This window comes from Halomicrobium sp. HM KBTZ05, assembly GCF_041530035.1.
GTDB lineage: Archaea > Halobacteriota > Halobacteria > Halobacteriales > Haloarculaceae > Halomicrobium.
The window spans coordinates 1,272,413-1,491,236 of record NZ_CP168057.1 but is presented as its reverse complement, the minus strand read 5'-3'; the positions used below and the strand labels follow the sequence as shown (position 1 = coordinate 1,491,236).

Annotated in this window: 236 protein-coding genes and 6 tRNA genes (1 of these 242 only partly in view); 122 read left to right on the top strand and 120 right to left on the bottom strand. The window is 66.6% G+C overall.

What is annotated here, in order from left to right:
• Window positions 1-494 carry the 5' end (the start) of an NAD(P)/FAD-dependent oxidoreductase gene (locus tag ACAH01_RS07800; RefSeq protein ID WP_170094528.1) on the bottom strand. Its footprint begins 865 nt before the window's first position, so the window shows 494 of its 1,359 coding nt (coding positions 1-494); its start codon is at window positions 492-494; its stop codon lies off the left edge, out of view.
• A gap of 66 nt (window positions 495-560) precedes the next feature.
• A complete protein-coding gene (locus ACAH01_RS07795; protein WP_372480762.1) occupies window positions 561-1,154 on the bottom strand; it encodes a response regulator in 594 nt (197 codons plus the stop codon).
• Window positions 1,155-1,378: 224 nt separating this feature from the next.
• On the opposite strand from ACAH01_RS07795, the gene ACAH01_RS07790 reads away from it, so the two are divergent.
• The gene (locus tag ACAH01_RS07790) at window positions 1,379-2,332 is read left to right on the top strand and encodes a D-2-hydroxyacid dehydrogenase (RefSeq protein ID WP_372480761.1); all 954 of its coding nucleotides are present in this window, start codon (window positions 1,379-1,381) and stop codon (window positions 2,330-2,332) included.
• On the opposite strand, the gene ACAH01_RS07785 is transcribed toward ACAH01_RS07790, so the two are convergent.
• The 3 genes from ACAH01_RS07785 to ACAH01_RS07775 form a co-directional block, all read right to left on the bottom strand.
• Complete coding sequence (locus tag ACAH01_RS07785) at window positions 2,329-2,718, bottom strand: hypothetical protein (protein WP_170094531.1); 390 nt, start codon at window positions 2,716-2,718, stop codon at window positions 2,329-2,331. The genes ACAH01_RS07790 and ACAH01_RS07785 overlap by 4 nt on opposite strands.
• 46 nt (window positions 2,719-2,764) lie before the next feature.
• Entirely contained in the window at window positions 2,765-3,802 is a 1,038-nt protein-coding gene (gene asd / locus ACAH01_RS07780; RefSeq protein ID WP_372480760.1) for an aspartate-semialdehyde dehydrogenase, read from the bottom strand.
• A gap of 140 nt (window positions 3,803-3,942) precedes the next feature.
• Window positions 3,943-4,392 (bottom strand): hypothetical protein, encoded by a 450-nt coding sequence (locus ACAH01_RS07775; protein WP_170094533.1) that lies wholly within the window; start codon window positions 4,390-4,392, stop codon window positions 3,943-3,945.
• A gap of 146 nt (window positions 4,393-4,538) precedes the next feature.
• Here ACAH01_RS07775 and ACAH01_RS07770 point away from each other — a divergent pair, with 146 nt between their 5' ends.
• The 3 genes from ACAH01_RS07770 to ACAH01_RS07760 all read left to right on the top strand — a co-directional run bounded on the left by ACAH01_RS07770 (window position 4,539) and on the right by ACAH01_RS07760 (window position 6,531).
• A complete protein-coding gene (locus ACAH01_RS07770) occupies window positions 4,539-5,576 on the top strand; it encodes a tyrosine--tRNA ligase (RefSeq protein WP_170094534.1) in 1,038 nt (345 codons plus the stop codon).
• Window positions 5,577-5,676: 100 nt separating this feature from the next.
• Window positions 5,677-6,342 carry a class I SAM-dependent methyltransferase gene (locus ACAH01_RS07765; RefSeq protein WP_372480759.1) on the top strand — a complete coding sequence of 222 codons (666 nt, stop codon included), beginning with the start codon at window positions 5,677-5,679 and terminating at the stop codon, window positions 6,340-6,342.
• A gap of 118 nt (window positions 6,343-6,460) precedes the next feature.
• Window positions 6,461-6,531, top strand: a tRNA-Gly gene (locus tag ACAH01_RS07760).
• A 211-nt stretch (window positions 6,532-6,742) separates the two neighbouring features.
• On the opposite strand, the gene ACAH01_RS07755 is transcribed toward ACAH01_RS07760, so the two are convergent.
• From ACAH01_RS07755 to ACAH01_RS07745, 3 genes are all read right to left on the bottom strand, one after another.
• A complete protein-coding gene (locus tag ACAH01_RS07755; protein ID WP_372480758.1) occupies window positions 6,743-7,117 on the bottom strand; it encodes a hypothetical protein in 375 nt (124 codons plus the stop codon).
• Window positions 7,118-7,221: 104 nt separating this feature from the next.
• Window positions 7,222-8,037 carry an HD domain-containing protein gene (locus tag ACAH01_RS07750; RefSeq protein WP_372480757.1) on the bottom strand — a complete coding sequence of 272 codons (816 nt, stop codon included), beginning with the start codon at window positions 8,035-8,037 and terminating at the stop codon, window positions 7,222-7,224.
• 135 nt (window positions 8,038-8,172) lie between these two features.
• Window positions 8,173-8,403, bottom strand: a complete 231-nt coding sequence (locus tag ACAH01_RS07745) for a hypothetical protein (RefSeq protein WP_018258393.1) — start codon at window positions 8,401-8,403, stop codon at window positions 8,173-8,175.
• 238 nt (window positions 8,404-8,641) lie between these two features.
• On the opposite strand from ACAH01_RS07745, the gene ACAH01_RS07740 reads away from it, so the two are divergent.
• On the top strand, window positions 8,642-9,973 hold the full coding sequence (locus tag ACAH01_RS07740) for a sodium-dependent transporter (RefSeq protein ID WP_372480756.1): 1,332 nt from the start codon (window positions 8,642-8,644) through the stop codon (window positions 9,971-9,973).
• A gap of 13 nt (window positions 9,974-9,986) precedes the next feature.
• Here the strand turns inward: ACAH01_RS07740 and ACAH01_RS07735 are convergent, their stop codons facing one another.
• Window positions 9,987-10,613 (bottom strand): uracil-DNA glycosylase family protein, encoded by a 627-nt coding sequence (locus ACAH01_RS07735; protein ID WP_372480755.1) that lies wholly within the window; start codon window positions 10,611-10,613, stop codon window positions 9,987-9,989.
• 156 nt (window positions 10,614-10,769) lie between these two features.
• Complete coding sequence (locus ACAH01_RS07730) at window positions 10,770-11,993, bottom strand: FAD-dependent oxidoreductase (protein ID WP_372480754.1); 1,224 nt, start codon at window positions 11,991-11,993, stop codon at window positions 10,770-10,772.
• A 237-nt stretch (window positions 11,994-12,230) separates the two neighbouring features.
• On the opposite strand from ACAH01_RS07730, the gene ACAH01_RS07725 reads away from it, so the two are divergent.
• The gene (locus tag ACAH01_RS07725; RefSeq protein WP_170094543.1) at window positions 12,231-13,781 is read left to right on the top strand and encodes an acyl-CoA carboxylase subunit beta; all 1,551 of its coding nucleotides are present in this window, start codon (window positions 12,231-12,233) and stop codon (window positions 13,779-13,781) included.
• Window positions 13,782-13,796: 15 nt separating this feature from the next.
• Here ACAH01_RS07725 and ACAH01_RS07720 read toward each other — a convergent pair whose 3' ends face one another.
• Window positions 13,797-14,984: an ABC transporter substrate-binding protein gene (locus tag ACAH01_RS07720; RefSeq protein WP_372480753.1), complete on the bottom strand. Its 1,188-nt coding sequence runs from the start codon at window positions 14,982-14,984 to the stop codon at window positions 13,797-13,799.
• Window positions 14,985-15,178: 194 nt separating this feature from the next.
• On the opposite strand from ACAH01_RS07720, the gene ACAH01_RS07715 reads away from it, so the two are divergent.
• Window positions 15,179-17,020: an acetyl-CoA carboxylase biotin carboxylase subunit gene (locus ACAH01_RS07715; protein WP_372480752.1), complete on the top strand. Its 1,842-nt coding sequence runs from the start codon at window positions 15,179-15,181 to the stop codon at window positions 17,018-17,020.
• 70 nt (window positions 17,021-17,090) lie between these two features.
• Complete coding sequence (locus tag ACAH01_RS07710; RefSeq protein WP_372480751.1) at window positions 17,091-18,023, top strand: biotin--[acetyl-CoA-carboxylase] ligase; 933 nt, start codon at window positions 17,091-17,093, stop codon at window positions 18,021-18,023.
• 153 nt (window positions 18,024-18,176) lie between these two features.
• Here the strand turns inward: ACAH01_RS07710 and ACAH01_RS07705 are convergent, their stop codons facing one another.
• Genes ACAH01_RS07705 through ACAH01_RS07690 form a run of 4 tightly spaced genes read right to left on the bottom strand, consistent with a single transcriptional unit; the run spans window position 18,177 to window position 21,538 of the window.
• Complete coding sequence (locus tag ACAH01_RS07705; protein ID WP_372480750.1) at window positions 18,177-18,623, bottom strand: universal stress protein; 447 nt, start codon at window positions 18,621-18,623, stop codon at window positions 18,177-18,179.
• Window positions 18,624-18,655: 32 nt separating this feature from the next.
• Window positions 18,656-19,693: an amidohydrolase family protein gene (locus ACAH01_RS07700; protein ID WP_372480749.1), complete on the bottom strand. Its 1,038-nt coding sequence runs from the start codon at window positions 19,691-19,693 to the stop codon at window positions 18,656-18,658.
• Window positions 19,694-19,714: 21 nt separating this feature from the next.
• Complete coding sequence (locus ACAH01_RS07695; RefSeq protein ID WP_170094549.1) at window positions 19,715-20,938, bottom strand: HD domain-containing protein; 1,224 nt, start codon at window positions 20,936-20,938, stop codon at window positions 19,715-19,717.
• A 48-nt stretch (window positions 20,939-20,986) separates the two neighbouring features.
• Window positions 20,987-21,538 carry a dual specificity protein phosphatase family protein gene (locus tag ACAH01_RS07690; RefSeq protein WP_170094550.1) on the bottom strand — a complete coding sequence of 184 codons (552 nt, stop codon included), beginning with the start codon at window positions 21,536-21,538 and terminating at the stop codon, window positions 20,987-20,989.
• 133 nt (window positions 21,539-21,671) lie between these two features.
• On the opposite strand from ACAH01_RS07690, the gene cofD reads away from it, so the two are divergent.
• The 5 genes from cofD (at window position 21,672) to ACAH01_RS07665 (ending at window position 25,103) form a co-directional block, all read left to right on the top strand.
• Window positions 21,672-22,664: a 2-phospho-L-lactate transferase gene (gene cofD / locus ACAH01_RS07685; protein ID WP_372480748.1), complete on the top strand. Its 993-nt coding sequence runs from the start codon at window positions 21,672-21,674 to the stop codon at window positions 22,662-22,664.
• A 20-nt stretch (window positions 22,665-22,684) separates the two neighbouring features.
• Window positions 22,685-23,431 carry a tRNA-dihydrouridine synthase gene (locus ACAH01_RS07680; protein ID WP_372480800.1) on the top strand — a complete coding sequence of 249 codons (747 nt, stop codon included), beginning with the start codon at window positions 22,685-22,687 and terminating at the stop codon, window positions 23,429-23,431.
• Entirely contained in the window at window positions 23,428-24,261 is an 834-nt protein-coding gene (locus tag ACAH01_RS07675) for a triphosphoribosyl-dephospho-CoA synthase (protein ID WP_208625990.1), read from the top strand. The genes ACAH01_RS07680 and ACAH01_RS07675 overlap by 4 nt, the downstream gene beginning before the upstream one ends.
• Complete coding sequence (locus ACAH01_RS07670) at window positions 24,258-24,836, top strand: DUF447 domain-containing protein (protein WP_372480747.1); 579 nt, start codon at window positions 24,258-24,260, stop codon at window positions 24,834-24,836. The genes ACAH01_RS07675 and ACAH01_RS07670 overlap by 4 nt, the downstream gene beginning before the upstream one ends.
• A 72-nt stretch (window positions 24,837-24,908) precedes the next feature.
• The gene (locus ACAH01_RS07665; protein WP_018258376.1) at window positions 24,909-25,103 is read left to right on the top strand and encodes a 30S ribosomal protein S17e; all 195 of its coding nucleotides are present in this window, start codon (window positions 24,909-24,911) and stop codon (window positions 25,101-25,103) included.
• 89 nt (window positions 25,104-25,192) lie between these two features.
• Here the strand turns inward: ACAH01_RS07665 and ACAH01_RS07660 are convergent, their stop codons facing one another.
• Window positions 25,193-25,624: a zinc ribbon domain-containing protein gene (locus tag ACAH01_RS07660; RefSeq protein ID WP_170094554.1), complete on the bottom strand. Its 432-nt coding sequence runs from the start codon at window positions 25,622-25,624 to the stop codon at window positions 25,193-25,195.
• A 392-nt stretch (window positions 25,625-26,016) separates the two neighbouring features.
• Between ACAH01_RS07660 and ACAH01_RS07655 the strand changes: the two genes are divergently transcribed.
• Together ACAH01_RS07655 and ACAH01_RS07650 are read left to right on the top strand one after the other, a co-directional pair.
• Complete coding sequence (locus tag ACAH01_RS07655) at window positions 26,017-26,445, top strand: GtrA family protein (RefSeq protein WP_372480799.1); 429 nt, start codon at window positions 26,017-26,019, stop codon at window positions 26,443-26,445.
• 8 nt (window positions 26,446-26,453) lie between these two features.
• A complete protein-coding gene (locus tag ACAH01_RS07650) occupies window positions 26,454-27,002 on the top strand; it encodes a YqaA family protein (protein ID WP_372480798.1) in 549 nt (182 codons plus the stop codon).
• Between the two features lie 15 nt (window positions 27,003-27,017).
• On the opposite strand, the gene ACAH01_RS07645 is transcribed toward ACAH01_RS07650, so the two are convergent.
• Window positions 27,018-28,073: an Mrp/NBP35 family ATP-binding protein gene (locus tag ACAH01_RS07645; RefSeq protein WP_170094556.1), complete on the bottom strand. Its 1,056-nt coding sequence runs from the start codon at window positions 28,071-28,073 to the stop codon at window positions 27,018-27,020.
• A 138-nt stretch (window positions 28,074-28,211) separates the two neighbouring features.
• On the bottom strand, window positions 28,212-28,496 hold the full coding sequence (locus ACAH01_RS07640) for a hypothetical protein (RefSeq protein WP_372480746.1): 285 nt from the start codon (window positions 28,494-28,496) through the stop codon (window positions 28,212-28,214).
• 153 nt (window positions 28,497-28,649) lie between these two features.
• Here ACAH01_RS07640 and ACAH01_RS07635 point away from each other — a divergent pair.
• The 30 genes from ACAH01_RS07635 (at window position 28,650) to ACAH01_RS07490 (ending at window position 51,846) form a co-directional block, all read left to right on the top strand.
• Window positions 28,650-28,734 (top strand) — tRNA-Ser (locus tag ACAH01_RS07635).
• 21 nt (window positions 28,735-28,755) lie between these two features.
• The gene (locus tag ACAH01_RS07630) at window positions 28,756-29,292 is read left to right on the top strand and encodes a 30S ribosomal protein S13 (RefSeq protein ID WP_015763537.1); all 537 of its coding nucleotides are present in this window, start codon (window positions 28,756-28,758) and stop codon (window positions 29,290-29,292) included.
• Window positions 29,292-29,813, top strand: a complete 522-nt coding sequence (locus ACAH01_RS07625; protein ID WP_153553667.1) for a 30S ribosomal protein S4 — start codon at window positions 29,292-29,294, stop codon at window positions 29,811-29,813. The genes ACAH01_RS07630 and ACAH01_RS07625 overlap by 1 nt, the downstream gene beginning before the upstream one ends.
• Window positions 29,810-30,199 (top strand): 30S ribosomal protein S11, encoded by a 390-nt coding sequence (locus tag ACAH01_RS07620; protein WP_015763539.1) that lies wholly within the window; start codon window positions 29,810-29,812, stop codon window positions 30,197-30,199. The genes ACAH01_RS07625 and ACAH01_RS07620 overlap by 4 nt, the downstream gene beginning before the upstream one ends.
• Before the next feature lie 3 nt (window positions 30,200-30,202).
• Entirely contained in the window at window positions 30,203-30,982 is a 780-nt protein-coding gene (locus ACAH01_RS07615) for a DNA-directed RNA polymerase subunit D (protein WP_372480745.1), read from the top strand.
• Window positions 30,983-31,083: 101 nt separating this feature from the next.
• Window positions 31,084-31,168 (top strand) — tRNA-Leu (locus ACAH01_RS07610).
• 23 nt (window positions 31,169-31,191) lie between these two features.
• Window positions 31,192-31,539, top strand: a complete 348-nt coding sequence (locus tag ACAH01_RS07605; protein WP_015763541.1) for a 50S ribosomal protein L18e — start codon at window positions 31,192-31,194, stop codon at window positions 31,537-31,539.
• Window positions 31,536-31,982, top strand: a complete 447-nt coding sequence (locus ACAH01_RS07600) for a 50S ribosomal protein L13 (RefSeq protein ID WP_170094559.1) — start codon at window positions 31,536-31,538, stop codon at window positions 31,980-31,982. Before ACAH01_RS07605 ends, ACAH01_RS07600 begins: the two co-directional genes overlap by 4 nt.
• Complete coding sequence (locus ACAH01_RS07595; RefSeq protein WP_015763543.1) at window positions 31,976-32,374, top strand: 30S ribosomal protein S9; 399 nt, start codon at window positions 31,976-31,978, stop codon at window positions 32,372-32,374. The genes ACAH01_RS07600 and ACAH01_RS07595 overlap by 7 nt, the downstream gene beginning before the upstream one ends.
• An 11-nt stretch (window positions 32,375-32,385) precedes the next feature.
• Window positions 32,386-32,586 carry a DNA-directed RNA polymerase subunit N gene (locus ACAH01_RS07590; protein WP_015763544.1) on the top strand — a complete coding sequence of 67 codons (201 nt, stop codon included), beginning with the start codon at window positions 32,386-32,388 and terminating at the stop codon, window positions 32,584-32,586.
• On the top strand, window positions 32,583-32,759 hold the full coding sequence (locus ACAH01_RS07585; RefSeq protein ID WP_153553670.1) for a DNA-directed RNA polymerase subunit K: 177 nt from the start codon (window positions 32,583-32,585) through the stop codon (window positions 32,757-32,759). The genes ACAH01_RS07590 and ACAH01_RS07585 overlap by 4 nt, the downstream gene beginning before the upstream one ends.
• Window positions 32,759-33,964 carry a phosphopyruvate hydratase gene (gene eno, locus ACAH01_RS07580; RefSeq protein WP_372480744.1) on the top strand — a complete coding sequence of 402 codons (1,206 nt, stop codon included), beginning with the start codon at window positions 32,759-32,761 and terminating at the stop codon, window positions 33,962-33,964. Before ACAH01_RS07585 ends, eno begins: the two co-directional genes overlap by 1 nt.
• Window positions 33,961-34,740, top strand: a complete 780-nt coding sequence (gene rpsB / locus ACAH01_RS07575; protein ID WP_015763547.1) for a 30S ribosomal protein S2 — start codon at window positions 33,961-33,963, stop codon at window positions 34,738-34,740. The genes eno and rpsB overlap by 4 nt, the downstream gene beginning before the upstream one ends.
• 94 nt (window positions 34,741-34,834) lie before the next feature.
• Window positions 34,835-35,218 (top strand): DUF5518 domain-containing protein, encoded by a 384-nt coding sequence (locus tag ACAH01_RS07570; RefSeq protein WP_208626016.1) that lies wholly within the window; start codon window positions 34,835-34,837, stop codon window positions 35,216-35,218.
• Window position 35,219: 1 nt separating this feature from the next.
• Entirely contained in the window at window positions 35,220-35,600 is a 381-nt protein-coding gene (locus tag ACAH01_RS07565) for a DUF5518 domain-containing protein (RefSeq protein ID WP_372480743.1), read from the top strand.
• A gap of 58 nt (window positions 35,601-35,658) precedes the next feature.
• Window positions 35,659-36,993 (top strand): cytochrome P450, encoded by a 1,335-nt coding sequence (locus tag ACAH01_RS07560; protein ID WP_170094564.1) that lies wholly within the window; start codon window positions 35,659-35,661, stop codon window positions 36,991-36,993.
• A gap of 59 nt (window positions 36,994-37,052) precedes the next feature.
• Window positions 37,053-38,036, top strand: a complete 984-nt coding sequence (gene mvk / locus ACAH01_RS07555) for a mevalonate kinase (protein ID WP_372480742.1) — start codon at window positions 37,053-37,055, stop codon at window positions 38,034-38,036.
• A complete protein-coding gene (locus tag ACAH01_RS07550) occupies window positions 38,033-38,785 on the top strand; it encodes an isopentenyl phosphate kinase (protein ID WP_372480741.1) in 753 nt (250 codons plus the stop codon). The genes mvk and ACAH01_RS07550 overlap by 4 nt, the downstream gene beginning before the upstream one ends.
• Before the next feature lie 64 nt (window positions 38,786-38,849).
• On the top strand, window positions 38,850-40,136 hold the full coding sequence (locus ACAH01_RS07545; RefSeq protein WP_372480740.1) for a hypothetical protein: 1,287 nt from the start codon (window positions 38,850-38,852) through the stop codon (window positions 40,134-40,136).
• A 266-nt stretch (window positions 40,137-40,402) separates the two neighbouring features.
• Window positions 40,403-41,749 carry an RNase J family beta-CASP ribonuclease gene (locus ACAH01_RS07540; RefSeq protein WP_372480739.1) on the top strand — a complete coding sequence of 449 codons (1,347 nt, stop codon included), beginning with the start codon at window positions 40,403-40,405 and terminating at the stop codon, window positions 41,747-41,749.
• 1 nt (window position 41,750) lies between these two features.
• Window positions 41,751-42,785, top strand: coding sequence for a geranylfarnesyl diphosphate synthase (gene idsA3 / locus ACAH01_RS07535; protein ID WP_372480738.1), 1,035 nt, complete (start codon window positions 41,751-41,753; stop codon window positions 42,783-42,785).
• Window positions 42,786-42,834: 49 nt separating this feature from the next.
• Entirely contained in the window at window positions 42,835-44,574 is a 1,740-nt protein-coding gene (locus ACAH01_RS07530; RefSeq protein WP_372480737.1) for a glutamate--tRNA ligase, read from the top strand.
• 122 nt (window positions 44,575-44,696) lie between these two features.
• A complete protein-coding gene (locus ACAH01_RS07525) occupies window positions 44,697-44,840 on the top strand; it encodes a hypothetical protein (RefSeq protein WP_170094571.1) in 144 nt (47 codons plus the stop codon).
• A gap of 69 nt (window positions 44,841-44,909) precedes the next feature.
• Window positions 44,910-45,836: an alpha/beta hydrolase fold domain-containing protein gene (locus tag ACAH01_RS07520; RefSeq protein WP_372480736.1), complete on the top strand. Its 927-nt coding sequence runs from the start codon at window positions 44,910-44,912 to the stop codon at window positions 45,834-45,836.
• Window positions 45,837-45,889: 53 nt separating this feature from the next.
• Window positions 45,890-46,219: a ferredoxin family protein gene (locus ACAH01_RS07515; RefSeq protein WP_015763560.1), complete on the top strand. Its 330-nt coding sequence runs from the start codon at window positions 45,890-45,892 to the stop codon at window positions 46,217-46,219.
• Window positions 46,220-46,435: 216 nt separating this feature from the next.
• On the top strand, window positions 46,436-47,299 hold the full coding sequence (locus ACAH01_RS07510) for an electron transfer flavoprotein subunit beta/FixA family protein (protein ID WP_372480735.1): 864 nt from the start codon (window positions 46,436-46,438) through the stop codon (window positions 47,297-47,299).
• 2 nt (window positions 47,300-47,301) lie between these two features.
• Window positions 47,302-48,984: an electron transfer flavoprotein subunit alpha/FixB family protein gene (locus ACAH01_RS07505; RefSeq protein WP_372480734.1), complete on the top strand. Its 1,683-nt coding sequence runs from the start codon at window positions 47,302-47,304 to the stop codon at window positions 48,982-48,984.
• On the top strand, window positions 48,977-50,638 hold the full coding sequence (locus ACAH01_RS07500; protein WP_372480733.1) for an FAD-dependent monooxygenase: 1,662 nt from the start codon (window positions 48,977-48,979) through the stop codon (window positions 50,636-50,638). The genes ACAH01_RS07505 and ACAH01_RS07500 overlap by 8 nt, the downstream gene beginning before the upstream one ends.
• Before the next feature lie 7 nt (window positions 50,639-50,645).
• The gene (locus ACAH01_RS07495; RefSeq protein ID WP_372480732.1) at window positions 50,646-51,011 is read left to right on the top strand and encodes a hypothetical protein; all 366 of its coding nucleotides are present in this window, start codon (window positions 50,646-50,648) and stop codon (window positions 51,009-51,011) included.
• Window positions 51,012-51,102: 91 nt separating this feature from the next.
• Window positions 51,103-51,846 carry an N-acetyltransferase family protein gene (locus tag ACAH01_RS07490; protein WP_372480731.1) on the top strand — a complete coding sequence of 248 codons (744 nt, stop codon included), beginning with the start codon at window positions 51,103-51,105 and terminating at the stop codon, window positions 51,844-51,846.
• A gap of 66 nt (window positions 51,847-51,912) precedes the next feature.
• Here the strand turns inward: ACAH01_RS07490 and ACAH01_RS07485 are convergent, their stop codons facing one another.
• Genes ACAH01_RS07485 through tmcA form a run of 3 tightly spaced genes read right to left on the bottom strand, consistent with a single transcriptional unit; the run spans window position 51,913 to window position 54,831 of the window.
• Window positions 51,913-52,074 carry a hypothetical protein gene (locus ACAH01_RS07485; RefSeq protein ID WP_208626051.1) on the bottom strand — a complete coding sequence of 54 codons (162 nt, stop codon included), beginning with the start codon at window positions 52,072-52,074 and terminating at the stop codon, window positions 51,913-51,915.
• Window positions 52,075-52,114: 40 nt separating this feature from the next.
• Window positions 52,115-52,600, bottom strand: a complete 486-nt coding sequence (locus ACAH01_RS07480) for a DUF456 domain-containing protein (protein WP_153553687.1) — start codon at window positions 52,598-52,600, stop codon at window positions 52,115-52,117.
• Window positions 52,597-54,831, bottom strand: a complete 2,235-nt coding sequence (gene tmcA / locus ACAH01_RS07475) for a tRNA(Met) cytidine acetyltransferase TmcA (RefSeq protein WP_372480730.1) — start codon at window positions 54,829-54,831, stop codon at window positions 52,597-52,599. Before tmcA ends, ACAH01_RS07480 begins: the two co-directional genes overlap by 4 nt.
• A gap of 241 nt (window positions 54,832-55,072) precedes the next feature.
• Between tmcA and rpl7ae the strand changes: the two genes are divergently transcribed.
• From rpl7ae to ACAH01_RS07450, 5 genes are all read left to right on the top strand, one after another.
• Window positions 55,073-55,435, top strand: a complete 363-nt coding sequence (rpl7ae, locus tag ACAH01_RS07470; RefSeq protein ID WP_015763569.1) for a 50S ribosomal protein L7Ae — start codon at window positions 55,073-55,075, stop codon at window positions 55,433-55,435.
• 11 nt (window positions 55,436-55,446) lie between these two features.
• Window positions 55,447-55,674: a 30S ribosomal protein S28e gene (locus tag ACAH01_RS07465; protein ID WP_015763570.1), complete on the top strand. Its 228-nt coding sequence runs from the start codon at window positions 55,447-55,449 to the stop codon at window positions 55,672-55,674.
• A 2-nt stretch (window positions 55,675-55,676) separates the two neighbouring features.
• Window positions 55,677-56,036 carry a 50S ribosomal protein L24e gene (locus ACAH01_RS07460; RefSeq protein WP_170094581.1) on the top strand — a complete coding sequence of 120 codons (360 nt, stop codon included), beginning with the start codon at window positions 55,677-55,679 and terminating at the stop codon, window positions 56,034-56,036.
• The gene (gene ndk, locus ACAH01_RS07455) at window positions 56,033-56,500 is read left to right on the top strand and encodes a nucleoside-diphosphate kinase (protein ID WP_170094582.1); all 468 of its coding nucleotides are present in this window, start codon (window positions 56,033-56,035) and stop codon (window positions 56,498-56,500) included. The genes ACAH01_RS07460 and ndk overlap by 4 nt, the downstream gene beginning before the upstream one ends.
• 79 nt (window positions 56,501-56,579) lie before the next feature.
• A complete protein-coding gene (locus tag ACAH01_RS07450; RefSeq protein ID WP_372480729.1) occupies window positions 56,580-56,819 on the top strand; it encodes a glutaredoxin family protein in 240 nt (79 codons plus the stop codon).
• On the opposite strand, the gene ACAH01_RS07445 is transcribed toward ACAH01_RS07450, so the two are convergent.
• Genes ACAH01_RS07445 through ACAH01_RS07430 form a run of 4 tightly spaced genes read right to left on the bottom strand, consistent with a single transcriptional unit; the run spans window position 56,810 to window position 59,318 of the window.
• On the bottom strand, window positions 56,810-57,463 hold the full coding sequence (locus ACAH01_RS07445) for a hypothetical protein (RefSeq protein ID WP_170094583.1): 654 nt from the start codon (window positions 57,461-57,463) through the stop codon (window positions 56,810-56,812). The two genes, ACAH01_RS07450 and ACAH01_RS07445, sit on opposite strands and share 10 nt — an antisense overlap.
• Before the next feature lie 51 nt (window positions 57,464-57,514).
• The gene (msrB, locus tag ACAH01_RS07440) at window positions 57,515-57,925 is read right to left on the bottom strand and encodes a peptide-methionine (R)-S-oxide reductase MsrB (RefSeq protein ID WP_170094584.1); all 411 of its coding nucleotides are present in this window, start codon (window positions 57,923-57,925) and stop codon (window positions 57,515-57,517) included.
• Window positions 57,926-57,981: 56 nt separating this feature from the next.
• A complete protein-coding gene (locus ACAH01_RS07435) occupies window positions 57,982-59,037 on the bottom strand; it encodes an ATP-binding protein (protein WP_372480728.1) in 1,056 nt (351 codons plus the stop codon).
• 44 nt (window positions 59,038-59,081) lie between these two features.
• Window positions 59,082-59,318: a hypothetical protein gene (locus ACAH01_RS07430; RefSeq protein ID WP_372480727.1), complete on the bottom strand. Its 237-nt coding sequence runs from the start codon at window positions 59,316-59,318 to the stop codon at window positions 59,082-59,084.
• Between the two features lie 144 nt (window positions 59,319-59,462).
• Here ACAH01_RS07430 and ACAH01_RS07425 point away from each other — a divergent pair, with 144 nt between their 5' ends.
• Window positions 59,463-59,723, top strand: a complete 261-nt coding sequence (locus tag ACAH01_RS07425) for a PRC-barrel domain-containing protein (protein WP_170094586.1) — start codon at window positions 59,463-59,465, stop codon at window positions 59,721-59,723.
• 227 nt (window positions 59,724-59,950) lie between these two features.
• On the opposite strand, the gene ACAH01_RS07420 is transcribed toward ACAH01_RS07425, so the two are convergent.
• The 8 genes from ACAH01_RS07420 to ACAH01_RS07385 all read right to left on the bottom strand — a co-directional run bounded on the left by ACAH01_RS07420 (window position 59,951) and on the right by ACAH01_RS07385 (window position 64,465).
• A tRNA-Thr gene (locus ACAH01_RS07420) sits at window positions 59,951-60,024 on the bottom strand.
• Between the two features lie 26 nt (window positions 60,025-60,050).
• The gene (locus ACAH01_RS07415) at window positions 60,051-60,518 is read right to left on the bottom strand and encodes a GNAT family N-acetyltransferase (protein ID WP_372480726.1); all 468 of its coding nucleotides are present in this window, start codon (window positions 60,516-60,518) and stop codon (window positions 60,051-60,053) included.
• Between the two features lie 9 nt (window positions 60,519-60,527).
• Window positions 60,528-61,121 carry a CBS domain-containing protein gene (locus ACAH01_RS07410; protein ID WP_153553696.1) on the bottom strand — a complete coding sequence of 198 codons (594 nt, stop codon included), beginning with the start codon at window positions 61,119-61,121 and terminating at the stop codon, window positions 60,528-60,530.
• 83 nt (window positions 61,122-61,204) lie between these two features.
• Window positions 61,205-61,966, bottom strand: a complete 762-nt coding sequence (locus tag ACAH01_RS07405; RefSeq protein ID WP_153553697.1) for a GTP cyclohydrolase III — start codon at window positions 61,964-61,966, stop codon at window positions 61,205-61,207.
• A gap of 142 nt (window positions 61,967-62,108) precedes the next feature.
• On the bottom strand, window positions 62,109-62,444 hold the full coding sequence (locus tag ACAH01_RS07400) for a hypothetical protein (RefSeq protein ID WP_170094589.1): 336 nt from the start codon (window positions 62,442-62,444) through the stop codon (window positions 62,109-62,111).
• Window positions 62,445-62,504: 60 nt separating this feature from the next.
• Window positions 62,505-62,804 carry a DUF5785 family protein gene (locus ACAH01_RS07395; protein ID WP_170094590.1) on the bottom strand — a complete coding sequence of 100 codons (300 nt, stop codon included), beginning with the start codon at window positions 62,802-62,804 and terminating at the stop codon, window positions 62,505-62,507.
• A 38-nt stretch (window positions 62,805-62,842) separates the two neighbouring features.
• Window positions 62,843-64,201: a CARDB domain-containing protein gene (locus tag ACAH01_RS07390; RefSeq protein WP_372480725.1), complete on the bottom strand. Its 1,359-nt coding sequence runs from the start codon at window positions 64,199-64,201 to the stop codon at window positions 62,843-62,845.
• Window positions 64,202-64,383: 182 nt separating this feature from the next.
• Window positions 64,384-64,465: transfer RNA gene (locus ACAH01_RS07385), tRNA-Ser, on the bottom strand.
• 104 nt (window positions 64,466-64,569) lie between these two features.
• On the opposite strand from ACAH01_RS07385, the gene ACAH01_RS07380 reads away from it, so the two are divergent.
• Window positions 64,570-65,619, top strand: coding sequence for a lactonase family protein (locus tag ACAH01_RS07380; protein WP_372480724.1), 1,050 nt, complete (start codon window positions 64,570-64,572; stop codon window positions 65,617-65,619).
• On the opposite strand, the gene ACAH01_RS07375 is transcribed toward ACAH01_RS07380, so the two are convergent.
• Window positions 65,616-66,359, bottom strand: coding sequence for a hypothetical protein (locus tag ACAH01_RS07375; protein ID WP_170094593.1), 744 nt, complete (start codon window positions 66,357-66,359; stop codon window positions 65,616-65,618). The genes ACAH01_RS07380 and ACAH01_RS07375 overlap by 4 nt on opposite strands.
• Before the next feature lie 84 nt (window positions 66,360-66,443).
• On the opposite strand from ACAH01_RS07375, the gene ACAH01_RS07370 reads away from it, so the two are divergent.
• The gene (locus ACAH01_RS07370; RefSeq protein ID WP_372480723.1) at window positions 66,444-66,878 is read left to right on the top strand and encodes a CBS domain-containing protein; all 435 of its coding nucleotides are present in this window, start codon (window positions 66,444-66,446) and stop codon (window positions 66,876-66,878) included.
• Window positions 66,879-66,965: 87 nt separating this feature from the next.
• On the opposite strand, the gene ACAH01_RS07365 is transcribed toward ACAH01_RS07370, so the two are convergent.
• The 3 genes from ACAH01_RS07365 to aroA form a co-directional block, all read right to left on the bottom strand.
• The gene (locus tag ACAH01_RS07365) at window positions 66,966-67,592 is read right to left on the bottom strand and encodes a uracil-DNA glycosylase family protein (protein WP_372480722.1); all 627 of its coding nucleotides are present in this window, start codon (window positions 67,590-67,592) and stop codon (window positions 66,966-66,968) included.
• Window position 67,593: 1 nt separating this feature from the next.
• Window positions 67,594-68,820, bottom strand: coding sequence for a chorismate synthase (gene aroC, locus ACAH01_RS07360; protein WP_372480721.1), 1,227 nt, complete (start codon window positions 68,818-68,820; stop codon window positions 67,594-67,596).
• Window positions 68,821-69,062: 242 nt separating this feature from the next.
• Window positions 69,063-70,355 carry a 3-phosphoshikimate 1-carboxyvinyltransferase gene (gene aroA / locus ACAH01_RS07355; protein ID WP_372480720.1) on the bottom strand — a complete coding sequence of 431 codons (1,293 nt, stop codon included), beginning with the start codon at window positions 70,353-70,355 and terminating at the stop codon, window positions 69,063-69,065.
• An 84-nt stretch (window positions 70,356-70,439) separates the two neighbouring features.
• Here aroA and ACAH01_RS07350 point away from each other — a divergent pair, with 84 nt between their 5' ends.
• From ACAH01_RS07350 to ACAH01_RS07340, 3 genes are all read left to right on the top strand, one after another.
• Window positions 70,440-71,615 (top strand): M24 family metallopeptidase, encoded by a 1,176-nt coding sequence (locus ACAH01_RS07350; protein WP_372480719.1) that lies wholly within the window; start codon window positions 70,440-70,442, stop codon window positions 71,613-71,615.
• A 232-nt stretch (window positions 71,616-71,847) separates the two neighbouring features.
• Window positions 71,848-72,066 carry a hypothetical protein gene (locus ACAH01_RS07345; protein ID WP_170094599.1) on the top strand — a complete coding sequence of 73 codons (219 nt, stop codon included), beginning with the start codon at window positions 71,848-71,850 and terminating at the stop codon, window positions 72,064-72,066.
• 132 nt (window positions 72,067-72,198) lie between these two features.
• Complete coding sequence (locus ACAH01_RS07340) at window positions 72,199-72,408, top strand: ribbon-helix-helix domain-containing protein (RefSeq protein WP_015763592.1); 210 nt, start codon at window positions 72,199-72,201, stop codon at window positions 72,406-72,408.
• Here ACAH01_RS07340 and ACAH01_RS07335 read toward each other — a convergent pair whose 3' ends face one another.
• Together ACAH01_RS07335 and ACAH01_RS07330 are read right to left on the bottom strand one after the other, a co-directional pair.
• Window positions 72,409-72,819, bottom strand: a complete 411-nt coding sequence (locus ACAH01_RS07335; RefSeq protein ID WP_170094600.1) for a hypothetical protein — start codon at window positions 72,817-72,819, stop codon at window positions 72,409-72,411.
• A gap of 41 nt (window positions 72,820-72,860) precedes the next feature.
• The gene (locus ACAH01_RS07330) at window positions 72,861-73,535 is read right to left on the bottom strand and encodes a hypothetical protein (protein WP_372480718.1); all 675 of its coding nucleotides are present in this window, start codon (window positions 73,533-73,535) and stop codon (window positions 72,861-72,863) included.
• Window positions 73,536-73,698: 163 nt separating this feature from the next.
• Here ACAH01_RS07330 and ACAH01_RS07325 point away from each other — a divergent pair, with 163 nt between their 5' ends.
• On the top strand, window positions 73,699-74,385 hold the full coding sequence (locus ACAH01_RS07325; RefSeq protein ID WP_372480717.1) for a VOC family protein: 687 nt from the start codon (window positions 73,699-73,701) through the stop codon (window positions 74,383-74,385).
• A 64-nt stretch (window positions 74,386-74,449) separates the two neighbouring features.
• Here the strand turns inward: ACAH01_RS07325 and ACAH01_RS07320 are convergent, their stop codons facing one another.
• The gene (locus tag ACAH01_RS07320) at window positions 74,450-74,752 is read right to left on the bottom strand and encodes a DUF5779 family protein (RefSeq protein WP_153553715.1); all 303 of its coding nucleotides are present in this window, start codon (window positions 74,750-74,752) and stop codon (window positions 74,450-74,452) included.
• 392 nt (window positions 74,753-75,144) lie between these two features.
• Here ACAH01_RS07320 and ACAH01_RS07315 point away from each other — a divergent pair, with 392 nt between their 5' ends.
• The 11 genes from ACAH01_RS07315 (at window position 75,145) to pfkB (ending at window position 85,982) form a co-directional block, all read left to right on the top strand.
• Window positions 75,145-76,329, top strand: a complete 1,185-nt coding sequence (locus ACAH01_RS07315; RefSeq protein WP_194286989.1) for a LeuA family protein — start codon at window positions 75,145-75,147, stop codon at window positions 76,327-76,329.
• A 348-nt stretch (window positions 76,330-76,677) separates the two neighbouring features.
• Complete coding sequence (gene ilvB / locus ACAH01_RS07310) at window positions 76,678-78,438, top strand: biosynthetic-type acetolactate synthase large subunit (RefSeq protein ID WP_372480716.1); 1,761 nt, start codon at window positions 76,678-76,680, stop codon at window positions 78,436-78,438.
• A gap of 8 nt (window positions 78,439-78,446) precedes the next feature.
• A complete protein-coding gene (ilvN, locus tag ACAH01_RS07305) occupies window positions 78,447-79,034 on the top strand; it encodes an acetolactate synthase small subunit (RefSeq protein WP_170094604.1) in 588 nt (195 codons plus the stop codon).
• Window positions 79,027-80,061, top strand: coding sequence for a ketol-acid reductoisomerase (gene ilvC / locus ACAH01_RS07300; RefSeq protein ID WP_153553719.1), 1,035 nt, complete (start codon window positions 79,027-79,029; stop codon window positions 80,059-80,061). Before ilvN ends, ilvC begins: the two co-directional genes overlap by 8 nt.
• 1 nt (window position 80,062) lies before the next feature.
• On the top strand, window positions 80,063-80,287 hold the full coding sequence (locus ACAH01_RS07295) for a hypothetical protein (RefSeq protein WP_153553720.1): 225 nt from the start codon (window positions 80,063-80,065) through the stop codon (window positions 80,285-80,287).
• Window positions 80,284-81,705, top strand: a complete 1,422-nt coding sequence (leuC, locus tag ACAH01_RS07290; protein WP_372480715.1) for a 3-isopropylmalate dehydratase large subunit — start codon at window positions 80,284-80,286, stop codon at window positions 81,703-81,705. The genes ACAH01_RS07295 and leuC overlap by 4 nt, the downstream gene beginning before the upstream one ends.
• The gene (gene leuD, locus ACAH01_RS07285) at window positions 81,702-82,343 is read left to right on the top strand and encodes a 3-isopropylmalate dehydratase small subunit (RefSeq protein WP_372480714.1); all 642 of its coding nucleotides are present in this window, start codon (window positions 81,702-81,704) and stop codon (window positions 82,341-82,343) included. The genes leuC and leuD overlap by 4 nt, the downstream gene beginning before the upstream one ends.
• Window positions 82,344-82,523: 180 nt before the next feature.
• Window positions 82,524-83,165 carry a hypothetical protein gene (locus tag ACAH01_RS07280; protein WP_372480713.1) on the top strand — a complete coding sequence of 214 codons (642 nt, stop codon included), beginning with the start codon at window positions 82,524-82,526 and terminating at the stop codon, window positions 83,163-83,165.
• A 92-nt stretch (window positions 83,166-83,257) separates the two neighbouring features.
• Window positions 83,258-84,238: an isocitrate/isopropylmalate dehydrogenase family protein gene (locus ACAH01_RS07275; protein ID WP_170094609.1), complete on the top strand. Its 981-nt coding sequence runs from the start codon at window positions 83,258-83,260 to the stop codon at window positions 84,236-84,238.
• 74 nt (window positions 84,239-84,312) lie between these two features.
• Complete coding sequence (gene glpR / locus ACAH01_RS07270; RefSeq protein ID WP_170094610.1) at window positions 84,313-85,077, top strand: HTH-type transcriptional regulator GlpR; 765 nt, start codon at window positions 84,313-84,315, stop codon at window positions 85,075-85,077.
• Window positions 85,074-85,982: a 1-phosphofructokinase gene (gene pfkB, locus ACAH01_RS07265; protein ID WP_372480712.1), complete on the top strand. Its 909-nt coding sequence runs from the start codon at window positions 85,074-85,076 to the stop codon at window positions 85,980-85,982. The genes glpR and pfkB overlap by 4 nt, the downstream gene beginning before the upstream one ends.
• Here the strand turns inward: pfkB and ACAH01_RS07260 are convergent.
• The 3 genes from ACAH01_RS07260 to ACAH01_RS07250 all read right to left on the bottom strand — a co-directional run bounded on the left by ACAH01_RS07260 (window position 85,979) and on the right by ACAH01_RS07250 (window position 88,477).
• On the bottom strand, window positions 85,979-87,097 hold the full coding sequence (locus ACAH01_RS07260; protein ID WP_372480711.1) for a PfkB family carbohydrate kinase: 1,119 nt from the start codon (window positions 87,095-87,097) through the stop codon (window positions 85,979-85,981). The genes pfkB and ACAH01_RS07260 overlap by 4 nt on opposite strands.
• A gap of 24 nt (window positions 87,098-87,121) precedes the next feature.
• Window positions 87,122-87,904 carry a class I fructose-bisphosphate aldolase gene (locus ACAH01_RS07255; RefSeq protein WP_170094613.1) on the bottom strand — a complete coding sequence of 261 codons (783 nt, stop codon included), beginning with the start codon at window positions 87,902-87,904 and terminating at the stop codon, window positions 87,122-87,124.
• A 126-nt stretch (window positions 87,905-88,030) separates the two neighbouring features.
• Window positions 88,031-88,477 (bottom strand): DUF5799 family protein, encoded by a 447-nt coding sequence (locus ACAH01_RS07250; protein ID WP_170094614.1) that lies wholly within the window; start codon window positions 88,475-88,477, stop codon window positions 88,031-88,033.
• A 122-nt stretch (window positions 88,478-88,599) separates the two neighbouring features.
• Between ACAH01_RS07250 and ACAH01_RS07245 the strand changes: the two genes are divergently transcribed.
• Window positions 88,600-89,883 (top strand): FIST signal transduction protein, encoded by a 1,284-nt coding sequence (locus ACAH01_RS07245; protein ID WP_372480710.1) that lies wholly within the window; start codon window positions 88,600-88,602, stop codon window positions 89,881-89,883.
• Window positions 89,884-89,938: 55 nt separating this feature from the next.
• Here the strand turns inward: ACAH01_RS07245 and ACAH01_RS07240 are convergent, their stop codons facing one another.
• The 3 genes from ACAH01_RS07240 to ACAH01_RS07230 form a co-directional block, all read right to left on the bottom strand.
• Window positions 89,939-90,337: an OsmC family protein gene (locus ACAH01_RS07240; protein ID WP_170094616.1), complete on the bottom strand. Its 399-nt coding sequence runs from the start codon at window positions 90,335-90,337 to the stop codon at window positions 89,939-89,941.
• 233 nt (window positions 90,338-90,570) lie between these two features.
• Window positions 90,571-91,641: a methionine synthase gene (locus ACAH01_RS07235; RefSeq protein WP_153553731.1), complete on the bottom strand. Its 1,071-nt coding sequence runs from the start codon at window positions 91,639-91,641 to the stop codon at window positions 90,571-90,573.
• Window positions 91,638-92,633, bottom strand: a complete 996-nt coding sequence (locus ACAH01_RS07230) for a 5-methyltetrahydropteroyltriglutamate--homocysteine methyltransferase (RefSeq protein ID WP_372480709.1) — start codon at window positions 92,631-92,633, stop codon at window positions 91,638-91,640. Before ACAH01_RS07230 ends, ACAH01_RS07235 begins: the two co-directional genes overlap by 4 nt.
• Window positions 92,634-92,783: 150 nt before the next feature.
• Here ACAH01_RS07230 and ACAH01_RS07225 point away from each other — a divergent pair, with 150 nt between their 5' ends.
• Window positions 92,784-92,963, top strand: a complete 180-nt coding sequence (locus tag ACAH01_RS07225; RefSeq protein ID WP_372480708.1) for a hypothetical protein — start codon at window positions 92,784-92,786, stop codon at window positions 92,961-92,963.
• Window positions 92,964-93,044: 81 nt separating this feature from the next.
• Here ACAH01_RS07225 and ACAH01_RS07220 read toward each other — a convergent pair whose 3' ends face one another.
• From ACAH01_RS07220 to ACAH01_RS07180, 9 genes are all read right to left on the bottom strand, one after another.
• Window positions 93,045-93,668, bottom strand: a complete 624-nt coding sequence (locus ACAH01_RS07220) for a HemK2/MTQ2 family protein methyltransferase (protein ID WP_372480707.1) — start codon at window positions 93,666-93,668, stop codon at window positions 93,045-93,047.
• Between the two features lie 2 nt (window positions 93,669-93,670).
• Entirely contained in the window at window positions 93,671-94,543 is an 873-nt protein-coding gene (locus ACAH01_RS07215; RefSeq protein ID WP_372480706.1) for a 16S ribosomal RNA methyltransferase A, read from the bottom strand.
• A gap of 50 nt (window positions 94,544-94,593) precedes the next feature.
• On the bottom strand, window positions 94,594-95,166 hold the full coding sequence (locus tag ACAH01_RS07210; protein WP_208626143.1) for a DUF655 domain-containing protein: 573 nt from the start codon (window positions 95,164-95,166) through the stop codon (window positions 94,594-94,596).
• Window positions 95,167-95,289: 123 nt separating this feature from the next.
• Window positions 95,290-95,646, bottom strand: a complete 357-nt coding sequence (locus ACAH01_RS07205) for an RNA polymerase Rpb4 family protein (RefSeq protein ID WP_170094621.1) — start codon at window positions 95,644-95,646, stop codon at window positions 95,290-95,292.
• Window positions 95,647-95,649: 3 nt separating this feature from the next.
• Window positions 95,650-95,940: a 50S ribosomal protein L21e gene (locus ACAH01_RS07200; protein ID WP_015763622.1), complete on the bottom strand. Its 291-nt coding sequence runs from the start codon at window positions 95,938-95,940 to the stop codon at window positions 95,650-95,652.
• A gap of 146 nt (window positions 95,941-96,086) precedes the next feature.
• Window positions 96,087-96,353 (bottom strand): elongation factor 1-beta, encoded by a 267-nt coding sequence (locus ACAH01_RS07195; RefSeq protein ID WP_015763623.1) that lies wholly within the window; start codon window positions 96,351-96,353, stop codon window positions 96,087-96,089.
• A gap of 2 nt (window positions 96,354-96,355) precedes the next feature.
• Window positions 96,356-96,541 (bottom strand): HVO_2753 family zinc finger protein, encoded by a 186-nt coding sequence (locus ACAH01_RS07190; RefSeq protein WP_015763624.1) that lies wholly within the window; start codon window positions 96,539-96,541, stop codon window positions 96,356-96,358.
• A gap of 90 nt (window positions 96,542-96,631) precedes the next feature.
• On the bottom strand, window positions 96,632-97,222 hold the full coding sequence (locus tag ACAH01_RS07185) for a DUF2391 domain-containing protein (RefSeq protein WP_372480705.1): 591 nt from the start codon (window positions 97,220-97,222) through the stop codon (window positions 96,632-96,634).
• Window positions 97,219-98,088, bottom strand: a complete 870-nt coding sequence (locus tag ACAH01_RS07180) for a 3-hydroxyacyl-CoA dehydrogenase family protein (protein ID WP_372480704.1) — start codon at window positions 98,086-98,088, stop codon at window positions 97,219-97,221. Before ACAH01_RS07180 ends, ACAH01_RS07185 begins: the two co-directional genes overlap by 4 nt.
• Window positions 98,089-98,324: 236 nt before the next feature.
• On the opposite strand from ACAH01_RS07180, the gene ACAH01_RS07175 reads away from it, so the two are divergent.
• The gene (locus ACAH01_RS07175) at window positions 98,325-99,278 is read left to right on the top strand and encodes a transcription initiation factor IIB family protein (protein ID WP_015763627.1); all 954 of its coding nucleotides are present in this window, start codon (window positions 98,325-98,327) and stop codon (window positions 99,276-99,278) included.
• Between the two features lie 198 nt (window positions 99,279-99,476).
• Here ACAH01_RS07175 and ACAH01_RS07170 read toward each other — a convergent pair whose 3' ends face one another.
• Both ACAH01_RS07170 and ACAH01_RS07165 read right to left on the bottom strand, forming a co-directional pair.
• Window positions 99,477-100,208, bottom strand: a complete 732-nt coding sequence (locus ACAH01_RS07170; RefSeq protein ID WP_170094627.1) for a bacteriorhodopsin — start codon at window positions 100,206-100,208, stop codon at window positions 99,477-99,479.
• Window positions 100,209-100,210: 2 nt separating this feature from the next.
• Entirely contained in the window at window positions 100,211-102,514 is a 2,304-nt protein-coding gene (locus tag ACAH01_RS07165) for a methyl-accepting chemotaxis protein (RefSeq protein ID WP_372480703.1), read from the bottom strand.
• A 326-nt stretch (window positions 102,515-102,840) separates the two neighbouring features.
• On the opposite strand from ACAH01_RS07165, the gene ACAH01_RS07160 reads away from it, so the two are divergent.
• Window positions 102,841-103,551 carry an SDR family oxidoreductase gene (locus ACAH01_RS07160; RefSeq protein WP_372480702.1) on the top strand — a complete coding sequence of 237 codons (711 nt, stop codon included), beginning with the start codon at window positions 102,841-102,843 and terminating at the stop codon, window positions 103,549-103,551.
• A 51-nt stretch (window positions 103,552-103,602) separates the two neighbouring features.
• Here the strand turns inward: ACAH01_RS07160 and ACAH01_RS07155 are convergent, their stop codons facing one another.
• Window positions 103,603-104,076, bottom strand: coding sequence for a redoxin domain-containing protein (locus tag ACAH01_RS07155; protein ID WP_372480701.1), 474 nt, complete (start codon window positions 104,074-104,076; stop codon window positions 103,603-103,605).
• 121 nt (window positions 104,077-104,197) lie between these two features.
• Here ACAH01_RS07155 and ACAH01_RS07150 point away from each other — a divergent pair, with 121 nt between their 5' ends.
• On the top strand, window positions 104,198-104,491 hold the full coding sequence (locus ACAH01_RS07150) for a twin-arginine translocase TatA/TatE family subunit (protein ID WP_015763632.1): 294 nt from the start codon (window positions 104,198-104,200) through the stop codon (window positions 104,489-104,491).
• Window positions 104,492-104,606: 115 nt separating this feature from the next.
• A tRNA-Arg gene (locus ACAH01_RS07145) sits at window positions 104,607-104,680 on the top strand.
• Between the two features lie 429 nt (window positions 104,681-105,109).
• Here ACAH01_RS07145 and ACAH01_RS07140 read toward each other — a convergent pair.
• Complete coding sequence (locus ACAH01_RS07140) at window positions 105,110-105,988, bottom strand: halocyanin domain-containing protein (RefSeq protein WP_372480700.1); 879 nt, start codon at window positions 105,986-105,988, stop codon at window positions 105,110-105,112.
• Window positions 105,989-106,227: 239 nt separating this feature from the next.
• Here ACAH01_RS07140 and ACAH01_RS07135 point away from each other — a divergent pair, with 239 nt between their 5' ends.
• Both ACAH01_RS07135 and ACAH01_RS07130 read left to right on the top strand, forming a co-directional pair.
• Window positions 106,228-106,587 carry a helix-turn-helix domain-containing protein gene (locus ACAH01_RS07135; protein ID WP_153553746.1) on the top strand — a complete coding sequence of 120 codons (360 nt, stop codon included), beginning with the start codon at window positions 106,228-106,230 and terminating at the stop codon, window positions 106,585-106,587.
• A complete protein-coding gene (locus ACAH01_RS07130; protein ID WP_372480699.1) occupies window positions 106,584-106,883 on the top strand; it encodes a hypothetical protein in 300 nt (99 codons plus the stop codon). The genes ACAH01_RS07135 and ACAH01_RS07130 overlap by 4 nt, the downstream gene beginning before the upstream one ends.
• A 77-nt stretch (window positions 106,884-106,960) precedes the next feature.
• Here the strand turns inward: ACAH01_RS07130 and ACAH01_RS07125 are convergent, their stop codons facing one another.
• A complete protein-coding gene (locus ACAH01_RS07125; protein WP_372480698.1) occupies window positions 106,961-107,515 on the bottom strand; it encodes a halocyanin domain-containing protein in 555 nt (184 codons plus the stop codon).
• A 203-nt stretch (window positions 107,516-107,718) separates the two neighbouring features.
• On the opposite strand from ACAH01_RS07125, the gene ACAH01_RS07120 reads away from it, so the two are divergent.
• Window positions 107,719-109,245, top strand: coding sequence for a cryptochrome/photolyase family protein (locus ACAH01_RS07120; protein ID WP_372480797.1), 1,527 nt, complete (start codon window positions 107,719-107,721; stop codon window positions 109,243-109,245).
• Window positions 109,246-109,248: 3 nt separating this feature from the next.
• Here ACAH01_RS07120 and ACAH01_RS07115 read toward each other — a convergent pair whose 3' ends face one another.
• From ACAH01_RS07115 to ACAH01_RS07055, 13 genes are all read right to left on the bottom strand, one after another.
• Complete coding sequence (locus ACAH01_RS07115) at window positions 109,249-110,997, bottom strand: ABC1 kinase family protein (protein WP_372480697.1); 1,749 nt, start codon at window positions 110,995-110,997, stop codon at window positions 109,249-109,251.
• A gap of 108 nt (window positions 110,998-111,105) precedes the next feature.
• The gene (locus ACAH01_RS07110) at window positions 111,106-113,727 is read right to left on the bottom strand and encodes a heavy metal translocating P-type ATPase (protein WP_372480696.1); all 2,622 of its coding nucleotides are present in this window, start codon (window positions 113,725-113,727) and stop codon (window positions 111,106-111,108) included.
• A 120-nt stretch (window positions 113,728-113,847) separates the two neighbouring features.
• Window positions 113,848-114,438 (bottom strand): AsnC family transcriptional regulator, encoded by a 591-nt coding sequence (locus tag ACAH01_RS07105; RefSeq protein WP_153553753.1) that lies wholly within the window; start codon window positions 114,436-114,438, stop codon window positions 113,848-113,850.
• A gap of 2 nt (window positions 114,439-114,440) precedes the next feature.
• A complete protein-coding gene (locus ACAH01_RS07100; RefSeq protein WP_170094642.1) occupies window positions 114,441-115,124 on the bottom strand; it encodes a metal-dependent transcriptional regulator in 684 nt (227 codons plus the stop codon).
• Between the two features lie 77 nt (window positions 115,125-115,201).
• A complete protein-coding gene (locus tag ACAH01_RS07095) occupies window positions 115,202-115,381 on the bottom strand; it encodes a hypothetical protein (protein WP_153553755.1) in 180 nt (59 codons plus the stop codon).
• Between the two features lie 145 nt (window positions 115,382-115,526).
• Window positions 115,527-115,775, bottom strand: a complete 249-nt coding sequence (locus tag ACAH01_RS07090; protein ID WP_153553756.1) for an MTH865 family protein — start codon at window positions 115,773-115,775, stop codon at window positions 115,527-115,529.
• 105 nt (window positions 115,776-115,880) lie between these two features.
• The gene (locus ACAH01_RS07085; protein ID WP_372480695.1) at window positions 115,881-116,468 is read right to left on the bottom strand and encodes a DJ-1/PfpI family protein; all 588 of its coding nucleotides are present in this window, start codon (window positions 116,466-116,468) and stop codon (window positions 115,881-115,883) included.
• A 108-nt stretch (window positions 116,469-116,576) separates the two neighbouring features.
• Window positions 116,577-117,362 (bottom strand): HAD-IIA family hydrolase, encoded by a 786-nt coding sequence (locus ACAH01_RS07080; protein ID WP_372480694.1) that lies wholly within the window; start codon window positions 117,360-117,362, stop codon window positions 116,577-116,579.
• A gap of 39 nt (window positions 117,363-117,401) precedes the next feature.
• On the bottom strand, window positions 117,402-118,823 hold the full coding sequence (locus ACAH01_RS07075; protein WP_372480693.1) for a response regulator: 1,422 nt from the start codon (window positions 118,821-118,823) through the stop codon (window positions 117,402-117,404).
• A gap of 105 nt (window positions 118,824-118,928) precedes the next feature.
• Window positions 118,929-120,338, bottom strand: a complete 1,410-nt coding sequence (locus ACAH01_RS07070) for a hypothetical protein (RefSeq protein WP_372480692.1) — start codon at window positions 120,336-120,338, stop codon at window positions 118,929-118,931.
• The gene (locus tag ACAH01_RS07065; RefSeq protein ID WP_372480691.1) at window positions 120,335-121,060 is read right to left on the bottom strand and encodes an ABC transporter ATP-binding protein; all 726 of its coding nucleotides are present in this window, start codon (window positions 121,058-121,060) and stop codon (window positions 120,335-120,337) included. The genes ACAH01_RS07070 and ACAH01_RS07065 overlap by 4 nt, the downstream gene beginning before the upstream one ends.
• A gap of 73 nt (window positions 121,061-121,133) precedes the next feature.
• Complete coding sequence (locus ACAH01_RS07060) at window positions 121,134-121,823, bottom strand: YqjF family protein (protein ID WP_372480690.1); 690 nt, start codon at window positions 121,821-121,823, stop codon at window positions 121,134-121,136.
• A 61-nt stretch (window positions 121,824-121,884) separates the two neighbouring features.
• Window positions 121,885-122,571: a YqjF family protein gene (locus ACAH01_RS07055; RefSeq protein ID WP_372480689.1), complete on the bottom strand. Its 687-nt coding sequence runs from the start codon at window positions 122,569-122,571 to the stop codon at window positions 121,885-121,887.
• 184 nt (window positions 122,572-122,755) lie between these two features.
• Between ACAH01_RS07055 and ACAH01_RS07050 the strand changes: the two genes are divergently transcribed.
• Complete coding sequence (locus ACAH01_RS07050) at window positions 122,756-123,016, top strand: hypothetical protein (protein WP_372480688.1); 261 nt, start codon at window positions 122,756-122,758, stop codon at window positions 123,014-123,016.
• A 216-nt stretch (window positions 123,017-123,232) separates the two neighbouring features.
• Here ACAH01_RS07050 and ACAH01_RS07045 read toward each other — a convergent pair whose 3' ends face one another.
• Genes ACAH01_RS07045 through ACAH01_RS07030 form a run of 4 tightly spaced genes read right to left on the bottom strand, consistent with a single transcriptional unit; the run spans window position 123,233 to window position 128,055 of the window.
• On the bottom strand, window positions 123,233-124,210 hold the full coding sequence (locus ACAH01_RS07045; protein WP_372480687.1) for an aldo/keto reductase: 978 nt from the start codon (window positions 124,208-124,210) through the stop codon (window positions 123,233-123,235).
• Window positions 124,211-124,259: 49 nt separating this feature from the next.
• Window positions 124,260-125,339, bottom strand: coding sequence for an ABC transporter permease (locus ACAH01_RS07040; RefSeq protein ID WP_372480686.1), 1,080 nt, complete (start codon window positions 125,337-125,339; stop codon window positions 124,260-124,262).
• Window positions 125,329-127,158 carry an ABC transporter permease gene (locus ACAH01_RS07035; RefSeq protein WP_372480685.1) on the bottom strand — a complete coding sequence of 610 codons (1,830 nt, stop codon included), beginning with the start codon at window positions 127,156-127,158 and terminating at the stop codon, window positions 125,329-125,331. The genes ACAH01_RS07040 and ACAH01_RS07035 overlap by 11 nt, the downstream gene beginning before the upstream one ends.
• A complete protein-coding gene (locus tag ACAH01_RS07030) occupies window positions 127,159-128,055 on the bottom strand; it encodes an ABC transporter ATP-binding protein (RefSeq protein WP_170094665.1) in 897 nt (298 codons plus the stop codon).
• 72 nt (window positions 128,056-128,127) lie between these two features.
• Here ACAH01_RS07030 and ACAH01_RS07025 point away from each other — a divergent pair, with 72 nt between their 5' ends.
• A complete protein-coding gene (locus ACAH01_RS07025) occupies window positions 128,128-128,529 on the top strand; it encodes an SRPBCC family protein (RefSeq protein ID WP_170094667.1) in 402 nt (133 codons plus the stop codon).
• A 91-nt stretch (window positions 128,530-128,620) separates the two neighbouring features.
• Here ACAH01_RS07025 and ACAH01_RS07020 read toward each other — a convergent pair whose 3' ends face one another.
• The 5 genes from ACAH01_RS07020 to ACAH01_RS07000 form a co-directional block, all read right to left on the bottom strand.
• A complete protein-coding gene (locus tag ACAH01_RS07020) occupies window positions 128,621-128,857 on the bottom strand; it encodes a transcriptional regulator (protein ID WP_153553770.1) in 237 nt (78 codons plus the stop codon).
• Between the two features lie 396 nt (window positions 128,858-129,253).
• Window positions 129,254-130,084, bottom strand: coding sequence for a hypothetical protein (locus ACAH01_RS07015; RefSeq protein ID WP_372480684.1), 831 nt, complete (start codon window positions 130,082-130,084; stop codon window positions 129,254-129,256).
• 700 nt (window positions 130,085-130,784) lie between these two features.
• Window positions 130,785-131,654 carry a succinate--CoA ligase subunit alpha gene (gene sucD, locus ACAH01_RS07010; RefSeq protein ID WP_018258275.1) on the bottom strand — a complete coding sequence of 290 codons (870 nt, stop codon included), beginning with the start codon at window positions 131,652-131,654 and terminating at the stop codon, window positions 130,785-130,787.
• Window positions 131,651-132,799 carry an ADP-forming succinate--CoA ligase subunit beta gene (gene sucC, locus ACAH01_RS07005; RefSeq protein ID WP_153553772.1) on the bottom strand — a complete coding sequence of 383 codons (1,149 nt, stop codon included), beginning with the start codon at window positions 132,797-132,799 and terminating at the stop codon, window positions 131,651-131,653. The genes sucD and sucC overlap by 4 nt, the downstream gene beginning before the upstream one ends.
• Window positions 132,800-132,885: 86 nt before the next feature.
• Entirely contained in the window at window positions 132,886-133,164 is a 279-nt protein-coding gene (locus ACAH01_RS07000) for a hypothetical protein (RefSeq protein ID WP_372480683.1), read from the bottom strand.
• Window positions 133,165-133,256: 92 nt separating this feature from the next.
• Between ACAH01_RS07000 and ACAH01_RS06995 the strand changes: the two genes are divergently transcribed.
• The gene (locus ACAH01_RS06995) at window positions 133,257-134,015 is read left to right on the top strand and encodes an NAD-dependent protein deacylase (protein WP_372480682.1); all 759 of its coding nucleotides are present in this window, start codon (window positions 133,257-133,259) and stop codon (window positions 134,013-134,015) included.
• Here the strand turns inward: ACAH01_RS06995 and ACAH01_RS06990 are convergent.
• A complete protein-coding gene (locus ACAH01_RS06990; protein ID WP_170094677.1) occupies window positions 134,012-134,446 on the bottom strand; it encodes a DUF5793 family protein in 435 nt (144 codons plus the stop codon). The genes ACAH01_RS06995 and ACAH01_RS06990 overlap by 4 nt on opposite strands.
• Before the next feature lie 61 nt (window positions 134,447-134,507).
• Here ACAH01_RS06990 and ACAH01_RS06985 point away from each other — a divergent pair, with 61 nt between their 5' ends.
• The 5 genes from ACAH01_RS06985 (at window position 134,508) to ACAH01_RS06965 (ending at window position 141,770) form a co-directional block, all read left to right on the top strand.
• Window positions 134,508-135,092: a hypothetical protein gene (locus tag ACAH01_RS06985; RefSeq protein WP_372480681.1), complete on the top strand. Its 585-nt coding sequence runs from the start codon at window positions 134,508-134,510 to the stop codon at window positions 135,090-135,092.
• 98 nt (window positions 135,093-135,190) lie between these two features.
• Window positions 135,191-136,819 (top strand): type II/IV secretion system ATPase subunit, encoded by a 1,629-nt coding sequence (locus ACAH01_RS06980; protein WP_170094681.1) that lies wholly within the window; start codon window positions 135,191-135,193, stop codon window positions 136,817-136,819.
• Window position 136,820: 1 nt separating this feature from the next.
• Window positions 136,821-139,244 carry a type II secretion system F family protein gene (locus tag ACAH01_RS06975; protein WP_372480680.1) on the top strand — a complete coding sequence of 808 codons (2,424 nt, stop codon included), beginning with the start codon at window positions 136,821-136,823 and terminating at the stop codon, window positions 139,242-139,244.
• 50 nt (window positions 139,245-139,294) lie between these two features.
• On the top strand, window positions 139,295-140,956 hold the full coding sequence (gene ligA, locus ACAH01_RS06970) for an ATP-dependent DNA ligase LigA (protein ID WP_372480679.1): 1,662 nt from the start codon (window positions 139,295-139,297) through the stop codon (window positions 140,954-140,956).
• Between the two features lie 70 nt (window positions 140,957-141,026).
• The gene (locus tag ACAH01_RS06965) at window positions 141,027-141,770 is read left to right on the top strand and encodes an MBL fold metallo-hydrolase (protein ID WP_372480678.1); all 744 of its coding nucleotides are present in this window, start codon (window positions 141,027-141,029) and stop codon (window positions 141,768-141,770) included.
• A gap of 18 nt (window positions 141,771-141,788) precedes the next feature.
• Here ACAH01_RS06965 and ACAH01_RS06960 read toward each other — a convergent pair whose 3' ends face one another.
• Complete coding sequence (locus tag ACAH01_RS06960) at window positions 141,789-143,114, bottom strand: hypothetical protein (RefSeq protein WP_372480677.1); 1,326 nt, start codon at window positions 143,112-143,114, stop codon at window positions 141,789-141,791.
• Window positions 143,114-143,692 carry a hypothetical protein gene (locus ACAH01_RS06955; protein ID WP_372480676.1) on the bottom strand — a complete coding sequence of 193 codons (579 nt, stop codon included), beginning with the start codon at window positions 143,690-143,692 and terminating at the stop codon, window positions 143,114-143,116. Before ACAH01_RS06955 ends, ACAH01_RS06960 begins: the two co-directional genes overlap by 1 nt.
• A gap of 195 nt (window positions 143,693-143,887) precedes the next feature.
• Here ACAH01_RS06955 and ACAH01_RS06950 point away from each other — a divergent pair, with 195 nt between their 5' ends.
• Complete coding sequence (locus ACAH01_RS06950) at window positions 143,888-144,574, top strand: DJ-1/PfpI family protein (protein WP_208626234.1); 687 nt, start codon at window positions 143,888-143,890, stop codon at window positions 144,572-144,574.
• Window positions 144,575-144,585: 11 nt separating this feature from the next.
• On the opposite strand, the gene ACAH01_RS06945 is transcribed toward ACAH01_RS06950, so the two are convergent.
• The 3 genes from ACAH01_RS06945 to ACAH01_RS06935 all read right to left on the bottom strand — a co-directional run bounded on the left by ACAH01_RS06945 (window position 144,586) and on the right by ACAH01_RS06935 (window position 148,475).
• Window positions 144,586-144,804, bottom strand: a complete 219-nt coding sequence (locus ACAH01_RS06945; protein WP_372480675.1) for a hypothetical protein — start codon at window positions 144,802-144,804, stop codon at window positions 144,586-144,588.
• Window positions 144,805-144,947: 143 nt separating this feature from the next.
• Window positions 144,948-146,048, bottom strand: a complete 1,101-nt coding sequence (locus ACAH01_RS06940) for a DNA topoisomerase IV subunit A (protein ID WP_015763675.1) — start codon at window positions 146,046-146,048, stop codon at window positions 144,948-144,950.
• Between the two features lie 3 nt (window positions 146,049-146,051).
• Complete coding sequence (locus ACAH01_RS06935; protein ID WP_372480674.1) at window positions 146,052-148,475, bottom strand: DNA topoisomerase VI subunit B; 2,424 nt, start codon at window positions 148,473-148,475, stop codon at window positions 146,052-146,054.
• 212 nt (window positions 148,476-148,687) lie between these two features.
• Between ACAH01_RS06935 and ACAH01_RS06930 the strand changes: the two genes are divergently transcribed.
• From ACAH01_RS06930 to gyrA, 3 genes are all read left to right on the top strand, one after another.
• Window positions 148,688-151,111, top strand: a complete 2,424-nt coding sequence (locus ACAH01_RS06930) for a methyl-accepting chemotaxis protein (protein WP_372480673.1) — start codon at window positions 148,688-148,690, stop codon at window positions 151,109-151,111.
• A gap of 105 nt (window positions 151,112-151,216) precedes the next feature.
• Window positions 151,217-153,142 (top strand): DNA topoisomerase (ATP-hydrolyzing) subunit B, encoded by a 1,926-nt coding sequence (gene gyrB / locus ACAH01_RS06925; protein WP_170094697.1) that lies wholly within the window; start codon window positions 151,217-151,219, stop codon window positions 153,140-153,142.
• A gap of 1 nt (window position 153,143) precedes the next feature.
• Complete coding sequence (gyrA, locus tag ACAH01_RS06920) at window positions 153,144-155,603, top strand: DNA gyrase subunit A (RefSeq protein WP_372480672.1); 2,460 nt, start codon at window positions 153,144-153,146, stop codon at window positions 155,601-155,603.
• 81 nt (window positions 155,604-155,684) lie between these two features.
• Here the strand turns inward: gyrA and ACAH01_RS06915 are convergent, their stop codons facing one another.
• Together ACAH01_RS06915 and rocF are read right to left on the bottom strand one after the other, a co-directional pair.
• Complete coding sequence (locus ACAH01_RS06915) at window positions 155,685-156,896, bottom strand: AGE family epimerase/isomerase (RefSeq protein ID WP_372480671.1); 1,212 nt, start codon at window positions 156,894-156,896, stop codon at window positions 155,685-155,687.
• A 105-nt stretch (window positions 156,897-157,001) separates the two neighbouring features.
• Window positions 157,002-157,910, bottom strand: a complete 909-nt coding sequence (gene rocF / locus ACAH01_RS06910) for an arginase (protein ID WP_372480670.1) — start codon at window positions 157,908-157,910, stop codon at window positions 157,002-157,004.
• A 331-nt stretch (window positions 157,911-158,241) separates the two neighbouring features.
• On the opposite strand from rocF, the gene ACAH01_RS06905 reads away from it, so the two are divergent.
• From ACAH01_RS06905 to ACAH01_RS06895, 3 genes are all read left to right on the top strand, one after another.
• Entirely contained in the window at window positions 158,242-158,775 is a 534-nt protein-coding gene (locus ACAH01_RS06905) for an HTH domain-containing protein (RefSeq protein ID WP_018258255.1), read from the top strand.
• A 110-nt stretch (window positions 158,776-158,885) separates the two neighbouring features.
• A complete protein-coding gene (locus ACAH01_RS06900) occupies window positions 158,886-160,781 on the top strand; it encodes a S8 family serine peptidase (RefSeq protein WP_372480669.1) in 1,896 nt (631 codons plus the stop codon).
• 205 nt (window positions 160,782-160,986) lie between these two features.
• The gene (locus ACAH01_RS06895) at window positions 160,987-162,162 is read left to right on the top strand and encodes an NAD(P)/FAD-dependent oxidoreductase (protein ID WP_170094709.1); all 1,176 of its coding nucleotides are present in this window, start codon (window positions 160,987-160,989) and stop codon (window positions 162,160-162,162) included.
• 17 nt (window positions 162,163-162,179) lie between these two features.
• Here ACAH01_RS06895 and ACAH01_RS06890 read toward each other — a convergent pair whose 3' ends face one another.
• The 4 genes from ACAH01_RS06890 to ACAH01_RS06875 all read right to left on the bottom strand — a co-directional run bounded on the left by ACAH01_RS06890 (window position 162,180) and on the right by ACAH01_RS06875 (window position 165,129).
• Entirely contained in the window at window positions 162,180-163,007 is an 828-nt protein-coding gene (locus ACAH01_RS06890; protein WP_170094711.1) for a nucleoside phosphorylase, read from the bottom strand.
• On the bottom strand, window positions 163,004-163,393 hold the full coding sequence (cdd, locus tag ACAH01_RS06885; RefSeq protein ID WP_170094713.1) for a cytidine deaminase: 390 nt from the start codon (window positions 163,391-163,393) through the stop codon (window positions 163,004-163,006). The genes ACAH01_RS06890 and cdd overlap by 4 nt, the downstream gene beginning before the upstream one ends.
• Window positions 163,394-163,450: 57 nt before the next feature.
• A complete protein-coding gene (locus ACAH01_RS06880) occupies window positions 163,451-164,788 on the bottom strand; it encodes a phosphopentomutase/phosphoglucosamine mutase (protein ID WP_372480668.1) in 1,338 nt (445 codons plus the stop codon).
• A gap of 167 nt (window positions 164,789-164,955) precedes the next feature.
• The gene (locus tag ACAH01_RS06875) at window positions 164,956-165,129 is read right to left on the bottom strand and encodes a hypothetical protein (protein WP_170094717.1); all 174 of its coding nucleotides are present in this window, start codon (window positions 165,127-165,129) and stop codon (window positions 164,956-164,958) included.
• Window positions 165,130-165,381: 252 nt separating this feature from the next.
• On the opposite strand from ACAH01_RS06875, the gene ACAH01_RS06870 reads away from it, so the two are divergent.
• The 3 genes from ACAH01_RS06870 (at window position 165,382) to ACAH01_RS06860 (ending at window position 166,774) form a co-directional block, all read left to right on the top strand.
• Window positions 165,382-165,753 carry a DUF555 domain-containing protein gene (locus ACAH01_RS06870; protein ID WP_015763690.1) on the top strand — a complete coding sequence of 124 codons (372 nt, stop codon included), beginning with the start codon at window positions 165,382-165,384 and terminating at the stop codon, window positions 165,751-165,753.
• 156 nt (window positions 165,754-165,909) lie between these two features.
• Window positions 165,910-166,461, top strand: a complete 552-nt coding sequence (locus tag ACAH01_RS06865; RefSeq protein WP_170094718.1) for a CBS domain-containing protein — start codon at window positions 165,910-165,912, stop codon at window positions 166,459-166,461.
• A 160-nt stretch (window positions 166,462-166,621) separates the two neighbouring features.
• Window positions 166,622-166,774, top strand: a complete 153-nt coding sequence (locus ACAH01_RS06860) for a hypothetical protein (RefSeq protein WP_170094720.1) — start codon at window positions 166,622-166,624, stop codon at window positions 166,772-166,774.
• A 498-nt stretch (window positions 166,775-167,272) separates the two neighbouring features.
• Here the strand turns inward: ACAH01_RS06860 and purM are convergent, their stop codons facing one another.
• The 3 genes from purM to ACAH01_RS06845 are packed head-to-tail and all read right to left on the bottom strand — an operon-like array spanning window position 167,273 to window position 170,525.
• The gene (gene purM / locus ACAH01_RS06855) at window positions 167,273-168,262 is read right to left on the bottom strand and encodes a phosphoribosylformylglycinamidine cyclo-ligase (protein ID WP_372480667.1); all 990 of its coding nucleotides are present in this window, start codon (window positions 168,260-168,262) and stop codon (window positions 167,273-167,275) included.
• 53 nt (window positions 168,263-168,315) lie between these two features.
• Window positions 168,316-168,957: a metalloprotease gene (locus tag ACAH01_RS06850; protein ID WP_372480666.1), complete on the bottom strand. Its 642-nt coding sequence runs from the start codon at window positions 168,955-168,957 to the stop codon at window positions 168,316-168,318.
• Window positions 168,954-170,525 (bottom strand): TraB/GumN family protein, encoded by a 1,572-nt coding sequence (locus ACAH01_RS06845; RefSeq protein WP_372480665.1) that lies wholly within the window; start codon window positions 170,523-170,525, stop codon window positions 168,954-168,956. Before ACAH01_RS06845 ends, ACAH01_RS06850 begins: the two co-directional genes overlap by 4 nt.
• Window positions 170,526-170,783: 258 nt before the next feature.
• Here ACAH01_RS06845 and ACAH01_RS06840 point away from each other — a divergent pair, with 258 nt between their 5' ends.
• The gene (locus ACAH01_RS06840) at window positions 170,784-171,059 is read left to right on the top strand and encodes a PadR family transcriptional regulator (RefSeq protein ID WP_015763696.1); all 276 of its coding nucleotides are present in this window, start codon (window positions 170,784-170,786) and stop codon (window positions 171,057-171,059) included.
• Between the two features lie 127 nt (window positions 171,060-171,186).
• A complete protein-coding gene (locus tag ACAH01_RS06835; RefSeq protein ID WP_372480664.1) occupies window positions 171,187-171,651 on the top strand; it encodes a hypothetical protein in 465 nt (154 codons plus the stop codon).
• A gap of 12 nt (window positions 171,652-171,663) precedes the next feature.
• Here ACAH01_RS06835 and ACAH01_RS06830 read toward each other — a convergent pair whose 3' ends face one another.
• Window positions 171,664-171,843: an HEWD family protein gene (locus ACAH01_RS06830; protein WP_015763698.1), complete on the bottom strand. Its 180-nt coding sequence runs from the start codon at window positions 171,841-171,843 to the stop codon at window positions 171,664-171,666.
• Window positions 171,844-171,901: 58 nt separating this feature from the next.
• Complete coding sequence (locus ACAH01_RS06825) at window positions 171,902-174,982, bottom strand: oligosaccharyl transferase, archaeosortase A system-associated (RefSeq protein WP_372480663.1); 3,081 nt, start codon at window positions 174,980-174,982, stop codon at window positions 171,902-171,904.
• A gap of 202 nt (window positions 174,983-175,184) precedes the next feature.
• On the opposite strand from ACAH01_RS06825, the gene aglG reads away from it, so the two are divergent.
• From aglG to ACAH01_RS06810, 3 genes are all read left to right on the top strand, one after another.
• A complete protein-coding gene (aglG, locus tag ACAH01_RS06820) occupies window positions 175,185-176,117 on the top strand; it encodes a glucosyl-dolichyl phosphate glucuronosyltransferase (protein WP_372480662.1) in 933 nt (310 codons plus the stop codon).
• 2 nt (window positions 176,118-176,119) lie between these two features.
• Window positions 176,120-177,286 carry a glycosyltransferase family 4 protein gene (locus ACAH01_RS06815; RefSeq protein WP_372480661.1) on the top strand — a complete coding sequence of 389 codons (1,167 nt, stop codon included), beginning with the start codon at window positions 176,120-176,122 and terminating at the stop codon, window positions 177,284-177,286.
• 80 nt (window positions 177,287-177,366) lie between these two features.
• A complete protein-coding gene (locus ACAH01_RS06810; protein ID WP_372480660.1) occupies window positions 177,367-178,788 on the top strand; it encodes a sulfatase-like hydrolase/transferase in 1,422 nt (473 codons plus the stop codon).
• Window positions 178,789-178,807: 19 nt separating this feature from the next.
• On the opposite strand, the gene ACAH01_RS06805 is transcribed toward ACAH01_RS06810, so the two are convergent.
• Window positions 178,808-180,238: an oligosaccharide flippase family protein gene (locus tag ACAH01_RS06805; protein WP_372480659.1), complete on the bottom strand. Its 1,431-nt coding sequence runs from the start codon at window positions 180,236-180,238 to the stop codon at window positions 178,808-178,810.
• A gap of 142 nt (window positions 180,239-180,380) precedes the next feature.
• On the opposite strand from ACAH01_RS06805, the gene ACAH01_RS06800 reads away from it, so the two are divergent.
• From ACAH01_RS06800 to ACAH01_RS06785, 4 genes are all read left to right on the top strand, one after another.
• The gene (locus ACAH01_RS06800; protein WP_372480658.1) at window positions 180,381-181,559 is read left to right on the top strand and encodes a glycosyltransferase; all 1,179 of its coding nucleotides are present in this window, start codon (window positions 180,381-180,383) and stop codon (window positions 181,557-181,559) included.
• Between the two features lie 119 nt (window positions 181,560-181,678).
• Window positions 181,679-182,749 (top strand): glycosyltransferase family 4 protein, encoded by a 1,071-nt coding sequence (locus tag ACAH01_RS06795; protein ID WP_372480657.1) that lies wholly within the window; start codon window positions 181,679-181,681, stop codon window positions 182,747-182,749.
• A 90-nt stretch (window positions 182,750-182,839) separates the two neighbouring features.
• Entirely contained in the window at window positions 182,840-183,682 is an 843-nt protein-coding gene (locus ACAH01_RS06790) for a hypothetical protein (RefSeq protein ID WP_170094742.1), read from the top strand.
• A gap of 102 nt (window positions 183,683-183,784) precedes the next feature.
• Window positions 183,785-184,504: a metal-dependent hydrolase gene (locus ACAH01_RS06785; protein ID WP_153553809.1), complete on the top strand. Its 720-nt coding sequence runs from the start codon at window positions 183,785-183,787 to the stop codon at window positions 184,502-184,504.
• 134 nt (window positions 184,505-184,638) lie between these two features.
• On the opposite strand, the gene ACAH01_RS06780 is transcribed toward ACAH01_RS06785, so the two are convergent.
• Window positions 184,639-185,547, bottom strand: coding sequence for an NAD(P)-dependent oxidoreductase (locus ACAH01_RS06780; RefSeq protein ID WP_372480656.1), 909 nt, complete (start codon window positions 185,545-185,547; stop codon window positions 184,639-184,641).
• A 79-nt stretch (window positions 185,548-185,626) separates the two neighbouring features.
• Between ACAH01_RS06780 and ACAH01_RS06775 the strand changes: the two genes are divergently transcribed.
• Both ACAH01_RS06775 and ACAH01_RS06770 read left to right on the top strand, forming a co-directional pair.
• The gene (locus tag ACAH01_RS06775) at window positions 185,627-186,142 is read left to right on the top strand and encodes an HTH domain-containing protein (RefSeq protein ID WP_372480655.1); all 516 of its coding nucleotides are present in this window, start codon (window positions 185,627-185,629) and stop codon (window positions 186,140-186,142) included.
• Window positions 186,143-186,390: 248 nt separating this feature from the next.
• Entirely contained in the window at window positions 186,391-187,386 is a 996-nt protein-coding gene (locus tag ACAH01_RS06770; RefSeq protein ID WP_372480654.1) for a ribose 1,5-bisphosphate isomerase, read from the top strand.
• Between the two features lie 259 nt (window positions 187,387-187,645).
• Here ACAH01_RS06770 and ACAH01_RS06765 read toward each other — a convergent pair whose 3' ends face one another.
• The 3 genes from ACAH01_RS06765 to ACAH01_RS06755 form a co-directional block, all read right to left on the bottom strand.
• Window positions 187,646-188,722: a hypothetical protein gene (locus tag ACAH01_RS06765; RefSeq protein ID WP_372480653.1), complete on the bottom strand. Its 1,077-nt coding sequence runs from the start codon at window positions 188,720-188,722 to the stop codon at window positions 187,646-187,648.
• Window positions 188,723-189,823: a hypothetical protein gene (locus ACAH01_RS06760; RefSeq protein ID WP_372480652.1), complete on the bottom strand. Its 1,101-nt coding sequence runs from the start codon at window positions 189,821-189,823 to the stop codon at window positions 188,723-188,725.
• A 231-nt stretch (window positions 189,824-190,054) separates the two neighbouring features.
• Window positions 190,055-190,321 carry a hypothetical protein gene (locus ACAH01_RS06755; RefSeq protein ID WP_372480651.1) on the bottom strand — a complete coding sequence of 89 codons (267 nt, stop codon included), beginning with the start codon at window positions 190,319-190,321 and terminating at the stop codon, window positions 190,055-190,057.
• A gap of 274 nt (window positions 190,322-190,595) precedes the next feature.
• On the opposite strand from ACAH01_RS06755, the gene ACAH01_RS06750 reads away from it, so the two are divergent.
• On the top strand, window positions 190,596-191,465 hold the full coding sequence (locus tag ACAH01_RS06750; RefSeq protein ID WP_372480650.1) for a carbohydrate kinase family protein: 870 nt from the start codon (window positions 190,596-190,598) through the stop codon (window positions 191,463-191,465).
• 82 nt (window positions 191,466-191,547) lie between these two features.
• Here ACAH01_RS06750 and ACAH01_RS06745 read toward each other — a convergent pair whose 3' ends face one another.
• Window positions 191,548-192,564, bottom strand: a complete 1,017-nt coding sequence (locus tag ACAH01_RS06745) for a phosphotransferase family protein (RefSeq protein WP_372480649.1) — start codon at window positions 192,562-192,564, stop codon at window positions 191,548-191,550.
• A 52-nt stretch (window positions 192,565-192,616) separates the two neighbouring features.
• Window positions 192,617-193,885 (bottom strand): type III ribulose-bisphosphate carboxylase, encoded by a 1,269-nt coding sequence (gene rbcL / locus ACAH01_RS06740; RefSeq protein WP_372480648.1) that lies wholly within the window; start codon window positions 193,883-193,885, stop codon window positions 192,617-192,619.
• A 147-nt stretch (window positions 193,886-194,032) separates the two neighbouring features.
• Between rbcL and ACAH01_RS06735 the strand changes: the two genes are divergently transcribed.
• Window positions 194,033-194,803, top strand: a complete 771-nt coding sequence (locus tag ACAH01_RS06735; RefSeq protein ID WP_372480647.1) for an SDR family NAD(P)-dependent oxidoreductase — start codon at window positions 194,033-194,035, stop codon at window positions 194,801-194,803.
• Window positions 194,800-195,798, top strand: a complete 999-nt coding sequence (locus ACAH01_RS06730) for a TIGR04024 family LLM class F420-dependent oxidoreductase (RefSeq protein ID WP_372480646.1) — start codon at window positions 194,800-194,802, stop codon at window positions 195,796-195,798. Before ACAH01_RS06735 ends, ACAH01_RS06730 begins: the two co-directional genes overlap by 4 nt.
• 199 nt (window positions 195,799-195,997) lie before the next feature.
• On the opposite strand, the gene ACAH01_RS06725 is transcribed toward ACAH01_RS06730, so the two are convergent.
• The 3 genes from ACAH01_RS06725 to ACAH01_RS06715 all read right to left on the bottom strand — a co-directional run bounded on the left by ACAH01_RS06725 (window position 195,998) and on the right by ACAH01_RS06715 (window position 198,383).
• Entirely contained in the window at window positions 195,998-196,696 is a 699-nt protein-coding gene (locus ACAH01_RS06725; protein WP_372480645.1) for a 6-hydroxymethylpterin diphosphokinase MptE-like protein, read from the bottom strand.
• A gap of 133 nt (window positions 196,697-196,829) precedes the next feature.
• Entirely contained in the window at window positions 196,830-198,005 is a 1,176-nt protein-coding gene (gene folP, locus ACAH01_RS06720; RefSeq protein ID WP_372480644.1) for a dihydropteroate synthase, read from the bottom strand.
• Between the two features lie 93 nt (window positions 198,006-198,098).
• Window positions 198,099-198,383 (bottom strand): zinc-ribbon domain-containing protein, encoded by a 285-nt coding sequence (locus ACAH01_RS06715; protein WP_372480643.1) that lies wholly within the window; start codon window positions 198,381-198,383, stop codon window positions 198,099-198,101.
• 90 nt (window positions 198,384-198,473) lie between these two features.
• On the opposite strand from ACAH01_RS06715, the gene ACAH01_RS06710 reads away from it, so the two are divergent.
• Together ACAH01_RS06710 and ACAH01_RS06705 are read left to right on the top strand one after the other, a co-directional pair.
• Entirely contained in the window at window positions 198,474-199,001 is a 528-nt protein-coding gene (locus tag ACAH01_RS06710) for a hypothetical protein (protein ID WP_170094772.1), read from the top strand.
• Window positions 198,998-199,723: an RNA methyltransferase gene (locus ACAH01_RS06705; RefSeq protein WP_208626332.1), complete on the top strand. Its 726-nt coding sequence runs from the start codon at window positions 198,998-199,000 to the stop codon at window positions 199,721-199,723. The genes ACAH01_RS06710 and ACAH01_RS06705 overlap by 4 nt, the downstream gene beginning before the upstream one ends.
• Before the next feature lie 16 nt (window positions 199,724-199,739).
• Here ACAH01_RS06705 and ACAH01_RS06700 read toward each other — a convergent pair whose 3' ends face one another.
• Window positions 199,740-201,245, bottom strand: coding sequence for a DICT sensory domain-containing protein (locus tag ACAH01_RS06700; RefSeq protein WP_170094776.1), 1,506 nt, complete (start codon window positions 201,243-201,245; stop codon window positions 199,740-199,742).
• Window positions 201,246-201,329: 84 nt separating this feature from the next.
• Window positions 201,330-203,198, bottom strand: coding sequence for a Glu-tRNA(Gln) amidotransferase subunit GatE (gene gatE, locus ACAH01_RS06695; RefSeq protein WP_170094778.1), 1,869 nt, complete (start codon window positions 203,196-203,198; stop codon window positions 201,330-201,332).
• 114 nt (window positions 203,199-203,312) lie between these two features.
• Between gatE and ACAH01_RS06690 the strand changes: the two genes are divergently transcribed.
• The gene (locus ACAH01_RS06690; protein WP_372480642.1) at window positions 203,313-204,110 is read left to right on the top strand and encodes a hypothetical protein; all 798 of its coding nucleotides are present in this window, start codon (window positions 203,313-203,315) and stop codon (window positions 204,108-204,110) included.
• Window positions 204,111-204,153: 43 nt separating this feature from the next.
• Here the strand turns inward: ACAH01_RS06690 and ACAH01_RS06685 are convergent, their stop codons facing one another.
• Complete coding sequence (locus tag ACAH01_RS06685) at window positions 204,154-205,560, bottom strand: class II fumarate hydratase (protein WP_372480641.1); 1,407 nt, start codon at window positions 205,558-205,560, stop codon at window positions 204,154-204,156.
• A 173-nt stretch (window positions 205,561-205,733) separates the two neighbouring features.
• Here ACAH01_RS06685 and ACAH01_RS06680 point away from each other — a divergent pair, with 173 nt between their 5' ends.
• Both ACAH01_RS06680 and ACAH01_RS06675 read left to right on the top strand, forming a co-directional pair.
• Window positions 205,734-206,291, top strand: a complete 558-nt coding sequence (locus ACAH01_RS06680) for a cupin domain-containing protein (protein WP_372480640.1) — start codon at window positions 205,734-205,736, stop codon at window positions 206,289-206,291.
• 97 nt (window positions 206,292-206,388) lie between these two features.
• A complete protein-coding gene (locus tag ACAH01_RS06675) occupies window positions 206,389-206,658 on the top strand; it encodes a HalOD1 output domain-containing protein (protein WP_372480639.1) in 270 nt (89 codons plus the stop codon).
• Between the two features lie 128 nt (window positions 206,659-206,786).
• Here ACAH01_RS06675 and fen read toward each other — a convergent pair whose 3' ends face one another.
• Entirely contained in the window at window positions 206,787-207,767 is a 981-nt protein-coding gene (fen, locus tag ACAH01_RS06670) for a flap endonuclease-1 (RefSeq protein WP_372480638.1), read from the bottom strand.
• Window positions 207,768-207,863: 96 nt separating this feature from the next.
• Here fen and ACAH01_RS06665 point away from each other — a divergent pair, with 96 nt between their 5' ends.
• The gene (locus tag ACAH01_RS06665) at window positions 207,864-208,733 is read left to right on the top strand and encodes a hypothetical protein (protein ID WP_372480637.1); all 870 of its coding nucleotides are present in this window, start codon (window positions 207,864-207,866) and stop codon (window positions 208,731-208,733) included.
• A gap of 65 nt (window positions 208,734-208,798) precedes the next feature.
• Here ACAH01_RS06665 and ACAH01_RS06660 read toward each other — a convergent pair whose 3' ends face one another.
• Complete coding sequence (locus tag ACAH01_RS06660; RefSeq protein WP_372480636.1) at window positions 208,799-209,338, bottom strand: GNAT family N-acetyltransferase; 540 nt, start codon at window positions 209,336-209,338, stop codon at window positions 208,799-208,801.
• A gap of 47 nt (window positions 209,339-209,385) precedes the next feature.
• Window positions 209,386-209,526 (bottom strand): rubrerythrin-like domain-containing protein, encoded by a 141-nt coding sequence (locus ACAH01_RS06655; protein ID WP_372480635.1) that lies wholly within the window; start codon window positions 209,524-209,526, stop codon window positions 209,386-209,388.
• A 136-nt stretch (window positions 209,527-209,662) separates the two neighbouring features.
• On the opposite strand from ACAH01_RS06655, the gene ACAH01_RS06650 reads away from it, so the two are divergent.
• On the top strand, window positions 209,663-210,235 hold the full coding sequence (locus tag ACAH01_RS06650; RefSeq protein WP_372480634.1) for a methyltransferase domain-containing protein: 573 nt from the start codon (window positions 209,663-209,665) through the stop codon (window positions 210,233-210,235).
• 42 nt (window positions 210,236-210,277) lie between these two features.
• A complete protein-coding gene (locus ACAH01_RS06645) occupies window positions 210,278-210,691 on the top strand; it encodes a DUF3054 domain-containing protein (RefSeq protein WP_240936975.1) in 414 nt (137 codons plus the stop codon).
• A 228-nt stretch (window positions 210,692-210,919) separates the two neighbouring features.
• Here ACAH01_RS06645 and ACAH01_RS06640 read toward each other — a convergent pair whose 3' ends face one another.
• Window positions 210,920-211,087 (bottom strand): hypothetical protein, encoded by a 168-nt coding sequence (locus ACAH01_RS06640; protein WP_015763732.1) that lies wholly within the window; start codon window positions 211,085-211,087, stop codon window positions 210,920-210,922.
• 435 nt (window positions 211,088-211,522) lie between these two features.
• On the opposite strand from ACAH01_RS06640, the gene ACAH01_RS06635 reads away from it, so the two are divergent.
• A complete protein-coding gene (locus ACAH01_RS06635) occupies window positions 211,523-211,741 on the top strand; it encodes a hypothetical protein (RefSeq protein WP_372480633.1) in 219 nt (72 codons plus the stop codon).
• Window positions 211,742-211,791: 50 nt separating this feature from the next.
• Window positions 211,792-212,802, top strand: a complete 1,011-nt coding sequence (locus ACAH01_RS06630) for an ornithine cyclodeaminase family protein (RefSeq protein WP_170094798.1) — start codon at window positions 211,792-211,794, stop codon at window positions 212,800-212,802.
• On the opposite strand, the gene ACAH01_RS06625 is transcribed toward ACAH01_RS06630, so the two are convergent.
• From ACAH01_RS06625 to ACAH01_RS06610, 4 genes are read right to left on the bottom strand one after another with little or no spacing between them, the layout of a single operon-like run.
• Window positions 212,799-213,851 carry a presenilin family intramembrane aspartyl protease PSH gene (locus ACAH01_RS06625; protein ID WP_170094799.1) on the bottom strand — a complete coding sequence of 351 codons (1,053 nt, stop codon included), beginning with the start codon at window positions 213,849-213,851 and terminating at the stop codon, window positions 212,799-212,801. The genes ACAH01_RS06630 and ACAH01_RS06625 overlap by 4 nt on opposite strands.
• A gap of 40 nt (window positions 213,852-213,891) precedes the next feature.
• Window positions 213,892-214,119, bottom strand: coding sequence for an H/ACA ribonucleoprotein complex subunit GAR1 (locus ACAH01_RS06620; RefSeq protein ID WP_170094801.1), 228 nt, complete (start codon window positions 214,117-214,119; stop codon window positions 213,892-213,894).
• Entirely contained in the window at window positions 214,116-214,394 is a 279-nt protein-coding gene (gene srp19, locus ACAH01_RS06615; RefSeq protein ID WP_170094803.1) for a signal recognition particle subunit SRP19, read from the bottom strand. Before srp19 ends, ACAH01_RS06620 begins: the two co-directional genes overlap by 4 nt.
• 22 nt (window positions 214,395-214,416) lie before the next feature.
• Complete coding sequence (locus tag ACAH01_RS06610; RefSeq protein WP_372480632.1) at window positions 214,417-215,568, bottom strand: PGF-CTERM-anchored ABC transporter substrate-binding protein; 1,152 nt, start codon at window positions 215,566-215,568, stop codon at window positions 214,417-214,419.
• A 60-nt stretch (window positions 215,569-215,628) separates the two neighbouring features.
• On the opposite strand from ACAH01_RS06610, the gene btuC reads away from it, so the two are divergent.
• From btuC to ACAH01_RS06595, 3 genes are read left to right on the top strand one after another with little or no spacing between them, the layout of a single operon-like run.
• A complete protein-coding gene (btuC, locus tag ACAH01_RS06605) occupies window positions 215,629-216,717 on the top strand; it encodes a vitamin B12 ABC transporter permease BtuC (RefSeq protein ID WP_372480631.1) in 1,089 nt (362 codons plus the stop codon).
• The gene (locus tag ACAH01_RS06600) at window positions 216,714-217,961 is read left to right on the top strand and encodes an ATP-binding cassette domain-containing protein (protein WP_372480630.1); all 1,248 of its coding nucleotides are present in this window, start codon (window positions 216,714-216,716) and stop codon (window positions 217,959-217,961) included. The genes btuC and ACAH01_RS06600 overlap by 4 nt, the downstream gene beginning before the upstream one ends.
• Before the next feature lie 34 nt (window positions 217,962-217,995).
• Window positions 217,996-218,760, top strand: coding sequence for a CAP domain-containing protein (locus ACAH01_RS06595; RefSeq protein WP_372480629.1), 765 nt, complete (start codon window positions 217,996-217,998; stop codon window positions 218,758-218,760).
• Window positions 218,761-218,824 lie beyond the last annotated feature (64 nt).

The window sequence follows — 218,824 nt, the reverse complement described above, 5'->3', positions numbered from 1 at the left end:
GCGAGGACGAGCGCGTCGGCGACGATCGACTCGCCATCCGAGAGTGCCAGCGTGTGCTCGACGCCGCCCGAGAGGTCGGTGTCGACGCCAGTGACGCTCGTGCCGACGCGGTACTGAGCGCCCGCTGTTTCGGCGCGGTCGCGCAGCCAGTCGTCGAAGCGGGCTCGCTGGAACGTGAAGCCGAATCCGGGATACGCGGAGTCGATCCCCGTCTCTTCGATCAGGACCGACTCGTTGGGCCCGATGAACTCCGCGCCGTCGAGCTCCGCGAGCTTCACAGAGTCGGGGAACTCGTCGGGACCGAAGCCGGCGAGTTCGGTCCAGTAATCCAGAAAGCCGGCGGCGTCCGTCGAGTCGGGTCCCAGTCCGTCACGGTCGGCTCTCGGGACCCCCTTCTCGACCACGACGGCCTCGGCACCCTGTTCGGCGGCTGCCCGACCGGCAGACGTACCGGCGGGCCCGCCGCCGACGATCGCGACATCTACGCGCTCCATACCCCACCCCTGTTCGGAGGGGGCTTAAATTCCTTGCTCGCCACTCATCGCGCGACGGCCCGACGGTCAGGTGACAGATCGCGGCTCCGATCCCAGATCGTCGGTGACCGCCGCGAGGATCGCCTGTCGCCAGTGACCGTCGAACTGTTCGAGACGGTCGTCGAGCGTGGTTCGCGTGGCCTCGAGTTCGGCGATCAGGTCGTGGTACTCGTCGCTGTCCCCGAGCGCGTCCCGACTGATCCGGAGTTCGAGCGTCGCCTTCCGCGCGGTCAGAGAGAAGTACTCCCGGAGCAGCTGCCGGAAGGCACCCCGTGAGAGCATCGTCTCGACCACGTCGAGCACCGTCTCTCGCGACACCGGCTTGGTCAGGTAGTCGTCGACGATCAACTCTCGAACGTCGAAGTCCGGCTCCACACCGGAGATCATGACGACGAAACAGTCGTCCGGTCGCTCGGTCAGTCGCTGTGCCACCTCCGCCCCGTTCATCTGGGGCATCTCTCTGTCGAGGAGCATCACGTCGGCGTCCCCCACCTTATCCAGCGCCGCCCGCCCATCGGCGGCGGTCAGCACCTCGTACTCGTCGTCGAGCCAGATCGAGTGGAGCTCCCGGCAGGCGGGATCGTCGTCGACGACGAGCACGGTGTCCCAGTCACCACACATTACACCGACCGTGGAACCACACCATCATTAAATGTGGCATCGCGAAGCGGCCCGCGACCCGTCGATGTCGGCGCTCGATCCGTCGCTATCGATATTTCTCCACGCGTGAGGCGAAAGGAACGGTCCAGCGAAGGGCGTCCACCGCCGGTCTCCGTGACAGTACTGTTTTGAGCCACTGGCTGGAACGACCACTATGTCCCTGGCCCAAACAGAGGTGGCAGTGCGTGACTGAGATCGCCATCCTGCGGCAGAAAGCACACGGCCTGCCGGTCGAATCGTACGCCGACGCGGTCCGCGAGCGACTGCCCGAGGCGACGGTCACGGTCGCACGGACCCCCGAGCAAGAGCGAGCGGCCGTCGAGACGGCGACGGTGGTCTCGGCCGGGCCGTTCGACGACGAACTGCTCGATCACGCCCGCGAGATCCAGCTGTTCGCGAGCATCTACGCCGGCTACGATCACCTGCCCCTCGACGAGTTCGCCGAGCGAGAGATCGCGCTGACGACGGCCTCGGGAGTCCACGGCCCGAACATCGCCGAGCACGTGATCGGCGCGTTTCTCGCCTTCACGCGGCGCTTCTTCGAGGCGCGTCGCCGCCAGCGAGAGCGACAGTGGCGCGCCCTCCAGTCGGGCGAACTCGCCGGCTCGACGGTGGCGGTCGTCGGGCTCGGCGCGATCGGGCAGGCCATCGTCGACCGACTCGCGGGGTTCGACGTCGACACCGTCGGCGTCCGCTACAGCCCGGAGAAGGGCGGACCGACCGACGAAGTGTACGGCTTCGACGAGATCCACGAGGCCGTCACCGACGCCGAGTACGTCGCCGTCGCGTGCCCGCTGACCGACGCGACCGAGGAGCTGTTCGACGAGCAACTGTTCCGGACGATGCACCCCGAGGCGATCTTCGTCAACGTCGCCCGCGGCGGCGTCGTCGACACCGACGCGCTCACGTCGGCGATCCAGAGCAACTACATCGGCGCGGCACAGCTGGACGTGACCGATCCCGAGCCGCTGCCCGAAGACCACCCGCTGTGGGGCTTCGACAACGTCTTCGTGACGCCCCACGCCTCCGGCCACACGCCCGAGTACTACGAGCGCACCGCCGACATCCTCGCCGAGAACGTCAGGCGCGCCGCAGAAACTGGCGAGTGGGACGGGCTCCGGAACCAGATCCCCCTCTAATCCTCGGCCATCGTCGCCCGGTAGCCGGCGATGCCTTCGAGGAACAGGTAGACGCCGGTGATGCCACCGAGAGCCCACATGAGCACCCGCCGGACCCCGAACGGACCGAGCGTCCGCTCGCCAGCGAGCACGACGAGTGGGACGAGCGTCAGAAACGCCAAGATGAGCCACAGAAACCGCCGTCGTGCGGTGAGTGACACGCTACCACCGCCGCCACGGAGGACGAAGTAGAGATGGCCACCACCGAAGACGATCGCCTCGAACAGCCCCACGAGCAGCGGCTGAGTCCACCAGACCGACAGGTCGAGTCGTGTCGCACCGACGCCGAGTACCACCAACCCGACGGCAGCGGCTCCAGCCTGCACCTTCGTCTCACGTGACGGCATCACAACGATCCGTCTGCGCCGACCCAGAAAAAAGTGCGAGAGACTGCTACAGGTAACCGTTCGCCGCCAGCAGTTCGCCGTTGAGGACGCTCGCGCCCGCCGCACCGCGCATCGTGTTGTGCGCGAGGCAGTTGAACTGGAGTCCGTCGGTCGTCTCCTGGACGCCGCCGACCGCGACGCCCATCCCGTCCTCGATGTTGCGGTCGAGGCGGGGCTGGGGCCGATCGGGCTCGTCGAAGACCCGGATCAGCTGGTCGGGCGAAGACGGCAGGTCGATACTCGACGCCGAGCGCAGCGCGTCCTCGGCGTCCGCGACAGTCACGTCGTCCTCGGTGTCGACCCAGACGTTTTCGAGGTGGCCGTCGAGCGTCGCGATGCGGTTACAGGAAGCCGCCACGTCCATCTCGTGGAGGTCGATCACCGTGCCGTCGAACCCACCCAGCAGCTTCCGGGACTCGGTCTCCATCTTCTCCTCCTCGCCGCCGATGTGCGGGATGGCGTTGTCGATGATCTCCATCGACGTGACGCCGTCGTAGCCCGCGCCCGACACGGCCTGTAGCGTCGAGACGCGCACGTCCGTCAGGCCGAAGGCCTCGTCCAGTGCCGCCAGCGGCGGCACCATCGTGATCGTCGAGCAGTTCGGGTTCTTCAGGAGCGCGCCGTCCCAGCCGCGTTCCTCGCGCTGGCGTTCGAGCACGTCGAGGTGATCGGCGTTGACCTCGGGGATCACGAGGGGCACGTCCTCGTCCATGCGACCGTTCGAGGAGTTCGAGGAGACGACGTAGCCCGCCTCGCAGAACTCCGGTTCGACCTCGGCACCGACGCCGGAGGGGAGCGACGAGAAGATCAGGTCCACGTCGTCGGGCACGTCCTCGGGCGTGGTCGCGCCGACCTCGATCTCGGCCACGTCCTCGGGAATCGGCGCGTCGATGCGCCACTTGGCCGCCTCTCGGTACGTCTTGCCGGCACTGGATTCGCTGGCAGTCAGTGCTGCGATCTCGAAATCGGGGTGCGGTTCGAGCAACTGGATGAGTCGCTGACCGACCGCACCAGTGGCCCCCAGAACACCTACACGTACAGTCATCGGTTCACACACTGCCGTGACCAGTCAAAACAGTTTGGATAGCGAGCGACTCCTTGGAGGTCGTACCGCCCGCCGCCGGTCGCGAGTCGATCACACGGTGTCACGCCGCGTGGGGTCCGGTACGGTACTCCAACCCCCGATCACTCGGTAGTCGCTCGTTCGCCGAGGTCTTCGAGCGCCCAGGTGACGATCCGTGCCTCGACCACGTCCCGTTCCTCGACGTGGTCGTCCTCGCCGTACGTCTCGATGGTCTCTCGGGCGTCGGCGAGCATCTCGCGCTCGCGTGGCCGCTGGTCAGGTTCCTCGCGCACGTCGTTGAGCAGCGCCTCGAAGTCCTCGCGCAGGTCGAACGAGGCGTGGGCGACGTTGCACCGCGAGAGAGGGCTCATGCCCGTTTCGAGGACGAGATCGCGAACCGTCTCCCAGTCGTCCGCGCAGAAATACACCGTGACGGTGCTTTCGATGTCGCGCCAGGCGATGGGGTCGCCGTGTCGCATCAACTGGACGGCCCGCGGGGGAAGATCGATCCGGGTGGCCGTCTCCTCGGTCCCGCACAGACAGCACGGCTCTTCCGTGGTCCCGGTGTACATGGGAGTGTGTTGGCCCCGGGCCAGTTGAGACTACCGGCTGTAGATCTGTGAACGATCTTCACGAAGGTACAGTCGGCAGTACGAGTGTGTCGCTCGCGGCGAGGGGAGATGGAACGTTTTAATCACCGCGGTGGGGTACCAGAGGTATGGACACCGCCGATCGCCTCGAACTGGCGACGCGTCACACGCTCGAAGTCATCGAGGAAGAGGAACTCGAAGCGCTGTTCGACGACGGCACTCCCTCGGCGTACATCGGCTACGCGCCCACGGGTGAGATGCACATCGGACACTACACGACGATGCGCAAGCTGGCGGACTTCATCGAGGCCGGCATCGACGTGACGGTGCTGATCGCCGACCTGCACGCGCACCTCGACGACGAGAAGAGCCCCTTCGACCTGCTCGACGCCCGCTCGGAGTACTACCAGGTCGCCATCGAGGGGATGATCGAGGCCGCCGGAGCGGACCCAGCGGAGATCTCGTTCGTCCGCGGGACCGACTTCCAGCTCGACGAGGAGTACACCCTGGAGATGTACCGTATGGCGGCCGAGACGACTCTCGCCAGGACCCAGCGGGCCGGCAGCAGAGTCGTCCGCGAGTCCGAGAGCCCGAACCTCGGCGGGCTGATCTACCCGCTGATGCAGACCCTCGACGTGAAAGCCCTCGACGCCGACATCGCCTACGGCGGCGACGACCAGCGCGGGATCTACATGCTCTCTCGCGAGACGCTGCCCGACCACGGGCACGACGCGCCGGTCTGTATCTTCGCGCCGCTGCTGTCGGGGCTCACCGGCGAAGAGATGAGCGCCTCGAAGGAGGACACGAAGGTCAACCTCAACGACAGCCACGACGCCGTCGTCGAGAAGATCGAAGACGCGTACTGTCCGATGGGCGAGCGCGAGGACAACGGCGTACTGGAGTACCTCGAATACCTCGTCTTCCCGGTGCTCGAAGAGCGCGGCGAATCCTTCGTCGTCGAGCGCCCCGACGAGTACGGCGGGAACCTCGTCTACGACGAGTTCGACGAACTGGAAGCGGACTTCCTCAGCGAGGAGCTCCACCCGGCAGACCTCAAGCCCGCCGCCGGAGAGTACGTCTCGGACGTGATCGGGCCGATCCGGGAGCGACTCGACGCGCGCCCCGAGTTACTCGCCGAAGCCTACCCCGAGAAGTACGACCAGTAGCACCGTGACCGGCCGCCGGGCCGGACCTCGGCGGAACAATTTTCTCCGCGTGCGTGACCGAGAGCGAAGCCACTATGCGCCAGCGTGCGCAGGGATCGGTATGTCCGACGGCCCCTCGCGAGCGGACGTCCGCGAGACCTACGAGACGATCGGGAGCCACTTCTCGAAGACCCGCGAGTACGCCTGGCCGGAGGTCGAGTCCTTCGTCGAGGATCGGTGCCGGGGCGGAGTCGCACTCGACGTTGGCTGTGGCAACGGCCGACACGCCGAGCTGCTGGCAGACCACGCCGACCGCGTGGTGGGGCTCGACGCCAGCCGCGAGCTACTGGCGGCCGCGCGCGACCGCCTCGGGGCCTGTCCCGCCACGACGCTGCTCCAGAGCGACGCGGCGACGCTGCCACTGGCCGACGACTGTGCCGACCTCGCGGTCTACGTCGCCACGATCCACCACCTCCCCCAGCGGGCAGACCGGCGTGACAGCCTCGACGAACTCGCACGGGTCCTCGCGCCCGACGGGCGCGCACTGGTCAGCGCCTGGTCGACGGCACACGACCGCTTCGACGCGAGCGCCGACGCCGATCGGGGCTTCGACACCACCGTCGACTGGACGTTGCCGGGCGGTCGAACGGTGCCACGGTTCTACCACATCTACGCACCCGCCGAGTTCGAGCGCGACGTTGCCGCCAGCGACCTCGCGCTGGAGTCACTGGAGATTTCGAGTGGGAACTGCTACGCCGTCGTGCGTCCCGAAGGGAAACGCCCTTAAAACAGCACCAGCTATTGGCGAACGAGTGGCGGCGGGGCGCACCGTGGAGACGTTCCGTCGTCACGAGTCTGGCGGTGCGCAACGCGACGCGTTGCGAACCCCAGCGCAAACGAAGTGAGCGGCGGTGGTCTAGTGGTAGGACCTGAGCCTTCCAAGCTCATGGCCCGGGTTCAAATCCCGGTCGCCGCATTTCTGCGAGGAACAGACGTGACGAGCGAAATCGGCAGTAAGATTTGAACCCTACGAGTCGCAGTGCGCGCAGCGAACGAAGTGAGCGAGCACAACCGTCTCGATCCGGTTCAAATCCCGGTCGCCCTGTAGCGAGATTCGAGCAATTGCGAGACCCTCGAAGACGCGAACGCATTTCTGCGAAGAACGTCTGCGAGCGAAAAGAGCGGCGTCACTCCTCGATCGTCACCCACACGTCCGAGACGAGGGTCGCGTCTGGGTTGTTCGGCAGCGAAAGCCGGAGTCCGTCGTCGGTCTCGATCCCGACCACGTCCGGCGTGTTGAGGCCGTCGAGTTCACGGTCGGGGTGGGTGAGCGGCCGTGCCCGCTCGGGGAACCGATCCAGTTCCGGGACAGTCGACCCGCCGTCCCGGTCGAGTCGCCGACGCCCGGCGTCGTCCGTCGACCGATCGCGGACCAGCAGCGTCAGGACTCGACCTCGGAGGTATTCGAGGAGGCCCTGGACCCGTCCCGACACCGACCCGTGCGGTCCGTCCGATCGGTCGCGGGCGTCGGCGGACAGGTCCGGCATGCGAACGCCGTTCATGCGCGAGCGTTGACGGTGCCCGCATAAATTCATGCACCGGGTACGCTCGGTAAGCCCGACGTGACGGGCCAGTAAGGGCCCACGGGACCGTCGGCTGCGAGCAGCTACAGCTCGATTCGCTCGACCAGCTGGTCCTCGTCCTCGCGGACGTTGAGCGCGACGATCCGGACGTGTGATTCGAGCCCGGAGCCCTGGAGCTTCGCCTTCAGGAGGTTGTCGACCTGATAGACGCCCGCGGCGTTTGACATCTCGATCTCGACGAGCACCGGTTTGTCGTCGCCATCCTGGAGAAAGACGCGCTTAATCGCCTGGCTCGACACCGTGTTGATGCCGCGGCCGCCGTAGTTGTACGGGATGCGCGAACGCCCGCTCTCCATGTCCAGTGCGTCGGCGACTCTGACGACGCCGGCCTCCAGCGTCAGCGGATCCTCTTCGGTGTGGTGACAGAGGATCGCGTGCAGCACTTCGCCTTTCACCCGCACCGCGGCGTCCGTGTCGTAGTACGCCGGCAGGAAGTCGTCGAGGAGGTCGGCCGCGAGCGGGATCGAGTAGTAGGGGTGGTCGTCCCGGTGGACGACGTGGCCGATGTCGTGCAGGGTCGCAGCCAGCGCGATAATGACGGCTTCGTCGGCCTCCTCCAGGCCCTGTTCGCTGGCACCGTTGAACTCGATGCCGCCGCGCTTGAGCAGGTCGTAGAGGCACAGCGCCCGGTTGCGAACGATCGAGATGTGCTTCGCGCCGTGGTCGTTGTAGCGCTTGCGAGTGACCGGGTTGACGTTCTGTGCCTCCAGGTACGCCTGGATCTCGGTGTCCGACTCGATCGCAGCCAGCACGTCGTTCACGCGCTCGTCGGGGAACGCGTGGTCGGCGTCGGGATCGTACCGCCGGCCGCGGGTATCGAGCGACTCGTCGTTGCTCATATCACAGCAGTTGACGAGGGAGCGAGAAAAAGTCTCGCTTACCCGCGCCGCGTCGTCGACACGACGAGGCGTGCGCGCTACGGACGGCCGGTACGATCGGCAGTACGGTCGTTCAGAAACTGAGATCCAGCGGTCTCACTCCGCCTCGTCGGCCAGCCGTTCGGGTGCTCTCTTCTCTTTGATCTCGCCGACGACGTTGTCGACCGAGTCGCGTTGCTGGGCGATCGTCGCGCCGAGCAACCCGCCGAGCGCGCCGCCGGTACTCGCGGCGTTCCTGCTGAAGACGGCACCGACCGCCGCGCCGAGTGCCGCACCAGTTGCCGCGTACTTCGACCGTCGGAAGACCCGTTTGAGGCGAGTTCGCATACTCGATACGTCGGGCGCTCGGGTTATAAGTGTACGTCACGGTTGACGCCGGATCGAAACCACCCGACGGCGAGCGAGAGCTGGCGTGACGACGAGATAGTTGACGCTCTCTTTTCATTTCGTAACTGCTATATTAGCCCTATTGAACTGCTGACAGCCCAACACCTTCAGATATGAATACATATATGATAGGTTTCACAGGTGTTATATCACTCCATGATGAACCCGGTCTGTAAGTATGGCCGAACGAGCAACGTGGACGACACGAATCGGATTTCTGGTAGCCGCGATCGGGAGCGCGGTCGGGCTCGGAAACATCTGGCAGTTCCCGTTCAAGACGGGGGCCAACGGCGGGTCGAGCTTCCTCGTCTTCTATCTGATCGCCGTCGTCGCGATCGGGTTCCCGGCGTTGCTGGGTGAGTTCGTCCTCGGTCGGCGGACGCGCCTGAACGCGATCGACGCCTTCGGTGAACTCGGACACCGGCAGTGGCGCATCGTCGGCGCACTCGGCGTCGCGACGGGGTTCTGGATCCTCTCGTACTACAACGTCGTCGGCGGCTGGGTCATGCGCTACATCGTCGGCAGCGCGACTGGTGCCTACTTCGACGCGCCGGCCGAGTACTTCGGTGCCGTCTCGGCGGGACCGGAAGCGATCGCGGCCCAGGCGCTGTTCGTCCTGGTCGTCGTCGGCATCGTCGCGCTGGGCGTCGAAGACGGTATCGAGAAGGCGACGAAGGTGATGGTTCCGAGCATCGTCCTCCTCATGCTCGCGATGGCGGTCTGGGCGCTCACGCTGGAGGGCGGGGCCGCGGGCTACGAGTACTTCCTCTCGCCGGACCTCGACACGCTGCTGGCGAACGCCAGCACGGCGATTCCCTTCGCCGTCAGCCAGGCGTTCTTCACGCTGTCGCTCGGGATGGCGATCATGGTCACCTTCTCCTCGTACGTCGGCAACGACGACAACCTCGCCGTCGACGGCGGGATCATCGTCGGGACCAACACGCTCATCGGCGTCCTCGCCGGGCTCGTCGTCTTCCCGGTCCTCTTCGCCAACGGGATCGATCCGGCGACCAGCGGTCCGTCCGCCATCTTCATCGCGATGGCGAGCGGGTTCGCCGAACTACCGGCTGGTCGGCTCCTCGGCGTGGTCTTCTTCGGTGTCGTCCTGATCGCCGCGCTCTCCTCGGCGATCAGCCTCCTCGAAGTGTCGGTGTCCTGGGCGACCGACAACTACGACGTGGGACGCGTGCCGCTGGCAGCTGGACTCGGGATCGGGCTGTTCGTCCTCGGGCTCCCGTCGGCCTGGGACACGGCGTGGCTCACGTGGTTCGACAACCTCGCGTACCAGCTCCTGTTGCCGGTGTCGGTGCTGTTCGCGATGCTGTTCGTCGGCTGGGTGCTCGGCGACGAGGCGCTCACGGAGATCCGACAGGGGATGTCCGGGATGGACTGGTTCGGGCCGACGTGGCTCTGGACGGTCCGGATCGTCGTCGTCGCTGGCGTCGCCGCGACGCTCGTGCTCGGGCTGCGGACGCTGTTCGTCGAGGGCGCGATCGTCCCGCCGGTATAGGGCCGACCGCCGCTCAGCGCACCAGGTACGGATCGTCGTTCGGGAGGAATCGCCCGAGGTCGGCCTCGCGGCGGTAGTCCGAGGCCAGCAGTGCTTCGAGTGCCCGAACGAGTCGTTCTTCGTCGTCTGTGTCCCACGCCGTGGGTTCTTTGATCGGGTAGACGAGCCACCCGGCTCCGGCGACCTCCGTGGCGTGGCGCTCGTTCATGTCGATGTCGTCGGTGGCTTCCGAGGTCGCGATCGAGAAGACGTGGCGCGTGGCTCGCTCGCCGACCGGGAGCAAGACGTGGGCCGTGATCGCTCGTAGTTCGGAGTCGAACAGCGGCTCCAGGTCGTCGTAGGAGCGGTCGCTCGGCGTTCCGTCGGCGACGCACATGTGGAGATACGAGAAGTAGGTCTTGTCGACGGTCGGGGGCGTCCCAGCTTCGAGCAGGAGGCCCGCGTCGACGAGCGCCCGCTGGAGCCGATCGCCGGCCTCGCAGTCGGTGAAGGGGACGCCGGAGTCGATGCCCCCGTGGACGCCGGGGTGGTCACCGACGACGTGGAAGTGGGCGTTGGCGTCGCCGTACCCCGCGACGTACTGTTCACAGCCGGGGTCGAAGCCGAAGGGGTTGGCCGGCCGATCCGTAACGTTTCTCACGGCAGACGGGAGGCGACAGACGGACTTTACTCCGACGGTTCACACAGAGTGTCACGATCGATCGGGACCCTGCCAGCGGTTCGTACCGCCGGCTGTCTCAGTGAGGGGTGTTCGCAATTCTCAGCGAAGCACACCACAGATCGATAGCCGGTCGCGTCAGTCGCCCGCGACGACATCCGAGTCGGTCGGTCCCTGACCGTCGAACCGGGCGACGAACTCGTCCAGCGTCCCCGGGTCGTCGGCACCGGGCAGCGGCTCCTCGGCGGTCGTACAGTCTGTCGCGACCCCCAGCCGATCGCAGACCAGATCGGTCGTCGCCTCGGCCATCTGCCGGTAGGTCGTGAGCTTTCCGCCGACGACGCTGACGGCGTTCGCGACGCCGTCCTCGGCGTGGTCGAGGCGGAAGAAGCCACGTGAGATCCCGCGCCGTTCGGACTCTGCCTCGTCGGGCGCGTACAGCGGGCGAACGCCCCACCACGTCCGATCGATCTCGGCGTCGGCGACCGGGGGCAGCATCGCCGCACACTCCTCGATGCAGGTCTCGATCTCCCAGTCGGCCTGCTCGTAGTCGTCGGGATCCGAGGCGGGTACGCTGGTCGTCCCCAGGACGGCCTGGCGCTCGTGAGGGACGACGATGTCGCCGTCGTCCGGGTCACGACATCGGTTCAGGACGGGGCCGACCCGGTCGTAGTCGACGGCCACCATCACGCCCCGTGAGGGGGCCATCTCCACGTCGAGACCCGCCATGGCCGCGACCTCGCCAGCCCACGCACCGGCGGCGTTGACGAGGAAGTCCGCTTCGATCGTCTCCGAGACGGTGCCGCCGAGGTGAGCCGACGTGACCCGTCCGTCCGCGACCGTCACGGATTCCAGTGGTGCGTTCGGGTGGATCGACGCCCCGTGGTCGGCCGCGTCCGCGGCGTTGGCCGCCACCAGCCGCGAGGGGTAGATGACGGCGTCGGGGACCCGGAACGCCCGTTCGACCGCTCCCGAGAGGTCGGGAACGAGGTCGCGGGCCGCTGTGGCGTCCAGCAGCTCGGTGTCGATGCCCAGTTCCTCGCAGGCCGCGCGCTTGCGCTCGAAGTAGTCGGGGTCGTCGTCGGCTAGCTGGACGAACAGCCCGCCGGTGTCGCGAATGCAGTCCCCGGCGATCGACCGGAGGATGCGGTTCTCCTCGATACACTCCCGGGCACCCGTCGGGTCGGCCTCGGCGTAGCGCGCGCCGCTGTGGAGCAGCCCGTGTGACCGCCCGGAGGTGCCACTCGCGAGGCCGTCGCGTTCGGCCAGCGTCACGTCGACGCCGCGCAGCGCGAGGTCGCGTGCGATACCGACGCCCGTCGCACCGCCGCCGATCACGAGGACCGTCGTCGATCGTGTCATCACTAGATGTTGGTCTCTACGCACATGACCCTGCCGCCGAGAGCGGGCTCCGGTGATGCTCTGGATGGCCCAGCGTCGCCGTCAGGCAGCGGTGTCGCCCTGCTCTGGCAGCGCGACACTGACTGTCTGTCTTCCCCGACCGCGTCGCCGGACGGGAACGGCCCGCCTCCCGCAAAGGTTTTTCCGGCCGTCGCTGTCTATGCCAGTCATGCACAGCACAGCCGAGGGTGGTTCGGCGTGACCCACGAGGACCGCGTCGACGACCTGCGCGAGCGCAAGCGCGAGGCAGAGCGTGGCGGCGGCGAGGACCGCATCGAGGCCCAACACGAGAAGGGGAAGCTCACGGCCCGCGAGCGCATCGACTACTTCCTCGACGACGACACGTTCGTCGAGATCGACCAGCTGCGCGAACACCGCTCGACGAACTTCGACATGGACGAACACCACGTCCCCGGCGACGGCGTCGTGACGGGCTACGGCGAGGTCGACGGCCGGAAAGTGTTCGTCTTCGCCCACGACTTCACCGTCTTCGGCGGCTCGCTGGGCGAGGCGTTCGCCCAGAAGGTCTGTAAGGTGATGGACAAGGCCATCGAGACCGGCTGTCCGATCATCGGCCTCAACGACTCGGCCGGCGCGCGCATCCAGGAGGGCATCGACTCGCTGGCGGGTTACGCCGACATCTTCCACCGGAATCAGCAGGCCAGTGGCGTCGTCCCACAGATCTCGGCGATCATGGGACCCTGTGCGGGCGGCGCGGTGTACTCGCCGTCGATCACGGACTTCGTCTGTATGGTCGAGGAGACCAGCCACATGTTCATCACGGGACCGGACGTGATCGAGACGGTCACCGGCGAAGAGGTCGGCTTCGACGAACTCGGCGGGGCCCAGACTCACGCCAGCGAGTCCGGCGTGGCCCACCTGACCGCGGCCGACGAGAAGGCCGCGATGGATGACATCCGGTACATGCTCTCCTATCTCCCGCAGAACAACGTCGAGGACCCGCCCCGCGTCGATCCCTGGGACGATCCCGAGCGCCGAGACGAGGAGCTAGTCGACGTGGTTCCCGAAGCCCCCCAGCAGCCATACGACATGACGCGAGTCATCGACGGGATCGTCGACGAAGGGTCGTACTTCGAGGTCGCCGAGGCGTTCGCCCGGAACATCACGATGGGGTTCGCCCGACTGGACGGCCACGCCGTCGGCGTCGTCGGCAACCAGCCCCGCGTCAACGCCGGGACGCTGGACATCGACGCCTCCCGGAAGGCCGCGCGCTTCGTCCGGTTCTGTGACTCGTTCAACATCCCGATCTGTACGTTCGTCGACGTGCCCGGGTTCATGCCCGGCAAGGACCAGGAGCGCAACGCGATCATCAACCACGGCGCGAAGCTGCTGTACGCCTACTCCGAGGCGACGGTGCCGCTGTTGACCGTCATCACGCGAAAGGCCTACGGCGGGGCCTACGACGTGATGGCGTCCAAGCACATCGGCGCGGACGTGAACTACGCCTGGCCGACCGCCGAGATCGCGGTCATGGGGCCACAGGGCGCGGTGAACGTCCTCTACGACGACGAACTGGAGGCGGCCGACGACGTCGAAGCCCGTCGACAGGAGCTGATCGACGAGTACCGCGACGCCTTCGCCAACCCCTACACGGCAGCAGAGCGGGGGTTCGTCGACGACGTGCTGGAACCACAGGAGACGCGGCCACGGCTGATCGACGATCTGGAGACACTGCGAAACAAGCGCAAGCACCAGCCCGAACGCAAGCACGGCAACATCCCGCTGTAGGGTCGCTGGCGTTTCTCAGCGGTCGAAGACGCCGATCATCTCGTCGGCCGTCGCCTGTGCGTCCCACTCGTCGATGAAGCCCGCGATCGCCGCTTTCAGGTCGACGAGCTGTGCCGAAGACATGCTCAGGCCGTGGGTGATCGTCTGGGGCTGTTCGGTCGAGCGGTCGAGTTGCTGGTGCTGGGACTTTCCGAAGTCGGTGAAACCGTCGATCGAGGCGTCTTTCCGGGCCGGTAGCGACCCCTTCTTCCGGCTGAACCGCTCCTGCCCGTCACAGGAGCCGACGTATTCGAGGAACGTCTCGAGCGCGTCGCTGTCTGACTCCGACGACGGGATGAACGAGTCCATGACGACGGCGAACATGTTCTCCGTTCCGGGGAACGCGACGCGGTCCCACTCGGACTGGAACTCGAAGTCCGGCGTCTCGTCGAACACGCCGGCCGCCCAGTCGCCCTGCGGGTAGACCGGTGCAGCCCCGTCGATGAACTGCTCGTTGGCGTCGGTCATCCCGTCGTACAGCGAGTCCTCGCTGGACAGCGCCGCGAAGCGCTGAATGTGTTCGAGCGCGCTCACGATCACGTCGCGGTGACGCGACGCGTTGCCCGTAGTCATCGCCTCGAAGGTGGCGTGATCGGACAGTCCCAGAAGCGTGATCTCCCACAGTTGCAGGACGGTGAACGGGTCGGCCATCGGGAGCAAGAGCGCCGGTCCGTCGTGGTCGTCGGCGATCGTTTCCAGCATCTCGACGAGTTCGGTCGGGTCCGACGCTCGTGCGGGATCGAACCCGATCGACTCGACGGTCTCGGTGTGGAGGTACATGTCGTTGGCCCGGTGGATCGTGACCGGGACCGCGTGGTACCGGCCGTCGACCTGTGCGACGTCGGCCGCGACCGATCGGAAGTTCGCAGCCATGTCCGAGGCCTCCCAGAGGTCGGTGATGTCCTTGACGGCGTCGACTTCGGCGTAGCCGGCCATCTCGCCGCCGGGCCAGCCAGTCCAGACGTCCGGTGGGTCCTCGCCCAGAATCCGGCTCTTGACCTGGAGGCGCATGTTGTCGTAGTGGGTCTCCCGAACCGAGATCGAGCTGTGCCTGTCGGCGAACCCGTCCATCATCGCTCGCAGTGCGGCCTCGCCGTCGCCCCCGACGTAGTGGTGGACGAGTTCGAACGTGCCACCACGAGACTGCTGAACTCCGCTAGACATTACCGTACCATCGCCCAGTTACCGTGATAAACATTCGCCCGCCAATATCTCACGTGATAGCCGGAGCTGCCGGAGCGACCACCGCGGCTGTGCCCCGCCGACACGGAAGGGCGGACCGGATCGGCAATCGATCGGCCGGTCAGAGACGTGTAACTCCGCATAGTTTTATGAGGGGGTCGTCGGTACTGGGAGATATGTTCGACAAGGTTCTCGTTGCGAACCGCGGCGAGATCGCGGTTCGGGTCATGCGGGCCTGCGAGGAACTGGGGGTCGAAACCGTCGCGGTCTACTCCGAAGCCGACAAGCACTCGGGCCACGTCAGATACGCCGACGAGGCGTACAACGTCGGCCCGGCCCGCGCGGCCGACTCCTATCTCGATCAGGAGGCGATCGTCGACGCCGCCCGACGGGCCGACGCCGACGCGATCCACCCCGGCTACGGCTTCCTCGCGGAGAACGCCGACTTCGCAGCCCGCGTCGAGGCCACCGATGGGATCACCTGGGTCGGTCCCGAGAGCGACTCGATGGAGTCGCTTGGCGAGAAGACGAAGGCCCGCAAGATCATGTCGGCCGCCGACGTGCCCATCGTCCCGGGGACCACCGACCCGGTGACCGACCCCGAACAGGTCCACGAGTTCGGCGACGAGAACGGCTATCCGATCGCGATCAAGGCCGAGGGCGGCGGTGGCGGCCGCGGCATGAAGATCGTCGAGAGCCCCGACGAAGTCGAGGACCAGCTCGAATCGGCCAAACGCGAGGGCGAGGCGTACTTCTCGAACGACTCCGTCTACCTCGAACGCTACCTCGAAAATCCGCGCCACATCGAGGTCCAGATCATCGCGGACCACCACGGCAACGTCCGCCACTTGGGCGAGCGCGACTGCTCGCTTCAGCGCCGTCACCAGAAGGTCATCGAGGAGGGACCCAGTCCCGCCCTGTCGGACGAACTCCGCGAACGGATCGGGGAGGCCGCTCGCCGGGGCGTCTCCGAAGCCGGCTACTACAACGCCGGCACCGTCGAGTTCCTCGTCGAGGAGCAAGACCGCGAGCCCGGCGAACTGCTCGGTCCCGACGCGAACTTCTACTTCCTCGAAGTGAACACGCGCATCCAGGTCGAGCACTGCGTCACCGAGGAGATCACGGGGATCGACATCGTCAAGTGGCAGCTCAGGGTCGCCGCCGACGAGGAGCTGGGCTTCGCCCAGGACGACGTGGCGGTCGACGGCCACGCCATCGAGTTCCGGATCAACGCGGAGAACGCCGCCGACGACTTCGCACCCGCGACCGGGGGCACCCTCGAAACGTACGATCCGCCCGGCGGCGTCGGCGTCCGGATGGACGACGCGTTGCGGCAGGGCGACGAACTGGTGACCGACTACGACTCGATGATCGCGAAGCTCATCGTCCACGCGGGCGACCGCGAGGAGGCCATCGAGCGGGGCAAGCGCGCGCTCGGCGAGTACGACATCGAGGGAATCCCGACGATCGTCCCCTTCCACCGGCTGATGCTCACCGACGACGAGTTCGTCCAGGGCATGCACACGACGAAGTACCTCGACGAGACGCTCGATCCCGAGCGCATCGACGCCGCACAGGAGCGGTGGGGGACCGAGACGACCACCGACGCGGACGACGAGGAGGTGACCGAACGGGAGTTCACCGTCGAGGTCAACGGCAAGCGCTTCGACGTGGAGCTGGAAGAACGCGGCGCGCCACCGATCGAGGTCGGTGAGATCGAGAGCGGCGACGGCGGCAACCGCCCCCAGCGGCCCGGCGGTGGCGGCTCGGATTCGGGCGGCGACGGCGGCGGAGCCAGCGCCGAGGGCGACGAAGTGACCGCGGAGATGCAGGGCACGATCCTCGAAGTCAACGTCGACGAAGGCGACGAGGTCGAAGCCGGCGACGTGGTCTGCGTGCTCGAAGCGATGAAGATGGAGAACGACATCGTGGCCGAACGCGGCGGCACCGTCACCCAGGTGGCCGTCGACGAGGGCGAGTCCGTCGACATGGGTGACCTGCTGTTCGTCGTCGGGTGACCGCTCGCGTCGCGTTCGGCGGTCGCTGACAGACGGAGACGTTTTTGCCGTTCCCGCCGAGGGGCTCCGTATGCAAGCGACACGCGAGCAGGTGCTCGACGCGCTCTCCGAGGGGCCGGTTGCCGGGCCGGCCCTGGCCGATCGCCTCGACGTCTCGCGGGCGGCGATCTGGAAACACGTCGAGCAGCTGCGAGAGGAGGGGTTCGAGATCGACAGCGGCGACGACGGCTACGAACTCGTGTCCGTCCCCGAGTTCGGCGCGAGCGCCGTCGCGTACGGGCTCGAAGCGCCCTTCGAGATCGAGTACCACGACAGCATCGACAGCACGAACCGCCGCGCACGGGAGCGTGCGGCGGAGGGCGAGGGCGACGTTGCGGTCCTGGCCGACGAGCAGACCGGGGGTCGTGGCCGACTCGACAGGGCGTGGGCCTCGCCCAGCGGCGGCGTCTGGCTCTCGCTCGCGCTCCGTCCGGAGGTTCCCATCGCGCACGCGCCGGCTTTCACGCTGGCTGCGGCCGTCGCCGTCACCCGCGCCGCCCGCGAGGCCGGCGTCAACGCACGGATCAAGTGGCCAAACGACGTGGTCGTGGGCGACGACGAGCGCAAGCTGGCGGGCATCCTCACCGAGGTCGAGGGCGAGGCCGACCGCGTCGACTGGGTCGTCGTCGGGATGGGGATCAACGTCAACGTCGACCCGTCGGCGCTGCCGGCGGCGGCCGACGCCACGAGCGTCCAGGAAGCGGTCGGACCGATCGACCGACGCGTGTTCACCCAGCGACTCCTAGAGGAGTTCGACGCGCTCCGTCGCGATCTCGACGCGGTCGTGCCGGCGTGGCGCGCGGACGCGACGACGCTTGGCAAACGGGTTCGCGTCGAGACGCCCGGCGGCACCGTCGAGGGCGAGGCCGTCAACATCTCCTTTCCGGGCGCGCTGGTCGTCGACACGGGCGAAGAGCGGGTGACGATCACGGCCGGCGACTGCGAGCACCTCCGGCCGGCCTGATACTGCCGGCTGTCACTGCTGCAAGCGATTCGCGACCACGGGGTCGCGAAATGCGTCACAGACTGACAGCCGGTAGTATGAGACGGTTGCTCGTCGATGCGTCCCGGCGTCGTCGCCACCGACCGCACCACTTTGGCCTGTCAGACTGGCGCTTCAGGCGGCGGTCAGCGCCTCGTCGACGTGGACCGTCAGGACCGGGACGGGCGAGCGCCGCACCACGTGTTCGGCGACGCTCCCCAGCAGGAGGCGGTCGATACCGCCGCGTCCGTGGGTCCCCATCACGATCAGGTCGGCACCGTTCTCGGCCGCGTGAGCGACGATCTCCCGTTCCGGGTCCCCTTCGAGAATCGTGTGTTCGACGGTGGTCTCCGGCGAGCAGATCCGCTCTGCGGCCTCGATGGCCATCTCGCCTTCTTCGCTGAGCAGGCCTCGAATACCCTCGACGGAAGCGCCGGTCGGCATCGTCGTCATGTGAGAGGTGTTGACGACGTAGACGACCTCGACCGCAGCGTCGTGTCGTCGCGCGATCTCGTCGGCGTGTTCGATGACCCGCTCCATGCCGGCCGAGCCGTCCGTCGGCAGGAGCAAGCGGTCGTACATTGTCTCGTGTTAACAGTTCACCGGGTGGGCGCTTAAGCCTTGCCTGCGTAGTGGACTCGTTCGACGTCGTCGACGCCGGCACGCCGGACGATCGCGCGGACCGGGTCCCGCGCGCCCGAGAGGTTGTCGGAGTCCCCGTCCAGCACCAGCAGATCGGCGTCGCGGCCCTCGGCGACGAGCCCGCAGTTCAGGCCCGCGATCTCGGCACCGTTGACCGTCGCCATCCGGAGGATCTCGGCGGCCGGAACGTCGGCGAGTTTCGCCGCCCAGGCCATCTCGCGGAACATCGACGGGCTGTTGGTCATCACGTTGTCCGTCCCCAGCGCGACCGTCGTTCGCTCGACGAGGTCGGCGACGGGCGGGACGCCGACGTTCGTCACGACGTTCGAGCGCGGGCAGACGACGACGGGGACCTCGCTGTCGGCCACGCGGTCGAGGTGCAACTCCTCGGCGTGGACCATGTGGACGAGAAAGTCCGGATCGAGGTCCAGCGCGGGGTTGATGTCGCTGGCGTCGACCTCCCCGGCGTGGATGCCGAACAGTTTTCCCGCCTCGGCGGTCGCGGTCCGTTCGTGGCTGAAGTCGCCGTCGGCGGCCCCGCTCGCACCGAACCCGTCGCTTCGCTCCATCGCCGCGACCGTCTCCCGTCCGAGCACGACGCTGTCGATCGGCGAGTCCCGCAGTGCCGCCTCGATCGCCGCGACGCCGTCGACCCCGCCCTCGCGGAACTCGACGAACGCGGCCGTTCCCGCGCGCTGCATGAACGAGATCGTCCGGGACATCGCGTCGACGAGTGCCTCGCGGCTGGCCTGTCTGAGCAGCCTGTGCTTGAGACCGTCGGGCGGCGCGACGAGTTCTTCCAGCGTGAGGCCGCCGCCGGCCTCCTTGGCGATGGAGTCGCCGATGTGGGTGTGGGCGTTGACGAACGCCGGGAGGATCCACGAGGAGGGGTCGACCGTCGCTTCCTCGACGGCCGCGATCTCGCCGTCCTCGATCACGACGCGGCCCTCGATCGGTTCGAACTCGCGGCCGCGGAAGATCGTGCCGGCGAGAATGGTCTGGTCGCTCATGGGAACACGTGGTGGCTCCGGTCAGTTGAACTCGTCGAGTGTCGCGTGGACGCCCGGCCGCGCGTCCCGGACCATCGCTCCGTCGGGTTCCAGCCCCAGCACGCGGATCGCACTCTCGCCCACGCGGTCGGCGACGGCCTCGGGCGCGTAGACGCCCAGCCGCCACTGATCTCGCTGGGCCGCTCGGAGGGCGGTGACCAGCGTCGACTGGTCGCCCAGCCCGCGGACCTCGCCGTTGACGACGACCCGACTCGACGACTCGGGCATCGACGGTTCGCCGGGTACGTCCAGGAGGACGGCGTCGGCGTCGACGTTGGCCGCGTCGGCGATCGCTCGCTCCTCCTCGCGGATCTCGGCGTGATCCATCGCCAGCAGTTCGTCGGGCACGGCCCTCATCTCGGCCCAGATCGCCCGCTTGTACAGGCGACGCTCCGTGAGACGGTGTGCGTACCCCGCCGTCGCGTCGGTCCGACGCAGCGAGACGAGCAGGTCGCTGTCGTCCCAGCGGCGCAGTTCGGCCGGGTCGGTGTCGGTGACTTCGAGGAGGCGCTCGGTCCCGCGTCGGAGCATCGTCTTGGCGATCCGGGCGACGTGGTGCCTGTAGACGGTCGGGTTCATCAGCGCACGGGCCAACAGCAGCGACTCCGCGGTCTGGACGTTGCCCTCGTCCAGCACGAGGTCGCCGTCGACGAAACGCAGCTCCCGGATCAGCCGCTCGTGGTCGATCGTGCCGTAGGGGACGCCGGTGTGGTGGGCGTCCCGCACGAGATAGTCCATCCGATCCACGTCGAGTTCCCCCGAGACGAGCTGTCCGAGTTCGCCGTCCCCGGCGACGAGGTCGGCGACCGCGTCGTGGTCGAGGTCGTGGTCGGCCAGCACTCGTGCCACCTCGCCGCGGTCGAGCAGGTCGTGGACGTCGTCGTGGTACTTCCCCGTCTCGCGGTAGACCAGCGCCTCGACGTTGTGACTGTACGGCGAGTGGCCCACGTCGTGCAACAGCGCCGCCGCCCGGACGCGTTCGGCCTGCCGGCCCTCGATCCCGAGGTGGCTAAGTGCCTCGTCGGCGAGGTGATAGACGCCGAGGGAGTGTTCGAAGCGGGTGTGGTTGGCCGACGGGTAGACGAGCGTCACCGTCCCGAGCTGGGCGATCCGGCGGAGTCGCTGGACGGGCGGCGTGTCCAGCAGCGCCTCGGCCACGCCGTCGACGGCGATGTGGTCGTGGACGCTGTCCTTGATCGTGTTCATCAGTTGCCGCTTGGTCGGCTCCGTGAATAAGAGTGTGTTCCGACAGCGTCAGGCAAACGTCGAGAGCAACTCGTGGAGCTCACCGCGGCGGGCGTGTCCGGCGTCGACGGCCTCACCGGGTGATCGCCCCAGTTCGCCGACCGTCTCGATGGCGTCGACGGGATCGTACCCGCGACCGTACACGAGCCAGGCGGCGAGGACGTGGCCGGTCCTGCCGATGCCGGCCAGACAGTGTACGACGACCGGCTTCTCGGCCTCGACGGACTCCTCGATGAACGGCAGGATCTCCGCGTCGAGCGTCTCGGCGTCGGCCAGGTGGTGGTCGGCGATCGGGACGTGTTCGACGTTCTCGCCGCCGAAAGCCCGGACGTACCGGCCGGTACTGGCCTCCGTCTGGTCGAGCTGGGTCCCCGAGAGCAGGCAGAGCACGCGCTCGATGCCCCGTTCCTGCATGAACGCGATCCACTCTTCGACGGCGTCGTCGGGGGCCGCAGTCGAGTGCCAGCCGGGACAACACGCACCGTAGACGTACTCTTCGTCGGGGCCAGCGGGAGCGAACCGGTGGGCGTCGACCCGGTCCAGGCGTCGGAATTCGGACATTGTCTTCCCTAGATGGTCCCCGAGACTTGAATCAACCCCTTCGGTTCTCAATGTTGAAAATCCGCCGCCGGGCTGGCCCGTGACGCCCGGTGAGAGACGATGTTTTATCAACTCCGTCCCCACTACAGGGGGTATGGTGACGTTTCTCTCCGGCGGCACCGGAACGCCGAAGCTGCTCGCCGGGGCCGACGCCGTCTTTCCGCCCGAAGCGACGACCGTCGTCGGCAACACCGGCGACGACGTGGTCCTGGGTGGACATCTGGTCTGTCCGGACGTGGACACGGTGCTGTTCCTCGACGGCGGCGTCCTCGACCGCGAGACCTGGTGGGGTATCGATACCGATACCGCCGAGACACACGACGAACTGCACCGACTCGCCGAGCGGGCGGGCCTCGCGGGCGGGCCGCGATATCTCCCCGACTCTGCACAGACTGGCGGCCGCGAGATCGGGCGCTGGCGGCGCTTCTCCGGCGTCGCGGAGTTCATGCACATCGGCGACCGCGACCGGGCCGTCCACGTGACCCGGACGAGCCTGCTCGACGAGGGGCACTCGCTGACCGAGGTGACCGCGACGCTCGCCGACGCGTTCGGGCTCGACCGCACGCTCGTGCCGATGAGCGACGATCCGGTGGCGACGCTGATCCACACGCCCGACGGCGTCCAGCACTTCCAGGAGTGGTGGGTCGCGAACGGCGGCGATCCGGCGATCGAGCGCGTCGAGTTCCGCGGGCGCGAGGAGGCGACGACCACACCGGCGGTCGACGCAGCGCTTTCCGAGCCGGTCGTGATCGGTCCCTCGAACCCGGTCACGAGCATCGGCCCGATGCGTGCCGTCTCGGGGTTCGAGTCGGCGCTTGAACGCACGCCGGTCGTGGCCGTCTCGCCGTTCGTCGGCGAGGAGGTGTTCTCCGGCCCCGCCGGGACGCTCATGACGGCGACGGGGTACGAGGCCAGTACGGCCGGTGTCGCGGACGCGTACCCGTTCGCGGACGCGTTCGTCCTCGACGAGGACGATCCGACGACGCTCGACCGACCGACCGTCAGAACGGACACGCGAATCGACGACGACGCGGACGCCGAACGCGTCGCCCGCGCGGTCGACGAGGCACTGGAGGTAGTGGCGTGAACTCGGATCGAGGTGGGGCGCTGTTCGATCCCCCCGTCGCGCTGGCGAGTCTCAGCGGCCGCTCGGACGCCGAGTGGGCCGAGGGTGGCGGTCCCTTCGCCGGCTGTGCCTTCCTCGGTGGGATCGCGCTGGACGACGCCACCCGGCGCGCGGCCCGGTCGATGGTCGAACGGGACCGCTCGGAGTTCCTGCCGTCCGACCCGCTGGCCTTCGTCCAGCGGCAGCTGCGAGCGATGGACGAACTGCCGATCAGAGCCGGCGTCAACGTTCGCAGCGCCGCGCTCGCGCCCATCGAGGACGCCGCCGGGCGCTGTCAGGACCACGACGCGATCCTGGAGATCAACGCCCACTGTCGGCAAGAGGAGATGTGCGAGGCCGGAGCCGGGCAGGCCCTACTCGACAGGCCCGAGAAGCTCTGTCGGCAGGTCGAGGCGGCGACCGCGACCGGTGCGACCGTCAGCGTGAAAGTCCGCGCGGAAGTCGACGGCGTGGACCTGCCGACCCTCGCCGCGAAACTGGAGCGGGCCGGCGCGGACGCGGTCCACGTCGACGCGATGGACTCCGAGCACGTCGTCGGCGAGGTCGCGGACGCGACCGGCCTGTTCGTGATCGCGAACAACGAGGTCAGAGACGCCGAGAGCGCCCACGAGTACTTCCGGTACGGTGCCGACGCGGTCAGCGTCGGCCGGGCGAGCGACGACCCGGACGTGCTGGCGGCGGTCCGGCACGCGACCCACGAGTGGTTCCAGACGGGGGCGAAGCCGTGAGAACGACCGCACAGAACGCCGAGCTGGCGCTGTTGCTCGAAGTCGCCGGGACGCCGAAGCCCGGCAACGTCGACCGGGAACACGAGTACGAGGACCTCCGATTCGAGCACTTCCTCGCCGGTGCGGTCGGTGCTCGACCCGGCTTCGAGCGCGCAGCAGCGGGCGACCCGATCGGTGACGCGTTCGAGCACGCAGTCGAGGGGATGGCCCAGCAGCGCGGGGGCAACACGCAGTTCGGCGCACTCCTCGTGGTGACGCCACTGGTCGCGACGGCGGCCAGCGGTGCGCTCTCGCGAGAGCACGCGCGGGCGGTCGTCGCCGAGACGACCGTCGACGACGCGGCGGGCTTCTACCGCGCGTTCGAACACGTCGACGTGGCCGTCGACGAGCCCCCGGAGGGCATGGAACCGCTGGACGTTCGCCGCGGAGCCGACGCCGTCCCGACGCTGCGCGACCGCGGGCTGACGCTGGCGGACGTGATGGAACGGAGTGCCGACGTGGACGACGTGGCCGCCGAGTGGACCGACGGCTTCGAACGCGTCTTCGACGCGGCCGACCGCATCGAGAGCGCGTCTGGGCCGGTCGCTGACCGCGCGGCGACGGTGTTCCTCGAACTGCTGGCGGCCCGACCCGACACCTTCGTGAGCACGCGACAGGACCGAGAGACGGCCCTGGCCGTCCAGCGACGAGCGCAGGCCGTTCTCGACGGCGAGGACGACGTGGACGAGTTCGCAGCAGATCTCGTCGAACGAGACATCAACCCCGGAACGACGGCGGACCTGATCGCTGGGGGGCTGTTCGTCGCGCTGGAACGGGGGCTGTCCGTGTGACGGCGTCCTGGACCGTCGATCTGGACGGCGTGACCGAGTCGGTCGTGACGACACTGGGACCCAACGACCGCTGGAACGTCGCCGCGCTGGGGCTGCACGCCTCGGCGAGTGACGATGTCGTCTTCGCGCGCACGTGGGGTCGAACCCGGACGTGGCGGAACTTCCGCGAGCGCGGCGAGGGGTACGTCCAGTTTACCACCGACCCCGTCGACTTCGCCGAGGCCGCGATGACGGTCCGCGAGGAGGACGAACCGGTCCTTTCGAGCGCTGACGCGTGGGTCCGCGTCGAAGTCGAAGAACGCGCGAGTGGCACCGACGGGGGCACCGAGTGGGTCGAGTGGACGCTCACACCGATCGAGTCGGCGGTCGAGCACCGCACCGTTCCGACGACGAACCGCGCCTACTACGCCGTCGTGGAGGCGACCGTCGCGGCCTCTCGGCTCGACGTGCCCGAGTACGACACCCAGACGCTCCGCGATCGGATCGACTACTTCGAGAGCGTCGTCGAGCGCTGTGGCGGCGAGCGCGAGCGCGAGGCCTTCGCCGTCGTCCGAGAGCACGTCGGCAGCGAATAAGTAGCGTGTCACTCCCCACCAACCGACCGTCGTTCCGAATCCTTTTAGAGGGCCACTCCGGTAAGTGGCCGTATGGCAATCAAGCCCGCCTACGTCAAGAAGACAGGGACGCTCCTGATGGAACGGTATCCGGACGCTTTCGGTGCGGACTTCGAGCACAACAAGGACGTCGTCACCGAACTCACCAACATCGAGTCCAAGGGCGTCCGTAACCGCATCGCCGGCTACATCGCACGCAAGCAGTCCGCCCAGACCGCCGAAGCGTAACGCGGCTCTTCTCTCTGCTCTCACGACGACCGGACAGTCGCTACTGGCACCTCTCGGACGGAGTATTTACAGACGGACAGCCGGCAGTGTCACTCCGACTCGGAGCCCGCGCCGTCGGTCGTCGCGACGACGTCGAGCTCGGAAACGTCGGCGGTACACCAGTGACAGAACTCGATGTCGGGATCGAGTTCGCGACCGCAGTTCGGACAGTGCGTGAGCCGTCCGTCGTCGGTGACCGACACCCGAGCGACCGCGTTGTGGACGTGTGCGAGAGCGTACGCGTCGAGGACGCTGAGCGTGGCGACCAGCAGGAGCGGCGCGAGTGCCAGCGGGTCGACGCTGCCCTGGCCCGCCGCTTCGAAGGCCGCGGGGTCGACGAACAGAACCGACACGGCGAACAGCGCCACGAGCCACCCGAGGGCCCGACGCCACCGCCGGAGATAGAGGTGACCGAGTCCCGTCGCGAGCGCGCCCAGCAACGCGGCGAGCAAGGGTCGTTTTCGGGATTGCGATCGTTCCATACGCGGACCTACTCGTTAGTCAGCCATAAACCTTCTCTCGATCACTCGCAGAGCGGGACCGCAGGCCAGTGACGAGGGTATTGCGGCGGTGTATCGATTTGCCAGACCGAAACAATAAAGCGGGTTACTAACTGTTCAATTAGTACAGTGGTGGACCGTTCGCGAGACGTTTCCCTCTTCGGCCGAGCCGTTCCGCGTCGACGTGGTGTCACACCGCGCTCTCACAGCGACGCGCGAACCCCACGCGGGCGACGCCGGGCGATCGACTGGCTCGCAGAGATCGGTGGGCTGATACTGCCGGCTGTCACTGTTGCAAGATATTCGCGACTACGGGGTCGCAAAATTCTGTACAGACTGACAGCCGGCAGTATGGGGAGGACGAACGATCGATGATGGTTCGATCCTCTCTCCGCGCGCTCGTCAGTGGCCCGCTGGCACCGCAGCTGCGACGGTTCGTCGCCGTCGGCATCGTCACGGCCGCCGTCCAGATGCTCCTGCTGTGGCTCTTCGTCGACGTGGCCACGCTGAACTACCTGCTCGGGGCGCTCGTCGCGATCGAGGTGACGATCGTCCTCTCGTACGTCCTCAACAACGCCTGGACCTTCCGGTGTGCCCAGAAGACCGGCGTCGGGGAGTATCTGTACGGACTGCTCAAGACCAACGTCGTCCGTGGGTCTGCGATCCCGATCCAGCTCGCGCTCCTGTACGGACTCGTCGAGTGGAGCGCACTGACTCATCTGCCGGCCAACGCCGTCGCGATCCTCGTCAGCGGCGTGTATCGGTACGTGCTCGACGCGCGCTGGACCTGGAGGGAAGCGTGACGTCGGCGCTGCTCGCCCTGTCGACGGCGGGGCTCGCCGAGTCACTGTGGGCCGGCACGGAAGCCCTCGTCGAGTCCGCGACCGGCTGGCCCGGAATGGGGATCGTCTTCACCTACTCGTTCCTGATCGCGTTCGCGCTCCCCGGCCCCAGCGAGGTCGTCTTGGCCGCGCCACTCGACCTCGGACTCCCGTCCTGGGCGCGACTGAGTGCGATCATGCTAGTCAGCGCGTTCGGGAAGGCCGCCGGCAGCGTCTTCGCCTTCCACATCGGACAGGGAGTCAAAGAGTCGGGGCCGATCGTCCGGTGGCTGCGCCGCTCGCGGTGGGACGTACTGGAGTGGTCTGAGAAGCGCTCCGTTCAGTTAGCTCGCCGGTACGGGTACGGCGGCCTCGCCATCGCCCTGTCCGTTCCGTTCTTTCCCGACACGATCTCGATCTACGCGTTCGCGGTCCTCGAACGCGACTACGTCCGGTTCGCCGCGGCGACGTTCCTCGGGAGCCTGGGCCGGCTCGTCGTCACGCTCGGACTGCTCGGCGGCGTGACCGCGGTGTTCTGATCGACCCGACGCCGTCTACTGGTCGGGGGCCACGCGGTCGGCGTGGCGTTTGCGGTGGACGATTCCCTGATTGATCGCGGTGCGGTGGACGAACTCGCGGAACGCCTCGCCGGTCTCGCTGTCCTCGTCCAGTACCATCGGTTCGCCGTCGTCGCCGCCCTCTCGGACCGCCGGGTCCAGAGGGATCTCGCCGAGGAAGGGGAGGTCGGTCTCCTCGGAGAACTCCCGGCCCCCGCCGGAGTCGAAGATGTCGTGTTGCCCACCGCAGTCCGGGCAGGTGAACGTCGACATGTTCTCGACGAGTCCCAGGACGGGGGTCTCGTGGCGGCCGAACATCTCCAGTCCCTTGCGGGCGTCGTCCAGCGCGACGGTCTGGGGGGTCGTGACGATCGTCGCGCCCGTGACGGGGATGTTCTGGAGCATCGTCAGCTGGGTGTCCCCGGTGCCCGGCGGCAGGTCGATCACCATGTAATCGAGGCTCCCCCAGACCACGTCCTCCCACAGCTGTGTGAGGACGCTGTCGACCATCGGCCCGCGCCAGATGACCGGGTCGTCCTCGCCGACGAGGAAGTCCATGCTCATGAGCTTGATCCCGTACTTCTCAGGCGGGATGATCTCGTCGTCCTCGGTCGCCTGCGGGTGCTGGTCCGCGTCGAGCATTCGGGGGACGTTCGGCCCGTACACGTCCGCGTCGAACAGCCCCACGTGGGCACCGAGCTCCGAGAGGCCGACGGCGAGGTTGACCGCGAGCGTGCTCTTGCCGACCCCGCCTTTCCCCGAAGCGACGGCGATGACGTTCTTGACGCCCGGCAAGACGTTGCCCTCCGCGTCCATGCCGCGGTCCACGTTGGCGGTCAACTCGATCTCCCGGTCCGCGTCGTCGAGCGCCTCGCGCACGTCGGCCGCGATGGCGGTCTCGTTGGGCGAGTACGGCGCGCCCAGCGCGAGGTCGACGGCGATCGACGCGTCGTCGATCTCGATCTCGTTGACCAGGCCGAGCGACACGATGTCGTCGCGGAGGTCCGGATCGTGGACCTCGCGGAGGCGCTCGCGTACAGCAGGTTCGTCCATACGCGTGCTACGCGTGGGACCGGCGATAAGGGTTGTGACGTACGGAGCAGCCCCAGTTCATACGACCGGCTGTACATCTGTGACCGATTTCGCCACCCTGGGGTGGCGAAGCTCGTCACGAAGGTACAGCCGGCAGTATCAGGGACGGCGAAAGGTGTAGACGGCCGCGTCGTCGCCGGTCTCGAACGTCACCTCGATCACGCCGTCCTCGTTGTCGAAAGCGAGTCGTTCGGCCGGCCCGGCGAAGTCGTGCAGGGGCATCCCCGCGTCGACGGTGCCGTCCGGCTCGACGGCGAAGTGTGCCGTCGAGCCGAACGTCGCGACGAGGGTTCCGTCGGATCGCTCGGCCACGTCGGGAGCGAACCGACCGAGTTCGGTTTCGAGGCGGTGGCGATCGCTGGGATCGACGACTGTCGGAGCCATAGCTACCAGTTCGTCCGGGGCGTGCAAATCGGTGACGACGGGGCGGGTGATTCGTTGCGTTTATGTACACCCGGCGTGGAAATCTGAGTAGACTCGTGCAGGGGCGCGGCGTCCCGAGTCCTCGCCGAGAGGGCGCGAGTACTATGAACGCGTGTCGTGGTAGCCAAGCCTGGCCCAAGGCGCAGGGTTGCTAACTCTGTGGCGTACAGCCTCCGGGGTTCGAATCCCCGCCACGACGCTCACACCCGACTAACCACACATGAGTGCAGAAGAACCAGAACTGGACGAAGACGTGGACGAGGAGGAACTCCGCTACTTCGTCCGTATCGGACAGACTGACCTCGACGGTACGAAGTCCGTCGAGCGTTCCCTGACAGACATGAACGGCATCGGCAAGCGCGCAGCGCGCATCATCGCCGAGAAAGCCGGTGTCGACCGCCAGGCGCTCTTTGGCGCGCTGGACGACGAGGACATCGAGGCCGTCGTCGAGAAGGTCGAGGGGTACGCTGACGAGGTCCCGGAATGGCTCACGAACCACCAGAACGACTTCTACTCCGGTGAGACGACCCACGAGATCGGTAACGACCTGCAGATGCAGCGTCGCGCCGACGTCAACCGGATGCAGATGATCGACTCCTACAAGGGCGTTCGCCACAAGCGCGGCCAGAAGGTCCGCGGTCAGCGAACGAAGTCCACCGGCCGAACCGAGGGCACCATCGGTGTCAACGTCGAGGCCATCAAGGAGGAACAGGCCGAGGAAGCGGCCGCCGAGGAAGACGAGGGCGGTGAGGAATAATGGCACTCGGATCCAACACCAAGTTCTACGAGACGCCGAACCACCCCTACCAGGGTGAACGCATCGCCGACGAGCAGAACCTCATCGGCCGCTACGGCCTGAAGAACAAGGAGGAACTGTGGCGCGCACAGTCCGAGCTCCGTAGCTACCGACGCGAGGCCCGAAAGCTGCTGGGCCGAGCGGAGGGCGAGGGCTCCCGGTTCGAAGCCGACGAGTTCCTCACCCGACTGAAGCGACTGGGCGTCCTCAACGAGACCGACGCACTCGACGACGTGCTGTCGCTGGACGTCACCGACGTGCTCGAACGCCGACTCCAGACTGTCGTCTACCGCAAGGGCTACGCGAACACGCCCGAGCAGGCCCGACAGTTCATCTCGCACGGCCACATCGTCCTCGGTGACGCCCGCGTCACCCGACCCGGCATGAAGGTCGAGTCCGACAGCGAAGGCGACGTCGGCTTCGACGAACACAGCCCGATCGCGGACGAACTCCACCCAGAACGAGCGGAGGCCCAAGAATGAGTGAATCCGAAGACAGCAAGTGGGGCATCGCCCACGTGTACGCATCGTTCAACAACACGATCATCACCATCACGGACCAGACCGGTGCCGAGACGCTGGCCAAGTCCTCCGGTGGGACGGTCGTCAAGCAGAACCGCGACGAAGCGTCGCCCTACGCCGCGATGCAGATGGCCGAAGTCGTCGCCGAGAAGGCCAAGGCCCAGAACATCGAGGGCGTCCACGTCAACGTGCGCGGTCCCGGCGGGAACCAGCAGAAGTCCCCCGGCCCAGGCGCACAGGCGACGATCCGCGCACTCGCCCGTGCAGGCCTGGAGATCGGCCGCATCGAAGACGTCACACCGATCCCGCACGACGGGACCCGCGGTCCCAAGAACGCCGGATTCTAACCAATGACACAGGACTACGAGGTCGAGTTCGTCGAACGCTCCGATCGCGAGGCGCGGTTCCTCGTGCGCGGGATCAGCCCCGCCTTTGCCAACGGCATCCGCCGGGCGATGATCGCCGACGTGCCGACCTTCAGCGTCGATACCGTCCGAGTCATCGAGAACTCCAGCGTGATGTTCGACGAGCAGATCGGACTCCGCCTCGGGCTGGTCCCACTCACGACCGACCTCGACGACTTCGAGGTCGGCGACGAAGTGACGCTGTCGATCGACGTCTCCGGTCCCGAAACCGCTTACTCCGGTGATCTGGTCAGCTCCGACTCCCTGGTCGAGCCGGCCGACGAGAACATCCCGATCATCGATCTCAAGGACGGCCAGCGCCTCGAAGTCGAGGCCGACGCCGTCCTCGACCGTGGCCGCGAACACGCCAAGCATCAGGGCGGCGTGGCCGTCGGGTACCGACACCTCCAGCGCGTCGAGGTCGTCGGCGACAAAGGCGAGTTCGAGGACGACGAGACCCACATCCTTCGGGGCGTCATCGAGGAGCAAGCTGCCGAACACGTCGACGGGGACGCCGATGACGGCGACCTCGTCCTGACCGAGGAGTTCGACAGCGATCTCACGAAGCGCTACCCCGGCAAGGAACTGGAAGTTCACGACGTAGAGAACGCGTTCGTCTTCCACGTCGAGACTGACGGTTCCCTCTCCGTCGAGGAGCTCACCCTCCGCGCGGTCGATTCGATTCGATCCCGTGCGGACGAACTACGCGACGCAGTCCAACTATAAGATGACCCCTGCCCCAACCGCACCGATGATCGCGACGCCACCCCGCGCCAGCGTGAGGATCGAAAGCGGTTTTACGGGGCAAACAAAACGACCTATTGCGAGCAGGGATAGCCAAGTTTGGCCAACGGCGCAGCGTTCAGGGCGCTGTCCCGTAGGGGTCCGCAGGTTCAAATCCTGCTCCCTGCACTTTCTCACACAGGAGGAACGTCATGAGTAAGACTAATCCGAGACTCAGTAGTCTCATCGCCGACCTGAAATCCGCCGCCCGTTCGGGCGCGGACGTCTGGGGCGACATCGCCGAGCGTCTCGAAAAGCCACGACGCACGCACGCGGAAGTCAACCTCGGCCGTATCGAACGATACGCCCAGGAAGACGAGACCGTCATCGTGCCCGGCAAGGTGCTCGGTTCCGGCGTCCTGCAGAAGGACGTGACCGTCGCAGCTGTCGACTTCTCCGGAACGGCCGAGAAGAAGATCGACCAGGTTGGAGAGGCAGTATCGCTCGAAACCGCAGTCGAACAGAACCCCGAGGGCTCGGAGGTGCGCATCATCCAATGAGCGTCGCAGAATTCGACGCGGACGTCGTCGTCGACGCCCGCGACTGCATCTTCGGACGCGTCGCTTCCAACGTCGCACAGCGCGCGCTCGACGGCGAGACGATCGCCGTCGTCAACGCCGAAGAGGCCGTCATCACGGGTAACGAGGACCAGATCATGGAGAAGTTCCAGAAGCGCCGAGAGATCGGCTCCGATCGAGGTCCGTACTACCCGAAGCGACCGGACGGCATCTTCAAGCGCTCGATCCGCGGGATGCTTCCCCACAAGAAGACCCGCGGTCGCGAGGCACTCTCGAACGTCCGCGTCTACGTGGGCAACCCCTACGAGGACCACGACCTCGACGCGGAGATTCTGGAGGGGACCTCGCTGGATCGACTGTCGAACATCAAGTTCGTCTCGCTCGGAGACGTCAGCGAATCCATCGGAGCGAACGTAACATGGTAACGAACACCTCTGGCAAGAAGAAGACGGCCGTCGCCCGCGCGACCGTTCGCGAGGGCGAGGGTCGGGTACGTATCGACTCCCAGCCGGTCGAGCTGGTCGATCCCGAGCTGGCCCAGCTGAAGATGCTGGAGCCGTTCCGGATCGCCGACGACGACCTGCGCGAGCAGGTCGACGTGGAGGTCTCCGTCGAAGGTGGCGGCGTCATGGGCCAGGCCGACGCGGCCCGGACCGCGATCGCACGCGGCCTCGTCGACCACACCAACGACGCCGAGCTCCGTGACGCGTTCATGGAGTTCGACCGCTCGCTGCTGGTCAACGACGTTCGCCAGTCCGAAGCCAAGAAGTGGGGCGGCCCCGGCGCACGGGCCCGCTACCAGAAGTCCTACCGCTAAGGTGATATGATATGATGGTACCGGTCCGGTGTTTCACCTGTGGTAACGTCGTCGCCGAGCACTGGGAGGAGTTCAAGGCCCGCACCCGCGAAGCCGAGGAGCCAGAGGACCCCGAAAAGGTCCTCGACGAACTCGGCGTCGAGCGGCACTGCTGTCGCCGGATGCTCGTCTCGCACAAGGACCTCGTCGACATCGTGGCACCCTATCAATGATGGTTCAGGAAAACCGCTACGAGAAGGCGCGGATCATCGGTGCGCGAGCGCTGCAGGTGGCTTTCGGTGCGCCGGTGCTCATCGACACCGAGCAGACCCAGCCGATCCTCATCGCGGCCGAGGAGTACGACGCTGGCGTCCTGCCCTTCACAGTTCGACGAGGTGACAACTGATGACGCTCATCACGGACGTACGACTGCGCCGCGTGCTCGACTCGCGTGGCAACGCGACGGTCGAGGCCGACGTGCTCACCGAGAGTGGCGGCTTCGGACGCGGCAAGGCACCGAGCGGAGCGAGTACCGGCGAGTACGAGGCCATCGAGTTGCCTGCCAACGAGGCGATCGCACGGGCACGCGAGGACGCGCTGCCCCGACTGATCGGCGAGGTTCACGCCGGCAATCAGCGTGACGTCGACGCGGCGCTTCACGCGGCAGACGGGACCGACGACTTCTCGGAGATCGGGGCCAACAGCGCCGTCGCCATCTCGATGGCGGCCGCGAAGGCCGGAGCCGACGTGCTCGGTGCGCCGTTGTACCAGCACCTCGGTGGCACGTTCCGGGGCAACGAGTACCCGACGCCGCTTGGCAACATCATCGGCGGCGGCGAACACGCCGCGGACGCGACGAACATCCAGGAGTTCCTCGCAGCACCCGTCGGTGCGCCAAGCGTCGAGGACGCCGTCTTCGCCAACGCCGCGGTCCACCAGGAAGTCCACGACATCCTCGCCGAGCGGGACCTGCCCGCCGGAAAGGGTGACGAGGGCGCGTGGGCACCGTCGATCTCCGACGACGAGGCCTTCGAGATCATGGCCGAGGCGGTCGAGACCGTCGCGGACGATCTCGGCTTCGCGATCTCCTTCGGCCTGGACGTGGCCGGCGCGGAACTGTACGACGCCGAGGAGGACGGCTACGTCTACGACGATCAGATCCGCTCGGCCGAGGAGCAGATCGACTACATCGCCCAGAAGGTCGAGGAGTACGACCTCGTCTACGTCGAGGACCCGCTCGACGAGAACGACTACGAGGCCTTCGCCGACCTGACCGACCGGGTCGGCGACCAGACGCTGATCTGTGGCGACGACTTGTTCGTCACCAACGTCGAGCGCCTGCAGGCCGGTATCAACGCCGGTGCAGCGAACTCCATCCTCATCAAGCCCAACCAGATCGGGACGCTCACGGACGCCGTGGACGCCATCGAACTGGCCCGGGACAACGGGTACGCGTCGGTCGTCTCCCACCGCAGCGGTGAGACGGAAGACGCCACGATCGCACACCTCGCCGTCGCGACCGACGCACCGTTCATCAAGACGGGCGCGGTCGGTGGCGAGCGAACAGCCAAGCTGAACGAACTCATCCGAATCGAGGACAACGCAGTATGAGCGGCAACGAAAACGAAGGTCTCGACGCAGAGGACTCCGACTTCGACCCCGAAGACGACGTCGAAGCAGAGGCCGACGCCGAGGCTACCGACACTGAGGAACCGGCCGCCGACGCCGAGGCCAGCGAGGCCGACGCGGAGGCTGAAGAAGCTGACGAGGGACCGTCCCTCGACGAGGACGTCATGCCCGACGACGAGGCAGACCTCCTCATCCCCGTCGAGGAGTACCTCGGCGCGGGCGTCCACATCGGGACCCAGCAGAAGACCCAGGACATGGAGCGGTTCATCCACCGCGTCCGGACCGACGGGCTGTACGTGCTGGACGTCTCGATGACGGACTCGCGCATCCGCACGGCAGCGGACTTCCTCGCGAACTACGACCCCGAGCAGATCCTCGTGGCCTCCTCGCGACAGTACGGTCGGTTCCCGGCCGAGAAGTTCGCCGACGCCGTCGGTGCGCGGGCCCGGACCGGTCGATTCATCCCGGGGACGCTGACCAACCCCGACTACGACGGGTACATCGAGCCCGACGTGGTCGTCGTCACGGACCCGATCGGTGACGCCCAGGCCGTCAAAGAGGCCATCACCGTCGGCATCCCGGTCATCGCGATGTGTGACTCCAACAACACCACCGCGAACGTCGACCTGGTCGTCCCGACGAACAACAAGGGGCGCAAGGCACTGTCGGTCGTCTACTGGCTACTGGCCAACGAGACGCTCGACCGCCGTGGCTCGGACACCGTCTACGAGCTCGCCGACTTCGAGAGCGAACTGTAGACGCCTCCCGATTTTCCGTTCTCACAGACCCGGTAGCGACTGCGATCACCGCCGGACGGGATAGTTTAAGAGCGACGGCGGTGAACGACGCCACATGGCACAAGGAGATACGCTCGTCAACGCCCTGATCGGTGCAGCCGTCGGCACCGTCGCCGGTGCAGTGTTGCCCCTCGGACCGTTACTGGGCGGACTCACGGCGGGCTATCTGGAAGGTGGCGATCGCTCGGACGGACTCCGCGTTGGTCTCTACGCCGGTCTGGTGGCGCTGATCCCACTCGGACTCGGCGGATTCGTGGTCGGCTCTCTGTTCGGGCTCTTCGCGATCGGTGTCGGTCCCGACGGATTCGCCTTCGGGGTGCTGGGGATCGCGTTCATGCTGCTGTTGTTCGCTCTCTACGTCGCTTACGTCGTGGGCTTTAGCGCACTGGGTGGCTGGCTCGGCAACTACGTGAAGTACGACACTGAAATCGGCTCGTGAGATGACCGGGCTGTTCCGTGACGCTGGGTGGGGCGCGGCGGTGACGGTCGTCCTCTCGATGCTCCCCTTTTCGCCCGTCGTGGGCGGTGCCGTCGCGAGCCACCGGCGTGGCTGTCGCTACGCGACTGGCCTGGCCGTCGGCCTGCTCTCTGGCGTCGTCGCCGCGATTCCGCTGCTCGTGTTGTTCGTGCCGACGCTGTTGGTCGTCGGCTGGCTCGGCTACGGCGTCCCGCCGTCGTCGCCGGCCTACGATCTCTTTCTGGCCATCGTCTTCGGACTGTTCGGGCTCTACACGGTCGGACTGAGCGGGCTGGGCGGGCTCGGCGGCGTCTGGGCGCGTCGCCACACCGACTGGGACCTCGATCCCGCCCGGTGGCTGTAGGTCGATGGACTGTCGGTTTGGTACACGATTCAAACGTCGAGCGCCCGTAGATCACACGATGGCAGAGACTCCGCCGGGGCCGAAGGGAGAACCGCTGTTCGGAAGCAGTCGCACGTACGCCCAGGACCCGTTCCGGTTCGTCGAGGCGCTCGAATCGGCGTACGGCGGCGTCGCACGCTTCGACATGGGGCCGATGGACACCCTCCTGATCGCAGAGCCGGCGCTCGTCCAGCAGATTCTCGTCGACGACGACTCGAAGTATCGGAAGCCGGACTTTCAGGACGACGCGCTGGGTGACCTGCTGGGAGACGGGCTCCTGCTGAGCGAGGGCGACACCTGGCAAGAACAGCGCAAGCTGGCGAACCCGGCCTTCAGCATGGCACGCCTCGCGGACATGGACGACAGGATCGTCGACCACGCCGAGTCCCTCGTCGCCGACTGGCAGGACGGTTCGGTGGTCGACGCCGAACGCGGGATGACCCACGTCACGCTCGACGTGATCCTCGACCTGATGATGGGCGTCGAGTTGCCAGACGAGCGCGTGACGACCGTGCAGGACCAGCTCGTCCCGCTGGGGGCGCGGTTCGAGCCCGACCCAATCCGCTTCGCGATGCCCGAGTGGGTGCCCATGCCAGACGACGCCGAGTTCGACGCGGCGGTGGAGACGCTCGACGGCGTGCTCGACGACATCTTCGAGCGCCGTCGGGGAACGACCGGCGGCGAGGACGGCCCGATGGACTTCCTCTCGATCCTCATGCGGGCACGGGATCGCGGCGAGCAGTCCGAAGAGCAGTTGCGCGACGAGATGATGACGATGCTGCTCGCGGGCCACGACACCACTGCGCTGACGCTGACGTACACGTGGTTCCTCCTCTCGGAACACCCCGAGGTCGAGCAGCGACTCCACGAGGAGATCGACGCGGTCGTGGGTGACGAACGGCCGACGATCGACCACGTCCAGGAACTTGAGTACCTCGACTGGGTGATCGACGAGTCGATGCGCATGTACCCGCCCGTGTACACGATCTTCCGGACGCCGACCGAGCCGGTCGAACTCGGTGGGTACGACGTTGCGCCGTCGACGGTCCTCATGCTGCCACAGTGGGCCGTCCATCACTCCGAGCGCCACTGGGAGAACCCGGAGGAGTTCGACCCCGAACGGTGGGCTCCGGAACGGAGCGAGGGTCGGCACCGCTTCGCCTTCTTCCCCTTCGGTGGCGGCCCCCGCCACTGTATCGGCAAGCACCTCGCGCTGCTGGAGGCGAAGCTGATCGTCGCGACGGTCGCCAGCGACTACCGGCTCCGCTTCGAGGGCGAGACGCCGCTGGAACTCATGCCGTCGCTGACGGTCCACCCGCGCCAGGAGATGTCGATGCGGGTCGAGGAGCGGTAAGGGCGAGAGACGGAGCCGGTTTCAACGGTTACTATACGGATGGCCACGCAGGGCCGAGTATGGTTACAGCGAGCGCTCCCGGGAAGGTGTACCTCTTCGGGGAGCACGCGGTGGTCTACGGCGAGCCGGCGGTCCCCTGCGCGATCGAGCGCCGCGCTCGCGTGACCGCCGAGGAACGGACAGAGGGGCTCCGAGTTCACCTCGACGATCTCACGCTGGACGGCTTCACGATCGAGTACAGCGGCGACGCGACGGATCGACCGGACGTGAACGTCTCCGAGTCACTCGTCGAGGCGGGCGTCGGCTACATCAACGAGGCCGTCGAGCAGGCACGCGACGCCGCCGACGCGCCGGACGCGGGCTTCGAGATCAGCGTCGAGAGCTCCATCCCGCTGGGAGCCGGGATCGGTTCGTCGGCGGCCGTCGTCGTCGGCGTCATCAAGGCGGCGACGGCGGAGCTGGGCGTCGAACTCGACGCTCGGGAGGTGGCCGAGCGAGCCTATCGCGTCGAGCACACCGTCCAAGACGGGGAAGCGTCGCGAGCCGATACGTTCTGCTCGGCGATGGGCGGTGCCGTTCGCGTCGAGGGCGACGACTGTCGGCGCATCGAGGGCGTCGACACGCTCCCGTTCGTCATCGGCTACGACGGCGGGGCCGGAGATACCGGCGCGCTCGTCGCTGGCGTCAGGCAGCTCCGCTCGGAGTACGACTTCGCGGCGGACACGGTGGAGGCGATCGGCGACATCGTCCGCGAGGGCGAGCAGGCACTGCAGGACGGCGACCTGAGCGAGCTGGGTGAGCTGATGGACTTCAACCACGGCCTGCTCTCGGCGCTGGGGGTCTCCTCGCGATCCCTGGACAGCATGGTCTGGGCGGCGCGAGACGCGGGCGCGCTGGGCGCGAAGCTCACGGGTGCTGGCGGCAACGGCTGTGTCGTCGCGCTGGACGAGACCGACGCGACGGAGACCGCGCTCTCGTACACGCCAGGCTGTGAGAACGCGTTCCGCGCGGCGCTAGACACCGAGGGGGTTCGGATCGAATGAGTCGCGAGACGGTCGTCCTGAAACTGGGCGGGAGCGTCGTTACCGAGAAGAACCGTCCGGAGACGGTCGACACGGCGACACTGGAGCGAGTCGTCGCCGCGGTCGCCGAGAGCGACGCCGCACTCGTGGTCGTCCACGGCGGCGGGAGTTTCGGCCACCACCACGCGGACGAACACGGCGTCTCGACGACCACCGGGACCCGCGACCCCGAGGGGGCGCTCGCGATCCACGACGCGATGGTGGAGTTGAACCGCGCCGTCGTCGAAGCCCTACAAGCGGCCGGGGTCGCCGCGCTCCCGGTCCAGCCGCTGTCGGCGGCCGCCCGCGACGAGGACGGAGCGCTCTCGCTGGCGACCGACCCCGTCGAACGGCTCCTCGACGAGGGGTTCGTCCCCGTCTTGCACGGCGACGTGATCGCCCACGAGGGCGAAGGCGTGACGGTCCTCTCTGGCGACGAACTCGTCGTGGCGCTCGCGCCGGCCGTCGACGCCGACCGAGTCGGACTGTGCTCGACCGTCCCGGGAGTGCTCGACGACACGGGATCGGTCGTCGACCAGGTCGACGCCTTCGCGGACGTAGCCGACGCGGTCGGCGACAGCGACGCGACCGACGTGACCGGTGGCATGGCCGGGAAGGTACGGGCGTTGCTGGGACTTGGCGTGCCCGCCCAGATCTTCGGGCCGGACGCCCTCGATGCCTTCCTCGCCGGGGAAGCGCCGGGAACGACGATCGCCGGTGGCCGGGAGTAGCCGGGTCGACCACACCTCTCACCTGGGCGAAACCTATTTGTTCGCGTTGGCTATTGTCCAACGTATGGCAGTAGTCGGAATCAGTGGCGTTTTCAGGTACGGCACCCGCTTTCTCGCCCATCTACTCGTCGTGACACTGGTCGGTATCGTCCTCGTGTTGACCGGCAACCTCCTCGGTGGGTTCCTCACCGGCACGATCGCGAGTCCCGGTTTCAGAGCCCCGGCCACGACGACCGGCTGGGGCGGCGTCGCGATCGGCCTCGTCGGCGTCCTCGCGACGATCGGGGGCGTCAGCGGACTGTTGTTCAAGCTCGTCGCCGACGGGACGGCCGTCGGGACGCGCTCGGTCCTCGAATCGGAGGGCCAACTCGACAGTGCCACCGCAGACGCCGACGAGAGAGCAGACGACGGTGTAGAGGCGAGCGACGAGACCGACACCGTCCAGAGCGACGCTCCCGACACGGAGCCGGTCGCACAGAGCGAGCCAGAGAGTCAGACACCGCCGGAGACCGACCAGCAAGACCCGCAGACGGCGTCTGAACGGTCGAGCCCCGAGCAAGTGGCCGGACAGCCCGACGCCGAGGCACCGTCCGAACAGCGTCCTGCTGCACAGGTGGAGAACGATCCTCGACAGCCGGACCAGCCAGTCGCCGAGTCACGAACCCCCGAGGCGGTCGAGCCACAGCCGACGGACGAGGGTGCGTCGGGAGCAGAGCCCACTGCCCAACAGCCCGACCAGCCCGGACCGCTGGACGAGCCAGCGGGCGACCAGTCCGCGGAGGAGCGCCCGAGTCGCCAGCCACTCGACGAACCGGGAGACAGCCAGCCCGGGGCCGAACCGGCGGCGAGTCGATCCGAGACCGAGCCGAGGGACGACCAGCCTCCGAACGAGCCCGCGAGCGACCGACCGGTCGACGACTCTGTCGGGAGCCAGCCCGAACCGGACGACGGACCGAGCGACGACCCGTCGAGTGGCGGACAGCCCGAGTGGACGCCGCCGGACCCCGAAGAGTTCGAACAGCACCAGTCGACCCAGGACGACCAGTCCGACGGAGAGACCGAGGTCGAGGAGTCGTCACCGCAAGAGGATCCCTTCGTCGACAAACAGCCCACAGCCGACGAGACGCGCCTCGTCGACGACGAGCAGTTCGACGACTCGGTCGAGAGTGCAACGAGCTGGGAGGACCTCCAGGAGACCGCCGCCGACAGCACGACGGGCGACGAGGACGAGGAGACCACGTCCGGCGGCGACGCCTACGAAGACGATCTCGACGACGAGGACGAGAGCAGCTACTCCTTCGAGACCAAGGGCGACGGCGATCCGCTTTCGGACGCACTCGACGGCGAGTAGCCCGCGCAACACTCCCGTCGCGGAACCCCGCCGTTTTTAACAGCGGCCGTCGTAGGCCCAGGTAACCGAGCGTACGGCCGCCCGGCGAGCGGGAGGCGGCCGGCGGACGACGGTCGGGAACAACTGGTTCCCACCCCTTCGCGTGATCCGGGGCTACGGGGCGACCCGGTCGGCCTGCGGACCACAGGACCTGTCGAGCGAGCGATCGACGAACTGTCGTAGCCGGTACCCCCCGCGTTCGTGCGGCCTTACTCGGAGAGGCAACTATGGAAGTAGAAATCGCAACGATTGGCGGTTACGAAGAGGTTGGCCGACAGATGACGGCCGTTCGCGCGGGCGACGACATCGTCATCTTCGACATGGGCCTGAACCTCTCGAAGGTACTGATTCACGACAACGTCGAGACCGAGCGGATGCACTCGCTCGACCTCATCGACATGGGTGCGATCCCGGACGACCGCGTCATGTCCGAACTCGAGGGCGACGTGAAGGCCATCGTGCCGACACACGGCCACCTCGACCACATCGGCGCGATCTCGAAGCTCGCACACCGCTACGACGCGCCCATCGTCGCGACGCCGTTCACGATCGAGCTGGTCAAACAGCAGATCAAGAGCGAGGAGAAGTTCGGCGTCCAGAACGATCTGGTGAAGATGGAAGCCGGCGGCACGATGTCCATCGGCGACAAGAACGAACTGGAGTTCGTCAACGTCACACACTCGGTCATCGACGCCATCAACCCCGTGCTCCACACGCCTGAAGGGTCCGTCGTCTACGGTCTCGACAAGCGGATGGACCACACGCCGGTGCTGGGCGACCCCATCGACATGAAGCGGTTCCGAGAGATCGGTCGCGAGGGCGAGGGCGTCCTCTGTTACATCGAGGACTGTACGAACGCCGGCCGGAAGGGCCGGACGCCCTCCGAGTCCGTCGCGCGCCGCCACCTCAAAGACGTCATGACCAGCGTCGAGGACTACGACGGCGGGATCGTCGCGACGACGTTCTCCTCGCACATCGCCCGTGTGAAGTCCCTGGTCGAGTTCGCAGACGAGATCGGTCGACAGCCGGTCCTGCTGGGCCGCTCGATGGAGAAGTACTCCGGGACCGCGGAGCGCCTCGACTTCGTCGACTTCCCCGACGATCTGGGGATGTACGGCCACCGCAAGTCCGTCGACCGCACGTTCAAACGGATCATGAACGACGGCAAGGAGAACTTCCTGCCGATCGTCACCGGCCACCAGGGCGAGCCCCGCGCGATGCTCACCCGCATGGGCCGTGGCGAGACGCCCTACGAGCTGGAAGACGGCGACAAGGTCATCTTCTCGGCGCGGGTCATCCCCGAGCCGTCCAACGAGGGCCAGCGCTACCAGTCCGAACAGCTCCTGAAGATGCAGGGCGCGCGCCTCTACGACGACATCCACGTCTCGGGGCACCTCCGCGAGGAAGGCCACTACGAGATGCTGCAGGCGCTCCAGCCCCAGAACGTCATCCCGGCTCACCAGAGCATGTCCGGGTTCGCACCGTACGTCAGCCTCTGTGAGAGCCAGGGCTACAAGCTCGGTCGCGATCTGCACGCGACCAGTAACGGCAACCGGATCACGCTGGTCGAGTAGGATGGCTCGTCAAGAGGACGTCGAGGCGGCGATCGTCGCCCGCCGCGAGCAGGTCAACGACGCGATCGAGCGAGAGCTTCCGGTCGACGAACCCGAGGAGCTCTACGAGGCGTCGCGGTACCTGATGGACGCCGGTGGGAAGCGGCTCCGTCCGACGATGCTGCTGCTGGCGGCCGAGTCACTCGCCGACGTCGAGCCACAGTCGACGGACTACCGATCGTTCCCGACCGTCGACGGCGGCGAGATCGACGTGTTGCGTGCCGCCGTCGGCATCGAGACGATCCAGTCCTTTACCCTGATCCACGACGACATCATGGACGACGACGACCTGCGTCGCGGGGTCCCGGCGGTCCACCGCGAGTACGACCTCTCGACGGCGATCCTCGCGGGCGACACGCTGTTCTCGAAGGCCTTCGAGTACATGCTGGATACGGGCGCGGAGCCGGAGCGATCCGTCGCCGCGACGAAGCGACTCGCCCAGACGTGTACGGAGATCTGTGAGGGCCAGTCGTTCGACATCGACTTCGAGAGTCGCGCGGCGGTCACGACCGACGAGTACCTCGACATGGTCGAGCTGAAGACGGCTGTGCTGTACGCGGCCTCGGCGTCGATCCCGGCACAGCTGATGGGTGCCGAGGAAGCCGTCGAACCGCTCTACGGTTACGGGCTCGACGTGGGACGGGCCTTCCAGATCCAGGACGACTTGCTGGACCTGACGACGCCCTCGGAGAAACTGGGCAAGCAACGCGGCTCCGATCTCGTCGAGGAAAAGCAGACGATCATCACGCTGCACGCCCGCCAGCAGGGCGTCGACGTGGAGGGCCTCGTCGAGACCGACTCCGTCGAGGCGGTCACCGAGAGCGAGATCGACGACGCCGTCGCCGAACTCGAAGCCGCCGGGAGCATCGAGTTCGCCCGCGAGACGGCCCACGACCTGATCGCCAGCGGGAAAGAGCGCCTCGAAGTGCTGCCGGACAACGAGCCACGCCAGCTACTGGCGGGGATCGCCGACTACCTCGTCGAGCGCGAGTACTGACGGGAACCGTTCCGACGTAATTTTCACCCCGCCCCGCCGACGTGCGTGTATGGACGACGATCTACGCGCCCGCGTCGAAGACGCCGCCGAGAAAGCGGCGCTGACGAACGCGGTCAAGCACGACAGCGAGGCACAGGTCGGAGCGATCATGGGACCGTTGATGGGCGAGCACCCGGACTTTCGCGAGTACGGCGACGAGATTCCCGGCGTCATCTCGCCGGTCATCGAGCGCGTCAACGGGATGGACGCCGACGAGCGCCGCGAGCGACTGGCCGAGATCGCACCCGACGTGCTCGACGACCTGGAGAGTGAGGACGAAGAAGACGACCAGCCCCTGCCGGACCTCCCGAACGTCTCCGAGTACGACGAGGTCCGGATGCGACTGGCACCGAACCCCAACGGGCCGTGGCACCTCGGGAGCGCCCGGATGCCGGCCGTCATCGGGACGTACAAGGAGATGTACGACGGGTGGATGCTGTGTCGCTTCGACGACACCGACCCCGAGACCAAGCGGCCGGATCTGAACGCCTACGACGAGATCCGCGACGCGATCGACTACCTCGGCTTCGAGCCCGACGAAGTGATCACGGCCAGCGACCGGGTCGAGACCTACTACGAGTACGCCAGCGAACTGATCGAGAAGGGCGGGGCCTACACCTGCTCGTGCCCGCAGGCGGAGTTCTCCGACATGAAAAACAGCGGTGAGGCCTGTCCACACCGCGAGAAAGACGTCGAGCAGGTCCACGCCGAGTTCGAGGCGATGATCGACGGCGACTACGAGAGCGGCGAGATGGTGCTGCGGGTGAAGACGGACATCGAGCACAAGAATCCCGCACTGCGCGACTGGGTCGCGTTCCGCATGATCGACACGCCCCATCCACGCGAGGAGGCCAGCGACTACCGCTGCTGGCCGATGCTCGACTTCCAGAGCGGGCTCGACGACCACCTCACGGAGATCACCCACATCATCCGCGGGATCGACCTCCAGGACTCGGCAAAGCGCCAGCAGTTCCTCTACGACTACTTCGACTGGGAGTACCCGGAAGTGCTCCACTGGGGCCACGTCCAGATCGACGCCTACGACGTGCCGATGTCGACCTCGACGATCATCGAGAAGATCGAGGCCGGCGAACTCACCGGCTGGGACGACCCGCGCGCGCCGACGATCGCGAGCCTCCGTCGCCGGGGCATCCGCGGCGAGGCCATCGTCGAGGCGATGACGGGGCTTGGCACCTCCACCTCGAACGTCGACCTGGCGATGTCGGCGATCTACGCGAACAACCGCGAGCTGATCGACGACGACGCCGACCGGGCCTTCCTCGTCCGCGACGCCGAGGAGGCCGGCGGGATCGTCGAGTGTCAGGTCGTCGGCGGGCCCGAGACCGGGGAGCCGTACGTCCACCCGGACCACGAGGACCGCGGCCGGCGAGCGATTCCGGTTGATGATGCCGTCGTCGTCGAGGGCGACGATCTGCCGCCCCACGGCGAGCGTGTCTGGCTCAAGGGCTACGGCTGCGTTCGCCACACTCGCGACGCGCTGGAGTACACCGGCGACGACCTCGACGTGGTGACCGACGGGGACGTCGACGTGATCCACTGGGCACCCGCGGACGGCCCGAGCGTCCGACTGCGAACGATGGACGGGGACGTGAGCGGGATCGCGGAGCCCGGCGTGACCGACTACGAGGCCGACGACGTAGTCCAGTTCGAGCGCGTCGGCTTCGCCCGGATCGACGCGGTCGGCGAGAGCGAGGACGAGGACGTGCTGGCGTACTACGCTCACCCCTGATACTGCTGGCTGTCCGTCTGTGAAGAATTCCGCGACCCGTGGTCGCGAATATCCCGGAGCAGTTACCGCCGGCAGTACGGGGCGGCACCACGCTTTTGTCTCGCCCGCTGTGGGGACTAGACATGGACCCGATCCCAGGTGGCGAGTGCCAGCGGAGCGACGAGTCCGAATCCGACGACGGGACCTGCGACCGCTGTGGTCGCGAACTGGAGTGGACGCTCGATCCCGACGGCGTCCAGCGACGCGAGTGCCCACACTGCGACTAGGCGGGCCAGCGTCGCGGGGCAGGGCAGACTCCGACGAGCACTTGTATCGGCGGACCGATCTTTCCGGGAGTGACGACTGACACCAGCGGGACGGTCCATTCCGAGATCGCGTTCCACGAGACACCGGTGCGGACGCTCCGGCTCGACGTGTACGAGCCCCGCGAGAGCGGGCCGCGACCGACCGTCGTCCTGTTCCACGGCGGGGCCTTCCGTTCGGGCGAGAAGACCCAGCTGGCCGAACAGGCGCGTGCTCTGGCCGACGCGGGATACGTCGTCGTGACCCCGGAGTACCGGCTCGCCGACGAGGCGACGTTCCCGGCCGCGCTGATCGACGCCAAGGCGGCGGTCGAGTGGTGTCGCGTCGAGGGTGCGGAGTACGGGATCGATCCCGAGCGGCTCGCGGCGGCGGGCTACTCAGCGGGAGCGAACCTCGCGACGCTCGTCTCCGTGACGGCCGACGAGCCGGGTTTCGAGCCAGAGGCCTACCCCGGCGCGTCTTCGGCGGTCGCGGCCGCCGTCGGCTGGGCCGGCATCTACGACTTCCGGTGTTTCGACGCGGACCCGGACGCCCACGTCGACTACCTGGGCGGGACGCGTGAGGCGATGCCCGAGGCCTACGACTTCGCGTCGCCGATGGGCCAGACGGACGTGGGGACACCCCCGACGCTGGTCGTCCACGGCGACGCCGACGAGGTCCTCCCGATCGAGCAGGCCCGGCGGTACGCCGACGCCGTCGACGCGCTGTCGATTGGGGCGTTCGTGGTGATCGACGGGGGCGACCACAGCTTCCCGGACGACGCCTTCGACCGGACGATCGAGGAGACCGTCCAGTTCCTCACGGCACAGTTGGGCGGTCAGCGCGACGAGCGGCGGCCGCCGGACGACGGGCCGCTAAACGGTGGGCCACTGGACGACGGACCGCTGGGCGACGGCGTGGCTGGCGAGGGTCTCGACACCGGCAAACCGACGGACGACGAACGGATCGGCCGGCGGTAGCACACACCGGTATCAAAGGCTTAAGTGCGTGCCAGCGGAGTATGTAGGTACCAATGGCTATCGATCCCGAGTTCGAGGAGAACCGCGACATCGCCGAGGACCACGAGGGCCACTCGGTGTGGGGGCCGGTCGAGGAGCCCGAGACGCTGGGCATCCACGGAACGCACGTCGCCGTCGACTTCGACATCTGTATCGCCGACGGTGCCTGTCTGGAGGACTGTCCGGTCGACGTGTTCGAGTGGGTCGACACGCCGGACCACCCCGAGAGCGAGATCAAGGCAGATCCGGCCCACGAGGACCAGTGTATCGACTGCATGCTCTGTGTCGACGTGTGTCCCGTCGACGCCATCGACGTCGACCCGGGTCGGGCCGGCCGCATCTGACCGTCTCTTTCTGATACTGTCGGCTGTCACTTCGTGAAGAGCTTCGTCACCTCGGGGTGGCGAAATCGGTCACAGATGTACAGCCGGTAGTATGACTGCGTTTTCACCACTCGACAGCACCGCGGCGGTTCGCCGACCTCGTGTCAGGAGAATATCCAGCACAAACTACTATTACAGTCCCGTGGGTGAGAACAACACACGAGGTAACAGAGAGCAATGCACACGGTCGTACTGACGAAAGGCGTCCCCGACTTCCGGGAGGGGCAGGTGTCCTTCGACGAGGACGGCCACCTCGAACGGGGGAAGACGCCGACGGTGATGAATCCGAACGACAAGCACGCGCTGCGGGCCGCACTCCAGACGAAGGTCCGCAACGGCGGCACGGTGTCGCTGCTGAGCATGGGACCGCCCGGCTACAAGGAGGTCCTGCAGGAGGGGATGGCAGACGTGTACGCCGACGACCTCTTCCTGCTCTCCGATCGAGAGATGGGGGCGGCAGACACCTGGGCGACGGCGATGACCGTCGCCACCGGGATCGAGAAACTCGACGCGGAGCCCGACCTGATCTTCGCGGGCTTCAAGACCGCCGACGGGGAGACCGGCCACACCGGACCCCAGACCGCCTGGTGCCTGGAGATGCCGACGATCACCCACGTCGTGGCGCTCGATATCGACGAGGACGAAGGGAGCCTTCGCGCGAAGCGACTCGTCGAGGGCGACGTAAGCGAGATCGAGACCGTCGAGACCGATCTCCCGGCGTTCGTCGTCGCCGACCCGGAGTTCGAGCACACCTACCGGAAGGCGGCCCATCGACTCCGGTGGAAGGACCTCCGGGCAGCGACTCAGGAGCGGGCCGCGAACCTCGATCTGGACGAGGACGTGACCGTCTGGGATCACGAGGATCTGAACCTCGATCCGGACTACATCGGGCTGGACGGCTCGCCGACGATCGTCGCGGGCGTCGACCCGATCCCGAAAGCGCCCGCCGAGCGTGAGGCGACGCTGGTCGACGGCGTCGAGGACGAGGCCGGGATGGAACAGGTCTACGACGAACTCGCGGCGTACGCGGCAGGTGACTGACCGTGCCGGAGATCGACCCCACCGACCACGAGATCGCAGCACTCGGTCCGAAGATCAAAGACGTCGACGACCCCGACGAGATCGAGGCGATGCTCGATCTGGAGGCGTCGGGCGAGGACCGGACGGCCGTCGTGACCCTGCTGGAGGATCGCCTGGAGAAGCTCACCGCGGCGGACGAGGCGGTCGATCCGACCGCCGTCGACCTCTCGGAGATGACCGTCGCAGACGTGGCGAACCTCGTTCGTGACGTGGACGACGCGGACGTGTTGCGGGCGTTACTCGAACGAGAGCGAGCGGGCGAGGACCGCAAGACGGCAAAGGGCCGGATCGAGAGCCGAATCGAATCGATCGAGGGCAGCGAAGAGGAGGACGGCGACGGTCCGGCGTACGTCCCGCCAGAGGAGAAGTACCCGGAGCTGGACCACCCGACCAGCGAGAAGCGGTGGGTCGAGGGCACCGTCGACGGGACCTACCGCGACATGTGGGTCTACTGTGAAACCCAGCAGGGAGAACTGATCGACGTGTCTCGCGAGATGCTGGGAAAGGCCCGGCGGATGATGGACCAGTACAACGGCGAAGCGACCGACGAGGCGGACGACGAGGCTCCGACCCAGGACTACGGCGGCGACGAGGACGGCGCTCCGGAGGAGGTGGTGGCAGTCCTGATCGGCGACGGCGTGGGCGAACTGGCGGACGAGGCGATCGCGTACGGCGCAGACAGGGTCGTCTACCACGAGGACGAGCGCCTCGGTCGCTTCCGTCACCAGCCCTACACCGAGATCTTCTGTCACATGTGCCGAGACAGTGAGTTCGCGTTCCGCGACTACCACGAACCCCGGTACACGCTGTTCCCGGCGACGCACAACGGCCGGGACCTCTCGGCACTCGTCCAGGGCGAACTCGACTCCGGGCTGGCCTCGGACTGCTCGGGGCTGTACATCGAGGACGCCATGATCTCCAACCCCGCCAAGACGGGACAGGCCGGCGACAGCAAAGAGTTCGAGCGCATCCTGCACATGAAGCGGCCGGACTTCTCCGGGTTCGAGTACTCCACGATCCTCTGTATCGACAAGCCACACCGAGACTTCCACCCGCAGGGGGGCTCGGTCATTCCGGGGAGCTTCGCGGTGCCCGACCCCGATCCCGAGCGCGAGGGCGAGGTCGTCGAGCACGACATGCAACTGGACGAGTCGTGGTTCTCGGTCGCGATCACGGAGTACGACCAGCTCGACGACGGCGTCGATCTGACCGGTCACGATGTGGTCGTGGCGATGGGGCGAGGGATCGGCGACGATCCGACCCGCGGGATCGAACTCGGCCTGGACCTCGTGGACGCCTTCGAAGACGCCGCGTTCGGACTCTCGCGTGGCGTGATCACCTCGTCGTACAGCTTCGACGGTCACGTCGAGCAGTACGTCGGCGAGGACCGACAGATCGGCGAGTCCGGCCAGGTCGTCGAGCCGGACGTGTACGTGGCCGCGGGCATCTCCGGGGCGATCCAGCACAAGGTCGGGATGGACGAGTCGGACACGATCGTCGCGGTCAACACCGACCCCGAGGCCGACATCAGGGAGTTCTCGGATTACTTCGTCGAGGGCGATCTGTTCGAAGTGCTGCCCCGACTCACCGAGGCGCTGGAGTCGGGCGAACTGGCGACGGCGATGCAGGAGGTAAGCGATGACTGAGCACGAACACTACGAGGCCGTCGTGGTCGGCTGTGGCCCCGGCGGCGCGGCGGCGGCGGCAACGCTCGCGAACAACGGCGTCGAGACGCTCGTCCTCGAACGCGGGACCGACGCGGGCGCGAAGAACGTCTCGGGCGGGCTCGTCTACGCCGAGGAGTCCGCACCGTACACCATCGACGACCTGTTCCCCGACTTCCGCGAGGAGGCGACCGAACGACCGGCGACGGAGAACTACATCCACAACGTCGCTGGCGACCGCGTCGAGAGCTTCGACATCTCTGCACTGCACCATCACGACACGGCGTGGGCCGACGCCGTGCTCCGGCGACGGATGGACGCCTGGCTCGGCGAGCGCGTCCACGAGATGACTCGCGAGACTGGCGGCGGACTGCTGACTGACGTGCGGGTCACGGGCCTGTTGCGGGATCGTGGCGAGATCGTCGGCGTCGAGACGGCCGAACTCGATCCGATCGAGGCGGATCTGGTCGTCGCCGCCGACGGCGTCAACTCGGAGCTGGCCCGCGACGCCGGGCTGATGGACTGGGAGGAACCCGAAGAGTGGTTCCAGGGGGTCAAGGCCGTCGTCGACATGCCGCCGGAGGTCATCGCCGAGCGGTTCGACATCGACGAGGACGAGGGGGTCGCCCACCTGTTCTCCGGCGACCTGTTCGACGGCGTCCGCGGTGGCGGCTTCCTCTACACCAACGAGGACTCCCTGTCGATCGGGACCGTCTTCCACCTCGACTCCATCGCCGACGAGCGGGCCGAGCCCCACGAACTGCTCGACAACCTCCTCACGCACCCACTGCTGGCCCAGTGGCTCGGCGACGAGTACGAGGAACGCGAGTACGCCGCCAAGCTCGTCCCCGACTCCAAGAAGGCGGCCCACCCCTCTCCCCACAAGGACAGGCTCGTCCTCGTCGGCGACGCCGCCGGCCAGATGCAGGCCCAGGGACCGATCATCAAGGGAATGAACCACGCCGTCACCGCTGGCGCGCTCGCGGCCGAGGCGTTCGCGACGGCGCGCTCCCGTGGCACCCCCCACGACGCGGGCGAACTGTACGAGGGAAAGCTGCACCGCGAAGGCGTGATGGACAAGCTCCGTCCGACGAGCTACAGGACGCTCGGTCGACTCGGCGAGCTCGGTCCCGTGGCGTCGCTGATCGACACCGTCGCGGACTCACCCGTCGGGCGCTTCGCGGTCTCAGCTCTGGGCGAGGACGTGCTGGAACGGCTCTTTGCCTCGCCCAGACTGATGGCGATGATGCCAGACACGCGGACTCCCTACGTGACGATTCCGACGATCATCGCCGAGGAGCTCGGCGAGCCGGTCACCGACGAGAACCGCGTCCAGCCGCCGGCACTCGACGATCGGATCGGGGATCTGACCTACGACGTTGGCGATCCGCACATCGAACTGATCGACAACGACTTCGACGCGTCGGGGACGGCCGTGACGGCCTGCCCGGTGAGCGCGGCGGACTTCGGCGGGGGCTGTTACCGCGACGAGTACGTCCAGACCGACGGCCACGAGGCCCACGTCGTCAGCCTCGACACCCAGCCCTGCGTCGAGTGTGGCACCTGCGCCGTCGTCGCCGACACCCACTGGGAACACCCCGACGGCGGGAAGGGCGTCGAGTACCGGGAGGGATAGACCGACGATGTCGGACGCGACGGCGTACGCGAACCGAATCGAGCGGCTGGCCGACGAGGCCACAGTGGCGCGGGCGACGATCGATCCCGACCCGCCGGACGACGAGCGAGCGATGGCGCTGCTCCGCGAGGGGCTGGGGCCGACCGTGGCCCTGTACTGTGAGGCGCGCACCGGCGAGTCGATCGCGCGGCTCACGACGGCGGAGTTCGACCGCCTCCAGGGTGCTGTCGACGACTGGCTGGCGGCCTACGCGGCCTGCTACGGCGTGACGGTCGACGCCGACTACAGCGTCCGTGCGGCCGCCGAGTTACTCGTCGAGACACACAACATCCGCGACGTTGCCCAGTTGCTCACCGACGTACCAGAACGGTAAAGCGCCGTTCTCCGTCGCTCTCTGACGCCGTACGGGGTCCTCGCTTCGAAAGTGATAAACCATTAAGTATAGTGGAGTGGTACCAATCCACATGGAACTGACAGAGCCGCTGCAGTTCGACCACGAGGACCGAAAGGACATCTACGAGTACGTCGAGCGCCACGGCTCGGTCGAGCCCGAGGAGCTGCGGCGCTCGCTGGGGATGGAACCGCGACCGTTCGGCCACCACGTCGCGATCCTCAAGCGCAACGGAACGCTCGAAGCGGTCGACGGAGCGCTGCGAGTCGCCTACGAAGACAGCGCCGAAGAGGAGTTCACGGCCGACGACGTGTCGTTCACGATCCGACAGGCCCGCCAGGAGGACCTGACCGGGCTCGTCGGTGCGATCCGTCAGGCCATCGGTGGCAAGACCTACGTCGACGCCGAGACCGTAGCCGATGTCGTCGACAGCGAGGGCGTCCTCCTGCGGCACAACGAACTCGAATCGCGGATCTTCTTCGTCGCCTGCGTGGAAGACGAGGTCGTCGGCTGGGTCCACCTCAAACATCCAGAGCTCGACAAGCTCAGTCACACCGCGGAGTTGACCCTCGGCGTCCTCGAACAGTACCGCGGCCTCGGAATCGGGAGCCACCTCCTCGAGCGCGGGCTGGAGTGGGCCGCCAAACACGGCTACGAGAAGATCTACAACTCCATTCCTTCGACGAACGAAGAGGCGATCGCGTTCCTCGACGCCCACGGCTGGGAGACCGAGGCCGTCCGCGCGGACCACTACAAGCTCGACGGCGACTACATCGACGAGGTGATGATGGCGAAGGGGCTCTATAGTAACAATTGAAACGATTTACACACCGATCGCACTGCTGTCGTGCGATCGGGTGTGCATTGAATTTCAATGGCTACTCTAGGGCCAGCGGTCCGCTTCGCCCTCGATCGGTACCGGGACGACGCCGTCTCGCTGTGCCCACACCCTGGCGTGGGCCGGACAGACGACGAGGTTCGCTCGCCAGGGGACGTGTAGCTCCACCGCCGCTCGCCGTCGGCAGTCGTCTTCGCCACACTGCATGCGAGAGGGTTGGCGTCGACGGGTGATAGGCGTTGCTCGCTCACAGCGCGACGACGACCATCGTCACCAGCATCGCACCCGTCAGCACGGCCTGCATCACCGACGAGCTGAGGATGCCCAGCGTCGTCACGAGCGCCGCCTTCGCACCGGCGCGTGCGTCCTGCTGGCGGTAGTACTCGACGACGAAGACCGTCAGGGTCATCCCGAGGATCATGCCCAGCGGGCCGCCCGAGACGAAAAAGAGGACGACGCCGACGAGACTGGCGATCACGGCCGTCGTGGTCGAGGCCCCGCCGACCTTCGCCGCGACCGCGCCGCCCAGCCAGTCGATCGCCAGCGTCGCCAGCCCGACCGCGAGCAGGACCGCGAGCAACAGCGTGCCGGGCTCGCTGAAGCCGCTGTGCCACCAGTAGACGAGGACGCCTGCGATGGAGAACGGCGCGCCGGGCATCTGCGGGACGACGCTCCCGACGACGCCCACGACGAGCAAGACGAAGGCGAGAGCGAGGACCAGGAGATCGATCATGTGTGGCGGTCGAGTTCCTCCGTGAGTGCATCGTCGCCGTACAGCCGTACCAATCTTTCGACGGTCCGGCCCAGCGCGCGCATACACTCGGCCGTCGAGACGAATCCCAGTTCGTCGGCGACGCGGTCCCAGTCGTGGCCCTGTAGCGCCTTCCGGACGAGGAGCCGTTCCTGGTCGTCGGTGAGCGCGTCGGGTTCGGCGGGCGCGACGAGGTGGGCGAGCGCGAGTCGACGAACCGGCTCGGGCGCGGTGTCGAAGACCCCCGCACCGCCGGGGATGCCCGCGACGAGCCTGCGTTCTGGTTCCGAGAGGTCGATCTCGGGCGTCCCGTCGACAGCACGGAGCACGGTGCGGGCCACGTCGGGATCGAGGTCGTCGAGCGGGTCCGAGAGGACGCCGGCGATCCGGTCGCGGAACCACGAGGCGTGGCGGTCGGCCAGTGCCTCCCCCGCCGTCGAGCAGGGCCGGAGCATGATCGCCGAGTACTCCCCGCTCCGGTCGTTGCGCGTCGTCGAGCAGTGGACGCTCCGGTAGCCGCTGTCCGCCCAGAAGTCGACGAGTTCGGGCGTCGCACCGTACCCGACGCCGAGCCAGTCGACCGCGTCCGCGAACTCGTCGGCGATCTCGTCGAGCAGTCGCGAGCCGAGTCCGCGGGAGCGCACCGCCGGGTGTGTCGCGATCCGGAGGACGCGCTGACCGACCGGGACACCGGCGGCTTCGTCGCGCAACTGCGTCGTCAACACGTCGGGGATCATGTTGCCACGGACCCGTCCGCCCTCGTACATCTCCGCCCGAAGCGTCGCCGGCAAATCGCCCTCGCGGGCCAGCAGGGCGACCGAGACGACGTGTCCGTCGTGGGTGAGCACCCGGACGCCGACGTTGGGCGCGTCGAGCAGTCGCGCGAGGTCGTCGGGCTCCGTTCGGTAGTGAGCGAGGACGAGCAGCCCGAAGACCTCCCGCAGCAGGTGCTCGTCGTCGAGCAAGCGCCGGGAGTCACACTGCTCGTAGTCGACGCTGTCGAGGGTCGCGTCGGCGACCACCTGCTCGACGGCCGGCCGCGCGCCGAGCAACAGCGCACGGAAGACCCACGACTCGACGGGATCGCCGGGCGCGTAGCGGATCGGCTCGGTCAGTCGGCGCTCGCACACCGCGAAGTCGCTGTCGGCCAGCCGCGACCGGAACCGGACCGAGAAACCCCGGCCGGCCCCCTCGTAGCCGTGGACCGTCGTGGTGAACGCGACCGAGGGCGCGTCGAGGAACCGTTCGAGGACCCGAACCGGGAGCGCAGCGGCCTCGTCGACGATCACGAGGTCGGCCTCGTCGGTCGCCGTCGCGGCCGCCGTCGGGTCGGCGTAGCGAACCCGTCCATCGGCCGTCCGGAGTTCGTGGGGCGTCTCGGGGTCGTCGCGTCCCCGGAGTGCATCCATCGCCGAGAGTCGCTCGCCGGCCCGGTCGAACACCTCGCGCGCGCTCCGGTACTGGGGCGCGGTCACGAGCACGTCGAGCCCGTCCCGTGCCAGCGCCCCCGCGGCCAGGCCGGCGGCGCTGGACTTCCCCCGGCCGCGGTCGGCTTCGACGACGAGCGCGTTGCCCGGGTCGGCCAGTGGCTCGAACCCGCGCACGGCCGCGACCTGATCGTCGGTCAGGCAGGCGTCGTAGACCGCCCGCGGGAAGTCGTGGTCGTCGGGCGGGGCGGGCCGGCCTCTGGGCACGTGCGGAGCGGGGTCGGTGAGCCCCGACCGCTCGATCGTCCCGCTGTCGGCGTCGACCACGGCGATACCGGGGTGTGCCCGGAGCGTCTCGACCAGTCGCGTCCGGAACTGCCCCGCCACGTCTTCGACGGTCGCGGGCGGAACGGCGAGGCGCTCGTCGAACGCGTCGCGTCTGTCGGGCCAGTCCGCCAGCGAGGGCGCGAGCACGAGCAAGAGTCCCCCACCGTCGACGGCACCGACGGCCGCTCCGAGCGCGTTGGGCCGACAGGCCTCGTGGCAGTCCAGCACGACGGCGCTGCGGGTCCGGCCCAGGAGCTCGCCAGCGTGGACCGTATCGAGGTGTTCGCCGGGGAGACCGTCGGCCGGACCGACGACCGTGAGCGCCTCGCTGCTCACGCCCGCCGCGTCGAGCGCGTCGGCCGCCGCGTCGCGGGTGGCCGACGGCGTGCCGGTGAGAACGAGGACGCGCCGCTCGTCGGCGCGCTGTGCTTCCGCACGGAGCCGTGCCGCCAGTTCCATACCGACACTGTTCCGGCCGCGAGTATGGGCCTGACGGTCCTCTCGGACGGGCCAGACGACCGAAGCGATCCCCGGCCAGCGACCGTGTGGCGGCCTGCCACGGGATTTCGGCTTCGAAACCCCTTTTAGGGCTCGTGTCGCAGTCACGGGTACAGCCTGCACCGGGTTGATGATGCTCCCAGCCTTCTCAGGACTATCCCGGCGGGGGAGCGCGAGCCCGCGTGCAGGAGGTGATCCATCAATGCCAGTATACGTAGATTTCGACGTCCCTGCAGACCTCGCAGACGACGCCCTCGAGGCGCTCGAGGTCGCGCGGGACACAGGAAGTGTCAAGAAAGGAACGAACGAGACGACCAAGGCAATCGAGCGCGGCAACGCCGCACTCGTCCTCGTCGCCGAGGACGTTCAGCCCGAGGAGATCGTCATGCACATCCCGGAACTCGCCGACGAGAAAGACGTGCCGTTCGTCTTCGTCGCCGAGCAGAGTGACCTCGGCCACGCCGCCGGCCTCCAGGTCGGCAGTGCCGCCGCGGCAGTCGTCGACGCCGGTGAGGCGGAAGACGACGTCGAGGACATTGCCAGCAAGGTCGAGGAACTTCGGTGAGGTGACCGAGGATGAGTGCTGAGGAATCCGAAGACAGTGGCTCCACGCCGGCCGAGGTCATCGAGGTCGTGGGCCGTACGGGGATGCACGGCGAGGCCATGCAGGTCAAGTGCCGCATCCGCGAGGGCTCGAACCAGGGTCGGATCATCACCCGAAACGTCCTCGGTCCCGTCCGCGAGGGCGACGTGCTCCAGCTGCGCGAGACCGCACGTGAGGCCGACCAGATCGGAGGTCAGTAACGATGCCTCGAACCCGAGAATGTGACTACTGCGGCGCGGACATCGAGCCCGGTACCGGGACGATGTTCGTCCGAAAGAGCGGAACGACGATCCACTACTGCTCGTCGAAGTGTGAGAACAATGCCGATCTCGGCCGCGAGGCGCGCAACCTCGAGTGGACCGAGGCCGGTCGCGAGACCACCGCTGCAGAGCAGGAAGCGGCCGCCGAAGCCGAGGCAGCCGCCGAAGCAGCGGACGAGCAGGCGGCAGACGAAGCGGACGCCGACGAAGACGAGTCCACCGAGGCAGACGAGACGGCCGACGAGGACGACGCGGAGTCCGCCGAGACCGACGACGAAGAGACCGAGGAGGCCGAGGCATGAGCGAGGACCTCGAACGGACGTTCGTCATGGTCAAGCCCGACGGCGTGCAGCGTGGCCTGATCGGTGACATCGTGAGCCGCTTCGAGGACCGCGGGCTCAAGCTCGTCGGCGCGAAGTTCATGCAGATCGACCGAGACCTCGCCGAGGAACACTACGGCGAGCACGAGGGCAAGCCGTTCTTCGAGGGTCTCGTCGAGTTCATCACGTCCGGCCCGGTCTTCGCGATGGTCTGGGAAGGACAGGACGCCGTCCGACAGGTCCGCTCGATGATGGGCGAGACCGATCCGGCCGAGTCCGCACCCGGAACGATCCGTGGTGATCTCGGACTCGACCTCGGACGGAACGTCATCCACGGTTCCGACCACGAGGACGAGGGCTCGAACGAGCGAGAGATCGAGCTCTTCTTCGACGAGGACGAACTCGTCGAGTGGGAGCGCATCGACGAAACCTGGCTCTACGAGTAAGCCAGCCGCTCCGATTTTTTCGACCAAACCCCGACAGCCGCGCCGAAAGCGGCTTCTGACTCCGGTCCGAGGGACGGATATGAGCATCACACTCTACCAGCTCGATGGCTGTCCGTACTGCGAGGCGGTCGCCGAGCGACTGGACGACCTCGACGTCGAGTACGACTCGGTGTGGATCGACGCGCTCCACTCACAGCGAGACGAAGTCAAGCGCGTCTCGGGCCAGCGCGGCGTCCCGGTCCTCGTCGACGAGGACCGTGGCGTCACCATGGCCGAGTCCGAACGGATCCTCGAGTTCGTCGAGCAGAGCTACGCCTGACCGGGCGTCGAGAAGACGTAAGCGAGTGCCGCCCCGATCGCCACGAACACCATCGGGAACAGGAACATCGCGACGAGCGTCCACAGGAGCGCGGGAGCCGAGACCGCCTGTGCGGTCTCTCCCGTGATCCGCCGGACGAAGACGAACGAGCCGAGCGCCCCGACGGCGACGTAGGGAATGGCGAATCCAGTGGCGACCATCGCGCTCTCTTCTGTGCCCCCGACCGTCACCGGCGGTGTTCGCTGGCGTTCGAAGAGGAACCCGGCAGCGAGGAGCACGACGATCGGGAGGGCGAAAAAGAGGACGGCCGGGAAGAACGGCTGGCCGTACAGGAGATTGTTCAGCCCCGATCCGGCCTGGACGCCCTGCGAGACCGTCGTCGCGATCGGGACGTGGTGAGCGCTGTACACCACGTAGACGTACTGGACGGCCTTCGTCCAGAGCGACCAGTCCGCTCTGGTGACTGCGGACCCCGAGAGCGCGAGTGCGACGACGATCGCGGCGTACTGGACGGCGAGTGTCCCGACCGACGCGATAGCTGCGCGGAGCCACGGGAACTCCGTGAGGGAGGGCTTCAACAGTGGCTGGTCGGCTGCTGTCGAGGCCGCCGAGTCGTCGGTCGCGTCGGTCGTGTCGTCTGTCACTGGTACCTACACGTACGAATCGCGAACACCGCAAAAAGCGTTCCGGTGGTCCTACTCGTCTGCCTCGAACTCCAGGGCCGCGCCGTTGATGCAGTAGCGCTTGCCGGTCGGTTCGGGACCGTCGTCGAAGACGTGGCCGAGATGGCCCTCACAGTTCGCACAGACGACCTCCGTCCGGTCCATTCCGTGGCTGGTGTCTCGACGGGTCTCGATCGCGCCCTCGTCGTACACGTCCCAGAAGCTCGGCCAGCCCGTCTCGGAGTCGAACTTCTCCCCGCTGTCGAACAGCGCCGTCCCACAGCCCGCACACTGGAACTGCCCGTCGTCTTTCACGTCGATCAGATCGCTACTGAACCGCGGCTCGGTGCCCTGCTCACGCATGACCCGGTACTCCTCTTCGGTGAGGATCTCGCGCCACTCCTCGTCGTTGCCCGGCGTTTCGTCGGTGGTTTTCTCACTCATGACTCTCCGTTGGGGACGGAGACACAAAAGCGTAGAGCGATCGGACGGAGGTCGCGTCACTCGCCCGACGCCACCGCGCTGGCTCGCGGGCTGTCACCGGCGTGGGGAGTCGCGCGTTCCCGGACCGTCGCCCCGTGGACGCTCTCGGTCGTGTCATCGACGACGACGACCTCGCCGGGACTGGTGGGGAGTTGCGCTGTCAGCGAGTCGGTCAGGTACGTCGGCTGGGCCGCCGTGAGCGCCTCGATGTCGCGGCCCGACGTGAGCCGGTGGGCTACGAGCAGGTCGGACTGGGAGATGCCGACGGCCGGGACGGCACTCGGGCGCTGTGTCGCACAGACGAGGCTGACGCCGGGTGTTCGCCCGCGCGTGAGGAGCTGTCGCAGGCCCGGGTCGGCGACGCCGTCGAAGAACGCGTGGGCCTCGTCGACGAGTAGCCAGGGGAGTCGTTCGATCCGACCGTCGATCCGACCACGATAGAGGAGGTCACAGATCGCCCTGACGACGGCGTTGGCCGGGGCCGAATCCAGCCTCGACACGTCGACGACCGTGACCGCACCGTCGGCGAGGGCCGTCGCCGTCAGCCCCGCTGGGTCGAACACGTCCCAGCGGTCGGCCACGTCGAGGTGGTTGCGAACGGTCCGGACCACGCCCGCCGACGCGTCGGCCGACCGGACCGATTCCCGCATCTCCGAGAGCGACTGTCCGTCGCTGGCGGCCTGCCAGAGCAGACTGCCCGCGGCACTGTCGGGGGCCAGCCCCAGCAGCCGACACCACGTCCGGGGTGACAACGACGACGGCGCGACCCGCGGCTCGTCGACGACGGTGGCCGGAACCGGATCGCCGCTGGCGTCGGCCGCCAGCGTTCCGAACTCCCCCATCGTGTCGACGAGTACCGGACCAGTCCCGTCGGCGCGCGCGAGCCCCTCCGCGATCACACCCAGCGTGTAGGACTTCCCGTATCCCCGCTTGCCCACGATCGTGACGGCGTGTGGCCGGTCGAGATCGAGGTGGACCGGGCCGACGCCGCTGCCGTCGCTCGCGCGATAGGTGCCGAGTCTGACCGTCGGGCCGCCGTCGAGACCGCGCTCGCGTCCGAGTACGAAGCTCACGTCGCTGTGTCGATCCGTCTTCCCTCAAAAAGGTCCGCGCCGTGTCACAGTCGGCTCAATCGCCCCGTCACGTCGTCCATCCACTCTGGCACGTCCAGGTTCGCCAGCGTGCCGTCCTCCCAGGTCGTCACCACGTCCACGTCACCGTCGCGCGTCACGTCGATGCGCCACTTCCGGCTGTCCTCCGCGGTAACGTCGAAGCGACCTCCGCCGTTCGAGAGTGGCTTGACGTGTTCGACCGTGACGGTATCCCCCGTGTACAGCTCCAGCGTGTCGCCCATATCCGACTGCGAGGGTCGCACGGACTTAAATCACGCACCCGCCGGCGATCGGTGACCGCTCCGGAGGCCGCTGTCACCACCAGTCACCGTCGGGAGCGAACGAAATCAGCGATTTTTAATTGTGTTCAGACCGACGACACGAGCATGGTCCTCGCAAGCAGCCTCCCCGAAAAGCCAGTGATCCGCACCGACGGCAAAGCACTCGGTGTGGTTCACAACCTGACGATGGAGATAGACACCGGTGATCTGGCGACGCTGATCGTCGAGACCGACCCGTCCGACGACGTTCCGGAGACACTGGAACGGACCGACGACGGACACCTCCGCGTCCCCGCAGCCCGAGTAGACGGCGTCGGCGACCAGGTCGTGGTCCGCCCGCCCGAGTCCACGAACGACCGCCAGTAACACTGCCGGCCGTCGCTGTTTCCTGGGGCCGCTGTCGCGGTGTCTCGGTGAGCGCCTGCCAGTACCGACGCTGACCGGCAGGCGACGATGTTCCGGCATCGAGAGCGTCGCGAAGTTCTGTACAGCACCGGTGACCGCGTTGGTCGTCTGGATCATCTCCGAGTCGGCGACTCGCCGACGGTGTGGGGGTGCTGGGCTCGTCCGTACGACGCGTGAAAATCGGGAGGAGCCAGGGGTGGGATTTGAACCCACGAACTCTCGATTACAAGTCGAGTGCTTGGACCACCCAAGCTCCCCTGGCGCAGGCGGTAGTTATGCGGGGACCATTTAGAGGGTATCGCTTTCGGTCGACTTTTCGAAGGCGACGCGGTGGGGTTCGTAGCCGTGGCGACGGTAGAATCGGCGGGCCGCGTCGTTGTCTGCCATCGCCTCCAGCGTGACACGGTCGGCGTCGCGGTCGGCCAGCTCGGACTCTGCGGCCTCCAGCAGTGCCGTCCCGATCCCCTCGTTCCGGTCGTCGGGCCGCACGTAGATGTTTCTGATCAGGCCGCGGGTCCGGTCCTGGCGGTACTCGCCGGTTTCGACGGTGAACATCACGAAGCCGACGACGGTGCGGTCGACGACCGCGACGGCGAGTTCGTCCGCGACGGTGTGTCTGAGCACCGCGTCGCGTGCCGTCGAACGGTTCTCCTCGGGGAGGATGTGTGAGCCGTGGGTGCGCTGGCCCCTGGCCAACTCGATCCACAGTTCGGTAACGTCGTCGACCTGGCCGGTCGACGCGAGGGTGATCTCCATACGGTCGATTCAGATGTCTCGACAGTCGTCACAGAGGAGCTGGCCGTTGAACGCTGCCAGGTTGCGAGCGAGCGAGCCACACTGCTCGCAGATGCCCTGATCGTCGAACGGCTCGTCGGGGATGGTCTGGCCCGCCGTCGCGGTGGCACCGACCGTCGCCACCTCGTCGGCTACCGCCTGACTCGCGGTCTGTCCCATCGCCTGCTGGGCGGTCGCTTCGCTGCCCAGCGCCGACGTGGCCAGAATGTCGTGTTCCGTGACGATACCAGCCGGCTCGCCGCCGTCGGAGACGACGAGCCAGCTGGTCGACCACGACGACATCCGGTCGCGCGCCTCCGGCAGTGTCTCCTCGGCGGCGACGGTCGGGACGGACTCGGTCATCACGTCTTCGACCGTCGCAGCCGCCGGATCACCGTCGGAGACGAGGTGGGCGAGTACGTCCCTGTCGGTGACGACGCCGACCGGCTCGGAGCCACGCAGCACGACGGCCAGATCGGCCTCCTCTCGGAGCAGCAGTTCCGACGTTTCCAGAACACCGTCCGATTCGCTCACGCCGACGAACTCGCGTTCCATCACCTCCCGCACTGTCACGTTCTCGTTCATGGTAGCTGGTAACACACAGGTGCCCTAAAAGCTACCTGCACTACGCTTATACCCGCCGCGTTCGAATAGTAAAGACTGGACCGTCAGAACTCGATCGTGACGTCGTCGCCGGTCGCTCGGCACTCTTCGAGGGCGTGCTTGGCGGTGATTCCGGCGTCGGCGGCGACGCCACCCCGGCCGACACCGACCTTCAGTTCGACGCCGACGGTCTCCTGGACGTGATCGATCGCCGCCCGGTAGTCGGCTTCGTCCAGTTCCGGACACGTCGCGATGACGTTGTCTCCACCGACGAAAAAGGCCAGCGAGTCGTGGGCTCGTCGCATGTGGCGCATCAACTCGGCGTACCCCTGTTCGATCTCGATGAACGTGTCGAACTCGTTGAGCTGGTCGGTGTACTTCTCGGTCGCGTCGTTCACGTCGAAGTGGGCGATCTGTACGTCTTCGTCGGTGCGGAACTCCTCGTCGACGACGCGTCCTTTGAGGATCTCTCGGCGGTGTTCGTCCTGCGCGCTCCCGGCCGCCTGGAGTTGCTCGGTCGCGGTTCCAAGCGCCTCGGCCGGCGTCGTCCCGGTCGCGACGCTCAGACTCATCGTCACCGGATATCGGTTCGCGACCGACTCCTGGATGAGTGCGTGATCGTCGAGATCGACGCCGTTGCTGACCGCGATCATGTTGTCGAACCGGGTGAAGAAGACGTACGCGTCCCGGTTCCCGAACAGCTGAGAGAGATCGGCAAAGAGGCGCGACTGGAGGGTCTGGAGATCCACTTCGCGGCGTGGCTCCGGCGTCACCGTCCACGGTCCGTAGTTGTCGATCTGTATGTGGGTCACCTGCGTGTTGGTCACGGTTGGCTCACCGTTAGCGAGGGACGGCTATTGTTCTGTCGGAACAGCCCGTCGAGTCGGGAGCGGTGCGGGGTCGGGAGACGACGGAGAGCGTCTCCCGATGGCGCACGGTCGATCGGATAACGATCGACGACAATCCGTATCAGGGACGGTGCTGGCCGGCCACCGCGTCGTCGGCCAGCGCTACCGTGGCGACCATCGAGTCGTACTCGACGACGCCGGTCGCAGTGAGCTTCGGGAGGTGTCGCTCGAAGAACGCGTCGCGGACCGAACGGCGCTCGCGGTCGGGCACCGCCGCCGGTTCGATGCCGCGTTCCCGCGCGCGGACGGCGGCGGCGAGGTCGTCGAGCGCCATCGGCCCGTCGCGTTCGGCGAGAATCTCGACCGCGAATCGGCGGCGCTCGGACGCGAAGAGGTCCGCGACGACCTGCTCGGGCAGTTCGACCAGCCCGTCAGTCGTGGTGTCGTCTGTCGCCATACGTAGCGGTACGAGCGGCACCCGAAAGAATGTGTCGCGGTCACATACCTCACGCGCCCACTACGCGTGTTCGAGGCGGTACGGCCAGTAATCGGCCGACCGGAGCGCACGCCCCAGTGCCTTGTGGAACTCCGGGAAGTCCTCAAACTCCGAGCCCTCGACGTGCTCGAAGATGTCGGCGACGGAGACGACGGTCTCGTAGTCGATTCGAACCGGGTGGTCGCCGTACTCCGCGACGAACTCCTCGGCCGACAGCGGGAAGTCTGCCTCCTCGTCGATCTTCTTTGCGATCACCGCATGGCCGTACTTTCGACGCCCTTCGCTCCCTTCCTCGCCGTCGGGATCGTGTGGCCAGTCCATACCGGATGGGTAGGGTGACCCACGCAAAAATCTCCCGGTTACCAGCGTTGGAGTGCGACGAGGAGGACGCCGATCACGGCGACACCGCCACCGATCGCGATCTCGGTGAGGCCCACGTCGAACTCCGAGACCGATTCGGGCACAGACACGTCGAACCCGCCGTCAGAGCCAGCGGAATTAGAGTCGCCCGTCTCCGTCTGGCTCTCGCCGTCGTCTGACCCCGACGTGCCGTCGCCGTCAGTCGCCTGTCCGCTGTCGGTCTCGGTCTGTTCGGCGTCTCCCGTCTCGACGACGACGTTGCCCACGAACTGCTCGTCGAGCGCGACACGGTAGTTCCCGTCGCGACTGATCGCCTCGGACACGGTGATCTGTCGGGTCTCGCCGGGGCCGAGCGTCACGGTCTCGTTGCTGACGGCGCTCCCGTCGACCCGCAGCGACGCCGTGTACTCGCCGGCCACGTCGCCCGCGTTGGTGACGTTCGCGCTGACGGACAGCTCCTTCTCGACGCCGTTCTCGCTGGTCGACAGCGTGTGTCCGCCGACCTCGAACACCGGGACGAGCGAGCCGACGAACAGCGTCTCGGTCTCGTTGGTCCGGGCCTCGTAGACGTAGCGACCGTCGGCGGGGCCTTCGAAGGTCGTGTTGGTTCGCTGGACGGCACCGTCCGTGCCGCTGTAGATCTCGACCTCGTCGCTGTCCACGTCGGTCGCGTCGATCACGGACTGATTGACCGCGATCCGGACCCGTCGGTCGTCCACGTCGGCGGCCTGCTGGACGGTGACGGCACCGAAGACGGTGGTCCCCTCACCCGACGGGAGCGAGAACGGCACCGCCTCCGGATCGGTGTAGGTCGCGACCGTCCGGTTGAACCTGTCTCTGCTGGTCCTGAAGGTGAGCGAGTCGACGGCCAGCGAGTCGTTCGTCGCCGGGAAGGCCGCGGTGACTGGCCCGGTCCCGTCGACCGCGCCGGTCCGGACCCTCATGGTCCGTCCGTCGGACCGATACTCGGTCGTCCGCGCGACCGCACGGTCCACGAGGACCGTCCCGGCCGTCTTCGAGTTGGCGACGATCTCGTACTCACCGGGTTCGTCGAAGGTGAGCGGCACCCGCACGGTCCGCGATCCGCCGCTGTCGACGGCGTAGTTTTCGACGAGTACTTCCTCGCCGTTGGCCGTGATCGTGACGCGACCGGCACCGTCGTCCTCGCCGGTGTTTCGGAGATGGACCTCGACGTCGACGCTGTCGCCCGTCGCAGTCGTCTTCTCGGGCAACGACGCACTCGCGACGAACACGCGCGGTGCAGCCAGCGCCGGTCCGATGCTACTGACGACCAGAAGTCCGGCGACGAGAAGCGCCAGACCGGTCCCGAATCTCGACGACGTTGTGTTGCTCGACATCTGTAACACTCTGTTTGATTGAACAACTTAGCACCACGGTATAAGCTTCGTGTTTTGTGAAAGCGATTTTTTGCCGTCCGGCCGACACTCGATCGTCGTCCCAGACGGCGACGAGAGCAGCCATATGCTGGGGAGAGTTCGGGCTGTGTCGCCGCTACGCAGTGCTGGGCGGAGTGAGACAGCGGTGGGACTGGGATTTGAACCCAGGAGGCTTGCGCCACCTGCTTTCAAGGCAGGCGCAATGGGCCGCTCTGCCATCCCACCACAGGACAGTCGTCGATAGCCGGGGGTCGGCCTAAGGAGTGTCGATTGTGGACGGTCGGCGACGAGCCCAAAGACCGAAGACAGGGGCCGTCGAAGCGAGAGTAATGGCGACAGAGGAACTCGCACTCGTCGGGACGTACACGGATGGTGACAGCGACGGCATCTACACCGTCGCGGTCGACGGCGACGGCGCTGTCGAGCAGCGGTCGGTCGCGGCCGCGGGGGACGACCCCTCGTTCCTGGCGATCCATCCCAGCGGGGAGTACTGCTACGCGGTCAACGAGGTCGACGAGGGCGGCGTCACCGCCCTGGAGATCGATCGGGCGACCGGCGAACTCACGCGACTGAATCAGGTCAGGACCGGCGGCGGTGCCGACCCGTGTCACTGCACGGTCGACGCAACGGGCCAGTATCTACTCGTCGCCCACTACACCGGGGGCTCGGTCGCGATGTGTCCGATCGCCGAGGACGGCCAGATCGGCGCGCCCTCAGATCTCGTCGAACACACGGGCTCGGGTCCCAACGAGGAGCGCCAGGAGGCCGCTCACCCGCACTCGATCCAGCCCGGCCCGGACAACGAGTACGCGTACGTGCCGGACCTGGGCGACGACCGGGTCGTCGGCTACGAACTCGACCTCGACGACGGCACGCTCGTGGCGAGCGACGCGGCGACGGTCGAGCTGGCGGCCGGCTCGGGGCCTCGTCACATGGCGTTCGACCACGACGGCGAGTACGCGTACCTCATCAACGAACTCGACTCGACGGTGACGGTGCTGGAGCGCGACGCGGACACGGGCAGCCTGACCGTGGTCGACACCGCGCCGACGGTGGCCGACGACTACGACGGCGAGAACATCACCGCAGACGTCCACGTCCACCCCTCGGGCGAGTGGGTCTTCGGTTCGAACCGTGGTCACGACAGCATCGCCACGTTCGCCGTCGACGGCGGGACCATCGAGTTCCAGGGCACCGTCTCGACGCGGGGCGAGTGGCCGCGGAACTTCGCGCTGACCCCCGACGGCGAGACGCTCCTGGCCGAGAACATGGACACGAACGACATCGTCACGTTCGACGTCGACGCCGCGACGGGCGAACTCTCCGCGACCGGTGCGGTCACCGAACTGCCCAGTCCGGTCTGCCTGCAGTTCCTCTAGGGGCGAACGACGGTCGCGGTCCCGTCCCTGTCGACGACGTCGAACCCGAACTCGTCGAGCGCCGCCGTGGTCCGTGTGGGAACCAGTCGGTCGGCTCGATTGCGGGCACGCAGGAGCGGGACGACCGTCGGGAGGTCCGCGTCCTGCTCGACGACCGGGATCGTCGGGAGAAAGTCGACGGCGAGTCCCGCGTCCGTCGCTCGCTGGACGAGCGTCTCGACGGTCGGCGTCTGGAAGGCGTCCTCGAAGTCGATCGGTTCGGCGAACCCGGCGTAGCTGATCCGGCCGGCCGTCGAAGGACCGAGGACGACGCCGTTGCTCCGGAGCTTCATCGCCGCGGTGTCGATGTGCTGGCGACCGAGCAGGGCGGCCGTCGGCCTCACCACCGCGGCCGTCCGGACGCCTTCCCGTTCCAGCAGGTGCGTGATCGTGTTGCCGGCACGGGCCGACTCGGTCGAGCCGACCTGTACCTCGAAGCGGACCTCGTCGGTGTCGACGACGCCGTCGAGCGCCGAGCGCACCTCGCGCTCGGAGGCTCCGTCCTCGCTGGGGACCTGTTCGTCGGCACGGTAGTTCACGAGCAACTCGGCCCCGCTCCCGTCGATTGCTTCACAGACATCGGCGAGCATCGCGGCGTACAGCTCCGACGCTTCGTCCGTCGTCAACCGGTCGCGTTCGACGAGGTCCGTGAGCACGGCACCGGATTCGGGCGGTTCGGCCATGACTGCGACAGTGGTCATACCACTCTCTCCGGCGAGGCGACCCTTTTCACTTTCCACTGGCCGGGCGCGGAAGTTATTGCTTCGGGAGTGATAGCACACACCATGCTCGTCGAGGAGCTCATGTCGACGGCCGTCGTGACCGTCGACCTCGACGCGACGCTGGCCGAAGCCGTCCAGCGCCAGCTCGATGCCGGCGTCGGGTCGGTCGTCGTCCTCGACGACGGGGCTCCCTGTGGGATCGTCACGGAACAGGACGCGCTGGCGGCCGCACTGCGGACCGGGCGGGCGCTGGACGACATTCCGGTCGCGAAGCTCGCACACGGCTCGGTCGTGACGACCACGCCCGAGACGGCGGTCCGGAGCGTCGCTCGACAGATGTCCGACGAGGGCATCAAGAAAGTCCCGGTGCTCGACGACCTCGATCTGGTCGGCATCCTGACGCTGACCGACATCGTCTGGCACCTCTCGGACATCGAGCGAGAGCGCTCCGAGATCGAGGCGACGCGAGAGCGCTGGGAGTCGGCCGACCGGTTCTGATACGACCGGCTGTACATCTGTGACCGATTTCGCCACCCCGAGTGGCGAAGCTCGTCACGAAGTGACAGCCGGCAGTATGAACGGGCGCTACCGACTTCGGCGTCCCTTCGTCTGGCGGTAGTCCCGGCCGAGCGTCTCGCCGAGGTGTTCGAGGAACGCGTCGCGTTCCGCGTCGGTCTGTTCCCACGGTTCGATCATCGGGAGGAGTTCGAAGCCACGCCCCCGGATCGTCGTCGCGTGGCGCTCTTCGATGGCGAGTTCGTCCTCGCTCAGGGTGGTGTACTCGAAGGCCAGCGCGTCCAGTGACGCCTGTCCGACCGGCAACAGGAGCTCGGGGTTGATCATCCGGACCTCGCTGTTGAGGTATGGCTCGCAGTTCCGGACCTCTTCGTCTGTCGCACCGCGTTCGGGGTGGTGACAGCGGCTGACGTAGGTCAGATAGACGTTGTCGAACTGGGGGCGGTCGGCGTCGGGATCGTCCACCAGCCCGACGCTTTCGAGGATGTCGAGTAGCTCTCGTTCTCGCTCGCCGACGAACGGGAGCCCGACCGCGTCGGCCGCCTCGCTGGGCGACTCGCCGAGGACGAGCAGTTCCGCGCCGACGTCGCCGTAGCCGTGGACGACGTTCGAGCGCGTCTCGCAGAGTTCGGGGCAGTTCTGGCACGTCTCGTCCATCCCGTACGGATTGGACAGAGACTCCTGGTCGGCGTCCATGTTAGTCCTCGTCGACGGTGGTCGCGTGCGTGTCGGCGTCGTCGGGATCGTTCTGGGGGCTCGACGGGTGGTAGTCGGTGTCGTACTCGCCGGGCCGGTCGTCGAGTCGGTCCGGGTTGATCCGGCCACCGAGCAGCATGAAGTCGAGCACCGTGCAGTACAGCATCGCTTCGACGACGGGGACCGCCCGCGGCGGGAGGACGGGATCGTGTCGGCCCGTCACCGTGATCTCCTTTCGCTCGCCGGTCTCCCAGTCGACGGTCTCCTGGGTCTTCGGGAACGAGACCGGCGCGTGCCAGGTGACCTCGCCGTAGATCGGGTCGCCGGTCGTGATCCCGCCCTGGATGCCGCCGTGGTCGTTGCCGACCGGTGTCGGGTCGCCGCTCGCGTTGTCCGAGGCTGTCGCCTCGCTATCGTCGAACTCCCAGTCTTCCGTGTACTCGGATCCGGTCGCCGTCCGCGCGTCGCGTCCGATCCCGAGTTCGAAGTCCGTCACCGCGGGGATCGAGTACATCGCCTGTCCGAGGCGTGCGGGTATCGAATCGAACCGCGGCGCACCGAGGCCCCGCGGAACGCCGCGACACTCGAAGTAGATCGCCCCACCGATCGAGTCGCCCTCTTTCTGGTACTCGTCCGCGAGGTCGCGCATCTCCTCGGCGGCGTCGGGATCGCCACAGCGGACCTCGTTGTCCTCGCTGTGTTCGAGCATCTCCTCCCAGGTCACGTCGTCGGCGACGACGTCGCCGATCTGGCAGACGTGGGCCTTGATCTGTACGTCGTGGTCGGACTGTGCGAGGACCTGCTTGGCGACGCCGCCGGCAGCGACCCAGTTGACCGTCTCGCGGGCCGACGACCGGCCGCCACCGCCCCAGTTGCGCGTGCCGAACTTCGCCGAGTAGGTGTAGTCGCCGTGAGAGGGCCGCGGTGCCGTGATGAAGGGCTCGTACTTCCCCGAGCGGGCGTCTTTGTTCTGTATGACCATCCCGATCGGCGTGCCCGTCGTGTAGCCGTCCTGCAGGCCGGACTTGATCGACACCTTGTCGGGCTCGCCCCGCGAGGTCGTGATCATCGACTGGCCGGGCTTGCGCCGGTCGAGGTCCGTCTGGATCTCCTCTTCGGACAGTTCGACGCCCGCCGGCACACCCGAGACCGTACAACCCATCGCTTCCCCGTGGCTCTCGCCGAAGGTGGTCAGCCGGAAGAGCCGGCCGAACTCGTTCCCGTTCATTACGTACTGGGTTGGGTTGGGGGCATTTCAACCTTACAGTCGGCGTACGAAGGTCGACGTCGGACGACGGAGCCACCGGCGGCCGTGCGTCGACCGTTCGTCGCGCGAGCGGACGGCACAGAGACGCGCGATCGATCGGAACGCGACGACAATGATCCGTCTCATACTGCCGGCTGTCACTTCGTGACGAGCTTCGCCACCCCGGGATGGCGAAATCGGTCACAGATGTACAGCCGGTCGTATCAGTACCGGACGGCCGCGCCGATGTCGTCGAGTACGTCGAAGAAGTCGGGGAAGGACACGTCGACGTGTTCGATGCCGTCGACGGTCGTCGTCCCGTCGGCGACGAGACCGGCGATCGACAGCGCCATGATGATCCGGTGGTCGGCGCGCCCGTCGACCGTCGCCCCCTGGAGGTCGCTCTCGCCGCCGTGGATCGTCAGCGTCTCCTGGCGCTCCTCGACGCTCGCGCCCATCTTCGTCAGCGCCTCGGCCATCGCGCTGACGCGGTCGGTCTCCTTGTAGCGGACGTGTTCGCAATCGACGATCCGCGTGGTCCCGTCGGCCGCCGCGCCCAGCGTCGCGATGGTGGGCAGGAGGTCCGGCGTGTCGGCGACGCTGACCTCGACGCCGGAGAGGGGTGCGCTCGTCACCTCGATCTCGCCGGCCTCGCGGTCCCAGTCGACGCCGGCACCCATCTCGCGGACGACGTCGACGATCGCCGTGTCGCCCTGCGCGCTCGGATACGCGGACGTGATCGTCAGTCCGTCCTCGCTGGCGAGTGCGCCCGCGGCCAGCAGGTAGGAGATCGAAGAGAAGTCGCCGGGGACGTGGTACTCGCCGTCGGTCGGCGCGTAGGACTGGCCGCCCGGGACCGCGAAGCCGTCCGGCGTCGCCTCGGCCTCGATCCCGAAGTCGGCCAGCACCTCCAGCGTGATGTCGACGTACGGCGCGCTCTTGAGTTCCGTTTCGAGATGCACGTCGATCCCCTCGTCGGTGACGGCACCCGCCATCAGGAGCGCGGTGATGTACTGCGAGGACACGTCGCCGGGAATCGACACCGCGCCGCCGTCGACGGCACCGCCGACGACCAGGGGGGCCTGGCCGTTCCCACGGGTGCTCTCGGCGCGTCCGTCGAGGTCTGCCGTGATGGCGTCTAGCAGCGGTCCCTGCGGCCGGGAGCGCAGCGACTCGTCACCGGTGAGGACGGTCAGCCCGTCGCCGAGGGCGGCCGTGGCGGTGACGAGCCGCGTCGTCGTGCCGCTGTTCGCACAGTCGATCACGTCGGCAGGCGTCTCCGGCCGCCCGTCGAAGCCAGTCACGTCGAGGACCGACTCTTCGTCACGTAGCGCGACGCTGCCGCCGAAGGCGGTGACCGCTCGCATCGTCGCCCTCGTGTCGGCGCTGACGAGCGGGTCGTGTACGACCGCGCCGTCGGCGTATCCCGCTGCGAGAATTGCCCGGTGCGTGTAACTCTTCGACGGCGGCGCTCGTGCCGTGCCACCGACCGTCGACGGACTGATTTCGGCGTTCACGTCCGGCCGGTCGGCTGGCCGGACCAAGAGCGTGTCTGTTTGCGCCCCGAGAGACTAATGAAGGTCGGGAACACACGACGGAACATGGATCCAGACTTCAGCGAACTGGACGCCGCCCTGGACGATCGTGATCTCGACGGCTACCTGATCGACGCCGACTCGACCGACTCCGATCAGTACTACCTCTCGGGGTTCGACGCGCCCGATCCCTTCCTGACGCTGTACGACGGCGAGGTTCACCTGCTCTTCTCCCGGAGCCTGGAGTACGGACGGGCGAAGAAGGAGGCCCGCGCCGACACCGTCGAGCGCCACGTCGACTTCGGGTACCAGCGCAAAGTCGAGGAGTACGGCCCACAGGAAGGCGTCAGCCGCGTGATCGCTGCGTTCCTCGACGCCTACGACGTGGAGTCGGTCGCCGTACCGCCACGATTCCCCCTCTCGACGGCCGACAGACTGCGGGACCGCGGCGTGACCGTCGAGTCGGACGCCGAGAGTGTGATCACGGAGATCCGAGCGACCAAGACCGACGAAGAGATCGAACACATCGAGACCGCCCAGCGGGCCAACGAGGCGGCGATGGCCGCGGCCGAGGAACTGCTCCGGGAGAGTCGCACTGCGGCCAAAGGGCAGTTGCTCTACGACGGCGAGCGGGTCACGAGCGAGCGGATCAAAGAGGAGATCGAGGTGACGCTGTTGCGCCACGGCTGTGCGCTCGACGAGACGATCGTCGCCTGTGGGAGCGACGCCGCAGATCCCCACGACAGAGGGAGCGGGCCGCTGCGTGCCGGCGAGCCGATCATCGTCGACATCTTCCCACAGGACAAGGCGTCGAAGTACCACGCCGACATGACCCGGACGTTCGTCGTCGGCGAACCCGACGAGACGGTGGCCGAGTGGTACGAACTCACCGCCCGAGCCCACGCCGCCGCCCTCGACGCGATCGAGCCCGGTGCCACCGGTGCCGAGGTACATGACGCCGTCTGTGACGTGTACGAGGCGGCGGGCCAGCCGACGCTGCGCAGCGACGAGTCGACCGAGACGGGATTCATCCACAGCACCGGTCACGGCGTCGGGCTGGACGTTCACGAACTCCCGCGCGTCGCACCGAACGGCGGCGTCCTCGAACCCGGCCACGTCGTCACGGTCGAGCCGGGCCTGTACGATCCCGAGGTCGGTGGCGTCCGCATCGAGGACTTCGTCGTCGTCACCGAAGACGGCTACGAGAACCTCACTGAGTACCCCAAGGAACTGGTCGTCTGACACGGAGCGTCGTCGTTGCGCACCGGCAGGCGTCGCCACGGAGACACTCGCCGGGAAACCGCGGCAACGGTCCGTCTGAGGGTGGCACGTTCGGACTTCAGAATCAGTCATTAACTTTTATTAAGGTTCGGGGAAGAGGGTGATGTACCGATGAGCGTATCACTCCCGGCAGCCGCCGACAGCGACACACCGAACCGCACCACTCGAACGACACCCCCCTTCCAGACACACGATGGCAACCCGGATACAGACTGAGACGACGACCCGAACCGACGAACAGCACGCGACGACCGACCCCACTAGCGAAGACAGGTACACGCGCCCGTCCGACCACGCGACCGGTTCGAGGGCCGGCGAGTCCTGGACCGAGCGCTGTGGTGCGCCACGGACCTTCGACCCGACGAACCACGCCGAGATGGGCCAGTTCGACACGACCGCCGACCAGCGCTGACGCCGCCGTCCGCGCCAGGTTCCTCGCCCGGTCTGGCGAACGTCGTCGACCCGACAGTCTGTGGTACGAACGGCCGACACCGGCGAATCCAGAGCCCGCAACGACTATCCGCCAGCGCGGCAAAACGGAGGTATGTCCGATTACACCACGGTGTCGATCCCGAAAGACCTGGCCGACAGGGTCGAGGAGACGATCGAGGGGACGAGCTTCTCGTCGACGAGCGACCTCGTTCGCTTCATGCTCCGGAGCATCGTCATTCAGCACCAGCAGCAGGGCGAACTCACCGAAGCCGAGTTCCAGGACATCACCGAACAGCTGCAGGACCTGGGCTACATCGAGTAGCTATTCGAGCGCTTCTTCCGGCGGCGCGATGTCGAGGACGGTGAGTGGCAGCTCGTCGCCCCGGCGGTCGAACGCGGCGATCGAATCCTCGTCCCAGGGCGGGACCGCGACGAAGATCACTTCGTGGAGGTCGTCGGTTTTCGTCACTTCCAGACGGCCCTCGGGGTGTGAGACGAATCGGCCGTTGCTCTGGGCGACCGGCGTCCCCAGGTCGAAGCCGAAGACTGCACTGACGGAGTTGCCAGCGCTGGGCATGTAGAAGTGGGTGAAAACGTCGGTCGCCGGGTCCAGATCGGCCTCCGGAAGGTCGCCGGCCGGCGTGACCGAGACGGCGACGGTCACGGAGTCCGGATCGGCGTCACGGCCCATGCGGAGCAGCGACTCGACGAGGCCACGCGTCGCGTAGATCACGATCGTGTTTCGACACGAACGTTCATAGTTCCGTCGTCGCCCTACCCGAAGATGAACTCTCTGGCGGTCTTTGCGTACAGCGACGGGGCCCGCGTCCGCGAACCGTCGAGCGCGTCCTGAACGGCCGCCGCCGCGTCCTCGTGGATCCCTGTGCCGTGGCCGACGAGGACTCGCTCGGGCGAGAGCCGGACGAGTTTCCGCGGTGGGAAGAGCCGCAACATCGGGTGGACGCCGAGCCGCTCGCCCCTGGCCCGGAAGTACGACGAGGTGCCGAGCGACTCCGGAACGACCAGCGTCTCCGTGTCGTCGCTGTACAGCGCCGCCTCCTTCCAGAAGCCGTTGTTCTTGAGCTCGTGCATTCGATAGCCCGTCTCGCCAAGCTCTCGCTCGATCAACTCGACGGGTGCCGGAAAGTCGTCGGCGATCTCGCGCATGAACGCCGGCACGTGGACCGCAACGTCGTGGCGGTTCGCGACTGCGGCGGCGTCTCGCTTGTGCCGATCCAGCAGGACGGCGACGCCCGCGACCTCTCCGTGTTCGGCCACGAGATCGTCCAGCCCGTCGAAGTCGATCGGATCGACGAGCCACACTTCGCCGTCGACCTCGATCGCGTGGCTCGCCCGCTGCATCGTCTCGTCGGGATAGGGCAGCCAACCGACGCCGTGTTCCCATCGATCGATCGCCTGCCAGTCCGTCGCGGAGCCAGATCCTTTCATCGTGACGATCGTAGGGGCAGGAAACACAAAAGCACGGCCCCACCGGACGGCAGTTCGCCACGGAGAGTGTGACAGCGGCGACAGAAACGGCTGAAGCGCGCTCGCCGTGGGTGCGCTCGGAGTCCGTCGCCAACGCCTTTGGGACGGACGACGTAGGACCCCCATGGTCGGTGCGCCCCGCCACCTGACGCTCGAAGTGAAGTACCTCGACCCGGCACGGGAGTTCTACGGGTCGGTGCTCGACCTCCCGGTTCGCGAAGACGGGGCCGACGAGGTCGGCTTCGGTGCGGGCGAGGCGACGCTCTGGATTCGGACGCCGGGAGCGGTCCCCCGTGGTGGCCTCCACACTCACTACGCGCTCTCGATCTCCAGAGCGGCCTCCGACGACTGGTACGAACGCCTCGACCGGCGACTGACGGTCGAAGAACACCGGTTCGGCGACGACCGTTCGCTGTACTGCTACGACCCGGACGGCAACTGTGTCGAACTCGCAGAGACCGTCGACACCGGTGACGGTGTGGTGGGACTGTTCGAGGTCGTGCTCGAAGTCGAGGCGCTCGATACTGCCGTCGAGTTCTACCGGACGCTCGGCTTCGAGGTGGTCGATCGCGGCGACCAGCGCCGTCGGGTCCGGTTGACGACGGGTTCGGTCGACCTCGAACTGTGGGAGCCCCAGCTCGGGCTGGCCGACGCCCGCGGCGGCGTCCACGTCGACTGGGGTATCGAAGCGGCCGCTCCGCGAACGGCCGCAGAACGGGTCCGGGAGACCGCACGCTCCGTCGAACACGTCGACGGCGGCAGTCGGCTCCGCGATCCGGACGGTCACTCCCTCACGCTGTTCGAGCCGTAGTCCCGAGAAACGTCGTCGGCCCGGACCGAGCGCCCCAGTCGGCGGTCGACTCCGACCGACCGGCTCACTCCAGCCGGTCGGTGTCGATCGTGACACCGGGCGGCGTGACGATCAGGAACCCACGGAAGTGGACGAGTTCCCCGCCCGTCTCCTTCACGTCGCGCGCGAAGCCAGCGGCCAGCTCGTTCAGGTCGCCGTCGACGTTCAAGACGAGGACGGCACCGCCGTGAATCGTCTCAAGCCACTCGTCCGGGCCGGTCGAGCCGTCCAGAACGCCCAGCACGATTCGATCGCTCCCGTCCCCGCCCTCGTCGGTGTCCATCTGATCTTCGACGGCCTGCAGGTCGAGCCCCTCGAACTCACTCATGCTCTGTCTCTGGGAGCCGAGTGAAAAAAAGCCTCCTCTCGCCGTCGCCGGTGGGACGTGCGCAGTTGCTCCCGTCGTCCGGGCCGTCACCGACGGCTCCGTCATACGACCGGCTGTAACTCTGTGACCGATTTCGCCACCCCGGGGTGGCGAAGCTCGTCGCGAAGTGACAGCCGGCAGTATCAGGCGTACCTGTCGAGGGAGTGATCGCTCTCGGAGAGTGCTACGGTACAGTGTGACACGGGCGGCCTGTGTCGAGCGATTCGACGACTGTCGAGGGCGACGAGAGACGTATCACTCAAAAGAGGTATGGACAGGTTTAAATAGACAGAGCGTCCCGTATCAGACGATTATGTCCAACAACATAGAGGGCACGTCGGAATCTCCGGCGGATCGAGTTCTTCCAGGGCACACTGGATTCCACTTCTGAGATTACAGAAGCACGTATTTTCGACACGACGCTACGTGACGGCGAGCAGTCGCCACGCACGTCGTTTAGTTACGAAGACAAACGAGAGATTGCAGCGATCCTAGACGACATGGGGACCCACGTCATCGAGGCGGGGTTCCCGGTCAACTCCGACGCGGAGTTCGAGGCCGTCCGAGACATCACCGAGGCCAGTTCGGTGACGGTCTGTGGGCTGGCTCGCGTCGTCGAGAAAGACATCGAGGCGGCACTGGACGCCGGTGTTGACCTGGTCCACACGTTCGTCTCGACCAGCGACGTACAGCTACAGGACTCCATGCACGCGACTCGACAGGAGGCACTCGACAGCGCCATCGAGTCCGTCGAGCGCGTCAAGGAGGCCGGCGTCGAGTGCATGTTCTCGCCGATGGACGCCACGCGCACGGACGAGGACTTCCTCGTCGACGTGATCGAGGGCGTCTCCGAGGCGGGGACCGACTGGATCAACATTCCCGACACCTGCGGCGTCGCCACGCCCCGTCGGTTCTACGACCTCATCGAGATGGTCGACGCGGAGACTGAGGCCCGCATCGACGTCCACACCCACGACGACTTCGGGCTGGCGTCGGCGAATGCCATCTCGGGCTACGAGGCCGGGGCGGCCCAGGCACAGGTCAGCGTCAACGGCATCGGCGAACGCGCCGGGAACGCGGCCTACGAAGAGGTCGTGATGGCACTGGAGAGCCTGTACGACGTGGAGACGGGGATCGACACGACCCGGATCACCGAACTCTCCGCGATCATCGAGGAGAAGTCGGGCATCGACGTCCCCGCGAACAAACCGGTGGTGGGTGCGAACGCGTTCTCACACGAGAGCGGGATCCACGCCGCGGGCGTGATCGAGAACTCCGACACGTTCGAGCCCGGCGTCATGACTCCCGAGATGGTCGGGGCCAAGCGCCAGCTCGTGCTGGGCAAGCACACGGGCCAGCACTCGGTCCGCGAGCGTCTGGTCGACGCCGGCTACGACCCGACCGACGAACACGTTCGGGAAGTGACCCGGCGCGTCAAGGACTACGGCGCGGAGAAAAAGCGGGTCACGATGGAGGAACTGACTCGCTTCGCCGAGGACATCGGCGTCCCCGAGTCCCAAGAGGAGGTCCGGGCATAGCGATGCCTCCTCGACCGGTTCGCGACCGTCACAAGCGGCTGGTATCGGCCGGCCGACGCGTCCGGCGAGTCGTGGGTGCCGATGGCGCTCGACAGCACGTGTCACGGAACCCTTATTATCCGGCACGCACAGACACTCGACACGATGATGGCGCAGGCTGGTACCGGGGCTCGCTCCGCGGCCAGCCGCGCGGCCACGCTTCTCGGCGGTCGTATTGTAGGGGCTGTATAGCCCCTCCTACCACACTTCTCAGCGATCGTCGGACCGGTTTTCCACCAACGCAGGAGACTCCAGCAATGCATACACACACACGACCACGGTATCGAACAGGACAGCGAGGTGAGAGCGATGAGTGAACGAGCGTCGGTCCAGGCCGACGAGGCCGACGCCGACGAGGACGAGGCGGAGCAGGCCCCGGTCACGACCGGCGCACAGTCGGTCGTCAGGGCGCTGGAAAACGCGGGCGCGGAGTACGTCTTCGGTGTCCAGGGCGGCGCGATCATGCCCGTCTACGACGCACTGTACGACTCCGAGATCGACCACGTCACGATGGCCCACGAACAGGGCGCGTCCCACGCGGCGGACGCCTTCGGCATCGTCTCGGGCGAGCCCGGCGTCTGCTTTGCCACGTCTGGCCCCGGCGCGACGAACCTCGTCACCGGGCTGGCCGACGCCAACATGGACTCGGACCCGATGATCGCGCTGACCGGCCAGGTGCCGACGGACTTCGTCGGCAACGACGCCTTCCAGGAGACGGATACGGTCGGCATCACTCAGCCGGTCACCAAGCACAGCTACTTCGCCGACGACGCAGACACCGTCGGCACCGAGGTCGGCGAGGCCTGGGCGCTGGCAAACGAGGGACGGCAGGGACCGACGCTGGTCGACCTCCCCAAGGACATCACCAAAGGGGAGACGGAGATCGAGCCGGCCTCGCCGAAGAAGCCAGACACCTACGACGTGCCCGAAGAGGCCGACGACGAGAACGTCCAGGAGGCCGCCGACGCGCTGGCGGCCGCCCAGCGGCCGGTCGTCCTCGCGGGCGGCGGCGTCATCAAGGCCGACGCGGCCGACGCGCTGCGGGACTTCGCCTTCGAGTACGAGATCCCGGTCATCACGACGATGCCAGGGATCGGGAGCTTCCCGGAAGACCACGAGCTCTCGCTTGAGTGGGCTGGCATGCACGGCACCGGCTACGCCAACATGGCGATCACCAACACCGACTGCATGCTGGCGATCGGCACCCGCTTCGACGACCGACTGACGGGCGGGATCGACTCTTTCGCACCCGACGCCGACATCGTCCACGTCGACATCGACCCCGCAGAGATCAGCAAGAACGTCCACGCGGACTACCCGCTGATCGGCGACGCTCGGGCCACGCTCCGGCAGCTGTACGACGCGATGCCGTCCGCACCGGACGCCGACGAGTGGCGCGAGCAGTGCCAGGAGTGGAAAGCCGAGTACCCGATGGACTACGAGACGCCCGACGACGAACCGCTGAAGCCACAGTACGTCGTCGAGCGGTTCAGCGAGCTGACGCCGGACGACACGATCGTCTGTACCGGCGTCGGCCAGCACCAGATGTGGGCCTCCCAGTTCTGGGAGTTCACCGAACCCCGCACCTGGGTCTCCAGTCACGGACTGGGGACGATGGGGTACGGCGCGCCCGCCGCCATCGGCGCGAAGCTGGCCGCACCCGACCAGGAGGTCGTCTGCTTCGACGGTGACGGCTCCTTCCTGATGACCGTCCAGGAGCTCTCGGTCGCCGTCCGCGAGAACCTCGACATCACCTACGTCGTCCTCAACAACGAGGCCGTCGGGATGGTCCGCCAGTGGCAGGACGCCTTCCACGAGGGTCGTCGGATGGCCTCCGAGTACCCGTGGATCCCCGAGTTCGACAAGCTCGCCGAGGCCTTCGGCGCGCGGGGCTTCCGGCTGGAGGAGTACGACGACGTCGAGGAGACGATCCAGGCGGCACGCGAGTACGACGGCCCCTCGGTCGTCGACGCGATCATCGACCCCGCAGAGAACGTCTATCCGATGGTTCCCAGCGGCGGGGACAACGGACTGTTCGCACTGAACGAGCGACATCTGGAGCAACTATGACCGGTGGTATGCCAGGGCCGGCCCCGGACGAGCGGATGCGTCCGGACGGGCGGCGCAACACGCAGGGTATTCGCATCGACCCCGAGGCGGAGGTCACACACGAGCCACGCGAGGCCGTCCTCTCCGCACTCGTGAAACACGAGCCCGGCGTCCTCTCGGAGGTGTCGAGCCTCTTCAGCCGCCGGCAGTTCAACATCGAGAGCCTGACCGTCGGCCCGACTCACGACGACGGGGTGGCCCGGATGACGATCGTCATCGAGGAACCCCAGCCCGGCATCGAGCAGGCGAAAAAGCAACTGCGCAAGCTCGTGCCGACGATCTCGGTGACGGAACTGGACCAGCAGAACACGCGCCGCGAACTCGCGCTGATCAAGGTCAGCGGCGAGAAGCCAGACGACGTCAACGCCGTCGCGGACATGTACGGCGGGCAGGCGGTCGACGTGACCGCCGAATCGGTCACCGTCGAGTTGACCGGCAGCAAGCAGAAGATCGACGCCGCCGTCGGCGCGTTCGAGCAGTTCGACGTGCAGGAAGTCGTGCGGACCGGAACCGCAGCACTTGAAAGAGGGGCCGACACACTGGAGAACGATGACTGACAAACTCACGACCGACGTTTACTACGACGAAGACGTAGACGCATCGCACATCGAAGACAAGACCGTCGCGATCCTCGGCTACGGCAGCCAGGGCCACGCACAGGCACAGAACCTCGACGACAGCGGCGTCGACGTGGTGGTCGGCCTGCGAGAGTCCTCGTCCTCCCGGACCGAGGCGGAAGCCGACGGACTGCGAGTCGAGACGCCCGCGGCCGCCGCCAGCGAGGCCGACATCGTCGTCATGCTGGTCCCAGACACGGTCCAGCCCGACGTGTACGAGACCATCGAGGACGGCCTCGACGCGGGTGACACGCTCCAGTTCGCACACGGGTTCAACATCCACTACGGCCAGATCGAGCCCGCCGCGGACGTGGACGTGACGATGGTCGCGCCCAAGTCCCCCGGCCACCTCGTGCGCCGCACGTACAAGCGCGACGAGGGGACGCCGGGCCTGATCGCCGTCGAGCAGGACGCGACCGGCGACGCCAAGCAGGAGGCACTCGCCTACGCCCAGGCTGTCGGCTGCGCGCGAGCCGGCGTCATCGAGACGACCTTCCAGGAAGAAGTCGAGACCGACCTGTTCGGCGAGCAGGCCGTCCTCTGTGGCGGCGTCACCGACCTCGTGAAGGCCGGCTTCGAGACGCTCGTCGACGCGGGCTACGCCCCCGAGATGGCCTACTTCGAGTGTCTGAACGAACTCAAACTCATCGTCGATCTGATGTACGAAGGCGGCCACATGGGGATGTGGAACTCCGTCTCCGACACCGCCGAGTACGGCGGTCTCACGCGCGGTGAGTCGGTGATCGACCGCGAGGGCATGGAAGAGATCCTCGAAGAGGTCCAGAACGGCGAGTTCGCTCGCGAGTGGATCTCGGAGAACCAGGCCAACCGGCCGGCCTACAAGCAGTACCGTTCGGCAGAACAGAACCACCAGATCGAACGCGTCGGCGCGGACCTGCGCGAACTGTTCGCGTGGGACGGCGAGGACGCCGACGCCGACGCTGCGGAAGCACCAGCAGACGACTGACATGAGCAACATGCACGACGTGGATCACACGCATCCACACACGGACGAATCGTTCGGCGGCGCGTTCCGTCGCGGCCCGACAGTGGTCGCCGACGGCGGCGAGCGGCCGACGGAGACAGAGGAGGCGGAGACCGACACCATGGACGACGTGGACCACGAGTCTCCCACTGAAGGGACGACCCGCGTCTTCGAGCGCGGCACAGAGGGACGGACGGATTCCGTATGAGCCAGAACACACTGTACGACAAGGTCTGGGACCGGCACAAAGTCACGACCCTGCCCAACGGGCAGGACCAGCTGTTCGTCGGGCTCCACCTCATCCACGAGGTCACGAGTCCCCAGGCGTTCGGGATGCTCAAAGAGCGCGGCCTCGAAGTCGCGCGGCCGGACCTGACCCACGCGACGGTCGACCACATCGTCCCGACCGGGAACCAGGATCGGCCCTACGCCGAAGACGCGGCCGAGAACATGATGGCCGAGCTAGAGGAGAACGTCCGCGACGCAGGCATCCAGTTCTCCGATCCGACGACGGGCGATCAGGGGATCGTCCACGTCATCGGGCCGGAGCAGGGGATCACCCAGCCCGGCAAGACCATCGTCTGTGGCGACAGCCACACCTCGACACACGGTGCGTTCGGCGCGCTCGCGTTCGGGATCGGCACGAGCCAGATCCGGGACGTGCTGGCGACCCAGACCATCGCGATGGAGAAACAGAAGGTCCGGAAGATCCAGGTCGACGGCGAACTCGGCGAGGGCGTCGAGGCCAAGGACATCATCCTGGAGATTATCCGCCGGCTCGGCACCGAGGGCGGCGTCGGCTACGTCTACGAGTACGCCGGTGAGGCCATCGAGAACCTCGGCATGGAAGGCCGGATGTCCATCTGTAACATGTCCATCGAGGGCGGTGCCCGTGCGGGCTACGTCAACCCCGACGAGACCACCTACGAGTGGATGAAAGAGACGGACTACTTCCAGGACGACCCCGAGAAGTTCGACGAGCTAAAGCCCTACTGGGAGTCGATCCGCAGCGACGACGACGCCGAGTACGACGACGTGGTCCACATCGACGCCTCGGAGCTCGACCCCGTCGTGACGTGGGGGACCACCCCCGGCCAGGGCATCGGCATCCACGACCCGATCCCGGCCCCCGAAGAGCTGGCCGACGGCAAGCAGGACACGGCGCGACGCGCGCAGGAACACATGCGCGTCGAACCCGGCGAGACCATGGAAGGCTACGATATCGACGTAGCCTTCCTGGGCTCGTGTACCAACGCCCGCCTGCCAGACCTGCGTCGGGCCGCCCGCATCGTCGAGGGTCGCGAGGTCGCAGACGACGTTCGCGCGATGGTCGTCCCCGGCAGCCAGCGCGTCCAGAAGACAGCCGAGGAGGAGGGCCTGAAGGACATCTTCGAGGCGGCCGGCTTCGACTGGCGCAACGCCGGCTGTTCGATGTGTCTGGGCATGAACGAGGACCAGCTGGAGGGCGACGAGGCCTGTGCGTCCTCGTCGAACCGGAACTTCGTCGGCCGCCAGGGGAGCAAGGACGGCCGGACCGTCCTGATGAACCCCCGGATGGTCGCCGCCGCGGCGATCACCGGCGAGGTGTCTGACGTGCGCGAACTGGAGGAGGTGACCACCGCATGACGGGAACGGAAGACATCCCCTCCGTCGACTACGTCGACGGCACCGGCGTTCCGATTCGGGGCAACGACATCGACACGGACCAGATCATCCCGGCGCGGTTCATGAAGGTCGTCACCTTCGACGGGCTGGGCGAGTTCGCCTTCTTCGACCTGCGCTTCGACGACGACGACAACCAGAAAGACCACCCGTTCAACGAAGACCGCTTCCAGGACGCGAACGTGCTGGTGGTCAACGACAACTTCGGCTGTGGCTCCTCGCGCGAGCACGCGCCCCAGGCCCTGATGCGCTGGGGAATCGACGCCATCATCGGCGAGGGTTTCGCCGAAATCTTCGCCGGCAACTGCCTGGCACTCGGCATCCCGACCGTGACCGCGGATCACGAGACCATCGACGCGCTCCAGCAGTGGGTCGACGACAATCCGGACGGCGAGATCGAGGTCGACGTGGCGGCCGAGACCGTTACCTACGGTGGCGACGAGATCGGCGTCAGCGTGGACGACGCACAGCGACAGGCCCTCGTCGAGGGGATCTGGGACACGACCGCGCTGATGAAGTCCAACGAGCAAGCGATCGCAGCGACCGCCGACTCGCTGCCCTACGTCGACCAGACCCGAGACGAGATCCACTCCGACGACTGAGACAGTCAGCTGTGAATCGGTGACGGATTTCGCCACGTGGGGTGGCGAAGATCTTCACGAAGTGACAGCCGGCAGTACGAGCGGCCACGACCAACGCTGCAGCGCTTTTTCGGCTTCAGACGCCGACGGAGCGTCGGTAACGAGCGGTTAACAAACCGAAGTCGGCGTCTGCCATCGGTCATGGCCACGCACGAACGCGGTGAGCGACCGTCGCTTGAGGGGTGGATGACGACCGTGCGCGCCGTCTCGATACTCGCGTGTACCTTCGTCGAGACGGCGGCGCTCGTGGTCTGGCTGGCAGTCGTCCAGACCGCGGCGCTTTCGTCGGCGACGGCCCTCGTCGGCTGGGGCATCCTCGCGGTCGGACTCCTCGTCGAACGCATCCTGAAGGACCTGACGGCCAACGGCGTCGACCTCGCGGTGTCGACGGGGTCGCTGGTCGGTCTCACGCTCGCCGAAACGACGGTGTGGAATCTGTGGCTGGCGGTTGCCGAAGCCTCGATCGCGATCGAGGGGTTCGTGCTCGCGGCGACGGTCCTCGCCGTCTCGCTGGCCGTGGTGTACACGATCGAGGACAACGCACTCCGCGGCGTCGTCCCCCACTCGTCGTTGCTGGACTCCGGAACCGCCAGTGTCGGCGTCGTCACGGCCGTCGGGGCCACGGCCTGGCTGCTGTGTGAACTGCGACCGGCGACGGCCGCGCAGTGGCTCGGGACCGTCGGAATCGAGAGCGCCGACCCCGCCCTCGCGGGCCTCGGTGTGCTCGCGCTCGCGCTGTTCGTCACGCACAACGTCGGCGTCGCCTACGCACGCAGTTCGTAGACGGCGGCGGCGTTCATGTCCGTCGACCCCGCGTGCGAGGGCGGACGACCGGTATCGACACCCTCTTTTCGACGCCCGCGAGACGTACGCGCATGACTCACGAGATCGCAGTGATCCCCGGCGACGGGATCGGACAGGAGGTCACGCCCGCGGCCGTCGACGTACTGGACGCGCTCGACGTCGACTTCGAGTTCGTCGAGGGCGAGGCCGGCGACGCCGTGAAGGCCGAGACCGGCGAGGCACTGCCACAGGAGACCCGCGAGATCGCCGCCGACGCCGACGCGACGCTCTTTGGCGCGGCCGGCGAGACGGCCGCCGACGTAATCTTGCCGCTCCGGCAGGTCGTCGACTCCTTCGCGAACGTCCGCCCGGCGGTCTCATACCCCGGTCTGGACGCCGTACAGCCAGACACCGACCTCGTGTTCATCCGGGAGAACACGGAGGGCGTCTACAAGGGCATCGAGAGCGAGATCAGCGACGGCGTCACGACGTGTACGCGTGTGGTCACCGAGGACGCCTCCCGACAGATCGCCGACTTCGGCTTCGACTACGCCCGCAAGAACGACTACGACGACGTGACCATCGCCCACAAGGCAAACGTCATGCGCGAGACCGACGGCCTGTTCCTCGACACCGCCGAGGCTGTCGGAGCGGACCGCGGTGCGGACTACGACACCGCGCTGATGGACGCGCTGGCGATGCACCTGGTCATGCACCCCGAGGACTACGGCGTCGTGATCTGTCCGAATCTCGCCGGGGACATGCTGTCGGACCTCGCGGCCGGACTGGTCGGCGGTCTCGGCCTGCTCCCGAGCGCGAACGTCGGCGAGGACAACGCGCTGTTCGAACCGGTCCACGGCTCCGCGCCGGACATCGCGGGCGAGGGCGTCGCCAACCCCGCTGCGATGATCCTCTCGGCCGCGATGCTGCTCGATCATCTGGGCTACGAGGACGAGGGCGACCGCGTTCGGACGGCCGTCGAGGCGACGCTCGAAGAGGGGCCGAAGACGCCGGACCTCGGCGGCTCGGCCTCGACCGAGGCGGTCACCGAGGCCGTCGTCGACCGGCTCTAGATCACTCAGTTTCGAGCAAAAACGAACAGCAACGATAGAAAGTAGTAAGTCGCCCGGCCACGAACGCCGGTGTAATGCTGCCAGCCGAGCGCAAGCGGCGGATCGTCGAACTCGTCACGGAGCGTGACGGCTGTTCTGTCGCCCGACTCGCAACCGAACTCGACTTCTCGAAGGCGACGATCCGGCGCGACCTACAGGAACTCGAAGACGACGGCCGGATCGAGCGATCACACGGCGGTGCCGTCCCGGCGTCGTCCGTCGGACAGGAGCGTCCGTACGGCCAGCGCGAAGTCGACCGACTGGACGCCAAACAGGCCATCGCCGCCCGCGCCGTCGACCTGTTGCAGGACGCGCAGGTGGTGTCGTTCGACGCCGGGACGACGACGATGGCCGTCGCCCGCGCGCTGCCGAGCGAGGCCGACGTCGAGGCGGTGACGAACATGCCCGATCTGGCGACGACCCTGCTGGACAAAGGCATCGAGGTGACGGTGACCGGCGGGACGTTGCGCCGCCGGACCCGGGCGCTGGTCGGCCCGACCGCCCAGCGGTTCCTCGACGACCATCACGTCGACCTGCTGTTCGTCGGGACGAACAGCCTCGACGCCACGACCGGGCTGACGACCCCCAACGAGGCCGAGGCCGCGGTCAAGTCCCGGTTCGTCGAGCAGGCCAGCCGCGTCGTGCTCGTCGCCGACAGCTCGAAGTTCGACGAGCAGTCGTTCGTCACCGTCGCCGACCTCGACGCGGTCGACACGCTGGTGACCGACCGCACACCGGACGGTGCGCTGGCCGACGCCCTCGACGAGGCCGGCGTGACCGTCCTGGAGGCAGACACGTGATCCTCACTGTCACCTACAACCCCGCCGTCGACCAGACGGTCTCCTTCGACGAGCCACTGGCCAGCGAGACGGTCAACAGAGCGACCGACGCGCAGTTCGACGCCGGTGGCAAGGGGATCAACGTCTCGCAGTTCCTGGCCGCGATGGACACCGCCACCGTCGCCACCGGGCTCCTGGGTGGCTTTACCGGGACCTTCGTCACGGAGCAACTCGAAGCGGCCGACGTCCCCGCGGAGTTCGTCACCGTCGACGACCCGACGCGGCTCAACACGACCGCACTGGCCGCCGGAACCGAGTACAAGCTCAACCAGGCGGGTCCCGCCGTCGACGCGAGCGCCGTCGACGACCTCGTCGACCGCATCGCCGACCACGAGCCAGCCCGCGTGCTCGTCGGTGGCAGCCTCCCGCCGGGACTAGAGAGCGACGCCATCGACCGCATCGCGTCGTCCGGGCCGTGGCAGACGGCCGTGGACGTCGAAGGCGAGATCCTGCGGTCGCTGTCGGCCGACTACGCTCTGTGCAAGCCCAACCGCGAGGAGCTGGCCGCAGCCACCGAGACGACCGTCGAGACCGTCGAGGAGTGTGTGACGGCCGCCAGCGCGCTCAGAGAGCAGGGCTTCGAGCGCGTCGTCGCGTCGCTGGGGGCCGACGGAGCCGTCCTCGTCGGTCCCGACGGAGCCGTCCACGCCGAACCGCTGGCCGTCGACGTCGTGGACACGGTCGGTGCCGGCGACGCGCTGCTGTCGGGCGTGCTGGCGTCGCTCGAACGCGGAGAGCGTGACGAACTCGCGCTGGCGACGGGAGTTGCAGTCGCGTCGCGCGTAGTCGCACAGGCGGGGACTGGCGTTCCGGATCTCGACGGCGTCTTCGAGGATCGGGCCGCCGTCGAGACGCGACGGCTCTAGAACTTCGATTCGTACTCGTCGACGAACGCACGGACCGCCTCGAACGTCGGCGGTTCGCCGCTGCGCACGAACGCACCGGCGACGGCGTTGCCGACGACGACGGCACCGGCCGGATCGACACCGGCGACCAGTGCCAGCGCGAGGCCGGCGTTGAAGTGGTCGCCGGCACTCGTGGTCAGTTCCGGGTCGTCGACGGAGGGGACGGCCACGTCCGTGGTCCCGTCGGCCCCGGCGACCAGCGACCGGTCGACGCCGTGCGAGACGAACAGGCTGGCGTCGAAGGTCTCGCGGAGCGTGCGAGCCTTCGCTGCGAGCGATTGCTCGCTGCCGTCGCCGTAGGTCTCTGCGAGGAGCTGGGTCTCTGCGCGGTTGGCCGAGACGACGACGCGCGTCTGGGCCGCGAGGCGACCGATGGCCCCCGTCCCGCCGTCGAGGCGCTCGGCGTCGAGCTTCCGCACGTCACCGGGATCGACGAGCACCGTCTCGGGCGGCTCGTCGATGTCGTCCCAGAGCCCGGCGATCCCGTCGAGTACGTCCGGCAGGTCGGGCGTCTCCGCCCAGTAGCCGGTGCCAAGCAGGGCCGCGCCGTCGAGTCGATCACGGAGGCGTTCTCGATCGAACTGGTCCGTGAGAAACGACCAGTCCAGGTCCATCGTCGTCCCGTTCTCGATGAGCATAAGCTTGCCGTCGTCGAACTCGACGGCGTCCGTGTAGCCCGGTTGGCCCAGCGAGTGGAGTTCGCAGTCGGCGAACTCGTCGGCGAACACGTCACGCACCGGCTGGCCGTACATCCCGATCATCACCGGATCGAAGCCCCAACTGCCGAAGGCCCGAGCGAGGTGACTCGTGTGGCCGCCGGTCCGGGTCCCTCGCTGGAGCCACTCGAAGGAGAGGGAGCTGTCGGCCGCGACGGAGTCGTGGACGCGATCGCCAAAGCCCGCCAGCGTGTCCAGTCGGTCGTAGTCGTCGGGATCGTGGCGATCTGCGACGACCTCGCGGACGCGATCGACGTACCCGTCGAAGCCGAAGACGACTCGCTCGCTCGGGACCGTCTCCGGGAGCTGTGCCCGTGCAACGGCGACGGCGGCCTCGGTCTCGTCGTCGAACGAACTCATAGTTGTACTCACTCTTCCCGTCCCTTAGAGTACGTCGTCTGCACTCGCACCCTCGAAGACGACCCGTTCGAGTTTGTCGAGAATGTCGTACGGGTCCGCGCGTTGCCAGACGTTGCGGCCGACCGCGAGCCCGGAGACGCCGGCGTCGAGACAGCCCTCGACGAGTTCGAGGAACTCGCGGTCGGAGGTCTTCGAACCGCCAGAGAGGAGGACGCCGGTGTCGCCGGCCGCGTCGACGGCGTGGGCCATAGCCTCCGGACTGCGTGGATACTTGACCTTCACGAAGTCACCGCCGAGTTCGAGGCCGATGCGGGCGGCGTAGGCGATCACGTCCCGGCTCCGGTGCTCCTTGATCGCCTGTCCGCGCGGGTACGACCACATCGCGATCGGGAGGTCGTGGTCGCGTGCCCGCTCCTGGACCGGCCGGAAGTCCTCGAACATCCGCGGCTCGTCGTTGACTCCGGGGTAGACGGTGTATCCGACGGCGTCAGCACCCAGTTCGGCGGCGTAATCCACCGACCAGTTCTGCGGTGCGTACGGTTCGCCCATCCAGAGATCCGAACCGCCGTTGAGCTTCGCCAGCAGATTCACCTCGTCGTCGTAGCTGGGATAGTACGTCTCCGTCAGTCCCTTGCCGACGGCCAGAGCGGTGACGGCGTCGTGAGTCGCCATCTCGAAGACCTCGGTCGGATCGAGACGCTCCTCGACGCCGTCGAACTGTTTTGGCCCGTGTTCGAGCCCGTGATCGTGTGCGAGGACGATCGTCTTGCCGTTGCGGACGAGCGGCGAGTCGTCGCTGACGTGCATGCACGCTCGTACGAAAAACGATCACAAAGCGTTTTCGAATATGATCGTTTCGTATCGTTTCCGATCGTCCTCGGCCAGAGCGTCGCCACTGTCGGGAGTCACGGTCACGAAACGTCGCTCCGCGCGCTACGCGGCGCGGTCGCAGACCATACTCCAGCGCCCGTTCGTCTCTAGCTTCTCCTGGAGCAGTTCCGCGTACTCGGCCGCGAGTTCCTCGGCTTCCTCGATGCGGTCGTCGCCGCCACCGCCCCCACCGAGTCCCAGTGCGTCCTTGACGCCGCCCAGGAGCCCGCCGCCGGTGTCGCCGCTCGAATCACCGCCGCCCCCGCCGCCACCCATCGGCCCCTGCTTGGCGATCCGATCGAGTTCGGGCATGATCGTCGAGAGGTTCGACGTGTCGGCCACGATCTCCGCCGTCTCCGGATCTTCGGCTCCGTGGATCTCGAATTCGAGTGCCGTCATCACGAGGTTCCACTGCTGGTTCGAGAACGACGAGGCCTCGACGCGGTCGTTGAACTCGGTGTCGACCTTCATTCGCTCTGCGGCGATCGCGTTCGTCCAGTCGCTACTCATACACAGTTGTTCGCGAGCCGGGCGTATGAGCGTTTCCCGCCGGCGTCGTCGTGTCGTGTACCACGATGGCGTCTCCGCCAACTCCGTGACGCATAAGTCGTTCTTTCAGTTAGACAGAGTACATGGACACACAGGTCGGTACAGGGCAAGCAACGGGAGAGAGCGGTGACGCCGCCGGCATGGCGGCAGTACGTGAGGCCCTCGACAACATCGAGGCTGACAGCCCGGACTTCTGCCAAGTCTTCTGTTCGCCAGTCTACGACTACGATGCAGTCCTCTGGGGCATTCGAAGCATCGTCGGTTCGGACACCGAAATCATCGGCTGCTCGTCTTCCGGAGAGTTCACTGAAGCCGGCTCGAAGGCAGAGACTGTGACAGTTGGCATCGTCGCTTCCGATTCGATGGAGTTCTTCACCACGCTCTCGACGGGGCTGGGTGCCGATCATAAGCGCTGCCTGTTCGACGCGGTACACAATCTTCCGGAACCGGACGATCCAGAGATCGACCAGTACCCACACCGTGCGGTAATCAACCTCCACGACGGCATCGTCAGCATCGGAGACGAGATTACGAAGCTTACCGAACAGTATCTCGACGACGACCAGATTCCGATTGTTGGCGGCTCTGCTGGAGACGACCTTCGACTGGAGGAGACACACGTATTCTGTAACGGACAGGTCGAATCAGACGCCGTCGCGCTCGCGCTACTGGCCTCTGAAGATCCATTCGCGGTAACGGTCAACCACGGCCACGAACCGATCTCGGAACCGATGACCGTCACCCAGGCCGAAGGGAGCACGGTCCACAAACTCGACGGACGGCCGGCTTTCGAGGCCTGGCGGGATGCGATTCGGACAGACGCGAAAGAGTCGTACGGGATCGACGTCGACGACTTGGAGGCCGATTCCGAGGAGTTTCTGATGTTACTCGGCCGCTACGAGCTGGGTATCGAGTCAGAACCTGACGCAGACGCCCAGAGTATCGCGTCTCGGATCAGAGATTTCGTCGCGTCCGCGTTCATCTCGACGGAGGGATACAACATCCGGTGGCCGGGACAAACCACAGATACCGACGGCTCGCTCGGATTTACCGTAGACATTGCCGAAGGAACTGAGTTGCGTGTCACACACAGCAGCAAACCCGATCAAGTGTCGGCCGTCGAAACAGCCGCATCGAATGCCGTCGACGAACTCGGCGGCGATGCCGTCGCTGGCGGGTTCGTCTACGACTGTGCGTGTCGGGCGATGATTCTGGGCGACGACTTCGACGACGTAGTCGACGCGATCAGCCGTTCGATCGATGCACCGTTCGCTGGCTTCGAAACATACGGCGAAGTCTGCTCGGCAGACGAGGACTACACGGGCTATCACAACACCTCTGCAGTTGTGTTCTTGTTCCCAGAGTAACCAGCAGCTGCCGTCGTGCTATTGCCCACACATCAAAAAATAGTCTCCTCGGGGCTTAGAACGCGTCGTCGTGCAGCGTGATCTCGGCGTGGAGTTCGTCCTGAAGCGCCGAGTGAACGTGACAGATCTCCTCGCCGAGTTCGACGATCTCCTCGACGTCGTCGCCGAGGTCGGCCTCGACCTCGATCTCGAACGCGACCGCTTCGAGATCGTCGTCGTCGTCGAGGTCAGCAGCGACTTCGGCCTCGACAGCGCCGAGATCGTCGTAGCCGGTCTGGTCTGCGGCGACGCGCAGCGCCGGGATGTAACACGAGATGTAGTCCGCCGCCAGCACCTGGTTCGGAGACGGACCGTCCTCGCTCAGCGCGTCGACGACCAGTTCCCACTCGTCGTCGATGACGTTCGTGACCGTGTACCCTTCCTCACACGTACTGCTGACTTCGATATCTGCCATAGCACTCGTGGGGTCGGACGGCTCCGCCGTAAACGTTGTCGATCCGTAATACTGAGGGTTACACGAGCGAGGGAGAAAGCACCTCACAAAAACGAGGACCGCTCCTCACTTCGTTCGTCGCGCCGCTCGGCTTTTGGAGACCCGCCTATCGGCGCGTCTCCCTGCTCGCGTGTCGTTCGCTCCGCTCACTCCCGCTCGCGTGAACGAGAGCCCTCGCTCCGCTCGGCCTCTCGCTAGTCGTCCGCGCTCGCCGTCTGCCCACCGACCACGTCGATCTCACCGGCGTCGAGTTCCTGTTCGATCTCGCGGGCGGCCTGGACCATGTTCTCCATCTTGCCGTAGGCGACCTCGCGGGGCAGGAGCTTGATCCCGCAGTCCGGGGAGACCGTCAGTTGCTCCGGCGGGACGACTTCCAGTCCTTTCTTGATGTTGTCCTTGATCTCCTCGACGGACTCGACCTCGGCGACGTGGGCGTCGACGACGCCCATCGCGAAGTCCTTCGTGAACTCGTCCGCTTTGAACACGTCGAGTTGCTCGTAGTCGCCGTTGGCGAGTTCGAGGTCGTACTCGTGGACGGGGTACTCCAGCATCTCGGGGTAGATCCGCGAGTAGTCGCCGTAACAGACGTGCAGGCCGAGGCGCACGTCTTCGGGGATCCCGTCGGCGATGCGTTCGAGACACTCGCCGACGATGGCGTGGTCGTCCTCGTACTGGGCGAGAGCCGGCTCGTCGATCTGGACGTACTTACAGCCGGCGTCGACGAGGCGCTCGATCTCCTCGTTGACGAGGTCTGCCAGGGCGTAGGCGGCCTCCTCGGTCGTCTCGTAGGCCTCGTTGAAGGCCCAGCGAGCGAGCGTGTAGGGACCGGTGATCGGGACCTTGACCGGGCGGTCCGACACGGACGACGTGAACTTGTACTCGTCGACGAGCCACTCCTCGTCGTACTCGACCTCGTCGGCGATCGAGGGCTTGTCGAAGTAGTTGTGGCCCCACACCTTCACGCGGCCGTTGAACTCGTAGCCGTCGATCAGCTCGGCGAAGTACTCGACCATCTCGTTGCGGCGCATCTCGCCGTCGACGACGGTGTCGAGCCCGGATCGCTCGTGTTCTCGCGTAATGAGTCGGGCGGCGTCGTCTTTCGCCTCTTCCCAGTTGTGCTCGTCGAAGTCGGCGTCGGGATCTTCGAACAGCTCGCGGGCGCGGTCGTGCCACTTGGGCTTGGGGTAGGAGCCGACGACGCTGGTCAGCAGGAAGTGGTCGTTGTCGTGGTCCTCGGGTCGGAACTGCTCGCGGGGACCGGTCATGCTTCCACCTCCTCGATCGCGGCGGCGTCAGCCAGCGCCTCGATCTTGGCCTCGAACTTGTTCTGAGGCAGGTAGAACAGCTCGGTGTTGGCCGTCGCGTAGACGGTGTCGTAGTCGCCGTCGGTCTGCTCGACGAACCACTCGACGCGCTCGCGGATCGTCTCCGGGGTCTCGACGAACGTGTTCTGTCCGTCGACCAGCCCGAGCGCCACGTCGTCTTTGGTGCCGTACTCCTGGACGTTGTAGACGTTCTGCTCGTGGTCGGCGATCAGGTCGAAGCCGATGGCGTCCACGGCTGCGTCCATGAGGTGGGCGTACACCTTCTCGTCGAGAGCGCCCCAGTAGGTGTGAGCGACCACGTCGGCGTCGACGGCCGAAGCGACGGTGTCGATTGCCTCGCTGGCGCGCTCGTCGGCCCCCTCACCGGGCGCGTTCTCGACGAGAGACGGCTCCAGCAGGAACAGCGTCTCGACGTCGGGGAACTGGTCGGCCTCGGCGGCGAGGAAGTCGGCGACGGCGTCGAGGAACGCTGCCTCGTCGCCGTAGTGCTCGTCGGTCGCGAGGTCCGCGAGCGAGTACGGACCCGGCAGGACCGCCTGGAGACCGGCGTCGACGTGCTCGGCCGTAGCGTCGAGTTCGCCGGCCACGTCGCCGGAGGCATCGAGGTCGCCGGTGACGACCGGCTCCCTGTAGAAGTTGTTGTTGTTGTAGTAGCGAACGATCCCGCGGGTCTCGACGTTGTCGGCGACCGCCAGCGGGTGGGCGATCATGTCGTCCCATCGCAGCTGGCCCTCCGTGACGCGGTCGAGGCCGGCGTCGGTCTGGACGCCGACGACCTCCTCGCGAGCGCGGTCGTAGGCGTCGACGATCTCCGGCCCCTCCTCACCGCTGACGAGGTCGGACTTCTGGTGGCCTTTCAGTCGAGACAGCTCGTCTTTCGCCCAGTCCGGGAGCGGGAACAGACCGGGTGTCGTGGCGACTACCTGTGTCATTACGGCTAGGTTGGAAATGACGGGCTTTAATATTTCCTATATCAGAAAATGCTCCATGGTTATTGGTCGGCGGTCCGACGACTGGGCGTCACAGGCCGATAGTGGTGCGTGCTACCGCACCTATATCTGTGCGACGTTCGAAGCTACAGTATGGCACACAGCCCCGAAAGCGTCGTCGAGTTCGTCTGCTCGAACTGCCAGGTGACACACGCCGGCACGCCGGTTCACCGCTCGGCGGGCGATCACCAGTTCGAACCACCGGAGGCCTGTGGTGCCTGCGGAGCGACGGCGTTCGTCCCGACCAGCGAGTGGATTCACCACCACGAGTGACGCCGCCCGGTCGTCTCACGCGAGCGTCGACGCGGCGTCTGCCCGTCCCGCAGAGCGACCCGTCTCAGAGTACACAGCCGATCACGGGAGCGGGCTCTCGTCTCGGGACTCGAACCGGATCACGACCAGTCGCTCGTAGGGGTGGGCTTCGTCGGCGACGATCTCGCCCGCCAGCCCCCGCTCGTGAGCGTAGCGCTGTACGTCGCCGATCCCGGTGAGGCTGCTGATTAGCAGGAAGACACGCCCACCGGGAGCCAGCACGCGCTCGACCGCTTCGAGGAAGGGGTCGACGAGCCTGCGGCCGTCTTTCCCGCCCGAGAGCGCGTGTTCCATCCAGTCGTCCCACTCTTTGTCTGGCTCGGTGGGTAGGTAGGGTGGATTGAACGTGACGAGATCGAACGCGTCGTCGCGAAACGGATCGAGCAGGTCGGCACGGACGGCCGCCACACCGCGAGCCGCTGCCTCGCGACAGGCGTCCGGGTTCAGATCGGACGCGACCACGTCGACGCCCGCTTCGGCCAGCGTCTCGGCGACGTAGCCTGATCCTGTTCCCACGTCGAGCCCGCGGTCGCCGGGCGCGGCGTGTGACCTGGCCGTCCGCGCCAGCAGGTCGGAGTCTTCTGCCGGCTGGTACACCGTCTCCGTGTCGCGCTGTGTGGCGAGCGAGGGGCGGCCGTCGTCGTCCGTCGGAGGCTGGCCGGGCATCGCTAGTACTCTCCGGGTCGGCCGGTCTCGTAGGCGAGCGTCGCCAGCGCTGCGAACGTCGCGGGGGATAGCTCTCCCGCGCGCTTGCTCATCAGCGACTCGTCTGCGGCGTCGACGACGGCGTCGGGATCGCCGAGGTCGGTGATGTGGGCCGTGTTCCGGACGGCGTTTCGCATCGTCTTGCGACGCTGTGTGAACACGCCCTTGAGAAAGTCCATGAAGAAGTCGTCGTCCGGGACGGTGTAGTCGGGTTCGCGCGGCCGGAGCCGGACGACAGCACTGTCGACGCGGGGCTGTGGGTCGAACGCCGTCGGCGGCACCGTCTCGACGATCTCGACGTCGGCGTAGTGGCCCGCCGTCACCGAGAGCCGCCCGTAGTCGTCGCTTCCGGGGTCTGCTGCCATCCGTTCGGCGAACTCCTGCTGGAACATCAGGACGAGCGGCTTCCCGCGCGGGAGCAGCCGGAACGCGATCTCGCTAGAGGCCCCGTAGGGGAGATTCGAGACGCTCGCGGAGAACTCGGGCAGGTCCACGTCGAGGGCGTCACCCTCGACGATCGTCAGGCGATCGGCGTCGATGGCGTCGGCGAACTCCTCGCGCAGGTGGGCCGCGAAGTCGGGATCGCGCTCGATCGCGGTCACCCGATCAGCGACCGCGAGCAGTCGATCCGTCAGCGCGCCGGGGCCGGCACCGACTTCCAGTACGTGTGCTCGATCCATCTGGTCGGCGTAGCCCGGAATCCGGTCCAGAACTCGATCGTCGACCAGGAAGTGCTGGTCCTGTCGGGTGTCCGCTCGCTTGCCCGCACGGGCGACGAGCGCGTCCGGATCGCGAGCGCCGTCGGCCCCCTCGGAGGGCGGTCCGTCGGTAGTCATCGCTCGCGGATAGCGGGCAGACCCGTAAAACGCTGTCACTTCCGGGCCGACTAGGACTGGTCTTCGCGGCGCACGAACCTGCTGTACTTCAGGTCGTCCTCGGATAGCTCTTCGAGGATCCGTTCGACCAGGACTTCCTTGGGGTTGTGGAGGCCGCTGACTCGTTCTTCGAGTTCCTCGAAGCTCTCGAAGGGCTTGCGCTTGCGCTCGTCGAGAATGGAGTTGCGCAGCTTCTTGCCGATTCCGGGCAGCAGGTTCAGCTGGTGGAGCCGGAGGGTGATCGGCTGGGCCTCGTTGTAGAAGTCGACGAACCGATCTGCCTCTGCCTCGACGAGGTCCTCGACGGCGTAGTCGAGCTCGGACTGGGCACCGCTCGGGAGATCGTCGTACTCGACGACGCTGACCCGGTCGAAGTCGGTGCTGTGAACGTCGATGCGGTCGCCGAAGGTCACGTCCGTCTCCGCTCCGACCACGATCTCGTAGAGCCGGAAGTCTTCGGTCCCCATCGCGTACGCGAGCGGCTGCTTTTGATACTGTGGCCGGTCGTCATCGGACTTGCCGTGTGGCAGGAAGTCCAGGACGACGGCCGGTTCGCCGTCGTCACCGCTCTCGGTATCGCTCATGCCAGTCGATAGGTCTAGCGTCCACTTAATGGCGTGGGTCGGGAGGCCGGTGACAATCGCCACGCGGGCGACCGATCTATAGATAAGCAAGGCGAGTGCCGCGGGGCTCGACCCCGAGGCGGTTCACGCGTACTGTTTGACGACGTTGAGAATCTCGTCGAGTTCGTCGCCCGACAGCGAGTACCGCTCCTGTGCGAACACGGAGCGCAGCTCGTCGCGATCCAGCGGTCGGAGGTTCGCGATCTTGTAGGCGGTCGCCTCGTCGACCTTCTCCAGGTCCCGTAGCTGGTCGACGAACTCGTCGGCCTCGTCGGGATCGAGCATCGCGAATCGGTTGACGTGCTCGATCGCACGAGCGAGCTCGTAGCGCATCTCCCGGTCCTCGTCCATCGAGCGCTCGGCTTCGATGTCTTCGAGGATCTCCTTCGTTTCGGCGATCGTGAGGTACTCCTCGTCGACCTTCTCTTTGAAGATCGTCATACCTTACTCCTGTCGGCGGAGGTGTGCGGGCGTGACGATGATCGTCTTGTCCTTGCCGTTGTCGTTGATCTCGACCTTGTAGGCTTCGCCCTGCTGTCCGAGGACGACACCGGTCGAACCGTCGAAGCGCGGGTGGAAGCGACCGTCGTTGACCGACGGGTCGATCTTGAGGTGGACGGTGTCGCCCTCCTCGTACTGCTCGACGGCGCGCTGGGGCGGCGAGGTGCCGCGCTCGCGTGGCTTGTTCTTCAGCTTGTTCCGCGTTCCTTTGAGGGGTCCATCCGAACTGGGCATTCGTGCGGAGGGGTAATCCGGTCGTCCTAATAAAACGTGCGTTCCCGTCGCGCCAGCGCGAGCACCTTCTCGGCAGGATATCACACCGCGACCAGCGTGAGCGTCGCGACTCGGCGCGTCGAACGGCGGTGAAGAAAGGACTCGGTCTATATTCGGCCGACGTTCTCGACGGAGACCGACTCCACGTCGTCGACGTTGCTGAAGGCTTCCTCGACGGCTTCCGTGCCACCGCTGTCGTCGGGGACGATCACCGTCGGGAACAGGGCGACGAGCCCGAAGGCCACGTCGTCGCGCTCGACGCCGTTGATCTTCGCGCCTTCGGGGAGCGACCCTTCCAGACGCTCCTGGAGCGCGTCCAGGTCGACGTCCGGGCTGTTCGGCATGACCTTGATCTTGGCGGCGACTTTCCCCATCGTTAGGGCCCCCGGAAGCCACAGTCGGGACACTCGTAGAGGTTGCTCTGCTTGCGGCAGGTCCCACAGCGGTAGATCTGCTGACCGCAGTCTGGGCACTTGAACGCGGCCGCGTTCGTGCCGGCGATGTTGATGCCACACGAGACGCACTTCTGTGTGCGTTTTTGCTGAGTTTCGCTCTCGCTCATACACGCTGGTATCCGGCCACGACTTTTAACGATTGTCAAACGCGCCGGAGTGGACGGCGGTTTCTCGAACGGACGCGATAGCCCGCCGGACTAGCTCCCCGGCAGGATGTCACCCAGCGCGGCACCGATCGCCATCGGAAAGAAGGCCACGACGCAGACACAGAAGTCCAGCCACGGGTCCGCCCAGTCGACGACGCCCCAGACGCTCAACAGCGTGACGGCCGTCACGAACGACGAGCCGAGGACGCCCACGAGTCGCCGCGGGACGAGACCGAAGAACGCGTAGGCGACCCGCACGTCCTGAATGTCGGCCACGTAGAGGATCCCGACGACCACTGCGACCGTCGCGAGCAGCGTCAGGGCCAGGAACGGCGGGCGAGCGGCGATGAATCGACCGGAGTCGACCGTCCCGCCCTCGACGGCCATCGGAATACCGAAGAGCAGCGCGCCCAGCACCGACTCTGCGAGGTCCGCACGGTCGAATCCCCAGACGACCCGGCCGAACACCGGCCCGTCGTCGTCGACCTCGCTCGCCGTCTGCATCGCCTCGCGGACGCGGGCTCGTTCCGCCGGTGAGTCGACGAGATCCTCCAGCTCCGAGAGGTCGTCGAACAGGTCGCTCATGTCGGCGTCGTCCTGCTCGACCGGCGACTCCCCTCGCCGCCGCTCGGATCGGCTCATCGCTCACCGGGCTCTGCCGACCGGGCTTCGACGGTCGGGTTCGGCTGGGCGGGTCCGACTCGCTCGCCCTGTTCCCACTCGTAGAACCCGGTGCCGGTCTGGCGGCCCAGTTCGCCCGATTCGACTTTCTCGAAGAGCAGGTCCGGCGGATCGAACCGACCACCGAGGTCAAGCGCCAGTGACTCCAGTGCCGACAGGACCGTATCGAGGCCCAGTCGGTCGGCCAGTCCGAGCGGACCGATCGGGTGATCGCGACCCAGTTCGAGCGCGCGGTCGATGGCCGGAACGCTCGCGACGCCGTCCTCGACCATCCTGACGGCCTCCGCGATGGTCGCCAGGTCCAGTCGAGTCGTCGCGAATCCCGGCGTGTCCCGGACCACGATCGGCGTGGCGTCGAGCGACTCGACGAGCGACGCCGCGCGGTCCCGTGTGTCTGCCGTCGTCTGCTCGGCGACGACGAGTTCGACCAGCTGGCTCTCTGCCGGATCGATCACGTGGATGCCGACCGCGCGGTCGGGCCGACGGAGACCCGCCGCGACGGCCGTAATTCGGTCGTACGTGTCTCCGACGACGAGCAGCGTCTCCGGCCCGATCTGTGCCTCGACGTCGGCGAGCAGGTCCCGGCGAGCGTCGATCTCGCGTCCGGTGACGTCGAAGACAACGTCGGCACCGCCGACGGCCGCTTCCAGTCCGGTCGTGCCGTCGATCGCGTCACTGTCGCCGCGAGCGCGACGCTGAACCGCGTCGACGCTGTCCATCACGGCGTTGGCGTCGTCCCCGTAGAGGCGAACCGACGCCTCCGCCCGGAGACACCACGCCGCGAGGGCGTGACTGGTGGTCGAGGTCCCGAGTACGGCAACGTCCATGCGTGACATCGGGTCGCCACACCGGATAAGCCTTTACTGGAACTCACCACTCGTTGCGGACCTCGCCGTGGGAATCACCCCCGATCGATGGATTCACACGAGGAACGCTGAAACGAGATCCGTGCAAAGAGGGGCTGAGCTGTCACATTCCGTCGAGTAAGCCAGTGTTACTATCGGCACTGGTCGCCACCAGCCAAACGTTTATATGTCTGAATTGTTTCTCCATAAAAGGACACATGGAGCGCCCCACCCGCCAGCGCGAGCACGACGGGACGCAGGAGCAGGAAACGGAAGAATCCGAGCAGACCTGTCCTGAGTGTGACTCGACGGCAATATCGACGGACGGGAGCGGCGAACTCATCTGCGAAGACTGCGGACTTGTCATCGAAGATGAGAACATCGACCGCGGCCCGGAATGGCGCGCGTTCAACCATTCTGAACGGCAGAGCAAGTCCCGCGTCGGGGCACCGACGACCCAGACGATGCACGACAAGGGGCTGACGACGACGATCGACTGGAAGGACAAGGACGCGTACGGCCGGTCCATCTCGTCGAAGAAGCGATCCCAGATGCACCGGCTGCGAAAGTGGCAAGAGCGAATTCGGACGAAAGACGCGGGGGAGCGCAACCTCCAGTTTGCCCTCTCGGAGATCGATCGGATGGCGTCGGCGCTGGGCGTCCCGCGATCGGTGCGAGAAGTCGCGTCGGTAATCTACCGGCGCGCGCTGGACGAGGACCTCATCCGCGGCCGCTCCATCGAGGGCGTCGCGACCTCCTGTCTGTACGCCGCCTGCCGACAGGAGGGCATCCCACGGAGCCTCGAAGAGGTCTCGGACGTCTCTCGGGTCGAGCAAAAGGAGATCGGGCGCACGTATCGCTACGTCGCCCAGGAACTCAAGCTCAAGATGGAGCCCGTCGACCCCAAACAGTACGTCCCGCGCTTCGCCAGCGAACTCGAACTCAGCGAGGAGGTCCAGTCGAAGGCCAACGAGATCATCGACGTGACCGCCGAGCAGGGGTTGCTGTCGGGCAAGTCCCCCACGGGCTACGCCGCGGCGGCGATCTACGCCGCGTCGCTGCTGTGCAACGAGAAGAAGACCCAGCGAGAGGTCGCCGACGTTGCCCAGGTGACCGAAGTGACGATCCGGAACCGCTACCAGGAACAGATCGAAGCGATGGGGATCCACTGAGACGGATCGCTGGCCACGAGAACGGCCGGCAGTACGAGACGGGACCACGTCGCCTCACACTCGGGACGCGTTTTCGCGATACTTTTTGTCGACGCTCGACGGCAGCGCCGCCAGTGGTACGGACAGTCGGTCGTCGCCGCGGTCAGGGCTCATCTGACCGCTGTGACGGCGTGTTGCACAGCAGTGTGACCGGGCGTGTCAGTCAGACGGCTGTGCGTCGTGGTCCGGAGCCATCGCCGCGTCCTCGTCCTCGAACACCTGCGTCCCGAGTTCTTCGACGATCGCCTCGCCACTGAGCGCGAGCAGGCCGAAGCCGACCTTCGTCACCACGTCGAGGTAGGCGACCACCAGCGCCGTCGTTTCGAGGTCCATCAGCCCGAGTCCGGCCTGTCCGACGATCCAGATGACCGGATAGACGCCCCAGAGCACGACGACGAAGTTACGCAGCGTCTCGTAGACGCCGAATCCGACCTCCGAGAGCGTTTCGACGGCGGCGTCCGTGATCGCGCCGTACAGCAGGTAGCCGACGCCGACGAAGGCGACCGCGCCCAGGGCGAACAAGCCCCAGGCGAGTAGGCCGCCCGACAGCGCGCCCGCGAACCCGAAGACGATCGTCAGGACCTGCAGGCCGACGAGCTTCCCGATCGTCTCGCGGTCGGCACCCGCGAACAGCCCCAGGAACAGGACGTTCAGAGGCGTCGTCAGCAGCCAGTCGACGTAGCGGGGAATCCAGACGGTGTGCGTTCCCGTGTCGAAGCCGCCGATGCCGAGTGCCATGATCGCGTAGGCGAAGATCGCGATGCCGGGAATCGAGACCAGCACCGCGTACCGCGTGCGTCTCTCGGCCGGGACGAGCCTGAAGCCGTAGGCGAGAATCGCCGTCCCAGCGAGCATACCGATCGTACCGAGTGTGAACCAGAGTTCTATCATCGTTAGTCGTCGTCAGTGGCCGCAGTCGTCTGCTGGCCGGGACTCTCGGCAGACTGCACCGAGAACCGGTCGAGCGCCTGTTCGAGTTCGTCTGCACGCTGTCTGAGTTCCGTCGCGGAGTCAGACACCTCGCCGATGGAGTGTGCCTGGTCCTCGGCCGCACCGGCGACCGTGTCCGCCTCCGTCGCGGTCTCCTGGCTGATCTCGGTCAGCGTGTCGATCATCTCCAGCAGCTCCGTCGCCGTCTCTGCCTGCTCTTCGGTCGCCCGGTCGATTTCCTGGATACCGGCGTCGACCTCCTCCGTGTACTCGACGATGGTCTCCAGAGCGTTGACGGCCTCTTCGACCGTCTCGACGCCGTCGGTGATCCGCTGGCTGGTCGACTCCATCGTCTCGACGGTGTCGCCGGCCTGTGACTGGATGCGCTCGATGCGTTCCTCGATGTCCCCCGCGGCCTCTTTGGTCTCTTCCGCGAGGCCCTTGATCTCGTCGGCGACGACGGCGAAGCCCGCGCCCTCCGCGTCGGCGTGGGCCGCCTCGATCGAGGCGTTGAGCGCGAGCATGTTGGTCTGCTCGACGATCTGGGTGATGACCGAGACGATCTCGCCGATCTCGTCGAGGTCCTCGTCGAGTGCGTTGATCTCGGCGACGGTCTCCTCGGTCTCGGCTTCGATGCTGTTCATCTCTTCGATGGCCTCCTGGGCCGCTCTACGGCCGTCTTCGCCGACCTCGGCGGCCGACTGGGACGTGTCGGCCACCTGCTGGGCCGACGCCGCCATCTCCTCGGAGGCCGCAGAGAGGTTCTCCATCTCCGAGGCCGCGTTCTGGAGCCGCTCGCTCTGTTCGTTCGTGCCGTCGAAGATCTCCTGGATCGACTCGCTGACCTGCTGGCTGGCCCGGTCGACCCGCTGGGCGTTCGTCCCCACGTCGTCGCTCGCCTGCAACACGTTGCTCGCGAAGGACTTCATCTCGGCGATGGTCGTAGAGAGATCCGCCAACATCGCGTTGATCTCCTCGCCGACCTCGCTCATCGCGTCGTTCATGCTCTCGGTGTCGACGCGGACGGTGAGGTCGCCGTCGGCGGCCGAGGACAGTGCGTCGCTGTACTCGGTGGCCTTCAGTTCGAGGTGGCCCGTCAGCGCCTCCATCTCGGCCTGCTCTTCCTCGGCGTCCTCGCGGGCCTGCTCGGCGTCGCTCTTGGCTTGCTCGGCCTCCTGGCGGGCCTGCTCGGCGTCTGAGATCGTCTCTCGGAGGTTCGTCCGCATGTCGTCGAGCGACTGGTACAGCGAGCCGATCTCGTCGGTCCGGGCGGTGGTCAGGTCCACGTCGAGATCGCCGGCACCCATCTCCTCGGCCCTGTTGGAGAGTCGGCGAAGCGAGACGATCGTACCGCTCCCGATCGTGACGCCGACGAGTCCGAGGTTGATCACCGCGAACAGCACGATCCCGATCAGGTCGGAGTTGATCTGGGAGCTCAGTGCGTAGGCCTCGCTCCGGTCCGAGTGGACCATCACCGTCCAGTCGGCCGTTTCGAGCGTCGTCATGCCCATCAGCGTGTCGCCCATCGCCATGAAACCGGATTCACCCGACGCCGGCATCGTCATGCTGCCGTCGTGTGCCGTGTTGATCTTGCTACTGTTGGGGTGGGCGATGTACTGACCCTCGTCGTTGACCACGGCGGTGTAGGACCCGTCACGCTGGTCGGAGAACGCCTCCGTCCGCTCCTTCAGATCGGTCATGAAGACGATCGCGTGATCGCTGTCGCCCTCGACCGGCGAGAGGATGGCGATGATCGGATGGTCGACGATCGAGACCTGGAACGGATCGGTCACGTGTGTGTCGTCCGGCCCCTCGAAACTCGGGGGGTCGGTCGCGAACGGCGCTCCCTGCTCGCTCGCGTCGACACCGACGAAGTCCTCGTTCGAACTGGCCTCGATCTCCATCGTCGTCGTGTCGACGTAGTGGACTGCGACGACGTCGGCCGGGAGCCTGTCGTTGTCCTGTAAGGTGTTCAACTGCGCCTGTACCTCGCTGGTCGACCCGGACTCGAAGACCGGCAGCGCGGAGGTCATCCGGACGCTCTGTCGAGCCGACCCGAGCCACGCGTCGATCTGGTCGGCCTGAGTCGCCGAGGTCGCACGCAGGTCGGACTCGACTTCGGACTCCAGTTCGTCCGAAGCCTGAACGCTCACCACGGCACCGACGGCGATGACGACGACCACCGCCAGCGCCAGCGCGAGTCCGAGGCGCAGTGCGTAACTGTCCCCGATAAACTCAGGAAGGAGAGATGATGTCTCAGAACTCATCGTTTCGATGCTGGGCGTTCACGGATTAATAGATTCGCGCGCAGTTTTCAGCGGTGATAAGCGGATGCTGAAACGCGAGCGTTCGCCGGGGTGTCATCTCCGTCGAGGGCCGATCCGTCGCCGTCAGAACCCATAGAACTGTGGGGGCGTCCCCCGGCGATTCGCGACGTGTCGGCTGTGCCAGACACGCCACCGAGTCGTCGGACACGTCGCCTCGCCGTCCGTACCACCTGCACTTCGTGTCCCAGCCCGCGTCAGCGGCGAAACGAGCGCCGCCGTCGGTATCCAGACTGGGTTTTATCCGCTGTCGGCCCGAGCTATCTCCTATGTCAGTCGACTTTGACTTCGACGGCAGCGTCGTACTGGTGACCGGCGTCGGCGGTGCTCTCGGTGGTGCCGTCGCTCGTGCGTTCGACGACGCCGGTGCGACGGTCTGTGGTGCCGACATCGTCGCTCCGGAGAGCGAGGACTTCCTGCTCGACGAGACGGAGGCCATCGACTACTACCAGGGCGATTTCACCGACGAGGACGACGTGGCCGACATCGTGGCCGGCGTGGTCGAAGAGCACGGCCGTCTCGACGCCCTCTGTAACATCGCCGGGACGTGGCGCGGCGGCGATCCGATCCACGAGACCGACGCCGACACGTTCGACTTCCTGTTCGACGTGAACCTCAAGACGATGTTTCTGGCGTCGAAACACGCCCTCCCGCACCTCCGGGAGAGTGAGGGTGCCGTCGTCTCGGTCTCGGCGCGCTCCTCGCTGGAGGGTGGCGCGGGCGACGGGATCTACCGCGCGACCAAGGCCGGCGTGCGACTCCTGACCGAGACGATCGCCGCAGAAAACGAGGGAGTCGTCCGGGCCAACGCGGTCATGCCGAGTGTCATCGACACGCCGATGAACCGCGAGATGATGCCCGACGCCGACTTCGAGACGTGGGTCGATCCGGACGATATCGCGACGATGATGCTGTTCCTCTGCTCCGAGGGTGCCAGCGTCACCAGCGGCGCTGCGGTCCCGGTGTACGGCGAAGCCTGACGCACTCGGTAGCCCCGGCCTACCGGACGCAGCGAGCCGGTCGCCCGCTCCTCAGATAGCGTCGACGGCGTCGAGCACTTCGTCGTACGCCGGCTCGACGCCGGGATCGTCGCTCACCCAGGCGTACTGGACGACGCCGTCGCCGTCGACGACGAAGACAGAGCGTTTGGCGACGCCGTCGACGCCCAGTTCCTCGAAGTCCATCGAGAGGCCCCACTCGTCGACGATCTCGCGGTTCGAGTCGCTGAGCAGGTCGAACTCCAGACCGAGCTTGTCGCGGAACTCGTTCTGTGAGAACGGCGTGTCGATGCTGACGCCGTACACGCTCGCGCCGGCCTCGCTGAAGTCGTCGAGGCGATCCTGGAACGTGTTCATCTCGTGGGTGCAGACGCCGGTGAACGCACCGGGGAAGAAAGCGAGGACGATCGGTGCCTCGTCGAGGCGGTCTGCGAGCGTGAACGACTCGATGTCACCATTCGCCAGCGGTGCCGTAAACGACGGCGCTTCGTCACCAGTAGAGACCATCACTAACCCGTAGCGGGTACCAGATCAAGTCGTTTGCGTTCCAGAACCTCCCGAGCGATACGGTTCGTCGATCAGGGTGAGCAAAAAGCCTATATTAGACCTCACGCTAAGTCCTGCTACAATGGTAGCAACCCTACTGCAGATCGGTTTACCGGGGACCCAGGAGATGATGATCATTCTCCTGATCGCGGTCCTGCTGTTCGGTGCAAACAAGATCCCGAAGCTCGCTCGCTCGACGGGTGAGGCGATGGGCGAGTTCCAGAAAGGCCGCGAGGAAGTCGAGCAGGAACTCGAAGAGATCCGCGAGGGGCCAGGCGAGAGTCAGGGCGCGACCGAGGAGCCCGACTCCGAGTTCGTCGAGACCACCGCCGACGACACCGCTTCGGAGACCGCTTCCGAAACAGCCACCGAGTGACGCCCGCGACGGTCCCGACAGGTTCCCAATCCCTTCTCCATCCATCTACCGTCCAGCCCCTGCCCTCCACGGCAGAACAGCAGCGTTTTTGAGCCGTCTCGTACACCGCTCGATAGGGCGTGTGGCCTAGTGGACGAGGGCGAGGGGTTCCTAACCCCTCGATCGCGGGTTCGAATCCCGCCACGCCCGTGCGGGGAACCGACGAGCGTAGCGAGTCGGTGACCGAACCGGAATAGCAGGATTCTAATCAGGGAGGTCGCGCGCAGCGAAGCGAGCACGTCCGACCGTGGTTCGAATCCCGCCACGCCCGTGCAGGGAGGAGCGTAGCGAGTCGGTGACCGAACCGGAATAGCAGGATTCTAATCAGGGAGGTCGCGCGCAGCGAAGCGAGCACGTCCGACCGTGGTTCGAATCCCGCCACGCCCGTGCAGGGAGGAGCGTAGCGAGTCGGTGACCGAACCGGAATAGCAGGATTCTAATCAGGGAGGTCGCGCGCAGCGAAGCGAGCACGTCCGACCGTGGTTCGAATCCCGCCACGCCCGTGCAGGGAGGAGCGTAGCGACGACCGACCGGAAAAACGATTCTCGCGGTCACGGCGGGTGCGACAGCCGAGGCCGGTTACTCCTCGACGACGATGCCGCCGCGCTGGCCGATCGCCTCGTGAGGGTAGCAGGCGTACGGGTAGACGCCCGGTTCGTCGAAGGTCACTTCGAAGTGGCGGCCACTCTCGCTGTAGATGTCCGACTTCTCGATGTCGCCCTGGAATCCGATGTTGTGTGCGCCACCGTCCCCGGTCCACTCGAACGCGACGGTGGTTCCGGTCGAACACTTGAGTGCGAGCGGATCGAAAGCGAAGTTACCGCCGTTGCCGGGGCTGCCGACGGTCACGGTGACCGTGTCCAAGCCCGTGCGGTCGGCGAGGGTCCCGTCCCAGCCGTCGACGTAGATGAGCCAGTGGTCGAGATCGGGATAGCCGCTCTCGGGTGCCTTCCGGACTCGGATCACGCCTTTCAGCCCGTCGTCGCGCCGGGGTTCGGAGACGTAGGGGTACTCGCCGGTCGTCTCGAAGTGGTGGGAGTAGGTCTCGTTTGGCCGGTCGGTGGCGTCGCCGCTATCGAAGCTGCCGTCGACCGCGACGACGTTGTGTGGGCCGCCGTGGTCGAACCAGCGCCACACCACCGTCGTACCGGGCGTGACGGTGACCGCGGGCGGGTCGAAGGCGTAGCCGTCGCCCTCGATCGGGTGTCCGACCAGGACCTCGACCAGGTCGTCGTAGCCGACGTTTCGGAACTGACCGCCGTAGCCGTTGGCGTCGGCGAGCCACGCGTCGAGGTCGTCGACCGGGGCGTCGGTCGACGAGGGTGTCGCTGTCGTCGTCGGCGGACTCGTCGTCGCGGGTGAACCGGACCGAGCGGAGCCGAGACGGGCGGCGAGTGCCGGGATCGACGCGAACGATACGCCCTGGAGGAGCTGTCGTCTGGAGAGGGACCGTCGCATAGCGAGTGAGGCTACCGGGGGCTCGCCCCTAAAGGGGATCCCCGGTTTGCAGAATCTGGAAAGCATGACTTTTCCCTTTACATTGTGGGGATGATACTACGGTGGGCACGCCGCACGCGGTTCCCGGCCGTCCGACGCGGACCGCTACCAATCCCAAGCCTCCACCCGACTGGCAGACAGTCCTGTTCCGTCTGGTCCGGTCGGACGCGACCGCGGCGGCCACGCGCCCACAGAGACGCATGACCGACGAGGTGCCGTCCGAACAGGCCCTGTTCGATGCACTGGCCGATCCCGACTGCCGGACGATCGTCGCCGCGCTCGACGAACCGATGACGGCCAAGGGGGTCGCCGACGAGTGTGATCTCTCGCGGACGAGTGCCTACCGGAAGCTAGAGACGCTGAGCGACGCGGCACTGGTCGCCGAGCGAACGAAGGTCCGGGACGACGGCCACCACACGACGCAGTTCGTCAGGGACTTCAGGGGCGTGTTCGTGGCCTTCGACGGCGACGAATCGTTCGACGTGGACGTCGTCGACCACGAGGAGACGCCGGACGAGCGCCTCGCGCGCTTCTGGTCACAGATCAGTGAGGAACTATGAACACGGAGATACCGCTCGTCGTCATCGTCTTCAAGACGGGCACGCTGGCGCTCGGTGCGTTGATCACGTATTTGGCCGCGAAAGCGGGGTACAGGACCGGCGCGTCCGGACTGCTGTACCTCGCGGCCGGATTCGGCGTCATCACGCTCGGCTCGCTACTGGCCGGCATCGCCGATCAGTTGATCGCCGATCCGTCGGTGGCACTGGTCGTCGAGAGCGCGTTGACCTTCGTCGGTTTCGGGATCATCGCGTACTCGCTGTACGTCACGAGAAGTAGTGGGACCGACCGCGTTTGAGACGCGTCGATCCGTGAACGGTGTCGCCACCCGCTGGCGGCGAGACGACTGTCGCGAGGCTGGAGTCGGCCGGATCGTCACTCGACGACGATCGCGCCCTTCATCCCCAGCGACTTGTGGGGCGTACAGTAGTAGAGGTAAGTACCGCTCGATTCGAAGGTGTGCTCGTACTCGACGCCCTCGGTGTTGACTGCGCCACCGGAGTCCAGCGGACCGTCACCCTCGGACTTCACGTTGTGGGTGCCGCCATTGCCAGTCCACTCGAACTCGACCGTCGTGCCCGAAGAGATCTGGACGGCAGCGGGGTCGTACCCGAACGCGCCGCCGTTGGCCTCTGCACCGACCGTGACGGTGACGGTGTCCTGACCGGTCATGTCTGCGACCGTCCCGTCGAAGTTCGACGTTTCGCCGAGATAGTTGGCGACCTCGTCGCCGGCTTCCATCGACGAGCCACCGCTCTCGGTCGCACTCTCAGTCATCTCTTCTTCGGTGGCACTTTCGGTCATCTCGTCGTCGGTCGCGCTCTCGGTGGCGTCGCCGCCGCCGTCTCCACTACAGCCAGCGATGAGACCTGCTGCGGCGATTGCACCGGTACTACGGAGGAGCGTCCGTCGGTTCAGGGAGTCACTCATAGACACAGTGGAGTTGGGGAAGGAGACGGATAAGGTGGCCGGACACGGGGAATCCCGCCGGATGGGGTGAGGTGACACGCGACAGCGAAACACGGCTCGTCGAAGCATTTACCGGCGTGAAAGCGGCGACGACCAACGTTCGTTGGGGTGGTGTTCATGGTTCGTGTAGGCGAAGAGTGAGACATGCGACAGAGTGGTTCGCAATGACCGTGCTGGTGCTTGGCGACCAGCTGTCCCGGCGATTCGGTCCACTCGCCGACCGGCCGGACGACCGCGTGGTGATGATCGAGTCCAGGGACTTCCTCCGTCGGCTGCCCTACCACCCGCACAAGCCGACGCTCGTGTTCAGTGCGATGCGTCACTTCCGGGACGCGTTGCGCGAGGCGGGCCGGACCGTCGACTACCACCGAGAGGAGACGTTCGAAGACGGGTTCGAGAGCCATTTCGAGCGCCATCCCGACGACGATCTCGTGACGATGACCCCGGCGAGTCACGGCGGCACCGAGCGGCTGCGGACGCTGATCGAGCGACACGGCGGGACGCTCGCGACAGTACCGGACGAGCGGTTCCTCTGTGCGCCAGCGACCTTCGACGAGTGGACGGACGGCCCGCCGTACCGTCACGAGTCGTTCTACCGATCGATGCGCCGGGAAACCGGTTACCTGATGGACGGCGACGATCCGGTCGGTGGCGAGTGGAACTACGACGAGCAGAACCGCGAGACGCCGCCCGACGACTGGGAGCCCCCAGCGGTGCCGACGTTCGAACCCGACGAGACGACGCGTCGGGTCCAGTCGTGGGTTCGCGACCACTTCGACGGTGGCTACGAGCAAGCGCCCTACGGCGGTGACTGGGCCGATCCGGAGCCGTTCCGGTGGCCGGTGACGCGACAGCAGGCAGTTGGGGCGCTGGACGCGTTCGTCGAGGATCGCCTCACCGACTTCGGGGCGTATCAGGACGCGATGGTCGAGAGCGAGTGGGCGATGGCCCACAGCCTGTTGTCGACTTCGCTGAACCTCGGACTGCTGGGGCCTGCGGAGGTCGTCGAGCGCGCGATCGAGGCCTACGAGACTGGTGACGCACCGCTGCACAGCGTCGAGGGGTTCGTCCGGCAGGTGATCGGGTGGCGCGAGTTCGTCCGGCACGTCTACCGCCGGGAGATGCCCGAGCTGGCGACGGCGAACCAGCTCGGCGCGTCCGAGGACCTCCCGGAGTTCTTCTGGACGGGCGAGACGGACATGGCCTGTCTGGACGCGGCCATCGACGGCGTCCGCAAGCGGGGCTACGCACACCACATCGAACGGCTCATGCTGCTGTCGAACTTCTCGTTGCTGCTCGGTGTCGAGCCCGCACAGCTCAACCGCTGGTTCCACGCCGGCTACGTCGACGCCTTCCACTGGGTGACGACGCCCAACGTCGTCGAGATGGGGCTGTACGGCTCTGGCGCGTTCGCCACGAAGCCCTACGCCGCCTCGGCGAACTACGTCGACAGGATGAGCGACCACTGCAGCGACTGTCCGTACTACAAGACGAAGACGACCGGGGAGCGAGCGTGTCCGTTCAACGCGCTGTACTGGGACTTTCTGGACCGCAACGAGTCACAGCTCCGGTCGAACCACCGGATGGGACTCGTCTACAGCCACCTCGACGACAAGGACGACGATCAGCTGACGGCGATCCGAGAGCGAGCAGACGAACTGCGGACGCGAGCCGCCGACAGCGAGCTGTGAGCGCTACTCCTCGCCGCTCTGTCGGCGGCGCATCTCCTGGCGGGTGAACTGCGGCGACGCGCCCAGGCCGGGACCGCGCCGACCGCGAAACGACCAGACGAGCGCGAGAGCGAACAGCGCCGTCAGCCCGCTTACGGCGACGAGGGCCCGCAGCGCCCCCATCGCGTAGAGCCCGGCGATCGCGAGGAGGCCGACGCTGACACAGAGCCCGTAGACGAGCCGCCGTGCCATCCTGCGGAAGGCACCGCGGTCGTCCTCGATCACCGTCGACAGCGCTAGCTCGCCCCGCTCGACCTTCGCCAGGGCGTCGTCGAGTCGGGGCGGGACCGCGACGGTCGCCCGTGCGCTGGCCCGCAGCTGGTCGGTCACGCGCTCGCGGATCTCCTCGCCGCCACTCGCCATCCCCCGTTCGAGGACGTAGTCCGTGACGACTTCGATGAAGTCGAACTCGGGGGCGAGCGTCCGGGTCACGCCGTCCAGAACCGTCGTCACGCGGACGACGTGGGCCAGATCCTGCGGGATCCGCATCGGGAACTCGTACATCGCGCCCTCGAACTCGGCGATGATCCCCTCGACGTCGAACTCGTCCAGATCGGCCCCACGGAACTGCTCGAAGGCGATCTCGAACAGTTCGCGCACCATCTGGCGGTCGGCCGTCGGGTCCAGCGCCTCCATGGCGACGAACGAGTCGATCACCTGATCGATGTCGTCGGTCGCGATGCCGACGTAGAAGTCGACGAGGTGAGCGCGAGTCTCCGGCCCGAGCTGGCCGGTCATCCCGAAGTCGTAGAAGACGATCGTGCCGTCGTCCTGTACGGCGAGGTTGCCGGGGTGGGGGTCGGCGTGGAAGACGCCGTCCTCGACGATCATCTTGATGTAGATCTCGGTCAGGCGCGTGACGATGCGCTCGCGGTCGACCCCCAGCTCGTCGATCGCGGCCACGTCGTCGATCTTCGTCCCCTCGACGTAGCGCATCGTGAGGACGCGGTCGGTCGAGTACTCTGGCAGCGAGTCGGGGATACACACGTCGTCGACCGCGGCGAAGTTCTGGCGGACGGTGTCGAGCCGGCGGGCCTCGTGGGCGTAGTCCATCTCCTCGCGGATGGTCACGGTGAACTCCTCGGCGAGGTTCCCGAGCGTGAACGCCTGGCCCGGCGGCGACGCCCAGCGCAGGACCGGCGTCAGCGTCGCCACGACTCGGAGGTCCGACTCGACGCGACGACGGACGTTCGGCCGGAGGACTTTCACCGCGACCCGGTCCCCGTCGACCTCGCCGACGTACACCTGTCCGAGGCTCGCGCCGCTGATCGGCTCGGTGTCGAACGTCTCGAACACCGAATCGATCGGTCCCAGTTCCCGCTCGATCACCGGCTCGATCTCCGCCCAGGGGGCCGGCGGGACCTGGTCCTGAAGCTCAGCGAGCACGTCGACGTAGGCCGCCGGCAGCGCGTCGGGCCGCGTCGAGAGCATCTGCCCGATCTTGACGAACGCGGGGCCGAGGTCGACGAACGTCGCTTTCAGAGCCCGCGCGCGCCGGGCTTGCTGGGCGCTGGTCACTTCGCGGGACCGACCGAAGAGGAGGTATCGACGGCGATCACGCAGGAGGGTGATCGCGAACGGGACGAACTGCCAGGAGATGACGACCGCGCGCCAGAGCGCTCGCAGCTGCACGCCTAGCCCGGTCGGCCGGCGCACGGTCTCGCTGCTGTCCGGCCGGTCGTCGCTCCGCTCGACGGTGTCCGTCTGGGCCACAGTATAGGAGCGTCTCGGGTCGCCGTGGGTTTGAGTGTGTTGGACCCGGCGACGAGCGTGCCACCGCTGCCTACCGCGAGCGAAGCTGTGACGGTACGCGGACCGCGCTCAGCGCAGTCGGCCCAACAGCTGGTAGTCGGTGTCGGGCGTGTACCCCCGGAACAGCAGGCTGTTGGTCAGCACGGAGACGCTGGACAGCGCCATGGCACCGGCAGCGAGCACCGGCTGGAGCAGGCCCAGCGACGCCAGCGGGATCATCAGCGTGTTGTACCCAAGCGCCCAGACGAGGTTCTGCTTGATCTTCTGTAGCGTCGCTTCCGAGACGCGGATCGCCTTCAGCACGTCCGCCGGGTCGTCTCGCATCAGCGTCACGTCGGCCGCTTCGATCGCCACGTCGGTACCCGAACCGATCGCACAGCCGACGGCCGCGGTCGCCAGCGCCGGTGCGTCGTTGACGCCGTCGCCGACCATCATCGCCTCGCGCCCGTCGGCCTGGATCTCGTCGACGGCGTCGGCCTTGTCTTCGGGAAGCACCTCGGCCATGACGTTGTCCGGGTCGATCCCGACTTCACGGGCGACCGCGCGAGCCGTCCGCTCGTTGTCGCCGGTGATCAGCCACACGTCGAGATCGCGGTCTCGCAGGTCGGCGACGGCGTCGCTCGCGGAGGGTTTGATCGTGTCCGCGTCGGCGACGACACCGACCACGCGGCCGGCCCGCTCGTCGATTTCGCCGTCCGCGTCGCGGGGACGGAATCCGACGAGCATCGCCGTCTTCCCCTCCGATTCGAGTCGCTCGCGGTCCGAGTCGGCGGGGGTCGGGTCGATGCCGTTGGCGTCCAGCAGTCGGGGGCTCCCGACGAACACCTCCCCGCGATCGATCGTCGCTCGCACCCCCTTGCCGGGGACGTTCTCGAAGGACTCGGGCGACTCGATGTCGAGGCCGCGCTCGCGTGCACCCTCGACGATCGCCTCGGCCAGCGGGTGCTCGCTCTCCTGCTCGGCGCTGGCGGCCAGCGCGAGCACGTCGTCCTCGTCGAAGGCCGTCGGCTCGTCGCGCGCCTCGCGCTGGACGCCACCGTCGGGCGCGGCCGGGTCGAGCGCCACGACGTCGGTCAGTTCCATCTCGCCCTCGGTGAGCGTCCCCGTCTTGTCGAAGACCACGGCGTCGACGTCGCGGACCCGTTCGAGGATGTCGCCGCCCTCGAAGAGGACGCCGTGTTGGGCACCGATGGCGGTGCCGACCATCGTCGCGGCCGGCGTCGCCAGGCCCAGCGCACAGGGACAGGCGATCAGGACGGCGCTGGCGAACACGACGATCGCGAACTCGGTGACGCCGATCGGACCACCCACGGCCTCGGGGCCGCCACCCAGCAGCCCCCACAGGGGCAGCGCGTCGACGAACCCGCCCAGGACGGCGGGGAACTGCCACCACAGGACGCCCCACAGCAGGGCGTTGGCGATGACCGCCGGGACGAAGTACGCCGAGATGCGGTCGGCGATCCGCTGGATGTCTGGCTGACGCGACTGGGCGTCGCGGACGCGAGCGACGATCTGCTGGATCGCCGTCTCCTCGCCGACCTTCGTCGCCTCGACGACGAGCGCGCCGTTCTCGTTGATCGTCGATCCGATCACCTCGTCGCCCTCGGCTTTCTCGACCGGGACGGACTCGCCGGTGACCATCGACTCGTCGACCGCGGATTCGCCGTCGACGACGACGCCGTCGGTCGGGACCTTCTCGCCGGGCCGGACCTTCAGTCGGTCGCCGACCGCGACCGCTTCCAGCGGGACCTCCTCCTCACGGCCGTCTTCGTGGACGACCGTGGCGGTCTCGGCCTCCATCTCCAGCAGCGACCGGATCGCCTCGCCGGCCTGGCCCTTCGAGCGGGCTTCGAGGTAGTTGCCCAGCGTGATGAACACGAGGATCAGCGCGGCCGTGTCGAAGTACAGCCCCGCACCGGGGATCAGCCCGATCAGGGCCGCGACGCTGTAGACGTACGCCGTCGACGAGCCAAGCGCGATCAGCACGTCCATGTTCGCTCGACCGTTGCGCACCAGCGCGCGGTAGGAGTTGACGTAGAAGGGCTTCCCGAGCGCGATCTGGACCGGCGTCGCGAGCGCGAAGGCGAACCAGCCCACGTCGATGCCAGCCAGCGAACCGCCGAGCAGTCCCAGCCCGAGGACGTGATCGACCAGCATCACCAACAGCGGGACCGAGAGCGCGCCGCCAAAGAGCGTGAGGCGAAGCTGGCGTCGGATCTCCTCCTGCCGCGCGAGGTCGCGCTGGTCGCGGTCGTCTCCGCCGTCTCCGTCGTCCCGGACCGGCGTGTAGCCCGCCGACTCGATCGCGTCGTAGAGGTCCGACCGGTCCGCCTCGGCCGGGTTGTACCGTACCTGTGCCTCGTCGGTGGCGTAGTTCACGTCGGCCGCGACGACGCCGGGCGTCGCCAGTAGCGACTCCGCGTTGGCCTCGGCACAGTTGGCACACGACATGTCCGTGATACCGACCGAGATCGTCTCGTCGACGGCACCGTAGCCGGCCGACTCGACGGCGTCGTAGATCGCCGACAGCGACGTGACTTCGGGGTCGTACTCGACGCGCGCCTCGTCGGTGGCCGCGTTGACGTCGGCCGACGCGACTCCATCGAGGGCAGCGAGGGCGTCCTCGATCGTGGCTGCACAGTTCGCACAGCTCATACCCGTCACCGACAGACGGGTCGTCATGGGACTCATCTCGTGTATCGATACGGGCTCCTGTTTCATGCGGTTTGCCCCTTCGAAACCAATGCCTCTAGCAGGTCAGAGTTTCGAATCGAAGGGTATCGTGGCCCGGAACGATCACATCCAAACCGGTCACATCCCGTCTCGGAGCTGATCGTACGTCTCGACGAACCGAGACTCACAGGACTCACAGCAGAAGTAGTACTCCGTCCCGTCGAGGACGCGGCTCGTCCCCTCGTCGTCGACGGTGTTGCCACACTCGACACAGGTCGGAGCCAGTTCGGCAGAGCCGACGCTGGGCGACCAGACGGTGTCGGCGAGGACGCGCACGTCGAATTCGTGGACGTACTGGAGGAGGTCCCACTCTTCGAGCAGCGACGTTACGTCGGCCTCGGGCACCGTCGCCGTAAAGAGGAGTCGCGCGTCGACGGTCCGAAGCACGTGTTCGACGGCGTCGACGGTACCCAGCCGCGTCGCCACGTCGGCGGCGATGTCCGGATCGACGGTCAGTTCCACGAGGACGGAAACGCCCTCTCGGAGCATCTGGCGGTCGAGTTCCACCGTGAACCGTCGCAACAGCCCGCGCTCCTGTAGCCGTTCGATCCGGTCCGACACCGCGGGCCCGGACAGATCGACCGCGTCGCCGATCTCGCTGTAGGGCCGGCGGGCGTCTTCTAACAGCAGTTCGAGGATCTGGCGATCCGTGTCGTCGAGCGTGTCCATGGTCAGGCAGTGCCCGTGTTCTCTTCTGTAGCAACGGGCCGAACGTGTATCAGTTCTGCGACGCGGTCGGGCAGCGACACCTCGCGGCCGTCGATGGCGACGGTGACCATCCCGATCGGAGCCACGTCGACGACTTCCAGGCGGCTCTCTGGGGCGATGCCCCGCTCGGAGAGGTACGCCAACTCGTCGGGGTCCCGGTCGCTGATCCGCTCGACGACGACCTCGTCGCCGGTCTCGTGTTCGCCCAGCGTCTCGCCGAACTCCTCGTCGAGGGGCTCCAGAGTCTCGCTGGGAATCGGGTCGCCGTGGGGATCGACCTCGGGGTCGCCCAGCGCGGCCGCGACGCGGCGCTCGAACTCCTCGCTGATGTGGTGTTCGAGCCGGTCGGCCTCGTCGTGGACCTCTGACCAGTCGTACCCCAGGTGTTCGGTGAGGTACGTCTCCAGCAGCCGGTGGTGGCGGACGACTTCGAGCGCGACGGTCTCGCCCTCCGGTGAGAGGTGCGCTCCCTTGTACTTCTCGCGCTCGACGAAGCCGGCGTCGGCGAGCGTATCGAGCATGCTCGATGCCGTCGGCGGCGTCACGTCGAGTGCGTCGGCCAGCGACGACGTCGAGACCGGACCGTCCTCGTCACGCTGGAGCTGGTAGAGGGCCTTCAGGTAGTCCTCCATCTTCGCGCTCAACATTCACTCTCGGGTAGGGCCATCGCAAGGAAATAAGTATCGTTGCCGAGGGTTCGGCCGCGCCGTTCGACCGCTCGCGCTCAGCGCTCGGGCGGCTCCGAGCCGTCCTGACTCCGGACGCCGTCGCCGTCGTCGGCGGCCCACTTTCGTTGCTGACCGGTCAGGATCCACAGCACCGCGTAGCCGGCCACGCCGACGACGAACAGCGTCGCCGGGATCAGGAACGGACCGAACGTGTCGACGGCTGTCGCGACGACCATGTGCCGGCTAGGGTCACCGCCGGCATAAGTGCCAGCATCCGACCCAGCTGTCGCTCACAGTCTGTGTCCAGACGACCGAACCGTCTGCGCGACGAGCCGGCGGCTCTCCGTCCGGCTGGACGACAAAATCAGCGACGGGAACGACCTACAGCAGGTCCTGGTCGTCGAGCTGTTCCATCACGCTGTCGACGAACTCGTCGACGCTGTCGTAGGGGAAGTCCCCGCCGAGCTTGGTGTTGAGCTCCATCGCCGTCATCGAGAAGTCGCCGGACTCGAACTTCGTCGACGGCCCGTTGGGTAGGGCCGGGACGAGGTCCATCGGACTGGAGATCGGGTAGTCGGCTTCCTCGAACGCTTCGGTGAACTGCTCTCTGAGGTCGTCTTTGTCTGCCATGTCATCCCGTTTGTCGACCGGTCTAAAAAAGCATTCGACCACACCACACAGCCACATTGTTTAGAGTTTATTCTGGGGGACCGCCGGGTCACCGCGGACGGACCGTCAGTCGTCCGCCGCGACCGGTTCGCCGTGACTGATGTCGGTCCCCAGCAGATCGAGGAACTGTGCGAGCCACTCGTCGTGGTCCGGCCAGGCCTGGCCGGTGACGAGGTTGTCGTCGGTGACGACCTCGTCGACCCACGAGCACCCGGCCGCCTCACACTCCGCCCGGACGGCGGGGAAAGACGTCATCTCGTACCCGTCGAGGACGCCGGCAGCCGCCAGGATCTGGGGGCCGTGACACAGCGAGGCGACGGGCTTGTCCGCTTCGAAGAAGTGCCGCACGGCGTCGAGCACCGGCTCGTGGGTCCGGAGATACTCCGGCGCGCGTCCGCCCGGCACGACCAGCGCGTCGTAGTCGCTGGGCGTCACGTCGGCCAGCGTCGCGTTCAGCTCGAAGTTGTGCCCGCGGCCCTCCATGTAGGTCTGGTCGCCCCGGAAGTCATGGACGGCCGTCTTGATCGTCTCGCCGGCCTCCTTCTCCGGACAGACCGCGTCGACCTCGTGGCCGACCATCTGCAGCGCCTGGAAGGGAACCATTATCTCGTAGTCTTCGCCGAAGTCGCCGACGATCATGAGGATGTCACTCATTGGAAACACCGCGCTCGCCGAGAGCGCGTTAGAGAGTGACACAGCCGGCGACAATAAATCAGATGGTGAACTGACAGATCTTCGTCAGGCAATCGACAGGGCGACCGTTCAGCGGTCGGAGAGAACGGTGTCGATCTCGGCGATCGAGTCGAGGACGTGGTCGGGTGCCACGTCGCTGTCGGCGAGATCCGCCCGCGTCGTGACACCCGAGAGCACCAGCGCGGTCTCCATGCCGGCCCGTTCGCCCATCGCGATGTCCGTCGAGAGACGATCCCCGATCACGAGACAGTCCGACGTCGGAACGCCCAGCCTGTCGAGTGCCGCCTGTGTCGCCCGTCGCGACGGCTTGCCCAGAATCAGATCAGGTTCCGCTTCGAGGACACCGGCGACCGCGTTGACGATGGCTCCCGATCCCGGCGTCGGCAGGCCGTTCTCACCGGGGAACGTGCGGTCCGGATCCGTTCCGAGAAAGGGCACGGTCTCGTCGTAGGCCCGGAGTGCGTCGACCATGTCGTCGTAGTGGAAGTCGGGACTCCACCCTGCGAGCAACACGTCGGCTCGCTCGGGCTCGTCGGTGAGCGCCACCCCCTCGGTGTCGAGAATCTCCGCGATGCTGTCCGTGCCGACGAGAAACACGTCGTCGTCGGCGTGGCGGGCCCGGAGGTACTCGGCGGTCACGTCGGCCGCCGAACAGGCCTCGCCCGGACGGACCGTCACACCGAGGTCGGCGAGCCGGTCGACGTAGGCCGCACCGCTCCGGGTCGGGTTGTTCGAGAAGAACAGGAGCGACTCGCTGGCGGCCCTGAGGGAGTCGACCGCCGTCGCGGCCCCTGGGACGAGGTCGTCGCCGTGATACACCGTTCCGTCGAGATCGACGATCACGCCGCGGCTCATCGAGTTGCGCTACGGACTGGATCGCCAAAGGCCGACCGGTCAGTCGACGAAGGTGACGCCGCTGATCTCGACGGCCAGGCCGCCGTCCTCGCTCTCGCCCAGCTCGACCGACCAGCCGTGGGCCTCGGCCACGCGCTCGACGATGGTCAGTCCCATGCCGGTCCCCTCGGTGTCGGTCGAGTATCCCATCTCGAAGGGGTCCTCGTCCGTCGAGAGGTTCATGCCACAGCCGTCGTCGGCGACGACGAACCCGTCGTCGGTCACGCTGACGGTGACGGTCACCGGATCGGCGTCCTCGGCGTCCTCGGCGTCCGACGGAGGACAGCCGTGGTCGACGGCGTTCCCGTAGAGGTTCGAGAAGATGCTCCCGAGACGGCCGTCGTCGGCCTGAATCCGGGCCGTGGAGTCGACCACCAGTTCCGCCTCGCCGCTGTCGGTCACCATCCAGCTCTCGCGGGCGATCGTGCCCAGGTCGACGACGCTGGGGTCGTCGACGGTCTCGCCCTCGCGAGCGAGTGTCAACACGTCGTCGATCAGCGACTCCATCCGGTCGAGCGAGCGCGTCAGTCTCGCCTGAAGCTCGGCGTCGTCGCCCCTGTCTTCCTCTAACAGCTGGAGTGCGGACTGGGCCACGTTGAGCGGATTCCGCATGTCGTGGCTGACGACGCTGGCGAACTCTTCGAGGCGCTCGTTCTGGCGCTTGAGCTCCCGTTCGCGCTCGACGCGCTCCGTGATGTCCCGAGAGACCAGCTGAAACGACGGCCGGTGGCTGTGTACGTCGATGGGGACGTAGATGTTGTGAAACGAACGGCCGTCGATCTGGTCTTCCGCGTGGGTCGGATCGCCGTCCTCGATGACGGACTGGCCGACCGCGGTCCGATCCTCGCCGACCGCCCCGAGGACCGCAGCCAGCGTCTGGCCGACGAGTTCCTCTCGGCTGATGTCGGTGAACTCGGCCATCGCCGGGTTGGCTGCGAGGATCGTCCCGTCCTCGGCGACCTGTGCGATCAGGTCCGGGGAGGTGTCGACCAGCAGCTCGTACTTGGCCTGGGTGCGGCGCTTCGAGACGACGTTTCTGATCCGGTTTGCCAAGCGTCCGTACTGCTTGTCTTCGACGACTTCGAGCTTCAGCAGGTAGTCGGTGACGCCCGCGGCGATGGCCTCGCTGGCGACCTCCTCGTCCCCGCGTCCGGTGAGGAGAATAAAGGGGATGTCGGGCTCGCGTTCCCGGACCGCATCGAGGAACTCCAGGCCGTCCATGCCGGGCATCTCGTAGTCGCTCACGATACAGTCCACGTCGTTGTCAGAGAAGTAGTCGAGAGCCGCTTTCGGGTCGCTCGCCGCGTGCGTGCCGAAGTCGTGGTCCTCGGCCAGCGTCTCGGCGGTCATCTCCGCGAAGAATTCGCTGTCGTCGACGACGAGGACACTGAGTTGTTCTCGACCGCTGCTTGGCGTTGTCACGTGGGACACCAGTTCGATTATCGTGGTATTGCGTGAACGGACACTTATAGATACTCGATGCAGTCGTGTCGCCACGGTGTCTGCTGGCACGCCGCGACGACAGTCTCACTCGCGGAAGACGCTCGTCCACCGCGGCCCGGCGCGTCTCGTCAGCACCAGGCCCACGACCGCGCCGACGAGTGCGATCACCACGGCGACGACCCGCACGAGGAGTGGGTCGACGCGCACCGCCAGCGCGGCGACCACGAGCGGCGTCGCCAGCACGGCGAGGGCGGCACCGAACAGCGCGAACCGCGGCGTGTCGAACAGCAACTCGTTTGGCGAGAGCCCGGTCACCGCCGCAGTCACGCCGAAGACGTACAGCGCGACCAGCGGCTGAACGACGGCACCCAGCGCGACCTCGGCCAGAGGGTACCACAGCAGCGCGACCGCGAGATAGAGCAGCGACGCCCCGACCGACAGCAGGAGGTACGCCCGCAACGCGCCGCGAAACACCGCGTCGTAGCTGACGGGGTACCGGAGGTACTCGCGTGGGTCCCCGAACTGGGTCACCCAGCTGTAGGTCGTGAACCCGCCCAGACCCAGCAGCGTGCCGAAGGCGATGCCGACGTCCGGCTCGATACCCGTCGCGGCCGTCACCTGCCGGAGCACCAGCGCCGTGACGCCGAAGAGGACGCCCATCGAGAACAGGACCTTCCAGACCGAGCCCGCCGAGCGCGCGACGGCGAGCAGCGGGCGGCGCGTCAGTCCGTCGGGCGCGACGGCGACCAGCAGGCGATCCAGCCGCCGGTGGCGGCCGTCGTCGCCGTCGTCTTCGGTCGGCTCGAACAGCGCGATCCCGAGGCCGCCCAGAGCGAGCGGCGGGACCACCGCGGTGACGACGGCCGCCACGGACGGATCGGTAAACAGCCGGTACGGCGTCAGCGCGACGGGGTCGGTGCCGGTGGCGACGACCGCGACCACGCCAGCGGCCAGCGCGACGCCGACCGCGAGCGCGTTCCGCGCGGCCAGCGCCGCGAGTGCGAGGCTGGCCGTCGCACCGAGCGCGAACGCCAGCGTCACCGTCAGCCAGGCGAGCGCGACCGTCGCGGGAGCCATCCCGCGGCCGACGGCGACCACGCCGAAGCCCGCCAGCACGGGGGTGACGAACAGCCCCGAGTAGTAGAGGACCTCCTTCACGAGGAAGAGACCGAGGAGCCGTTTCATCGACAGCGGGAGCGTCCGCGCGGAGAAGAGCAACAGCGTCACGTCGCCCAGCACGTCCCGCAGGGCGTCCCGGCCGACGAGACCGATCGTCCCGACCTGGAGACCGAACAGCGCCACCAGCGCGTGCAGCCCGGCGAGGACGGCCGCGGGCTGTGTCCCGGTGGCCGCCAGCAGCGCGGTTCCAAGTGCCGTGAGTGCGCCGATCGCCAGCGGGAACCCCGCGAACCGACGACCGCCGAACAGCTCGCTGTGGAGCCGCCACTCCTCGCGGACCATCCACGACAGCAACGTCTGGTTGGACGCCGTCATCCGACGACCGCCTCGCGCTCGGCGTCGACCTCCGCGACGAACACGTCCAGCAGCTCGCCGTCGTCAAGCTCGCGGGGATCACAGGTCGCGACCAGCCGGCCGTCGGAGACGATACCGACGCTGGTACACAGCTCCTGGGCCACCTCGACGAAGTGCGTCGAGAGGAAGATCGTGTTGCCCTCGGCGCAGTAGTCCGCGAGGTGGCGCTTGACCTGTTCTTGCATGATCGGGTCGAGGTTGACCAGCGGCTCGTCGATGAAGACCAGTTCCGGCTCGTGGACGAAGGCGGCGGCGAGCATCACGCGCTGGCGCTGGCCCTCCGAGAGGTTCGTCGACAGGGTGTCGAGCGTCTCGGCGAACGACAGTCGCTCGGCCCACCGCTCGACGTGTGCGTCCGGATCGGACAGCTCCCGGACCTCGCAGACGAATTCGAGGAACTCCCGCGGCGTGAGGAAGCTCGGCGGGTCCTCCCGCTCGGGCAGCGTCCCGATCGTCCGCCGGACCGCCATCGGCTCGGCGACGGGATCGTGGCCCAGCACGGTCGCCGTGCCCGACGTGGGCGTCCGCTGGCCGGTCAGTATCTCGATCGTCGTGGTCTTGCCCGATCCGTTCGGGCCGAGCAGCGCGAACAGCTCGCCCTCCCCGACCGTCAGCGACAGCCCCGACAGCGCGTCGAGGTCGCCGTACTCCTTCGTGAGCCCCGTCGTTTCGATCGCCGGCATGGGGCTATCCAGTAGACGGCTCGGCTTAGCTGTTGGGTCGACGACTCACCGTTCGGCGACGAGCGGCCGGGCGCTACAGCGGTTCCAGCACGCCCACGCCCATCTCGACGCCGGGACTGTAGTGGGCCAGCGGTTCGCCGTCGAGGCTGTCGACCCCTGCCGCGTCCAGCAGCGTCGTCTCCGTCACGGCCGCGTCGGCGGGCTGGACCCTCCACGGCGGGTGTCCCACCGACCCGACGAGTCGCGTCTCCAGCGGCCCGGTCGTCACGTAGCGCTCGCGGTCGAGCAGGAAGGCGGCGAGGGTGTCGGGTGCCGTCGTCGTCGGCGTTCCAGTCGGCCCGAACGTGACGCCCAGTCGCGCGTCCGCGCCGTCTCGCCGCCGCGAGACGACCTCCGTGCGGCTGTCCTGGCGGCGTCGCCGTACGTCGGCGTGGGACGCCGGCAGGTGAAAGAGCGTTCGGAGGGCGTCTGCGACGAGACGGTCGGTCACGTCCAGCGAGAGAAAGGCGACCGCACGGTCGCCGGACGGCGTCTGCACGTACGTGCGGACGGCGACGCTCTCGACGCGCTCGCGAACGGGGACGCCGAAGGCGTCGAAGCGGTCGATCGAGAGCGACAGCACAGACACCCACGCCGTGTCGTCCATCGTGTCCGGTTCGGCCCAGTTGGGGAGCACGGCACGAACCGCGGCAGGCGCGACTGGCCAGTGGAGGAAACACACGTCCGAGAGCGTGATCGAGAGGGGACGCAGCGGCCCGGACATGTCGCTCCGTAGGAGCGCGAGGAGCTTGAGTGATCCGGCGATCGAGGAGCGCCGCCGCCGATCAGCCGTGTCGGTGGAGTCGGCCCGCGGTCACGTCGAGGCCGGGACTGAAGTGGACGATCCGCTCTGAGCCGGGCGTATCGAAGCCGCTGGCGGCGAACAGGTCGTTGCGGTCGAACGTGACCGTCGCCGGCTGGAGGTCCCACGGCGGGTGGTCGATGTCGGCGAAGTAGATCCGGCCGCGGTCGTCGGCCACGTAGAACCGATACCGCTCGGTGAGGAACGCGGCCAGCGAGTCGTCGCGTGCGGGCTCGGGCAGGCCGGTGGGCTCGAAGCTGGCCCGAAATCGAACGTCCGGGGCGTCGGGATGGGTGCGCACGCTCTGGAGACGCGTCCGCGAGCCGTCACGATGAGCAGTCATCCGAGCGCGGTAGTAGGGCAGTCGGAACAGCCGGCGAGCCACCGCGACGCCGAGCCGGTCGTCGGCGTCGAGGTTGTAGAAGTACACGCCGGGCTGGCCGTCCAGCGTGACGTACGTCCGGAGGTTCAGCTCGTAGAACGAGCGTCCGATCGGGGAGCCCCGCGGCCGAATGTCCGCCATCCGGAAGGGGACGACGCCGAGCCACGCAGACCCGTCGAAGGTGTCGACGGAGAGCCCCTCGGGCAGCGACCGAGCGACCGTCTCGACCGGGACCGGCCAGTGGGCGAACAGGACGTTTCGCCACTCCATCGAGAGCAGAGGGCGCATACTCGACGTTAGGCGCGAGGGCAATAAGGGGTGTCGCCCGGGGAACTTTGGGCCTCCCCTCCCCAGTGACCGACATGGAGTGTGCAGTCAGACAGAGCGACACCGTTCGGTGGCGTGTGGCGGTGTTCGGCAACCCGACCGAGATATCTCACGAGCACAACTGCGAGACAGCCAGGAGCCAGCGATGAGCGGCGACGAGGCAGCCCAGGCGGGCGTCGGTGAGCCACCGGAACGCTGCCCGATCTGTGAGACGGCCTACGACTCCGCCTCGGTCCACGAGGAGGGCGTCGCGGTGAACCTGATCGAGAACGAGCGCTTCCGACGGGTCTGCTTCGAACCGGTCGACGACGGCGGCCCGCAGTTGCGGTTCTACCACCACACCCACGAACAGGCCGGCACGACTCCGTCGAGCGAGCGCGGAACCCCTGGTGGACGGGTGCCCTGAATCTGTTTTCGCTGTAAAACTACGTAATACGTGTCGCTTCGACTCCCGCTCGCCCCTCCGAGGCCCGCTGCTCGCTTCGCTCACAGCGCGCCTCGCTGCTCACGTGTCGTTTCGACTCCCGCTCGCTCCTCCGAGGCCCGCTGCTCGCTTCGCTCACAGCGCGCCTCGCACCCAGCGCGCCTCGCACCCAGCGCGCCTCGCACCCAGCGCGCCTCGCTACTCGTGGCCCGAAACCGGCACCGGCTCGTAGGGCGCTTCCAGCCACTCGATGTCGCTGTCGGCCAGCGAGATGTCGAGCGCCGCGACGGCCTGTTCGAGGTGCTCGATCGTCGTCGTCCCGACGATGGGGGCGTCCACGGCGTCCTTGTGCAGGAGCCACGAGAGCGCGATCTGGGCCATCGTCGCGTCCTTCTCGTCGGCCAGTTCCTGAACGCGCTCGTTGATCTCGCGGCCGCCGCCCTCGAAGTAGGGGTGTTCTCGCGCGTAGTCGTCGGTCTGGCCCCGCGTCGTGGCGTCGAACTCCTCGTGGGGGCGCGTGAGGTAGCCGCGGGCGAGCGGGCTCCACGGGATGACGGCGACGTCCTCCCGCTGGCAGAAGGGGAGCATCTCGCGTTCCTCCTCGCGATAGAGGAGGTTGTAGTGGTTCTGCATCGTCTCGAAGCGGGTCAGGTCTTCGCACTCGCTGGTCCGCAGGGCCTCGGCGAACTGGTAGGTCCACATCGAGGAGGCCCCGGCGTGGCGGATCTGGCCGCGGCGGACGGCGTCGTCCAGCGTCCGCAGCGTCGTCTCGATGGGCGTGTCGTCGTCCCAGCGGTGGATCTGGTAGAGGTCGACGGTGTCCATCCCCAACCGGTCCAGCGAGGCCGACAGCTCCTGTTCGATTGCCTTCCGCGAGAGGCCACCGGCGTTGGGATTGTCCTCGTCCATCTGGAAGAACCCCTTCGTGGCGACGACCTGTTCGTCGCGGTCGTACGCCGACAGCGCCTCACCGAGGACGCGCTCGGACTCGCCCGCCGAGTACATGTTGGCCGTATCGAAGAAGTTGATCCCCAGGTCGATCGCGCGGTCGATGACCGCCCGGCTCTCGGACTCGTCGAGGACCCAGTCGCGCCACTCGGAGGTGCCGAAGCTCATACACCCCAGACAGATCTTCGAGACCTCGATCCCGGTCGAACCCAGCGTCGTGTACTCCATACCCGAGCCAGCAGACGGTGCCACAAAAAAGTACGTCGGCGACGGTCGACTACAGCGACTCGGGCTCGACGCGGGCGACGTACCGGCGCGCGACCACGAACAGCACCACGGCGGCGACGACGTAGCCGGCGACGTGGCCGTAGGTCACGAGCGACGGGCTGTCGACCGCGAGCTTGGCCGCCGTCGTCGATGGGTGTTCCGGCAGGAGGATCGCCGCGCCGAAGACCACCAGCGTCAGGACCGAGTACAGGAGTTGTGCGGGCCGTCGGCGACCGAGTTGCAGCCCCAGCACGACGCCGAAGACGACGACGATCGCCGCCGTCGCAGCGACGAACACCAACAGCGCCAGCGGATTCGACACTGCGATCCCGTTGACCGACAGCAGGCCGATCCACAGCGCCGCCTGTGCCGGTGCCAGCGCGATCATCGCCAGGGACTTGCCGTCGACCACGTCGACCAGGCTGACCGGCGCGACCCGCAGCAGTTCGAGCGTGCCGCGTTCGATCTCCTCGGTGATGGTGTCGACGGCGACCGAGCCGCTGATGAACGGCGGCAAGAACAGCAAGAGCGGGATCAAGACGGTGTAGGTGAAGCTGAAGTACGGGCTGGCGTTCGCCTCCGGCGGGAGTTCGAGGGGCGGCGCATCGAGCGATTCGGCGCGCTCGAACCGTTCGTTGCGCTCCAGGGTCTTCAGCACCTCGCGCAGTTGGACGACGATCAACGTCGTCCGGATGCTGCTGTCGGGCGCGATCGCCGTCACCTCGATTACCTGGCCGTCACTGTCGGGTGACGCGTACGTTCCCGTCAACACCGCGTCGACGCGCCCGACGTTGAACGCCTGCTGGGCGTCGTCGGTCGTGTCGAACGCGACCGGCTGGACGCCGTCGGTCTCCGCGACGGCCTCGAACAGCTCTTGCTGGGCGTCGCCGGTGACGGCCATCTCGATGCCGCCCGACTCGACCGAACCGGGGTCGTACAGCGACGTGAGCCCGACCACGAGGAACGACGAGAACGCTGCCACGAACAGCTGAATCAGAATCGCGAGCACGATCGTCTTCTCGCGCCCGAGCGACGCCAGGTCCCGGCGGGCGATCACGAGCCGTGGGTCCAGCGAGCGATCACTGGCCAAGGGCGATCACCACCGTGTAGTTGTAGGCGAAGTGAATCACCATCGCGGCTCCCAGGGCCAGCAGGTACGACCGCCGAGAGCGCCGCGCCCCGAGCGAGGAGACCGTCGCGGTGACGACGTGCAAGAGGAGCGGCAAGAGCAAGAGGACGGGGACGGTGACCCAGAGCGGCACGCCGGACGGCAGCAGTTCCAGCCCGACCTGGCTGGTCTGGATCTCGCGGAGTCCCGGATTGACCAGTTGCGCCACGAGCGTCACCTTCTCTGCCAGGAAGAACCCCACGCCACTGAGTGTGCCGACGATCACCCCGGTCCGGAGCGACCGGTCGTACCGACCGCTGGTGTAGCCGGCGTAGAGGTGCAGACTCTTCGCGACTTCTTCGATGAGGACGACCGCACCGAGGATCAGAGGGATCGTCAGTGCCGCCGACAGCCCCTGCAGCGGGAAGATCAGTGCGATCGCCACCAGTTCAGCGACTAACACGAGCGGGATCAGCAACACGGAGAGCTTCAGTGCGCTCCACTTCGACTTGATCCGCCCCGACAGCGCGTCGAGCACCTTCAGCGGGATCGCTCGCTGGGTGAACATGTCCTCTTCCCGGTAGAGCCCGGCCCCCAGTCCGAACAGGACGACGGCCGTCAGCGTGGGCGGAATCGTCGAGAACGCGAAGTTACTCGCCGTCACAGTCTGGGCCTGGAGATCGCGGACCACGACCGTCAGCGGCGAGATCAGTGCGATCGGCGTCACGTCCGTGAAGATCGCCGGCACGAAGGCGTAACTGGTCAGCGAGACCGTCACGGTCACCGTGACGAAGGTCAGTTCCTTGAACGACCGCGCGAACATCGCGCCACAGAACGTCGCCGAGAGGAAGAGCAGTGCGATCGGGAGCATCGCGAGGACCGCGATCGGCCCGCCGCCCGCAGTGAGCCCGGCGAATCGCAGACCGAGCGTGATGAGCGTCACGACGCCCATGGCACCGAGGAAGTACGGTAGCGTCTTCCCAGCGACGATGTCGAACCGGCTGACCGGAGAGACCAGCAGCAGTTCCCCCCGGCGGTTGAGCCGCTCGGAGAGCATCGTCGAGCCGTAGGCCTGGATGACGAAGTTCATCGGGACGATAAACAGGAAGGCGAGCACGAGCGACTCGAAGGGGAAAGGCGGCTGAATGTCCGAGGGAGAGCCGGTGGTCGACCCGCCCGTCAGTCCCGCACCGAGCCCGGCCAGCCCCCCGGCATCGCTGTCGGTCGAGCCGCTGGCACTGCCGCCGTCGCCGCCGCTCCCGCCGCTCGACCCGCCGGCACTGCTACCGCCACCGTCGCCGTCGCCGCCATCGCCCGAGCCGCTGTCGGACGCGATCGTCTCAGAGACGCCGGACTGTTCGAGGTAGACCAGCGTCACCGAGACGGGCGCTGCTGCGGTCCGGTTGTCGTCGCGGGCCATCTGACGGCTGTTGTACCGGTCGACGCTCGTGCGGAACTCACCGAGCGCCGCCCGCTCTTTGGGGTCTTCCGGACTGCTCGCCAGCTGTGTCCCGACGAAGAGCAGTTCCTGGTCGCCGCGTTCGACCGCCGCGGGGTCTGGCTCCTGGACGACGAACGCCGCGTCGTCGCTGGCCGGGGCGTAGTAGGAACTCGACTCGTCGACGCCGATCCGGTAGAGCCCGCTGTCGAGTCCGCTGGCCCCGCTGCTGGCTGCGAGCCCGGCGACCAGCACCATCGCCACGACCGAGACGGCCATGATGGCGACGGTCCGCTTGTCGACGCCCCCGGCGTTCTTGGTCACCTCCCACTTGGCGATCCGCAGTAGCTTCCGCGGATTCATCTAGGCCTCCTCGACGTAGCGGGTCCCCGGCGTCTCGCTCTCGGCGACGTTGAGGAACACCTCTTCGAGACTCGACTCCTCGGTCCTGATGTCGATGACCTCGCCGCCGCGTTCGGCGGCGGCCGCCCGTACGTCCTCGACGCCGTCCATCGTCTCGACGACGCGCCGCCAGTTGCCGTTCTCCGCGACCGCGCCGGGCACCTCGACGGTCGCGTAGACGTGGTACTCCCGGTCGCCGTACTCGTCCTGGAGGGCTTCCAGATCGCCGCGAGCGACGATCTGGCCCTCGTTCATGATCGCCACGCGGTCACAGATCGTCTCGACGTGGTAGAGGTTGTGCGCCGAGAAGACGATGGTCTTGCCCTCCCGAGCCAGTTGCTCGGTGAACTGGATGACGTAGTTCGTCGTCAGCGGGTCGAGTCCGCTGGCGGGTTCGTCGTAGACCAGCACGTCCGGGTCGTTGATGAGCGATCTGGCGATGGCGACCTTCCGCTTCATCCCCTTGGACATGTCGCCCAGCTTGCGCTCGCGGTGTTCGAGTTCGAGTTCGTCCAGCGTGTCGTGCATCCGTTCGGTCGCCACGTCCGTCGGCACGTCGTACAGGTCCGCGAAGAATCGCAGGTACGACAGCGGCGTCATCTCCTCGTAGAGGGGCGATTCCTCTGGGAGGAAGCCGAGCTGCTGGCGCATCTCGGTGTCGGTCACGTCGTAGCCGGCGACGGACACGTCGCCGCTGGTCGGTTCGAGCAGTCCAGAGAGCATCTTCAGCGTCGTCGTCTTGCCCGCACCGTTCGGGCCGATGACGCCGAACACCTCGCCCTGGTCGACGGAGAACGTGCTCCCCTCGACGGCGACGAAGTCCCCGTACTCCTTGCGAAGGTCCCGAGCTTCGATCATCTGCCCGACGCTTGTGACCGAACTCCCCTATAGTTGCCCCCCGTTTATTAGCAGTGAGAACGAACTACAGCCGTGGCGCTGAACGTCGATCGGACTCCAGACGGGCGTCGCCTCTGTGTGAGCCGGGTGATTCCGGCGACCCGCGACGCCGCCTGGGACGTTCTCACGGACACGAACCAGTGGCCCGACTGGGGACCGTCGGTGCGGGCGGTCGAGTCGAGCGAGCGGATCGTCGAACGGGGAACGACCGGTCGGGTGACGACGCCGGTCGGGACGGTTCCGTTCGAGATCACGAGCTGCCGGGACTACCGGTGGACGTGGCGGGTCGCGAAGATCCCCGCGACCGGCCACCGCGTCGAGCACGTCCGCGCGGACCGCTGCCGGGTCGTCTTCGAGATTCCACTGCTCGCGGCGGGCTACGCGCCCGTGTGCCAGCGTGCGCTGGGCCGGATCGAGGCGCTCCTGCGGGACTGACCGATCGAGCCCGGCGTCGGCCGAACCCGTCCGCACGTAGTTCGGCCGGACGCCGTGTGCTCGACCGGGCGAACGGCGACGAGAACCCGTCTCAGGGCGTCTGGACGCGGGCCTTCGATACCCGGTGGATCGCGTCGTCGATCCCTTCGCCGTCGCAGTCGTCGTTCGGGCATCGATAGTGCCAGCCGTCCTCTGTGCCCGCCCGCTCGGAGAACCGTTCCCCGCACTCGTCACAGAACAGCTCGCCGGCACTGCAGGTGTCTCGGTGGAGTTCGAGTTCGAGTTCGGTGTCGAAGGTGCGCTTGCACTCCCGGCAGATATGTGGCATAGTTGAGCGTTCCCGCTCACCCACCATAACTACATCGGAACGTTCACGTCAGGGGGTCTCCGCCCCGGAAACCGAGTATTATCGGTAAAATCGATGGACGGCTATCCAGCGAGTGTCGGCGTGAGCCGTCGAAAGTAAAAGATCGTGAAGGTGTCTCCGATCGCCGGTTCGCGGGCTGCTGTCTGGCCCGCTACAGGATGTCTTCAACGTGGTCGACGACTGCCTCGGGCGTGTCACCGACCGGTACGGAGATAGACTCGCTTCGCGCCGAACCACACACCGCTCGTTAGCACAGAGCAGTTGCCACAGTTGGCTGGATCGGTCAGTACAGCCAAAGCACTGAGCAGTAGCATCCGCGTGAGCAAAGCGAGCGCGGGAGGTCGAAAAGCCGACCAGTTACCGACAGAGTTCCGGACCGTGGAGGTCGAAGTTGAACTCGTGGGTGTGCATCGTTCCCTCCTGACCAGTTCGGCTTTCGACTTCGACCGTGTGGCTCTCAGTCGCACCCCAGGGAATGTCTGTCACCTTGAATGTCATCGAGGTGAACGATGTCGAGGACGCTTCGTCACCGGAGTAAAACCACGAATAGTCCCACGCACGGGTGGAACTGGTCGCGTCGTCGTATTTACTGGCGAGTTCTGCTGACTTCTTCGCGTAGTCATAAAGGTCGACTCCGACTTTCACAGGTGTCGCGACAGTATCTTCGAATAAGTCGACCCCGAATTTGAACGTCTCGACAGCCGCGTCGTGCGCAAAGTCGTGCAGGGAGTAATCGTCATCCACTGAATCTGCACTCGCACGACTGATCCAAGTCGGTTCGCTGTCCGGGTCGGGGAAATCCCACTCTGCCGATGTACTCCCCTCGTCCGGATACTCTATGTTGACAGTCTGATCCATGATATCGGTCTGTGGCTCACCGTCCGATTTCACGTACGTCGTTGCCAGTTGGTGAACATCCACGTAGTACTTTGCTCTGTTACTGTTCTCATCTTGTAGGATCGGCCCATCAACTTCGACCACAGCCACTTCTGCGAACTCTTTTTCGACAAAGTCGGTAGATCCGTCTTTGCCGCTCAAATAGGTCTCGGTCACACTGGAGCGGTCCGAGTACGGGTCGTCACAAGAGCCTGCACTGGCCGCACCTGTAGCGGAGGCACCAACGGTGACGCCGACTGCGGCGGTTCCAACTCCTTTCAACAGTGCTCGTCGTGTCTTTTTATTGGACATCGCATTTAACTTAAAATCCATTTTATACTTATCCGCTTATAATACAAAAACATAGAGGTATATAACAATCAGTGTACAGGTTCAGCGATCCTAAGCAGGTCTCTCGTTTCCAGTGTGGACCAGGGTCCTAACCGGAATTCTTCACCGACGACTCTTTAATTAGTCTGCTACTGCTGGCGGTCTCAACTGGTGAAGATCCAAGGGGCGATCGCGCCGACGGCCATCAGTATGACGTCGTCCGGATAAAAGAGCGGCACAGTCCCGCCTCCGGCTATAGTAGCCATTGAAAGGCAATGTACACCTGATCGCACGACAGCAGTGCGATCAGTGTGTAAATAGTTTCAATTGTTACTATAACACTACCGAAGGTGTCATAGAATGGTTGGCTGGTTTTCTGACACCGATCGAGAGGACTGCTGTTGCTACTTCTGCATACCGGCAATTTTCCCTAGCTCACAGACACCGCTTTTCGGGAAGCTATTGGTACTGCCGGCTGTAAGTCTGTAAAGAATTTTTCGACCCCGTGCTCGCGAATCTCTTGAAACAGTTACAGCTGGCAGTATGAGAGATGTGACTGGTTCTGTGACATCCTCACCGCTCGTCTATCGAGCCTTCGCTCGCGAGGACGCCGTTCTCCCCAGCGCGTCGCTCTCGGAGTTGGTCAGCAAAGAAAAATCCAGCGAACGGCGATTCGTCGTCGCTACAGGATGTCTTCGACGTGGTCGACGACTTCCTCGGGCGTGTCACCGACCGGTACGCCGTTGCTCTCCAGGGCGTCGATCTTGGACTCGGCGGTGCCGGTCCCGCTGCCGGAGACGATGGCACCGGCGTGGCCCATGCGCTTGCCCGGCGGGGCGGTGCGGCCGGCGATGAAGCCGGCGACGGGCGTGTCCATGTGCTCGCCGATGTAGCGGGCGGCCTGCTCTTCGTCCTCGCCGCCGATCTCGCCGCACATGACGACGGCCTTCGTGTCGGGGTCGGCTTCGAACAGTTCCAGCGCGTCGATGAAGCTCGTCCCGATGATCGGGTCGCCGCCGATACCGATGGCGGTCGACTGGCCGATGTCGCGGTTGGTGAGGTTGTCGACGACCTGGTAGGTCAGCGTCCCGGACCGAGAGACCAGACCCACGTCGCCCGAGGAGAAAATGTTGCCCGGCAGGATGCCGAGTTTCGCGACGCCCGGCGTGATGACGCCCGGACAGTTCGGACCGACGAGGTGGGTGTCGGTCTCGTCCTGTTTGCGCTTGACGCGGGACATGTCCTGGGTCGGAATGCCCTCGGTGATGGCGACGACGAGGTCGACCGGTGCGTCGAGTGCCTCGAACAGGGCGTCACCGGCGAAGGCCGGCGGGACGAACACGACGGCGGTGTTGGCGTTCTCTTCGCGTGCGGCGCGGTCGACGGTGTCGTAGACCGGCACGCCAGCGACCTCTTGGCCGCCACGGCCGGGAACGGCACCGGCGACGACGTTGGTGCCGTACTCGATCATCTGCTCGGTGTGGAACTTCCCTTCGCCGCCAGTGATCCCCTGGACGACGACACGAGTATCTTCGTCGACTAATACACTCATGCTTCCACCTCCTCGGCGTAGATGACTGCCTGTTCGACGGCGTCCTCCAGCGTCTGTCGTACGGTCACGAGGTCTTCGTTGAGAATCTCCATGCCTTCAGTCGCGTTGGTACCCGCGAGTCGGACGACGACGGGCTTTGGAATCTCGTCGAACTGTTCGAGCGCCTGGTTGATCCCCTTGGCGACCTCGTCACCGCGGGTGATGCCCCCGAAGATGTTGAACACGACGGAGTCGACGTTGTCGTCGGAGAACACCATGTCGAGCGCGTTGGCGATCCGCTGGGCCTTCGCACCGCCGCCCACGTCGAGGAAGTTGGCCGGCTCGCCGCCGAAGTGGTCGACGAGGTCGAGCGTCGTCATCACGAGGCCGGCACCGTTGCCGATGATGCCGACGTTGCCCGACAGGCGGACGTAGTCGAAGCCGTACTCGTCGGCCTTCTGTTCGAGTTCGTCGCCGGCGTCGGCCTCGTCTTCCATCTCCTCCAGGTCGGGGTGACGGAACAGGGCGTCGTCGTCGACGTTCATCACGGCGTCGGCCGCGATGACCTCGTCGTCGGCCGTGACCATCAGCGGGTTGATCTCGGCGTCGGAGCCGTCCTTGTCCTCCCAGAGGTCGTACAGCGTCTTGAGGACGCCGGCAACGTCGTTGGCGACCTCGCGGTCGACACCGGCGTCGTAGACGACCTTCCGGGCCTGGTAGTGGTGCATGCCGAAGGCCGGGTCGATGTGCTCGCGCGCGATCGCCTCGGGCTCTTCCTCGGCGACCTCCTCGATGTTGACGCCGCCGCGTGTCGAGACCATCGCGACGGGTTCGCCCTCGCCGCGGTCCATCGTCACGCCGACGTACAGTTCGTTGACGAAGTCGACGGCTTCCTCGACGAGGACGCGGTCGACGTGGAGGCCCTTGAGGTCCATACCGAGAATCTCGTCGGCGTACTGACGGGCCTGCTCGGCGTTCTCGGCGAGCTTGATCCCGCCGGCCTTGCCGCGGCCACCCACCTGCACCTGTGCCTTGATCGCGACCGGATAGCCGATCTCTTCGGCGGCGTCGACCGCGTCGTCGACGGTCGTCGCCAGCGTCGATGCGGGCGTCGGAACCCCCGCGTCGGCGAAGACCTGCTTCGCCTGGTACTCGTGCAATTTCATGTCATACGTAGGGGCGTCTCGCGCCCGCTTAAATCCCATCTTTTTCCCCTGACGGAGGCTGTTGCCGGCACGCGCGAGCGGTCCGATCAACCGTCGACCGACGACGGCCCGTCCAGTCGCTCACGGCCCCGGAGCAGTGCCACGCCGCCGAGCAACACAGACTGATGCAGGACGGCACCGAGCGCGACAGCGCCGAGGGCCAGCCCCGCAGTCACCGTCAGCGACGCACCTTCGAGAACGGACACGGCAATCACCAGCAACGCCGCGACGGCCCCGTTCCCCAGCGAGCGGGGGAGTTCGTCCCGAACTATCTCCACGACCGATCGATCCGTCGCGTCGCCGTTCAGGAGCGCTGCGAAGCACATGGCTCCTCCTGAGGACTGGAGACAGTTAACTCGACCGTGCGATGTGCCGGCGGAATCGCCGAATTTAGCCCCACCGGCCACGAAACGCCGGTATGGATCAGGCCATCGAATCGAAGGTCGCCGACCTCGTGGCGTCCCTGCGCGAGAGCGACACCGCCGTCGTCCTCACCGGCGCTGGCGTGAGTACCGCCTCCGGCATTCCCGCCTTCCGCGGCGAGGACGGCCTCTGGTCGGAGTTCGATCCGAAGGCGTTTCACCGCCGACGGCTGGACGCCGACCCGGCGGGATTCTGGGCCGACCGCCTCGAACTCAGGGAGCGACTCACCGGTGGCGGATCGGTCGCGCCCAACGCCGCGCACGAGGCCATCGCGACGCTGGAAGCCGAGGGACACGTCGACGCCGTCGTCACCCAGAACGTCGACGGCCTCCACAGAGAGGCCGGTACCGAGGATCTGATCGAACTCCACGGGACCAACGAGCGGGTCGTCTGTGACGACTGTGGGCGGCGGACGGCCGCCGATCCGGTCTTCGAGCGGGCGGCCGGAGGAGAGCGGCCGCCACGGTGTGAGTGTGGCGGCGTCTTGCGGCCCGACGTGGTGCTGTTCGGCGAATCGCTACCGGGCGAAGCGATCGAGCGGGCGAACCGGCTGGCCCACCGGGCGGACTGGCTGCTGGTCGCCGGCTCGTCGCTGACCGTCGATCCCGCCGCAGGGCTCCCCGGTAGGGCGGCGCGGTCGGGCGCGACGGTCGGTATCGTGAACCTCGATCCGACGGAGAAAGACGACGCGGCCGCGATCGTCGTCAGAGCGGACGTGACGACGATACTGCCGGCGATCGAACGGCGCGTCTAGAGTTCGACGCCGCCGGGGATGAGGCTCTGTCCGCGGCTGAGACTGCCGCTCTCGTCGTAGACGAGCAGGATCTCCTTCGTGTAGACTGTCGATTTCCCGTCGCCGTCCGTGAGCCGGAGGCGGTATCTGGTGTCCTCGCCGTCGCTGGCGGCGGCGACGACCGACTCGACGACGCTCGGGGCGACGTTCGCTTCGAGGACGTACTCGCCGTTGTGGCGGTTCGCGATCGAGAGGACGCCAGCCGCCTCGCTGCCGTCGGCTCGGGTGCGATAGGTCACGTCCAGTTCGCCCGCGTCGAGTGTGCCACCGTCGCTGGTGAGTCGATCCGACAGGAGTTCGTCGGGACCGTCAAACGCGATCGCGATCACCGGATCGTCGGTCGACGACTCCTCGGTCCCGCTCACGTCGATGTCGAAGTAGTCACGCCGCATCTCGTACCCGACAGTAGGGAACGCTTGGCAAAGAACGTAACGGCGATTGGTACCACGACACATGGGCTCGGACGGAGCCGACAGCTATAATCCACAGTGGGACGCGGTGACGGGCATGGCCTGGGTCAAGTCCGAGTACGCGCCGGAGCTCGCGGTCCTGTCGACGTGGCTCGTGGCGCTGTTGCCGTGGTCGGGGGCGGTCCTGCCGATCGAGGTCGGCGGTCGACAGGTGACCGTCGTCGTCATCCGGTTCCTCTACTTTCGGCTGCAGTACATCTTCGGCATCTCCTTCGGCGAGCAAGAGCGGCCGTTCCTCTGGGTGGTCGAGGCACCGGCGTTCAACCAGACTCTGACGACGGCGAGCTGGGTGTGGGTCGGGGCCGCAGTCCTCTCGCTCGTTCCGCTGGCGTTGAGTGTCGCCTACTACGTCGACGAGGACGCCCACGAGGCCGCGATGCCGGTTGACCCGGTCCGGCTTCAGGGCGCGCTGCTGGCACTGTTGGGCGTGGGGCTGGCCGCCGCGACGCTCCTGTTCTGGGACCGCCAGCCGATCACAATCCCGGTCGGCACCGTGCTGACGCTCGTGTTCGGCACCCTCCTGCTGACGGTCGACCGGACCGACGACGAGGGCGTCGGCGAGGAGTGACGCCACCGGCCCACGGAATTTCAATTCGCAATACTTGGAGGGGCTCATTTAAGTACGTCGGCGAAGTATCGTGATACAATTCCACACGGTATCGAGCGATGGCAGGCGACGAGATAGAGCACGACGGATCGAGTTCGACGCCGCTGTCGGGCGTGCGCGACTGGCTCTCGCGGACGGCTCGCATGCTCAGCGGCGCGGCCGTCCCGTCGACGAACTACGATCCACAGCGCCACGGCAAACTGGTCGAGTACACGGTGCCCGAGCAGTACGACGAGATCGACCGCTACTGGCTCAACGCGCCCTTCGCCTTCGCCTCGATCAACCACGATCCCGAGGCCGACGAACAGTTCTACCAGGTCGTCGAACCCTCGCTCGACGAGTTCGAGCGCGATCTGCTCGATCGGCTCTTCGAGGACATCCGCGGTCCGCTCATCTACCGCGAGGACGTGAGCGACGACCCCGAGGCGGCGCTGGCCGCGGCGCTGCGGGACCGGATCGAGGAGTACGGCGTCGTCGTCGAGCCCGAGACGTTCTACCGGCTGCTGTACTACCTCTATCGGTCCTTCCTGGGCTACGGCCGGATCGACCCGCTGATGCACGACCCCGACATCGAGGACATCTCCTGTGACGGGGCCGGTCTGCCGATCTTCGCGTACCACGACGCGTACACCGACATCGAGACCAGCGTCGTCTACGAGGAGGGCGAGCTGAACGACTTCGTGATCCAGCTCGCACAGCGGTCGGGCCGACACGTCTCCGTCTCCGATCCCGTCGTCTCGACGACGCTGCCCGACGGCTCGCGGATCGAACTTGCTCTCGGCGAGGAGGTCACACCCCGCGGCTCCGCGTTCACCATCCGGAAGTACGCCGACGAGCCCTTCACGCCGATCGACCTGCTGAACTACGGGACCTTTTCCGTCGAGATGCTGGCCTACCTCTGGCTGGCCATCGAGTCCAACAAGTCCCTGATCTTCGCCGGGGGGACGGCGGCGGGCAAGACGACCTCGATGAACGCCGTCTCGATGTTCATTCCGCCCCGGTCGAAGGTGTTGACCATCGAGGACACCCGCGAGCTGTCGCTGTACCACGACAACTGGCTCTCGTCGGTGACCAGGGAGCGACTCGACGAGTCGGACATCACGATGTACGACCTGCTGCGGTCGGCGCTGCGCCACCGCCCGGAGTACATCATCGTCGGCGAGGTCCGCGGCGAAGAGGCGATCACCCTCTTTCAGGCGATGAACACGGGGCACACGACGTTCTCCACGATGCACGCCGACTCGGTCCAGACGGTGATCAACCGGCTGGAAAACGAGCCGATCAACGTGCCACGACCCATGGTCCAGAGCCTCGACATCCTCTGTGTGCAGGTGCTTGGCCGCTCGGGCGGGGAACGCGTCCGGCGGGCCAAGACCCTCGCCGAGATCGAGGGAATCGACCAGCGGACCGGCGAACTCGACTACTCAAACGCCTACGCCTGGCAGGCCGACGAGGACTACTTCGAGGACTCCAACAGCGATCTGCTGGACGAGATCAGGCGCGAACGGGGCTGGAGCCAGTCGGAGTTGCTCCGAGAGATGGACGATCGAAAGCGGTTCCTGCGATACCTCCAGGCGGAGTCGATCACGGACTACCGGCGCTTTACCGCGATGGTCAACAAGTACTACGCGGACAGCGAGACGGTGATGGAGCGGATCGACCAGGTCGACCTCGACGCGACACCCTGACATGCAACTCAATCCACTGGGGACGCTCCCCGTCTTCGTGGTCATCGCGATCCTGTGTGTGGTCGCGCTCGCGATGCTCGACGAGACGTTCGACACGTCGCTGACGCGGTTCAGCCGACGGCTGTTCGGGCGGTACGTCCCGGCGTCGGAGGAGCGAGAGCGACTCCTGAAGTCGGCGTTCGTGGTGTCCACGTACCGGACCTACGCCGCCCGAACGCTGCTGTACACGGCGCTTTCGGCGCTGGGCGGTGCGATCACCGGGGTCTACCTGTTCGGCGGACTCCTGCTGGCGATTCCGGGGATCGTCGACCTCATGATGGGATTGCCCCGGACGATGGTCAACGCGCTGGGGATCCGTGGATTCGAACTCGTGTTGACGCAGCGTGAGATCCTGCTGATCCTGCTGAGCGGGGGTGTCCTCACCGGCGTGACGGCCGCGGGGCTGACGTACTGGCTGCGCTGGGAGCTGCCCCGAAGCAGGGCCGCGGTCCGCCAGCGAGCGATCGACGAGGGACAGGGACGGACCCTCGCGTTCCTCTATGCCCTCTCGCGTGGCGGCGTCTCCTTCCCGAAGGCGTTGCGGACGCTCTCGGACAACCGCGAGATCTACGGGGCCAGCGCGGAGGAGGTCTCGGTCGCGGTCAGGCAGATGGACCTGTTCGGCCAGGACATGATCACCGCCGTCAGGGGGATGGCCGGTCGAACGCCCAGCGAGGACTTCCAGACGTTCGCCGAGAACCTCGCGAGCGTCCTCCAGAGCGGGCGCAGCCTCTCGACGTTCCTCAGAGAGCAGTACGAGCGGACGAAAGACGAGAGCGAGCGCCGTCAGGAAGAGATCCTCGAACACCTCGCGACGGTCGCGGAGGCGTACGTGACGGTGCTGGTCGCCGCCGTGCTCTTTTTCATCACGATCTTGCTCGTGTTCGGCCTGACCCTGACCGACACGCTCGTGTTCATCCAGATGGTCGGCTACCTGATGATCCCCCTCGCCAACGCCGGGTTCATGCTGTACCTCGGCCAGCGGCTGGCGATCCTGGGCATCGGGAACAACAAGACGACCTCGCTCCTCGATCGGCGAGCGACGACGACGTTCGCCAAACCGACCGACTCGGGCGGGTCGACGGCGACCGACGGCGGCTACGCCGACTCCATCGAGCGACGCCAGCTGGCCGTCTACGACCGGATCGCGACGGTCAAGCGTCTCGTCACCTCGCCGGTCGAGACGTTCCTCTGGAACCCCTCTCGGGTGCTCTACGTCACGGTGCCGGTCGCCGTCATCGCGATCGTGCTCCGGGCACCGGCGGCCTTCGAGACGGGGACGGTCAACCTCCGGGTCCTCGACGACGTCCTGATCCAGTCGCTCCTGTTCGTGCTAGCGACGTTCGCGGTCGCGCGGGAGCTGTACACCCGACGGATCCGCCGGATCGAGGCTGCCACGCCGGAGCTGCTCGAACGGCTGGCCAGTCTCAACGAGGCCGGCATGACGGTCGTCGAGAGCCTGGAGCGCGTCCGCGGGACGGACGTGGGCGCACTCAGCGAGGAGGTCGACCGGATCTGGGCGGACGTGACGATGGGTGCCAACGTCGAGGACGCCCTGACGAGGTTCGGCCGCCGGATCAGGACGACCTCGATGTCGCGAGTGGTCACGCTGTTGATCAACGCCATGCGATCGAGCGGCAAGATGGGGCCGATCCTGCGGATCGCCGCCGATCAGGCCCGCTCTGACTACCGGCTGCGCCGCCAGCGCCGCCAGGAGATGCTCACCTACCTCGTCGTCATCTACATCTCCTTTCTCGTCTTCCTGGTCATCATCGCGTCGGTCCAGGAGGTGCTCGTGCCGGCGTTGCCCTCCAGCGTCCCGACCCCCGAGAACACGGGGCGGCTGGGCGTCAACGTCGATCAGTTCGCCCGGCTGGGCCAGGTCGACAAGGCGGCGTACACGCTCGTGTTCTTCCATACGGCGCTGATCCAGGCGCTGTTTACCGGCTTCGTCGGCGGGCAACTCGGCGAGGGGTCGCTCAGAGACGGGGCCAAACACGCCGCGATCATGCTGGGCGTGGCCTACGTGGTGTTCCTCTTGCTGTCCTCGCCGGTGGCCTCGCTGACCGTCGACAGTCCCGCCGCCGGACAGGAGCGCATCACGGTCGATTCCGCCTCGCTGTCCGACGGCGGCTACATCGTCGTCTACGAGGACGAAGCCGGCGGCGAGATCGTCGGCCAGTCGGCGTATCTCGTCGCCGGCACCCACGGGGACGTGACGATCGAACTCGACAGCCCGGTCGAGCGGCGGGACTCGCTGGTCGTCGTGGCGCATCTCGACACCGACGGCGACCGGGTGCTGAACTACGGCGGCTTCGAGCGAGACCGGCCCTACCCCGCGCCGGGGCAAGGCGAGTTCGTCGCCGTACCGGTCACGGTAGAGTAGCCGACGCGCATCGAAGGGTGTTTGCGACGCCGGATCGGTAGCCTCCGGTAATGGAGTTCGCCGAGTTCGCCGCGACGGCGGCCGAGATCGAGGGCGAGAGCGCCGACATCGCGACGACCGAGCTGGTGACCGGGCTGCTCGCAGACGCCGGTGACGACCTCCCGATCCTCACACGGCTCGTGCAGGGACGGGTGTTCCCGGCCTACGAGGCGACAAAGCTCGACATCGGCCCGAAGCTGTGTTACGAGGCGCTGGCGCGGGCTGCGGGCCGAAACGTCGCCGTCGACGACATCGAGGCCCGCGTCGCGGACGTGGGCGAGATCGGTGCCGTCGCCGCCGACCTCGACCTGGGCGGCCAGCAGGGACTTGCTGCCTTCGGCGCTGGCTCGCAGTCTCCGCTCACCGTCGCCGAGGTGGCGGACGAACTCGCAGCCATCGCGTCGGCCAGCGGTTCGGGCAGCCGCGACACGAAAGTCGAGACGCTCTTTGGCCTGTTCAACCGCGCCAGCGACGAGGAGGCGCGCTACCTCGCCCGGATCGTCCTCTCGGAGATGCGGATCGGCGTCGGCGAGGGGACGGTACGCGACGCCATCGCGGCGGCCTTCGACGCGCCGGTCGACGCCGTCGAGCGCGCGCTACAGGTCACCAACGACTACGGGAACGTCGCCCGGGTCGCCCGAGACGAGGGGGCCGACGGGCTGGCCGACCTCGAACTGACGATCGGCCGACCGGTCAAGGCGATGCTCGCACAGGCCGGCACCGTGACCGAGGCCCTCGAAGACTGGGAGACCGCAGCGGTCGAGTGGAAGTACGACGGCGCTCGGGTCCAGGTCCACTACGACGGCGAGACGGTCCGGCTGTTCTCTCGGAACATGGAGGAGGTGACCGATCCGCTGCCGGAGGTCGTGTCGGCCGTCGAGGACGCCGTCGACGGTCCGGTGATCCTCGACGGCGAGGTCGTCGCGGTCGACGGCGACGGCGATCCGCTCCCCTTCCAGGAGGTGCTGCGACGCTTCCGGCGCAAACACGACGTGGCCCGTGCCAGCGAGAACGTCGGCGTTCGCCTGCACGCGTTCGACTGCCTCCACGCCGACGGTCGTGACCTGCTGGACGCCCCCCTCGTCGACCGACGAGACGAGCTCGACGCGGTGCTGGGCGACGCCGACGCAATCCGGTCGACGTGCTGGCTCGCGGACGACACCGGACGGATCGAGGACATCGCCGACGAGGCGCTGGCCGCCGGCCACGAGGGGATCATGCTGAAAGATCCAGACTCGACGTACTCGCCGGGCAAGCGGGGCAAACACTGGCGCAAACGCAAGCCCGACGTGGAGACGCTCGACCTCGTCGTCACCGGCGCAGAGTGGGGCGAGGGACGGCGAGCGACCTATCTGGGGACCTTCGAGCTGTCGGCCCGGACCGACGACGGCTACGCGCCCGTCGGCAACGTCGCGACCGGCATCACCGACGAACAGCTGGCGACGCTGACCGAACTGCTGGAGCCACACGTCACCCGGGAGACCGGCCAGCACGTCGAGATCGAACCGGCCGTCGTCTTCGAGGTCGGCTACGAGGAGATCCAGACCTCCTCGACCTACGAGTCGGGGTACGCGCTCCGATTCCCGCGGTTCGTCGAGGTCCGCTCGGACAAAGCCGTCGCGGACGGCGACACGCTCGAACGGGTCGAACGGCTGGCCGCCCAGCAAGGGTGATATGCCGGCTGTGAGGAACGACCATCCGCGTCACGGGCCATTTATACGCCGCTCGGCCGAACCGTGATCTATGACTGTCCACTTCGAGGAGCTCACGCTGGACTGGCTCGGCTACGCGACCCTGCGGGTCGAGAGCGACGACACGACGATCTACTTCGATCCCGGACGCTACGGCGTCCTCACGGGCGAGTGGGAACCCCACGTCGAGGGGATCAACCACCCGCCGACGCAGGACTACGACGCGCGGGACGGCGACGTCGTGCTGGTCACTCACATCCACCACTACGATCCGGACGGCATCCGCCGGGTGGCGAGCGAGGACGCCACCGTCGTCCTCTTCGAGGGGATCGACGTCCACGCGACCGACCGCGACCTCGACCGGCCGGCCGATCTCGACTTCGAGGTCGTCGAGGTGAGCATGGAAGACGAACTCGTCGCCGCCGACTGCCCGATCTGGACCGTCCCGGCCTACAACGAGGAAGACGGCCCGAACGTCGAAGACGACGGCACGCCGATCCACCCGAAGGGAATCGGCTGTGGCTTCCTGGTCGAGATCGGCGGCGAGCGGGTCTTCTGGCCCGGCGACTCCGACGTGTTGCCCGGCCACGAGGAACTCGACGTGGACGTGTTCGTCCCGTCGATCGCGAAGAACTACACGATGGATCGCCACACCGCCGCCGACCTCGCGGCGGAGATGCGACCGGACTGCGTGGTGCCGATCCACTACAACACCTTCGAGTCCCTAGAGGGCGACGACGAGGCCTTCGCGGTCGACGTTGCGGGCCGTGGCGTGCCGGTCGCACTGGATCACTGAGACACCAATCGGCTCGCCCTATTCCCCAGCGCTGGTCAGGAGATTTCGGACCTCGTCTGCGACCGCCGACGCCTGCGGAGCCTGATATTCGGCGTAAGCGAACCGGCCGGCGGCACGGTTGACCGATTCTGGCGATGCACCGCTGCCCAACCGCTGTGATCCATCCCGAATCCGATCGACTGCCGGTTCGACCAATCTGCGACCGAACCGATCCTGCTTCTGGAGTGTCGACTGGACGTTCGAGACCGCGCGCTCACGCAGTGACGCCAGTTGCGCCATCGAGAGCCGACCACCGTACGTTCCGCCCTCGATCTCGTCGACGACGGTTTCGAGCGTCGAGAGCGCCGTTCGACGGCGACCCGCTTCGAGGACGGCACCGGCGTAGGACGACTCGCCGATCGCGTCGAGGAGTTCGCTGTTGGAGTGGTCGCGTGCGATCTCGCGGGCGACGCGGAACCACGATTCTCTCGGCGTCCCCGACACGTCGCCGTCGAGTGCCGAGACGCCCTGTTCCAGATATCGTTCCAGTGCGGTTTCGGTCCGCCTGGCACGGCGGCGAAGCCACGTCGCCGTCGCCATCATCGCTGGTCGGTAGCTGTCGCCGTCGTCGGGTAACTGGTCGCGATACCGCCGGGCGTCGGAGAGCGTGGCCTCGGCACGGACCATCTTACCGACGAGATAGCCGACTTCGTCCGGATCGGCGGTCGGTGCCTCGGGGAACGGTGGGTACGGTTCCAGTTCCCGTGTGACCGTTCGGAGCATCGACTCGAGGACGAGGTGTTGGTGCACCGCGCTCGTCGGATCGGTGCTCCGGTACTCGTGAGCGGCGACGAAGTCGGCCCGATCCGAGCGGATCGCGTCGCGTCGCTCCCGGAGCGCCGAGCGTTCGATATCGCCGGTCGCCGCCCGGTAGCGACCGAGGAGGCGAGCGGCCTCGACGCGGTTCCGTCGCCAGTCGAACAATCTCTCGCGCGGGGTTCGCCGCGAATCCTCGTCGCTTTCCCCGTCGCTGTCGTCGGCTTCGCGGCTCTCGCTGTCGACCCGGTCGGCCAGTGCCGACCGCTCGTTCTCGATCGATCTGGCAGTGGCCGCGTTCGGGAGCGACACGGATTCGGGGACCTGTTCGAGGAACGCCCTCGCGCGGTCGCGGTGGAACGCGATCATCGACGACGGGGTGGTAAAAGGGAACTGTATCGACGGGTCCGGAATGGCCTCCTCGGCGATATCACGAAGCCGTTCCTCGTCGTATCTCGTCCCGGTCGAGAGAGTCGAGCAGCCGGCGAGTGCGGCGAGGATCGTGCCGGTCGTTCCCAGCGCCCTGCGGCGGGTCACTGTTCGTCGCATCACGCGCCCTCCGTCGTCGTGTCCCGGGGGCCGAACCGGTCAGTACACTCGCTGCTCGTGCTCGCTGTCGGCTGATCGAACTGATCGCTCGTGAACGGGACCCGTATCGCGATCCCCACCTCGACCTCGGTGTCCGTGGAGCAGTCGACGTCTGCCGCCCGGCGTTCGCGGCACAGTGTCACACTCAGCGATCCGGGTCGACGCCAAACGCTCTCGACGTGCTGGCGATCACATTCTGAAACCCGCCGGCGGTAGAGCAGGACGGATCGCTCCTCGAAGTCGGTCTCCCGGACGAACGAACCGAACTCGTCGGCCTTCGATCCGTCGGTCGGGAACGAGAGGGCGTCGATATCGTCACTCGACCCGACGACGAGCGACTCCCCTGATCGTCGGTTGCCTGTGTATCGATAGGGAGCGCCGTCGGCGCGGCGGAGCGTCACGACGGTGTAGTCGGTCACGGGATCGATCTGTGGCTTCTCGGTCGGTTCGGAGTCGCCGGAAAAGGATTGACACCCAGCGACGGTGAGACTGGACAGCCCAGTAGCTGCGCGGAGCACGCTACGGCGTGTGGAGGGCATCGTCTTAGCGAACGCTGCGCGGTGTCCAAAAACCCGTCGGCAGCGATCTCGTCTACTCACTTCCTGATCTCGACGACCGACAGAACCACTCAGTGAACGACTCCGGTCGCACTGGACCATTGAACCTCGTTTCGGTCGCTCACTTTGCTGCCGCGCCCGAAAGGAGGTTACACCACACACCCCTACAGAGGGTGCATGACTACTGCACTGTTCATCGTCAGCGAAGAAGGCTACTGGGGCGAGGAATGTATCGAGCCGCTCACGACGCTCACCGAGGCGGGCGTCGAGGTGACGGTCGCGACGCCGACCGGGAACCCGCCGGTCGTCGACGAGCGATCGATCGACCCCGAGGAGGTCGGCGAGGAGACCGCCGAACGCGTCACGAGCGTGGCAGAGAGCGACGACCGCCTCAACGACCCAATCGCGCTGGCCGACGCCGATGCCGAGGCCTACGACGCCGTCGTCTTCCCCGGCGGCCACGGTGCCGAGTGGGACGTGACCCAGGACGTACACGCCCGTGACGCGCTCCGGACCGCGGTCGAGGGCGAGACAGGGACGGCGCTGGTCGTCTGCCACGCCGTCGGCATCCTCGCGTTCACCCGCGACTCCGACGGCGACATGCTCGTCGCCGACCGGAACGTCACCGGCTTCCCCAACGCCTGGGAGGAGGGGATCGTCGACGAGCAGGACCTGCTCCCCGACGGACGCAAGCTGCCCTACTGGGTCGAAGACGAGGTCGAGGCCGCGGGCGGCGTCTGGGACGCCGAACTCGACGCCGACACGTCGGTGACCGTCGACGGCGACCTCGTCACCGCACGAGGGCCACCCTCCTCACACGCCGCAGCGGTGACGCTACTGGACGAACTCGGCGTCGAAGCGTAACCGCGGCGAGATCACGCTGACCAGTTCCGCGGATCGAGCGCGTAGTAGACGGCAGTCATCGCGAGCGCCATCAGTACTGCATCGATGAGGAGGCGGTCCCCGCCGATCTCCTGGCCAGCGACGACGACGGCGATCCCGGTCAACAGACCCGTGAGGGCTGCGTATCCGCCCCGCGATAGGCTCTCTATCCACCCGTTCACGCGGCTAGAGAGGGGACGGTCAAAGGGCATCTACGAGGATGCAGCACGCACTCGTCCCTCAGTCTTTCGCGTGTCAGATGGAGCATCGCTGGTCGACGTTCGAGCGACAGGACGCCCATCTCGGTCAGCCGTTCGTCCAACTATCTCCCTGAACCGCTCCTCGATGCACGTCCCTAGAGGACGCCCATCTCGGTCAGCCGTTCAGGCAGATACGTATCCGTCACGAAGTCCAGTCCCCGCGAGGCCAGTGCCTGCTGTTCGGACTTCTTCCCGATGTCGAGCTGGAGTTCGATCTGCTCCTCCCAGAACTCCGTCTGGAAGCGTGGGTCCTCCAGCTCCGATTCGAGGGCGTTGATGTCCGAGTCCGAGAGGGGGTCCGTCGGCAGGTCGTACTCGACGATGTCCTCCGGACGGATGCCGATGAACTGGGCTTCCGGGGTCGCGAGGTACTCCGAGAGGTGGGCCGACTTGATCGAACCGTAAGCGACCGAGCCGTAGATGCGGTACGACCAGGGGTCACCGTCAGTGAAGACCACGACGGGCAAGTCGAGTTCGTCGTGGAGGCGCTTGGTCAGCCGCCGGGTCGCACGGGCGGGCTGGCCGCCCAGGTGGACGACGATGGAGTCGTACTCGTCGTCGAACCCGTTCTCGACCAGCCGGTCGCGCATCCCACCGGTCTCGACACAGAGGACGAAGTCGGCGTCGTTGTCGAGGAACTCGATGGTGTCTGGGTTGTTGGGGATCTGGTAGCCGCCCTGGCCCACGTCGTCCTGGCAGTGGATCTCGCGGTCGCCCCGCCTGGTCTGCTCGCGCAGCAGCAGCGGTCCCATCACCTTCGCGCCGGACTCCTCGGGGCGCATGTGGAAGTCCTCGCGTTTGACCTCCGAGACGATCTCTAAGTCCTCGATGAGGTTGTTCGACTCGTCCTGGGTGTTGAACTGGGCCTCGTCGAGGTCCCAGGACTCCGAGAGGTAGTACAGTTCACGCAGGGTCGAAGAGCGGTCCTCTTCGAGTTGCTGTGCGAGGAAGTCGATGGTGTAGGTCGCCTTCAGGAGCTTCTGGGCACCGGAGACGGTCTTTGCCGACCGCGTCGAGGAGCGGTCGCCGTAGACCCACACGTCCTTGTCCTCGTCGTACTCGATGTTGGACTTCGTCCGGGTGGGGATCTGCATCGTCGGCACGTCGCCCTCGGCGAACTGGTCGTAGAAGTCCGCCGCGAGGTCGAGCAGCTGTTCGCGGGCTTCTGCCTCGTTGAGGTTGCTATCAGTACTCATAGATTACGCGTTCACGGTCAGTTTCTCGTCTTCGACGCCGTCGACGGCGATGTCGAACTCGGCGTCGCCGTCGATCTGATACTCCAGGACTGCGTCGTCGCCGGCAGCGACGGTCGTCTGCCACTTGACGAACCACTCGCCGTCCATCTCGACGACGTTCGCGCCGTTCGTGGCCCGTGGCTCGGCCGTGACGATGTCCGTCAGGTCGACGTCGGCGTTGGTGTCGTCGTTGTTCTCGACGACGACCCGGACCGTATCGCCCTCGACCTCGCGCTCGACGAGGACGTTGTTCATGATGCGGGCCATCGAGTCGTCGATGTCCAGTTGCTCGTTGCCGGTGACCGTCGCGAGCTTCTCGGCCATCTCGGGGAGGATCGTCGCGAGCTTGTTCTCTTTCTTCCGGCGCTTTTGCATCGATCGGCGCTTGTTGAGGTAGCTCTTTAGCTCCCGTGCGGCCTCGCGGATCGCCAGCTCGATCTCGGACTCGATCTCCGGGATGTTGGCGACGGCGTCTTTGGACTCGCTGGTGAAGGGGACGTTCGTCGAGGCGATGTGGACCATGACGACTGCGGCGTCGTTGGGGATGCCGCTGCCCCCCGGCTGATCGAGGCCGTAGTTGCGCCAGTTGATCGACTTGACCACGTCGGTCGTCGCACAGGCACCGCGCTGATACACGAGCGGGACGCGGTTGGCAAAGCGCATCACCTGAGCCTGGTCGTGTTCGATGTCGCCGCCGTAGGCGATCCCCGCCTCGACGATGAACGGGTCGCCGCCGTGGACGGAGGCGTCCCGGGTGGAGGCGGCGAAGAAGTCCGCGTCGAACTCCTTTTTCAGCCCCGCCTCGACGAGTTCGGCGGTGATCGGTGCGAGACAGTCCGTCGGCGGTGCGATGATGTCGGTCTCGCGCATCGCCTCCAGCAGGTCGCTGGCGACGTCGCGGTCGTCGGCGATCTCGCTCACGTTGGGGGGATCGTCCGAGACCGGCGCGGCGACCTCCCAGAGGGCGTCGACGATCTTCTCGCGTGCGGTCTCGCCGAACGTGGTGTCGTCGCGCTCCTCGGTCATGTCGGCGGCGCGGTCGACGTAGGACTCGAACTCGGTGTAGGTCAGCCGGTGGCGGCCGTCGTCGAACTTGTCCGCGATTCGCTCGGCGATGCCCTGCACCGCGGCGTCGTCCTTGCGCGTCGTCGTGACCTCGTCGACGAGTTCGTACACGTCCGGCGTTCGATCGGCGGTGATCTCGCCCCACGCCGCCTCGATGGCGGCTTCGCGGACGGTGTCGCCGAAGGTCTTCTCGTAGTCGTCCTCGATCCGGTCGGCGTGGCCGTCGACGATCTCTTCGAGTCGACCGTGGGCGACCCGGCCGGCCTCCGAGACGGCGCTGGCGACCGCATCGGCGAACGCCGCGGTGGCGTCTTTGCCCTTGTTCGAGACGGCCTGCTGGACGGCTCGCGCCACGTCCGTTCCGACGGCTTCGCCGTCTTCACCTCGTTGCCCCTCCGGGGCAACGCTGCCGTCGTGGGGCTCCGGGCCGTACCACGTCATCTCGCGGCCGTAGTACCGGTCGTTGAAGTTCGCGATGACCTCGTCGCTGGTCTTCTGGCCCACCCGGGTGAACTCGCCCTGCATGAACCCCGAGATCGAGTACGAATCCGTCGACTCCAGCATCTTCAACAGCGTGCCGAGTTCGACGCCGTGGGGGTGGGGACGGATCTCCTCGGTCTCGTCCGGGAGCTGGTCGGTCGTCCGTTCGTACTTGAGGTGTTCCTTTGGCTCGACCAGTTCGATGCGGGCGTGGGGGTTGACCACCGCCGTGTGCTTGATGTAGTCGTGGAGCTGCTGGCGGGCCCGCATGTTCGCCTCCATCTCCAGTTCGATGCGGGTGCCGTGGGGTCGCTCCCAGGTCGTCGTGTCCTCGACGCTGATCTCGGGTTCGTTGGCGTCCGTGTCGACGATCAGCTCGAAGTACTGGGCGTCTGCGTGTTGCTCGGTCCGGCTGGTGATCTTCGCCGGCTTGCCGCTGGTCTTCTGGGAGTGGAGGACGGCCGCCGAGATACCGATCCCCTGCTGTCCCCGGTTCTGCTCGCGCTTGTGAAAGCGCGAGCCGTAGAGCAGCTTCCCGAAGATGTTGGGGATCTGTTCTCGGGTGATGCCGGGGCCGTTGTCTTCGACGATGAGCCGGTAGTAGTCCCCCGCTTCCTGGATCTCGACGTAGATGTCGGGGGTGATCCCGGCCTCCTCACAGGCGTCGAGCGCGTTGTCGACGGCCTCCTTGACGGCCGTGACGAGCGCCTTGGCCCCCGAGTCGAACCCGAGCATCTGCCTGTTCTTCTCGAAGAACTCGGCGATGGAGATGGATCGCTGGCTCTCGGCCAGTTCGTCGGCGATCCCCTCTCCCTCCCCGAGACGAGACTGATACGAGGTCATTCGTGGCGGTACGTATCAGCGGACAGCTTAAAAGGTGTTCGCCACCGGAGTGAAAGTGGTCACGGCGGCGTGACGGCACTGAGTGGCAGAGAGATTAATCGACGCTGTCGTTCCCGGATATTTGTCCTGATAACTCGCCAGTTGTCTTTTTACCCGAGCATTCCCCACAGAGAGTAGCGCGGCAACTAGAAGGAACCCAACAAAGATTTATTATGACTATCGAGAACTGGCTCCCACAGTCCGTCCGTCGGAGTTACACGCGAAAGTTCGGGCTCGTCGCACTGGTGATCCTGGTGATCGTCGCGAGCATCGGATTCTACACCGCAACACAGGTTTCAGAAGACGTGAGCGATCAGCAACGCCAGAACCTCCTGGCGAACGCAGAGCTGGAGGGCGACGCCGTCAAGCAGTGGGTCGACACCCAGCAAAACACCGTCAGAACGCTCTCGAAGCAGCGGGCGCTCGCGACGACCGACCCCGATCAGGTACGGGCCGCACTCGACGACGAGATGGAGCAACTGCCAAGCGAAGTCGTGGCGCTCCACTATCTCGACCGGGACGACCGGACGATCGAGGCGAGCACGAACGCCGACCTCGAAGGCTCCAGCGTGACCGAGACGGCGATCGTCTGGCCACAGGAAGCGAGCTACGACGAGCTCTCGTTCGACGGTCCAGAAACAGTCATCCAGTCGTGGGTGTACGAGGATCGGGACGGCTCCCCCTCGATGGCCTTGATCTCGCCGGTGCCGGAGACGGAGTACGCGCTCATCATGAAGATCCGGATGAGCGAGCGAGCCCAACGCTTCCGCAGCTCCATCGACGGAACCCGGACGACGATCATCGGTCGGGGCACCGGTGACGTACTGCTGGATCGCGACGAGGACGCCATCCTCGCGCAGTACGGCGGCTCGAACGCTGACGAGATCAGGACCGCCGTCGACAACAACCCCAACGGGACGCTCCTGACCTCGGATTCGGTGGTCGCGTACACGGCCGTCGGCGGTGACTCCAACTGGGTCGTCATAAAGAAAGCGCCCAAGTCGTCGGCACTGGTGGTTCGCCAGCAGGTCGAGCAGAACATCTTCCTCCTGATCGGGTCGGCGCTGGTCGGGCTGGTCGTGCTGGGGCTGATGGTGCGACGGGGGCCGATGCGTTCGATGCAGGAGCTGTCCTCGCAGGCGACCGCGCTCGCAGACGGCGACCTCGACATCGAGATCTCCGACGACGGTCGGATCGACGAGGTCGGACAGGTCCGGACCGCGTTCCGCGACATCACGGCGTACCTCCAGACCGTCGCCGACCAGGCCGACGCGCTGTCGCGCCAGGACTTCGACGCTGCCGTCCTCGACGAGCCGGTCCCCGGGCGGCTCGGGGACTCGCTGGACGCGATGCAGACCGACCTAGAGCAGTTCATCGACGACCTCGAAACGGCCCGCAGCGAGGCGGAAGTCGCCAAACAGGACGCCGAGGCCCTGGCAGACAGCCTCGAACAGCAAGCGACGGCGTTCGGAGCGGTGATGGCCCGAGCCGCAGAGGGCGACCTGACCCAGCGACTCGACACGGACATCGACAACGACGCGATGCGAGAGATCGCAGAGGCGTCCAACGAGATGATCGCGGAGCTGGAGCGGACCGTCGTCGAGATCGAGCGCTTCGCACGCGACGTCGACGATTCGAGCGAACAGATCTCCGCGAGCGCGGACGAAGTGCGGACCGCGAGCGAACAGGTCGCCGAGACGATCCAGGAGATCTCCAGCGGAGCCGAACAGCAAAACGAGAACATCCAGCAGGTGACAGACGAGATGACGGATCTCTCGGCGACGATCGAGGAGATCACGTCCTCGACCGACGAGATCGCGACGAAGGCCGAACGCGCCTCCGAGACCGGCGAACAGGGGCGCGAGTACGGTCGAGAAGCGACCGAAGAGATCGAAGCGATCGAGCAGAAGGCGACAGAGACCATCGAGCAGGTCGAGACCCTCGCCACCGAGGTCGAACGGATCGGCGAAGTCGTCACGCTCATCGACGAGATTGCCGACCAGACGAACATGCTGGCGCTGAACGCCTCCATCGAGGCCAGCCGAGCCGGCGAGGCCGGCGAAGGGTTCGGCGTCGTCGCCGACGAGATCAAAGAGCTCGCGGCCCAGACCCAGGCTGCGACCGACGACATCGACTCGATGATCACCGAGATCCAGTCGGTGACCGACGAGACCGTCGTGGACATGCGCGAGATGGGCGCACGGGTCGACACTGGACAGGAGACGATCAGGGAGGCCACCGAGGCCCTCGACGAGATCGTCGAACAGGTCGAGGAGACCAACGCCGGCATCCAGTCGATCAGCGACGCGACGACGGAACAGGCGGCGTCGACGGAGGAGGTCGTCGCGATGGTCGACGAAGTCGGTTCGATCAGCGAACAGACGAGCGCACAGACGGAGAACGTCGCGGCCTCCGCGGAGGAGCAGACCGCCTCGATCACGGAAGTCACCGAGAACATCCGGACGCTCTCGGATCGAGCCAGCGACCTCAAGGGGCTCGTCGAGTCCTTCGAGACCGAGGCAGACGCCACCAGCGGCCACAGCGACAGCGGACCGGCGAGCGAGGCAGCGACCGGCCGGTCGAGCGGCGGGTCCTGATCCCGTTCGAACGATCGGACGAACCGAACTGCCGGACGGGGCGACCGCTTCGCGTGCGCGTGCGGGAAGTTTAAGACCCCCGCACGACTAGACGCAGTAGATTCTATGTCACAGGACCGTGATTACGGTGCGGAACAGATTCAGGTTCTGGAGGGGTTACAGGCCGTTCAAAAGCGGCCGGCGATGTACATCGGGTCGACCGACTCCAGAGGCCTCCATCATCTCGTCTACGAGGTCGTAGACAACTCCATCGACGAGGCACTCGCCGGGCACTGCGACGAAATCACCGTCACGATCCACGAGGACGACTCCGTCTCTGTCTCCGACGATGGCCGCGGCATCCCGGTCGACACTCACGAGAAGCACGACCGGCCCGCGCTCGAAGTCATCATGACCGTACTCCACGCGGGAGGGAAGTTCGACAGCAAGTCCTACCAGGTCTCCGGTGGGCTCCACGGGGTGGGCGTCTCCGTCGTCAACGCGCTCTCGAAGTGGCTCGAAGTCGAGGTCAAACGCGACGGTGCCGTCTGGAAACAGCGGTTCGACCACGGCGAACCGGAGTACGAGCTCGAACGGGTTCGCGACATGGAACCCGACGAGGAGACGGGCACACAGATCCGTTTCTGGCCCGACGACGAGATCTTCGAGGCGACCGACTTCGTCTACTCGACGCTGGCGTCTCGCCTCCGGGAGCTTGCCTTCCTCAACTCCGGCGTCGAGATCTCGCTGGTCGACGAACGCGACGGCGAGTCTCAGACGTTCGTCTACGAGGGCGGCATCAAGGAGTTCGTCCAGTATCTCAACGAGACCAAAGAGCCCCTCCACCGCGACGTGATCTACTTCGAAGACGAAGAGCAGATCGAGGACGGGCCGGTCCAGGTCGAGATCGCCATGCAGGGCACGGCCGAGCTACAGGGATCGATCCACGCCTTCGCCAACAACATCAACACGCGAGAGGGGGGCAGTCACATGACCGGGTTCAAGACGGCTCTGACCCGGACGGTCAACGACTACGCCACGAGCAACGGCCTGTTGAACGACCTCGACGACACCCTCTCGGGGGAAGACATCCGCGAGGGCCTCACGGCCGTCATCTCCATCAAACACCCCGACCCGCAGTTCGAGGGCCAGACGAAGACGAAGCTGGGCAACAGCGAGGTCCGGGGGATCGTCGAGTCGGCGATGCACGACGGTCTCGGGACGTTCTTCGAGGAGAACCCCGACACGGCGGAGGCCATCGTCGGCAAGGCCGTCGAGGCCGCGAAGGCCCGCAAGGCCGCGAAGAAAGCCGAGGAGCTGACCCGACGCAAGTCCGCGCTCGAATCGACGGCACTGCCCGGCAAGCTCGCCGACTGCCAGACACGGGATCCCGACGACGCGGAGCTGTTCGTCGTCGAGGGCGACTCTGCCGGCGGCTCGGCCAAACAGGGACGCAATCCGGAGTTCCAGGCGATCCTCCCGATCCGCGGGAAGATCCTCAACGTCGAGCGACACCGCCTCGACCGCATCCTGGAGAACGACTCGATCCGCAACGTCATCACGGCGCTCGGCACCGGTATCGGCGACGAGTTCGACATCGAGGACATCCGCTACAAGCGGATCATCATGATGACCGACGCCGACGTCGACGGTGCCCACATTCGGACGCTCCTGTTGACCCTGTTCTACCGGCACATGAAGCCGCTGCTGGAAGCTGGCTACGTCTACGCCGCCCAGCCCCCGCTCTATCGGGTCCGGTACAACGGCGAGACCTACGACGCGATGACGGAGGCAGAGCGAGATCGGCTCGTCGAAGAGAAGTGTGACGGCAATCCAGATCAGGTCCAGCGGTTCAAGGGCCTGGGCGAGATGAACCCCCAGCAGCTGTGGGACACGACGATGGATCCCGACCAGCGGATCCTCAAGCAGATCACCATCGAGGACGCCGCCGCCGCAGACAAGATGTTCTCGGTGCTGATGGGCGACGCGGTCGAACCCCGCAAGGAGTTCATCAAGGAACACTCGCCGGAAGCCGACTGGGTGGACATCTAACATGAGTTCTGAAGCACCTGATCCCGACGATCCGCAGGCAGCGTCGCGCGTCGACCGCGTCCGCATCGAGGACGAGATGGAACAGAGCTACATCGACTACGCGATGAGCGTCATCGCCGGTCGTGCGCTCCCGGACGTTCGCGACGGGCTCAAGCCCGTCCACCGCCGGATTCTCTACGCGATGCACGAGATGGGCGTCTCGTCGCGGTCCGCCCATCGCAAGTCCTCCTCGATTGTCGGGGAGACGATGGGTGATTACCACCCCCACGGGGACAGCGCGATCTACGACACCCTCGTCCGAATGGCCCAGCCGTTCGCGATGCGCTACCCCCTCGTGGACGGACAGGGGAACTTCGGCTCGATGGACGGCGACCCCGCGGCCGCGATGCGTTACACCGAGGCCCGGATGTCGCCGATCTCGGAGGAACTGCTCGCCGACATCGAGAAAGACACCGTCGACTTCCAGTCGAACTACGACGACCGACTGCAGGAGCCGGAGGTCCTGCCGTCGGCGATGCCGAACCTGCTGGTCAACGGTTCCTCGGGGATCGCCGTCGGGATGTCGACGAACATCCCGCCGCACAACCTCGGCGAGGTGATCGACGCGACGATTCACCTCATCGACAACCCCGACTGCGAGGTCGAGGACCTGATGGACCACGTGAAGGGGCCGGACTTCCCGACCGGCGGCAACATCGTCGGCAAGGACGCCATCTACTCGGCGTACGCGACGGGGCGGGGTCGCCTCCGCGTCCGGGCGGACTACGAGGTCGATCCCGAGGAGAACCGGATCGTCGTCACGGAGATACCCTACCAGGAGAACAAGGCACGGATGGTCGAGCGGATCGCCGAGGACGTCAACGAGGGCGTCATCGAGGGGATCGCCGACCTCCGAGACGAGTCGGACCGCAACGGCGTCCGCATCGTCGTCGAACTCAAGCGCGGCGCGAACGTCGACGTGGTCGAGAACCAGCTCCTTGAGAGCCACCTCGAATCGACCTTCGGCGTCATCAACCTCGCGCTGGTCGACGACGAGCCCCGCGTGCTCACCCTCAAAGAGACCCTCGAACACTACGTCGATCACCGCCGGGAAGTCGTGCGTCGGCGCTCACAGTTCGAACTCGACGAGGCCCAGGACCGCGCACACATCCTCGAAGGTCGCCTGAAGGCGCTGCAAAACGTCGATGACGTGGTCGAGCTGATCCAGGACTCGGAGGACCGCGACGAGGCCCGCACGGAGCTACAGAGCCAGTTCGACTTCTCCGAGGAGCAGGCGGCCCACATCGTCCGGATGCAACTGGGCTCGCTGACCTCGATGGAGACCGCCGAGATCGAGTCGGAGTACGAGGACGTACAGGCCCGGATCGAACGGCTCCAGACGATCCTCGACTCCGAGTCGGAGCTCCTGACGGTCATCAAAGACGAGCTTCGCGAGATCAAAGCGGAGTACGACGACGACCGCAAGACCTCGATCCTCGAAGCCGAGGGCGAGGTCACCCACGAGGATCTCATCCCCGAGGAAGACTGTGTCGTCGTCATCACGGAGGACGACTACATCAAGCGGATGCCCGTCGACGTGTTCGACGCCCAGAACCGCGGCGGCAAGGGGATCATCGGCTCGGACCCCAAGGAGAGCGACCGCGTCTCGAAGGTCTTCCGGGCGAACAGCCACGACTACCTGCTCTGTTTCACCAATCAGGGACAGGTCTATCGCCTGAAGACCTACGAGATTCCGGAGATGTCCCGCACCGCCAGAGGCAAGTCGGCGGTCAACATCATCGATCTCGGCGACGGCGAGGAGATCACCGCCGTGGTCTCGACGGACGACTTCGAGGAAGACGAGTGCCTGACGATGGTCACCCGCAACGGCTACGTCAAGCGCACCTGCGTCGACGAGTTCGAGAACATCCTCTCGACGGGGATCATCGCCGCGAAGCTCGAAGACGGCGACGCACTGGTCGACGTGGAGGTCACCGACGACAGCGGCGATCTGGTCGTCGCCACCGAGGGCGGCATGACGATCCGTTTCGACGAGTCGGAGGTCCGCGAGATGGGACGGTCGGCCCGCGGCGTCCGCGGGATCGACCTGCAAGACGGCGACAAGGTCGCCGCGATGGTCGCGACGGACGACCACGACGACCGCGCACTCCTGACCGTCACCGAGAACGGGTACGGGAAGCGCACCCTCCTGTCGGAGTACAGCAAACAGTCCCGCTACGGGAAGGGCCTGATCGACATCAAGACCGACGACCGCAACGGCCGCGTCGCGACGGCGAAGGCCGTCCGCGAGGACGACCACCTGGTCATCATGAGCGAGAGCGGCCAGATCATGCGCATCCCCGCCGGTGACGTGTCACAGGTCGGCCGCAACACGAAGGGGGTCAAGATCATGGAGCTCGACGGGGCGGACAACGTGGCGAGCGTCACGGTGGTGCCCGCCGAGGTCGAAGACGGCGAGTAGCACGGAGAACGCGAGCGAAGCGAGCGTCCTTTTTCCCCACGTTTTTGCCGCGAGCGGTGGCGCTTGACTCACTGTGCGGGCTCACGCGGCGAAGCCGTCGGCTCGCAGGGTCTCGTAGATGGCGTTGAGCTGGTGGTAGCCGACTTTGACCTCTGGCGTGTCGTCGATGGCGTCGGTCGCGACCTCGTTGTCCGGCGTCAACTGGAAGTACCAGTTCCCGTAGCGGTCGTTGACCGCGTTGTCCAGCGCGTAGTTCCAGATCCGGTCGTACCACGCTCGATACCGGTCGTCGTCGAAGCGGTCGGCCAGCAGTGCCGTCGCACCGATCCCCTCACACAGTGGCCAGTAGTACTTGTTCTCGACGAGCGGGTCGCCGTCCCGGTCGAAGTTGTAGACGAAGCCGCCGCGGTCGTCGTCCCAGCCGTTCTCGACGGCCGCGTCGAAGAAGCGAACGGCGCGGTCGGCGAACCACGACTCTTCCCGGTGGCGGGCGAGCACCAGCAAGAGCTTGCTCCACTCCAGCAGGTGGCCCGGCTGATAGCCCCAGGGCCGGAAGAGATCGCCCGGCTTGTCGCGGTTGTACGCCCAGTCGTGGTCCCACTCGCTCGTGTAGTGCTCCCACAGCAGGCCGTCGCCCTCGTCGGCGAGGTCGCGAGCCAGCCCCTCGGCGATACGAGCGGCGCGGTCGAGGTACTCCTCGGTCCCGGTGGCCTCGTAGGCGGCCAGTAGCGCCTCGCAGGTGTGCATGTTGGCGTTCTGGCCGCGGTAGTCGCTCGTGCCGGACCAGTCGCGGTCGAGTTCAACGCGACAGCGGCCGTACTCGTCCTCCCAGAAGTGTTCGTCGAGCAGCGCGTACGCGGGCTCGATCCGCTCGCGGGCACCCGGGACGCCGGCACGTGCGGCCGTCGCGTACGCCAGGAGGACGAACGCGTGGCCGTAACAGCGCTTGCCGCCGTCGGCTACCGTCTGCCCGTCGAGTTGCCAGACGTACCCGCCGTGGCGGTCGTCGCGGTGGTGTCGTTCGAGGTGACGAATGCCGTGTGCAGCCATCTCCTCGCAGTAGTGGGGCCCATCGAGGAGCGCGCCGACGCTGTAGTTGAACACGAAGCGAGCGGTGGCCGGCAAGAGCTTGGCGCGAGCGTCGTAGACGGTGCCGTCGCGGTCGCTGATCTGTGGGACGAACCCGCCGTGGGTCGTGTCGACGGACCGCTGGTGGTAGAAGTCGAGCAACGAGAGCGCGTGTCGCCGGAGATACCGGGGGTCTCTGACCGTCGTGTCGTTGCGGGCGAGCATTGCCGGCCCGTCGACGTGACGAGTAATAAGCTTGCCCGAACTCCCACATCGTGTTCCACAGCGAGTGCCGTGCCGTCGGCCAGAACGGACCGATAGCGCTCCGGTTTACAGGATCCGCTTGCCCATCGCGCTGGCGGCGAGTTCACAGGCCAGCTCCGCGGTCTGGTTGTGCGTGTCCAGGATCGGATTCACCTCGACGACCTCCATCGAGCACAGGTCCGTCGAGCAGTTGGCGACGTACTCCATGGCGACGTGGGCTTCTCGGTACGAGACGCCGCCCCGGACCGGCGTTCCGACGCCCGGTGCCTCGTTGGGGTCGAGCCAGTCCATGTCGAGGCTGACGTGCAGTCCGTCGGCCGCGCTGTCGGCGACGGCCAGCGCGGACTCGACCACGTCCGTCACGCCGCGGTCGTCGATGTCGCTCATCGTGTAGGCCGTTACCGGCGACTCACGGATGTGTCGGCGTTCGCCCTCGTCGAGGTTCCGCAGCCCCACGAGCGCGACGTTCGCTGGGTCGACGTTCGGAGCGTGAGCCCACTCACTGCCGGCGAAGGAACCGGTCCCGAGGATCGCAGCAAGCGACATCCCGTGGACGTTGCCGCTGGGAGTCGTCTGGGGCGTGTTGTAGTCGGCGTGAGCGTCGAACCAGACGATGCCGATGTCGTCTGCCGTGGTGCCCGCGACCGTTCCGATCGCGATCGAGTGGTCGCCGCCCAGAACGAGCGGGAACTCGCCTGCACTCACCGTCGAGTCGACGGCCGACGCGATGCGTTCACAGACCACCTCCGTCTCGGCGAGATACTTCGCTCGTCCGTCGACCGATTCGTCTGCGACCGGCTCCAGTTCCTCCGGGCGTGGAACCGTCACGTCGCCGTAGTCGACACACTCGATGCCGGCCGATTCGAGCTGGTCGGCGAGGCCGGCGTACCTGATCGCCGAGGGGCCCATGTCGACGCCGCGGCGATCCGCTCCGAGGTCCATCGGTGCACCGATGAGACGTACCTGTCGATCCATATCGGGTGGCTACGCGAGCCGGCACTAAAAGACAGATGGACGACGTGACCGGCGAGCCGTGCCAGCTGGGAGCGTGCTTCCTGTCAGCGGTATCTAATTGTTCTGTGATGAACCCGGCTGACGACGGAACTCGGCGGTGTGACTGTGACGACGGGCAGAACTTCCAGTCGGGTCGCGACGAGTGTCAAAAAACACTGGCCCTGTCGAGGAACCTCGGGAAACAGCGCTGTTTCCGCTCGATTTGTGGATGCGGTTTTTTACCACGATATACAGTGACAAGCAGGATGGGGCCACCGTCGGCTTTAAGGACAGGTACATCCAATCTTCGGTTATGTCATCAATCGAACTCACGCCCAGTCAGAAAAACATCTTGCAGGAACTGGTCAACCTGTACAAAGAGAGCGAGAGTGCGGTCAAGGGAGAAGACATCGCCGAGAAGGTCGACCGAAATCCCGGAACGATCCGCAACCAGATGCAGAGCCTGAAGGCACTCCAGCTCGTCGAGGGCGTGCCCGGTCCGAAAGGCGGGTACAAGCCGACGGCGAACGCGTACGACGCGCTCCAGATCCAGGACATGGACGACGCCGCTCGGGTCCCGCTCCGGCACAACGGCGAACTCCTCGAAGACGCCAACGTCGAAGAGATCGACCTGACGAGCGTTCACCATCCCGAGAAGTGTCGTGCCGAGCTCCAGTTGCAGGGTTCGATCTCCGATTTCCACGAGGACGACTCGGTCACCGTCGGCCCGACGCCGCTCTCGAAGCTCCAGATCATCGGTACCCTCGCGGGGAAAGACGACACCAGCAACAAGCTGATCCTGACCATCGACGACATGCGGGCACCGGCCGGCGAACCGGAACATTAATTCTGCCGTTCGTTTTCGAATAGTGAACGTTTAGCGTTTCTAACTATTATTCAAGCCTTCATTTCGTGACATAAATAATAAATGGAGTGCCTCTGAATGTTTGAACGTCCATGACGGACAAAGACATTGGGGGGAGTACCAGACGAACCTTCCTCGGGACAGTAAGCGGTATCGTCGGATCAACAGCGATCGGCACTGCAGCCGCAGTGGAGGGGCGGGATCCGGACGGAAACGGCGGTGATTCCCGTGATCCGGGAGAACTGATCGTCGGGATGGAGCCGACGGCCAACGCCGCCGAGACGAAGGCGACGATCCAGTCGGGACTGCCCGAAGGGGCCTCGGTCGTCGGCGAGAACGACACGCTGGGGTACATGGAAGTTCAGTTGCCCCAGCAGACCGGACCACAGGCACAGTCGGCGGCCAAGAAAGACCTGGAGAACCAGCCAGGCGTCGCGTACGTCGAGCCGAACACGACCTACTATCCGATGGTCATCGACGTGGACGACCCACGGGTCGGAGAACAGTACGCTCCCGAACTGGTGAACGCCGGTGGGGCGTGGGAGACGACGTTCGGATCGACCGACGTGACGATCGGCGTCGTCGACCAGGGGACCCAGTACACCCATCCGGACCTCGAAGCGCAGTTCGGACAGGTCAAGGGTCGGGACTTCGTCTCCGACGACGACGACCCGAGTCCGCGAGGTGGGAACGGACACGGGACCCACGTCTCCGGTATCGCGGCCGGGACGACGAACAACGCGACCGGCATCGCGGGCATCTCGAACTCCTCGCTGCTGGCCGCACGCGCACTCGGGGGCAGCGGCGGTGGCGGCGTCCTGAGCGCGATCGCAGACGCGATCGTCTGGTGTGCGGACAACGGTGCGGACATCATCAACATGTCTCTGGGCGGCGGTGGCGCGTCCCAGACGCTGCGCAACGCCTGTGACTACGCGTTCGAAAACGGCGCACTGCCGATCGCTGCGGCCGGAAACAGCGGTCAGCGAGGCGTCTCCTATCCGGCGGGCTTCGACTCCGTCGTCGCCGTATCTGCGGTCGGACCGAACGAGACACTGACCGACTTCTCGCAGTACGGCCCCGGAGTCGACGTTGCCGCGCCGGGACTGAACGTGCTCTCGACGTACCCGACCGACGGCTACAACTCGCTGTCGGGAACGTCGATGGCCTGCCCGGCCGCCGCAGGCGTCGCGTCGCTGGCACTCGCGATCGATCCCGACCTGTCGCCACAGGAGCTCAAAGACGTGCTCACCGAGAGCGCGCGGGACATCGGCCTCCCGTCGGACCAGCAGGGCAGTGGTCTCGTCGACGCCGGTGCGATCGTCGACGCCGTCAACGACAGCGACGACGGCTACACGGCACCGACGGCGACACTTTCGGTCGACACGACCACGCCGATGGTCGGAGACGACGTGACCTTCGACGCGAGTGGGTCGACGGACCCGGACGGATCGATCCAGTCCTTCGAGTGGACGCTGGGCGACGGCACGACGGCGTCCGGCCCAGAGGTGACACACGCCTACGACTCGGCCGGCGAGTACACCGCAACCGTCACGGTCACCGGACCTGGCGGGCTGACCGACTCCGCCTCGGAGACCATCTCGGTCGAGGACTCCGACGGCGGCGGCGGCAGTGAGTACCCACAGTGGGACCCCAACGCCACCTACACCAGCGGCGACCGGGTCGTCTACGACGGCTCCGTCTGGGAAGCCCAGTGGTGGACCCAGGGCGACGAGCCCGGTTCGAACCAGTGGGGTCCGTGGGAAGAGGTCGGACCAGCAAACGGCGGTGGCGGCGACGATGGCGGCGACGGCGACAACGGTGACGACGGCGGCGACGGCGGCGACAACGAGTACCCGCAGTGGGACGCGGACACCGCCTACACCGGCGGCGACCGCGTCGTCTACGACGGCTCCGTCTGGGAAGCCCAGTGGTGGACCCGAGGCGACGAGCCGGCAGAGGAGAAAGCAGTCTGGGAACGCGTCTCCTGATCGCTGTCACACCGTCGGCTGTCGCTCCGTGACGGCGTCCGCGACGCCGGGTCGCGGATAGCACGACGCAGCGATCGGCCGACAGCACGACCCTACCGCCCGTCGTTCCCATCAGATCGGGGAGACGTAGCGAAGGGACAACGCAGTTGCCACGCGAGAGCGATTTCAAAGCCTTTGTATCGCCCGCTGCCCGACCTTTTCACACATGACCGACAACGTTGTCGTTCTCGGAGCTGGCTACGCCGGCGCGGGTGCGATAAAGAGCCTCGAAGACGAACTGAACGGCGAGGCCGACATCACTTGGATCTCGGACACCGACTACCACCTGGTGCTCCACGAATCTCACCGCTGTATCCGTGACCCGACCGTCCAGGAGAAGGTGACTATCCCCGTCGGCGACATCAAGTCTCGACAGACCGACTTCGTGCAGGCGTCGGTCGCCGATATCGACACCGAGGAGCGTGTCGTCGAACTCGACGACGACTCGACGGTCGAGTACGACTACCTCCTCGTCGCGATCGGTTCTCAGACCGCCTTCTTCGGTATCGAGGGGCTAGAGGAGTACGCACACACGCTCAAGTCGCTGGACGACGCCCTGAACATCCACGACGCCATCGCCAGCGCCGCCCGAGACGCGACGCAGAACGATCCCGCTCAGATCGTCGTCGGCGGTGCCGGCCTCTCGGGCATCCAGACGGCCGGCGAGATCGCCGAGTACCGCGACGAGCGCCGCGCGCCCCTGGAGATCCACCTCGTCGAGGGACTCGACGAAGTGATGCCCAACGGCGATCCCGAACTCCAGGGTGCGATCCGCAAGCGCCTCGAAGCGGCCGACATCAACATCATGTGTGGCGAGTTCATCGGCGAGGTCGACGAAGACACGGTCTACGTCGGCGAAGAGACGGAACTCGACTACGACGAACTCATCTGGACCGGCGGCATCACCGGCCGCGACGCCGTCCGCGACGTGGAACTGGACAAAGACGAGCGCTCCCACCGCATCGACTCCGAGCGTGACTTCCAGACCTCCGACGAGCGCGTCTTCGCCATCGGCGACTGCGCGCTGATCGACCAGCCCGGCGACGACCCCGCACCACCGACCGCTCAGGCCGCCTGGCAGGCTGCCGAGGTCGCCGGTCGGAACCTCGCGCGCGCCGCCCGGGGCCAGCCACTGGACACGTGGACCTACGACGACATGGGGACGGTCGTCTCCGTCGGCGACAAGGCCGTCGCCCACGACGTGGAGTACATGGGTATCAGCGTCCCCGTCGACACGTTCGGTGGCTTCCTCGCAGAGAACCTCAAGAAGGCCATCGCAGCCAAGTGGATCCGCCGAGTCTCGACGACCGGCCGGGCCGCCAAGGCCTGGCCCGACATGTAGACGGCGGCCACTGCCCGCTATTCTCTCTCGACTGATAGCCCGGCGTGCCAGTGGTCGGCGTCGCTGGCTTCGACGGCCTCGTCCATCCGTTCGAGGTAGTCGACCGCGAGGCTCGCGGTCTTTGCGGCCTTGCGTTCGCCCGCCGTCCGGAACTCGCCGGTGACGCGGTTGGCGTAGACCGTACAGACCGCGCCGGCCCGGAGTCCGTAGAGGTTGGCCAGCGTCAGGATGGCGCTGGCTTCCATCTCGAAGTTGAGGACGCCGGCCGCTCGCAGCGCTTCGATGCGCTCGTCGCTCCCGCTGGCCTCGAACCCCTCGAAGCCGGGCCGTGACTGGCCGGCGTAGAAGCTGTCCGTCGAACAGGTCAGTCCGAGGTGGTAGTCGTATCCTAACTCCTCTGCGGCGGCGACGAGCGCCGAGACGACGCGGTGATCGGCGGTCGCGGGGTAGTCCTCGCGGACGTACTCCTCGCTGGTCCCCTCCTGTCGGACCGCGCCGGTGGTGATGATCAGATCGCCGATGCTGGCCTGCTCCTGGATCGCGCCACAGGAACCGACGCGGAGCAGCGTCTCGGCGTCGACGCGAGCCAGTTCCTCGACGGCGATGGCTGCCGAGGGCGACCCGATCCCGGTCGACGTGACCGAGATCGGCGTGCCGTCGTACTCGCCGGTCGCCGTGCGGTACTCTCGGTGGTCCGCGACGACCTCGTGGTCGTCCCACGACTCGACGACCTTGGCGACGCGCTCGGGGTTGCCCGGCAGGAGGACGCTGGGTGCCACGTCGCCCGGCGCGACTTCGAGGTGGTACTGCTCGCCGTCGTTGGGATCTTCGCTGTCGTCGGTCATTCCAGGTGCTCCCGTGAGATGGTCGCCGGAATCAGTTCGCCCAGCTGGTACGTCGTCGTCTCGCCGTCGCCCTCGTCACAGATCACCGGCAGGTCGTCGTCACAGAACTCGATCAGCGTCTGGCGACACATCCCGCAGGGAGTGACGCCGTCGCGGGCGTCTGACGAGACGGCGATCCGCTCGAACGCTCGGTGGCCGTCCGCGACCGCGCTCCCGACGGCGACCTCCTCGGCGTGGAGGCTGTTGCTGTAGTTGGCGTTCTCGATGTTACAGCCGGTGTACACCGCGCCGTCGGCGGTCTCGATCGCCGCACCGACGCCGTACTCGGAGTAGGGCGCGAACGACTCCTCGACGGCCGCTCTGGCTGCCTCGACCAGCGAATCCATGTGCGGGGCCACGGCTGGCCCCGTCAAATAGCCATCGCCCAGCAGTCGCCAGCTTGCTCAGGCCGCCGTGGCGACCGCCTGCTCGACGGTCTCGGCGATCCGTTCGACGAGGGCGTCTACGTCGTCGCTCTCGGCGTACACCCGGACGTAGGGCTCGGTGCCGGAGGGACGCACGAGCGTCCACGAGTCGTCTGGGAACGTCAGGCGAACGCCGTACTCCGTCTCGACGGCGGCCTCGGGGAACGTCTCGGGAAGTGTCGTCGCCAGCCGCTCCATCGTCGCCGTCTTGTGCTCGTCCGGACAGTCCACGCTGTGTTTGCGGTAGGGCCGCTCGGTGACGGGCTCCCGGAGCGCGTCGAGTCCCACGTCGGCGATCAGCGTCGTCAGGACGGCGGCGCTGGCGACGCCGTCGATCCACCCGCCGAAGGCGGTGTGGACGTGTTTCCAGGGTTCGGCGGCGAAGACGACGGTCCCCTCCGCGGCAGCGATCCCCTCGTGGAGCGCACCGAGTCGGATCCGTTCGACGCGACCGCCGGCCTCGTCGACCCGCTCGTCGATCCGGCCGGAGGCGTTGGGCGTCGTCACGACGACCGGGTCCCGAGCGGACGAGCGGCGAACGTAGTGTTCGGCCAGTATCGCGAGGACGGTGTCCTCGTGGACCACGTCGCCGTCGGCGTCGACGATCACGATGCGGTCCGCGTCGCCGTCGTGGCCGATGCCGAAGGCCGCGTCCGTGTCGGCGACGAACGAGCGGAGTGCAGCCAGTGACTCCGGCGTGGGCTTGCTCTGACGGGCGGGGAAGTGGCCGTCGACCGACGCTTCGAGCGCGCGTACGTCCGCACCGAGTGCGCGGAGGACCTGTGGCGTCGCGAGCGCCCCCATCCCGTTGCCACAGTCGACCGCGACCGTGACATCCGGGGGCTCGTTCCCGTGATCCGCCGCGTAGGCCGCGACCGCGTCACGGTACTCGTCGAGCACCGTGGCCCGCTCCGTATCGCCCCACGCGGACCACTCGGCGGCGTTGTCGCCGGCAGCGACTCGCCCCTCGATTCGTTGCTCGGCCTCGCGGTCGTACTCGCTGCCGTCGACGAACAGCTTGATGCCGTTGTCCTCGGGCGGGTTGTGACTCGCCGTGAGCATGACGCCCCGCCGGCCCTGCGAGGCGTACGCGAGCGCTGGCGTCGGACACTGACCGATGCGGACGACCGAACCGCCCGCGCTTTCGATGCCCGATTCGACGGCCGCGGCGAGGGCCGGTCCGGTGACGCGACCGTCGAGACCGACGACGAACTCCGCGCCGTCGCGGCCGACCGCCTGGCCGACCCGAAGTGCGCGTTCGGGCGTCACTGTCTCGGCGACCGTACCACGGATTCCCGCCGTCCCGAACAGTTCCATACGTCACCGGTCGTTCGGACCGCACTTGGGGGTAGCGGTACACTCTCGTGGTGGCAGTCGGTCTCGAACGGATCGGCGGCGGAGAATTATACTGCCGGCTGTCACTTCGTGGAGAGCCTCGTCACCTCGGGGTGGCGAAATCGGTCACAGATGTACAGCCGGTAGTATCAGCTCGGCGTCGCACCCGCGTACGCGTCCTCCAGTCGAAGCACGACTCTGTGGATCGGCAGCGACAGCCCCATCCGACCGAACAGGAGTGCGATCGGGAGCAACACGATGCCCAGCAGCAGGCTGAACTGGTACAGTGCGAACACGAAGCCGCGGTAGAGTTGGGATTCCATCGTCCCTCGCTCTGCTATGGGCGAGTAGCAGTATATAAATGTTAGCATCGGGGTACTGGCGTCGAATCGACCGCAGTCGTGCGGTTTCGTCGATGTATTCCGTCGACGCTTCCCGTCTCGAAGATCTTCCGATGTTCGGGTAACGGAGCCGTTGGCACGACGGGACGTTCGCATAAGTTATGACGATATTCGCCGTCTCGTGCGCAGGCACGAATCAAAACACACGTGTAGTGGGGACGCGGAGAGACGTGTATGAATTACCTCGTGGCGATGGAAGCAGCCTGGTTGGTCAGAGACGTCGAAGACATCGACGACGCAATCGGTGTCGCAGTCAGCGAAGCGGGGAAGCGCCTCAACGAGTCCGAGATGGACTACGTCGAGGTCGAAGTCGGTGCGACGGGCTGTCCTGCCTGTGGCGAGCCCTTCGACTCCGCGTTCATCGCCGCCGACACCGCGCTGGTCGGCCTCGTCCTCGAGATGAAGGTGTTCAACGCGGAGTCGATCGAACACGCCCAGCGGATCGCCAAAAGCGAGATCGGCGGGTCGCTGCGCGACGTGCCGCTGAAGGTCATCGACACGATCGAGTTCGAGGGCGAAGAAGCCGACGCCGACACGCAAGCCTGAGACGGCCGGCGAACGCTGTCACAGACCGCACCCCCCCCCCCAGTGGCGAAGTGTGTCACAGACGGGTAATCACAGCAGACGGCTCGTTCTGCCGTGGCGCTCGAACGTCGACAGCGCCGTCGGTGTTTTTATATATTACCGTAGGTAATTAGGGGTATGGAACTTCCGACGCCCGACGATCTGCGGGAACGGCGGACCGAGCTTGGCCTGACCCAGAGCAAACTCGCGGACCGGGCAGACGTATCACAGCCGCTGATCGCGCGGATCGAGGGCGGCGACGTGGACCCGCGGCTGTCGACGCTTCGACGGATCGTCAACGCTCTCGAAGAGGCCGAAGGCGGCATTCTCCGGGCCGACGAGCTGATGAACTCCCCGGTCCACAGCGTCGCGCCGGACGACTCCGTCCACGAGACCCAGGACATCCTCGACGAGGGCAAGTACTCGCAGGTGCCGGTCGTCCGCGACGGCACGCCCGTCGGCCTGATCGGCCACTCCGACATCATCCAGCACGACCGCGAGAACGTGGGCGACCTCCCGGTCGCCGACGTGATGCACGAGTCGATCGCGACCGTCGAGACCGACGCGACGATCGACGAGATCGACGCCTACCTCACGCACAACGACGCCGTCCTCGTCGTCGACGCTGGCGAGACGGTCGGCATCATCACCGAAGCCGACATCGCGGCCCACGTGAGTAGTAGCCAGTGACAGTCGATACACACCCGATCGCACGACGACAGCGCGATCTGCGTGTCACTCGTTTCGATTGACGGTATCGCGAACGTCGGCTCGTCGTCCGTGTTAGTCGCCGTATACCCCCATGAACGGTCGGTCCCCCTTTTGAGGTCCCGTCGCGTCCAGAGCAGCAATGACGGTTCGTCCCGACGACGACAGACTGCACCGGCAGCTCGAAACGGCGCTCGAAATGGCCGAGGACGATCGCATCAGATATCACCTCCGCGAGGCCCTCCAGTTGCGACTCGTCGCGGACGAACCGAGAGAACAGGAGATCGAGCGGTAGCCCGCTCCGCTCGCGTTCGGCCGCTCACCCGGTCAGCTCTAGCCCGCGGACGGCAACACAGCCTTCGCCGTCCGTGACCTCGCCGATGACGCGCCCGTCGGTCGCCTCGACGACGGCCTCGGCGGCACGTTCCGGCATCGCAGCCACGAACCCGGTCCCGCATCCACCTTTTTCGTCGTCGGGTTCGCTCGCGGTGCTCGCGAACCACTCCTCGAAAAACGTGGGCGAAAAATGTGGCTCGCTCCGCTCGCGTTCGGCCGCTCACCCGGTCAACTCCAGCCCGCGGACGGCAACACAGCCTTCGCCGTCCGTGACCTCGCCGATGACGCGCCCGTCGGTCGCCTCGACGACGGCCTCGGCGGCACGTTCCGGCATCGCAGCCACGAGCCCGGTCCCGCATCCACCTTTTTCGTCGTCGGGTTCGCTCGCGGTGCTCGCGAACCACTCCTCGAAAAACGTGGGCGAAAAATGTGGCTCGCTCCGCTCGCGTTCGGCCGCTCACCCGGTCAGCTCTAGCCCGCGGACGGCAACACAGCCTTCGCCGTCCGTGACCTCGCCGATGACGCGCCCGTCGGTCGCCTCGACGACGGTCTCGGCGGCGCGTTCCGGCATCGCAGCCACGAACCCGGTCCCCATGTTGAACGTCCGGTGCATCTCCTCGTCGGAGACCGAGCCCTCCGACTGGACGAACTCGAAGATCGGCTGGGCGTCGAACGGATCGGTGATCTCGTAGCGGTGTTCGCCCATCCGGGTGAGGTTCGTCCAGCCGCCGCCGGTCACGTGGGCCGCAGCGTGGGTCTCGGCGTCCCGGAGCGGACCCAGCACGTCGGTGTAGATTCGGGTCGGCGTCAACAGTGCCTCGGCGATCGTCTGCTCGGGATCGCGGGGGTAGTCGTCGGTGTACTCGTGGTTGGCGGTGACGGCCTCGCGAGCGAGGGTGAGACCGTTGGAGTGGATGCCCGCCGAGGGCCAGCCGACAATGACGTCGCCGGGCTCGGCTTCGCCGGGGAAGACCGCGTCCTTGGGCGCGAGCCCGGCACAGGTGCCGGCAATGTCCAGCCCCTTGATCACGTCCGGCATCACGGCGGTCTCGCCACCGACCAGCGCCACGTCGGCCCGCTTTGCGCCCTCGCGCAGTCCGGCACCGATCTGCTCGGACTCCTCGTCGTCTGGCTCCTCGACTGCGAGATAGTCGACGAACGCGACCGGTTCGACCCCCGTCGCCACGAGATCGTTGACGTTCATCGCGATGCAGTCGATGCCGATCGTCGAGTAGTCGTCGATCGCTTCAGCGACGAGGAGCTTGGTGCCGACGCCGTCGGTCGCCAGCGCGAGGTACTGGTCGCCGATGTCGACCAGGCCCGCGTAGTCACCCTCGAACTCGCCGGCCGCTCCGATGAGCGCCGCCGTCGCGGCCTCGCTGGCGTCGATGTCGACGCCACTCGCCGCGTAAGTCAGCCCCTCCTCGTCGTCGCTGTCGTCGGTCATATGCGAGAGCGGGCGGGCCGAGAGCAAAAGACCACCGTTTCCGTGGGACTGGACTACAGTCCGGGAACGCCGGCCAGGAGCACGAAGACGCCAAGCAGGAGCATCGGCGCGGCGACGACCGCGTAGACCGGCTTGCTCCAGGCCAGGACCTTCTTGCCGTCGAGGGGACCGAACGGGATCATGTTGAAGCCCGCGAGCAACAGGTTGATCGAGACACCGAGCGCCGCCAGCTCGAACAGGAGCCCTCCGAAGAGTCCGAACCAGGCGACGACCAGCGGGACGACGAACACCAGCGCGAGCACGACGTTGGTCACGGGGCCGGCGAGTGCGATCAGTCCGTTCTCGCGCTCGGTGATCCGACCGCGGTGGTGGACCGCGCCCGGTGCGGCAAAGAGGAAGCCGGCCAGCGCGCTAATCACAGCCAGGAACAGCATGTTGTAGTCGGCGCGAAACTCCGCGATCTGGCCGAACCGGACCGCGACGACCTTGTGAGCGAGTTCGTGCAACAGGAAGCCGATCCCCGCGGTGAACAGACTCACTGCCAGTGCCCCGAGGACCGCAGTCGGGTTCGGCGGCCGGCCGGCGAGCAGGCCCTGGACCATGTCGTAGTTGATGAAGATCGCGAAGGCCAGTCCCAGCGCGAGCCACGCGATCAGGAGGTCCTTGAGTTCGCGCTCGCTGAAGCGGACGTTCATCGCACCAGCCCCCACAGCAGGTCGGCGCTGTTCTGTGCGCCCTGGATCATGAGCCGAACGACGCCGTCGACGCCGTTGACGTTCGGTGCGCCGGCCGCGATGATCGGCAGCAGCGTCGTCGCGAACAGCGCACTCGCGATCATGCTCCCGACGTTGGTCATCGCGACGATGAGGATGAGTCTGAACAGGGGCACCGCCCGGAGCCGCTGGAAGATGTCGGACAGCGGGGCCTGCTCGTCGTCGAGGATCTCGTTGAGCGTGCCGATGTCGCCGACGTTGACGTCGACGTATCGCAACTCGATGTAGCCCGCGAACCACCCGGGCGCGAGCAGCGGATTGACGCTCGTGAGCCACGCGACGGCCCCGCCGACGGCGGAACTCGACCAGTGAGCACCGGCGAGTCGCGCCAGGGCCGCGGCGACGATCCCGTTGACGAGGAACCACGTCCCGAACAGCGTGAGCAGGAATTCACTGGAGGCCCCCGGCACGCCGGTGTAGACTGCCATCGCCAGCAGGAGGAAAAAGACCAGGAAGCCCAGCGTAAAGAGGTAGCCAAAGAGCTTGTACGGCGAGAACCAGCCGCCGGTTTCGCGCCCGACCAGCGAGGACTCGGGCGGCAGCTCTTCGGGGTGGTCGAGGTAGCGTTCGATCCCCGCACGGTGGCCGGCACCGACGATGGCGACGACGTGGTAGCCGGCGTCACGGAGGTCCACGAGGTTGTGTGCGATGTAGGCGTCGCGCTCGTCGATCAGGGCCTCCGCACCGCCCGGCGAGAACTGGCGAAACTCCTCCATCATCGCCGTCACGACGTCCACGTCGGTGAGTTCGGCCGGGTCGAACTCCTCGTACTCTTCGCCGCCACTGGCGCGGGTCAGCAGCGCGAGAACCGGGATCCCGACCACCAGTGCGACGCCGAGCGCGACGACGAGCCCGTCTGCGACGGCGACACCCAGACCGCCGAGCCCACCGACGAGCGGGAGCGAACTGCCGAGCCAGTTCCCGGCCGGAACCACGAGCGGACCGATCGTCGACTCGACGACGACACTCACAAGCACCCCGATCGTGAGACCGATCGAGAGGCCAACGGTGCGAGAGTCGCCCATGCCGGCGAACAGAGCACCGACGAGCGAGAGCTTCTCCCAGAAAGAGAGACGCGCCCAGAACCGCTGGACCGTCATCTGGATGTCGCGGTCGACGAGTGCGACCCCCAGACCGTTGCGTTCGGCCGTCTCGACGGCGGCCATCATATCTGCACCGGGACTCACGTCGAAGCGGTCGCCCAGTCGCGTCTGGACGTACGACAGCATCCAGTAGGCCAGAAACTGAAAGACCGTGTTACCCCGAAGCAGATCACTGGCGTCGAGATCCTCCGGCGTCTCGCCTTTCATCTGCCGGTAGCGACCCTCGTCCAGCTCGACGGCGACCACGTCGGGCTGTTCGTCCTCGATCGTCCGTTCGACTTCCTCGACACTATCCTGTGAGACGTGTGCCGTCCCTACTACCGTCACACGCCCCTCCCCACCATCCCCCTGTGGCAGATTGCGCGTGGTCTCGGCGCGGTCGGTCATCACACCGGCTACACGGCGGCCACTGTTATGCGTTTCTGTCGGTCACGGCTGTCGGTCGGCCGTCAGGTATCTTGTCGGAACGAAGACTATTCACTGGATCGAACTATCACGGAGAACCTCGCGCTCATCTAACACTATTGCTTTCCGCCCGGTAGTGCGCAAAATTACTGGACGGCTCGCGATTACATTGTGGTTAGTGACTTTCGAACATCCCAGAAAACGTGATATATCGGGGTTTTCAATATACGTCCGAGTTCAATGTACGATCTGACTGGATTTCAGCGTGACTTGCTGTACGTGATCGCAGGACTGGACGAACCACACGGGCTCGCGATCAAAGACGAGCTCGAGAAGTACTACGAGAGCGAGGTGAACCACGGACGCCTGTATCCGAACCTCGACACGCTCGTCGAGAAGGGGATGGTCGAGAAGGGACAGCGCGATCGACGAACGAACTTCTACGCCCTGACCAGTCGTGGCAAGCGCGAGCTCAACGCCCGCCAGGACTGGGAGTCCCAGTACGTCACCGCGTAGCTCGGCGCTCGAACCCGCGTCGGCGTGTCGAGGACACCGACAGCCGTCCGAATACTCGCTACCGCCGTCCCGGCGTCGCGATCTTCGACGGCACACGCTTATACCACAACCAGACGAACGCCCAGTTATGCCACTGGACGTAGAACCGCCGGCACCGCCCGAACTCGACACCGCCGTCGACGCCAGCGACTACGACGACGTCGACGTGGACACGAGCGAGTACCGGCGCGAAGAACTGGAGGCGTTCTTGCAGGACGGTGCCTGGGAGCAGGCGTTCACGGAGTGGGCCGAGACGACCGACCTCGACGAGACGGCGTTCGGGATTGTCAGAGAACTGGGTCTCGTCGAACAGTTCGACTTCTTCTGGGACGACTTCGCACAGCGGGTGGGGTACCACGCACCGGGACTGCCCGAGGACTGGCGAGAACGGTCGCTGCACCCGGATCTGAACTCCTGGGACACCGTGTCGGGGATCAACGCCGGCATGGCCGAGCTTGGACGGACGGTCAGCGAGACGCTCAAGGCCGATTACGTCGACTGGCAGACAGACCCGGATCTGCCGGACGATCTCCCGGAGTTCGGCGACGAGTGACGCCGCGGCCGTTCACTCGGCCAGCGGACTGTAATTGCCGTTGATGTCCCACTCGTGGAGACAGAAGGGGTTGCCGGCCTCCTTTTGCTCGCCGTCGACCACGATCTGCCACGAGTCGGTCTCGTCGTCCCAGACGTCGTGACGACCGCAGCGTTCGCACGTCCGCTCCGAGGGCGGGACGAGTTTCGTCATACCGCGACAGTGGTGCCAGAGAATAATGAGCGTGCCGGTCCCGTCCGGCGGCTCTCGATCAGTTACCGCTCTCGGTCGCGGTGTCAGTCTCCGGTGTCGGCGTCGACGTCGTCGTCTCGTCGGTCGTCTCGGAGCCACCGGTCTCGTCGGTCGTCTCGGAACCACCGGTGTCGCTGGTCGAGTTCGTGGCGTCGGTCTCGTTCTCGGAAGGTGGGAGATCGACCTCCGTGCTGTTCATCTCGACTTCGGCCGGCTCCTCGTCGACGCCCAGCACCTGCCCTTCCGAGACGTCGGTCGTCCCGCTCCACTGCGTGAGCGTGCCGTTGTCGACGTTGCCCGCACTGAACTGGTAGCTGCTGTTGGCTCTGACCGAGACGTTCGTGTAGCCGTTGTCCGGTCCGAACTCGTCGTATCCGGTCGTCGAGTACGGGACGGTCATCGTGAACGTCCCGTCGTCGTTCGTTCGGGTCCGCTGGGTGTAGGTGAACGTCTCGTTGGAGGCGGGGTTGTACATCTCGACGGTGGCCTGCACGGTCGCGTTCTCGGGGCCGGTCCCTTCGACGGTCGCACCGGGAACGCGCTCGAAGAGCTTCAGCCACTGTGGGGCCGTGTCGTGGAAGACCTGCTGTTCGATGTCCTCCGGCAGACACGCGATCTGTCCTGGACCGGACTCTGCGACCCGGAGTGTCACGTCAGAGGTACACTCCGCGGTACTGTTGACAGGCTGGTAGCCCAGTCCCGAGGCCGCGGCGGACTGTAGCAGACCGCGGTTGTACTGACTGCTCGCCGTCGCGGACTGCTCGCTGGTTCCGACGAGTCGGTAGTGTTCCATCGCGGGGACGCGTTCGGACGGGAGCGCACCGATCCCGCCGACGCTCGACGTGGAGTCGTTGGCCGTGTACGCGCGTGCTTCTTCCATCGTCTGGGTCTGGAAGATCGCTCGCCGGCCGTCGACCTGTGCGACCTGTCGGCCCTGTAGCGTACTCGGTTCCCAGTCGACGCCGATCGGTCGTGGCTCGACGGCGCTTCCGTGGTAGCGGTAGAGACGCACCACCGTGCTGTTGTAGTAGGCCTGTCGCTGGTGGACGAAGGACGGTCCACGGAGCGACTGTGCGCGACTGGAGTAGACCGGGCTGTAGTAGTCCTGCTGGCTGACCTCCGACACGTCGTAGAAGTTCGGCGGCGCGAAGAACTTCCCGCCGACGTTGCCGTTGGTCTCGGCCATCTTCCAGTCGACAGCGACGTACCGGGTCTCGGCCTCGGAATCGTTCTCGCTCACGTCGTCGAGCACGTCGTTGGCCTGAGTCTCGTTGGGGGCCAGCAGGAAGTTCGCGGCCTCGGTGGCACCCTGTTGGAACGGGTTAGCGGTCGGGATCCGCTGGCCCTGGGCGGTTATCCAGTGGCCGTAGTCCCACCACGAGAGGACGCCGTACTGTCCGTCCTCGTAGTCGAACTCGCCGACGTTCGGGAAGGTCCCGTAGTAGTCGAGTTCGTTCGCGGCTCCGCCGAGCGTTCCTTCGGCAGGCGTGTTGCCTTCCATCCAGTCGAGTCCGTCGGACCATCCTTCGATGCCCTGACCGGGGCTGTCGTATCGGTCGATGTTGGTCGGGGACGCGACCGCGACCATCGGTGCGACGACGAGGACGGCGATCGCGGCGACGGTGAGGACCTGGTACGCCTCGACGTTGATCCCGTCGCCGTCGACGATCGAACGGTCGCCGTCAGCGAGGTATCGGAGCACGGAACCGACCGCGTAGGCCGTCAGTCCGCCGATCGGCACTGCGAGGTAGTAGGCGAACCGTGCTTGCGTGATCGCGGCGGCCGTGACGAAGGCCGCCCAGACCACGACGAGGAGCTGCTGGGGCTCGACCTTCGAGCCGATCAGGTTCCGAACGACGATGAGGACACCGGCGGCGAGCGCGATGAACGTCGCGAAGCCGTGCATCTGGAACAGTGCGATCGCCGGCTGGCGCATCCGCGTGATCTCGCCGATCGTCCCGGCTGTCTCGGACGGCCCGATGCCCAGGACGCCGCCGAAGATCCGGACCAGGTTCCGGGCGAACAGATCGTAGATGCCCGGTGTCGCGAGCTGTGCGAAGACGACACCGACGACGAGGACGCTCAGGATCGTCAGCGGATAGAACACCGTGTCGATGTCGTGGTCGTCCCAGAAGCGTGCCAGCCAGGCCATGAACACACAGCCGGCGGCGACGCCGAACGCGAGCGTCGGGTGCAGCAGCGAGAAGACGCCGACCCTGAACTCGGCGGCGGTGATCGGGATGAACATCAGGACACCGGTCACGCCCAGTGCGACGGCACCGGCGATCGCCGTGTGCTCCGGGCTCTCGCCGCGGACGAACTCGATCGTCAGCTGGAAGAGCAGGTAGACGCCGACGATACCCAGCAGGAGGACGCCGAAGGGCCAGACCCACAGGTACAGCGTGATCGCGACCCCGGCCAGCGCGCTCCAGACGAGCGTGCTCCGGAGCCCCTCGAAGTCCCTGTCGAGGAACTGCTCGTAGACCGGCCGGTCCCGGCGGGCGACCGTCACGGCGACCATCATGCCGAGGACGCCCAGCGTCTGGAAGAGCACCTCCGCGATGTGGTGGTCCGAGAAGCCGACCATGCTCCGCTGGAGGATCGATCCCGCGGAGAGCGCGAACACGGCCAGTGCGACCACACCGCCGGCACGACCGCCGAGCCGACGGCCGATGACGTACGTGGGGAGCCCCGTCAGCAGCGCGAACACCGCCGGTGCGAACAGCACGACGAGCCGGACGGTGTTGTCGCTTGGCGATCCGAGCCCGACGATCAACGCGACGGTCGCGAGCAACTGGTCGAACAGGGTGCCGAACTGACCCACGTCGGTCCCGTGAGGGAAGTACGTCCAAGGGTCGAACGGCATCGTCTGTGGCCAGTTTCGGACGGTGTAGGCCGTCGAGCGGTAGTGATACCAGGCGTCGTTCCCGTTGAACAGCACTTCACCGTCGACGATGTAGTTGTTCCACGGTCGGACACGATTCCACAGTGTGAACCCGAGGAGGAGGGCGCCGAAAGCGAGGTGGTAGTACTGCTGCACCAAGTCGACGGCCCGCTCGAGTTCGTCGTTATCTTCGAGGCGGCCCCGCCTTTGACTCATTAGCGGAACGAATTGCCATCGCGCGCATAAGCCTTGTCATATGCGTACGACGGCGCGGCCGTGTCGCGTCGTCGTCCCCTCTCGAAACCGCCGTCTGCCGTCCGCCAGCGACCGTTTTCGGGACTCGCTCGACGGCAGCTTCGTCGCCGATAGCCCGCTGGCAATGAAAACGCCTATGCGACGAGGCGGGACAGAACTCTGCATGCGCGTCTCGGTCGTGATCTGTCTGCACACGATGGACCGCTTCGATCACTTCGTCGAGGCGGTCGAGAGCGTGTTCGCTGGGACGTACGACGACGTGGAACTCGTGTTGGTCTCGGACGGGAGCGACGCGGTCTGTGGGGCCATCGAGGACCGCTTCGGCGACCGATCGGACGTACAGATCGTCTGCAACGAGGAAAATCGCGGGCTCGCAGTCAGTCGAAACCGTGGTCTCGACGCCGCAAGCGGAGACGTAGTCGCGTTTACTGACGACGACGTAATCGCCGACGAGCGGTGGCTCGAAGCGCTGGTCTCGGTGTACGAGGAGCGCGACGTGCCGGCGGTCGGGGGACGGCTCGTCCCGGAGTGGGTCGCCGACGAGCCCGTCTGTCTGCCCGCCGAGTTCTACTGGCTGATCGGAGTGACGCCGCCGACGTTCGGGCCGGCCGACGACGCCTCGGTCGGCGGCGAAGTACGCAACACCTACGGAGGCAACATGTCGTTCCGGCGGTCGGTCCTCGAAGAACTCGGCGGCTTCGAGCCCGAGATCGGCGGTCGAACTGGCGACAAGAACCTCCAGGGCGAGGAGACCGAGCTCTGTGCGCGACTCCAGGCCGAGTACGGCCGCGGGATGTACTACACGCCCGACGCGATCGTCGCGCACAAGATCTTCGACTACCGGACGGAGCTCGGGTGGCTCCTCGACAGGGCGTTCTGGCAGGGCTACTCCAAGCGCGGGCTCGAAGTGCTCGTGCCGGAGACCGACGGCACGGAGTCGGACTACCTCGCCACGTTGCTGTTCGTCGCGACGCCGCGACGGCTCCGCGGGCTCCGCACCGAGCCGTCGCTCGCAGCCGTCGTCCAGCTCGCGATGCTGTTCGTGTTCACCGGCGTCGTGGGGCTGGGTTATCTCTACGGAATGGTGAAGTGGTGACCATGTCCGAGGACAGCCTCCCCGGCGTCTGTGTCGTCACCCACCCACTCGCGTCGGCCGGCGAGAACGCCACCCGGAGCTTGCTGGAGATCCTCGCCGCGGTGACGACGGTGTCGCTCGTCACTGCCGATCTGCCGGCCGACTCCGAGATCCGAGACCGGCACGAGCTGATCGAGCTCACGGAGCGAGGGGCCGGCCAGTCGAACGTCGCCGTCGCGGCCGCCCGATTCCTCCTGAATCAGCTCCGGATGTGCCGGGCGCTCGTCGGCAGAGACGAGGGGGTGGTGCTGTTCTACGGGGCGACCGCGTACCTCGCGCCGATCCTGTTCGCACGACTGCTGGGCAAGCGCGTCCTCGTCGAGCCACGCGGCGACGTGCCCCTGACGCTCCGATTGCACTGGGAACAGTCGCTGCCGGCCGTCCTCGCGCGGACGCTCGCGGGACTGGTCCGGGCGCTGGAGCGGGCGGGCTTCGCGGCCGCACACGGCGTCGTCACGTACACGCCCGCGATGGCGACCCAGCTCGGTCTCGATCCACAGCGCCAGCGCGTCTATCCCAACGGCGCGCGGTTCGTCCACACCGATCGGTTCGACGTGGAGACGCCCCACACGGAGCGCGAGCCGGTCGTGGGCTTTCTCGGCCGCCTCGACGAAGAGAAAGGGATCAGAACGCTCGCGAGCGTCGCACAGTCGTTGCCGTCAGACTACACGTTCCGGTTCGTCGGTGACGGTGGGCTGCGCCCCTGGCTGGAACGGGAACTCGCCGAGGAGATCGACGCCGGCCGCGTCGAAGTGACCGGCTGGGTCGACCACGACGACGTGCCCCGGCAGCTGAACGACCTCGCACTGCTGGTGTTGCCGTCGGACCCGACCGAGGGGCTCCCGACGACGATCCTCGAAGCGCTCGCCTGCGGGACGCCGGTGTACGCGACGCCGGTCTCCGGCGTGCCGGACGTGGTTCGAGACGGCGAGACCGGTTTCCACATCGCGGATCGCGACCCGGCGACGCTGCGTGACGGGATCGAGTCGATTCTCGGCCGAGACGACCTCGACGAGATCAGCGCCCGCGGACGGACGCTCGTCGAGGACGAGTACAGCTTCGAGGCAGCCTGCGAGCGGTACCGGGAGATACTCCGGTCGGTCGTCGACGATCGAGCAGACCGGGCCTAAGAGTCCGTCGAGACGGGGCCAGTCCGGGATCGATCGCCCCATCCGAAAGGTACTTTGGACGCGTCGGAGTGGGTCCGACAATGACTGCCCCCAACGTCCTCCTGGTGATACTGGACAGCGTCAGAGCCAGAAACACCAGTCTACACGGGTACGGGGACCGGACGACGCCGTTTCTCGACTCGTTCGCCGGAGAGGCCGAGTGGTACCGGCAGGCACGGGCACCGAGCATCCACAGCGTCGCCAGCCACGCCAGCCTCTTTACCGGGCTCCACGTGGACCAGCACGGCGTCACGAAACACGAGTCGCGGCTGGCTCCCGACGCCACCGTCTGGTCGGACTTGGCCGAACGGGGCTACGAGACGGGGCTGTTCACGCCCAACGTCGTCGTCACGGAGTCGTCGAACCTCGCGGAGCCGTTCGACACCGTCGACGGCCCGCGGCGAGATCCGAAACACCGCTACTTCGAGGACGCGCTCTCGCCGACGGACGTGGAGGGCCACCAGACGAACGTCGAGTACCTGCGGCGGTGTGTCGCCAGCGGCAAGCCGCTCCGGTCGGCGTTCAACGGCCTGTACTTCCTCTCCAGCAACAAGGAAGCGTACGATCCCGAGCGGGAGGCGGGCACCGAGTACGTCGAGAGCTTCCTGCAGTGGTCGGACGAGCGCGACGGCCCGTGGGCTGCCTGCCTGAACCTCATGGACGCCCACTTCCCGTACGAACCCGTCCAGGAATTCCGGTCGGCGGGCACAGAGGAACTGCTGGACGTACACGACTCGCTGTCGTCGCCGATCTCGAAGGACGTCGCCGCGTCCGAGGAGTGGTGGAAGCTCCGGGCGATCGAAGCCCTCTACGACGACTGTATCCGGCAGGCCGACGACGCCGTGTCGACGCTGGTCGACGCGCTGCGAGAGCGCGGTGTCCTCGACGACATGCTCCTGGTCGTCACCAGCGACCACGGCGACGGCTTCGGCGAGTGGAGCCGCGTCGATCCGCGGGTCCGTGCTGCCTACCACAGCTGGAGCGTCCACGAGGTACTGACCCACGTGCCGCTCCTCGTGCGCCGTCCCGGCGGCAAGCGCGGTGGCGCGAACGACTCGCTGGCCAGTCTCACCCGCTTTCCGGCCGTCGTCGAAGCGACGCTCGACGGCGAGGCTGGGAGTTTCGCCGTCGACGACCGCGCGTTCGCCTCGACCCACCGGCTCGAACGCCCGGCGGTCATGCTACCCGACGACTGTGAGGATCCCGAGCGGTACGGCGGACCGTGGCGCGCGGTCTACGAGCAGGACGGCGACGACGTGTACAAGTACGGGACCCACGGTTCGGCGTCGGCGACGATCCGCGTCAGAGACGCACAGGTGTCCGACCGCGTCTCCGACGACGACGGCGGCGTCGTCGCGCAGTCGTACGGCGAACTGGAGGGAGCCGACGTGAGCGACGGCGAGTCCGAGTCGCTGGAGGACTCCGTCGAAGACCAGCTAGAGAGTCTCGGTTACATTCGATAGACTGCGAGCGGAGTCCAGCTCAGAGCCCGATTGCGGGCGCGTTCTCGCGGACGACCGTCCTGAACTCCCCCGACAGCGCCCAGAGAAAGGCGAAGTACGCCAGCGCACCCACCACGACCAGCAGTGCTGCCGTCGCGGTGGGATCGACCAGCGGAAAGACCGGTTGGGCGACCCGTTCGACGGTCGCGACGACGACGCCCATCCCGGCGGCGGCGACCACCTGCGTCCCGATCCGTTCGACCGGGAGCGAGACCGAGACGTGGCTCCGCAGGACGAAGTAGCCGACGACGAAGCTCAGGACGACCGACGTGGCAGTCGCGATCGCCGCTCCGAGGATCCGGTACTGCCAGATCAGCGCGAAGTTGAGGACGACGTTCGACACGACGAGGACGGCGTTGACTTTGAACGCCTCGCCGGGCCGGTCGATGCCGCTGAGCGCGTTGACGATCTGGCTCTGGTAGCCGTAGACGAGGACGGCGACGATGAGCAGCCACAGCACCTCGGTCCCCTTGAGGAACTCCGAGCCGTAGATCCGCAGGAGGCGGTCGCTCAACAGGACCCCGCCGACCAGTCCCGGAATCGTGAACAGGCCCGCGTAGGCGAACGAGTCCTCGATCAGCGACGAGACACGCTCGAAGCTGTCCTCGGCCGAGAGCTTGCTCAGCTCCGGGAACAGCGCCGAGCTGATGGCGTTGCTGAAGATGATGAGGAAGTTCGCGAGGCTCCACGTGATCGCGTAGACCCCCACGAGTTCGTCGGAGACGAAGACACCGAGGACCAGTACGTCCGCCTGGTTGAACGTCTTGCCCCGGATGCGCCCCAGCCAGGCGTATCTCGCGTACTCGTAGAGGCTCTCGAAGTGTGCCCGCGTCGGCAGTCGGTACGGACGGCCGACGAAGTACAGCCCGACGACGACGATGACGAGGCTCCCGGCCGCGTAGCCGTAGACGAGCGCGGCCAGCCCGAACGACAGCAGGATACCGCCGACCTGCAGGGCGGTCCGGACGATCTGTCGGACCGGCCGCAGCGACGACGCGACGTGGACCAGGTGGACGCCGTTCAGCATCGAGTCGACGTACGAACTCGCCACGCCGACGAGCAGCAAGACCGCGACGAACTCGACCCGGCGGATGTCGAACAGCTGCTGAACCAGCCCCTCGCCGAGAAAGAGGACGACGACGATCGAGCCCGTCAGCGCCGCCATACAGAGCCCGCCAGCGACCTTGTAGGCACCCCTGTCTTCGCCTTCGCTCAGCCGTTTAGCGATCGCGCTCTCGAAGCCAAGCGTCCCCACGAGGGCCAGCCACGCGACGATCGAGAGCAACAGGTAGTACCGCCCCAACACGTCCGCGCCCAGCAGCCGGGCGAACACGATGGTCCCGACGAACCCCGCGCCCGAAGCGAGAAACTTGGAGACGAACGTGACGAACGAGGTCTGGCCGATGCGCATCCCTATCGAGTCGAACGTCGGCCAGCAGTGGTTTATATTGGACGGTTCGCTGGCCGTCGGCCGGCGTCCGAACCGTTCGACGGCGGTGTCGCGCCGGCCGACCACCGCCGTCTATATCTGTGGCCGGAATATCCCCTCGGACATGGCGCGCGTCCTCATCGCCCCGGCGGACACCCGTCTCTCGAATCTGCGGTACGGCAAGAGCTACAACGTGTTGAACAACATGACCGCAGACGACGTGACGATCGACGCGCTGGTCGGGGAAGAGGAGACGGCGGTCGAAGCCCAGAACGTTCACGTTCGCGAGCTGGGGACGCAAAACAGGCTGCAGTACTACGGCCGGTCGTTCCGGACGGCCGCCCGCGAGATCCGGGCCGGATCTGTCGACATCTACCACCACATGAACCTGAGCTACCGGTGGTTCAACCCCGTGTTGCTCGCCGGGATCGCCGCCGACACGCCGACCGTCCTCGGCCCGTGCCAGACAGGACACGCGATCATGGCCGAGGAGTTCAACAACATGCTCTCACAGGCGATCGGGTACGAACTCCCACTGCCGGTCAGTAACGCGGTCTACTACCCGATGAACGCCGTCCGCGACGTGACGATCGATCCCGTCCGGATGTCGCTGTTCGGGCGGACGCTCGAAGCCGCCGACCGGATCACCGTCGTCCACGAGGAGGCGCGCGAGGCGTACGCGCGACACGTCGACGAGTCGAAGATCGACGTGATTCCCCTCGGCGTCGACGCGGAGCTGTTCGAGTTCACGGAGCGCCAGGACACGAAGACACTGGTCGCGATCGGACGGCTGGAACGGCGCAAGGGGTACGACGTGCTCCTCGACGCGCTCGCGAACGTCGTCGAAGCGTTCCCGAACGTCCACCTCGACGTGTTCGGCGAGGGACCCGAAGAGCAGGCGCTTCGCGAGCAGGCGGCCAGCCTCGGCGTCGCGGACAACGTCACCTTCCACGGGTACGTCGACCAGTCGGTGGTTCGGGACCACCTCGCGCGGGCCCGAGCGTTCGTCCACCCGTCGCGTTCCGAGAGCTTCTCGCTGGTCCGACTGGAAGCGATGGCGGTCGGCTGTCCGGTCGTCGTCACCGACACCTCCGGCGCACACGAGATGGTCCGAGACGGTAAAGAGGGGTTCGTCGTCCCGACGGAGGCCGCCGAACCGATCGCCGACGCGCTGCTGGAACTGCTCTCCGACTTCGAGCTGACGCGGGCGATAGGAGCGCGCGCTCGCGAACGCGTCGAACGGAAGTACGACTGGCGAGCGATCGGACAGCAGTACGTCGACCTGTACAGATCGCTCCTGTAGCGCGTCACTGACGGTCGGTCGAAACCCGACCGCTTAAATGGAACTGCCGACACCTTCCGGTACTCGACCGGGCGACCCGCGTCGCCCACCGAGGCCGTGACGACCACGGAGATCCAGTGATGAACGTCGCAATAACCGTCAAGGAGTTTCCCCCCGACATCATCGGCGGGACCGAGACCCAGACGCGCCGGATGGCCCGCGCGCTCTCCGAGGCCGGCCACGACGTGACCGTTTACACGAAGGCCTACGGCCGCGAGACGGAGGTCGACGAGCCCTACGAGATCGTCCGGGTCCCCAACTGTCGGCGGTCGTCCTTTCTGAGTACGCTGACGTACCTGCTCGCGCTGACGGCGTTGCTCGTCCGGGACCGAAACGAGATCGACGTGTTGCAGTGCATGATGATCTACCCCAACGGGTTCGTCGGCACGGTCGTCCACTATCTGACGGGCGTCCCCTACTTCGCGTGGATCCGGGGCGGGGACTACTACTTCATGAAGGCCAATCCGGTCAAACGGTGGCTGATACGGACCGTGCTGTGGGACACGACTGTCCTGGTCCAGTCGGCGGCTGTGAGAGCGGACGTGACCGCGGAGTTCGATCCGACGGACGTGCGCGTCCTCGGCAACGGCGTCGACGTGCCGGCGGAGACGGCGTCTGGCGACGAGATCGTGTTCGTCGGGCGGCTGGAAGAACAGAAGGGTGTGGCCGTTCTGCTGCGCGCACTGGCCGGGACTGACGCCGCGTCCGCTGTCACCATCGTCGGAGACGGCTCCCGGCGGTCGGAACTGGAAGCGCTGGCCGACGAGCTGGGCGTCGACGCGACGTTCGTCGGCGAGGTCGCACCCGAGGCCGTCGGTGAGTATCTGGAGCGCGGCAGGCTCTTCGTGTTGCCGTCGGTCCGCGGTGAAGGGCTCCCAAACGCCGTGCTGGAGGCGATGGCGGCCGGCCTCCCGGTCGTCGCCACCGATACCGGCGGCGTCGCAGACGCGATTGTGGACGGCGAGACGGGCTACGTCGTCGAGCCGGGGGACGAACAACGGCTGCGTGACCGCATCGAGACGATCTACGCCGACGAGCAGCGTGCCCGCGAGATGGGCGAGCGAGCCCGCGAGTACGTGATCGAGACCTACTCGTGGGACGCGATCGTCGGACGCCTCGAAGCGCTGTACGCGGAGTGTACCGACCGCTGAAAATCGCCACCCGGACGAGAGCGTCCGGGCGGGACAGATCGATCGTTCCGACCGTTTTATACGAGTGCCTCCGGCAACTCCGGACAGGAGATGAAAGAGCCGTTCCCCTACAGAGCCAGGAAGTACCTCTGTCAGCAGGTGACCGGCCGCCGGGGCGGCTCACAGCACCGTCGACTGGACGCCACCGACTGGGACATCCTCCTCGTGCTCGACGCCTGTCGAGCGGACGCGCTCCGAGAAGTCGCCCACTGGCCGATCGAGACCGTCACCTCGCCAGCGAGCTGTACGCCCGAGTGGCTCGGCGAGTGCGTCTCCTCGGGCGTGCTCGACGCGGCGACCGTCGTCTCCGGGAACGCACAGTACGCGAAGGTGGCGGACGAACTCGGAGCGACGGTCGAGCGGTACTGGGAGCGCCACTGGAACGACGAGCTCTCGACGGTGCTGCCCGAGCCGATCCTCGACCGGGTGACGGAGATCGCCGACGCCGAGACGGGGCCGGCGGTCGGACACCTCCAGCAGCCACACTGGCCCTACGTTGCGAAGCTCGACGGTTCGTGGCGACTGGCCTACGACGACCTCGGTCCGTGGGCGGACAGCGACGGCGAGATCGACTCGCTGCAAGTCGCGATGGCGCGGGGTCACGTCGACGTCGAGGCGGCCAGTGACGCCTACAGCGCCGCCGTCTGGAGCGTCTGGGACGCCATCGTACCGTACCTCCGCGAGTGGCTCGACGCCGGCTACACGACCGTGGTGACCGCCGACCACGGCGAGATCTTCGGCCGGGCGCGAGAACTGCGCCTGTACGAGCACCCCTGTGGCTGTCACGTCGACCCGCTCGTCGAGGTGCCGTGGGTCGAGTTCCGGCCGCAGACGGCGACCGACGCCGCCGAGTCCGTCGAGGGGCGTCTGAAGGCGCTGGGTTACGCAGAGTGAGGCTGTGGCTGTCAGTTCGTGCGTCGTCGCCACCGGGACACGGGGCCGTGTGGCGGCGCTGCTATACGCTTAAGTGACAGCCGGCAGTACAGCCACGTGACCATGGAGATCACCTGGCACGGCCACTCGACGTTCCACGTAACGGTCGACAACACAGCACTCCTCGTCGATCCGTTCTTCGACAACCCGAAGACGGACCTGGAGCCCGGAGCGGTCGACGCCGACTACGTCCTGTTGACCCACGGTCACATGGACCACATCGCAGACGTGGGGGCGTTCCCCGACGCGACCGTAGTCGGACTGCCAGAGGTCGTCGGCTACTGTGCGGACAACTACGACGTCTCGGACACGATCGGAGCGAACCTCGGGGGCACCGTCGAACTCGACGACGCGTTCGTCACCTTCCACCGCGCCGACCACACGAACGGCATGGAGACCACCTACGAGTCGACCGGCGGTGGGATGCCGGCCGGCTTCGTCATCTCCGACACGAAGCCGACGCAGGTGTCTGATGCCGAGTCGTCGACGTTCTACCACGCCGGTGACACGGGGCTGATGACCGAGATGCGAGAGGTGATCGGTCCGTACCTCGAACCCGACGTGGCCGCGGTCCCGATCGGCGATCACTTCACGATGGGACCGATGCAGGCCGCGATCGCCGTCGACTGGCTGGACGTGGACGTGGCGTTGCCGATGCACTACGACACTTTCCCGCCGATCGAAGTCGATCCCGAGGCGTTCCGGCGTGAAGTCACGGCCACCGGGAGCTCCGCAGAAGTGCGGATTCTGGAGGGCGACGAGTCGATCACTGTCGCCGAGTGACGACGCCACACCCGATTTTTCGCTGCTCGCCGGGACAGACCGCCAGCGTGGCGTTTCATATGCCGGCTGTACGTCTGTGAAGTATTTCGCGACCCTGTGTCGCGAATATCTCGAAACAGTGACAGCCGGAAGTGTCAGTCGTCAGACCGATCGTCCGACGCGAGCGAGACGCCGGTCTGTTCGGCGAGGGGCTCGACGACGGCAGCCATATCTCGCTCGCCGAGGCCGGCCGCTCGGGCACCGCTGAACAGTTCGCGGGCCGCCGCGGTGAGTTGCATCGGGACGCGGGCGTCGCCCGCCGCCTCCAGCGCCAGGTCCAGGTCCTTGAACTGGTAGTCGACGGGGAACCGCGAGTCGTAGTCGTCCGTTCGGATCTGCTGGCCCTTCGCCGAGAACAGCGGCGAGTCGAGCGCACCGTTCTCGACGACTTCGAGCATGTCCTCGATTTCGAGCTCCTGGTTCGCGCCGAAGGTCAGCGCCTCGGCGAACGCACCCATGGCGGAACCCAACAGGAGATTGACGAACAGTTTCATGCTGGTCCCCTGTCCGACCCCGCCACACCGGACGACGGGGTCACACATGGCCGACAGCACCGGTTCGACGTCGTCGATCACGTCGTCGTCGCCACCGGCGAGCCCGACGAGTGTCCCCTCGCGGGCCGGCCCGACCGTCCCCGAGACGGGGCAGTCGAGAAAGCGGCCGCCGTGCTCGCGGACGGCCTCGGCGGCCGCCAGCGTCTCGTCGCGACCGATCGTGCTCATCTGGACGACCGTCGTCGTCTCGTCCAGCCCCGCCAGAATACCGAAGTCCCGTTCGAGGACCTCGCCGACGGCGGTGCCGTCGGTGACGATCAGACAGACCACGTCGACGCGTTCGGTGAGGTGTTTCGGCGAGTCGGCGACGCTGACGCCCGCCTCGGCGAAGGGGCGTTCTCGCTCGGTCGTCCGGTTGTACACGGTGAGGTCGAACCCCGCGTCGTCGAGGTTCCAGGCCATCGGCGCACCCATCGCACCGAGGCCGACGAAACCGACAGATCGTGCCATGCCACCGGGTTCGGCCGCCGGGGACTTCAAAACAGGGCCGGGAAAGAGTTTTGAGCCCCGCGCGAGCATGTCAACTCGAATGATGGATCAGAACCACGACCAGCAGCTGCGGGCGGAGCTGTATCTGCGGGGGGACACCTACGGGACCTACGACGCCCAGCGGGACGTGTTAGAGCGGGTCCGCGAGCTCGAAACCGAGAACGTGCTCGACGAGTCGACCGTCGCCGACGAGTGGCAGCGCATCCGGACCCTGAACGAGGATCGCCGCGACGGCGCACTGGCCACCTACGACGAGTTCGCGGCCTGGGCGCAGCGAAACGACTACGCGCTAGAGCCCGCGTTCGAACGACGGGCGCGGTCGTACGTCGGTCTCAGTCGGATCGACGACGTCGTCGTCTTCCCGGTCGTCTCGCTGGCGATCTACGAACGCGACCGGCTCCAGGCGGTCTTCCCGTGCTCGGACGGCGAGCGAAACTATCGCGTCCAGGACTGTCTGGACGCGTTCGAGCGCGGCGACGAGGGGTGGCTCACGCAGTTCGACACGGTGACCGTCGACCGCACCGCGCCGCGGCTCGAACCGGGACTGGACGCCTGATCGACGGAGCCACCGATACGGATTATTGTAGATCTTTACCGGATTGACCGCACACCGTGGTGCGGTCGACCGGGAAAACGGCTACAATAATCCGTATGAAACGCAGTACACACCCGATCGCACGCCGGCAGTGCGAGCGGTGTGTGGACGGTCTCGATTTAGACCAGAGCACTCGCCGTCGGTTCGTCCCGTGAGCGCACCGCCGCGAGTGCCGCCGTGCTTATTGGAACCGATAGCCAAGGCCACGTATGGGCGAGCCACCGCTGCATCCCCGCGTCGAGACCGTGGCCGAGGACATCGAGACCATGGAGACCCGCGGGGCGGCGACGATCGCCGACGCGGCGGCGTCGGCACTGGTCACACAGGCCGAAGAGAGCCGGGCCGAGACCCCGGCGGCGTTTCGCGAGGAGATCAGAGCGGCGGCACGCACCCTGCTGGATACGCGACCGACCGCCGTGAGCCTGCCCAACGCCTTGCGGTACGTGCTCCAGCGGATGGACGGCGAGAGCGTCGCCGCGCTGCGAGCGTCCGTCGAGCGGGCCGGATCGTCGTTTCGCGACCAGCTCGACCGCGCGCAGGACGACCTCGGCGAGATCGGCGCGAACCGCCTGCGAGACGGCGACCGGGTGATGACTCACTGCCACTCGACGGACGCCGTCGCCTGCATCCAGCGCGCGGTCCAGCAGGGCAAAGACGTGAGCGCGGTCGTCAAAGAGACCCGACCGCGCAAGCAGGGCCACATCACCGCCCGCGAACTCCGCGCGATGGACGTGCCCGTGACTCTGATCGTCGACAGCGCCGCCCGCCGCTATCTCGGCGACGTGGACCACGTCCTCGTGGGGGCCGACGCGATCGCCGCCGACGGCAGCGTCGTCAACAAGATCGGCACGTCCGGGCTGGCGGTCAACGCCCGCGAGCGCGGGACGCCGGTGATGGTCGCCGCCCAGACGATCAAGCTCCACCCGGACACGATGACCGGCCACACCGTCGACATCGAGATGCGCGACGAGTCGGAGGTGATCGCTCCCGAAGACCGTGCGGAGATCGGCGAGATTACGGTCGCAAATCCCGCCTTCGACGTGACGCCGCCCCGCCACGTCGACGCCATCGTCACCGAGCGCGGCCAGTTCCCGCCCGAGAGCGTCGTCACGCTGATGCGCGAACTGTTCGGCGAGGGGACCCACGAGCCGTGGCTGGAACCGACAACACGGGAAGCCAACCGCCGACCCGAGGACGACGGATAGGCGACTGGGGTCCGGGGCTGGCTGGCTCTCGGACGGACACCGGGTCGAGAGGCCGCACCTACCGAGGGGTCACAGAATGGCCCCGTCTCTCACCGTCTCGATGCGCTCGATCGGGGGGTTCAAGGGCTGCGTTGCTCATTGCTCCGAGTTTGAGCACACCGACGAAGATCAAGAATTCGAACGTTCCTAAACTACTACCGCGGCGAGGTGTCTGAGAAGGCACAGGTGAGAGGGAAAAGAGAGCAGCAGTCGTAGGGGCTCAGAACTCATCCAGCTGCGTCTGCTTAAGCGCCTCTTCGCGAGCGTACTCTCGACATTCCTCCTGCATCTTGCTGTACCTCTCTTTGACTTTGTGTTCTTTCCACTTCTTTTTCAGCGTCTTCTCGATCCCCTTTCTGGAAGTGTACTGAGAGACAACTCGGTAATCCGCAGGACCGTCTCCCCAATCCCTGAGTAGCCCGATTTCCTGCCCGAGTTCGATCAATTCGTCGGTGATCTCATCAATCCGCTCAGATCCATAGTTCCGTGCACCTGCTTTTATTTCACCTCTGATGTCTGTTCGATTGATGAAGGTGTCTCGCCCTCTTGAGGAATAGGCACGAGTGATTACCCGGAGCTGGTCAATGTCTGCCGATTCGGGTAGTACGTTAATTGCACCTGTCGCGGTCTCACGATTCTCTAGTGCAGAGTTGAGCGGGCCAATGGAGTGTTTGGCTAGCCTAGAGAGTCCGGCGATAGGGTCGTCACCCGGGAGATTATCAGGAGTTTCATCCGGCAAACTCTTCTTGAGATTGAGTTCTTTCTCCGTTCTGTTCACACCCCAGACCTTCACATCCTCGCCTCTCGCCAACACTTTCCGAGATGCGGTAGTCGCGTAGTTATCGTACGTCGCTAGTACATACTCTGCGAACACCATTTCTCGTCCAAGATAGTTCTCCTCGATATAGTCCTGCCACTCTTCGACCGTTTCTCGCTGCTCAAGGAGATCGTTAATCTCGCTGCCAACGTTCGTTGGAAGGCTGGCCTTTGCTTCTCCAAAGATGACCTTCCCTTCCAGATCGTGAAGGAGGAAGTCGAAGTTCTTGACATCACACTCCTCTAGCGGATCAGCACGGACGAACTGGTATCCTTCCGGTGCAGACTGCACGAACGGGAAGACACAGAAATTAATCAGTCTCCGGTGCTCTCGCTCTTGATCGATAAAGTTCTCAAGATCTTCCTTATAGCCTTCGCGGTCGAAATCTCTGTTCTTTGGTATTATGCATTCTCGATATGCACTTCTGAATTCACTTGTATGATGGTCAGATAGGTCGGAGGGTGGCTCGATATTGACCATCTATGAAGCAACCTGAGATTCGTGCAGGTCCAGTTCGGCGCTCCCGTCAACGAGTTGCAACACACAAAAGTAGAACTCGATTAGGGAAGGAAACGAACAGTTCGTCTCGGGGACGATCCGCATTTCGTCTGCAGTAGCGCTGATGTTGAAGAACGAGTTCCGGTTCTCGTCGACTACCTGTGCCGAAAAGTCGAGTGAACCGGCTTGCATAGTCACATCTGTGAAGCTGAAGTCGACCCGGTCACGATTTCTGGTGCCCTCGACAAAATCCTCCGCTAGTACGCGAGTGAATTCACGGTCGAAGGTAACTTCACCCGCTTCAACTTTGGGCACCGTAATCGACAAATTTCCCGATTCTACCTCCTCCTCGGTAAATCGGATCTCTTGAGTGATGTCCTTCAGTTCCAGAACGTTTTCGATTACTTCCTCGACAAGCTCGAAAAGGAGATCGAAGTTCTGTGAGTTCATCTTCTTCAGCGTGAACTTCCCGCGAGAGTCGATTTTCAGGGAGAGGTTCTGATGCTCGTACTGGATTCGGACAGGTACGACACCGTAACCGCTTCGGAGTTCCTCAATTGCTTCTTTGCCATCCCGACCTTTATACTCAATAGACCGCTGTACGCTAGGTCGGATCTCAGCTTCCGCTAGGTCAGGAACTCGCTCGGACTTGAACTCGGTAATTCGAACATCGTTGTGCTCCAGGACGAGTTCATTCATTCGCTGGAAGTCTTCCAGCATGATTGGCATGAGGGAGATATCGTCCCTTTGGCCCAGCATTGGGAGGAGAGCCTGCTCAATTGCCTCTTGTGTCTCCGCAGTCAGGATCGTGATGATCTCGCTCTCGTCGCCATATGGGCCGATGAAGAAGTCCGCGCGGTCTTCCGCTCCGAACCGATTCGTATATTCGGCAGAAACCTTCGTCATCTCCCCGTAATCCTGTGTTTCGTACCTGTCTGGGAAGTTCGCATTCCAGTCCTCGTCTGCGATGTAGAAGTAGAACTTGAGATGCTTGACGTGGTACTGCTCAAACGCCCTCTCAGTGTGGTCTATGACCTCTTGGCAGAGTTGCTCAAGGGTGTAACTACTCTGCTCTATCTGCATATCCGTGTTCCTCTCTTGTGATGTATCACGGTCAGCTATTATCGTTCCTTGTGGCTGGTTGATGGATAAAGGTTTTCTTGAGGCTGATGCTGACGAGATTGCTAATGAGGAGTGTGCACACGCGTCATAATTATTTGTATATACTATTTTATAACCCAACCATCATATAGAATGCTCGACAACACGCCGAATCACCGACTGCTATCGTCTCGCGTTTTCTTTTTCCGGCGTTCAAATCATGTGTAGGAGTATTTGCAGCGATGTCAGGACGACCGCTGCAACGAGCGAGACGACGACGTAGATGCCGGTACTGTACTCACTGAACGGCGGATTCCGGGTGGATTGAAACAACACAACAACTCCGGTAACGATGATCAGTACGTCGACGCCGACTTCGGGTGCCGATGCGGTGCCCCCGACGAAAACCCCGTTGATGGCTCTCAGTGTGCCTGTCAGGGTAAAGAGAACGCCGACCAGCTTGGAGGGGGGAACGCTCACAACGAACCACTCGTGTCCGGGCGAAATAATCTCCTGTCATCTGAACAGCTACTTTCCCGAATTGTCGACTTGCGACTGCCCTGCGTCCGGTGAGATGCATGCAGCGACGCCACGCGGGTGGTCCGGTGGTGGCCGTCGCCGGCAGTATGAGACGCGCTCCGGGCTGGCGAAGTGCCACGGGGGCGGACAGCCGGCGATGTGCGCGGTCGCGGGGGCCACCGGCGCGGGACCGTTCCCCCGAGGTACTTATTCACGCCCGACGGACGGTGTCGTAATGTCGCGCGTGCTCTGTGCCGGCCACGTCAACTGGGACGTAACGCTGCAGGTCGATGGGCTCCCCGAGCCGGACGGCGAGGCCCGGATCGTCGACCAGTGTCAGTCCGGGGGCGGCAGCGCGTCGAACGTCGCGGTCCTGCTGGCGGGGCTCGACGTTGAGACGACGCTGCTGGGGAGCATCGGGGCCGACGAACACGGCTGGCTCGCGGCGCGTGAACTCGATCGGGCGGGCGTCGAGACGGTGCTGGTCGAGGCCGACGACGCGACCGCGGTGAAGTACCTCGTCGTCGACGAGGACGGCGAGGTGATGGTGCTTGGCAACGACGGCGCGAACGAGGCGTTCACGGCCGACGACCTCGAACCGGGGACCCTCGACGCGAGCGATCGGCTCCACCTGACCAGCCAGCGGCCGGCGACCGCCGTCGCACTCGCACAGCGGGCGGCCGAGGCGGGCTGTGCGGTGAGCTTCGATCCCGGACGGCGACTGGCCGAGCGCGAGTACGAGCCGGTGCTGGCCGAGGTCGATCTCGTCTTTCTCAATCAGCGCGAGGCAGACATCGCCGCCGACGCCGGGCTGCTGTCCGGCGTCGACCGCGTCGTGGTCAAGCACGGCGCGGGCGGGGCCGAGGTCCGGACCGACGACGAGACGATCAGCCACCCCGGATTCGCCGTCGATCCGGTCGACACGACGGGCGCTGGCGACGCGTTCGCCGCGGGGTTTCTCGCCGCCAGCCAGTCCGGTAGCGACGAGTACGCGCTAGCGGTGGGCAACGCCTGTGGCGCACTGGCCGCCAGAACCACCGGGGCCAGGCTCCACGCGGAGTGGCGCGACGTGGAGGCGCTGCTCGACATCGGGCCGGAGGAGTGATACGACCGGCTGTACGTCTGTGACTGATTTCGCCACCCCGGGGTGGCGAAGATCCTCACGAAGTGACAGCCGGCAGTATGAGTCAGGGCCGCGGGAGCGTCTCGACGAGGCGCTCGAACTCCTGGCGGTACTGGGCCTCGGCGCGTGCCCGCGCGAGGCCGGACTCCTCGGCGAACGATCCCTCGAATCCGCCCATCCGCCACAGCAGCGTCGAGAGCTGGTAGATCGGGCGTTTCCGGACGTACTCCTCGTCGAAGGCGAACGGACGCTCGCTGTTGTACCCCTCGTAGAGGGCGGTCCGGAGACGCTCGCGGACGCTCTCGTCCTGGAACGACGAGTCGACGAAGAGAAACTCCGTCTGGGCGAGGTGGTACTCCGGGAGCGCGGCGAGGACGTCCTGCCAGTCGAGCACGGCGGTGATCGGGTCGTCAAGCGTCGGATCGAACAGGAGGTTCGCCGGCCGGAAGTCGTCGTGGACCAGCCGCGGGACGCCCTCTTCCGGGACGAGCGAGAGGGCCGGCTCCAGGTTGCGCTCGGCCCGCTCGCGCAGGTCCGCGAACGGCGTGTCCGCGAGGCCGTCCAGGTGAGCCGTCGTCAGTTGCTCGAAGTACGCACGCCAGCTGGCGGTCAGGTCCCGGACGATGATCCGGTCGTTCCAGAGGTCCAGCCAGCCAAACGCCTCGAACGCGATCTCGGAGTGGAGATCGCCGAGCATGCGGCCGACCTGTCTCAGGACGCGCTCGTGGTCGGCCGTCGAGAGGCCGGCGTAGCTCTCCGCGAGATTGTCTCCTTCGAGGCGCGCCGTCACGAAGTACGGCGGGACGGCGGCTTCGGGGTCCTGTTCGAACACGAGAATATCCGGCACCGGCAGCGTCGTTCGCTCCGAGACGTAGTCGTGGAGCGTGGGCTCGACGGCGAACGACTCCATGTCGTCGGGTTCGAACTTCACGACGACCTCGTACTCCTGGCCGGCGTGTTCGAGCGTCACCATGTACACGTCGCTCTGGTGGCCACTGCCCGGTCGCTCGAAGGAAAAGTCGGTGTAGTCCGGCCCGGACTCCTCCAGAACGGCTTCGATGTCGGTGACGGGAGTCGACACGACCACCCGTAGGACGGGGGTCGGCAAAAATCTGGTAGTTTTCTCGTCCCGGCTACCGGGGCGTCTCGGTGCCCCACTTGTCGAGGGCCGTCGCCAGCGCGGGCTCGTCGGCGGCGGCCTCGATCGATCGGCCCTCGGCAGCGGCTTCGACGGCCGCACGGAGGGCTTTCGCACCCGCGTGGGTTCCGTCGGGGTGGCCGTGGACGCCGCCGCCCGCCTGGATCCCGATGTTCGTCCCACAGCGATCGACCAGTTCTGGAACGAGGCCGGGATGCAGTCCCCCGGAGGCCATCGGTAACACGTCGTCGAGCCCGTACAGGTCGCCCGTGAGCCACTCGTTGATCCCGACGGTGTCCTCGTTCGCGAGCTTGCCCAGGTCCGCGGTGCCGGTGTGGATCTGGTCGACACCACAGAGGCGTGCGATCTGAGCGAGCACCCGCATGGAGACCCCGTGGGACGGGAGGCGATCGAAGGCCGCGTGCATCGCGCGGTGGGCGTGGATCGCCAGCCCGTGGCGCTCACAGCGTTCGCGGACCTGCTGGACGGCCGCCCACCCGCAGGTGACGACGTCGACCATGACGTACTCACAGCCGTGTTCGGCGGCCAGATCGACCCGTTCGAGCATCTCGGTGCCGCCAGCGGTGACGTTGAGCAGGTAGCTCTTTTTCTCGCCGGTCTCGTCTTCGGCGCGATCGCGCTGGGCAAGACTCTCGGTGAGTCGGTCCTCGAAGGGGTTGAACGCCTGGTCGGTGAGGTTCTCGTCGTCTTTCAGGAGGTCGAGCCCGCCGGTCCAGGCCTCGTAGCCGATCTGGGCGTGCTGGTCCGTCGAGAGCCCGACCTTCGGCTTCGGGACCGTCGCGGTGATCGGCCGGTCGTCGGCGTCGAAGATCTCCGAGCGGACGCTGGTCCCGAACTGCGGGCCCGCGAAGCTCGTCGCCAGCGGCTCGGGCCACGCACAGTCCAGCAGGCGGATCCGGTCGACGGCTTTCATCCCGAGGATGTTGCCGGCGATACAGGAGAGGATCTGGGGCATGTTCCCGCCCTCGAACAGCGCGTCGGGGTAGGCGACGGTCACACGGTAGCCGTCCCGATCGGCCGCTGTGGCCGGTTCGACGGCACAGGCCGTCGCCGAGAGGTCGGTGACGCCCCCTTCGACCTGGAGTTCCGCCCAGGTGCCGTTGGAGGACTCGCTGGCGACCCGACTGGCCGCCGACTCCGCGTCCTGATCGGCGGCGGGTTCGACGTAGAACTCGCAGACGAGATCGGAGTCGGCCGGGTCGTAGGACAGGTCGAGGAAGTCTTCGTAGGTTATGCCAACCATACCCACGGCTACGTCGTCCGGTCGTATAAATGTGGGACGGAACGTCGTATTCACGCCCTGCGAGCCAGGACGATGAAACCACGGCCGCTCCGTTGTCGATCGTGTTCTCTACCCGGATTTATCAGGCGAGCGGTCCTCTGTGGGTGTATGCCAGACCAGTTCAATGTCGACGGCGACGTGGCCATCGTCACGGGTGCCTCACGCGGAATCGGCCGCGCGACGGCGGAGGCGTTCGCCGCCGACGGGGTCGACGTGGCGATCTGTTCGCGAGACGAGTCCGAGATCACGACGGCCGCCGACGAGATCGGCGAGGCCCATCCGGGGGACGCCGTCGGCGTCGCCTGTGACGTACGCGACGAAGACGCGGTGTCGGCGCTCGTCGCGGCTGCCGTCGACGAGTTCGGCGGTCTCGACGTGCTCGTCAACAACGCGGGCGCGTCGTTCATGTCGTCGTTTACCGACATCTCGCCCAACGGCTGGGAGTCAGTCGTCGACGTGAACCTCACGGGGACGTACAACTGCACGCAAGCCGCCGCAGACGAGCTGGCAGAAGGCGGCGGGAGCGTCGTCAACGTCGCCAGCGTCGCCGGCCAGGACGGCGCGCCGTACATGAGCCACTACGCCGCGGCCAAGGCCGCGATCATCAACCTCACCAAGACCCTCGGCTACGAGTGGGCCGGCGACGGCGTCCGCGTCAACTGCGTCGCGCCGGGCTACGTCGCCACTCCGGGGCTGACCTCCCAGATGGGGATCGAGGCCGACGACGTCGACCGCGAGGACCCGGACCGCAACGTCGGTACCAGCGACGAGATCGCCGACGTGGTCCAGTTCCTGGCCAGCGAGGGCGCGTCGTTCCTGACCGGTGAGACGATCACGCCACGCGGTGTTCCGGACATCGAGGAGAACCCAGAACTATGAAACGAGACGTGTTCCTGCCCGTCGCAGCACAGCCCAGCGTCGACACCCTAGTCGAGATGAGCCAGCGCGCCGAATCGCTGGGGTACGACCGCGTCTGGCTCCCCGAGACGTGGGGGCGAGACGCGGTCACGACGCTGACCTGTATCGCCCGCGAGACGGAGTCGGTCGGAATCGGGACCTCCATCATGAACGTCTACTCGCGGAGTCCGGCCTTGATCGGCCAGACCGCCGCGACGCTGCAAGAGGTCTCTGACGGTCGACTGCGGATCGGGCTCGGTCCCTCCGGCCCGATGGTCATCGAGGGGTGGCACGGCGTCGACTTCGAACGGCCGCTGCGCTACACCCGCGAGACGATCGACATCGTCAAGTCCGTCCTCGCGGGGGAGACAGTCGACTACGACGGCGACATCTTCCAGCTGTCGGGGTTCCGGCTTCGCTGTGAGCCACCGGAGCCCGTCCCCGGCATCGACGCCGGTGGGCTGGGTCCCAAGTCCGTCGAACTCGCCGGCCGCTTTGGCGACGGCTGGCACGCGCTGATGACGACGAAAGAAGGACTCCAGGACCGTCTCGAAGACTTCGAGCGCGGCGGCGACCTCGGGGACCGCGACCGCAGCGAACAGCGCGTGACGCTGTCGCTGCCCTGCTGTGCGCTCGACGACGGCGCGGAGGCCCGTCGGCTGACCCGCCAGCACATCGCGTTCTACGTCGGCGGCATGGGCACCTTCTACCGGGACGCACTGGCCCGCCAGGGGTACGAAGACACCGCCCACGAGATCGCACAGGAGTGGGCCGGCGGCGACCACGAGGCGGCCATGGCCGCGATCGACGACGACCTGCTCGACGCGCTGGCGGCGGCCGGTACGCCCGAGCAGTGTCGCGAGCGGTTCGCGAGCTTCGCGGATATCGACGGCGTCGACGCCGTCTCGGTCTCGTTCCCGCGAGCCGCAGATCCCGAGCAGATCGACGCGACCCTCTCTGCACTGGCACCTAATTGATCGGGCTCGGGGACGACGCCTCGACCATGCAGCGGACGAACGATCGACCGCACTGTGCGGTGTGCGACCAGCACTTCGAGAACCGAACGGCGTTGCACCGCCACGTCAAGGACGCCGGCCTGCTGTGGTAGCCTCCCGAAACGGGGGGCGACTATCCGGATCGACCCACACCGCCGAACAGCGCCGAGTGGCACTCGCGTTACTCGACCGGCAAGGCCGACGTGTCGATGCCGCCGCGACGCCCGTCGAGCACGTCGAAGCGTTCGCCGCGGCGTCGTTCGAGCCAGTAGAGCAGCCGCTCGGCCCAGTCGAGCTTGCGGCGCTTCTCGGCGGTGACCGACGGGTCGTCGAACGACCAGCCGGGGAAGACGAGCGTGGCCGCACCGAGGTGATCGGCCAGGAACGCCGCCCGGTCGCCGTCGGTGAAGCCACCGAAGTTCTCCACGCCGTCGGCGGGAGCGGCCTGGGTCGTCGGGAGGACCGCCGCCGGGTCGCATTCGGGCACCGTCGACTCGACGAGTCCGAGGTTGTCTCCGTGGGCGTGGATCGCGACCGGCGTCCCGCCGTTCGTGAGCCGGACGACTGTCTCGGCGTGTTTGTCCAGATCCGTGACCACGCAGTCGACTGCGACGCCCGTCGCCAGGAGTCGATCCGCTGCCGTCGACGCCGCGACGACCGCGTCGGCGTCGACCGCGCGGTCGATGTCGTCGTCCAGCGACGGCCCACCGCCAGCGACGGCGACCGTCTGCCCCGCCAGGTCGATCGAGTCGGGGTCGAGGGTCGTGGCTCCAGCCAGCAGCGTCGCCAGTCGGTCCCTGGCCCGCTCGTCGCCAGCCCGCGGGTAGCCAAAGTCCGACAGTATCGCCTCGTAGACCGGGTTCCAGTGGTGGTAGTCCATAGCTACTGCTATCGAGTTTGTGTCAGGATAAACCGTAGTTTGAGCCGAAATGGCACGACCGTGTACCCCTACCCGGGTGCCCTTTCGGCCTTCATCCGTCCTTTCTGGGGCATTGGGTATAAGTTTTCTCTTACTATACGTCGTTTGCTATCCACTCCATTACGTCGCCGACCCGTCCGCTGTCGTCCAGCGTCGCCGCGAGACGGGTCAGCGAACGTGGTGTGCCAAAGACCACCACAGAAGACCCATCGGCGATTCGGACGTTCGTGTCGGCGGCGGCCGCTGCCAGCGACTCGCGGCCGGTGGGGTCGAGGCCGGTGATCCGGAAGGCCCTCGTCGTCCCGTCCTCGGGGTCGAAGTCGGCGTCGACTGCCTCGACGTGTCGGGCGACCTCCATGCCGTTCGTCACGTCCAGTTCCTCGACGCCGAGCGACGCCTCACGCAGGGGCGAGTCGGCGAACGCGTCGCCGATGCGGGCGGCGTCCAGCGTCTCGGCGACGTCGTGGGTCCGGACGACGTGTGCGCCGCGGTCGATCGCCATCGATGTGGCGGCCAGCGACACCGGCAGCGCGTCCTCGGTGGAGCGATCGGCGAGCGATCGCAGGAAGTTCTTGCGGTTGATCGAGACCAGAATCGGCCGATCCAGTGCTCGAAACTCCCGCAGCCGCCGGAACGTCTCGCGATCGTTCGCGAGCGTCTTCGCCTCGGACCAGCCGCCGAAGGCGGGGTCGACGATCGTCTTGTCCGTCAGCCCGTTTTGCCGCAGGGCCTCGTACACCTGATCGACGTAGTCGGCCTGCTGGGCCCACGACGAGGACTTGCGCGCCGCCCAGTCGGTCTCCTCGACGGCTCCCGGTCGTTCGAGGTCCGGCGGACTGGCCATCTTGCCGACCGCGACGTCGTACTCCCGGCAGATCCGTGGCATCTCCGGGTCGGCGAAGCCACAGATGTCGTTGACCATGTCGAAACCCGCCTCGATGGCCGCCTCGGCGACCTCGTGATAGCGCGTCTCGATCGAGAAGATCGCGTCGCGGCTGACCGACTCCATGGTCTGAATGGCCGTGTCGAGCCGGTCGAGTTCCTGCTCGGCCGAGAGCACGTCGAAGCGCTTGTTGGCCGACTCCAGGCCCACGTCTACGATGTCCGCGCCCTCGCCGACGAGTTCCTCGTCGACGTAGGCGGCCGCTTCGTCGTGGTCGTCGAACACGCTGGGGTCGTACGGCGACTCCCGGCTGACGTTGAGCACACCCATGATCCGGGTAGGGTAGTCGTCACCGATCCCGAGTCCGGCGGCGTCGACGTTCTGCATAGCCCAACTGAGGCTTCACCACGCAAAAACGGCCCGCTTGCGGCGGTCCGTTCACACCCCCGGCTCGCTCGCCGATCGGTCGCTGGAGCCCCGTTACTCACCGAAGATGTCCGATACGTCCACGTCCGTCCGTGCCCGGGTCCCACCGGGCAGTCGTTGGCCACACTCCCGGCAGAAGTCGTACCCGGCCGTGTTCTCGGTCCCACAGGACGAACACAGCCCGGGATATCGCGAGTGGTCGGCCTGGAGCAGGCTCGAATACTGCGCCGGCAACACCGGGCGACCGCCGCGCTGGGGCTGTCTGCTGGCTCGCCGCCGCCACAGCACGACGGCGACCAGTCCAGCGAGAAGCGCCAGTCCGACCCAGAACGGGTCCATGCGTCTGATTTGGGGTTCGGTCAGAATAAGCACTGTGCCGACGACAGTCGGCATCGCGCCGCTTTTATCCGCGCCCGGCGAACGCTCTACATGGGCAAGGTCAACATCGGACTCCGAGGTTGGCGCTTCGACGAGGACGAAGTCTTCGACGACGACGGCCGCGTCAGACCGCTCGGGACGATGGACGAGGACACGAAGGCGCGCGTGCTGCGGCTGACAGAACGACTCTCGGACCCCTGTGACGCCTGCTGGCTCCGGTACGGACAGGACGACCCCCAGCAGTGCTCGCCGGCCGAGGTGATCTACGGCGAACCTCGCGGCGAGGTGATCCTCTGTCGCGACCACGAGACCGACTTCGTCTACTGGTTCCGCGAGGTCGCCGACGAGGAGCTGATCGGGACCCGAGACCTGCAAGACGCGTTCCACGGCTGGTTCGCCGACGGCGGCCGCGCCCCGGAGGGGTACGCGGGCGTCGAACACGTCGACGAGGATCCCGAGGGCGTCCCCGAGACGCCGGACCCCCACGAGGAACTGCCCGGCATCGAAGAGGAGATCGAGCGCATCGACGACGAGGACCTGGACGCGCTCGACATCGACCTAGACGACCTCGACGTATGAGTTCGGTCGCTGTCGCCGTCGTCGACGCCGAGACGCCGGGCAACGTCGGGACGATCGCTCGCTCGATGAAGAACTTCGGCCTCGACGAGCTACTGCTGGTCGATCCGCCCGACCTCCCCCGCGAGAGCGAGGCCTACGGCTACGCCGGACAGGCCCGCGAGGACATTCTCCCCGAGGCCCGAGAGATCTCGTTCGACGAACTCGTCAGCGAGTACCACACCGTCGGCTGTACCGCGATCACGAACGAAGACGGGAGCAAGCACGTCCGGTACCCCTTCGTGACGCCCCGAGACCTCGCCGACGACCTGGCTGGCCTCGACGCCGACACCGCGATCGTGTTCGGCCGCGAGCGGGTCGGGCTCACCAACGACGAGATCGAACGCCTCGATCAGGTCTGTTCGATCCCCGCCAGCGAGGAGTACCCCGTGCTCAACCTCGGGCAGGCGGCGACGATCGTCCTCTACGAGCTGCGGTCACTGACCGTCGAGGACACCCAGCTTCCGGACCCGACCCACGACCGGGCCGCCCAGCCGGAGATCGAGGGACTCCACGAGCAGTTCGCCGGCTTCCTCGACGCGATCGACCACCCCGAGGAGAAACGAGCGAAGACGCGGCGGCTGTTCCAGCGACTGATCGGCCGCGCACACCCGACTGGCCGCGAGACGACGACGTTGCGAGGGCTGTTCCGACAGGCGAGCCAGCGGCTCTCAGACGAGGAGTGACGCCGACCGCGGCCGTCTACGACGGTGCCTGCTGTCCGGTCTCTTCGAGGACGCCGTAGGTGTCACGCAGGTAGCGAAACACGTCCCGGGAGATCGAGGGCTCGTATGTCCAGAACCCCTCGTAGACCTCCGGATCGGTCTCGCGGACGACGAGCGTGCCCGTCCGGTCCGTGCGGCCGTCCCCGTCGTACGTGACGAACCACGACTCTTCGATCTCGGTCGAGGAGTCGGGATGGACCGTCACGTTCGGGCGGTCGACGGTCGGCACGACGTCTGGGACGCCGTAGATGTGTACGTCGACGCCCGCGTCGGCGATCCGGTGCATCACCCGCCGCGATCGCTGGCTCTCCCAGTAGCGCGAGAGGTGCTGGAAGCCCGCGAGCAACTGGCCGCCGCCGGTCTGCCAGGCCGTCATCTCGATGGCCGTGCTGGCGTCGATCAGGAACTGCTTCTCGACGCCGCGCGCGCCGAAGACCCGCTCGTGGAGCGCTTCAAGCACGTCCGGACCGCGGCGGGTCGCGAACGGATCGTCGTCCGCGTTGGCGGTCTCGACACCGCTTGCCAGCTGTGAGAGCGGCGACGACGCCATCTGGACCGGGCCGCGATGCAAGAGCGCCACGTCTCTGGGGTTCTCGGCCGCCAGCTCCGTCTCGCGAACGTCGATGTCGAGATCCTCGAAGAACTCCCGGACGGTTTCGAGCCGGTCGTCCGGGCTCTCACGGTTGCAGACGGTCAGCGTCGGCCGGTCGCTGTCGACCTGTGCGATCAGTTCCGCCAGCGAGTCGAACGCCAGGTCCGTCGTCGCGCCGGTCGGTTCGGAGGTGCCGGAGGCCGGCGTCGCCGGCTGGGGAACGCCGAGTTCGCTCCGGGGCGCGGTCGAGATGGGGACGGACGACCACTGTTGTCCGCCGTCGAGGCCCTCGATGCGGACTTCGAGACCGTCGGTGCCCTCCCTGGTGTAGACGACGCCGTCGACCAGCGCCTCGACCTGGCCCAGGTCCGTCTTGCTGAACGAGTTCTCGTGTGCCGTCAGCACGGCGAACCCCGATCGCTCCTCGACTAGCCGTGACAGCGAGTGGACGAACCGGATCGTCTGATCGACGTCGGCGTTGAGCGCCAGCGTCGTCAGCGAGAGGACGCCGATTCGATCGACGCTGCCGTCCCGGCCCTCGCCGAGCGTGTCGAGGAGGTCCAGGACGGCACTCCCGACGTTGCCAAGCTCCGCCGGCATCGACACGTGGCGGGTCCACTCGTTGTCCGCCGTCTCGCCGTAGGCGTCGCCGGCCGAGTCGACGATGCCGACCGCCGGTGACACGCCGTCCAGCGCGCTCTCGTACTCGGCGCGCAGGGCGGCCGTGCTGCTGTCCGTCGAGACGAGCACGGTCGTATCGTCGTCGGTGGCCCCGTCGGCGAGGAGTCTGAGTGCGAGTCGTCGCTTGCCCGCCATCGGCGGGCCGACGCACAGCAGCGTCGTCCCACCGGGGACGGAATCGATTGGCAGGCGGTCCCCGGTGCGTACCATGCACAAACCTATGACGCCCAGTGTATACAAAACCCACGGTCAAGGTACCGGGCGAACCGCTGCTAAGCCGCGGAATACGCTGGTTTACGCCCGCTTCTGGATCTCTTCTCGCAGCACGTCACTGACCACGTCGCCGTCGGCTTTCCCGCGGAGTTCTCCCATGCACTCGCCCATCAGCGCCGAGAACGCGCCCATACCTTCCTCGGCCACCTGCTCGGCGTGGCGCTCGACGACCGTCGAGACGGCCTCTCGGACCTCGTCCTCGCCGGCACTGCCCAGCCCGGCCGCCTCGGCGGCCTCGGCCGCGTCCATGCCGGGGTCCGCTGCCAGAGCCGTCAACAGTTCCGGAACGCCCTCTTTGGCCAGTTCGCCGTCGGCGACCAGCTCCAGCGTCGCCCGGAAGTGGTCGTCGGTGAGGTGCGCGACGGGCACGTCGTCCCGGCGCAGTTCCGTCACCGTCGACTCCAGCGTCTGTGCGGCGAGGGTCGCGTCCACGCCCCGGTCGACGGCGTCCTCGAACAGCCGCCAGCGCTGGCCGTACGCGACCTGCTCGGCCAGCCCGGCGTCGAGGCCGAACTCGGACTGGTAGCGGTCGACCTTCTCGGTCAGCAGCTCCGGCGTCTCGACCTCGCTCTCGTCGGGGGTCACCGGCGGCACGTCCGTCTCGGGGTACATCCGCGCCGCGCCCGGGAGCGGACGGAGGTACCGAGACGTGGCGTCGTCGTTGGCGTCCCGGGTCTCCTCGGGCACCCGGTCGAGGGCAGTCTCGGCGCGCTCGGCCGCGGCGTCGATGGCCAGTTGTGCGGTCTCGGGGTCGTCGGCGACGATGGCGACGGCGTCTTCCGGGTCGGCGTCGACGGCCTCGCGCAGTGCGTCGACCTCCTCGTCGGTGACGCCGTAGGCCGGCAGTTCGTCGGTGTGGAAGATGCCACCGGCTCCGTGGCGCTTGGCGTGGTCGGAGAGCTCCGTCCCGAGCCGACGGTCCGGCTGGATCTCGCGGCCGACCAGGCCGTCGAAGCCGTACAGCGGGACGGCTTGCACGACGCCGCCATCGTCCAGTGCGCCAGCGATGACCCCCGAGTCCGTCTCTTCGAAGAGATCGGTCACGTCGCGGGGCTCGCCGACGCCCGCTCCGCGTTCGTTCAGTTCGTCCCTGATGTCGAGCAGTTCGACCTGGCGGCGGACCTCGTTGCGGACGATGTCGTCGATGTCGTCGAGGCTCTGGACGCCCTTTAGTTCGATCCGGGCCCCGTCGGCGATCGAGACGTTCACGTCCTGGCGGATCGTCCCCAGTCCGCGCTTGACCTGTCCGGTCGAGCGCAACAGCATACCGATTTGCTCGGCCGCCTCACGGGCCTGGGCCGGCGATCGGATGTCGGGCTTGGTGCCGATCTCGACCAGCGGGATCCCCAGTCGATCGAGCGAGAAGCGCACGCCAGCGTCGGTCTCCTCGACGCGCTGGGCCGACTCCTCTTCGAGCAGCATGTCCTCGATCCCAACCGGCCCCTCGCTGGTCGAGATCTCGCCGTCGTTGGCGACCAGCATCGAGCGCTGGAACCCCGAGGTGTTCGAGCCGTCGATGACGATCTTGCGCATCACGTGGACCTGATCCGCGACGTTCATGTCCAGTAGCTGGGCGATCTCCAGGGCCACGTCCATCGCCTCGCGGTCGACGCGGTGTGGCGGCTCGTCGTCTTCCTCGACGAGACAGGTCGTGTCGTAGGCCAGATACTCGAACTCCCGGTCGACCATGCTCTCTTCGAGCGCGGCCTCGTCGATCTCGCCGAGTTCGCTCTTGGTCGGGTGGAGATAACGAGTCAGCGATCGCGTCGACTCCTCGGGTTCGCGAACCCGAGTCGGACACTGACAGAACAGTTTCGTCGCCGTGTCGAGTTGCTGGTGGATCTCCAGACCGGCCACCAGTCCGAGTTCCTCGTAGTCGTACTCAGTCATTAGTGGGCGGTCCGAGCCCCACCCGCAAAAAACGCACCGTTGTCGCCCGGTCCGGGACCGAGCGGCCGCCGGGTGGTGGGTGTCACTTTTGATCGTCGAGCCCGTGATACGGGTATGGACCGCAGGCTCGTCGCCGTTCTCACGGCGGTACTTCTGGCGGGCTGTGGCGGCATCGCGACCTCGGACGGCGGCACCGAGACGCTCACGCCGGCCCCGGTTCCGGAGCCGGCCGACGCCACGACCGAGACCGGGACACTCCCGCCGGGCGTCACCGGGAACGGCGTCGTAGACGTAGACGAACTCACCGCCGCACACCAGCGCGCGACGGCCGACCAGTCCTACACCCTCACGACGGAGCGGGCGACGAGTCACGAGACGGTCAACGAGACCCTCGACACGCGACAGGTCGTCCGGGTCGCCAACGAGTCGACGTACGCTTACTTGACGAACGAGCGCGTCGTCTGGGACGAGAGTCGGGCTCGCTACTTCGACAACTACTCCGAGTTCCAGGACCCCGACGGCCGGTACGTCCGCTACACCGAACTGGACGGCGAGACCCGACAGCGCAAACTCGGCGCGACGGCCCCGCGTCCCAGACTCGACCGGGAGGCGACGGTCGCCATCGAGCGGTTCCTGACCATCGACAACGCGACCGTCAGCGTCCGCCGCGACGACGGCGAGCGCCACTACGAACTACGCGGCGAACAGCGAACCTTCGTCACCGAGCGCCCGATCCGGAACGTCTCGGTCAGCGCGGTGATCAGACACGACGGACTCGTGCGGTCGCTCTCGGTGCGGTACTGGCGGGGCAACAGCGACTGGGGCGAGTTCGTCCGCTACTCGTTCGCGTACGAACGGCTCGGCACGACGACCGTCGAGAAGCCGGCGTGGGTCCGAGCGGGCGAGGACTGAGACGGACGAATGGTGGTTTGCCGGCGATCAAACGCCTCGCTGGCTACTCTTGTCCAAGAATCACTCGCTCCGTCATCTTCGCCGGATCGAGCACCTCGTCGGCCTCGGACTCCGAGAGGTACCCCTCCTCGACGACGACTTCCTTGACGGTCTTGTCTTCTTCGAGGGCCTGCTTTGCGACCTTGCTGGCCTTGTCGTAGCCGATCGCCGGGTTGAGCGCCGTCGCCAGCGCCATCGACTGCTGGACCCGCTCGGCGCAGTGCTCGCGGTCGGCTTCGAGTTTGGCGACGAACTTCTCGGCGAAGACCTCGCTGCCGTTGGCGATGAGACGCGCCGACTGGAGGAAGTTGTTGGCCAGGACCGGCTTGTAGAGATTGAGGTCGATCTGGCCCTCGGCAGCGCCGGCAGAGATGGCGGCGTCGTTGCCGACGACCTGCTTGTGGACCTGGTTGACCGCCTCGGCGACGACGGGGTTGATCTTGCCGGGCATGATCGACGAGCCGGGCTGGTTCTCGGGCTGGTCGATCTCGCCGAGGCCGTTGCGCGGGCCGGAGGCGAGCAGGCGGAGGTCGTTGGCGATCTTGTTGAGGCTGCCGGCGACGGTCCGGAGCGCGCCGTGGGCCTCGCTCATGGCGTCGTGGGCCGCCTGGGCCTCGAAGTGGTTGTCGGCCTCCCGGAAGTCGATCCCCGTCTCCTCGCTGATGTACTCGGCGGCGCTGGCGGGGAACTCGGGGTGGGTGTTCAGGCCGGTGCCGACGGCGGTGCCCCCAAGCGCCAGCTCCGAGAGGTGGTCGCGCGTGTGCTTGACGCGGGTGATACCCTTCTCGACCTGGGCGCGATAGCCGGAGAACTCCTGGCCCAGCGTGATCGGCGTCGCGTCCTGAAGGTGGGTGCGGCCGGTCTTGACCACGTCGTCGAACGCCGACTCTTTGTCCGCCAGAGCGTCACGGAGAGTCGACAGCGCGGGCAGTACGTCTTTCTCGACGGCTTCGAGGGCGGCGACGTGCATCGCCGTCGGGATCACGTCGTTGCTGGACTGCCCGTAGTTGACGTGGTCGTTGGGGTGGATCGCTCGCGTCCCGATCTCGCCGCCCGAGAGCTCGGTCGCGCGGTTGGCGATGACCTCGTTGGCGTTCATGTTCGAGGACGTTCCCGATCCCGTCTGGAACACGTCGACGGGGAACTGATCGTCGTGCTCGCCCGCGATCACTTCGTCGGCGGCCTCGACGATGTAGCCCGCGGTCTCGGCGTCGACCGTCCCCAGGTCCTCGTTGGCCTGTGCGGCGGCTTTCTTGACGATGCCCAGCGCTCGGACGAAGCGTCGACCGAAGGTCTCCTCCGAGATCGGGAAGTTCTCGACCGCGCGCTGGGTCTGTGCGCCCCAGTACGCGTCGGCCGGCACCTGCATCTCTCCGAGGCTGTCGCGTTCGGTCCGGAACTCGTCGCTCATGACACGTGGAACCTCGCCCCGGTCGTCGTAAAACCCACCGCTTCGGTCGACGGATCGTCTCGGCTCTGTGACACAGTCGCCGGGATTATGGGGTCGGGCGACGACGCGACACGAACGTCACCGAACAGACCGCGAAGACCCAATCGAAGTTTCGACGGTAAACGACTGGACCGATGAACCACGTCACGCTGGCATCCGACGACGGAGACCGTCCACTGGCGGCACTGTCTCGCAACAGACTCGCGGACGCACTGGGTGCGAGCGACATCGCGCTCAACCACTACCGAGTGCCGCCAGGTGAGCGACTGGCTGGTCTCCACGCTCACGACGATCAGGCGGAGATTTTCGTCTGTCTCGACGGGACGATGACCTTCGAGACGCTCGACGGCGAGTCCACGCTCCGAACGGGGGAAGCCGTCCGATTCGCATCCGGAGAGTTCCAGTCGGGCAAGAACGATGGGGACGCGACCGCGGCTGTACTGGCTATCGGCGCACCGCGAGACACCGACGCCCTCCGCGTTCCGGTGGCGTGTCGCTCGTGTGGCAACGACCGGACGGAGCCGAGGGTGCGAGACGGGGAGACAGTGTTGGTGTGTCCAGCGTGCGGACACGAGTCCCTCGTCGAGTGTCCCGAGTGTGGTAGCGGCGACGTGCGAGCAGAACTGGGAGAAAACGGCGAGACGCCGGTTTCTGTCTGCCAGAACTGTACAGCGACGTGGGCCGCTCGATAGGGAATTGCTGGGATACAGCACCGGGCCACAGACGCTGGTGGCAAATATCATACCAACTGGCAACAATGCACTTCTGTCAGCATATTATATATTATCTATGGGGGATACGAAAGAGTTCTACTACGAGCCAGACGACGGCGAACCGCTGAGCACGGCCGTCGTCACGGCCGTTGCAGAGGCTCACGACGAAGACGTCCTCGAACAGCAGTGGATCATCAGCGACGACATCAACGCAGACGCACTGGACGGGCTGTTTCAGGCGAACCATCTCAAGATGACGCTCCAGTTCGAGGCAGACACGACGACCGCGACGATCATCGCAGACACGAGCGGCAATCCCGTCGTCAAGATCGAATCACATCGGTGAGCAGACGGTCCCATCCAGACGAGTACCGTACTGCCGTCGTCTGGAGGCGCGACGACAGCGTGACACCCGAGACCACGTTTTCCGCGTCAGTTCGCGCTGCGTAGTCCGCGACCCGAGAGAGGGCAGCACTACGTCCAGTTGTCCAGCCCGGTCTGGACGACGCTCTCCTCGATGCGCTCGAAAGCGCGCGCGACCTCGTCGGCGTCGACTTCCCACTCGCCGGTGACGTACTCGCGGGCGGCGTCGAGGTCGGGGTTCACCGCCAGATCGAGTTCGTAGTCGTCAGTGACGGTCGGGTCGAGGAACATCGCGCGGATGCGGTCGCCGTGTTCGACGTGTGCGTCGCGGGCGTCGAGTGCGCCCCAGAGGTCGCCGTGTTCTTTGACGAGTTTGATGGCCGTCTTCGGCCCGATGCCGTCGATGCCGGGGTTGAAGTCTGTCCCCATCAGGATCGCGGCGTCGACCAGTTGCTCCCAGGTGATTCCGTGGTGGTCCAGCGTCGCCTGGAAATCCATCAGCTCCGGGTCGCCGCTGCTGGTGAGCTGGCGCAGCGTCAGCGGCGCACCGAGCAAGAGCGCGTCGTAGTCTTCGGTACCGACGTAGTCGACGGCGTCCTGACGGGCCATGTGGGCGGCCTGGGCCTCGCCCTCTGCGGGCGCGTCGACGACCGGTACGTCGAGGGTCCGGAGGAGTTGGCGGGTCGTCGTCAGGATCGTGTCGGTCAGGCGCTGGGTCTGGGAGTCGAGTCGGGCGATCTCGGTCGTGTCGCCGCGCTCTCTGGCGGCTTCGAGTTTTTCCTCGCGCTTTTCCCGGGCCTCGCGCCGTTGCTCGACCTCGTCGTCTTTGAGTTCCGTGACGCCGCCGTCGAAGACGAAGACCGGCGTCAGGTCGTGTTCGAAGAACTTCGGGAGTCCCTGGACGACGCCGATCAGGTTCGCCACCTCCGTCCCATCGCTGGTGGTGTACTTCTCGTCGCTGGTGAACCGGACCGTGGTCGTCAGATACCGGTAGAGCCAGTTGTGGGCGTCGACGGCGACGACGCTGTCACTCAGCTCCTCGAAGGGAACGTCTTCGAGCGACGCCAGCGATCGTAGGTCTGCGTTTCCCATCGCACCGACGTAAGTGCGAGCGGGGTTTGAATGGTGGTGGTCGGCGTCGCCGGCCCCACGCGGGATTTATTATCGTCCGGATCGGTAACGAATCGTATGGCGACAGACACACTGCGTCGCTACCAGGACCCGGAGTACACCGGCTCGAACCGGTGTCTGCCGTGTACGCTGGTCAACAGCGTCATCGGGATCCTGCTGAGTGGGGGTATCGCCGCGGTTGGGGCAACTTGGGCGACGACGGCCGTCGGCGTCGCTGGCGCGGGCGTCGTCCTCCTGCTCTCGGCCGTGAGTATCTACTTCAAGGGGTATCTCGTACCGGGAACGCCGGCGTTGACCAAGCGGTACTTCCCGCCCTGGCTGCTGGCGCTGTTCGGGAAGGAACCGGCCGGGGCCGCCTCGAGGGTCGCGAAGTCGGCGGCCGATCCCGCCGTCAGAGAGGAGACCGAAGAGCCGGCGGAGATCGACCTCGAAACGTACCTGATGGAGGCCGGCGCGCTCGAACCGTGCCGGGGCGGCGAGGACCTCTGTCTCACCGACCCGTTCCAGACCGAGTGGAACGAGGCGATCGAGCGGATTCGAGACGCGGACGTGGGGCGGGAACGCCTGCCGGCGCTGCTCGACACCACGGCCGAGGAAGTGACCGTCGAAGAGCACGGCTCGGCGTTTCGTGCCCGCGTCGACGGCCAGTACGTCGGTACCTGGGAGTCCCGCGGGGCTTTCGTCGCCGACATCGCCGCGGCGGAGGTACTGGGCGAGTGGCTCGACGACTGGGCGAGCGTCCCCGTCACGCACCGGGGCCAGCTGCTCAACGGTCTCAGGCTCTTCCTGACGACGTGTCCCTCGTGTGGCGGCGATCTCGCCTTCGGCACCGACACCGTCGAGTCCTGTTGTACGACCCACGAAGTGGCCGCCGTCTCCTGTGAGGACTGCGAGACGCGAGTCTTCGAGTCGGATCCGGTCGACTGACGAACGCTCGTGGTCCGACCGGCCCAGAACGGCGACACGAGAGCGTGTCGGTGTCTCGCGAGCGGTCAGGAACCGCCAGATGCCGGGACGGCGACCGTCGCCGGTGGATCGGCACCGCGACGGTCGTCGAGAAAGGCGACTTCTTCGGGACTGAGGTCGCGTTCGCGGTAGCGTTCGAGACCGGCCCGGTAGCGCGCTGGCGACCGGTCGCCGGGCCACGCGAGCACGAGTTCGGCGATGCCGGTCGTCTCGCCGGTGTAGGCAAAGCCCGCGCGGTAGCCGGCCTCGTAGGCGAATGGGTTGTTGACGGCGATCCGAAGCGAGGCGTACCCGCGGTCGGCGGCCCGAGCGCGCGTAAACGAGAGCAGTCTGGGGCCGATCCCCTCGCCGCGGCGATCCTCGCGGACCGTGACGTAGCGCAGCCAGAGGGTCGTCTCGTCGGTGCGGTCCTCGTTGAACGCGACCGCAGCGACGATCTCGCCGTCCTCGCGTGCGACGGTCTTGCCGGTGGCGGACATGACGAACTTGCCCGCGTAGCTGAACGTCCGGTAGTCCAGTTCGAGCGTCGGGCCGTCCGGCGGCCACCCCAGCAGGACGAACTCCATACCGACACCTCGGCGGGGAAGCGAAAGAGTCCGGCGGTCCGGGGCGGCTACAGGTCCCGCGAACGGTGGATGTTCCGGAGCGTGCCGCCACACTCCTCGCAGGTTCGGTCGGTCGTCGACTGCTGGCGCTGGCCACAGTCGAAACATTCGTACAATTCTCTCTCTGTCGTCGTAGTGCTCGGGCGCATATTCGCCCATACGTGTCCCAATCAAATACCTTCGTCCCTAAAATACATTATATGATACATATTTGAGAACGGCGAGGATCGAACGCACGGTCACGTTCGACGACACGGTCAAGCGTCTGGGCCGAGACGGGCCGGTATGCACGGCGATGCCGCGGTCTTCGATCGGTTCGCCTGGGCGTACGACCGCCTGCTGCCGTCGGCGGACGCGGGTGCGCTCGCGGCCGGACTCGCCGAGGCCGACAGAGACGTGGACCGCGTCGTCGACGTAGCCGGCGGCAGCGGTCGCGGACTCAGAGCGGTCTCGGCCGGCGATCGACTCGTCGTCGACGCCGCGCGTGGGATGCTCCGGCAGGCCACGCGCCACGGGCTGGCGACCGTCCAGGGCGACGCGGCGACGCTGCCACTCGCAGACGACAGCGCCGACGCAGTGACCATCGTCGACGCGCTGCACCACCTCCCGGACCGAAACGGTGCGATCCGCGAGGCCGGGCGCGTGCTCGCACCGGGTGGAGTCCTCGTGGTGGCAGACTTCGACCCGTCGACGATCAGGGGGCGAGGGCTGGTCGCGGCAGAACACCTGGTCGGCTTCGCCTCTCGCTTCGACACGCCCCAGCAACTCCACCGACGGATGGCCGACGCGGGGCTGGAGCCGGTGATCGTCGAAGACGGGTTCGGCTACGTCGTCGCTGGCATTTGCTCGACGGCGTGACGAAACGGGAGAACAAAGACGATGGAACTCCGAGACGGAGGTATGTCAGTCTCCTCGTCGGTCGGCCGGCGCGTCGATCCGGAACTATCGATGGTCCTGCTCGCGCTGGGAGACGTGCTGGCGGTGACGATCTTCGTCGGCATCGGCGAGATCACCCACGGCGTCGACCCGATCGCACAGCCCGGTCGCGTCGCGGGGACGCTCGCGCCGTTCCTGATCGGGCTCGCCGTCGTCACCCTCGGTGGCGGGCTCTACACGCGAGACGCGATCAGGTCACCGGGGCGGGCGGTCTCGCTGATCGTGCCGGCGTGGATCGTGGCAGTCGTCGTCGCCCAGTTGCTTCGGGCGACGGCGGTCTTCCCCGGTAACGCCGCGATTACGTTCGCGATCGTCTCGGCGATCGTCGGGGGAGTCCTGTTGCTCGTGTGGCGTGCCATCGCGTCGGTAGTGCTCTGATACCGCCGGCTGTCACGGTCGTCGCCACGCCGTAGCGCCGAGCGACGACACAGCGGTCGCTCGGCAGTGTGCGTCACGAGACGGTGAGTGTGTGGAGAATCGTCCCCGATCGAAACGGTCTGTGGCCGGCGATCGGCTGGTCCCGTCGTTTCGGCGGGGACGCGTACAGCGGTGTCGTGCCCGTGGTGAGTGCCCCGTCCCGGAGGGACTGTGTGCCACGCGACCCGTCTACTGGAGCGTGCCTACGTCGAGCGCCACCGTCGACTGGATCCACGCCTGGTGGTTCTCCCGGTCGTAGATCACGAACTCGTCGTCACCGATCGTGAGTTCGGCGTATCGCCGAGTCTGCTCGTCGGTCGTGGCGTCCGTCACGTCGTCCGTGGCATTCGTGCTCATAGGTATCGAGGGGGAGCAGTAGGGTGTGCCTCTGTCCCTCCGCTCTCCGGTTGCAGGCGGGATCCCTTAAGCGCGACCCCCTAGTTATCACGTCAGATAATTCACCGTACGATCGTGTCTAGTGGCTATGTTCCGATTATCAGCGTGGATATCTCGCTAGGCAGTGGTTGATCTGTGCCACGGCGACGGCGTTGGTCACACCTGCTAGCGCCGGGTCGAGACGAGGACGCTACGAGTGGCGGCCGTCGTCTCATCGATTACCACATTTCGACGTTTTGGGGCCTGAGACACACATCCTCGGTCGAATAGCTATCCATAAGTTATAGATTGTATTTGCAGTGGCGACAGAGGGAGTATCGAATGCCTATAGAGACGATAACAGAGTAATTATGCGAAACGCTTATACGTGTATTCATCCTACTAATAATTACATTCATGACGGGATACTACGATCTTGTACTCGGTCTCATTCCGGTCGCGCTCGTAGGCATCTCCGGCACGCTCGTGATCGGTGGCATCCCGTTGACCACGGCGATTCCGATGGCGTCTGTCGTCGCGGTCGGCCTGATCGGACACGCGATGTTCGTCCGTGCGCCGGTCGACTCGCCGCCGGCAACCGCGAGCGGATCGGAGTCGGCACAGATCGCAGACTAGGTCCCCGTCGCCACGACGTTTTCTTACCCCCTCGCCTCGAAGGGGGTCGTATGTCCGCTTCCGACGAACCGACGCTGTTCCTGACGAGTGACGAGATCGACGGACTCGCGACGATGCCAGAGTACGTCGAAGCCGTTCGCGACGGCTACCGCGACCGGGGCCACGGTGCGCCGGCACGGCCCAGAACGACGCTGTACGCCGACTCACCGGCCGGAATGCTGACGGGGTACACGGCGATCTTGCCGACGGTGGGCGCGATGGGTGGCTACACCTACGCCGCCGGATTCGGCGGACAGGACGCTCACTTCGTGTTGCCCCTGTTCGACGCCGAAAGTGGCGACCCGCTGGCGGTGTTCGACGGCGCGTCGCTGAACCCCTTCAAGACCGGCGCGACCGGCGGCGTCGCGGTCGACGAACTCGCTCCCCCGCGTGCCGACGACCTCGCGCTGTTCGGGAGCGGGGCACAGGCGCGCGCACAACTGAAGGCCGCCGCCGCGGTCAGAGAACTGGAGCGAGTCGAGGTGTACTCGCCGACCGCCGACAGCCGGATGTCGTTCGCCGCCGAGATGAACGAGCAACTCGACGCGACCGTCGCGGCCGTCGCGTCGCCGTCTGCCGCCATCGAAGGCGCAGACATCGTCGTGACCGCCACGAACGCCAGCGAGCCGGTGTTCGACGGCTCTGAGCTCGAACCGGGAACGCACGTGACGGCGATGGGCCAGTACCACCCCGAGAAGCGCGAGGTCGACGCGACGACGATCGAGCGGGCGACGTACGTCACGGACCTCCGGGATCGGGTCACGAACGACGCCGGTGCGTTCATCCACGCCGTCGAGGAGGGCGTCGTCGACGAGGACCACGTCCACGCCGAACTGGGCGAGATCGTCGCCGGCACGGCGCGAGGCCGAACCAGCGAGGACGAGATCACGCTGTTCGACAGCGGCGGGACGGCCATCGAGACGGTCGCGGCCGCACAGATGCTGTTGGAGCGAGCGCGCGAGCGCGGGCTCGGCGAGGAGATCGAGTTCGCCCCGGCCAGCGAAGCGTTGACCGGACGCTAGACGTACGGTGCGAGCCCGAGCGCGTCGATCAGCGTCAGGCCACTGAGGAGTGCGCCGACGAGGTACCCGCCGATGGTCCCGCCGTTGAGCAGCGGGAGGCCGGCGTGGGCTCGCCCTTTCAGCACCATGCGCATGAGCACGGCGAGCCCGACGAACGAGCCGACCATCGCGGTCAGGGCCGGCAGCGGGATCGACAGCACTTCCGGCGTCCCCTCGCTCGCGAAGTGGGCGGCACTCGCAACGAGCACGGTCGGGATCACCACGTCGCCCAGACCGATGAACAGGGCGTCGCGTTCGAGCGGGCTCTCCTCGGCGACCCCTTCCTCGGAGTCGTCGGCGTCAGCGTCGACAGCGACGCCGCCGTCGCCGTCGGCGACGGGCGTAGCCGCCGTGTCGTCGCTGGCGTCGTCTTGAGCACCCGTCTGGGCCGTCGCGTCGGGCGTGTCGCTGTCGAGGAAGGAGTACGACAGCGTCAGCGGAATGACGAGGACGACGGGGACCTTCAGGTCCATGACGCCGTTTGCCAGCGTCAGCATGTGTTCGGTACCGTAGACGCTGATCGCGTCGTAGACCGCGAGCACGGTCAACAGGAGCAACGCCGGCAAGACGCCGAAGCTGATGCCGAACAGTCCGGCCCCCGCAGCCCCCATCAGCGCCCCGGCGGTGTCGATGACGTACCACTCCGGATAGACGTACAGGCCGACGCCGATGGCGACCGCGCCGACGAGTGCGATCGCGTTGATCCCCAACACCAGCGGTGCGGGCGGGACGAGGACGCTGAAGACGTACAGCGAGAGCCAGGCACCGGAGCCGACCACCAGCAGCCGGATCAGTTCGTCGACGCCGAGCTTGAACGCCGCGAGCATCACGCCGGTGGCGACGAGGATGGCGACGACGTAGTAGATCGTGTTCGTCGGGTCCTGGGGGTTCTCGACCGGTTCGTACACCTGGTCGAACGGTTCGACGAGGGCCAGGGCGGCCAGCTGGACGAACAGGAAGATCGCGACGACGATCCCGAGCCCCAGAACGACGCGCTTTCGCTCTTCCATGCTCGGGACTCCGTCGCCGCAGGTATGAGGATTTCGGAGCCTACCGGGCGTACAGCCGCTGGCCGACCAGCGTCGGGAGCCGAACCTCGTCGTCGGGCGTGACGGCGACGTACGGGTTCTCGACGGGGCCGAACACGTCGACCACCGAGCCGGCAGTCGTGAGGTCCTCGGTCACGACCTCCGTGCCGAACCCGGGATAGTCGTCGTCGCCCGTGCGGACGATCGCCAGTCCCTGTGCGATCCGGACGACCTCGCCGACGCGTTTCATGCCCGCAGGGCCTGCAGGTACGCCGCGACGGCACCCAGCAAGTCGCTCTTGGTCGCGTCGTCGGCGTCTTTCACGAGGACGCGCCCCCGCGGTTCGGACTCGCGGGGATACGTCTTCTCGCGTTCGATGACGGCGTCGTAACCGACCTGCTGGACGGCCTTCGCGATCTCGTCGACCGTCGGCTCGGTGACGGCCTGTTCGCGCGAGACACGCCGGCCCTCGTTGCGGGACAGCGCCGCGTCGAGCGCGGCCGGCCAGATGACGTTCTCGACCATACGTGCAGTGGCCGCGTGGGCCTTATGAGCCTTTCCGACGGACGCCGAGTGCGAGCGTCGCGACGAGCGCCAGGGCCGTGCCGACGAGACCGAAGCCAGGGCCGCTCCCGTCGGTCGTCCCGGTGCCACGCTCCGTGACGACATCGGGCGTCCCACTCTCGGTAACGGTGTCGGGAGTGACGCTCTCGGTAACAGTGTCGGGCGTCGCGCTCTCTGTCGGCTCGGTCGTCGTGGCCGTCTCTGGCGTCTCGCTTGCGGTCGCTGCCTCGAAGGCTGTCGGATGGAACGCCTCTGCCATCGCCTCCAGCGCGAGGACGACGCGGGGAGCCGGCTGGCTCACGTAGTTGGCGTCGACGGAGAGCACCTGTTCTCGCTGGACGGCGGTCGTCTCGTTGTACGGCGCACCGGTCGGCTGGGAAGCGTCAGACGGGTAGACGAGCCACTGGGGGTCGCTGTCCGCGACGACCTCGGCGTTGATCGGCTGGTAGCCGGAGAGACCTGCGTCCGCGGCGACGTTCTGGCCGCCCGCGGTCTCGATCAGGTCGTGGATGTGCGTCTCGTTGCCCGTGGTGTACTGGTAGAAGTAGTAGAGGACGCGCGGTCGGTCGCGATCCGAGACCGCCTCTCGGACGGCCTCGACGCGTTCGTCCATCTCCGCGACGGTGTCGGTCGCGCCCTCGCAGTTGCCGGTGAGCCGACCGACGGTCTCGGTGTTGTTCGCGATGTCGTCCAGATCGGTCGCCAGCGGGAAGTGATACACCGTCAGCCCCGTGTTCCGGAGCTGCTGGACGGTGTCGCTGCGAGTCGCGTTGGCCGCCAGCACGAGGTCCGGGTTCGCCCCGACGACGGCCTCCACGTCGGTCGTCCCGTCGTCGTTGGTCACGTCCGTTCGGTTCCCGGTGTCGTTCAGGTACGCCGTGTTGGCGTTCTGGGGCATGCCGACGACCTGGTCGCGCGCGCCGATCTCCCACATCGTCTGGGCGTCACTGGGCTGGAGCGCGACGACGCGGTCGGGTACTTCGTCTACGCGCACCTCCGTGCCTGTCGCGTCGGTCGTCGAGTAAGGGAACTCACAGCCGTCGCTCTGTACGTCGCCCGTGGCCGCCGTCACCGGGACGGCGACGCCAGCGATCACGAGCACTGCCGCGAGCGCCATCGCACTGAGTCGTCTCATCGTGTTGTCGGTCCGGACGAACACAATAAGTTCTTGTCTATCCCAACTGTGGTTGGAAGCGTGTCGTCCCGTCACTGGCTCGTCTTCTCGCTGCTGTCCGCGATCTTGCTGGCGACGGTACTGACGAGTGCGACGATCGGGCCGGTCTCGATCGACCTGCCGACGGTCGCGAAGGCGGCGACCAACGCCGTCGGCGTCCCGGTCGGCCTCGCCCTGGAGAGCGAGCACACCAGACTGTTCGGCGTCGAGTTCTCGCTGCCCGTCCCGTCGGCCGAGTACCGTTACCCCTTCGCCTTCGACGTGCCAGAGACAAGCGAGACGATCGTGCGCCAGATCCGCCTGCCACGGATCGTCCTCGGTGCCGTCGTCGGCTTCGCGCTGGCGGCTGCCGGCACCGTCATGCAGGGGTTCTTCCGGAACCCGCTGGCGGACCCGTCGATCATCGGCGTCTCGTCTGGCGCGGCCGTCGGCGCGGTCGCCGCGATCGTCTTCGCCGTCGCCCTCCCGCTTCCCGTGATGGCGTTTGCCGGCGCGTTGCTGGCCGCCTTCGGCGTCTACGCGATCGCGACCCAGAACGGCGAGACGCCGGTCGCGACGCTCCTGCTTGCCGGCGTCGCCGTCCAGACGTTCCTCGGTGCAGTCATCTCCTACATGCTCGTCCAGTCGGGCGAGAGCCTCCGCGAGGCGGTCTTCTGGCTGATGGGCCACCTCCACAACAGCACCTGGGCGGAGGTCGAGGCGACGCTGCCCGTGGCCGTGCTCGCCGTCGGCGTCCTCTACGCCTACGCCCACGATCTGAACGTCCTGCTGATGGGCGAGGCCGACGCCCACGCGCTGGGGATCGAAGTCGAGCGAACCAAGCGAATCTTGCTCGCGCTGGCGAGTGTCGTCACCGCGGCCGCCGTCGCGGTCACGGGCGTCATCGGCTTCGTCGGGCTCGTCGTCCCCCACGTGATGCGCCTGCTGGTCGGCCCCGACCACCGGATTCTCCTGCCGACCAGCGCGCTCGCTGGCGCGTCGTTTCTCGTCGCCGCCGACACGCTCGCACGCAGCGGCGCGGTTGAAGTGCCGGTCGGGATCGTCACCGCCGCAATCGGCGCGCCCTTCTTCCTGTACTTGCTCCGGCGACGGGAGGTCCACACCGTATGATCGAAGTCGAATCCGTCGACGTGTCGCTGGGGGGCACGGAGATATTGCGTGACGTGTCACTGCGAGTTCCGGCCGGCGAGTTCGTCGGACTCGTCGGTCCGAACGGCGCGGGCAAGACGACGCTGTTGCGCACGGTCAACGGCGCGATCGATCCCGACGCAGGGCGGGTCCTCGTCGACGGGGATCGGATGGACGACCTCTCCTCGCGGGCCGGGAGCCGCCGCGTCGCGACGGTCCCCCAGGACACCGGAACGCGGTTCGCGTTCAGCGTCGCGGACGTCGTCGCGATGGGGCGGACCCCACATCGCTCGCGTTTCGGTTCCGACGGTGACGGCGACGACGCCGTCGAGCGCGCGCTCGAACGCACGTCGACCGCGTCGTTTCGCGACCGGCGGATCAGCACGCTCAGCGGGGGCGAGCGCCAGCGCGTCTTCGTCGCTCGTGCGATCGCTCAGGAGGCACCGGCGCTCGTCCTCGACGAGCCGACGGCCAGTCTCGACGTGAACCACGCGACACGGACGCTCTCGCTCGTGCGCGAACTCGTAGAGAGCGGTCGCGCCGTGCTGGGAGCGATCCACGATCTGGAGGCCGCCGCACGCTTTTGCGACCGCCTGGTCATGCTCGCGGACGGCGAGGTCGTCGCGTCGGGCGAGCCGGCCGACGTGCTCACGGCAGACGCACTGGCGACGAGTTTCGACATGGAGAGTGTCGTCACGCGAAACCCGGTCACCGGCACGCCGACGGTGACACCGCTGTCGGACACCGGCGAGGAGGAGCGGTCCGTCCACGTGCTGGGTGGCGGGCACGTCGGTGCGACAGTCGTCGCGCGCCTCCACGCTGCCGGCTTCGCTGTCACCGCGGGCCCGGTACCGGAGGGAGACGAACTGCTCGGCGTGAGCGAGCGACTGGACGTGCCGACCGAGACCGTCCCGCCGATGTCGGCGCTGGACGGGTCGACGCTCGCAGCGGCGGGCGAGCGGATCGACGAATCCGACGTGACGGTGCTCGCCGACCTCACGCTGACGCCGGACGGGGGACTGCTCGATCTCGCCACAGAGGCGGGGCGGACCGTCGTCGTCGAGGAGCGATCTCTCGACGAGCGCGACCGCGCTGGCAGGGACCAGCGGCGTCGCTACGAACGACTCCGCGAGCGAGCCACTACGAGCGGGGTCGACGACGTGGCGGCGACCGTGCGGTCGGTCGAGACAGATGCCGGCCGACACGTTAGCCGTCGAGGGATATAGACTTACATGGGGCGACCTGCAAGCGTCGGACGCTATGGTCAACAAAGCCATCGTGGGGATTCTCGTCCTCATCGTCCTGACGTCGCTCGGCGTCGGGGTGTTGATCGGGACGCAACTCGGTGGCGGCGACGCGACAGCGGTCCCCGATACCGACGCCAGTGACGGCTCCGCCACGGGGGGTGGCGGTGACGCCACGACGTCGACAGCGACAGCCTCCAACGAGACGGCGACGGCCGTCGAATCGACGGAGACGGCGACCGCGACCGCGACGCCGGTCCAGACGACGGTCCCCGCCCGCGAGTTCGACAGCGAAGCGATCGAGCGAGAGGTACTCGCAACCATCAACGAGAAGCGCACGGAACGGGAACTCGAAACGTTCAGGAACGACACCACCACCTGGCAGCGGCTCCAGACAATGGTCCGATCGCACAGCCAGGCGATGGCCCAGGAGCGGAGTGTGACGTTCTCGGCCGGTGGCAACAGTAGCTCCGACCGGTACGAAAACGCGGGCCTGTACGGTCGCTGTCAGTATCAGGACCCCGAGACCGGCGACATCATCCGACCGAGCAACAGCTTCCAGGCCATCGGAAGCACAGTTGCGGGGCAGCCCTACCAGGAAGACGGACAGCGTCGGTTCAACGGGAACGAATCACAGGTCGCGACGACGCTCGTCGAGAACTGGTTCGACTCGTCGACCTACCGACCGTCGCTGATCAACAGGGGCGTCGAGTTGCTGGCCGTCGGCGTCACGGTCACCGACGACGGCACGGTGTACGCGGCGACGGCGATCTGCGAGTAGCCGGCCAGTCTCGCCCGCGAACGGTCATCGATCCCTTTCTGTCCGCCCGTGACGCGTCCAGGAG

Bases quoted from the DNA above. Each gene is read 5' to 3' on its own strand.
- ACAH01_RS07070 (WP_372480692.1), bottom strand. From the start codon at position 120,338: ATGACGGCGTCCAACCAGACGTTGCTGTCGTGGATGGTCCGCGAGGAG.
- ACAH01_RS07720 (WP_372480753.1), bottom strand. From the start codon at position 14,984: ATGTCTAGCGGAGTTCAGCAGTCTCGTGGTGGCACGTTCGAACTCGTC.
- ACAH01_RS06675 (WP_372480639.1), top strand. From the start codon at position 206,389: ATGGGGGATACGAAAGAGTTCTACTACGAGCCAGACGACGGCGAACCG.
- folP (WP_372480644.1), bottom strand. From the start codon at position 198,005: ATGCAGAACGTCGACGCCGCCGGACTCGGGATCGGTGACGACTACCCT.
- ACAH01_RS07225 (WP_372480708.1), top strand. From the start codon at position 92,784: ATGGCACACAGCCCCGAAAGCGTCGTCGAGTTCGTCTGCTCGAACTGC.
- ACAH01_RS06845 (WP_372480665.1), bottom strand. From the start codon at position 170,525: ATGACCGACCGCGCCGAGACCACGCGCAATCTGCCACAGGGGGATGGT.
- ACAH01_RS07000 (WP_372480683.1), bottom strand. From the start codon at position 133,164: ATGTGCTTCGCAGCGCTCCTGAACGGCGACGCGACGGATCGATCGGTC.
- ACAH01_RS07660 (WP_170094554.1), bottom strand. From the start codon at position 25,624: ATGGAACGATCGCAATCCCGAAAACGACCCTTGCTCGCCGCGTTGCTG.
- ACAH01_RS07755 (WP_372480758.1), bottom strand. From the start codon at position 7,117: ATGAACGGCGTTCGCATGCCGGACCTGTCCGCCGACGCCCGCGACCGA.
- ACAH01_RS07085 (WP_372480695.1), bottom strand. From the start codon at position 116,468: ATGAGTGACATCCTCATGATCGTCGGCGACTTCGGCGAAGACTACGAG.
- ACAH01_RS07425 (WP_170094586.1), top strand. From the start codon at position 59,463: ATGGTCCTCGCAAGCAGCCTCCCCGAAAAGCCAGTGATCCGCACCGAC.
- ACAH01_RS07345 (WP_170094599.1), top strand. From the start codon at position 71,848: ATGGCAACCCGGATACAGACTGAGACGACGACCCGAACCGACGAACAG.
- ACAH01_RS07390 (WP_372480725.1), bottom strand. From the start codon at position 64,201: ATGTCGAGCAACACAACGTCGTCGAGATTCGGGACCGGTCTGGCGCTT.
- ACAH01_RS07065 (WP_372480691.1), bottom strand. From the start codon at position 121,060: ATGCCGGCGATCGAAACGACGGGGCTCACGAAGGAGTACGGCGACCTC.
- ACAH01_RS07090 (WP_153553756.1), bottom strand. From the start codon at position 115,775: ATGGCAGACAAAGACGACCTCAGAGAGCAGTTCACCGAAGCGTTCGAG.
- ACAH01_RS07045 (WP_372480687.1), bottom strand. From the start codon at position 124,210: ATGGAGTACACGACGCTGGGTTCGACCGGGATCGAGGTCTCGAAGATC.
- ACAH01_RS07645 (WP_170094556.1), bottom strand. From the start codon at position 28,073: ATGGACGAACCTGCTGTACGCGAGCGCCTCCGCGAGGTCCACGATCCG.
- rpl7ae (WP_015763569.1), top strand. From the start codon at position 55,073: ATGCCAGTATACGTAGATTTCGACGTCCCTGCAGACCTCGCAGACGAC.
- ACAH01_RS07190 (WP_015763624.1), bottom strand. From the start codon at position 96,541: ATGAGCGAGAGCGAAACTCAGCAAAAACGCACACAGAAGTGCGTCTCG.
- ACAH01_RS07165 (WP_372480703.1), bottom strand. From the start codon at position 102,514: ATGAGTTCTGAGACATCATCTCTCCTTCCTGAGTTTATCGGGGACAGT.
- eno (WP_372480744.1), top strand. From the start codon at position 32,759: ATGACGCTCATCACGGACGTACGACTGCGCCGCGTGCTCGACTCGCGT.
- ACAH01_RS06975 (WP_372480680.1), top strand. From the start codon at position 136,821: ATGCAACTCAATCCACTGGGGACGCTCCCCGTCTTCGTGGTCATCGCG.
- ACAH01_RS07665 (WP_018258376.1), top strand. From the start codon at position 24,909: ATGGCAATCAAGCCCGCCTACGTCAAGAAGACAGGGACGCTCCTGATG.
- ACAH01_RS06730 (WP_372480646.1), top strand. From the start codon at position 194,800: ATGAAACGAGACGTGTTCCTGCCCGTCGCAGCACAGCCCAGCGTCGAC.
- ACAH01_RS06765 (WP_372480653.1), bottom strand. From the start codon at position 188,722: ATGGTCAATATCGAGCCACCCTCCGACCTATCTGACCATCATACAAGT.
- ACAH01_RS07100 (WP_170094642.1), bottom strand. From the start codon at position 115,124: ATGTTGAGCGCGAAGATGGAGGACTACCTGAAGGCCCTCTACCAGCTC.
- ACAH01_RS07495 (WP_372480732.1), top strand. From the start codon at position 50,646: ATGTCGGACGCGACGGCGTACGCGAACCGAATCGAGCGGCTGGCCGAC.
- ACAH01_RS07545 (WP_372480740.1), top strand. From the start codon at position 38,850: ATGGCAGTAGTCGGAATCAGTGGCGTTTTCAGGTACGGCACCCGCTTT.
- ACAH01_RS06630 (WP_170094798.1), top strand. From the start codon at position 211,792: ATGTCCGCTTCCGACGAACCGACGCTGTTCCTGACGAGTGACGAGATC.
- ACAH01_RS07170 (WP_170094627.1), bottom strand. From the start codon at position 100,208: ATGATAGAACTCTGGTTCACACTCGGTACGATCGGTATGCTCGCTGGG.
- ACAH01_RS07700 (WP_372480749.1), bottom strand. From the start codon at position 19,693: ATGAGCGACCAGACCATTCTCGCCGGCACGATCTTCCGCGGCCGCGAG.
- ACAH01_RS06940 (WP_015763675.1), bottom strand. From the start codon at position 146,048: ATGAGTACTGATAGCAACCTCAACGAGGCAGAAGCCCGCGAACAGCTG.
- leuD (WP_372480714.1), top strand. From the start codon at position 81,702: ATGACGGGAACGGAAGACATCCCCTCCGTCGACTACGTCGACGGCACC.
- ACAH01_RS07590 (WP_015763544.1), top strand. From the start codon at position 32,386: ATGATGGTACCGGTCCGGTGTTTCACCTGTGGTAACGTCGTCGCCGAG.
- ACAH01_RS07515 (WP_015763560.1), top strand. From the start codon at position 45,890: ATGGCTATCGATCCCGAGTTCGAGGAGAACCGCGACATCGCCGAGGAC.
- ACAH01_RS07370 (WP_372480723.1), top strand. From the start codon at position 66,444: ATGCTCGTCGAGGAGCTCATGTCGACGGCCGTCGTGACCGTCGACCTC.
- ACAH01_RS06655 (WP_372480635.1), bottom strand. From the start codon at position 209,526: ATGCGCCCGAGCACTACGACGACAGAGAGAGAATTGTACGAATGTTTC.
- ACAH01_RS06770 (WP_372480654.1), top strand. From the start codon at position 186,391: ATGGGCGAGCCACCGCTGCATCCCCGCGTCGAGACCGTGGCCGAGGAC.
- ACAH01_RS06640 (WP_015763732.1), bottom strand. From the start codon at position 211,087: ATGAGCACGAATGCCACGGACGACGTGACGGACGCCACGACCGACGAG.
- ACAH01_RS07160 (WP_372480702.1), top strand. From the start codon at position 102,841: ATGTCAGTCGACTTTGACTTCGACGGCAGCGTCGTACTGGTGACCGGC.
- ACAH01_RS07490 (WP_372480731.1), top strand. From the start codon at position 51,103: ATGGAACTGACAGAGCCGCTGCAGTTCGACCACGAGGACCGAAAGGAC.
- ACAH01_RS06785 (WP_153553809.1), top strand. From the start codon at position 183,785: ATGGAGATCACCTGGCACGGCCACTCGACGTTCCACGTAACGGTCGAC.
- ACAH01_RS07200 (WP_015763622.1), bottom strand. From the start codon at position 95,940: ATGCCCAGTTCGGATGGACCCCTCAAAGGAACGCGGAACAAGCTGAAG.
- mvk (WP_372480742.1), top strand. From the start codon at position 37,053: ATGGTTACAGCGAGCGCTCCCGGGAAGGTGTACCTCTTCGGGGAGCAC.
- ACAH01_RS06815 (WP_372480661.1), top strand. From the start codon at position 176,120: ATGTCCGAGGACAGCCTCCCCGGCGTCTGTGTCGTCACCCACCCACTC.
- ACAH01_RS06710 (WP_170094772.1), top strand. From the start codon at position 198,474: ATGGGCAAGGTCAACATCGGACTCCGAGGTTGGCGCTTCGACGAGGAC.
- ACAH01_RS06760 (WP_372480652.1), bottom strand. From the start codon at position 189,823: ATGCAGATAGAGCAGAGTAGTTACACCCTTGAGCAACTCTGCCAAGAG.
- ACAH01_RS07630 (WP_015763537.1), top strand. From the start codon at position 28,756: ATGAGTGCAGAAGAACCAGAACTGGACGAAGACGTGGACGAGGAGGAA.
- gyrA (WP_372480672.1), top strand. From the start codon at position 153,144: ATGAGTTCTGAAGCACCTGATCCCGACGATCCGCAGGCAGCGTCGCGC.
- ACAH01_RS06625 (WP_170094799.1), bottom strand. From the start codon at position 213,851: ATGGAAGAGCGAAAGCGCGTCGTTCTGGGGCTCGGGATCGTCGTCGCG.
- ACAH01_RS07500 (WP_372480733.1), top strand. From the start codon at position 48,977: ATGACTGAGCACGAACACTACGAGGCCGTCGTGGTCGGCTGTGGCCCC.
- ACAH01_RS07585 (WP_153553670.1), top strand. From the start codon at position 32,583: ATGATGGTTCAGGAAAACCGCTACGAGAAGGCGCGGATCATCGGTGCG.
- msrB (WP_170094584.1), bottom strand. From the start codon at position 57,925: ATGAGTGAGAAAACCACCGACGAAACGCCGGGCAACGACGAGGAGTGG.
- ACAH01_RS07730 (WP_372480754.1), bottom strand. From the start codon at position 11,993: ATGACACGATCGACGACGGTCCTCGTGATCGGCGGCGGTGCGACGGGC.
- ACAH01_RS06750 (WP_372480650.1), top strand. From the start codon at position 190,596: ATGTCGCGCGTGCTCTGTGCCGGCCACGTCAACTGGGACGTAACGCTG.
- ACAH01_RS06780 (WP_372480656.1), bottom strand. From the start codon at position 185,547: ATGGCACGATCTGTCGGTTTCGTCGGCCTCGGTGCGATGGGTGCGCCG.
- ligA (WP_372480679.1), top strand. From the start codon at position 139,295: ATGGAGTTCGCCGAGTTCGCCGCGACGGCGGCCGAGATCGAGGGCGAG.
- ACAH01_RS06795 (WP_372480657.1), top strand. From the start codon at position 181,679: ATGAACGTCGCAATAACCGTCAAGGAGTTTCCCCCCGACATCATCGGC.
- ACAH01_RS07350 (WP_372480719.1), top strand. From the start codon at position 70,440: ATGGATCCAGACTTCAGCGAACTGGACGCCGCCCTGGACGATCGTGAT.
- ACAH01_RS07220 (WP_372480707.1), bottom strand. From the start codon at position 93,668: ATGCCCGGCCAGCCTCCGACGGACGACGACGGCCGCCCCTCGCTCGCC.
- ACAH01_RS07125 (WP_372480698.1), bottom strand. From the start codon at position 107,515: ATGAGTGACTCCCTGAACCGACGGACGCTCCTCCGTAGTACCGGTGCA.
- rocF (WP_372480670.1), bottom strand. From the start codon at position 157,910: ATGGATCGACAGGTACGTCTCATCGGTGCACCGATGGACCTCGGAGCG.
- ACAH01_RS07175 (WP_015763627.1), top strand. From the start codon at position 98,325: ATGGAGCGCCCCACCCGCCAGCGCGAGCACGACGGGACGCAGGAGCAG.
- ACAH01_RS07015 (WP_372480684.1), bottom strand. From the start codon at position 130,084: ATGTCCAATAAAAAGACACGACGAGCACTGTTGAAAGGAGTTGGAACC.
- ACAH01_RS06805 (WP_372480659.1), bottom strand. From the start codon at position 180,238: ATGCGCATCGGCCAGACCTCGTTCGTCACGTTCGTCTCCAAGTTTCTC.
- ACAH01_RS07510 (WP_372480735.1), top strand. From the start codon at position 46,436: ATGCACACGGTCGTACTGACGAAAGGCGTCCCCGACTTCCGGGAGGGG.
- ACAH01_RS06985 (WP_372480681.1), top strand. From the start codon at position 134,508: ATGGGCTCGGACGGAGCCGACAGCTATAATCCACAGTGGGACGCGGTG.
- ACAH01_RS06595 (WP_372480629.1), top strand. From the start codon at position 217,996: ATGGTCAACAAAGCCATCGTGGGGATTCTCGTCCTCATCGTCCTGACG.
- ilvN (WP_170094604.1), top strand. From the start codon at position 78,447: ATGCCAGGGCCGGCCCCGGACGAGCGGATGCGTCCGGACGGGCGGCGC.
- ilvC (WP_153553719.1), top strand. From the start codon at position 79,027: ATGACTGACAAACTCACGACCGACGTTTACTACGACGAAGACGTAGAC.
- ACAH01_RS07110 (WP_372480696.1), bottom strand. From the start codon at position 113,727: ATGAGTCCCATGACGACCCGTCTGTCGGTGACGGGTATGAGCTGTGCG.
- ACAH01_RS06680 (WP_372480640.1), top strand. From the start codon at position 205,734: ATGAACCACGTCACGCTGGCATCCGACGACGGAGACCGTCCACTGGCG.
- ACAH01_RS07565 (WP_372480743.1), top strand. From the start codon at position 35,220: ATGACCGGGCTGTTCCGTGACGCTGGGTGGGGCGCGGCGGTGACGGTC.
- ACAH01_RS06875 (WP_170094717.1), bottom strand. From the start codon at position 165,129: ATGGAATCCCAACTCTACCGCGGCTTCGTGTTCGCACTGTACCAGTTC.
- purM (WP_372480667.1), bottom strand. From the start codon at position 168,262: ATGACCGACGACAGCGACGACGAGGAGGGGCTGACTTACGCGGCGAGT.
- ACAH01_RS07395 (WP_170094590.1), bottom strand. From the start codon at position 62,804: ATGGACTGGCCACACGATCCCGACGGCGAGGAAGGGAGCGAAGGGCGT.
- ACAH01_RS06660 (WP_372480636.1), bottom strand. From the start codon at position 209,338: ATGGAGTTCGTCCTGCTGGGGTGGCCGCCGGACGGCCCGACGCTCGAA.
- ACAH01_RS07560 (WP_170094564.1), top strand. From the start codon at position 35,659: ATGGCAGAGACTCCGCCGGGGCCGAAGGGAGAACCGCTGTTCGGAAGC.
- ACAH01_RS06915 (WP_372480671.1), bottom strand. From the start codon at position 156,896: ATGCTCGCCCGCAACGACACGACGGTCAGAGACCCCCGGTATCTCCGG.
- ACAH01_RS06610 (WP_372480632.1), bottom strand. From the start codon at position 215,568: ATGAGACGACTCAGTGCGATGGCGCTCGCGGCAGTGCTCGTGATCGCT.
- ACAH01_RS06635 (WP_372480633.1), top strand. From the start codon at position 211,523: ATGACGGGATACTACGATCTTGTACTCGGTCTCATTCCGGTCGCGCTC.
- ACAH01_RS07140 (WP_372480700.1), bottom strand. From the start codon at position 105,988: ATGCGACGGTCCCTCTCCAGACGACAGCTCCTCCAGGGCGTATCGTTC.
- ACAH01_RS06800 (WP_372480658.1), top strand. From the start codon at position 180,381: ATGGCGCGCGTCCTCATCGCCCCGGCGGACACCCGTCTCTCGAATCTG.
- ACAH01_RS07775 (WP_170094533.1), bottom strand. From the start codon at position 4,392: ATGTACACCGGGACCACGGAAGAGCCGTGCTGTCTGTGCGGGACCGAG.
- aroC (WP_372480721.1), bottom strand. From the start codon at position 68,820: ATGAACGGGAACGAGTTCGGCCGGCTCTTCCGGCTGACCACCTTCGGC.
- gyrB (WP_170094697.1), top strand. From the start codon at position 151,217: ATGTCACAGGACCGTGATTACGGTGCGGAACAGATTCAGGTTCTGGAG.
- ACAH01_RS07750 (WP_372480757.1), bottom strand. From the start codon at position 8,037: ATGAGCAACGACGAGTCGCTCGATACCCGCGGCCGGCGGTACGATCCC.
- ndk (WP_170094582.1), top strand. From the start codon at position 56,033: ATGAGCGAGGACCTCGAACGGACGTTCGTCATGGTCAAGCCCGACGGC.
- ACAH01_RS07250 (WP_170094614.1), bottom strand. From the start codon at position 88,477: ATGAGTAGCGACTGGACGAACGCGATCGCCGCAGAGCGAATGAAGGTC.
- ACAH01_RS07480 (WP_153553687.1), bottom strand. From the start codon at position 52,600: ATGATCGATCTCCTGGTCCTCGCTCTCGCCTTCGTCTTGCTCGTCGTG.
- ACAH01_RS07400 (WP_170094589.1), bottom strand. From the start codon at position 62,444: ATGGCGACAGACGACACCACGACTGACGGGCTGGTCGAACTGCCCGAG.
- ACAH01_RS07430 (WP_372480727.1), bottom strand. From the start codon at position 59,318: ATGGGCGACACGCTGGAGCTGTACACGGGGGATACCGTCACGGTCGAA.
- ACAH01_RS07240 (WP_170094616.1), bottom strand. From the start codon at position 90,337: ATGGCAGATATCGAAGTCAGCAGTACGTGTGAGGAAGGGTACACGGTC.
- ACAH01_RS07030 (WP_170094665.1), bottom strand. From the start codon at position 128,055: ATGATCGAAGCTCGGGACCTTCGCAAGGAGTACGGGGACTTCGTCGCC.
- ACAH01_RS07325 (WP_372480717.1), top strand. From the start codon at position 73,699: ATGGTCGGTGCGCCCCGCCACCTGACGCTCGAAGTGAAGTACCTCGAC.
- ACAH01_RS07055 (WP_372480689.1), bottom strand. From the start codon at position 122,571: ATGCGCCCTCTGCTCTCGATGGAGTGGCGAAACGTCCTGTTCGCCCAC.
- ACAH01_RS07330 (WP_372480718.1), bottom strand. From the start codon at position 73,535: ATGAAAGGATCTGGCTCCGCGACGGACTGGCAGGCGATCGATCGATGG.
- ACAH01_RS06990 (WP_170094677.1), bottom strand. From the start codon at position 134,446: ATGCGGCGTGACTACTTCGACATCGACGTGAGCGGGACCGAGGAGTCG.
- ACAH01_RS07655 (WP_372480799.1), top strand. From the start codon at position 26,017: ATGGTTCGATCCTCTCTCCGCGCGCTCGTCAGTGGCCCGCTGGCACCG.
- ACAH01_RS07280 (WP_372480713.1), top strand. From the start codon at position 82,524: ATGGCCACGCACGAACGCGGTGAGCGACCGTCGCTTGAGGGGTGGATG.
- ACAH01_RS07105 (WP_153553753.1), bottom strand. From the start codon at position 114,438: ATGGACACGCTCGACGACACGGATCGCCAGATCCTCGAACTGCTGTTA.
- ACAH01_RS07795 (WP_372480762.1), bottom strand. From the start codon at position 1,154: ATGTGTGGTGACTGGGACACCGTGCTCGTCGTCGACGACGATCCCGCC.
- ACAH01_RS06690 (WP_372480642.1), top strand. From the start codon at position 203,313: ATGGACCGCAGGCTCGTCGCCGTTCTCACGGCGGTACTTCTGGCGGGC.
- ACAH01_RS07615 (WP_372480745.1), top strand. From the start codon at position 30,203: ATGACACAGGACTACGAGGTCGAGTTCGTCGAACGCTCCGATCGCGAG.
- ACAH01_RS07625 (WP_153553667.1), top strand. From the start codon at position 29,292: ATGGCACTCGGATCCAACACCAAGTTCTACGAGACGCCGAACCACCCC.
- ACAH01_RS07465 (WP_015763570.1), top strand. From the start codon at position 55,447: ATGAGTGCTGAGGAATCCGAAGACAGTGGCTCCACGCCGGCCGAGGTC.
- ACAH01_RS07230 (WP_372480709.1), bottom strand. From the start codon at position 92,633: ATGACACAGGTAGTCGCCACGACACCCGGTCTGTTCCCGCTCCCGGAC.
- glpR (WP_170094610.1), top strand. From the start codon at position 84,313: ATGCTGCCAGCCGAGCGCAAGCGGCGGATCGTCGAACTCGTCACGGAG.
- ACAH01_RS07410 (WP_153553696.1), bottom strand. From the start codon at position 61,121: ATGAACGAGAACGTGACAGTGCGGGAGGTGATGGAACGCGAGTTCGTC.
- ACAH01_RS07485 (WP_208626051.1), bottom strand. From the start codon at position 52,074: ATGCAGTGTGGCGAAGACGACTGCCGACGGCGAGCGGCGGTGGAGCTA.
- ACAH01_RS07705 (WP_372480750.1), bottom strand. From the start codon at position 18,623: ATGTACGACCGCTTGCTCCTGCCGACGGACGGCTCGGCCGGCATGGAG.
- ACAH01_RS07210 (WP_208626143.1), bottom strand. From the start codon at position 95,166: ATGAGCGATACCGAGAGCGGTGACGACGGCGAACCGGCCGTCGTCCTG.
- ACAH01_RS06825 (WP_372480663.1), bottom strand. From the start codon at position 174,982: ATGAGTCAAAGGCGGGGCCGCCTCGAAGATAACGACGAACTCGAGCGG.
- ACAH01_RS07155 (WP_372480701.1), bottom strand. From the start codon at position 104,076: ATGGTCTCTACTGGTGACGAAGCGCCGTCGTTTACGGCACCGCTGGCG.
- ACAH01_RS07540 (WP_372480739.1), top strand. From the start codon at position 40,403: ATGGAAGTAGAAATCGCAACGATTGGCGGTTACGAAGAGGTTGGCCGA.
- ACAH01_RS07600 (WP_170094559.1), top strand. From the start codon at position 31,536: ATGAGCGTCGCAGAATTCGACGCGGACGTCGTCGTCGACGCCCGCGAC.
- ACAH01_RS07255 (WP_170094613.1), bottom strand. From the start codon at position 87,904: ATGCACGTCAGCGACGACTCGCCGCTCGTCCGCAACGGCAAGACGATC.
- ACAH01_RS06930 (WP_372480673.1), top strand. From the start codon at position 148,688: ATGACTATCGAGAACTGGCTCCCACAGTCCGTCCGTCGGAGTTACACG.
- ACAH01_RS06945 (WP_372480675.1), bottom strand. From the start codon at position 144,804: ATGCCCTTTGACCGTCCCCTCTCTAGCCGCGTGAACGGGTGGATAGAG.
- ACAH01_RS06950 (WP_208626234.1), top strand. From the start codon at position 143,888: ATGACTACTGCACTGTTCATCGTCAGCGAAGAAGGCTACTGGGGCGAG.
- fen (WP_372480638.1), bottom strand. From the start codon at position 207,767: ATGGGAAACGCAGACCTACGATCGCTGGCGTCGCTCGAAGACGTTCCC.
- ACAH01_RS06955 (WP_372480676.1), bottom strand. From the start codon at position 143,692: ATGCCCTCCACACGCCGTAGCGTGCTCCGCGCAGCTACTGGGCTGTCC.
- ACAH01_RS07080 (WP_372480694.1), bottom strand. From the start codon at position 117,362: ATGAGCCGCGGCGTGATCGTCGATCTCGACGGAACGGTGTATCACGGC.
- gatE (WP_170094778.1), bottom strand. From the start codon at position 203,198: ATGACTGAGTACGACTACGAGGAACTCGGACTGGTGGCCGGTCTGGAG.
- ACAH01_RS07595 (WP_015763543.1), top strand. From the start codon at position 31,976: ATGGTAACGAACACCTCTGGCAAGAAGAAGACGGCCGTCGCCCGCGCG.
- ACAH01_RS07235 (WP_153553731.1), bottom strand. From the start codon at position 91,641: ATGACCGGTCCCCGCGAGCAGTTCCGACCCGAGGACCACGACAACGAC.
- ACAH01_RS06715 (WP_372480643.1), bottom strand. From the start codon at position 198,383: ATGGACCCGTTCTGGGTCGGACTGGCGCTTCTCGCTGGACTGGTCGCC.
- ACAH01_RS07690 (WP_170094550.1), bottom strand. From the start codon at position 21,538: ATGTCCGAATTCCGACGCCTGGACCGGGTCGACGCCCACCGGTTCGCT.
- ACAH01_RS06890 (WP_170094711.1), bottom strand. From the start codon at position 163,007: ATGACCGACGACAGCGAAGATCCCAACGACGGCGAGCAGTACCACCTC.
- ACAH01_RS07020 (WP_153553770.1), bottom strand. From the start codon at position 128,857: ATGCCACATATCTGCCGGGAGTGCAAGCGCACCTTCGACACCGAACTC.
- ACAH01_RS06685 (WP_372480641.1), bottom strand. From the start codon at position 205,560: ATGAGCGACGAGTTCCGGACCGAACGCGACAGCCTCGGAGAGATGCAG.
- ACAH01_RS07150 (WP_015763632.1), top strand. From the start codon at position 104,198: ATGGTAGCAACCCTACTGCAGATCGGTTTACCGGGGACCCAGGAGATG.
- sucC (WP_153553772.1), bottom strand. From the start codon at position 132,799: ATGAAATTGCACGAGTACCAGGCGAAGCAGGTCTTCGCCGACGCGGGG.
- ACAH01_RS07375 (WP_170094593.1), bottom strand. From the start codon at position 66,359: ATGACCACTGTCGCAGTCATGGCCGAACCGCCCGAATCCGGTGCCGTG.
- ACAH01_RS06980 (WP_170094681.1), top strand. From the start codon at position 135,191: ATGGCAGGCGACGAGATAGAGCACGACGGATCGAGTTCGACGCCGCTG.
- ACAH01_RS06895 (WP_170094709.1), top strand. From the start codon at position 160,987: ATGACCGACAACGTTGTCGTTCTCGGAGCTGGCTACGCCGGCGCGGGT.
- ACAH01_RS06645 (WP_240936975.1), top strand. From the start codon at position 210,278: ATGTCAGTCTCCTCGTCGGTCGGCCGGCGCGTCGATCCGGAACTATCG.
- idsA3 (WP_372480738.1), top strand. From the start codon at position 41,751: ATGGCTCGTCAAGAGGACGTCGAGGCGGCGATCGTCGCCCGCCGCGAG.
- ACAH01_RS07195 (WP_015763623.1), bottom strand. From the start codon at position 96,353: ATGGGGAAAGTCGCCGCCAAGATCAAGGTCATGCCGAACAGCCCGGAC.
- ilvB (WP_372480716.1), top strand. From the start codon at position 76,678: ATGAGTGAACGAGCGTCGGTCCAGGCCGACGAGGCCGACGCCGACGAG.
- rbcL (WP_372480648.1), bottom strand. From the start codon at position 193,885: ATGGTTGGCATAACCTACGAAGACTTCCTCGACCTGTCCTACGACCCG.
- ACAH01_RS07180 (WP_372480704.1), bottom strand. From the start codon at position 98,088: ATGGACGTTGCCGTACTCGGGACCTCGACCACCAGTCACGCCCTCGCG.
- ACAH01_RS07035 (WP_372480685.1), bottom strand. From the start codon at position 127,158: ATGAATCCGCGGAAGCTACTGCGGATCGCCAAGTGGGAGGTGACCAAG.
- ACAH01_RS06790 (WP_170094742.1), top strand. From the start codon at position 182,840: ATGAAAGAGCCGTTCCCCTACAGAGCCAGGAAGTACCTCTGTCAGCAG.
- ACAH01_RS07715 (WP_372480752.1), top strand. From the start codon at position 15,179: ATGTTCGACAAGGTTCTCGTTGCGAACCGCGGCGAGATCGCGGTTCGG.
- ACAH01_RS06960 (WP_372480677.1), bottom strand. From the start codon at position 143,114: ATGCGACGAACAGTGACCCGCCGCAGGGCGCTGGGAACGACCGGCACG.
- ACAH01_RS06810 (WP_372480660.1), top strand. From the start codon at position 177,367: ATGACTGCCCCCAACGTCCTCCTGGTGATACTGGACAGCGTCAGAGCC.
- ACAH01_RS07745 (WP_018258393.1), bottom strand. From the start codon at position 8,403: ATGCGAACTCGCCTCAAACGGGTCTTCCGACGGTCGAAGTACGCGGCA.
- asd (WP_372480760.1), bottom strand. From the start codon at position 3,802: ATGACTGTACGTGTAGGTGTTCTGGGGGCCACTGGTGCGGTCGGTCAG.
- ACAH01_RS07215 (WP_372480706.1), bottom strand. From the start codon at position 94,543: ATGACTACCGACGGACCGCCCTCCGAGGGGGCCGACGGCGCTCGCGAT.
- ACAH01_RS06865 (WP_170094718.1), top strand. From the start codon at position 165,910: ATGGAACTTCCGACGCCCGACGATCTGCGGGAACGGCGGACCGAGCTT.
- ACAH01_RS06860 (WP_170094720.1), top strand. From the start codon at position 166,622: ATGACGGTTCGTCCCGACGACGACAGACTGCACCGGCAGCTCGAAACG.
- ACAH01_RS06600 (WP_372480630.1), top strand. From the start codon at position 216,714: ATGATCGAAGTCGAATCCGTCGACGTGTCGCTGGGGGGCACGGAGATA.
- ACAH01_RS06935 (WP_372480674.1), bottom strand. From the start codon at position 148,475: ATGACCTCGTATCAGTCTCGTCTCGGGGAGGGAGAGGGGATCGCCGAC.
- ACAH01_RS07320 (WP_153553715.1), bottom strand. From the start codon at position 74,752: ATGAGTGAGTTCGAGGGGCTCGACCTGCAGGCCGTCGAAGATCAGATG.
- ACAH01_RS06665 (WP_372480637.1), top strand. From the start codon at position 207,864: ATGGCGACAGACACACTGCGTCGCTACCAGGACCCGGAGTACACCGGC.
- ACAH01_RS07130 (WP_372480699.1), top strand. From the start codon at position 106,584: ATGAACACGGAGATACCGCTCGTCGTCATCGTCTTCAAGACGGGCACG.
- ACAH01_RS07095 (WP_153553755.1), bottom strand. From the start codon at position 115,381: ATGGTCGTCGCGACAGCCGTCGACACGTTCGGTCCGTTCCTGATCCCG.
- ACAH01_RS07710 (WP_372480751.1), top strand. From the start codon at position 17,091: ATGCAAGCGACACGCGAGCAGGTGCTCGACGCGCTCTCCGAGGGGCCG.
- rpsB (WP_015763547.1), top strand. From the start codon at position 33,961: ATGAGCGGCAACGAAAACGAAGGTCTCGACGCAGAGGACTCCGACTTC.
- ACAH01_RS07450 (WP_372480729.1), top strand. From the start codon at position 56,580: ATGAGCATCACACTCTACCAGCTCGATGGCTGTCCGTACTGCGAGGCG.
- ACAH01_RS07245 (WP_372480710.1), top strand. From the start codon at position 88,600: ATGGACACACAGGTCGGTACAGGGCAAGCAACGGGAGAGAGCGGTGAC.
- ACAH01_RS06850 (WP_372480666.1), bottom strand. From the start codon at position 168,957: ATGAACGTCCGCTTCAGCGAGCGCGAACTCAAGGACCTCCTGATCGCG.
- ACAH01_RS07550 (WP_372480741.1), top strand. From the start codon at position 38,033: ATGAGTCGCGAGACGGTCGTCCTGAAACTGGGCGGGAGCGTCGTTACC.
- ACAH01_RS07120 (WP_372480797.1), top strand. From the start codon at position 107,719: ATGACCGTGCTGGTGCTTGGCGACCAGCTGTCCCGGCGATTCGGTCCA.
- srp19 (WP_170094803.1), bottom strand. From the start codon at position 214,394: ATGGTCGAGAACGTCATCTGGCCGGCCGCGCTCGACGCGGCGCTGTCC.
- ACAH01_RS07260 (WP_372480711.1), bottom strand. From the start codon at position 87,097: ATGAGTTCGTTCGACGACGAGACCGAGGCCGCCGTCGCCGTTGCACGG.
- ACAH01_RS06725 (WP_372480645.1), bottom strand. From the start codon at position 196,696: ATGGACTACCACCACTGGAACCCGGTCTACGAGGCGATACTGTCGGAC.
- cdd (WP_170094713.1), bottom strand. From the start codon at position 163,393: ATGGATTCGCTGGTCGAGGCAGCCAGAGCGGCCGTCGAGGAGTCGTTC.
- ACAH01_RS07530 (WP_372480737.1), top strand. From the start codon at position 42,835: ATGGACGACGATCTACGCGCCCGCGTCGAAGACGCCGCCGAGAAAGCG.
- ACAH01_RS06965 (WP_372480678.1), top strand. From the start codon at position 141,027: ATGACTGTCCACTTCGAGGAGCTCACGCTGGACTGGCTCGGCTACGCG.
- ACAH01_RS06840 (WP_015763696.1), top strand. From the start codon at position 170,784: ATGTACGATCTGACTGGATTTCAGCGTGACTTGCTGTACGTGATCGCA.
- ACAH01_RS07275 (WP_170094609.1), top strand. From the start codon at position 83,258: ATGACTCACGAGATCGCAGTGATCCCCGGCGACGGGATCGGACAGGAG.
- ACAH01_RS07295 (WP_153553720.1), top strand. From the start codon at position 80,063: ATGAGCAACATGCACGACGTGGATCACACGCATCCACACACGGACGAA.
- ACAH01_RS06700 (WP_170094776.1), bottom strand. From the start codon at position 201,245: ATGGTACGCACCGGGGACCGCCTGCCAATCGATTCCGTCCCCGGTGGG.
- ACAH01_RS07695 (WP_170094549.1), bottom strand. From the start codon at position 20,938: ATGAACACGATCAAGGACAGCGTCCACGACCACATCGCCGTCGACGGC.
- ACAH01_RS06830 (WP_015763698.1), bottom strand. From the start codon at position 171,843: ATGACGAAACTCGTCCCGCCCTCGGAGCGGACGTGCGAACGCTGCGGT.
- ACAH01_RS06880 (WP_372480668.1), bottom strand. From the start codon at position 164,788: ATGGAACTGTTCGGGACGGCGGGAATCCGTGGTACGGTCGCCGAGACA.
- ACAH01_RS06650 (WP_372480634.1), top strand. From the start codon at position 209,663: ATGCACGGCGATGCCGCGGTCTTCGATCGGTTCGCCTGGGCGTACGAC.
- ACAH01_RS07770 (WP_170094534.1), top strand. From the start codon at position 4,539: ATGGACACCGCCGATCGCCTCGAACTGGCGACGCGTCACACGCTCGAA.
- ACAH01_RS06620 (WP_170094801.1), bottom strand. From the start codon at position 214,119: ATGAAACGCGTCGGCGAGGTCGTCCGGATCGCACAGGGACTGGCGATC.
- ACAH01_RS07050 (WP_372480688.1), top strand. From the start codon at position 122,756: ATGAGCGGCGACGAGGCAGCCCAGGCGGGCGTCGGTGAGCCACCGGAA.
- ACAH01_RS07060 (WP_372480690.1), bottom strand. From the start codon at position 121,823: ATGTCCGGGCCGCTGCGTCCCCTCTCGATCACGCTCTCGGACGTGTGT.
- ACAH01_RS07605 (WP_015763541.1), top strand. From the start codon at position 31,192: ATGAGTAAGACTAATCCGAGACTCAGTAGTCTCATCGCCGACCTGAAA.
- ACAH01_RS07135 (WP_153553746.1), top strand. From the start codon at position 106,228: ATGACCGACGAGGTGCCGTCCGAACAGGCCCTGTTCGATGCACTGGCC.
- ACAH01_RS07460 (WP_170094581.1), top strand. From the start codon at position 55,677: ATGCCTCGAACCCGAGAATGTGACTACTGCGGCGCGGACATCGAGCCC.
- ACAH01_RS06705 (WP_208626332.1), top strand. From the start codon at position 198,998: ATGAGTTCGGTCGCTGTCGCCGTCGTCGACGCCGAGACGCCGGGCAAC.
- ACAH01_RS06995 (WP_372480682.1), top strand. From the start codon at position 133,257: ATGGATCAGGCCATCGAATCGAAGGTCGCCGACCTCGTGGCGTCCCTG.
- ACAH01_RS07365 (WP_372480722.1), bottom strand. From the start codon at position 67,592: ATGGACGCCGACCAGGAGTCTCTGTCCAATCCGTACGGGATGGACGAG.
- ACAH01_RS07525 (WP_170094571.1), top strand. From the start codon at position 44,697: ATGGACCCGATCCCAGGTGGCGAGTGCCAGCGGAGCGACGAGTCCGAA.
- ACAH01_RS07380 (WP_372480724.1), top strand. From the start codon at position 64,570: ATGGCGACAGAGGAACTCGCACTCGTCGGGACGTACACGGATGGTGAC.
- ACAH01_RS07340 (WP_015763592.1), top strand. From the start codon at position 72,199: ATGTCCGATTACACCACGGTGTCGATCCCGAAAGACCTGGCCGACAGG.
- ACAH01_RS07740 (WP_372480756.1), top strand. From the start codon at position 8,642: ATGGCCGAACGAGCAACGTGGACGACACGAATCGGATTTCTGGTAGCC.
- ACAH01_RS07640 (WP_372480746.1), bottom strand. From the start codon at position 28,496: ATGGCTCCGACAGTCGTCGATCCCAGCGATCGCCACCGCCTCGAAACC.
- ACAH01_RS07205 (WP_170094621.1), bottom strand. From the start codon at position 95,646: ATGACGATCTTCAAAGAGAAGGTCGACGAGGAGTACCTCACGATCGCC.
- ACAH01_RS06775 (WP_372480655.1), top strand. From the start codon at position 185,627: ATGATGGATCAGAACCACGACCAGCAGCTGCGGGCGGAGCTGTATCTG.
- ACAH01_RS06835 (WP_372480664.1), top strand. From the start codon at position 171,187: ATGCCACTGGACGTAGAACCGCCGGCACCGCCCGAACTCGACACCGCC.
- tmcA (WP_372480730.1), bottom strand. From the start codon at position 54,831: ATGGAACTGGCGGCACGGCTCCGTGCGGAAGCACAGCGCGCCGACGAG.
- sucD (WP_018258275.1), bottom strand. From the start codon at position 131,654: ATGAGTGTATTAGTCGACGAAGATACTCGTGTCGTCGTCCAGGGGATC.
- ACAH01_RS06870 (WP_015763690.1), top strand. From the start codon at position 165,382: ATGAATTACCTCGTGGCGATGGAAGCAGCCTGGTTGGTCAGAGACGTC.
- ACAH01_RS07620 (WP_015763539.1), top strand. From the start codon at position 29,810: ATGAGTGAATCCGAAGACAGCAAGTGGGGCATCGCCCACGTGTACGCA.
- ACAH01_RS07785 (WP_170094531.1), bottom strand. From the start codon at position 2,718: ATGCCGTCACGTGAGACGAAGGTGCAGGCTGGAGCCGCTGCCGTCGGG.
- cofD (WP_372480748.1), top strand. From the start codon at position 21,672: ATGGTGACGTTTCTCTCCGGCGGCACCGGAACGCCGAAGCTGCTCGCC.
- ACAH01_RS06905 (WP_018258255.1), top strand. From the start codon at position 158,242: ATGTCATCAATCGAACTCACGCCCAGTCAGAAAAACATCTTGCAGGAA.
- ACAH01_RS07185 (WP_372480705.1), bottom strand. From the start codon at position 97,222: ATGAGCCGATCCGAGCGGCGGCGAGGGGAGTCGCCGGTCGAGCAGGAC.
- aglG (WP_372480662.1), top strand. From the start codon at position 175,185: ATGCGCGTCTCGGTCGTGATCTGTCTGCACACGATGGACCGCTTCGAT.
- ACAH01_RS06735 (WP_372480647.1), top strand. From the start codon at position 194,033: ATGCCAGACCAGTTCAATGTCGACGGCGACGTGGCCATCGTCACGGGT.
- ACAH01_RS07415 (WP_372480726.1), bottom strand. From the start codon at position 60,518: ATGGAGATCACCCTCGCGTCGACCGGCCAGGTCGACGACGTTACCGAA.
- ACAH01_RS06900 (WP_372480669.1), top strand. From the start codon at position 158,886: ATGACGGACAAAGACATTGGGGGGAGTACCAGACGAACCTTCCTCGGG.
- ACAH01_RS07570 (WP_208626016.1), top strand. From the start codon at position 34,835: ATGGCACAAGGAGATACGCTCGTCAACGCCCTGATCGGTGCAGCCGTC.
- leuC (WP_372480715.1), top strand. From the start codon at position 80,284: ATGAGCCAGAACACACTGTACGACAAGGTCTGGGACCGGCACAAAGTC.
- ACAH01_RS07765 (WP_372480759.1), top strand. From the start codon at position 5,677: ATGTCCGACGGCCCCTCGCGAGCGGACGTCCGCGAGACCTACGAGACG.